The 187,782-nt window shown below is 70.6% G+C and carries 148 protein-coding genes, 2 tRNA genes and 1 pseudogene (1 of these 151 cut by a window edge); 78 read left to right on the top strand and 73 right to left on the bottom strand.

Translation table 11 applies throughout. The features are described from left to right. Window positions 1–95 (bottom strand): MscL family protein (locus N4G63_RS12210; RefSeq protein WP_314599737.1); only part of this gene is annotated, 95 nt, incomplete at its 3' end. 181 nt (window positions 96–276) lie between these two features. Here N4G63_RS12210 and petA point away from each other — a divergent pair. The 6 genes from petA (at window position 277) to N4G63_RS12180 (ending at window position 4,559) form a co-directional block, all read left to right on the top strand. Next, window positions 277–876, top strand: a complete 600-nt coding sequence (gene petA / locus N4G63_RS12205; RefSeq protein ID WP_260790569.1) for a ubiquinol-cytochrome c reductase iron-sulfur subunit — start codon at window positions 277–279, stop codon at window positions 874–876. A 22-nt stretch (window positions 877–898) separates the two neighbouring features. After that, window positions 899–2,305 (top strand): cytochrome b, encoded by a 1,407-nt coding sequence (locus tag N4G63_RS12200; protein ID WP_260790571.1) that lies wholly within the window; start codon window positions 899–901, stop codon window positions 2,303–2,305. Window positions 2,306–2,323: 18 nt separating this feature from the next. After that, window positions 2,324–3,094, top strand: a complete 771-nt coding sequence (locus N4G63_RS12195) for a cytochrome c1 (protein WP_260790573.1) — start codon at window positions 2,324–2,326, stop codon at window positions 3,092–3,094. A 111-nt stretch (window positions 3,095–3,205) separates the two neighbouring features. After that, window positions 3,206–3,823, top strand: a complete 618-nt coding sequence (locus N4G63_RS12190; RefSeq protein ID WP_260790575.1) for a glutathione S-transferase N-terminal domain-containing protein — start codon at window positions 3,206–3,208, stop codon at window positions 3,821–3,823. Window positions 3,824–3,838: 15 nt separating this feature from the next. Next, window positions 3,839–4,378: a ClpXP protease specificity-enhancing factor gene (locus N4G63_RS12185; protein WP_260790577.1), complete on the top strand. Its 540-nt coding sequence runs from the start codon at window positions 3,839–3,841 to the stop codon at window positions 4,376–4,378. Between the two features lie 105 nt (window positions 4,379–4,483). Further along, a tRNA-Thr gene (locus tag N4G63_RS12180) sits at window positions 4,484–4,559 on the top strand. A gap of 115 nt (window positions 4,560–4,674) precedes the next feature. On the opposite strand, the gene N4G63_RS12175 is transcribed toward N4G63_RS12180, so the two are convergent. Continuing rightward, on the bottom strand, window positions 4,675–5,016 hold the full coding sequence (locus N4G63_RS12175; protein ID WP_314599721.1) for a hypothetical protein: 342 nt from the start codon (window positions 5,014–5,016) through the stop codon (window positions 4,675–4,677). A 334-nt stretch (window positions 5,017–5,350) separates the two neighbouring features. Here N4G63_RS12175 and secA point away from each other — a divergent pair, with 334 nt between their 5' ends. The 4 genes from secA (at window position 5,351) to N4G63_RS12155 (ending at window position 11,483) form a co-directional block, all read left to right on the top strand. Beyond that, complete coding sequence (secA, locus tag N4G63_RS12170; protein ID WP_260790594.1) at window positions 5,351–8,095, top strand: preprotein translocase subunit SecA; 2,745 nt, start codon at window positions 5,351–5,353, stop codon at window positions 8,093–8,095. A 171-nt stretch (window positions 8,096–8,266) separates the two neighbouring features. After that, window positions 8,267–8,716: an FxDxF family PEP-CTERM protein gene (locus N4G63_RS12165; RefSeq protein WP_260790596.1), complete on the top strand. Its 450-nt coding sequence runs from the start codon at window positions 8,267–8,269 to the stop codon at window positions 8,714–8,716. Between the two features lie 115 nt (window positions 8,717–8,831). Continuing rightward, on the top strand, window positions 8,832–10,061 hold the full coding sequence (argJ, locus tag N4G63_RS12160; protein ID WP_314599720.1) for a bifunctional glutamate N-acetyltransferase/amino-acid acetyltransferase ArgJ: 1,230 nt from the start codon (window positions 8,832–8,834) through the stop codon (window positions 10,059–10,061). Between the two features lie 189 nt (window positions 10,062–10,250). Beyond that, window positions 10,251–11,483: an MFS transporter gene (locus N4G63_RS12155; RefSeq protein ID WP_260790598.1), complete on the top strand. Its 1,233-nt coding sequence runs from the start codon at window positions 10,251–10,253 to the stop codon at window positions 11,481–11,483. A gap of 28 nt (window positions 11,484–11,511) precedes the next feature. Here N4G63_RS12155 and ugpQ read toward each other — a convergent pair whose 3' ends face one another. The 5 genes from ugpQ to ugpB form a co-directional block, all read right to left on the bottom strand. After that, on the bottom strand, window positions 11,512–12,255 hold the full coding sequence (gene ugpQ, locus N4G63_RS12150; RefSeq protein ID WP_260790600.1) for a glycerophosphodiester phosphodiesterase: 744 nt from the start codon (window positions 12,253–12,255) through the stop codon (window positions 11,512–11,514). 19 nt (window positions 12,256–12,274) lie between these two features. Continuing rightward, entirely contained in the window at window positions 12,275–13,339 is a 1,065-nt protein-coding gene (locus N4G63_RS12145) for a sn-glycerol-3-phosphate import ATP-binding protein UgpC (protein ID WP_260790602.1), read from the bottom strand. Between the two features lie 8 nt (window positions 13,340–13,347). Then, entirely contained in the window at window positions 13,348–14,205 is an 858-nt protein-coding gene (gene ugpE / locus N4G63_RS12140; RefSeq protein WP_260790604.1) for a sn-glycerol-3-phosphate ABC transporter permease UgpE, read from the bottom strand. Between the two features lie 73 nt (window positions 14,206–14,278). Continuing rightward, window positions 14,279–15,166 (bottom strand): sn-glycerol-3-phosphate ABC transporter permease UgpA, encoded by an 888-nt coding sequence (gene ugpA / locus N4G63_RS12135; RefSeq protein ID WP_260790613.1) that lies wholly within the window; start codon window positions 15,164–15,166, stop codon window positions 14,279–14,281. Window positions 15,167–15,305: 139 nt separating this feature from the next. Then, a complete protein-coding gene (gene ugpB / locus N4G63_RS12130) occupies window positions 15,306–16,625 on the bottom strand; it encodes a sn-glycerol-3-phosphate ABC transporter substrate-binding protein UgpB (RefSeq protein WP_260790615.1) in 1,320 nt (439 codons plus the stop codon). Between the two features lie 342 nt (window positions 16,626–16,967). On the opposite strand from ugpB, the gene N4G63_RS12125 reads away from it, so the two are divergent. The 16 genes from N4G63_RS12125 to N4G63_RS12050 all read left to right on the top strand — a co-directional run bounded on the left by N4G63_RS12125 (window position 16,968) and on the right by N4G63_RS12050 (window position 44,386). After that, the gene (locus N4G63_RS12125; protein WP_260790617.1) at window positions 16,968–20,948 is read left to right on the top strand and encodes a DUF3683 domain-containing protein; all 3,981 of its coding nucleotides are present in this window, start codon (window positions 16,968–16,970) and stop codon (window positions 20,946–20,948) included. A gap of 339 nt (window positions 20,949–21,287) precedes the next feature. Then, on the top strand, window positions 21,288–23,078 hold the full coding sequence (locus tag N4G63_RS12120) for a peptide ABC transporter substrate-binding protein (protein WP_314599719.1): 1,791 nt from the start codon (window positions 21,288–21,290) through the stop codon (window positions 23,076–23,078). Window positions 23,079–23,173: 95 nt separating this feature from the next. Further along, on the top strand, window positions 23,174–24,133 hold the full coding sequence (locus N4G63_RS12115) for an ABC transporter permease (RefSeq protein WP_260790621.1): 960 nt from the start codon (window positions 23,174–23,176) through the stop codon (window positions 24,131–24,133). A 25-nt stretch (window positions 24,134–24,158) separates the two neighbouring features. After that, a complete protein-coding gene (locus N4G63_RS12110; protein WP_314599718.1) occupies window positions 24,159–25,040 on the top strand; it encodes an ABC transporter permease in 882 nt (293 codons plus the stop codon). An 11-nt stretch (window positions 25,041–25,051) separates the two neighbouring features. Further along, window positions 25,052–26,029, top strand: coding sequence for an ABC transporter ATP-binding protein (locus N4G63_RS12105; protein ID WP_314599717.1), 978 nt, complete (start codon window positions 25,052–25,054; stop codon window positions 26,027–26,029). Next, window positions 26,026–27,024, top strand: coding sequence for an ABC transporter ATP-binding protein (locus N4G63_RS12100; RefSeq protein WP_260790623.1), 999 nt, complete (start codon window positions 26,026–26,028; stop codon window positions 27,022–27,024). Before N4G63_RS12105 ends, N4G63_RS12100 begins: the two co-directional genes overlap by 4 nt. A gap of 247 nt (window positions 27,025–27,271) precedes the next feature. Next, the gene (locus tag N4G63_RS12095) at window positions 27,272–28,471 is read left to right on the top strand and encodes a LacI family DNA-binding transcriptional regulator (protein ID WP_260788658.1); all 1,200 of its coding nucleotides are present in this window, start codon (window positions 27,272–27,274) and stop codon (window positions 28,469–28,471) included. Window positions 28,472–28,494: 23 nt separating this feature from the next. Beyond that, the gene (locus tag N4G63_RS12090) at window positions 28,495–31,413 is read left to right on the top strand and encodes a TonB-dependent receptor (protein ID WP_314599716.1); all 2,919 of its coding nucleotides are present in this window, start codon (window positions 28,495–28,497) and stop codon (window positions 31,411–31,413) included. Next, window positions 31,413–32,903 (top strand): glucoamylase family protein, encoded by a 1,491-nt coding sequence (locus tag N4G63_RS12085; RefSeq protein WP_260788656.1) that lies wholly within the window; start codon window positions 31,413–31,415, stop codon window positions 32,901–32,903. The genes N4G63_RS12090 and N4G63_RS12085 overlap by 1 nt, the downstream gene beginning before the upstream one ends. Then, entirely contained in the window at window positions 32,896–34,188 is a 1,293-nt protein-coding gene (locus N4G63_RS12080) for a sugar ABC transporter substrate-binding protein (RefSeq protein ID WP_260788655.1), read from the top strand. Before N4G63_RS12085 ends, N4G63_RS12080 begins: the two co-directional genes overlap by 8 nt. 55 nt (window positions 34,189–34,243) lie before the next feature. Then, window positions 34,244–35,125, top strand: a complete 882-nt coding sequence (locus N4G63_RS12075; RefSeq protein WP_260788654.1) for a carbohydrate ABC transporter permease — start codon at window positions 34,244–34,246, stop codon at window positions 35,123–35,125. Continuing rightward, a complete protein-coding gene (locus N4G63_RS12070) occupies window positions 35,122–35,943 on the top strand; it encodes a carbohydrate ABC transporter permease (protein ID WP_260788653.1) in 822 nt (273 codons plus the stop codon). The genes N4G63_RS12075 and N4G63_RS12070 overlap by 4 nt, the downstream gene beginning before the upstream one ends. Further along, entirely contained in the window at window positions 35,940–39,158 is a 3,219-nt protein-coding gene (locus tag N4G63_RS12065; RefSeq protein WP_314599715.1) for a discoidin domain-containing protein, read from the top strand. The genes N4G63_RS12070 and N4G63_RS12065 overlap by 4 nt, the downstream gene beginning before the upstream one ends. A 12-nt stretch (window positions 39,159–39,170) precedes the next feature. Beyond that, window positions 39,171–39,905, top strand: coding sequence for a carboxylesterase family protein (locus N4G63_RS12060; protein ID WP_260788651.1), 735 nt, complete (start codon window positions 39,171–39,173; stop codon window positions 39,903–39,905). Between the two features lie 51 nt (window positions 39,906–39,956). Further along, window positions 39,957–43,394 (top strand): GH36-type glycosyl hydrolase domain-containing protein, encoded by a 3,438-nt coding sequence (locus N4G63_RS12055; protein ID WP_314599714.1) that lies wholly within the window; start codon window positions 39,957–39,959, stop codon window positions 43,392–43,394. 188 nt (window positions 43,395–43,582) lie between these two features. After that, window positions 43,583–44,386 carry an ABC transporter substrate-binding protein gene (locus N4G63_RS12050; protein ID WP_260788648.1) on the top strand — a complete coding sequence of 268 codons (804 nt, stop codon included), beginning with the start codon at window positions 43,583–43,585 and terminating at the stop codon, window positions 44,384–44,386. Between the two features lie 70 nt (window positions 44,387–44,456). On the opposite strand, the gene N4G63_RS12045 is transcribed toward N4G63_RS12050, so the two are convergent. From N4G63_RS12045 to N4G63_RS12035, 3 genes and pseudogenes are all read right to left on the bottom strand, one after another. Continuing rightward, window positions 44,457–44,921, bottom strand: coding sequence for a DUF3293 domain-containing protein (locus N4G63_RS12045; RefSeq protein WP_338001643.1), 465 nt, complete (start codon window positions 44,919–44,921; stop codon window positions 44,457–44,459). After that, window positions 44,910–45,407, bottom strand: a pseudogene (locus N4G63_RS12040) (YgjP-like metallopeptidase domain-containing protein); the annotation flags it as partial. The pseudogene N4G63_RS12040 and the gene N4G63_RS12045, both read right to left, overlap by 12 nt. Before the next feature lie 11 nt (window positions 45,408–45,418). Then, window positions 45,419–46,258 carry a PA4780 family RIO1-like protein kinase gene (locus N4G63_RS12035; protein WP_314599713.1) on the bottom strand — a complete coding sequence of 280 codons (840 nt, stop codon included), beginning with the start codon at window positions 46,256–46,258 and terminating at the stop codon, window positions 45,419–45,421. A 220-nt stretch (window positions 46,259–46,478) separates the two neighbouring features. Here N4G63_RS12035 and N4G63_RS12030 point away from each other — a divergent pair, with 220 nt between their 5' ends. From N4G63_RS12030 to acmB, 3 genes are all read left to right on the top strand, one after another. After that, window positions 46,479–47,408 carry a helix-turn-helix domain-containing protein gene (locus N4G63_RS12030; protein ID WP_260788647.1) on the top strand — a complete coding sequence of 310 codons (930 nt, stop codon included), beginning with the start codon at window positions 46,479–46,481 and terminating at the stop codon, window positions 47,406–47,408. A gap of 169 nt (window positions 47,409–47,577) precedes the next feature. Continuing rightward, window positions 47,578–49,206, top strand: coding sequence for a flavin-containing monooxygenase (locus N4G63_RS12025; RefSeq protein WP_260788646.1), 1,629 nt, complete (start codon window positions 47,578–47,580; stop codon window positions 49,204–49,206). Window positions 49,207–49,244: 38 nt separating this feature from the next. Further along, complete coding sequence (gene acmB / locus N4G63_RS12020) at window positions 49,245–50,450, top strand: methyl acetate hydrolase AcmB (RefSeq protein ID WP_260788645.1); 1,206 nt, start codon at window positions 49,245–49,247, stop codon at window positions 50,448–50,450. Between the two features lie 12 nt (window positions 50,451–50,462). Here acmB and N4G63_RS12015 read toward each other — a convergent pair whose 3' ends face one another. Both N4G63_RS12015 and N4G63_RS12010 read right to left on the bottom strand, forming a co-directional pair. Further along, window positions 50,463–53,177, bottom strand: coding sequence for a PAS domain-containing hybrid sensor histidine kinase/response regulator (locus tag N4G63_RS12015; protein WP_260788644.1), 2,715 nt, complete (start codon window positions 53,175–53,177; stop codon window positions 50,463–50,465). A 60-nt stretch (window positions 53,178–53,237) separates the two neighbouring features. Further along, window positions 53,238–54,356, bottom strand: a complete 1,119-nt coding sequence (locus tag N4G63_RS12010) for an ABC transporter ATP-binding protein (protein ID WP_260788643.1) — start codon at window positions 54,354–54,356, stop codon at window positions 53,238–53,240. 68 nt (window positions 54,357–54,424) lie between these two features. Here N4G63_RS12010 and N4G63_RS12005 point away from each other — a divergent pair, with 68 nt between their 5' ends. Further along, window positions 54,425–56,107, top strand: a complete 1,683-nt coding sequence (locus N4G63_RS12005) for an ABC transporter permease (RefSeq protein ID WP_260788642.1) — start codon at window positions 54,425–54,427, stop codon at window positions 56,105–56,107. On the opposite strand, the gene N4G63_RS12000 is transcribed toward N4G63_RS12005, so the two are convergent. Together N4G63_RS12000 and N4G63_RS11995 are read right to left on the bottom strand one after the other, a co-directional pair. Then, on the bottom strand, window positions 56,098–57,144 hold the full coding sequence (locus N4G63_RS12000) for an extracellular solute-binding protein (protein WP_260788641.1): 1,047 nt from the start codon (window positions 57,142–57,144) through the stop codon (window positions 56,098–56,100). The two genes, N4G63_RS12005 and N4G63_RS12000, sit on opposite strands and share 10 nt — an antisense overlap. A 138-nt stretch (window positions 57,145–57,282) precedes the next feature. Beyond that, window positions 57,283–58,698, bottom strand: a complete 1,416-nt coding sequence (locus tag N4G63_RS11995; RefSeq protein ID WP_260788640.1) for a vanadium-dependent haloperoxidase — start codon at window positions 58,696–58,698, stop codon at window positions 57,283–57,285. Between the two features lie 204 nt (window positions 58,699–58,902). Between N4G63_RS11995 and N4G63_RS11990 the strand changes: the two genes are divergently transcribed. The 4 genes from N4G63_RS11990 (at window position 58,903) to nirD (ending at window position 63,807) form a co-directional block, all read left to right on the top strand. After that, window positions 58,903–59,433 (top strand): GNAT family N-acetyltransferase, encoded by a 531-nt coding sequence (locus tag N4G63_RS11990; RefSeq protein ID WP_314599712.1) that lies wholly within the window; start codon window positions 58,903–58,905, stop codon window positions 59,431–59,433. Between the two features lie 13 nt (window positions 59,434–59,446). Then, a complete protein-coding gene (locus N4G63_RS11985) occupies window positions 59,447–60,439 on the top strand; it encodes a hotdog domain-containing protein (RefSeq protein WP_260788639.1) in 993 nt (330 codons plus the stop codon). 394 nt (window positions 60,440–60,833) lie between these two features. Beyond that, the gene (nirB, locus tag N4G63_RS11980) at window positions 60,834–63,374 is read left to right on the top strand and encodes a nitrite reductase large subunit NirB (protein ID WP_260788638.1); all 2,541 of its coding nucleotides are present in this window, start codon (window positions 60,834–60,836) and stop codon (window positions 63,372–63,374) included. A gap of 73 nt (window positions 63,375–63,447) precedes the next feature. After that, complete coding sequence (gene nirD, locus N4G63_RS11975; protein WP_260788637.1) at window positions 63,448–63,807, top strand: nitrite reductase small subunit NirD; 360 nt, start codon at window positions 63,448–63,450, stop codon at window positions 63,805–63,807. Between the two features lie 57 nt (window positions 63,808–63,864). On the opposite strand, the gene N4G63_RS11970 is transcribed toward nirD, so the two are convergent. Together N4G63_RS11970 and N4G63_RS11965 are read right to left on the bottom strand one after the other, a co-directional pair. Next, entirely contained in the window at window positions 63,865–64,782 is a 918-nt protein-coding gene (locus tag N4G63_RS11970) for a hypothetical protein (RefSeq protein ID WP_314599711.1), read from the bottom strand. Between the two features lie 18 nt (window positions 64,783–64,800). After that, complete coding sequence (locus N4G63_RS11965; protein WP_260788635.1) at window positions 64,801–65,187, bottom strand: VOC family protein; 387 nt, start codon at window positions 65,185–65,187, stop codon at window positions 64,801–64,803. A 91-nt stretch (window positions 65,188–65,278) separates the two neighbouring features. Here N4G63_RS11965 and dbpA point away from each other — a divergent pair, with 91 nt between their 5' ends. The 3 genes from dbpA to N4G63_RS11950 all read left to right on the top strand — a co-directional run bounded on the left by dbpA (window position 65,279) and on the right by N4G63_RS11950 (window position 68,219). After that, complete coding sequence (gene dbpA, locus N4G63_RS11960) at window positions 65,279–66,697, top strand: ATP-dependent RNA helicase DbpA (RefSeq protein ID WP_260788634.1); 1,419 nt, start codon at window positions 65,279–65,281, stop codon at window positions 66,695–66,697. Between the two features lie 69 nt (window positions 66,698–66,766). After that, window positions 66,767–67,642 (top strand): DUF4394 domain-containing protein, encoded by an 876-nt coding sequence (locus N4G63_RS11955; RefSeq protein WP_260788633.1) that lies wholly within the window; start codon window positions 66,767–66,769, stop codon window positions 67,640–67,642. Between the two features lie 157 nt (window positions 67,643–67,799). Further along, on the top strand, window positions 67,800–68,219 hold the full coding sequence (locus N4G63_RS11950) for a VOC family protein (protein ID WP_314599710.1): 420 nt from the start codon (window positions 67,800–67,802) through the stop codon (window positions 68,217–68,219). Between the two features lie 35 nt (window positions 68,220–68,254). Here N4G63_RS11950 and N4G63_RS11945 read toward each other — a convergent pair whose 3' ends face one another. From N4G63_RS11945 to cyoA, 7 genes are all read right to left on the bottom strand, one after another. Beyond that, window positions 68,255–68,800, bottom strand: a complete 546-nt coding sequence (locus tag N4G63_RS11945) for a response regulator transcription factor (protein ID WP_260788631.1) — start codon at window positions 68,798–68,800, stop codon at window positions 68,255–68,257. A 79-nt stretch (window positions 68,801–68,879) separates the two neighbouring features. Further along, window positions 68,880–70,301, bottom strand: coding sequence for an ATP-binding protein (locus tag N4G63_RS11940; protein ID WP_260788630.1), 1,422 nt, complete (start codon window positions 70,299–70,301; stop codon window positions 68,880–68,882). A gap of 116 nt (window positions 70,302–70,417) precedes the next feature. Next, on the bottom strand, window positions 70,418–71,248 hold the full coding sequence (locus N4G63_RS11935; protein ID WP_260788629.1) for an SURF1 family protein: 831 nt from the start codon (window positions 71,246–71,248) through the stop codon (window positions 70,418–70,420). Between the two features lie 122 nt (window positions 71,249–71,370). After that, entirely contained in the window at window positions 71,371–71,760 is a 390-nt protein-coding gene (gene cyoD, locus N4G63_RS11930; protein WP_260788628.1) for a cytochrome o ubiquinol oxidase subunit IV, read from the bottom strand. 11 nt (window positions 71,761–71,771) lie between these two features. Beyond that, window positions 71,772–72,413, bottom strand: a complete 642-nt coding sequence (cyoC, locus tag N4G63_RS11925) for a cytochrome o ubiquinol oxidase subunit III (RefSeq protein WP_443112048.1) — start codon at window positions 72,411–72,413, stop codon at window positions 71,772–71,774. Window positions 72,414–72,450: 37 nt separating this feature from the next. Beyond that, window positions 72,451–74,484 carry a cytochrome o ubiquinol oxidase subunit I gene (gene cyoB / locus N4G63_RS11920; protein WP_314599709.1) on the bottom strand — a complete coding sequence of 678 codons (2,034 nt, stop codon included), beginning with the start codon at window positions 74,482–74,484 and terminating at the stop codon, window positions 72,451–72,453. Further along, on the bottom strand, window positions 74,484–75,569 hold the full coding sequence (cyoA, locus tag N4G63_RS11915) for a ubiquinol oxidase subunit II (RefSeq protein ID WP_314599736.1): 1,086 nt from the start codon (window positions 75,567–75,569) through the stop codon (window positions 74,484–74,486). The genes cyoB and cyoA overlap by 1 nt, the downstream gene beginning before the upstream one ends. Before the next feature lie 220 nt (window positions 75,570–75,789). Here cyoA and N4G63_RS11910 point away from each other — a divergent pair, with 220 nt between their 5' ends. Further along, entirely contained in the window at window positions 75,790–77,124 is a 1,335-nt protein-coding gene (locus N4G63_RS11910; protein WP_260788625.1) for an MFS transporter, read from the top strand. Window positions 77,125–77,168: 44 nt separating this feature from the next. On the opposite strand, the gene N4G63_RS11905 is transcribed toward N4G63_RS11910, so the two are convergent. After that, on the bottom strand, window positions 77,169–78,533 hold the full coding sequence (locus N4G63_RS11905; protein WP_260788624.1) for a type III PLP-dependent enzyme domain-containing protein: 1,365 nt from the start codon (window positions 78,531–78,533) through the stop codon (window positions 77,169–77,171). Window positions 78,534–78,635: 102 nt separating this feature from the next. Between N4G63_RS11905 and N4G63_RS11900 the strand changes: the two genes are divergently transcribed. Beyond that, on the top strand, window positions 78,636–78,776 hold the full coding sequence (locus N4G63_RS11900) for a hypothetical protein (protein ID WP_260788623.1): 141 nt from the start codon (window positions 78,636–78,638) through the stop codon (window positions 78,774–78,776). A 28-nt stretch (window positions 78,777–78,804) separates the two neighbouring features. Here the strand turns inward: N4G63_RS11900 and katG are convergent, their stop codons facing one another. Continuing rightward, window positions 78,805–81,006, bottom strand: coding sequence for a catalase/peroxidase HPI (gene katG / locus N4G63_RS11895; RefSeq protein WP_260788622.1), 2,202 nt, complete (start codon window positions 81,004–81,006; stop codon window positions 78,805–78,807). 274 nt (window positions 81,007–81,280) lie between these two features. Here katG and N4G63_RS11890 point away from each other — a divergent pair, with 274 nt between their 5' ends. Further along, entirely contained in the window at window positions 81,281–81,577 is a 297-nt protein-coding gene (locus tag N4G63_RS11890) for a hypothetical protein (RefSeq protein WP_260788621.1), read from the top strand. Window positions 81,578–81,653: 76 nt separating this feature from the next. Here N4G63_RS11890 and soxA read toward each other — a convergent pair whose 3' ends face one another. From soxA to N4G63_RS11860, 6 genes are read right to left on the bottom strand one after another with little or no spacing between them, the layout of a single operon-like run. After that, window positions 81,654–82,538 carry a sulfur oxidation c-type cytochrome SoxA gene (gene soxA / locus N4G63_RS11885; protein WP_260788620.1) on the bottom strand — a complete coding sequence of 295 codons (885 nt, stop codon included), beginning with the start codon at window positions 82,536–82,538 and terminating at the stop codon, window positions 81,654–81,656. Beyond that, window positions 82,535–82,858: a thiosulfate oxidation carrier complex protein SoxZ gene (locus tag N4G63_RS11880; RefSeq protein ID WP_260788619.1), complete on the bottom strand. Its 324-nt coding sequence runs from the start codon at window positions 82,856–82,858 to the stop codon at window positions 82,535–82,537. The genes soxA and N4G63_RS11880 overlap by 4 nt, the downstream gene beginning before the upstream one ends. Next, on the bottom strand, window positions 82,855–83,358 hold the full coding sequence (locus tag N4G63_RS11875; protein ID WP_260788618.1) for a SoxY-related AACIE arm protein: 504 nt from the start codon (window positions 83,356–83,358) through the stop codon (window positions 82,855–82,857). Before N4G63_RS11875 ends, N4G63_RS11880 begins: the two co-directional genes overlap by 4 nt. After that, on the bottom strand, window positions 83,355–83,774 hold the full coding sequence (gene soxX / locus N4G63_RS11870) for a sulfur oxidation c-type cytochrome SoxX (RefSeq protein ID WP_260788617.1): 420 nt from the start codon (window positions 83,772–83,774) through the stop codon (window positions 83,355–83,357). Before soxX ends, N4G63_RS11875 begins: the two co-directional genes overlap by 4 nt. A 3-nt stretch (window positions 83,775–83,777) precedes the next feature. Then, the gene (locus tag N4G63_RS11865; protein WP_260788616.1) at window positions 83,778–86,000 is read right to left on the bottom strand and encodes a xanthine dehydrogenase family protein molybdopterin-binding subunit; all 2,223 of its coding nucleotides are present in this window, start codon (window positions 85,998–86,000) and stop codon (window positions 83,778–83,780) included. Next, window positions 85,997–86,509 (bottom strand): (2Fe-2S)-binding protein, encoded by a 513-nt coding sequence (locus tag N4G63_RS11860; RefSeq protein ID WP_260788615.1) that lies wholly within the window; start codon window positions 86,507–86,509, stop codon window positions 85,997–85,999. The genes N4G63_RS11865 and N4G63_RS11860 overlap by 4 nt, the downstream gene beginning before the upstream one ends. A gap of 226 nt (window positions 86,510–86,735) precedes the next feature. On the opposite strand from N4G63_RS11860, the gene N4G63_RS11855 reads away from it, so the two are divergent. From N4G63_RS11855 to N4G63_RS11790, 14 genes are all read left to right on the top strand, one after another. After that, window positions 86,736–87,146: a gamma-butyrobetaine hydroxylase family protein gene (locus tag N4G63_RS11855; RefSeq protein ID WP_260788614.1), complete on the top strand. Its 411-nt coding sequence runs from the start codon at window positions 86,736–86,738 to the stop codon at window positions 87,144–87,146. A 53-nt stretch (window positions 87,147–87,199) separates the two neighbouring features. After that, window positions 87,200–87,931, top strand: a complete 732-nt coding sequence (gene ubiE, locus N4G63_RS11850; protein ID WP_260788613.1) for a bifunctional demethylmenaquinone methyltransferase/2-methoxy-6-polyprenyl-1,4-benzoquinol methylase UbiE — start codon at window positions 87,200–87,202, stop codon at window positions 87,929–87,931. 306 nt (window positions 87,932–88,237) lie between these two features. Beyond that, window positions 88,238–89,281, top strand: a complete 1,044-nt coding sequence (locus tag N4G63_RS11845) for an EpsD family peptidyl-prolyl cis-trans isomerase (protein ID WP_260788612.1) — start codon at window positions 88,238–88,240, stop codon at window positions 89,279–89,281. Window positions 89,282–89,289: 8 nt separating this feature from the next. Next, a complete protein-coding gene (gene epsE / locus N4G63_RS11840; protein ID WP_260788611.1) occupies window positions 89,290–90,141 on the top strand; it encodes a polysaccharide export protein EpsE in 852 nt (283 codons plus the stop codon). Window positions 90,142–90,158: 17 nt separating this feature from the next. Then, window positions 90,159–91,589 carry a chain length determinant protein EpsF gene (gene epsF / locus N4G63_RS11835; RefSeq protein ID WP_260788610.1) on the top strand — a complete coding sequence of 477 codons (1,431 nt, stop codon included), beginning with the start codon at window positions 90,159–90,161 and terminating at the stop codon, window positions 91,587–91,589. A 1-nt stretch (window position 91,590) separates the two neighbouring features. Further along, window positions 91,591–92,454 carry a polysaccharide biosynthesis tyrosine autokinase gene (locus tag N4G63_RS11830; protein WP_314599708.1) on the top strand — a complete coding sequence of 288 codons (864 nt, stop codon included), beginning with the start codon at window positions 91,591–91,593 and terminating at the stop codon, window positions 92,452–92,454. Between the two features lie 158 nt (window positions 92,455–92,612). Then, a complete protein-coding gene (gene xrtB, locus N4G63_RS11825; RefSeq protein WP_260788608.1) occupies window positions 92,613–93,524 on the top strand; it encodes an exosortase B in 912 nt (303 codons plus the stop codon). Next, window positions 93,521–94,207, top strand: coding sequence for an exosortase-associated protein EpsI, B-type (epsI, locus tag N4G63_RS11820; protein WP_260788607.1), 687 nt, complete (start codon window positions 93,521–93,523; stop codon window positions 94,205–94,207). The genes xrtB and epsI overlap by 4 nt, the downstream gene beginning before the upstream one ends. 63 nt (window positions 94,208–94,270) lie before the next feature. Then, complete coding sequence (locus N4G63_RS11815) at window positions 94,271–95,755, top strand: flippase (protein ID WP_314599707.1); 1,485 nt, start codon at window positions 94,271–94,273, stop codon at window positions 95,753–95,755. A gap of 40 nt (window positions 95,756–95,795) precedes the next feature. After that, entirely contained in the window at window positions 95,796–97,394 is a 1,599-nt protein-coding gene (locus N4G63_RS11810; protein WP_260788605.1) for a hypothetical protein, read from the top strand. Further along, complete coding sequence (locus N4G63_RS11805; RefSeq protein ID WP_260788604.1) at window positions 97,391–98,851, top strand: UbiA family prenyltransferase; 1,461 nt, start codon at window positions 97,391–97,393, stop codon at window positions 98,849–98,851. Before N4G63_RS11810 ends, N4G63_RS11805 begins: the two co-directional genes overlap by 4 nt. Beyond that, window positions 98,848–99,228 carry an EamA family transporter gene (locus N4G63_RS11800; protein ID WP_260788603.1) on the top strand — a complete coding sequence of 127 codons (381 nt, stop codon included), beginning with the start codon at window positions 98,848–98,850 and terminating at the stop codon, window positions 99,226–99,228. Before N4G63_RS11805 ends, N4G63_RS11800 begins: the two co-directional genes overlap by 4 nt. Window positions 99,229–99,309: 81 nt before the next feature. Next, a complete protein-coding gene (locus N4G63_RS11795; protein WP_314599706.1) occupies window positions 99,310–100,554 on the top strand; it encodes an acyltransferase family protein in 1,245 nt (414 codons plus the stop codon). Continuing rightward, window positions 100,439–101,320: an SGNH hydrolase domain-containing protein gene (locus tag N4G63_RS11790; protein ID WP_260788721.1), complete on the top strand. Its 882-nt coding sequence runs from the start codon at window positions 100,439–100,441 to the stop codon at window positions 101,318–101,320. The genes N4G63_RS11795 and N4G63_RS11790 overlap by 116 nt, the downstream gene beginning before the upstream one ends. A 25-nt stretch (window positions 101,321–101,345) precedes the next feature. Here N4G63_RS11790 and N4G63_RS11785 read toward each other — a convergent pair whose 3' ends face one another. From N4G63_RS11785 to N4G63_RS11745, 9 genes are all read right to left on the bottom strand, one after another. After that, window positions 101,346–101,762, bottom strand: coding sequence for a type II toxin-antitoxin system VapC family toxin (locus tag N4G63_RS11785; protein WP_260788601.1), 417 nt, complete (start codon window positions 101,760–101,762; stop codon window positions 101,346–101,348). After that, entirely contained in the window at window positions 101,759–102,004 is a 246-nt protein-coding gene (locus N4G63_RS11780) for an AbrB/MazE/SpoVT family DNA-binding domain-containing protein (protein WP_260788600.1), read from the bottom strand. Before N4G63_RS11780 ends, N4G63_RS11785 begins: the two co-directional genes overlap by 4 nt. A 121-nt stretch (window positions 102,005–102,125) precedes the next feature. Continuing rightward, on the bottom strand, window positions 102,126–104,246 hold the full coding sequence (locus N4G63_RS11775) for a polysaccharide lyase family 8 super-sandwich domain-containing protein (RefSeq protein ID WP_314599705.1): 2,121 nt from the start codon (window positions 104,244–104,246) through the stop codon (window positions 102,126–102,128). Window positions 104,247–104,260: 14 nt separating this feature from the next. After that, on the bottom strand, window positions 104,261–105,532 hold the full coding sequence (locus N4G63_RS11770; protein ID WP_260788598.1) for a glycosyltransferase: 1,272 nt from the start codon (window positions 105,530–105,532) through the stop codon (window positions 104,261–104,263). Next, window positions 105,529–106,239, bottom strand: a complete 711-nt coding sequence (locus tag N4G63_RS11765) for an acyltransferase (protein ID WP_314599704.1) — start codon at window positions 106,237–106,239, stop codon at window positions 105,529–105,531. The genes N4G63_RS11770 and N4G63_RS11765 overlap by 4 nt, the downstream gene beginning before the upstream one ends. A 36-nt stretch (window positions 106,240–106,275) precedes the next feature. After that, window positions 106,276–107,250 (bottom strand): glycosyltransferase family 2 protein, encoded by a 975-nt coding sequence (locus N4G63_RS11760; protein WP_260788596.1) that lies wholly within the window; start codon window positions 107,248–107,250, stop codon window positions 106,276–106,278. A 17-nt stretch (window positions 107,251–107,267) separates the two neighbouring features. Next, entirely contained in the window at window positions 107,268–108,824 is a 1,557-nt protein-coding gene (locus tag N4G63_RS11755; RefSeq protein WP_260788595.1) for an O-antigen ligase family protein, read from the bottom strand. Window positions 108,825–108,848: 24 nt separating this feature from the next. Further along, window positions 108,849–109,949, bottom strand: a complete 1,101-nt coding sequence (locus N4G63_RS11750) for a DUF1972 domain-containing protein (RefSeq protein ID WP_260788594.1) — start codon at window positions 109,947–109,949, stop codon at window positions 108,849–108,851. Continuing rightward, the gene (locus tag N4G63_RS11745; RefSeq protein WP_260788593.1) at window positions 109,946–111,148 is read right to left on the bottom strand and encodes a glycosyltransferase family 4 protein; all 1,203 of its coding nucleotides are present in this window, start codon (window positions 111,146–111,148) and stop codon (window positions 109,946–109,948) included. Before N4G63_RS11745 ends, N4G63_RS11750 begins: the two co-directional genes overlap by 4 nt. Window positions 111,149–111,364: 216 nt before the next feature. On the opposite strand from N4G63_RS11745, the gene N4G63_RS11740 reads away from it, so the two are divergent. Then, complete coding sequence (locus N4G63_RS11740; RefSeq protein ID WP_260788592.1) at window positions 111,365–112,696, top strand: UDP-glucose dehydrogenase family protein; 1,332 nt, start codon at window positions 111,365–111,367, stop codon at window positions 112,694–112,696. A gap of 6 nt (window positions 112,697–112,702) precedes the next feature. On the opposite strand, the gene N4G63_RS11735 is transcribed toward N4G63_RS11740, so the two are convergent. From N4G63_RS11735 to N4G63_RS11695, 9 genes are all read right to left on the bottom strand, one after another. Then, on the bottom strand, window positions 112,703–114,127 hold the full coding sequence (locus N4G63_RS11735) for a DUF1501 domain-containing protein (protein WP_260788591.1): 1,425 nt from the start codon (window positions 114,125–114,127) through the stop codon (window positions 112,703–112,705). Between the two features lies 1 nt (window position 114,128). Then, window positions 114,129–121,769, bottom strand: a complete 7,641-nt coding sequence (locus tag N4G63_RS11730; protein ID WP_314599703.1) for a DUF1800 family protein — start codon at window positions 121,767–121,769, stop codon at window positions 114,129–114,131. A 546-nt stretch (window positions 121,770–122,315) separates the two neighbouring features. Continuing rightward, window positions 122,316–122,780, bottom strand: a complete 465-nt coding sequence (locus N4G63_RS11725; RefSeq protein ID WP_260788587.1) for a hypothetical protein — start codon at window positions 122,778–122,780, stop codon at window positions 122,316–122,318. After that, window positions 122,777–123,067 (bottom strand): nucleotidyltransferase domain-containing protein, encoded by a 291-nt coding sequence (locus N4G63_RS11720; protein WP_260788586.1) that lies wholly within the window; start codon window positions 123,065–123,067, stop codon window positions 122,777–122,779. Before N4G63_RS11720 ends, N4G63_RS11725 begins: the two co-directional genes overlap by 4 nt. 49 nt (window positions 123,068–123,116) lie before the next feature. Then, window positions 123,117–124,550 (bottom strand): DUF1501 domain-containing protein, encoded by a 1,434-nt coding sequence (locus N4G63_RS11715; protein WP_260788585.1) that lies wholly within the window; start codon window positions 124,548–124,550, stop codon window positions 123,117–123,119. Window positions 124,551–124,571: 21 nt separating this feature from the next. Further along, window positions 124,572–127,016: a DUF1800 family protein gene (locus N4G63_RS11710; RefSeq protein ID WP_260788584.1), complete on the bottom strand. Its 2,445-nt coding sequence runs from the start codon at window positions 127,014–127,016 to the stop codon at window positions 124,572–124,574. A gap of 387 nt (window positions 127,017–127,403) precedes the next feature. After that, window positions 127,404–128,846 (bottom strand): cytochrome c oxidase accessory protein CcoG, encoded by a 1,443-nt coding sequence (gene ccoG / locus N4G63_RS11705; RefSeq protein ID WP_260788583.1) that lies wholly within the window; start codon window positions 128,844–128,846, stop codon window positions 127,404–127,406. Between the two features lie 40 nt (window positions 128,847–128,886). Continuing rightward, a complete protein-coding gene (locus N4G63_RS11700) occupies window positions 128,887–130,170 on the bottom strand; it encodes an NnrS family protein (RefSeq protein ID WP_314599702.1) in 1,284 nt (427 codons plus the stop codon). Window positions 130,171–130,210: 40 nt separating this feature from the next. Next, window positions 130,211–130,657 carry an Rrf2 family transcriptional regulator gene (locus N4G63_RS11695; protein ID WP_260788582.1) on the bottom strand — a complete coding sequence of 149 codons (447 nt, stop codon included), beginning with the start codon at window positions 130,655–130,657 and terminating at the stop codon, window positions 130,211–130,213. A 158-nt stretch (window positions 130,658–130,815) separates the two neighbouring features. On the opposite strand from N4G63_RS11695, the gene cysQ reads away from it, so the two are divergent. Further along, entirely contained in the window at window positions 130,816–131,583 is a 768-nt protein-coding gene (cysQ, locus tag N4G63_RS11690) for a 3'(2'),5'-bisphosphate nucleotidase CysQ (RefSeq protein WP_260788581.1), read from the top strand. Between the two features lie 19 nt (window positions 131,584–131,602). On the opposite strand, the gene wecB is transcribed toward cysQ, so the two are convergent. The 7 genes from wecB to N4G63_RS11655 form a co-directional block, all read right to left on the bottom strand. Then, window positions 131,603–132,724, bottom strand: a complete 1,122-nt coding sequence (wecB, locus tag N4G63_RS11685) for a non-hydrolyzing UDP-N-acetylglucosamine 2-epimerase (protein ID WP_260788580.1) — start codon at window positions 132,722–132,724, stop codon at window positions 131,603–131,605. A 28-nt stretch (window positions 132,725–132,752) separates the two neighbouring features. Continuing rightward, a complete protein-coding gene (gene rfbA / locus N4G63_RS11680; RefSeq protein ID WP_260788579.1) occupies window positions 132,753–133,634 on the bottom strand; it encodes a glucose-1-phosphate thymidylyltransferase RfbA in 882 nt (293 codons plus the stop codon). Between the two features lie 31 nt (window positions 133,635–133,665). Next, complete coding sequence (gene rfbB / locus N4G63_RS11675) at window positions 133,666–134,733, bottom strand: dTDP-glucose 4,6-dehydratase (RefSeq protein ID WP_260788578.1); 1,068 nt, start codon at window positions 134,731–134,733, stop codon at window positions 133,666–133,668. A 135-nt stretch (window positions 134,734–134,868) separates the two neighbouring features. Continuing rightward, window positions 134,869–136,320, bottom strand: a complete 1,452-nt coding sequence (locus tag N4G63_RS11670; RefSeq protein WP_314599701.1) for a mannose-1-phosphate guanylyltransferase/mannose-6-phosphate isomerase — start codon at window positions 136,318–136,320, stop codon at window positions 134,869–134,871. Then, window positions 136,317–137,336 (bottom strand): UDP-glucose 4-epimerase GalE, encoded by a 1,020-nt coding sequence (gene galE / locus N4G63_RS11665; RefSeq protein WP_260788577.1) that lies wholly within the window; start codon window positions 137,334–137,336, stop codon window positions 136,317–136,319. Before galE ends, N4G63_RS11670 begins: the two co-directional genes overlap by 4 nt. A gap of 20 nt (window positions 137,337–137,356) precedes the next feature. After that, window positions 137,357–138,616 (bottom strand): porin family protein, encoded by a 1,260-nt coding sequence (locus N4G63_RS11660; RefSeq protein ID WP_260788576.1) that lies wholly within the window; start codon window positions 138,614–138,616, stop codon window positions 137,357–137,359. A gap of 119 nt (window positions 138,617–138,735) precedes the next feature. Next, window positions 138,736–140,127: an undecaprenyl-phosphate glucose phosphotransferase gene (locus N4G63_RS11655; protein ID WP_260788575.1), complete on the bottom strand. Its 1,392-nt coding sequence runs from the start codon at window positions 140,125–140,127 to the stop codon at window positions 138,736–138,738. A 172-nt stretch (window positions 140,128–140,299) separates the two neighbouring features. On the opposite strand from N4G63_RS11655, the gene N4G63_RS11650 reads away from it, so the two are divergent. The 15 genes from N4G63_RS11650 to N4G63_RS11580 all read left to right on the top strand — a co-directional run bounded on the left by N4G63_RS11650 (window position 140,300) and on the right by N4G63_RS11580 (window position 155,929). After that, window positions 140,300–140,818, top strand: a complete 519-nt coding sequence (locus N4G63_RS11650) for an SCP2 sterol-binding domain-containing protein (RefSeq protein ID WP_260788574.1) — start codon at window positions 140,300–140,302, stop codon at window positions 140,816–140,818. A gap of 62 nt (window positions 140,819–140,880) precedes the next feature. Beyond that, on the top strand, window positions 140,881–142,446 hold the full coding sequence (gene ubiB, locus N4G63_RS11645) for a ubiquinone biosynthesis regulatory protein kinase UbiB (protein ID WP_314599700.1): 1,566 nt from the start codon (window positions 140,881–140,883) through the stop codon (window positions 142,444–142,446). Between the two features lie 100 nt (window positions 142,447–142,546). Next, complete coding sequence (locus N4G63_RS11640; protein ID WP_260788573.1) at window positions 142,547–144,007, top strand: high affinity choline transporter 1; 1,461 nt, start codon at window positions 142,547–142,549, stop codon at window positions 144,005–144,007. A gap of 142 nt (window positions 144,008–144,149) precedes the next feature. Next, window positions 144,150–144,482 (top strand): FmdB family zinc ribbon protein, encoded by a 333-nt coding sequence (locus N4G63_RS11635; protein WP_260788572.1) that lies wholly within the window; start codon window positions 144,150–144,152, stop codon window positions 144,480–144,482. Window positions 144,483–144,510: 28 nt separating this feature from the next. Beyond that, complete coding sequence (locus tag N4G63_RS11630) at window positions 144,511–145,161, top strand: DUF502 domain-containing protein (protein WP_260788571.1); 651 nt, start codon at window positions 144,511–144,513, stop codon at window positions 145,159–145,161. A gap of 158 nt (window positions 145,162–145,319) precedes the next feature. After that, a complete protein-coding gene (aspS, locus tag N4G63_RS11625) occupies window positions 145,320–147,110 on the top strand; it encodes an aspartate--tRNA ligase (RefSeq protein ID WP_260788570.1) in 1,791 nt (596 codons plus the stop codon). Between the two features lie 60 nt (window positions 147,111–147,170). Next, window positions 147,171–147,395 (top strand): AbrB/MazE/SpoVT family DNA-binding domain-containing protein, encoded by a 225-nt coding sequence (locus N4G63_RS11620; RefSeq protein ID WP_260788569.1) that lies wholly within the window; start codon window positions 147,171–147,173, stop codon window positions 147,393–147,395. A gap of 7 nt (window positions 147,396–147,402) precedes the next feature. Continuing rightward, complete coding sequence (locus tag N4G63_RS11615; protein WP_260788568.1) at window positions 147,403–147,801, top strand: type II toxin-antitoxin system death-on-curing family toxin; 399 nt, start codon at window positions 147,403–147,405, stop codon at window positions 147,799–147,801. 28 nt (window positions 147,802–147,829) lie between these two features. Next, the gene (locus tag N4G63_RS11610) at window positions 147,830–148,960 is read left to right on the top strand and encodes a 3-deoxy-7-phosphoheptulonate synthase (protein WP_314599699.1); all 1,131 of its coding nucleotides are present in this window, start codon (window positions 147,830–147,832) and stop codon (window positions 148,958–148,960) included. 9 nt (window positions 148,961–148,969) lie between these two features. Beyond that, window positions 148,970–149,446, top strand: a complete 477-nt coding sequence (nudB, locus tag N4G63_RS11605) for a dihydroneopterin triphosphate diphosphatase (RefSeq protein ID WP_260788566.1) — start codon at window positions 148,970–148,972, stop codon at window positions 149,444–149,446. 6 nt (window positions 149,447–149,452) lie between these two features. Next, a complete protein-coding gene (locus N4G63_RS11600) occupies window positions 149,453–150,262 on the top strand; it encodes an endonuclease/exonuclease/phosphatase family protein (protein WP_260788565.1) in 810 nt (269 codons plus the stop codon). A gap of 21 nt (window positions 150,263–150,283) precedes the next feature. Further along, the gene (gene clsB, locus N4G63_RS11595; protein ID WP_443112047.1) at window positions 150,284–151,588 is read left to right on the top strand and encodes a cardiolipin synthase ClsB; all 1,305 of its coding nucleotides are present in this window, start codon (window positions 150,284–150,286) and stop codon (window positions 151,586–151,588) included. A gap of 354 nt (window positions 151,589–151,942) precedes the next feature. Beyond that, complete coding sequence (locus N4G63_RS11590; RefSeq protein ID WP_443112030.1) at window positions 151,943–153,118, top strand: ligase-associated DNA damage response exonuclease; 1,176 nt, start codon at window positions 151,943–151,945, stop codon at window positions 153,116–153,118. Then, window positions 153,118–154,953, top strand: coding sequence for an ATP-dependent DNA ligase (locus N4G63_RS11585; RefSeq protein ID WP_314599698.1), 1,836 nt, complete (start codon window positions 153,118–153,120; stop codon window positions 154,951–154,953). The genes N4G63_RS11590 and N4G63_RS11585 overlap by 1 nt, the downstream gene beginning before the upstream one ends. 193 nt (window positions 154,954–155,146) lie before the next feature. Beyond that, entirely contained in the window at window positions 155,147–155,929 is a 783-nt protein-coding gene (locus N4G63_RS11580; protein WP_260788562.1) for an N-acyl amino acid synthase FeeM domain-containing protein, read from the top strand. Window positions 155,930–156,036: 107 nt separating this feature from the next. On the opposite strand, the gene N4G63_RS11575 is transcribed toward N4G63_RS11580, so the two are convergent. The 11 genes from N4G63_RS11575 to N4G63_RS11525 form a co-directional block, all read right to left on the bottom strand. Beyond that, window positions 156,037–156,714 (bottom strand): hypothetical protein, encoded by a 678-nt coding sequence (locus N4G63_RS11575; protein ID WP_260788561.1) that lies wholly within the window; start codon window positions 156,712–156,714, stop codon window positions 156,037–156,039. Between the two features lie 83 nt (window positions 156,715–156,797). Continuing rightward, complete coding sequence (locus tag N4G63_RS11570) at window positions 156,798–157,397, bottom strand: HupE/UreJ family protein (RefSeq protein ID WP_260788560.1); 600 nt, start codon at window positions 157,395–157,397, stop codon at window positions 156,798–156,800. Continuing rightward, window positions 157,398–159,452 (bottom strand): TonB-dependent receptor, encoded by a 2,055-nt coding sequence (locus N4G63_RS11565; RefSeq protein ID WP_260788559.1) that lies wholly within the window; start codon window positions 159,450–159,452, stop codon window positions 157,398–157,400. 486 nt (window positions 159,453–159,938) lie between these two features. After that, complete coding sequence (locus N4G63_RS11560) at window positions 159,939–160,601, bottom strand: hypothetical protein (protein ID WP_314599697.1); 663 nt, start codon at window positions 160,599–160,601, stop codon at window positions 159,939–159,941. A gap of 283 nt (window positions 160,602–160,884) precedes the next feature. After that, a complete protein-coding gene (gene rsgA, locus N4G63_RS11555) occupies window positions 160,885–162,087 on the bottom strand; it encodes a ribosome small subunit-dependent GTPase A (RefSeq protein WP_260788557.1) in 1,203 nt (400 codons plus the stop codon). 335 nt (window positions 162,088–162,422) lie between these two features. After that, a tRNA-Arg gene (locus tag N4G63_RS11550) sits at window positions 162,423–162,497 on the bottom strand. A gap of 58 nt (window positions 162,498–162,555) precedes the next feature. Then, window positions 162,556–167,025, bottom strand: coding sequence for a translocation/assembly module TamB domain-containing protein (locus tag N4G63_RS11545; RefSeq protein ID WP_314599696.1), 4,470 nt, complete (start codon window positions 167,023–167,025; stop codon window positions 162,556–162,558). Window positions 167,026–167,040: 15 nt separating this feature from the next. After that, window positions 167,041–168,936, bottom strand: coding sequence for an autotransporter assembly complex protein TamA (locus tag N4G63_RS11540; RefSeq protein ID WP_260788555.1), 1,896 nt, complete (start codon window positions 168,934–168,936; stop codon window positions 167,041–167,043). Then, window positions 168,933–170,105 (bottom strand): vWA domain-containing protein, encoded by a 1,173-nt coding sequence (locus N4G63_RS11535; RefSeq protein ID WP_260788554.1) that lies wholly within the window; start codon window positions 170,103–170,105, stop codon window positions 168,933–168,935. Before N4G63_RS11535 ends, N4G63_RS11540 begins: the two co-directional genes overlap by 4 nt. Window positions 170,106–170,204: 99 nt before the next feature. Further along, window positions 170,205–171,026, bottom strand: a complete 822-nt coding sequence (locus N4G63_RS11530) for a thioesterase family protein (protein WP_260788553.1) — start codon at window positions 171,024–171,026, stop codon at window positions 170,205–170,207. 52 nt (window positions 171,027–171,078) lie between these two features. Beyond that, complete coding sequence (locus tag N4G63_RS11525) at window positions 171,079–173,262, bottom strand: S9 family peptidase (protein ID WP_260788552.1); 2,184 nt, start codon at window positions 173,260–173,262, stop codon at window positions 171,079–171,081. Between the two features lie 107 nt (window positions 173,263–173,369). Here N4G63_RS11525 and N4G63_RS11520 point away from each other — a divergent pair, with 107 nt between their 5' ends. Beyond that, complete coding sequence (locus N4G63_RS11520; RefSeq protein WP_260788551.1) at window positions 173,370–174,704, top strand: GGDEF domain-containing protein; 1,335 nt, start codon at window positions 173,370–173,372, stop codon at window positions 174,702–174,704. 37 nt (window positions 174,705–174,741) lie between these two features. On the opposite strand, the gene N4G63_RS11515 is transcribed toward N4G63_RS11520, so the two are convergent. Together N4G63_RS11515 and N4G63_RS11510 are read right to left on the bottom strand one after the other, a co-directional pair. Beyond that, the gene (locus tag N4G63_RS11515; RefSeq protein ID WP_260788550.1) at window positions 174,742–175,338 is read right to left on the bottom strand and encodes a GNAT family N-acetyltransferase; all 597 of its coding nucleotides are present in this window, start codon (window positions 175,336–175,338) and stop codon (window positions 174,742–174,744) included. 50 nt (window positions 175,339–175,388) lie between these two features. Next, window positions 175,389–176,231 carry an AAA family ATPase gene (locus N4G63_RS11510; RefSeq protein ID WP_260788549.1) on the bottom strand — a complete coding sequence of 281 codons (843 nt, stop codon included), beginning with the start codon at window positions 176,229–176,231 and terminating at the stop codon, window positions 175,389–175,391. A gap of 213 nt (window positions 176,232–176,444) precedes the next feature. Between N4G63_RS11510 and N4G63_RS11505 the strand changes: the two genes are divergently transcribed. Beyond that, the gene (locus tag N4G63_RS11505; RefSeq protein WP_260788719.1) at window positions 176,445–177,128 is read left to right on the top strand and encodes a c-type cytochrome; all 684 of its coding nucleotides are present in this window, start codon (window positions 176,445–176,447) and stop codon (window positions 177,126–177,128) included. Window positions 177,129–177,266: 138 nt separating this feature from the next. Continuing rightward, window positions 177,267–178,604 (top strand): HD-GYP domain-containing protein, encoded by a 1,338-nt coding sequence (locus tag N4G63_RS11500; protein ID WP_260788548.1) that lies wholly within the window; start codon window positions 177,267–177,269, stop codon window positions 178,602–178,604. Window positions 178,605–178,824: 220 nt separating this feature from the next. Here N4G63_RS11500 and N4G63_RS11495 read toward each other — a convergent pair whose 3' ends face one another. Further along, window positions 178,825–181,320, bottom strand: a complete 2,496-nt coding sequence (locus N4G63_RS11495) for a heavy metal translocating P-type ATPase (protein ID WP_314599694.1) — start codon at window positions 181,318–181,320, stop codon at window positions 178,825–178,827. Window positions 181,321–181,395: 75 nt separating this feature from the next. Here N4G63_RS11495 and N4G63_RS11490 point away from each other — a divergent pair, with 75 nt between their 5' ends. Beyond that, a complete protein-coding gene (locus tag N4G63_RS11490; protein WP_260788546.1) occupies window positions 181,396–181,587 on the top strand; it encodes a heavy-metal-associated domain-containing protein in 192 nt (63 codons plus the stop codon). A gap of 73 nt (window positions 181,588–181,660) precedes the next feature. Then, window positions 181,661–183,265: an ABC transporter substrate-binding protein gene (locus tag N4G63_RS11485; protein ID WP_314599693.1), complete on the top strand. Its 1,605-nt coding sequence runs from the start codon at window positions 181,661–181,663 to the stop codon at window positions 183,263–183,265. Window positions 183,266–183,324: 59 nt separating this feature from the next. Here the strand turns inward: N4G63_RS11485 and N4G63_RS11480 are convergent, their stop codons facing one another. Then, window positions 183,325–183,756, bottom strand: a complete 432-nt coding sequence (locus tag N4G63_RS11480; RefSeq protein ID WP_260788544.1) for a DUF1841 family protein — start codon at window positions 183,754–183,756, stop codon at window positions 183,325–183,327. Between the two features lie 99 nt (window positions 183,757–183,855). Between N4G63_RS11480 and N4G63_RS11475 the strand changes: the two genes are divergently transcribed. After that, window positions 183,856–184,608, top strand: coding sequence for a sulfite exporter TauE/SafE family protein (locus N4G63_RS11475; RefSeq protein WP_260788543.1), 753 nt, complete (start codon window positions 183,856–183,858; stop codon window positions 184,606–184,608). A 48-nt stretch (window positions 184,609–184,656) separates the two neighbouring features. Here N4G63_RS11475 and kefC read toward each other — a convergent pair whose 3' ends face one another. Continuing rightward, window positions 184,657–186,501: a glutathione-regulated potassium-efflux system protein KefC gene (kefC, locus tag N4G63_RS11470; protein WP_260788542.1), complete on the bottom strand. Its 1,845-nt coding sequence runs from the start codon at window positions 186,499–186,501 to the stop codon at window positions 184,657–184,659. Between the two features lie 2 nt (window positions 186,502–186,503). Next, a complete protein-coding gene (gene kefF / locus N4G63_RS11465; RefSeq protein ID WP_260788541.1) occupies window positions 186,504–187,172 on the bottom strand; it encodes a glutathione-regulated potassium-efflux system oxidoreductase KefF in 669 nt (222 codons plus the stop codon). Window positions 187,173–187,248: 76 nt separating this feature from the next. Here kefF and N4G63_RS11460 point away from each other — a divergent pair, with 76 nt between their 5' ends. Next, window positions 187,249–187,782 carry the 5' portion of a ParA family protein gene (locus N4G63_RS11460; protein ID WP_260788540.1) on the top strand. 87 nt of this gene lie beyond the right edge of the window, so 534 of the gene's 621 nt are visible here — the first part of the coding sequence; the start codon lies at window positions 187,249–187,251; its stop codon lies beyond the right edge, outside the window.

Below are 187,782 nucleotides of genomic sequence, written 5' to 3'. Positions count from 1 at the left end.
ATCTTGCCGAAGGCGCCGCCGATGATCACGCCGACGGCGAGATCCATCACGTTGCCCTTCAGCGCAAACTCTTTGAACTCACTTGAAAAACCCATCGGTGTACTCCTGTTTCCTGTGGTTGTGCGGCCACGCGCGATGGCCGCAAAGCAGTATCGGCGACCGGGCTGAACCGTCAATCGGTGCCCAGCGAGGGCCGCAGCAGGCGGGGCTCCGCTAGAATCGCGGGTTGCCCTAAAGACCATTCGCAGCCCTTCGGCTCTCTTCCAGAGGATTCCCATGAGTGACAGCACCGTCGACCAAGGCCGACGCACCTGGGTGGCGATCACGGCTGGTGCCGGCGCCCTCGGCGGCGTCGCGGCTGCCGTGCCCTTCGTCAGCACCTTTGCCCCGTCCGAGCGCGCCAAGGCCGCCGGCGCCGCCGTCGAGGCCGACATCAGCGGCCTGAAGCCGGGTGAGAAGCTCACCGTCGAATGGCGCGGCAAGCCGGTGTGGATCGTGCGCCGCACCAAGGAGCAGCTCGACGCGCTGGCCAAGCTCGACCCGCTGCTGGCCGACCCCAAGTCCGAGCGCAAGCCCAGCGAGCTGACCCCCGATTACGCGCGCAACCCGCACCGCTCGATCAAGCCCGAGTTCCTGGTGGCCGTGGGCATCTGCTCGCACCTGGGCTGCTCGCCGTCCGACAAGTTCCAGACCGGCGCGCAACCCTCGCTGCCCAACGACTGGGCGGGTGGCTTCCTGTGCCCCTGCCATGGTTCCACCTTCGACATGGCCGGCCGCGTGTTCAAGAACGTGCCCGCGCCCGACAACCTCGAAGTGCCCCCGCACATGTACCTCAGCGACGCCAAGTTGCTGATCGGCGAAGACAAGAAGGGCTGACGCACGTCAGGACGAGGCAACCATGGCAACTTTCAAGGAACTCCCCGCCGACGCGCCCGTGGGCGCCAAGGTGACGAACTGGTTCGAGAACCGGTTTCCCACCGCGTTCGACGCGTACAAGGTTCACATGTCGGAGTACTACGCTCCGAAGAACTTCAACGCCTGGTACTTCTTCGGCTCGCTGGCGCTGCTGGTGCTGGTGATCCAGATCGTCACCGGCATCTTCCTGGTGATGCACTACAAGCCCGATGCGAGCCTGGCCTTCGCCTCGGTCGAGTACATCATGCGCGACGTGCCCTGGGGCTGGCTGATCCGCTACATGCACTCCACCGGCGCCTCGGCGTTCTTCGTGGTGGTGTACCTGCACATGTGGCGCGGCCTGATGTACGGCAGCTACCGCAAGCCGCGCGAGCTGGTGTGGGTGTTCGGCTGCGCGATCTTCCTGGCGCTGATGGCCGAGGCCTTCATGGGCTATCTGCTGCCCTGGGGCCAGATGTCGTACTGGGGCGCCCAGGTGATCGTCAACCTGTTCGCGGCCGTGCCCTTCGTCGGCAACGACCTGGCGCTGCTGATCCGCGGCGACTACGTGGTGGGTGATGCCACGCTGAACCGCTTCTTCAGCTTCCACGTCATCGCCGTGCCGCTGGTGCTGCTGGGCCTGGTGGTGGCCCACCTGCTGGCGCTGCACGACGTGGGCTCGAACAACCCCGACGGCGTCGAGATCAAGGGCCCCAAGGCGCCCAAGGACGCCAAGGGCAAGCCGCTGGATGGCATTCCGTTCCACCCCTACTACACCGTGCACGATCTGTTCGGCGTGGGTGTGTTCCTGATGCTGTTCACCGCGGTGGTGTTCTTCGCCCCCGAGCTCGGTGGCTACTTCCTCGAGTACAACAACTTCATCCCGGCCGATCCGCTGAAGACGCCGCCGCACATTGCGCCGGTGTGGTACTTCACGCCGTTCTATTCGATGCTGCGGGCCACCACCGACGTGATGGTCAACGTGCTGTGCGTCATCCTGGCGCTGGGCGGTGTGGGGGCACTGGCGGTGCTGCGCGGCAAGGTGCGCATTGCCGCGGTGGCGGCGATGTTCATCGCGGCCGTGCTGCTGAAGACCTTCGACGCCAAGTTCTGGGGCGTGGTGGTGATGGGTGGCGCCGTGGTGATCCTGTTCTTCCTGCCCTGGCTGGACTTCAGCCCGGTCAAGTCGATCCGCTACCGCCCGACCTGGCACAAGGTGATGTACGCCATCTTCCTGGTGTTCTTCGTCGTGCTCGGCTACCTGGGCATCCAGCCGCCGTCGGAAGTCGGCACCCTGGTCTCGCAGGTCGGCACGCTGTTCTACTTCGGCTTCTTCCTGCTGATGCCGTGGTGGAGCACGATCGGTACCTTCAAGCCGGTACCCGATCGCGTCACCTTCCACCCCCATTGACGCAGGAGCACGCTGATCATGAAAAGAATCATTGCAGGGCTGCTGGCGGCGCTGTCGCTGTGCACCACGGCCCTGGCCAGCGGTGACGCGGGCCCGGCCTGGGACAAGTTTCCGAAGGAGCGCGTGACCGACGTGGCGTCGCTGCAGAACGGTGCCAAGCTGTTCGTCAACTACTGCCTGAACTGCCACGCCGCGGCCTTCATGCGCTTCAACCGGCTGCGCGACATCGGCCTGACCGAAGACCAGATCAAGAAGAACATGCTCTTCCCCACCGAGAAGGTGGGCGATCTGATGACGGTGGCCCTGAACGCCAAGGACGCGAAGGACTGGTTCGGCGCCACGCCGCCCGACCTGACCGTCATCGCGCGTTCGCGTGCCGGTGCCAATGGCTCGGGTGCCGACTACCTGTACACCTACATGCGCACGTTCTACCGTGACGAGACCAAGGCCACCGGCTGGAACAACCTGGTGTTCCCGTCGGTGGGCATGCCGCATGTGCTGTGGCAGCTGCAAGGTGAGCAGCGCGCGGTGTTCGCCGACGAGAAGGATCCGCACGACGCCACCCGGACGGTGCATGTGTTCAAGGGCTTCGAGCAGACCAAGCCGGGCCAGCTGAACAAGGCCGACTACGATGCGGCCATGGCCGACCTGGTGGGCTATCTGCAATGGATGGGTGAGCCGGCGCAGAACCAGCGCGCGCGTCTGGGCGTCTGGGTGCTGCTGTTCCTGGCCGTCTTCACCACGATCGCCTGGCGCCTGAACGCCGCCTACTGGAAAGACGTCAAGTGACGTCCCGCGGACCTGACGGTGCCCGTCAGGTCCGTCGCGCGCAGCGGATGCTTTCTCGCGCCGCTGCGCGTTTTGTCTTTTCTGAGAACTACTGACTGGGAGTCCGCCGTCATGATGGTGCTTTACTCCGGAACCACCTGCCCCTACTCGCACCGTTGCCGCTTCGTGCTGTTCGAGAAGGGCATGGATTTCGAGATCCGCGATGTCGACCTGTTCGCCAAGCCCGAAGACATCGCGCTGATGAACCCGTACAACGAGGTGCCCATCCTCGTCGAGCGTGACCTCATCCTGTACGAGTCGCACATCATCAACGAGTACATCGACGAGCGCTTCCCGCATCCGCAGCTGATGCCCGGCGATCCGGTGGCCCGTGCGCGCGTGCGCCTGTTCCTGTTCAACTTCGAGAAGGAACTGTTCGCCCACGTCAACACGCTCGAAGGGCGTGGCGCCACGGTGAAGGCCAACGACAAGCAGCTCGAGAAGGCGCGTTCGCAGATCCGCGAACGCCTGACCCAGCTGGCGCCGATCTTCATGAAGAACAAGTACATGCTGGGCGACGACTTCAGCATGCTCGATGTGGCCATCGCCCCGCTGCTGTGGCGCCTGGACTACTACGGCATCGACCTCAGCAAGAACGCTGCGCCGCTGCTGAAGTACGCCGAGCGCATCTTCTCGCGCCCGGCCTACATCGAGGCGCTGACGCCGTCCGAAAAGGTGATGCGCAAGTAAGGCGGCAGCAACACGATGTCCAAGCCGGCGAGCCCCGAAGAGCAGGGCAGTTCAACGCGTCCGTACCTGATCCGCGCTTTGCACGAGTGGTGCGTGGACAATGGCTTCACGCCCTACATCGCGGTGCACGTGGCCGCGGGCGTGCAGGTGCCGATGGAGTACGTCAAGAACAACGAGATCGTGCTCAACGTCGGCATCGACGCCACCTCGGGGCTGGAGCTGGGCAACGAGTACATCTCGTTCAAGGCCCGCTTCGGCGGCATGGCGCGCGACATCCTGGTGCCCGTGGACCATGTGGTGGCCATCTATGCCCGCGAAAACGGGCAAGGCATGGCCTTCCCGGTGCCCGTGCCGGGCGAGCCCGGCGCCGCGCCGCCGGCCACGGCGGCCCCCGCGGCCGAGGCCGCCCGCAGCGGCCTGCGCCTGGCCACGACGGCGGACGACACCGAGCCCAGCGTCAGCGGCTCGACCAGCGCGCCCGAGCCGGCCGACGAGCCGCCCACCGACACGCCGCCGCCCGGCGGCCCGCGCCCGGCCTTGAAGCGGGTGAAGTGATCGCCTGTGCGCTGGCGGCCATGTGGCTGCCGGCGCCGGGTGGCATGGGGTGGCCACCGCCGCCATGGGCCGCCACCCTGGCCGCCTAGAATCCGGTTTCAGCGTGCCGGCTTAGCTCAGTTGGTAGAGCACCCGCCTTGTAAGCGGAAGGTCTTCGGTTCGATTCCGAAAGCCGGCACCACGCGCCACGCGCCACGCACCCCCAGCCCGGGCGTCCGACTGCCATCGGTCGCGCTGGCCCGAGGCTGTTGGCAAAGCAGCGGGCCGGTGGTGTCAAGGGCGCCGCAGCGCGCATCTCAACCCGGCGACAGCAGCTTCACGCGCACGGCGCGGCCATCGAAGCCACTGTGCTGCAGCCGGTTCTGCAGCGTGGGCAGCATTTGCCGCAGCTTGGCCGATACCGCGGGGTTGGTGGCCAGCAAGGTCCAGCCCTCGTCGTCCAGCGGACCGGCCTTGACATGGGCGCGCATGGGTGGCGGCAGCAGCGGCCGCACGCAGGCCAGCCGACCCTCTGACTCGCGCATGCGCTGCACCAGCGAGGCCAGCGCCTGGCTGCCGGCCAGGGCCTGCTCGATGCCGCGCGTGCCCGGGGGCAGCGGGGCCGAGCCGGCAGGCGGGCGACGGGGAGGAAGGCTCATGGGGCGGCGAAGGCGGTGAGGTGGCAGCCCGGTCTGCGCGCCCGGGCAGGAGCGCCTGGCGCCAGGTGGGGCTGCAGCACCCGAATGATAGACTCGTGCGCTTTGCGAGCTGCCGCTGATGAATGGCAAATGCCGGCCTTGTGGCCCGGTCTGCCGGCCCCATCTGCCCGGCAGCACGCGTTGACGTCGACCACCGTGCCGTGGCCAGCCGCGCCGGCAGGCCCCAAGCCCCGATACCCGCGTGACGGGTTCTTGCCGCAGCCCGATCGCGCCGGACCGATCCGACGCCCGAAGGCTGTGCGAGCCCATCCGCACCGCCAAGCCCCCTCGCCGCATGTTGCCCAAGCTTCTCACCTCGATTTTCGGCAGCCGCAACGACCGCCTGTTGAAGCAGTACCGCAAGGTTGTCGACCGCATCAATGCGATGGAGCCGCAGTTCGAGAAGCTCGACGACGCGGCACTGCGGGCCAAGACCGACGAGTTCCGCCAGCGCCTGGCCAAGGGCGAGTCGCTCGACGACCTGCTGCCCGAAGCCTTTGCCACCGTGCGCGAGGCCGGCAAGCGCACGATGAAGATGCGCCACTTCGATGTGCAGATGCTCGGCGGCATGGCGCTGCACCACGGCAAGATCGCCGAGATGGGCACCGGCGAAGGCAAGACGCTCACCGCCACGTTGCCGGTGTACCTGAATGCGCTGTCGGGCAAGGGCGTGCATGTCATCACCGTCAACGACTACCTGGCGCGCCGCGACGCTGAGTGGATGAGCCGGCTCTACGGCTTTCTGGGCCTCTCGGTCGGCATCAATGTGCCGGGGCTTGACCGTCAGCAAAAGCAGACCGCCTACGGCGCCGACATCACCCACGGCACGAACAACGAGTTCGGCTTCGACTACCTGCGCGACAACATGGTCTACGAGGTGGCCGACCGCGTGCAGCGGGGCCTGAACTTCGCCATCGTCGACGAGGTCGACTCGATCCTGATCGACGAGGCGCGCACGCCGCTGATCATCAGTGGCCAGGCCGAGGACCACACCGATCTGTACGTCAAGATCAACGCTGTGGTGCCGGGCCTCAAGAAGCAGATCGGCGAGGCCGACCCGCGCACCGGCGAGGGCGTGGTCGAGGCTGGTGACTTCACGGTCGACGAAAAGACCCACCAGGTCTATCTGACCGAAGACGGCCACGAAAACGCCGAAACCCTGCTGCGCAATGCCGGCCTGCTGGTGGAAGGCGCCAGCCTGTACGACGCCGCCAACATCACGCTGATGCACCATGTGTACGCGGCGCTGCGGGCCCACCACCTGTACCACCGCGACCAGCACTACGTGAACCAGGGCGGCGAGATCGTCATCGTTGACGAGTTCACCGGCCGCCTGATGACCGGCCGCCGCTGGAGCGATGGCCTGCACCAGGCGGTGGAGGCCAAGGAAGGCGTCGAGATCCAGAGCGAGAACCAGACCCTGGCCTCGATCACCTTCCAGAACTACTTCCGCATGTACGGCAAGCTGGGCGGCATGACCGGCACGGCCGACACCGAGGCCTACGAGTTCCAGGAGATCTACGGTCTCGAGACCGTGGTGGTTCCGTCGAACCGCCAGCGCGTGCGCAAGGACGAGCTCGACCTGGTCTACAAGACCGCCAAGGAGAAGTTCGACGCCGTCACGGCCGACATCCGCGCCAGCCACGAGCGTGGCCAGCCGGTGCTGGTGGGCACCACGTCGATCGAGAACTCCGAGCTGATCAGCGGCCTGCTCAACAAGGCCAAGCTGCCGCACCAGGTGCTCAACGCCAAGCAGCATGCCAAGGAGGCCGAGATCGTGGCCCAGGCCGGACGGCCGGGCATGATCACCATTGCCACCAACATGGCCGGCCGCGGCACCGACATCGTGCTGGGCGGCAATGTCGAGAAGCAGGTGCAGATGGTGGAGGCCGACGAGGCCGTCCCGGCCGACGAGAAGGCCCGCCGCATCGCCCAGCTGCATGGTGAGTGGGAGGGCCTGAACGCCCAGGTCAAGGCTGCCGGCGGCCTGCGCATCATCGCCACCGAGCGCCACGAGAGCCGTCGCATCGACAACCAGCTGCGTGGCCGTGCCGGCCGCCAGGGCGACCCCGGCCAGAGCCGCTTCTACCTGTCGCTGGACGATTCGCTGATGCGCATCTTCGCCGGCGACCGCGTGCGCGCCATCATGGACCGCCTGAAGATGCCCGAGGGCGAGGCCATCGAGGCCGGCATCGTCACCCGCAGCATCGAAAGCGCCCAGCGCAAGGTGGAGGCGCGCAACTTCGACGTGCGCAAGCAGCTGCTCGAGTACGACGATGTCTCGAACGACCAGCGCAAGGTGATCTACCAGCAGCGCAACGAGATCCTCGAGTCCGAATCAGTGCAGGCGCAGATCGTCAACCTGCGCAAGAGCGCCATGACCGAGGTGGTGCGCACGCATGTGCCGGCCGAATCGGTGGAGGAGCAGTGGGATCTGGCGGCCCTCGAGAAGGTGCTGGCCGACGAGTGGCAGCTGGCGGTGAACCTGCGCGCCGAGGTCGAGAAGAGCGACGCCATCACCGACGAAGACATCGTCGAGCGCGTGGTGGCCGCGGCCGACGCCGCCTTCCAGGCAAAGCTAGACATCGTGGGTTCGGAGCAGTTCAGCCCGTTCATGCGCATGGTGCTGCTGCAGTCCATCGACAGCCACTGGCGCGAGCACCTGGCCGCGCTCGACTACCTGCGCCAGGGCATCCATCTGCGCGGCTATGCGCAAAAAAATCCCAAGCAGGAATACAAGCGCGAAGCCTTCGAACTGTTCAGCCAGTTGCTGGACGTGGTGAAGATGGAGGTCACGCGCATCCTGATGACCGTGCGCATCCAGTCGCAGGAGCAGGCCGCCCAGGCCGCCGAAGCCATCGAAAGCTCGGCCAGCCAGCTCGGCAACGTGACCTACACGCATCCCAACGAAGACGGCAGCGTCAGCCAGGAAGCCGATCCGACGGGCGCCGCCGCGCAGGCGCCGCGCGTCGGGCGCAATGACCCCTGCCCGTGTGGAAGTGGTCAAAAGTATAAAAACTGCCACGGAAAACTGGCGTAATCGGTCAAATACCCTCTTGCGTTGCACTCTGATACTCGGGTGATCCCTTGTGTAAGGGGTGCTCCAGACAAGGCGACTGGTTAAGCTTCAACCGAGTTGGCAAGCTGCTGTACGGATGAGCTCGGCACGCAACTTGCTCTGGTTCATCCACTGATTCAAGGAGAGGTTTATATGAAACTGAAGTCGATCGTTGCCGCGGCAACCCTGGTTCTGGCCGGTACGTCCAGCTTTGCTGCCACCATGCCCCTGGGCACGCTCACCGAAGATGCGTCGCTGATTGGTGGTTCGGGCACGGGCCTGTTCACCCTGAACTATTCGTTCTCGCTGGCAAGCCTGAGCGACGTGCTCGGTGGCATCTCGTCGTTCACCCCGAATGTCTCCACCGCCGCCACCATCAGCGATGGCAGCGTCACCTGGACCGACGGCAACGCCGCTGATGGTTTCAGCTTCGCCGGTCTGGCTGCTGGCAGCTACACCCTGACGATCTCGGCTTTCTCGGCCGTCAAGGCCCCGATCGGTGGCTACATCTCGGCGTCGCCGGTGCCGGAACCCGAGACCTACGCCATGATGCTGGCCGGCCTGGGCGCCGTCGGCTTCCTGGCCAGCCGCCGTCGCGGCTGATTCAGCGGCACCGCAGGCGGCAACGCCTGCATGCTCAACAAGGCGGCTTCGGCCGCCTTGTTCGTTTCTACAATCCGCTTTTCTTTCACCGCAGCCAACGCGAAGGTTTCAGCGCATGCCCGTCAATCTGCAGCCGCCCGTGGCGGCCGATCTGTTTCCGGTGGCCGGTGTGCGCATCGGCGTGGCCGAGGCCGGCGTGCGCAAGGCCCATCGCAAGGATTTGGTGGTGTTTGCGCTGGACGACGGCGCATCGGTGGCCGGCGTGTTCACGCGCAACCGTTTTTGCGCCGCGCCGGTGCAGGTGTGCCGCGAGCATCTGGGCACGGGTTCGGCCATCCGGGCGATGGTGATCAACACCGGCAATGCCAATGCCGGCACCGGAGTCGACGGCCTGGCTCGGGCCCGTCGCACCTGTGCGGCGCTGGCCGGATTGATGGGTGTGGCGCCGCAGCAGGTGCTGCCGTTTTCCACCGGCGTGATCATGGAAAGCCTGCCGGTCGAGCGCATCGAGGCGGGCTTGCCCATGGCCTTGTCCGCCCTGCAGGCCGACGCCTGGGCGCTGGCAGCGCAGGGCATCATGACCACCGACACGCTGCCCAAGGCGGCTTCGCGTCAGGTGCAGATTGGCGGCCGCACGGTCACGGTCACCGGCATCAGCAAGGGCGCCGGCATGATCCGGCCGAACATGGCCACCATGTTGGGCTTCATGGCCACCGATGCCGTGATTTCGCCCGAGTTGCTGCAAGGGCTGGTGCGCGAGGCGGCCGATCTGAGCTTCAACCGCATCACGATCGACGGCGACACGTCGACCAATGACTCGCTGGTGCTGGTGGCCACGCACCAAGCCGGCCATGCGCCGATCAGCAGCCTGGCGTCCGAGGCCGGTCAGGCGCTGCGCGAGGCGGTGATTGCCGTGGCGCAGCAGCTGGCGCAGGCCATCGTGCGCGATGGTGAAGGCGCCACCAAGTTCATCACCGTGCAGGTGGATGGCGGTGCCGACGACGACGAATGCCGCCGTGTGGCCTATGCGATTGCGCACTCGCCGCTGGTGAAGACGGCGTTTTTTGCCAGCGATCCGAACCTGGGCCGCATCCTGGCGGCGGTGGGCTATGCCGGCATCGACGACCTCGACCAGACGCTGATCGACCTGTACCTCGACGATGTGCATGTGGCCCGCCAGGGCGGCCGCCACCCTGACTACCGTGAGGCCGATGGTCAGCGCGTGATGAAGCAGAGCGAGATCACGGTGCGGGTGGTGCTGCACCGTGGTGCGGCCTGCACCACGGTGTGGACCTGTGACCTCTCGCACGATTACGTCAGCATCAACGCCGACTACCGCAGCTGAGCGGTTTCCCCCGCCGACGGGGGGATGCGGCGGGGCGCTGCCCCCGGCACAGCCCGCACAATCGCCCGATGGCCTGGCCGCCTCACAAGGGCCGGCGGGCACTTGAGGGGGGCGAGTTTGACCATACGAACACCAAGCGGGCCGCGGCACACGGTCTGGCGCGAGCGCCTGCGTCTGGCGCCGGATGATGTGCTGCGCGATCCGGTCTACCGCCGCCTGTTCGGCTCGGTGCTGATCGCGTCGCTGGGGCAGCAGGTCACGCTGCTGGCGCTGCCCTTGACGGCAGCGCTGCTGCTGCAGGCCAGCCCCACCCAGATGGGCTGGCTGATCGCGATGGAGACGCTGCCGTTCGCGCTGCTGTCGCTGCCGGCCGGCGTGTGGCTGGACCGCGTGCGCAAGCTGCCCGTGGTGGTGGCCGGTGAGCTGCTGGTGGCGCTGTCGGTGGCCAGCGTGGCGGCCAGCTGGTGGCTGGGCTGGCTGGGCATGCCGTGGATGTATGCGGTGGCGTTCTTGATCGGGGCGGTCAATGCCAGCGCCGGCAGCGCGTCGCAGATCGTGCTGATGCAGGTGGTGCCACGCGACAAGCTGGTGCAGGCCCATGCCCGCAATGCGCTGGCCAGCTCGGGCGCCGAGGTGATGGGCCCGGGCCTGGCGGGTCTGCTGATCAAGCTGGTGGGGGCACCGCTGGCTCTGCTGCTGGATGCGCTGGCCCTGCTGAGCTCGGCCGCCATCCTGCGCGGCCTGCCGGTGCACGAAACCGTGGCGCCGCGCCGCGATGTGAGCTTCGGGCGCGATCTGCGCGAGGGCCTGCGCTTCGTGTCGGGCCAGCGCCTGCTGGTGGCGCTGGCGGCGGCGGTGGGCGTGTGGCAGCTGTGCCACCATGCCGCGCAGGCGGTGCAGATCCTCTACGCCTCGCGCACGCTGGGCCTCAGCGAGCAGGCCGTGGGCCTGTGCTACGTGGGCCTGGGCGTGGGCACGGTGGCCGCCAGCACCTTGGGCGACCGGCTGAGCCAGCGCCACGGCCCGGGGCCGACGCTGGTGCTGGGCTTTGCGATGTGCTCGGCGGGTTGGCTTCTGCCGGCGCTCACGCCACCCGGCAGCGCGGCGCTGGGGGTGGCCGGCTTTGCCGGGATGATGGTGCTCACCGGTGCCGGCGCGGTGCTGGTGTTCATCAACTTCCTGGCGCTGCGCCAGGCGGTGACGCCCGAGCCACTGCTGGGCCGCATGACGACGACCATGCGCTGGTTGATCCTGCTGCCGGGCGTGCCCGGGGCGCTGCTGGGCGGCTGGATCGGCGAGCATGTGTCGCTGCGCGCCACGCTGGCCTGCGTGGGCCTGACCGCGGCCCTGCTGGCGCTGCTGGCCTGGCGCACGGGCGTGATCCGCAATGTGCGCGAGCTGCCGTCGACGGCCGAGGCCTGAGAGGCTGTCCCCGCAATGAGCGGCTGGCTCAGCCGGCCGCCGGCGCGAAGCGGTCGACCGCGTCGGTGATGATGCCGTCAACGCCCAGCGCCAGCAGGCGTTCGGCGTCGGTGGCTTCGTTCACCGTGTAGCACAGCGTGCGCCAGCCGGCGTCGCGCGCGCGCTGGTGCAGTGCGGCGTCCATCAGGCGGTGGTGGGTGACGATGGCCACGCAGCCCAGCTGCCGGGCGATGTCGAACCAGCCGTCCCACAGCGAGTCGAGCAGCAGGGCGCGCGGCAGCTGCGGCGCCGTCTCGCAGGCGCCCTGCAGCGACTCGGGCCGAAACGAGCTGAGCAGCGGCGGCACCGCGGCATCGGCCCACAGCAGTGCGGCATGTTCGGCCACCACCCGGCCGGTGGCGTGTTCGGCGCCGGGCGTCGGCTTGATCTCGATGTTCAGCAGCAGGCCGTTGGCGCGCTGGTAGGCGGCCAGCGCGGCCAGCGTGGGCAGACTTTCGCCGGCAAAGGCGCGGCCGTGCCAGGCGCCGGCGTCCAGGCGCGACAGCGCCGACCAGGGCAGCGCGCCGGCGGTGGCCGTGCCGCCGTTGGTGGTGCGCTCCAGGGTTGCGTCGTGCAGCAGGAAGGGCACGCCATCGGCCGAGAGCTTGACGTCGCATTCGGCCATGCGCCAGCCGTGCGAGGCGCCAAGCCGAAACGCCGCCAGCGTGTTCTCGGGGGCCAGCTTGCCGGCGCCGCGGTGCGCAATCCAGCGCGGGTAGGGCCAGGGGGTCATGGGGTGCCTCCGTCAGCGGTCAGGCGGCCAGGCGCCGGCCGCTGGTGGCTTCAAACCAGTGCAGATGCCCGGCCATCGGGCTCATGTGCACCGTGTCGCCGCGGCGCGGCGCGGGCAGGGTGGCATCCAGGCGCAGCGTGATCAGCTGGCTGCCGATCAGGCCATGCACCAGGCGCTCGGCACCCAGCATCTCCACCGTCTGCACGGCCATGGCCCAGGCGCCCTGGGCATCGAGCGTCAGGTGTTCGGGGCGCACGCCCAGCAGCAGCGGGCCGTCTTGCGGCGCGGTCTGCGGCAGGCCCTGGCCATGGGCCAGCGTGAAGCGCCCGGCCTCGCCGCGGCCCTCGAGCAGGTTCATCGGTGGCGAGCCGATGAACGAGGCCACGAAGCGCGAGGCCGGCCGGCCGTAAACCTCTTCGGGCGTGCCGATCTGCTCGACGCGGCCGCCGTTCATCACGATCATGCGCTGGGCCAGGGTCATGGCCTCGACCTGGTCGTGCGTGACGAACAGCGAGGTCACGCCCAGGTCGGCGTGCAGCTTCTGGATCTCGAGCCGGGTCTGGGCGCGCAGCTTGGCATCGAGGTTGGACAGCGGCTCGTCGAACAAGAACGCCGCCGGCTGGCGCACGATGGCGCGGCCCATGGCCACCCGCTGGCGCTGGCCGCCCGACAGCTGGCGCGGCGTGCGGTCGAGCAGGGCCTCCAGCTCGAGGATGCGGGCGGCCTTGCGCACCCGCTGCTCGATCTCGGCCTTGCTGCACTTGGCGATCTTCAGGCCGTAGGCCATGTTGTCGTACACGCTCATGTGCGGATACAGCGCGTAGTTCTGGAAGACCATCGCGATGTCGCGCTCCGACGGCTCGAGCCGGTTGACCACGCGCCCGCCGATGGCGATCTCGCCGCCGGTGATCTCCTCCAGGCCGGCCACCATGCGCAGCAGCGTGCTCTTGCCGCAGCCCGAGGGCCCGACGATGACGATGAACTCGCCATCGGCGATCTCGACATCGACGCCGTGGATCACCTTGTTGGCCTTCGGGCCCTGGCCGTAGGTCTTCTCGACCTGTCTCAGTGCAATGGCACCCATGTCACACCTTATTTTTCCGTGTCCACCAGGCCCTTGACGAACCAGCGCTGCATCAGGATCACCACCAAGGCCGGTGGCAGCATGGCCAGCATGGCGGTGGCCATCACGGCATTCCATTCGGTGGCGGCATCACCGCCGGAGATCATGCGCTTGATGCCGGTGACCACCGGGTACATGTCCTCGCTGGTGGTGACCAGCAGCGGCCAGAGGTACTGGTTCCAGCCGTAGATGAACTGGATCACGAAGATCGCCGCGATCGAGGTGCGGCTCAGCGGCAGCAGCACGTCCTTGAAGAAGCGCAGCGGCCCGGCACCGTCGATGCGGGCGGCCTCCACCAGCTCGTCGGGCACGGTCAGGAAGAACTGCCGGAACAAGAAGGTGGCGGTGGCGCTGGCGATCAGCGGCACGGTGAGCCCGGCATAGCTGTTGAGCATGCCCAGGTCGGAGATCACCTGGTAGGTGGGCAGGATGCGCACCTCCACCGGCAGCATCAGGGTGATGAAGATCATCCAGAACACCAGGTTGCGGCCGGGAAAGCGGAAGTACACCACCGCAAAGGCCGACAGCAGCGAGATGGCGATCTTGCCCAACGCGATGACCAGCGCCGTGATCAGGCTGACCAGCATCATCGGCGCCACCGGCGCGATGGTGCTGCCATAGGCCGTCTGGCCGCCAAACAGCGCCAGCTTGTAGCTCTGCAGCATGTTGCTGCCCGGCAGCAGCGACATCGGCACCTGCTGCACGATCTGCTCGGCGGTCTGCGTGCTGGCGACGAAGGTGACGTAGACCGGAAAGGCCACGATCAGCACGCCCAGCACCAGCACCAGGTGCGACAGCGTGTTGGCGATGGGGCGGTTCTCGATCATCGCGGCAGCTCCCGGGCCACCGGCGTGGGCGCTGGCCGCGCGGCCGGCGCAGGCCGCTTGAGGGTGGGGCTCATCAGTAGTTCACCTTGCGTTCGACATAGCGGAACTGCAGCACCGTCAGCGCCACCACGATGACCATCAGCACCACCGACTGCGCGGCCGAGCCGCCCAGATCCATGGCCTTGAAGCCATCGAAGTACACCTTGTAGACCAGGATCGCCGTGTCTTTGCCCGGCCCGCCCGAGGTGGCGGCGTCGACGATGGCAAAGGTGTCGAAGAAGGCGTAGACGATGTTGATCACCAGCAGGAAGAAGCTGGTAGGCGTGAGCAGCGGCAGCTGCACCGTCCAGAAGCGCCGCCAGGGGCCGGCGCCGTCGATGGCCGCGGCCTCGATCAGGCTCTTGGGAATGCTTTGCAGGCCGGCCAGGAAGAACAGGAAGTTGTAGGAGATCTGCTTCCACACCGCGGCCATGACGATCAGCGTCATGGCATGCGTGCCGTTGAGCAGGTGGTTCCAGTCGATGCCGGCGGCGCGCAGCGCATGGCTCACCACGCCGATCGACGGCGCGAACATGAACAGCCACAGCACCCCGGCCACCACCGGCGCCACCGCATAGGGCCAGATCAGCAGCGTGCGGTAGACCATGGCGCCGCGGGTCACGCGGTCGGCCATCACCGCCAGCAGCAGCGAGCAGGCCAGGCCCAGCACCGCCACCAGCAGCGAAAACACCGTCGTGGTCTGGAACGAGGCCAGGTAGGTGCTGTCGGCCCACAGCGCGCGAAAGTTCTCCAGCCCCACGAACTGCGAGCTGGTGCCGAAGGCGTCCTCGCGCAGCACGCTCTGGAACAGGGCCTGTCCGGCCGGCCAGAAGAAGAACACCAGCACGATGACCATCTGCGGCGCCACCAGCACCCAGGGCAGCCACCAGCTCTTGAAGCGGACGCGTTTCTCGACGGCCATCGTTGCGGTCGGTCTCCGAGGTCAAAGCGCAACGGCAAGGCGCGTGGCCTTGCCGCTGCCGTTGTCGGCGCGGCGGGGTGGCCGCCGTGCCGTCAAAGGGCCTGGCTGGCGGCAGCCTGGGGCCGCCGCAAGCGCGGCATCAGTTCTTGTTGTCCTTCTCGAACTTCTCGAGCAAGGTGTCGCCACGGTTCTTGATGGCGATCAGGCCTTCCTTGGCGCTCTTCTTGCCGCCCCACACCTGCTCCAGTTCTTCGTCGATCACGGTGCGGATCTGCACGAAGTTGCCCAGGCGGATGCCGCGCGACTTGTCGGTGGTCTTGCGGATCATCTGCGTGACGCTGACATCGGTGCCCGGGTTGGCCTTGTAGAAGCCGGCCTCCTCGGTCATCTTGAAGGCCGCGCTGGTGATCGGCAGGTAGCCGGTCTCCTGGTGGCTCTTGGCCTGCACGCCGGCGTCCGACAGGTACTTGAAGAACTCGGCCACGCCCTTGTACTCGTCGGGCTTCTTGCCGGCCATGGCCCACAGGCTGGCGCCGCCGATCACGGTGTTCTGCGGTGCGCCGGCCACGTCGGGATAGAAGGGCAGGGTGCTGATGCCGCCCTGGAACTTGGCGTTGCGCTTGACCGCGCCATACACCGCCGACGAGCCGGTCAGCATGGCGCACTCGCCCGACACGAAGGTGGCATCGGCCGTGTTGTTGCGGCCCTTGTAGACGAACAGGCCCTGCTGCGACATGTTGGCCAGGTTCTCGATGTGGCGCTGGTGCAGCGGCGTGTTGACCGCCAGGCGCGTGTTCAGGCCGTTGAAGCCGTTGCGCTGGCTGGCGAACTCGACGTTGTGCCAGGCCGAGAAGCTCTCGAGCTGGGTCCAGCTCTGCCAGCTGGTGGTGAACGGGCACTTGTGGCCGCTGGCCTTGAGCTTGGCCGCGGCCAGCGCCACCTCGGGCCAGGTCTTGGGCGGGCTGTTGGCGTCCAGGCCGGCGGCCTTGAAGGCGTCCTTGTTGTAGTGCAGCACGGTGGTCGAGCTGTTGAACGGCAGGCTCAGCATCTGGCCGTTGGGCGCCGTGTAGTAGCCCGACACCGCCGGCACGTACACCGCCGGGTCGAAGGCCACGCCGGCGCGCTTCATCACCTCGCTGACCGGCACGATGGCGCCCTTGCTGGCCATCATGCTGGCGGTGCCCACCTCGAACACCTGCAGCACGTGCGGCGCATTGCCGGCGCGGAAGGCGGCAATGGCGGCGGCAAAGCTTTCGGGGTAGGTGCCCTTGAACACCGGCGTCACCTTGTAGGTGGTCTGCCTGGCGTTGAAGTCCTTGGCCAGGCCGTTGACCCACTCACCGAGCTGGCCGCTCATCGAGTGCCACCAGATCACTTCGGTCTGGGCCTGGGCCGGCAGCGTAAGGGCCGACAGCACGGCCAGGGTGAGGCCAGCGGTGCTGGCTTGGCGGAAATTCATGTCTTCTCCGTGAAACTCGAATGACAAAGGCGTGCAGTGTCGGCAGATCTGATGACAGGCGCGTTTCTGTCACAGGCTGGCGTGCGCGGGCATGGGGACTAACCCCTTCGTGTCGGGCGTCCGGCACAGGCGGGGCAGGGCGTGCGCAGGCTTTGCGCAAGCCCCGCACGCCGCGCCGCGCCGGTGGCCCGGGCCGGCAGCGCGGCCATCCAGTGGCCCGCCGGCGACCCTGGCCCGGCCCCGCGAAGGGGCATTGTTGCACTGCGATACCATACGGCTTCAGGTGCCTGCCCCCGGCGACGCTGCGCTTTTCTCCAAGAATCCGGCGCCTGTCAGCCCCACATGAATGCACCGCTCGTGATCCCCAGCCTGGCTGGCGGCGACCTCGCCGTCGAAGGCGCGCAGGCACCCCGCCTGCGCGAGATTCCGTACAACTACACCTCGTTCTCCGACCGCGAGATCGTGCTGCGCCTGTTGGGCGCCGGCGCCTGGGATCTGCTCGACCGTCTGCGCGGCGAGCGCCGCACCGGCCGCTCGGCGCGCATGCTCTACGAGGTGCTGGGCGACATCTGGGTGGTGCAGCGCAACCCCTACCTGGTTGACGACCTGCTCGACAACCCGCGCCGCCGCCAGCTGCTGATCGATGCGCTGAACCACCGGCTGCACGAGGTCGAGCGCCGCCGCACGCCCGCGACCGACCCGGTGCGCGACGGCCACGTGGGCAGCCTGCTCGAGATGGCGCGTGGCGCGGTGCAGCGCTTCGGTGCGCAGTTTGCGCAGGTGGCCGATCTGCGCCAGCGCGCGCGCCGCGTGCTGGGCGCCCACACCGCCAAGGACAACATCAAGTTCGACGGCCTGTCGCGGGTGAGCCATGTCACTGACGCCACCGACTGGCGCGTCGAGTACCCGTTCGTGGTGCTCACGCCCGACACCGAGGCCGAAATGGCCGCGCTGGTGGCCGGCTGCATCACGCTGGGCCTGACCATCGTGCCGCGCGGTGGCGGCACCGGCTACACCGGCGGCGCCGTGCCGCTGACCTGGAAGAGCGCGGTGATCAACACCGAGAAGCTCGAACAGATGACCGAGGTCGAGTTCATCGGCCTGCCCGGCGTGGGCCACAAGGTGCCCACCATCTGGACCGGTGCTGGCGTGGTCACGCAGCGCGTGGCCGATGCCGCCGAGCGCGCCGGCCATGTGTTTGCGGTCGATCCCACCTCGGCCGAGGCCAGCTGCGTGGGCGGCAACATCGCCATGAACGCCGGCGGCAAGAAGGCCGTGCTGTGGGGCACCGCGCTCGACAACCTGGCCAGCTGGCGCATGGTGACGCCCGAGGCCAAGTGGCTCGAGGTGATCCGCCTGGACCACAACCTCGGCAAGATCCACGACATCGCCGAGGCCCGCTTCGAGCTGCGCTGGTTTGATGCCACGGGCAAGGTGCTCGAGAAGACCGAGACGCTGGCCATCCCCGGCCGGGTGTTCCGCAAGGAAGGCCTGGGCAAGGACGTGACCGACAAGTTCCTGGCCGGCCTGCCGGGCATCCAGAAAGAGGGCTGCGACGGCCTGATCACCAGCGCACGCTGGGTGGTGCACCGCATGCCCGAGCATGTGCGCACGGTGTGCCTCGAGTTCTTCGGCAACCCGAAGGACTGCGTGCCCAGCATCGTCGACATCAAGGACTTCATGTTCGCCGAGATGAAGCAGCCGGGCGGCGCCATCCTGGCCGGCCTGGAGCACCTCGACGACCGCTACCTCAAGGCCGTGGGCTACGCCACCAAGAGCAAGCGCGGCGGCCTGCCCAAGATGGTGCTGATCGGCGACATCGTGGGCGACGATGCCGACCGCGTGGCGCGGGCCACCAGCGAGGTCATCCGCCTGGCCAATGCCCGCTCGGGCGAGGGCTTCGTGGCCGTCAGCGCCGAGGCCCGCAAGAAGTTCTGGCTCGACCGCAAGCGCACCGCGGCCATCAGCAAGCACACCAACGCGTTCAAGGTGAACGAGGACGTGGTGATCCCGCTCGAGCGCATGGGCGAGTACACGCTGGGCATCGAGCGCATCAACATCGAGCTGAGCCTGCGCAACAAGATCGCGCTGGCCGACCGGCTGGAGCGCCTGTTCACCGGCGGCCAGCTGCCGAGCCTTTTGACCGGCAAGACCGACGACGCCAGCGCCGTGCCCAGCCCCGAGTGGCTGGACGACCGCGTGCAGCAGGCCCTGGTGCTGATCGGCGACGTGCGCGCCCAGTGGCAGCAGTGGATGCAGCACCTCGACGCGGTGCTGCCCAACGAGAGCCGCAGCTACTTCGACCAGCTGCAGGATCACAGCCTGCGTGCCAGCTGGAAGGTGCAGATCCTGCGGCCGCTGCAGATGCTGTTTGCCGGCGCCGCGTTCGCGCCGCTGATCGACGCCTGCAAGCAGGCCCACCAGGAGGTGCTGCGCGGCCGCGTGTGGGTGGCGCTGCACATGCATGCCGGCGACGGCAATGTGCACACCAACATCCCCGTCAACTCCGACAACTACGAGATGCTGCAGACGGCCCACGAGGCCGTGGCGCGCATCATGGTGCTGGCGCGCAGCCTCAACGGCGTGATCTCGGGCGAGCACGGCATCGGCATCACCAAGCTCGAGTTCCTCACCGACGAGGAGCTGGCCAACTTCACGGCCTACAAGCAGCGCATCGACCCCGAGGGCCGGTTCAACAAGGGCAAGCTGCTGCGCGGCCAGGCCCTGAGCCGCCTGGGCGACGACGTGCATGCTGCCGACCTGAGCCATGCCTACACGCCCAGCTTCGGGCTGATGGGGCACGAGTCGCTGATCATGCAGCAGAGCGACATCGGCGCCATCTCCGACAGCATCAAGGACTGCCTGCGCTGCGGCAAGTGCAAGCCGGTGTGCGCCACCCATGTGCCGCGCGCCAACCTGCTGTACAGCCCGCGCAACAAGATCCTGGCCACCAGCCTGCTGATCGAGGCCTTCCTGTACGAGGAGCAGACGCGCCGCGGCATCAGCCTGCAGCACTGGGAGGAGTTCGAGGATGTGGCCGACCACTGCACGGTGTGCCACAAGTGCCTGAGCCCCTGCCCGGTGAAGATCGACTTCGGCGATGTCACGATGGCCATGCGCAACCTGCTGCGCAAGATGGGCCAGAAGAGCTGGCGCCCGGCCACCGCCGCGGCCATGGCCATGCTCGACACGCGCAACCCGCATGTGATTGGCGCGCTGCGCACCGCGGTGCTCGATTGGGGCGGCAAGGCCGTGAACGTGGGCAACACCCTGCTGTCGGGCCTGGTGAAGGCGCAGACCGCACGGCCGCCGGCCAGCGTGGGCAGCGCGCCGATCAAGGAGCAGGTGATCCACTTCGTCAACAAGAAGATGCCTGGCGGCCTGCCCAACAAGACCGCCCGCAAGCTGCTGGACATCGAAGACGCCGATTACGTGCCGATCATCCGCAACCCGCTGGCCACCACGGCCGACAGCGAGGCGGTGTTCTACTTTCCGGGCTGCGGCTCCGAGCGCATGTTCAGCCAGGTGGGCCTGGCCACGCAGGCCATGCTGTGGCACGCCGGCGTGCAGACGGTGCTGCCGCCCGGCTACCTGTGCTGCGGCTACCCGCAGCGCGGCAACGGCCAGTTCGACAAGGCCGAGAAGATGATCACCGACAACCGGGTGCTCTTCCACCGCGTGGCCAACACGCTGAACTACCTCGACATCAAGACCGTGGTGGTCAGCTGCGGCACCTGCTACGACCAGTTGCAGGGCTACCAGTTCGACAAGATCTTCCCCGGCTGCCGCATCGTCGACATCCACGAGTACCTGCTCGAGAAGGGCATCACCCTCACGCCCGAGCAGGCCGGCGCCTACCTGTACCACGACCCCTGCCACAGCCCGATGAAGCTGCAGGAGCCGATGAAGACCGTGAAGGCCCTGGTCGGCCCCGCCGTGGTGCAGAGTGACCGCTGCTGCGGCACGGCCGGCACGCTGGCCACGTCGCGCCCCGACATCTCCACGCAGATCCGCTTCCGCAAGGAAGAAGAGCTGCGCAAGAACGAGGCGCAGCTGCGCGCGCTGCCGGCGGCCGCCGGCAAGACGGGCCAGCCGGCCCCTGCCGGGGCGGTGGCCACCAAGGGCCAGGCACCGGTGAAGATCCTCACCAGCTGCCCGGCCTGCCTGACCGGCCTGACCCGCTACGGCAACGACCTGGAAGGCGGCCTGCTCGAGGCCGACTACATCGTCATCGAGATGGCGCGCCACATCCTGGGCGACACCTGGCTGCAGGACTACGTGGCCCGCGCCAACCAGGGCGGCATCGAGCGCGTCCTGGTCTGACCGCCCGCGCGCCGTGCGGCGCGCCACCGCCGGCCCCGGGCTCGACCTCAGCGCCGGCCTGGGCCACCCACCCACCCACCCGTGCCATGCGGCACCGGCCTGACTCACGCCGCTGCGCGCCGCAGGCGGCGTGGGTGGCGGGGCCCTGGGTGCGCGCAGCGCGGGGCGCTGGGCCAAGGGCGCGCGCAGCAGGCCTGCAGCGGGTTCACCAGAATGGGGCGATTCCGCATGGTGGCTGGCCCGGATATCGCTAGTATCCCGCCACCCTCCTTGGGAGGCCGGCTGTCCCACCGGGCAGCGGCCGGTTGCGATCGAACCCGAACACGATACGGAGTTGTCATGCAAGAAGAACGTGCCCTGCGGGCCCTGATCGACGAAGCCAAGTCCGGCCGCAGCAGCCGCCGCGACGTGATCCGCCAGATGGTGGGCCTGGGCCTGAGCGCGCCGATGGCGTCGATGCTGCTGCTGCACGAGGGTGTGGCCCAGACCACCTCGACGCTGCCGTACAAGCCCACCAAGCGCGGTGGCGGCGGCACGCTGAAGATCATCTACTGGCAGGGCCCGGTGCACCTGAACCCGCACTTCGCGGGCGGCACCAAGGACCAGGACGCCAGCATGATCTTCTACGAGCCGCTGGCCGGCTGGGACACCGATGGCAACCTGGTGCCGCGCCTGGCCGCCGAGATCCCGACGCGCCAGAACGGTGGCCTGGCCGCCGACGGCAAGAGCGTGATCTGGAAGCTCAAGAAGGGCGTCACCTGGCACGACGGCAAGCCCTTCACCGCCGACGACGTGCTGTTCACCGCGCAGTACGCGGGCGACCCCGCCACCTCGGCGGTGTCGGTGGCCACCTACCGCGACATCAAGGTCGAGAAGATCGACTCGCACACGGTCAAGATCAGCTTCCCCAAGTCCACGCCGTTCTGGGCCGAGCCCTTCACCAGTGCCTACGGCGCGGTGCTGCCCAAGCATGTGTTCGAGGCCTTCATCGGCGCCAAGTCGCGCGAGAACCCGGCCAACACCAAGCCGGTGGGCACCGGCCCGTACAAGATCGTCGACTTCAAGCCGGGCGACATGCTGCGTGGCGAGGCCTATGCCGGCTACCACATCGCCAACCAGCCGCACTTCGACGCGGTGGAGGTCAAGGGCGGTGGCGATGCACTGAGCGCCGCGCGCGCCGTGCTGCAGACCAACGAGTTCGACTTCGCCTGGAACCTGGCGGTCGAAGATGAGCTGCTCAAGCGCCTGGAAGCCGCGGGCAAGGGCCGCATGATGTTCTACCCGGGCAGCGACATCGAGTTCGTGTCGCTGAACGTGTCCGACCCCTGGAACGAGGTCGAGGGCGAACGCGCCAGCGTCAAGAGCAAGCACCCGATCTTTGGCGACAAGGCGGTGCGCACGGCGATGTCGCTGCTGGTCGACCGCAAGGGCATCCAGGACGTGATCTACGGCCGCGGTGCCGTGGCCACCGCCAACTTCCTGAACAACCCGCCGCGCTTTCGCAGCCCGAACCTGAAGTACGAGTTCAGCATCGAGAAGGCCAACCAGGTGCTCGAGGCCGCGGGCTGGAAGAAGGGGGCCGACGGCATCCGCGCCAAGGACGGCAAGAAGCTGAAGTTCGTGTTCCAGACCTCGGTGAGCCAGCCGCGCCAGAAGTGCCAGGCGATCATCAAGGACGCCTGCACCAAGGCCGGCATCGAGCTCGAGCTCAAGAGCATCGTGGCCGCGGTGTACTTCGGCAGCGACGCGGCCAACCCCGATACCTATCAGAAGTTCTGGTCGGACATCCAGATGTACACGACCACCATGACCCAGCCCGACCCGCAGTTCTTCATGGAGCAGTTCACCACCGCCCAGATCTCGCAGAAGGCCAACAAGTGGGCCAGCCGCAACCTGGTGCGCTGGAGCAATGCCGAGTACGACGCGGCGCACACCGCCGCCACCGCCGAGATGGACCCGGTCAAGCGGGCCGCGCTGTTCGTCAAGATGAACGACCTGGTGGTCAACGACGGCCACGTGATCCCGCTGTTCATGCGGCCGCGGCCCTATGGCGTGGTGAACAAGCTGCAGCCGGCGCTGTCGGCCTGGGACAACGCGACCTGGGCCATCGGCTACTGGTACCGCGACTGAGATCGGGCGGCAGCGTCCTGCCTGCCCGATCACCGCTGTGGCAACCCGGCCTCGGTCGGGTGGCTGCGCCCTGCTTTGCTCGCGGATGAGGTCCCGTGCTGAACTACATCCTCCGGCGATTGCTGATCGCCATTCCCAGCCTGCTGGGCATCAGCGTCGTGCTGTTCACGGTGCTGGCGCTGGCGCCGGGTGATCCGTTTGAAGACCTGGCCAACAACCCGAACGTGCCGCCCGAGGTGCGCATGGCGCTGCGCGCGCAGTTCGGGCTCGACGACCCGATCTGGCAGCGCTACCTGGCCTGGCTGGGCAGCATGCTGCGGGGCGACTGGGGCTTTTCCTTCGTCAGCCGCCTGGATGTCGATGCGCTGATCGCCCAGCGCATCCCGGTCACCATCGCGGTGATCGGCCTGTCGCAGCTGCTGGCGCTGCTGGTGGCGCTGCCGGTGGGGGTGCTGGCGGCGGCCCGGCCCTACAGCTGGTTCGACCGCATTGCCAGCACGGTGGCCTTCGTCGGCTTCTCGCTGCCGACCTTCTTCACCGGGGTGCTGTTCATCCTGCTGTTCTCGGTGCACCTGGGCTGGCTGCCCTTCGTCTACCGCTCCGATCTCGGCTCGACCGGCTGGCAGTGGTGGGTTGACCAGTTCAAGCAGTCGATCATGCCGATCACCGTGCTGGGCCTGTTCCAGGCGGCCAGCTGGATGCGCTATGTGCGCTCGGCCGTGCTCGACGTGATCCGGCTCGACTACGTGACCACCGCGCGCAGCAAGGGCCTGGCCGAGCGGGTGGTGATCAACAAGCATGTGGTGCGCAACGCGCTGATCCCGGTGGTCACGCTGGTGGCGCTGCAGATGCCCGCGGTGTTTGGCGGGGCCATCGTCACCGAGCAGATCTTCCGCATTCCCGGCATCGGCAGCCTGCTGATCGACGCCATTCTTCGCAACGACACGCCGGTCATCATGGCCGTGACTTTCGTCTTCAGCTGTCTCGTGATCCTCTTCAACCTGATTGCCGACGTGCTTTATGGCTGGCTCGACCCCCGCATCAGCTACCGCTGAGCCTGGCGCCGGCCTGGGCAAGGCCGTGGCCAGCATCTCCCCCTGGACCGAGGCCTGGCGGCGCTTTCGCCGCCACCGGCTGGCGTACTGGAGCCTGTGGCTGCTGCTGGCCCTGGTGGCGGCGGTGCTGCTCGGGCCGCTGTTCTACAAGGTGGGCATCAACGATGTCGACTTCAACGCGCGCCTGGCTTCGCCCACGGCGGCCCACCCGATGGGCACCGACGACCTGGGCCGCGACATCCTGGCGCGCATGCTCTACGGCGGTCGCATCTCGCTGGCCGTGGGCCTGGCGGCGATGCTGATGGCCATCACCGTGGGGGTGTTCATCGGCGCGGTGGCCGGCATGGCGCGCGGCTGGCTCGACGCGGTGCTGATGTGGGTGACCGACCTGTTCCTGAGCCTGCCGCAGCTGCCCTTGCTGCTGCTGCTGATCTTTCTGTTCCGCGATCCGCTGAAGGCGGCCTTCGGGCTCGAGGTGGGCATCTTCATCCTCATCGTGCTGGTCATCGGCGGCTTTCGCTGGATGCCGGTGGCGCGCCTGGTGCGGGCGCAGTTCTTCTCGCTGCGCGAGAAGGAGTTTGTCGAGGCCGCGCGGGCGCTGGGCGCCAGCCCCACGCGCCAGGTGCTGCGCCACATCCTGCCCAACAGCCTGGGCCCGGTGATCGTGGCCGGCACCATCGACATTGCCGCGGCCATCCTGGCCGAGAGCACGCTGAGCTTTCTGGGCCTGGGCTTTCCGCCCGATGTGCCCACCTGGGGCCGCATCCTCTACGACGGCCGCGACTACATGGACCTGGCCATGCACTGGGCGCTGTTTCCGGGGCTGGCGATCTTCATCACCGTGCTGACCATCAACTTCATCGGCGACGGCCTGCGCGATGCGCTCGACCCCCGCCGTGTGCTGTGAGCCCGCCACCGATGGCACTTCTCGAGATCCAGGGCCTCAAGACCCACTTCAAGACCGACGACGGCTGGCTGCATGCGGTGGACGGCGTCGACATCGCCATCGAGGCCGGCCAGACCGTGTGCGTGGTGGGTGAATCGGGCTGCGGCAAGAGCGTCACCGCCAAGACGGTGATGAAGCTGATCGACATGCCGCCCGGCAAGATCGTGGCCGGCCGCGTGCTGTGGCAGGGCCGCGACCTGGTGCCGCTGGGCGCGGCCGAGATGCAGAAGATCCGCGCCAAGGAGATCGCGATGATCTTCCAGGAGCCGATGACCAGCCTGAACCCGGTGTTCACGGTGGGCGAGCAGATCGCCGAGAGCGTGCGCCTGCACGAGGGCCTGTCGCGCGCCGAGGCGCTGAACCGCGCGGTGGAGATGCTGCGCCTGGTGGGCATCCCCACGCCCGAGCGCCGCGTCAAGGACTACCCGCACCAGTTCTCGGGCGGCATGCGCCAGCGCGTGATGATCGCCATCGCGCTGGCCTGCTCGCCCAAGCTGCTGATCGCCGACGAGCCCACCACCGCGCTCGACGTCACCATCCAGGCGCAGATCCTCGACCTGATGCAGGACCTGAAGGAGCGCACCGGCACCGCGGTAATGCTGATCACCCACGCCATGGGCGTGGTGGCCGAGGTGGCGCAGAAGGTGGTGGTGATGTATGCCGGCCAGGTGGTGGAGGAGGCGAACGTGCACGACCTGTTCGCGCGGCCGCTGCACCCCTACACGCAGGGCCTGATCCGCTCGATTCCGCGCATCGACACCGCGGCCACGCACAAGCAGCGGCTGGAGGCCATTCCGGGCAGCGTGCCCAAGCTGATCGAGCCCGCCGCCGGCTGCCGCTTTGCCCAGCGCTGCGCGCGCGCCGAACCGGCCTGCCGCGGCGCCACGCCGCCGCTGCGCACGCTGGATGGTGGCCACAAGGTGGCGTGTTTTCTGGCGGAGGCCGCATGAGCCACACCATGGCAGCGGCGGCACCGGGCGCGCCGCTTCTTCAGGTCAAGAACCTGGTCAAGCGCTTTCCGATCCGTGGCGGCCTGCTGCAGCGGGTGGTCGACCAGGTGCACGCCGTCGATGGCGTGAGCTTCGAGCTGCAGCGTGGCGAAACGCTGGGCCTGGTGGGCGAGTCGGGCTGCGGCAAGAGCACCACCGGGCGCTGCATCCTGCGCCTGATCGAGCCCACCGAGGGTGAGGTGATCTTCGATGGCCGCAGCGTCACGCAGGCCAGCAAGTCCGAGCTGCGGGCGCTGGCGCGCGACATGCAGATCATCTTCCAGGACCCGTATGCCAGCCTGAACCCGCGCATGACGGTGGCCTCGATCATTGGCGAGGCGCTCACCATCCACAAGCTGGCGCCCACGCGCGAGGCCTGGCGCGCGCGCATCGTCGAGCTGCTCGAGCTGGTGGGCCTGTCGGCCGACCACCTGCGGCGTTATCCGCACGAGTTCTCGGGCGGCCAGCGCCAGCGCATCGGCATTGCCCGCGCGCTGGCGGTGAACCCCAAGCTGATCGTCTGCGACGAGGCGGTGAGCGCGCTCGACGTGTCGATCCAGGCCCAGGTGATCAACCTGCTGGAAGACCTGCAGCACAAGCTGGGCCTGACCTATGTGTTCATCGCGCACGACCTCAGCGTGGTGGAGCACACCAGCGACCGCGTGGCGGTGATGTACCTGGGCCGCATCGTCGAGCTGGCCACCGCGCAGGCGCTGTACACGCGGCCGCAGCATCCCTACACCGAGGCCTTGCTGTCGGCGGTGCCGATCCCCGACCCCACGGTCAGGCGCCAGCGCATCCGGCTGCAGGGCGACGTGCCCAGCCCGATCAACCCGCCCCCGGGTTGCCACTTCCACACCCGCTGCCCGCATGCCGAGGCACGCTGCCGCAGCGAGTCGCCGACGCTGCGCGATGTGGGCGAGGGCCACTGGGTGGCTTGCCACCTGCGCCGTTGAATGTGGCTTGCCACCTGCGCCGCTGAGGGTGGCTTGCCACCTGCGCCGCTGAACGTGGCTTGCCGCCCGCGCCACTGAGCGCGGCCCGCCGCCCGCGCCGCTGAACGCCGTGCCCGACGGCCGCCCCGCCCACGCGGCGGTGGCGCCGTTGCGCGGGCCTGACATTCAGTGAAAACGATTACATGAACGCCGGGCTGCTGCCGTTTTAATCATGTAATCGTATACATGGCTCCCTGCCAGCGTCACCATGCCCGCCACGATCAAGGACGTTGCCCGCGCCGCCGGTGTCTCGGTGGCCACGGTGTCGCGGGCCATGAACGGCCACAGCAACGTGCTGCCCGACACCCGCGAGCGCATCCTGTCGGTGGCCAAGAGCCTGCGCTTCACGCCCTCGGGTGCGGCGCGCAGCCTGATCATGCGGCGCACCGAGACCATCGGCGCGCTGCTGCCCGACCTGCACGGCGAGTTCTTCTCCGAGCTGATCCGCGGCATCGACCAGGCCGCCCGGGCGCGCGGCCTGCACCTGCTGGTGAGCAGCTCGCACGGCGATGCCGACGAGGCCGTGGCCGCGCTGCGGGCCATGGCCGGGCGGGTGGACGGCGTGCTGATCATGGCGCCGCAGGCCGATGCGCCGGCGCTGCTGGAGCATCTGGCGCCGCGGCTGCCGACGGTGCTGCTGAACTCGCCCGAACCCGCCGCCGACGAGCGCGGCACGGCCGCGCGCCGCCTGCCCAGCTTCACCATCGACAACGTCGACGGCGGCCGCGCAATGACCGCCCACCTGGCAGCCCAGGGCCGTTGTCGCATCGCCTTCATCGGTGGCCCGGCCGCCAACCACGAGGCCCAGGCGCGGCGCCAGGGTTACCGCGAGGCGCTGGCCGCACTGGCCCGGCCGCAGGTGCCGATCGAGTTCGACGGCGACTTCACTGAGGCGGCCGGCCAGGCGGTGGGCCGCCGCATCGCCGCGCTGCCGGTGGCGCAGCGGCCCGATGCGGTGTTTGCCGCCAACGACATGATGGCCATCGGCTGCCTGGTGGCGCTGGCCGAGGCCGGTATCGCCGTGCCGGGCGAGGTGGCGCTGGGCGGCTTTGACGACATCCCGATCGCGCGTTATGTAACGCCGCCGCTGTCCACCGTGCACGTGCCCATCGCCGAGCTGGGCGCGGCCGCGCTGGCGGCGCTGGCCGATGGCATCGAGGCCGCCCAGGCCTCCAACGACGAGCTTGCCGAGACCGGCCCCGCAGCCGACCCCGACACCGATACCGGCACCGCCGCCAACGCCAACGCCAACGCCGCCCGCGCGCCCGCACCGGCGCTGCGCCAGGTGCTGCCGGTCAGGCTGGTGGTGCGGCGCTCCTCGGGCGCGGCGGCCGTGCCCGGCGCCGGCCTGCCGGCCCCTGTTTCCGAGACCAGACGCGCCCCGAGGCGCGCAGTGCCCAAACCCTGACGCCCCCACCGAAGGAGACAAACATGAAGACCCGACAACACCTTGCGCTGAGCCTGCTGGCGGCTGCGGCGCTCAGCCTGCTGGGCCTGCCCGCGCAGGCCCAGCTCAGCAGCGCCACCCTGAAGGGCCAGGTGCACACCGCCAGCGGCGCGCCGGCCAAGGGCGGCCTGCTGGTGCTGGCCATCAACCGCGACACCGGCAGCACCTACCGCAGCAGCACCCGCAACGATGGCGGCTACACCCTGGTGGGCCTGGCCCCCGGGGCCTACTCGATCCGCATCAGTGCCGACGGGGCCAGCGTGGCCTCCGAGGTCATCTTGCTGCAGGTGGGCGAGACCGCGTCGCTCGACCTGGCGCTGGGTGCCAACCAGCAGGTCATCATCAGCGGCACGGTGCAGCGCAAGGATGTGCGCACCTCCGAGGTGGGCACCAACGTGTCGCGCAAGATCATCGAGGCCCTGCCGCAGGTCACGCGCAACTTCCTCAGCGCGGCCGATCTGGCGCCGGGCGTGCGCTTCGAGACCGATGCCGGCGGCAACACCCGGCTGCGCGGCGGCGCGCAGAACCAGGATGCGGTCAACGTCTACATCGACGGCATGGGCCAGAAGAACAACATCCTGCGCGGCGGCCTGGCGGGCCAGGACACCAGCGAGGGCAATCCGTTTCCGCAGAGCGCCATCGCCGAGTACAAGGTGCTGACCCAGAACTACAAGGCCGAGCTCGAGCAGGTCAGCTCGGCGGCCATCACCGCCATCACCAAGAGCGGCACCAACACGCTGCAGGGCGAGGCCTACGTCAACCGCCTGGGCAGCAGCTCGCGCGCCTACAGCCCTGTGGAACGCGAGGCCGAGGCCAACGGCACGCCGCGGCCGTCGTTCACGCAGATGGAGTACGGCTTCAACCTGGGCGGTGCGCTGCAGCCCAACACCCTGCACTACCTGCTGGCCTACGACGGCAAGACCATCGACCGGCCCAAGCAGATCGTCGGCCGCAACTTCGACAAGTTCGCCGGCAACCCCGGCCTGGTGGCGGCGCTGGCCGCCCAGCGTGGCGGCTTCGTGCAGAAGTTCGACGAGCATCTGCTGTTCGGCAAGCTCAACGCCAACCTGTCCGACGAGCAGCGCCTGGAGTTCAGCTTCAAGTTCCGCCAGGAAGACAGCTACAAGCTCGAGAGCGACATCGCCACCGCGCGCTCGGCGCTGAACAACAACAACGACGAGACGCGGCTCGACCTGAAGCACGAATGGGCCCGCGGCGACTGGCTCAACGAGGCCCGCGTGGCCTGGGAAAGCGCGCGCTGGAACCCGCAGTCCGACGCCGCCGACCCGCTGGTGCGCTACAAGTACTCGCCCACCACCGAGATCCGCAACATCCAGGATCTGATGACCGACGGCGGCTCGCCCAATGCGCAAGACCGCAAGCAGAGCGGCCTGACCCTCAAGAACGACCTCACCTACACCGGCCTGCGCGGCCATGTGCTCAAGGGTGGGGCGCAGTGGAAGGCGATGGACTATGCGCTGGGCGGCACGGCCTTTCGCGTGGATGCGGTGGATGTGGTGGTCGACAACACCACCGGTCTGCCCTACTACAACGGCAACACCTGCACCGGCAGCAACATCGCCAGCAACGGCCTGAGCAGCGACCAGTGCCGCATCACCCGCGCCATCCCGCCGGTGGCGGCCGACTTCCGCAACAACCAGTTCGGCCTGTACCTGCAGGACGACTGGACCGTGTCGCGCCAGCTCGAGCTCAACCTGGGCCTGCGCTGGGACTACGAAGACAACATGCTCAACAACGACTACGTCACGCCGGCTGATCGCGTGGCGGCCCTGCGCGGCCTGGACGGCCGCACCGTGGCCGGCATCACCGCACCGGCGGGCCAGACCTACGCGCAGTCGCTGGCCAAGGGCGGCGTCAACATCGACGACTACATCGCCACCGGCAGCAGCCGCAAGTCGTTCAAGGGCGCGCTGGCGCCGCGCCTGGGTGCCAGCTTCGACCTCAGCGGCAACAAGGCCACGGTGCTGTTCGGCGGCTGGGGCCGCAGCTACGACCGCACCATGGCCAACCATGCGCTCGACGAGCTGCAGAAGAACAAGCAGACCGGCGGCGAGATCTGGCTGGTGCGCAACGAGCTGAAGATGCCCTATGCCGACCAGATGAGCATCGGCCTGCGGCAGGCCGTGATGGCCTGGAACCTGGAGTTCACGCTGAGCGACATCCACGCCAAGAACCAGTTCGTCTGGTCCGGCGGCAACCGCGACCCCAACGGCGGCTACGGCACGCAAAGCCCGATCGATCCGCTGTGGGGCGGGCCCAATGGCTTCGGCACGCTGATCCTGGGTGACACGGTGGGCGAGAACCGCGCCAAGTCGCTGTTCGTGAAGGCCGACAAGCCCTACACGCTCGACAGCGGCTGGTCGGCCAGCGTGGCCTACACCTACACCGACGCGCGCACCACGCACAAGGAGTGGGACGACAACATCTTCGACTGGACCCACGGCCGTTCCACCCACGGCTGGAATCCGTCCAAGCTGACCGAGCGCCACCGCGTGGTGGCCGCCGGCGTGGCCGACGGCCTGCTGCCCTGGGGCGTGCAGGTCTCGGGCAAGCTCACCTACGGCAGCGGCCTGCCGCGCCGGGTCACCAGCTGCGCGGCGGGCTGGAACCAGTGCGTCTACGTCAAGGCCGATGGCGACCGCTTCAGCCAGGTGGATCTGGGCCTGTCCAAGGACCTGGTGCTGGGCCCCGGCCGGCTGCGCCTGCGCGTCGATGTGCTGAACCTGTTCAACACCGACAACTGGGGCTACTACGACGACTGGGGCGGTGGCCCCGGCAACCCGCAGAACGCCTATGGCGGCGACAACGCCAACGTGGGCAAGCGCACCGGCCTGCGCGGCGACATGCGCACCGTCAAGCTGACCCTGGGCTACGCCTTCTGATGCCCGCCAGCACCCGGCGCCGGCTGCTGGCCGCGGCGGCAGCCACCGGGGCCCTGGGCTGGCTGCCGGGCTGCCGCACCGAGCCGCCGGCGCCTGCGCGCAGCCAGGGCTTGGCCCCGGCCAGCGTGCCGCCGCGCACGCTGGCGGCGGCCGAGGCGGCGGCGCTGCTCGACGACCTCGAGCGCCGCACCTTCGACTACTTCTGGCAGACCACCGATGCCGCCACCGGCCTGGCGCCCGACCGCTGGCCCACGCCCTCGTTTGCCAGCATCGCGGCCACCGGCTTTGCGCTCACCGCCTGGCCGCTGGGCGTGCAGCGCGGCTGGGTCAGCCGCGAGGCGGCGCGCGAGCGCGTGCTCAACACCTTGCGCAGCTTTCTCGATGCGCCGATGGGCCCGCAGGCCAGCGGCACGGCCGGGCACCACGGCTTCTACTATCACTTTCTCGACATGCGCAGCGGCACGCGCTTTGCGCGCTGCGAGCTGTCCACCATCGACACCGCACTGCTGCTGGCCGGCCTGCTGTGCTGCCAGAGCTTCTTCGATGGCGCGCAGGCCGACGAGACGCGGCTGCGCGACGGCGTCGACGAGTTCTACCGTCGCATCGACTGGGCCTGGGCCATGCCGCGTGCGCCGCGCATCGGCCATGGCTGGCACCCCGAGAGCGGCTTCATCAGCTCGGACTGGCGCGCCTATGACGAATCGATGCTGCTGTACCTGCTGGCGCTGGGTGCGCCCAGTCGGCCGGTGGGCCGCGAGGCCTGGGATTTCTGGGCCAGCGGTCTGGCCGAGGCCTGGGGCAGCCAGTACGGCCAGGCCCACCTGCGCTTTGCGCCGCTGTTCGGCCACCAGTTCACCCAGTGCTGGGTGGATCTGCGCGGCCTGCACGACGGGTTCATGCGCGGCATGCAGGCGCGCGAGCCGGGCCTCGACTACTTCGAGAACTCGCGCCGCGCCACCCATGCGCAGCGCGCCTATGCCATGGTCAACCCCGAGGGCTGGGCGGCCTACGGGCCCGAGGTGTGGGGCGTGAGTGCCTGCGACGGCCCGGCCGATGTGCAGCGTGCCTACGGCGGGCGCATGCGCCGCTTCATCAGCTACGCCGGCCGCGGCATGGGCGGCGCGCACACGCACGACGACGGCACCCTCGCGCCCTATGCCGCCGGCAGCTCGATCGCCTTTGCGCCCGAGATCGTGCTGCCGGCGCTGGCCACCATGCGGGCGCGCTGGGGCGAGCACCTGTACGGCCGCTACGGCTTTTTCGATGCCTTCAACCCCAGCTTCGACTTTGCCGATGTGCGCCTCACCCACGGCCGCGTGGTGCCGGGCCAGGGCTGGTTCGACACCGACTACCTCGGCATCGACCAGGGCCCGATGCTGGCGATGCTGGGCAACCACCGCGGCGAAGTGGTGTGGCAGACCATGCGGCGCAATGCGCACCTGCGGCGCGGGCTGCAGCGCGCCGGTTTCCAGGGCGGCTGGCTTGGCTGACTCCGCTGTGATGCAGCGCCGCGCCTGGCTCGGTGCCGCCGCCGCCACGCTGGGCGCGGCCGGCAGCGGCTGCGCGCGCAGGGGCGATGCCAACACCGTGCGCTTCTGGGCCATGGGCCGCGAGGGCGAGGTTGCGGCCGAGCTGCTGGCGGGCTTTCGGGCGCAGCATCCGCAGATCCAGGTGCGCATCGAGCAGCTGCCCTGGAGCGCCGCGCACGAGAAGCTGCTCACCGCCTTTGCCGGCGATGCCACGCCCGATGTGGCGCAGCTGGGCAACAGCTGGTTGCCCGAGTTCGTGGCGCTCGGCGCGCTGGCGCCGCTGGACGAGTGGGTGGCCTCCTCGCCCGACGTGCCGCAGGCCGACCACTTTGCCGGCATCTGGGCCACCAACCAGGTGCAGGGCGCGCTGTACGGCCTGCCCTGGTACGTGGACACGCGGCTGCTGTTCTACCGCCGCGACCTGCTGGCCCAGGCCGGCTTCCAGGCGCCGCCGGTCAGCTGGGCCGAGTGGCTGCGCATGATGCAGGCCATCCGCCAGCAGCAGGGGCCGCAGCGCTATGCCACGCTGATGCCGCTCAACGAGTACGACCCGCTGGTGGCCCTGGCGCTGCAGGGCGAGGCGCCGCTGCTGCGCGAGGGCGGGCGCTACGGCAACTTTCGCGGCGAGTCGTTCCGCCGCGCCTGGCGCTTCGTGCTGCAGCTGTATGCGCAGCAGCTGGCGCCGCCGGCCAGCAGCAACCAGATCGCCAATGTCTGGAACGAGTTCGCGCGCGGCTACTTCAGCTTCTACATCAGCGGGCCCTGGCAGATCGGCGAGTTCCGTCGCCGGCTGCCGGCCGCGCTGCAGGGCGCCTGGGCCACCGCGCCGCTGCCCGGGCCCGAGGGTGCCGGCGCCTCGATTGCCGGCGGCTCCAGCCTGGCGCTGTTTGCACGCTCGCGGGCCAAGCCCGCGGCCTGGGCGCTGGTGCGCTACCTGGCGCAGCCGGCGGTGCAGCAGCGCTTTCATGCGCTCACCGGCAACCTGCCGCCGCGGCGCTCGGCCTGGCAGGCCCCGGCGCTGGCCGGCGACGAGCCCACGCAGGCCTTTCGCACCCAGCTCGAGCGCGTGAAGCCGCTGCCGCAGGTGCCGGAATGGGAGCGCATCGCCACCGAGCTGCGCCTGATGCTCGAGCGCGTGGTGCACGGCGATGTCGACGCCGAGGCCGCGCCGGCCCTGCTGGACGAGCGCGCCGACCTGCTGCTGGCCAAGCGCCGCTGGATGCTGGCGCGGGGTGCGGCGGCATGAGGCCAGGCGGCATGCGGGTGGGCACGATGCAGGCCGGCACCTGGGAGGCCGCGCCATGAAGGCCGCCCAGGCCGGCTGGCTGTTCGTGACGCCCGCCTTGCTGGCGATTGCGGTGTTCTTCGTGCTGCCAGTGGCCGCGGCGCTGGCCATGAGCCTGACCGATTTCGACATCTACGCGCTGGCTGACCTGCGCAACCTGCGCTTCGTGGGCCTGGACAACTACCGCCGCCTGCTGAGCACGCCGCTGTTCTGGCAGGCCCTGGGCAACACGATGTTCTTCGTGCTGGTGGGCGTGCCGCTGTCGATCGGCGTCTCGCTGGCCGCGGCGCTGCTGCTGCACTCGCCGCTGGCGCGCTTCAAGGGCTTCTACCGCACGGCGCTGTTTGCGCCGGTGGTCACCACGCTGGTGGCGGTGGCGGTGGTGTGGCGCTACCTGCTGCACACGCGCTACGGCCTGCTCAACCATGCGCTGGGCAGCCTGGGCATCGCGCCGGTGGACTGGCTGGGCGACCCGCTGTGGGCCATGCCGGCCATCGTGCTGCTGAGCGTGTGGAAGAACTTCGGCTACAACATGATCATCCTGCTTGCCGGCCTGCAGGCCGTGCCCAAAGACCTGTACGAGGCCGCCGCGCTCGAGGGCGCCGGCGCCTGGCAGCAGCTGCGCCACATCACGCTGCCGGCGCTGGCGCCGCTGCTGCTGATGGTCAGCATCCTCACCATGGCCGGCCACTTCCAGCTGTTTGCCGAGCCCTATGTGATGACCCAGGGCGGGCCGGCGCAGCGCACGGTCACGGTGCTGTACTTCATGTACGACGAGGGCTTCAAGTGGTGGAGCCTGGGCTCGGCCTCGGCGGTGGCCTTCGTGCTGTTCGTGTTCATGTTCGGCTTCACGCTGCTGCAGCTGCAGGTGGCGCGGCGCCAGGCGGGCCCGGCATGAGGCAGCCGCTGCGCACGCTGGCCGTCAACCTGGCCCTGGCCGCGCTGGCCACGCTGAGCCTGCTGCCGCTGGCCTGGATGGTCTCGGCCTCGCTGATGGCGCCGGGCGAGGCCAGCAGTTTTCCGCCACCGCTGCTGCCGCGCGAGGCCTCGCTGGCCAACTACCGCGCGCTGTTCGAGCAGGCCGGCATCGGCCGCCAGCTGCTCAACAGCCTGTGGGTGTCGCTGGGCGCCACCGCACTGTCGCTCGGCTTCAACCTCACGGCCGGTTATGCCTTTGCCAAGCTGCGCTTCCAGGGGCGCGACGCGGTGTTCCGCGGCCTGCTGGGCGCGCTGGTGATCCCGGCCCAGGTGACGATGATGCCGCTGTTCCTGATGCTCAAGCAGATGGGCCTGGTCAACACCGTGGCCGGCGCCCTGGTGCCCTGGCTGGCCAGCGTGTTCGGCATCTTCCTGGTGCGGCAGTACGCGCTCGGCCTGCCCGACGAGATCCTCGAGGCCGCGCGCATCGATGGCGCGGGCGAGGGCACGATCTTCGTGCGCGTGGTGTTGCCGCTGCTCAGGCCGGTGATCGTGACGCTGGCGGTCTTGACCTTCCTGGGCGCCTGGAACGACTTCATGTGGCCGCTGATCGTGCTCACCGACCGCGAGCTGCAGACCCTGCCGGTGGCCCTGGCCGGCCTGTCGCGCGAGCATGTGCAGGACACCGAGCTGATGATGGCCGGCGCCGTGGTCACGGTGCTGCCGGTGCTGCTGCTGTTCGTGCTGCTGCAGCGCCAGTACCTGCAAGGCCTGCTGATGGGCAGCGTGAAGGGATGAGACCCCTGGCCCTGACACGTGCAAGCGCCGCGCTGCTGCTGGCCGGGGCGGCCGGCATGGCACTGGCCGCGGCGGACGGGCGCAGCGTCAGCCCGGCCCGTACCGGCGGCGCCACGCCCGCCACCGGCGTGCTCGACACGCTGCGCGATGCCACGCCCTGGCAGGCCACCGCCTCCGACCAGGTGCAGGCCCGCCTGGCGCGTGACCCGGCCGACGGCAGCCTGTGCCTGCACTACCACTTTCGCGGCGTGTCGGGCTATGCGGTGATGCGCCGCACGCTGCCGCTCGACTGGCCGGCCGAGTTCAGCTTCAGCGCCCGCCTGAAGGGCCAAGGCGCGACCAACGATGTGCAGATCAAGTGGGTGGACGCCAGCGGCGACAACGTGTGGTGGGTCAACCGGCCGGCGCAGCGGCTGCCGGCGCGCCTGAGTGACTGGCACTTCCGGCGCCGCCATGTCGAATTTGCCTGGGGCCCGCTGGCCGACCGCAGCCTGCGCCGCACCCAGGCCATCGAGCTGGTGGTGGCCGCCGGCCGTGCCGGTGCCGGTGGCCAGGGGCGCCTGTGCCTGGCGCAGCTGGCACTCACGCCGCGCGAGAGCGACCCGGCGGTCTGGCCCGAGGCGCAGCAACAGGCCACGCCGCAGCACCTGACGCTGGACTTCGGCCGGCTGCGCGAGTTCAACGGCCTGGCCCTGGCCTGGCCCGAGGGCGCCGCGCGGGTGCCGCTGCGGCTGCTGGCGTCCGACGACGGCCGGCGCTGGCGCACGCTGCACCGCCTGCAGGCCGGGCAGGGCCGCGGCGGGCTCAGCACGCTGTTCCTGCCCGAGCAGCAGGCGCGCTGGCTGCGCCTGCAGCGCCGCACGGCCGGCCCGGCGCAGCAGGCCTGGCCGCAGCCGGCGCTGCGCAGCGCCAGGCAGTGGCCCACGCTGGACGCCATGCTGGCCGAGCAGGCCGCGGCCCTGCCGGCCGGCGACCTGCCGCGCGCCTACCGCGGCCAGCAGAACCACTGGACGCTGGTGGGCGTGGACGGCGGCGGCGCGCGTTCGGCCCTGCTCAGCGAAGACGGCGCGCTCGAGCTGGGCCGCGCCGGCCCCAGCCTCGAGCCCGCGCTGCTGGGCGCCGACGGGCAGCGCATCAGCTGGGCCCAGGCGCAGCTGCAGCACACGCTGCGCGAGCAGCACCTGCCGATGCCGCGCGTGCACTGGCAGGCGCCCGGGCTGGCGCTCGACATCGAGGCTGCGGCCGACGGCCCGGCCACCGCGCCCACGCTGCTGGCGCGCTACACGGTGCGCAACACCGGCCACCAGCCGCAGCGCGTCACGCTGCTGCTGGCGGCACGGCCCTGGCAGGTGAATCCGCCGCAGCAGTTCCTGTCCACCCCGGGCGGCGCGGTGCCGGTGCAGCGCCTGCAGTGGCGCGCGGGCGCGCTGGCCATCGACCAGCGCCCGCCGCTGCGCCTGCTGCCGGCGCCACAGCGCGTGTCGGCCCTGCCGGCCGATGGCGGCCTGGGCCTCGATGCGCTGCTGGCCGCGCCCGCGCTGGGCACGCTGCACGACCCCGCGCGCAGCGCCTCGGCGCTGATGCAGTGGCCGCTGCAGCTGGCCCCGGGCGAGTCGCGCAGCATCAGCCTGCTGGCGCCGCTGGCCGCGGGCCCGGCGCCGGGGCGGGCGGGCGCCGCGCCGCCCACGCCCGCTGCGATCGACGCGCGCTTCGAGGCCGTTGCGGCGCACTGGCGCGCGCGCCTGAACCGCGTGCACTTCAGCGTGCCGGCCGAGGCGCAGCCCCTGGTCGACACGCTGCGCAGCGCGCTGGCCCACATGCTGATCTCGCGCGACGGCCCGGCGCTGCAGCCCGGCACGCGCAGCTATGCCCGCAGCTGGGTGCGCGACGGCGCGATGATGGTCGCCGGCCTGGTGCGCCTGGGTGAACTGGCCCCGGCGCGCGAGTTCGTCGACTGGTACGCCGGCCACATCTTCGAATCGGGCAAGGTGCCCTGCTGCGTGGACGCGCGCGGCGCCGACCCGGTGGTCGAGAACGACAGCCATGGCCAGTACCTGTTCATGCTGGCCGAGCTGTGGCGCCATGGCGGTGGCGCGGCCGACGCCAGCCTGCTGCAGCGCCACTGGCCGCAGGTGCAGCGCGTGGTGGCCCACCTCGAAGCGCTGCGCCAGCAGAGCCGCGGGCCCGGGTTCCAGACGCCGGCGCGCGCCCACCTGTTCGGGCTGCTGCCGCCATCGATCAGCCACGAGGGCTACGCCGACAAGCCGGCCTATGCCTACTGGGACAACTTCTGGGCGCTGCGCGGCTACCACGACGCGGTGGCCATTGCCCAGGCGCTGGGCCAGGCCGGGCCGGCCGCGCGCTGGGCCGCGGCACGCGACGAGTTCGAGCGCGAGCTGATGCAGTCGGTGAGCGCCAGTGCGCGCTGGCACGGCATCGGCTGGGTGGCCGGCGCGGCCGACCGCGGCGACTTCGACCCCAGCGCCACCACCGTGGCGCTGAGCCCGGCGCAGGCAGCGCTGCCGCCCGAGCTGCTGGCCGGCACCTTTGAGCGTTACTGGCAGGAGGCCCAGGCCCGCGCCGACGGCCAGCGGCCCTGGAAGGACTACACCCCCTACGAGCTGCGCAACGTGGGCGCCATGCTGCGCCTGGGCCAGCCCGGGCGCGCGCATGCGCTGCTGCGCTTTTTCTTCGGTCACCAGCGGCCGGCCGGCTGGAACCAGTGGGCCGAGGTGGTGCTGCCCGATGCGCGCGAGCCGCGCTTCCTGGGCGACATGCCGCATGCCTGGGTGTCGTCCGACTACGTGCGCGCCGCGCTCGACCTGCTGGCCTTCGAGCGCGGGCCCGGGCCGCAGATCCTCATCGGCGCCGGGGTGCAGCCGGCCTGGCGCGCCGCGGCCCCGGTGGGCGTGCAGGGCCTGCGCACCGCCCATGGCCTGCTGGACTGGCAGCTGCAGCCGCGCGCCGGTGGCTGGCTGCTGCAGCTGCCGCGCGCGCTGCCGGGCAGCCAGCTGGTGCTGGCCTGGCCGGGCGAGGGCGCCTTGCCGCAGGCCCGCCACCAGGGCCGCCTGCTCGACTGGCACCCGGCCCGGCGCGAGCTGCCGCTGCCGCCGCCGCCGGCGGAGATCGAGCTGATCGGGCTGAACGGGCCGGTCGAGCCAATCGAGCCGATCCAGCCGGCCGACCCCAAGGCGGCCAGCCCGCCCCAACGCTGAAAGCCCCCCACGATGCAACGCCGCCATCTGCTGCTGTCAGCCCCCGCCCTGGCGGGCGGCTGCGCCCTGCTCGAGCCGCCGGCCCCACCCAGCGCCCATGCCGGCAGCCAGCGCGCGCTGGCGCTGGCCGTGCCCGGCCTGGCCGAGCCGGTGCGCTGCTGGCTCTACGAGCCCGCGGGCTACGCGACGCAGGGCCGGCCCTGGCCGCTGCTGGTGTTTCTGCATGGCTCGGGCGAGCGCGGGAGCGAACTCGAGCGCGTGGCCGCGCACGGCCCGCCGCGGCATGCCCGGGCCGGCCGCAGCTACCCGTGGCTGATGTGCTCGCCACAGCTCGACGCCGGCCGCCGCTGGCAGCCCGACGCGCTGCATGCCCTGCTCGGCGCCTTGCGCCAGGGCTGGCACATCGATGCCACGCGGGTGCTGGCCAGCGGCCTGAGCCTGGGCGGCGCCGGCGTGTGGGACTGGGCCGCCGCCCATCCGCAGGATCTGGCGGCCATTGCGCCGGTGTGCGGCTACGCCGACGCGCGCACGGTGTGCGCCGCCCGCGCGGTGCCGGTGCGCGCCTACCATGGCGACGCCGACAGCGTGGTGCCGCTGGCCGCCCAGCAGGCGCCGGTGGCGGCGCTGCAGGCCTGCGGCGGGCAGGCCGAGCTGATCGTCTACCCCGGCGTCGGCCACGACAGCTGGACCCCCGCCTACAACGACCCCGCGCTGCAGCCCTGGCTGCTGGCCCAGGTGCGGCGCTGAGCCACCGGCTGCGTCCGGCCCGATCTCCGTTTCCACCGATCCGCACCGCCCATGGCCTCGATCCCTTCCGTCACCTCGCCACCGCCCCTGCGCCACCTGCACGGCGGCGGCGGCCTGGACATCACGCTGGCCGGCCATGGCGCGCTGCAGCGCATCGACGCGCTGGGCGTCACGGTCAACCTGTTCATGGCCCAGGCGCTGGAAGCCGGCCCGGCCAACCTGTGGCTGCGCCACACCCATGGCGGCGCGGCGGCGCGGGCCGCCACGGCCCTGCTGGGGCCGGGCGGCGTGCTGCGGCTGCAGCCGGGCGACGACGCGCACCGGGCCGACTGGTGCGGCCACTGGCTGGGCCTGGCCCTGCACCTGCGCCTGCAGTGCGTGGCCGGTGCTAGCAGCGACACCGCCACCTGGTTCTGGCACCTGGCGCTGCACAACAGCGGCCCGGCGCCGATCACGGTCGATCTGCTGCAGGTGCAGGATCTGGGGCTGAGCGCCTACGCCGGCATCCGGCTCAACGAGCACTACGTCAGCCATTACCTCGATCTGGCGCCGCTGCAGCACCTGCGCTGCGGCACCGTGCTGGCGGCGCGGCAGAACCTGGCGGTGGCCGGCCGCCACCCCTGGGCGCTGATGGGTGCGCTGGGGGCGCCGTGGTCGTCGGTGGACGGTGCGCTGTCGTATGCCACCGATCTGCGCCAGGTGGCGGGCGCCGCCCAGCGTGCCGGCCAGCTGCCGCAGGGCGTGGCCCAAGGCCTGCCCGGCCAGCGCCTGCAGCACGAGCATGCACTGGCCGCACTGCAGCTGGCGCCACTGACCCTGGCGCCGGGCCAGGCGGGCCGGCTGGGCCTGTTCATGCGGGTCAGGGCCGATCACCCGGCGGCCAGCGGCGCGGCCGACCTGGCCGAGGTGGACGCCGTATTGGCCCTGCCCGAGGCGCAGGCGCCGGTGTGGGCCGCTGCCGCCGACCCGCGGCCACCGGCCCAGGCCTCGCTGTTTGGCACCGCAGCGCTGCTGGCCACCCAGGCGCTGGCCGGGGCCGAGCTCGACGGCCTGTTCGGCCCGGCGCGGCGCCATGCCGAGCACGACGCCGGTGGCGCCTTGCTGAGCTTTTTTTGCGGCCCGGCCGACGACCCCTGCCATGTGGTGCTGCAGGCCAAGGAGGCGCAGGTGCTGCGCCCGCACGGCCATCTGCTGCGCAGCGGCCGCCACGGCGTGCCCGACGAGGCGGCGCTCACCAGCACGGTGTGGATGAGCGGCGTGTTCCATTCGATGCTCACCCAGGGCCATGTCAGCATCAACCGCTTCCTGTCCACCCAGCGTGGCAGCTGGGGGCAGTTTCGCGCCGGTGGCCAGCGCGTGTTCGTGCGCGAGTCGGCGGCGGCGCCCTGGCAGCTGCTGGGCACGCCCTCGGCCTTTGCCATCGAGGCCGGGCGCTGCCGCTGGCTGTACCGCCACGCCGGCGGCCTGATCGAGGTTGGCGCGGGCGTGCAGCATCGCCCGCATGCGCTGAGCCTGCAGCTGCAGGTGCTGCAGGGCCCGCCGCTGCAGTGGCTGGTGTCGCACCAGGTGGCGCTGGCCGGTGACGATGGCGCGGTGCCCCTGCCCATCGGCTGGCAGTGGCAGCCCGGCGCGGCCGGCGTGGTGGTGCCGGTGCCGGCCGGCAGCGAGCTGCACGCGCGTTTTGCGCAGGGCCGCTTCGTCATCGAGCCGATGCCGGGCACGCTGCTGGCCGAGGTGGGTGGCGATGGCCTGCTGCATGCCGATGGCGCCCCGCGTGGAGCGCCCTTCGTGTGCCTGCGGCTCGAGGCCAGCCGGCAGGCCGGGCTGCTGCTGCGCGGCGAGCTGCTGGCCGAGACCGGCGTGCCGGCGCTCGATCTGCCGCTGCCGCAGCTGCAGCCGCCGGGCCAGGGCGCGGCGGCGCAGGCGCTGGCGCAGCTGGCCGAGATCCTGCCCTGGTACCGCCACAACGCGCTGGTGCACTACCTGTCGCCGCGCGGGCTCGAGCAGTTCTCGGGCGGCGGCTGGGGCACGCGCGATGTGTGCCAGGGCCCGCTGGAGATGCTGCTGGCGCTGGGCCAGACCGCGCCGGTGCGCGATCTGCTGCTGCGCGTGTTTGCCGCCCAGGCGGTGGACGGCGACTGGCCGCAGTGGTTCATGTTCTTCGAGCGCGAGCGCCACATCCGCGCCGGCGACGCGCATGGCGACATCGTGTTCTGGCCGCTGCTGGGCCTGGCGCGCTACCTGCTGGCCAGTGGCGACGCCGGCCTGCTCGACACGCCGGTGGCCTATCACGCCAGCGACGCGTCCACCGCCGAGACCGGCACCGTCTGGCAGCATGTGCAGCGCGCGCTGGCGGTGATTGCCGGCCGGCGCATCCAGGGCACGGCGCTGGCCGCCTACGGCCATGGCGACTGGAACGACTCGCTGCAGCCCGCCGATCCGGCGCTGCGCGAGCACCTGTGCAGCGCCTGGACCGTGACCCTGCACCACCAGACCCTCGGCACCCTGGCCCGCGCCCTGCAGGCGTTGGGCCGCGCCGACGAGGCGCGCGCCTTTGCCACCGAGGCCGCCGCGGTGCGCGCCGATTTCCAGCGCCTGCTGCTGATCGACGGCGTGGTGGCCGGCTATGTGCTGTTCACGCCCGGGCAGGCGCCGCAGCCGCTGCTGCATCCGGCCGATGCGCTGACCGGCGTGCAGGCCAGCCTGCTGCCGATGATGCACGCGATGCTGGAGGACATGCTCAGCGCCGACCAGGCCCGCGCCCACCTGGCCCGGGTGGAGGCCCAGCTCAGCGGGCCCGACGGCGCACGCCTGTTCGACCGGCCCATGCCCTACCGCGGCGGCCCCGAGCAGCTGTTCCAGCGCGCCGAGAGCAGCGCCTTCTTCGGCCGCGAGATCGGCGTGATGTACACCCATGCCCATCTGCGCTGGGCCGAGGCCCTGGCCCACCTGGGCGAGGCCCGGCGCTTCTGGGCGGCCCTGGCGCTGATCCACCCGATCGATCTGCCGGCACGGCTGCCGCAGGCCACGCGCCGCCAGGCCAACTGCTACTACTCGAGCTCGGACGCGGCTTTTGCCGACCGCTACGAGGCCCAGCGCGACTACCCGCGCATTGCCCGCGGCGAGGTGGCGCTGGACGGCGGCTGGCGCGTCTACTCCAGCGGCCCGGGCATCGCCATCGGCCTGGTCATCGGCCACCTGCTGGGCGTGCGCCGCGAGGCCGCCACCCTGGTCTTCGACCCGGTGCTGCCGCCCGAGCTCGACGGCCTGCGCGCGCGCCTGCCCTTGCTGGACGGCATCGAGGTCGAGATCGTCTACCGCGTCGGCCCGCTGGGCCATGGCCCGCTGGCCATCACGCTGGATGGCCAGCCGCTGGCCTTTGTGCGCGGGGCCAATCCCTACCGTACCGGCGCGGCCGAGGTGGCGGTGCACACGCTGCGCGGCGCCCTGGCCGGTGGTGCGCGGCAGCTCGGCATCACCCTGGGTTGATGGCCGCGGCGGGCGCGCCGGCCAGACGGCCTGCGCCCGACTATGCAGCGCCGAACATATCGCCGCCAGGCCGCGAACTCGCAAGAATCCGCGCCGACCGGCGGTGGCGCCGGATGCTTGGGGAGTACGCGATGGTGTCGAGGCGACAGCCGGGGCGAAAACTGGGGCGATGGGCGGCCGGGTGGGCCATGGCCGGTGTGCTGGCCGCTGCAGGCCTGGGCATGGCGCCGGCGGCCCGGGCCCAGGCGCCGCACATCGTGATGGCCTCCACCACCTCCACCGAGCAGAGCGGCCTGTTCACCCACCTGCTGCCGGCCTTCAAGGCGGCCAGCGGCATCGAGGTGCGGGTGGTGGCGCTGGGCACCGGCCAGGCGCTCGACATGGCGCGCCGCGGCGATGCCGATGTGGTGTTCGTGCACGACCAGGCGGCCGAGGAGAAGTTCGTGGCCGACGGCTTCGGCCTCAGGCGCCTGCCGGTGATGTACAACGACTTCGTCGTGGTCGGCCCCCGCAGCGATCCGCTGGGCCTGGGCGGCGGCGACGTGCTGGGCGCGCTGAAGAAGCTGGCGGCCAGCCCGGCGGCCTTTGTCTCGCGTGGCGACAAGAGCGGCACCCACGCCGCCGAGCTGCGCTACTGGAAGGCGGCCGGCATCGATCTGGCCGCCACACGCCCGGCCGGCTACAAGGAATGCGGCTGCGGCATGGGCCCGGCGCTGAACATGGCCGCCTCGCTGAACGGCCATGTGCTGACCGACCGCGGCACCTGGCTCAGCTTCAAGAACCGTGGCGAGCTGGCGGTGCTGGTGCAGGGCGATGCGCGCCTGTTCAACCAGTACGGCGTGATGGGGGTCAACCCGGCCCGCCATGCCCATGTGAAGCGGGCACTGGCCCAGCAGTTTGCCGACTGGGTGGTCTCGCCGGCCGGCCAGGCCCAGATCGCGGGCTACAAGATCGGCGGCGAGCAGCTGTTTTTTCCGAACGCGGGCAAGTAGGCGCGCCGCCGCCGGATGGCGAGCCGGCGGGCGCAGCCGCCGCCGGGTGGCGCGCTGGCGGGCGCAGCCGCTACCTGAGCAGTTCGAGCCGCGGCACGGCGTCGGCGCCGCACCAGACGATGGCGTTTTGCGCCAGACGCTGGCCGAGCCGGCGTGCCGCCTCGCAGTCGAGCCCGAACACCAGGTGGCTGGGCTCGCCCGGCCAGTCGCCGGTGGGGTGCTGGCCAATGCCGGGCAGGCTGGCCAGGCCGCGGTCGGCCAGCTCGCGGCCCAGCGCGGCATGGCGCTCGGCGTTGTCGCGCTCGCCCAGCGGCCGGCCCAGCGGGTTGCAGGCGCTGACATAGGCGCTGCAATCAACGCCGTGGCGGGCGTGGGCCGCGGCCAGCGCCGCGCTGGGCTCGCCGATGCGCAGCGTGAACGGCACCGGGCCCTGCACCCGGTAGTCGGTTTCGCGGTAGGCCTGCAAGGTGCCGGGCTGGATGCCGCTGGCGTGGCCTGCCGCCGCGGCGGCCTGCGCCGGGCCGGCGCCCGGCAGCTCCTGCGCGGTGAGCCACAGCCGCAGGTCGAACTCGAGCTGGTGGTAGTCGGCCGCCATGTGCCGGCACAGCGCGTAAAAGGCCTTGTCGTGCTCGCGCTCCTTCAGGTGCGCCAGCTCGTGCACCACGATCATGCGCATGAAGCTGGCCGGCGCGTCCTTGAACAGCGTGGCGATGCGGATCTCGCGCCGCGCCTCGAGCCGGCGGCCCTGCACGCGCGACACCGCGGTGTGCGTGCCCAGCGCGTTCTTCAGGATGTGCAGCTGCGGGTCGAACACCACCTTGGCCAGCGGTGGCGCGCTGCGCATGTGGCGCGCCTTCATCTCGCTGACATGCTCGTACAGCGCGCGCTCGCTGCGGATCAGGTTGGGCTCGGGGTGGCGCTCGGCCACCACCTGGGCCAGGCGGCCGGCGTCGATCAGCGCGCGCACCTGGGCCAGCAAGGCCGGCGGGTAGCCCTGCAGGTACTTCAGCGCCGGGGCCATGGCCGGTGGGGTCACATCAGGCGCTGCAGGCGCTCGGTCTCCTCGCGCCGGGCGTCCTCGATCTCGCGCAGCACGGCGCCCAGGTCGACCGCGCCGGCCTGGGGCTGGTAGCGGCCGGTCAGCGGCGTGTCGGGCTGCAGCAGGCCGCCGGCATACAGCGACCAGATCTCGGGCCCGTAGCGCGTGGCCAGCAGCGCGGGCGCAAACTGGCCGAAGAAGCGGCGCAGGTTGTCCACGTCGCGCATCAGCATGCGCGGCGCATGGTTGTTGCCGGCGGCGTCCACCGCCTGCGGCAGGTCGATGATCACCGGGCCGTCGGCGGCCAGCAGGATGTTGAACTCGGACAGGTCGCCGTGCACCACGCCGGCGGCCAGCATGCGCACCACCTCGCGCACCAGCGCATCGTGGTGGCGCTGTGCATCGGCGGGGCTGAACTGCAGGTCATTCAGGCGCGGCGCGGCGTCGCCCGCGGCATTGACCACCAGCTCCATCAGCAGCACGCCCTCGTGGAAGTTGATCGGCCGCGGCACGCGCACACCGGCCGCGGCCAGGCGGTACAGCGCATCGACCTCGGCGCTCTGCCAGGCGGCTTCCTGCTGCTCGCGGCCGTAGCGCGTGCCCTTGGCCATGGCGCGCGCCTGGCGGCTGTTGCGCACCTTGCGGTTCTCGGTGTAATCCACCGCCTGGCGAAAGCCGCGCTTTTGCGCCTCTTTGTAGACCTTGGCGGCCAGCGTGTCGTCGCCCACGCGCACCACGTAGACATCGGCTTCCTTGCCGCTTTTCAGCTGGCGCGTCACGCCGTCGATCAGGCCCTCGTCGATCAGCACCTGCAGGCGGGGGGGAGATTTCATGGCCCGATTCTCGGTCACGGCCGCGCGCTGCGGCGTTGGCGCCGGCCACTGCGCCAACACGCCACAGCGCCGCGCTGCGCCCCCCACGACGCGCAGCGGGCGCACCGGGTGAATGCCGATGGCGGCGCGCTGCGGAAACCCATGCAATTCGATCCCCGGCGCACCGGGGCCTCAGCCGGCAGCCGCCACGCCACGCCACGCCTTTGCCGCAGGAGGGCGCATGAAACCCGCAGCGATCTCCCACACCGCGCCCGAGCCGCACCGCTTCGAGCGTGGCCTGATCACCGTGGCCGAGCTGCCGCTGTGGGTGCCCGGCGACATCCTGAGCGCCAGCGACACGCTGGGCTGGAAGGGCGTGGCCCAGCGCAGCTACCACTACCACGGCCAGGACGTGGAGATTCCGCCACTGGAGTGCTTTCTGATCGTGCACTACCGCCAGGGCCTGACGCCGATGGACCGCCAGATCGACGGCCGCTGGACCCGCACCACCTGCGCGCCGGGGCATTTTTCGCTGCTGTCGCGCTCGGCCGATTCGCACTGGCACTGGACCGAGGATCTGGAGGTCTCGCATGTCTACCTCACCGAGGCGCTGATGTGCCGCGTGGCCGGCGACATGCAGGGCAAGGAGGTGTCGGAGGTGCAGCTGCACGACGTGCTGCGCGGCCATGATCCGGTGCTGGGCCACATTGCCGCCGAGGTCACGCGCGAGGCCATGCACCAGGGCATGGGCGGGCCGCTGTATGCCGAGGCGCTGGCGGTGCAGATGGCCGTGCACCTGCTGCGCGGCTATGCCAGCTGCCAGTTCAAGGCGGCGGCCGCGCCGGGCCGGCTGAGCGAGCGCGAGCTGGCGCGGCTGGAGGCCTATGTCGACGGCCACCTGCACGGCGCGATCACGCTCGACGACCTGGCCCAGGCCCTGGGCATGGGCGTGTGGACACTCAACCGCCACCTGCGCCGCACGCTGAACTGCTCGGCCTATGCCTACGTGGTGGAGCGGCGCGTGCAGCGCGCCCAGGCCCTGCTGCGCGCGGGCGACCTGTCGCTCAAGGAGGTGGCGGCCGCGGCCGGCTTTGCCGACCAGGCGCACATGACGCGCATGTTCCGCGCGCGGCTGGGCTGCACGCCCGGGCAGTACCGCCAGCAGCATTGAGCCGGCGCCGCGCCGCGCGTGCCGGGTAAGCCCCAGGCCGCGCGCGCCGGATCGTTCAACGAACTGTTCCCTTTCTTCAAGACCGCACCGGGGGGCGCCGCCTACCGTGCGAACCGAGCGCCGCAACCGGCATTGCGGTGCCGCTGTCCTGAAGCCTAGGAGACTGTCGATGAACACCCCGAACCCATCCCCCGCCCCGGCCAGCCGGCGGCTCGACGCGCTGATCATCGGTGCCGGCGTGGCCGGCCTGTACCAGCTGCACCAGCTGCGCGCCCAGGGCCTGAACGTGCGCGCCTACGACAACGCCGCCGACGTGGGCGGCACCTGGCACTGGAACCGCTACCCCGGCGCCAAGTTCGACAGCGAGAGCTACATCTACCAGTACCTGTTCTCCGAAGACCTGTACAAGGGCTGGAGCTGGAGCGCGCGCTTTCCCGAGCAGCCCGAGATCGAGCGCTGGATGCACTACGTGGCCGACACGCTCGACCTGCGCCGCGACATCCAGTTCAACACCACCATCACCGCCGCGCACTTCAACGAGCACAGCGGCCGCTGGACGGTGCACACCGATGGCGGCGAGGTCATCGACACGCAGTTCCTGGTCACCTGCGGCGGCATGCTGTCGGCACCGATGGAGCGGGTGTTTGAAGGGCAGGAGAGCTTCCAGGGCCCGATCTTCCACACCTCGCGCTGGCCGAAGCAGAAGGTCGATCTGGCCGGCAAGCGGGTGGGCGTGGTGGGCATCGGGGCCACCGGCATCCAGGTCATCCAGACCATCGCCAGCCAGGTGGGGCAGCTCAAGGTCTTCATCCGCACGCCGCAGTACGTGCTGCCGATGAAGAACCCGCAGTACAGCGCCGACGACGTGGCCGCGTACAAGGCGCGTTTCGAGGAACTGAAGGCCACGCTGCCCAACACCTTCACCGGCTTCGAGTACGACTTCAGCGTGGCCTGGGCCGACTGCACGCCGGCGCAGCGCCGGGCACGGCTGGAGGAGATCCACGCCAACGGCTCGCTCAAGCTGTGGCTGGCCTCGTTTGGCGAGATGTTCTTCGACGAGGCGGTCAATGCCGAGGTGTCGGAGTTCGTGCGCGGCAAGATGCGCGCGCGGCTCGAAGACCCGCGCCTGTGCGAGCTGCTGATCCCCGGCGACTACGGCTTCGGCACCCACCGCGTGCCGCTGGAAAGCCGCTACCTCGAGGTGTACCACCGCGCCAATGTCGAGGCGGTGAGCGTCAAGCACAACGCCATCGCGCGCGTCGTGCCGCAAGGCATCGAGCTGGCCGACGGCACGGTGCACGAACTCGACGTGATCATCCTGGCCACCGGTTTTGACGCCGGCACCGGCGCGCTCACGCGCATCGACATCCGCGGCCGTGGCGGGCGCTCGCTGAAGGCCGACTGGGGCCGCGACATCCGCACCACCATGGGCCTGCAGGTGCACGGCTACCCCAACCTGTTCACCACCGCCGTGCCGCTGGCGCCCTCGGCCGCGCTGTGCAACATGACCACCTGCCTGCAGCAGCAGACCGAGTGGATCAGCGCCTGCATCGCCCACATGCGCGCCCATGGCAAGCGCCTGATCGAGCCCACCCGCGCCGCCGAAGACGCCTGGGTGGCGCACCACGACGAGACGGCCAATGCCACGCTGATCTCCAAGACCAACTCCTGGTACCTGGGTTCCAACGTGCCGGGCAAGCCGCGGCGCGTGCTGTCGTACACCGGCGGCGTGGGCACCTACCGCCAGAAGTGCGCCGAGGTGGCCGCCGCGGGCTACCCCGGCTTCGAGATGCAGTGAGCACCACCCGCATGGACACCCACCCAGGAGTTGCCGACATGAACACCCGTTTCCAGCAAGCCGCCGACCAGATCCTGCAGGGCGTGGTCAGCGCCAGTCCGGGCGTGCCCGGCGTCGTGGCCATGGTCACCGACCGCGAGCGCAACCTCTACGAAGGCGTGGCCGGCGTGCGCCGCAGCGACGGCCGCACGCCGATGGCGCTGGACGACGCCTTTGCGCTGTTTTCCACCACCAAGGCCATCACCGCCACCGCGGCGCTGCAGCTGATGGAGGAGGACCGGCTCGACCTCGATGCGCCGGCCAGCCGCTACGCGCCCGACATCGCCCGGCTGCAGGTCATCGAGGGCTTCGACGAGCGCGGCGAGCCCGTGCTGCGCGCGCCGCGCAGCGTGCCCACCACGCGCCAGCTGCTCACCCACACCGGTGGTTTCGGCTACGACTTCTTCAATGCCACCTACCTGCGCCTGGCCGAACAAAAGGGCCAGCCCAGCGTCATCACCTGCAGCAAGGCGGCGCTGATGACCCCGCTGCTGTTCGACCCCGGCACGCAGTGGACCTACGGCACCAACATCGACTGGGTGGGCCAGGTGGTGGAGGGCATCACCGGCCGGCGGCTGGGCGAGGTGCTGCAAAGCCGCATCTTTGATCCGCTCGGCATGCGCGACATGAGCTTCGCGCTGAACGACAGGCTGCGCGCGCGCCTGGCCGGCATGCATGCGCGCCATGCCGACGGCTCGCTCACGGCCATGGACTTCGAGCTGCCCTCGCCACCCGAGGTCGACATGGGCGGCCACGGCCTGTACGGCACGGTGGGCGACTACATGCGCTTCATCCGCATGTGGCTCAACGACGGCCGCGGCGAGCTGGGCCAGGTGCTCAAGGCCGACACCGTGCGCCTGGCCGAGCAGAACCACCTGGCCAAGGTGAACGCGGCGCTGAAGGTCACGCTGCTGCCGGGCGTGATCCCGTCGCTGTCCAACGATGCCGAGTTCTTTCCGGGCCAGCGCAAGTCGTGGTCGCTGCCGTTCATGATCAACGACGAGACGGCGCCCACCGGCCGGCCCGCCGGTGCGCTGGGCTGGGCCGGCCTGGCCAACCTGTTTTACTGGATCGACCGGCGCAACGGCGTGGGCGGCTTCTGGGCCACGCAGATCCTGCCCTTTGCCGATGCGGCCTCGTTCACCGGCTACATGGCGCTGGAGACGGCGGTCTACGAGCACCGGGTGTACGCCCGGCGCAGCTGAGCCCGCCTCGGCTCAGCCGCCTGCGGCCGCCGCCGGCGCCACGGCGCGGGTCAGGGCCTCGACCAGGCGCGCCGGCTCCAGCGGCTTGTGCAGCACCGCGTCGAAGCCGGCGCGCAGGCAGTCGTCGCGCGGCTGCTCGCCGGCATCGGCGGTCACCGCCAGCAGCGGCGTGGCGCGGTGGCCGGGCAGGGCGCGGATGTGGCGTGCCGCCTCGGCACCGCCCAGCGTGGGCATGTGCAGGTCCATCAGGATCGCGGCATAGGCGCGCTGGGCGCACAGCGCCACGGCCTGGGCGCCGTCCTCGGCAATGTCGAAGGCCAGGCCCATGTCGGCCAGCAGGTCGGCCATGAAGCGGCGGCTGAGCGGGTCGTCCTCCACCACCAGCAGCGGGCGGCCGGCCAGCAGCCGGCGCAGCTGCGCCTCGGCGCCGCGCGCCTGCTGCAGGTCGGGCTGGGCCACGGCCGGCTGGCCGCTGCCCAGCGGCGGCAGGCCCAGGCGCACGCTCAGCCTGAAGCGGCTGCCGACGCCGGGCCGGCTGCTCACGGTCAGGCTGCCGCCCATCATCTCGGCCAGGTGGCGGGTGATCACCAGGCCCAGGCCGGTGCCGCCGTAGCGCCGGGTCACCGAGCTGTCGGCCTGGCCAAAGGGCTTGAAGATGCGCGCCAGCTGCGTCTCGTCCATGCCGATGCCGCTGTCGCTGACCTCGAACACCAGCTCGCAGCCCTGGGCATCCATCTCGCGCAGCAGGCCCAGCAGGCTCACGCGGCCCTGCTCGGTGAACTTGATGGCGTTGGACAGCAGGTTGATCAGCGCCTGCGCCAGGCGGCCGCTGTCGCCCACCAGCGTGGGCGGGATCGCGCCCAGGTCGATGCCCAGGCGCAGGCCCTTGGCGGCGGCCAGCGGCATGGCCACCGCGCTGACCAGGGCCTCCAGCTCGTCGGCCAGAAACGGCCGCTGCTCGAGCTGCATGCCGCCGGCCTCGATCTTGGACAGGTCGAGCACGTCGTTGATCACCTGCAGCAGGTGGCGCCCGGCACCTTCCAGCTGCGCCAGGCGCTGCTGCTGGGCCGGCGCAATGCCCGAGTGGCGCACCAGGTAGGCCATGCCCAGGATGCCGTTGAGCGGGGTGCGGATCTCGTGGCTCATGTTGGCCAGGAAGGCGCTCTTGGCGCGGTTGGCCGATTCGGCCGCGTCGCGGGCCAGCGCCAGGTCGCGGGTGCGCTCGGCCACGGTGTGCTCCAGGTCGTCCTTCTGGGCCTGCAGCGAGCGCTGGGCGTCCTTCAGTGCCGACACGTCGGCCAGCATGCTGACGAAGATCTGGCGCTCGTCGGTCTGCACCAGGTTGGCCGAGAACAGCGCATCGAGCGCATGGCCGTCGGCGTGGCGCAGCCGCGCCTGCACGGCGCTCACGCGGCCTTCGCGCATCAGCGTGTCCAGGGCCTGGCTGCGCTGGCGCGGGTCGAGCCACAGCTGCAGCTCGCCGCCGCTGCGGCCCACGATCTGGTCGCGGCGGTAGCCCAGCAGGCTCAGCCAGGCGTCGTTGATGTCGAGAAAGCGGCCATCGGGCAGGGCGTTGATGGCCATGCCCACCAGGCCGGTCTCGAACACCGAGGTGAACTTGGAGTTCGACTCGCGCAGCGCGGTGATCGCCTGCTCTCGCGCGGTGACCTCCTCCACGCACAGGATCAGGCCGCCCACCGTGCCGTCGGGCCCGCGCCAGGGCGAGGCGCTCCAGTCGAACAGGCGCGGCGCCTCGTCGTCGAACTGCAGCGGTTCGGATTCGCCCGACACCGTCTCGCCGGCCATCACCCGCTGGTGCGCGCCCAGGCACTGGCGCGGCAGCTGCACCCGCCGGTGGCTGCCGATGCGGTGGCCGGCCAGCGGCTGCTCGGCGCCCAGCATGCGGCGCTGCCAGGCGCTGCTGGCGACGATGTAGCGCAGCTCGTGGTCGAGCATGGCGATCGCCATCGGCGCCTGCGCCACCAGGGTCTCGAGCTGTTGCTCGCTGGCGCGCAGGCGCTGCACCAGCGCGCGCTGCAGGGCCTCGCTGGCGCTCAGCGAGCCGATCACCCGGCTGGCCATCACGAACACCAGCGTGAAGATCAGCGTGACATGGCTCACCGCCAGCGTGGCCAGCAGCAGCGCCTCGTGGCCGCTGCGCTGGCGCAGCAGCGCGGCGCCGCTGGCCGCCGGGGCGTCCGCGCCCAGCAGGCGCAGGCCATGGCCGATGCCGGCGGCCGCCACCACCAGGCCGATGACGCGCCAGCACCAGGGGTTGGCATCGGCGCTGGCGACGCGGCCGAACAGCAGGCCCAGCGCATGCAGCGCCAGCAGGATGTAGACCGCCGACACGCCGCGCACGCGCGCATTGAAGTCGGGCTCGACCAGCGTGAAGTACAGGCACAGCGCCAGCGTGGCCGCGGTGGCCAGCTGCTCGACCCGGCGCTGCGGCGCCTGGCCCAGCGCCTCGCGCAGCCCGCGCAGCAGGCGCGCCGTGCCCAGCACGCCCAGGCCATTGGCCAGCACGATGGTCAGCGCATCGGGCATCAGGCCGCGCAGCGCCACCAGCGCAAAGCCCAACGCGCCGATGGCCGAGCCCAGCTGCCACGAGCGCACGCCCGGTGCGCCGGGCTTGAGCCGGTGCACCAGGTGCATGGCCAGCGCCAGCAGCAGCGCGGTGAGCATGGCGATCAGGTACAGCAGGCGGATGTCCAGCGCTTGGGGCATGGCTCATTCTGGCCTGGGTGCCTGGCCGGGGCCGGGTGGCGGCGCCGCGGCCTCAGCCGCTCAGCCCGGCTTGGCGCCGGGGCCGCCGGGGCCGCAGCCGCGGCTGGGCTTGTCGAAGGTGACCACATGGTCGACCTGCGGGCGCACGCCGATCCACTCGCCCACCGGGTGGTCGTGGTGCGAGGGCACCAGGGCCAGCAGCGGCTCGCCATTGGCCAGGCGCAACGTGTACAGGTACTCGGCACCGCGAAAGGCCTTGCGCTCGATGCGCGCCATCATCGGGCTGTCGTCGTCGTGCACCACGTCGTCGGCGCGCAGCAGCACCTCGCACTCGTGGTCGGCGACACCCTGCGCTGGCGGCTGGTCGGCGATGTCCTTGAGCACGCCCAGCGCGGTCTCCACCCGGTAGCCGCCGCCATGCGCCACGATGCGTGCCGGCGCGAACACGCCATGGCCGATGAACTGCGCCACGAAGCGGCTGGTCGGCCGGTGATACAGCGCATAGGCGCTGTCCCACTGCTCGAGGCGGCCGTGGTTCATCACGCCGATCAGGTCGCCCAGCGCAAAGGCCTCGAGCTGGTCGTGGGTGACCACCAGCGCGGTGGTGCCGTGCTGCTTGAGGATGGCACGCACCTCGTGCGCCAGGCGCTCGCGCAGGTCGACATCCAGGCTGGAGAAGGGCTCGTCCAGCAGCAGCAGCCGTGGTGCCGGTGCCAGCGCCCGGGCCAGGGCGATGCGCTGCTGCTGGCCGCCCGACAGCTGGTGCGGCATGCGCGCGCCGGCCTGCGCCAGATCCACCAGCGCCAGCATCTGCTGCACCCGCTCGCGGCGCTGCGCGCGCGGCAGCGCATGCAGGCCATAGGCGATGTTGTCGGCCACGCTGAGGTGCGGAAACAGCGCGTAGTCCTGGAACACCAGGCCCACCTGGCGCTGCTCGGGCGGCACATGCAGGCCGCTGTCGGCATCGGCCAGCACCTGGCCACCAAGGCGCACCTGGCCCTGCGTGGCCTGTTCCAGCCCGCACACGGCGCGCAGCAGCGAGGTCTTGCCGCAGCCCGAGGGGCCCAGCAGCACGCCGATCTGGCCGGCCGCGAGGTTCAGCGATACCGACGACACGGCCTCGTGGCGGCCCGGGCCGCTGCCGTAGTGCACGCTCACGCCGTCGAGGTGAAGGGACATGCTCCTATGATATCGACGCCCTCTTGACCCAGAATGCTTCGCGTTCGTTCTCACACTCTCGATCCCGCATGCGCAGGCTGCTGACCTTGTTGTGCCTGCTGCTGGCCCTGCCGGTGCTGACCGTGCTGGCCGCCTGGCTGAGCTTTGACGCCGCGGCGCTGGCCGTGCTGCGCCACCAGGCCGAAACGGTGCTGCCGGGCTATGTGGCGCAGTCGCTGGGCCTGGCGGCCGGCGTGGCGCTGGGGGTGGTGCTGCTGGGCGTGGCCAGTGCCGTGGCGGTGGCGATGTTTGCCTTTCCGGGGCGGGCGCTGTTCGAGTGGGCCCTGCTGCTGCCGCTGGCCATGCCGGGCTATGTGCTGGCCTATGCCTACACCGATGCGCTGCAGTTCAGCGGCCCGCTGCAGGTGGCGCTGCGCGCGGCCTTCGGCTGGCAGGGCGCGCTGTGGCCCGATGTGCGCAGCCTGTGGGGCGCGGTGCTGCTGTTCGTGCTGTGCCTGTACCCCTACGTGTACCTGCTCACCCGCGCCGCGCTGGCCGAGGCCGCCGCCCAGCCGCTGGAGGCCGCGCGCCTGCTCGGTGCCGGCCTGGTGCGGCGCATCCGCGATGTGGCGCTGCCGCTGGTGCGCCCGGCCATCGTGGCCGGCACCGCCCTGGCGCTGATGGAGACCCTGGCCGACTACGGCGTGGGCTCGTACTTCGGCCTGTCCACCTTCACCACCGGCATCTACCGCGCCTGGCTGTCGATGAACGACGCCACCGCGGCCGCCCAGCTGGCCTCGATGCTGCTGGTGGCGGTGGCCCTGCTGCTGGCGGCCGAGCGCCAGGCGCAGTCGCGCATGCGCTTTGCGGGCAGCCGGCACGGCCAGTCGGCCGCGGGCGAGCTGCGTGCCATCACGCTGCCCGGCGCGGCGCGCTGGGCGCTCACGTTCGGCTGCGCGCTGCCGGTGCTGCTGGGCTTCGTGCTGCCCACCGCCTGGCTGTGCGTGATGCTGTGGCGCGAAGCCATGGGCAACCTGGCCGGTCTGCCGCTGGCGCGTTTTGCGCAGTGGGCCTGGTCGAGCTTCCAGCTGGCGGCCATGGCGGCGGCCATGGCCACGCTGCTGGCGCTGGCGGTGGGCTTTGCGCTGCGCCTGCCGCGGCGCGGCCCGGCCGAGGGTGGCGGCCGCCTGTTCAGGCTGGGCGTGCGGGTGCTGCAGCTGGGCTATGCGGTGCCGGGCGCGGTGGTGGCGCTGGGCATCCTGCTGCCGGTGGCCTGGCTGCAGGCGCACTGGCCGGCGTCGGGCATTGCGGCGCTGTTCACCGGCACGCTGGCCGGCCTGCTGTTTGCCTACCTGGTGCGCTTTTCGGCGGTGGCGCTGCAGAGCGTGGAGTCGGGCTACACCCGGCTGCCGCGTTCGATGGACGAGACCTCGCGCGTCTTGGGGGCCGGGCGCCTGCGGCTGTTCTTCGGCGTGCACCTGCCGCTGCTGTCGCGCTCGGCCTGGACGGCGGCGCTGCTGGTGTTCGTCGACACCATGAAGGAGCTGCCCGCCACGCTGCTGCTGCGGCCCTTCGGCAGCGACACGCTGGCCGTGGTGGGCTACAACCTGGCGCGCGACGAGCGTCTGGCCGAGGCTGCGCTGCCATCGCTGGCCATCGTGGCAGTGGGCCTGCTGCCGGTGGTGCTGCTGTCGCGCACCATCGGCCGGCGCCGGGCCGAGGCCCGGGCGCCGGCGGTGCCGGCCACGCGGCCGGCGGCGGCTTACTTGTAGCCCACGCGGTCCAGCATCTGCTGCACGCGGGCCTGGTTGGCGCCCACCGCGGCCACCGGCACGGCTTCCTGCTTGAAGCTGCCCAGCGCCTCGAGCGCCGGGTTGGCCGGCTTGACGCTGCGCACCACCGGCCACTCGTTGTTGCCGTTGGCGAAGTAGCCCTGCGCCTCGTCGCTGGCCAGGTACTCGAGGAACTGCGCCGCGGCCACGCGGTTCTTGGCATGGGCGGCCACCGCGCCACCGGCCACGTTGACATGCGTGCCGGCGCCCTGCTGGTCGGGGAACACCACGCCGATCTTCTGCACCACCTCGCGGTCTTCGGGCTTGTCCGAGCGCATCAGGCGGGCCAGGTAGTAGCTGTTGGTCAGCGCCACCTGGCATTCGCCGGTAGCCACGGCCTTGATCTGGTCGGTGTCGCCGCCCTTGGGCGCGCGCGCCATGTTGGCCACCAGGCCGCGCAGCCAGGCCTCGGTCTTCTCGGGGCCGACATGCTCGAGCACCGAGCCGAACAGCGACAGGTTGTACGGGTGCGAGCCCGAGCGGGTGCACACCCGGCCCTTGTTCTTGGGCTCGCCCAGCTCGGCGTAGGTGTCGACCTCGTCGGCCTTGACCGTGGCCTTGTTGTAGACCACCACGCGGGCGCGGGTCGAGAAGCCGAACCACGACGGGCCCTGGCCGTTGTCCTTGCCGCGCAGCGTGGCCGGGATGCGGGCCTCGAGCACGGCCGACTTCACCGGCGCGAACAGGCCTTCGGACTCGGCCTTCCACAGCCGCGCCGCGTCGACCAGCAGCACCGCGTCGGCCGGACTCGAGGCGCCCTCGTTCTTCAGCCGCGTGAGGATGCCGGCATCGTCACCGTCGATGCGGTTGATGCGGATGCCGGTGGCCTTGGTGAAGTTGGCGTACAGCGCCTCGTCGGTCTGGTAGTGGCGCGCGCTGTAGAGGTTGAGCACCTTGTCCTGGGCCTGGGCACCCAGGCTGGCAAGGGCCAGCACCACGGCGGCCAGGGTGGAGGGCTTGAACGGGGGGCAGGGCATGTGCAGGGCTCCGGGATGAAACAACCGACCGGGTCGGCGGGCAGCCCGCATCATAATAAGAATCATTCTTGACGCGTTACGGCTGCCCCAAAGCCCGCCTTCAAGTCGCCCGGCGCGCGCGACCTGGCGGCCGCGGCCTCAGTAGCTGCCGCGAAACAGCGCCGCGGCCTTGGCCGCCACCGTCTGGCCCACGCGCTTGCCCAGGCTGCGGCCGCCCAGGTCGGAGCGCGACCAGTGGATGCCGCACATGCGCCGCGATTGGCCGGCCGCATCGGCGGCCTCGCTGAGGCTGTTCCACTGGAAGCTGATGTCGGCCAGCGGCAGGCCCGGATCGGTGCGGAACGAGCCGGCCTTGACCGTAACCGCCAGCCGCGCCAGATCGCTGCCGCGCACCGCCGCCATGGCCGTGGCACAGGCGGCGCTGAAGCAGCTGTGGCCCGAGACGAAGTCGGGGAAGGGCGGCGTGCGGTTGACCGGCCGCTGCCAGGGCACCCAGTGCTCGCCCAGGATCTGGCGCACGCCCTGGCCCGGCCCGGCCCAGGCGCGGATGGCCTGGCCGCGGAAGAAGTATGGAATCGCCGTGGCCGGGCGCACCTGGTCGAAGGTGCGCTTGGCATCCCAGGCGGCGATGCTGGCATCCAGCCCGGCCTGGGCGGTGGTGAACAGCAGCTTCACGTCGTCGGCCAGCGAATTGCCGTCGAGCGCCGACACCGTCTCGGCCATCTGCAGCCACATGCCCGGCGGCGTCACGCTGCCCGGGTTGGCGGCCCAGAAGTCGCACAGCGCCTTGGCGCGGTCGTCGAGGCTGGCGCTGAACTCGATCACCTCCAGCATCTCGGCCTGGGTGGGCGCGGCGGGCGACAGCGCGGGCCGGTAGACCGAGCCCGAGGCCAGCGCGAACGGCCGCACCCGGCCCCAGTGCGGCGTGAGGAAGCGCTGCACCACCAGCTGGCCGGCGGCATTGGGCAGGCGCAGCGGCTGCCAGCGGCTGATGTCGGTGATCAGGTCGGGCGTGTTCACCGGCGCATAGCCGGTCCAGTCGCTGTAGGCGCCGGGCGCCAGGTCGCCGCGCTGGTTGGCGCCGTCGTTGTTGCGCGACTCGATCACGCGGTAGGCCGACTGGCGGCCCACGTTGCCGGCGTTCCAGCCGCCCACCGACAGCCAGGCATCGGCGATCTGCGTCTGCAGCAGCACCTCGAACAGCGGCGTCTGGGTGGGAAACAGCTCCACCAGCACGCCATGCGCCGCATGGCCGATGGCCACCCGGCGGTTGATGTCGTTCCACTCGAGGATCAGGCGCTTGGACAGGTTCTTCTGCGTGAAGGCCGCGCGCAGGTCGTAGTGCGCCCAGGCGTTGTAGATGGCCTCGTGCACCATGGCCAGCGCGCGTGCGGCGTGGGTGACGGGCATCACCGTGTTCATCACCGCCTGCAGCATCACGCGGTTCCACAGGATCGCGGCCGATGGCTGGCGCAGCGTGGCATGGGCCTGACCGGTGCCGATCAGGCTGGCCCCGGCCAGGGCCGAGCGGGATAGGAATTGACGACGTTGCATGGCGATGGCTTTGCAGGCGGAGGGATGGGGATGCGACGGGAAACGTTTGTCACCGATTGACGCAGTTTCATGCCCGAGCGGGAACCCCGCGATCCAAGGCACGGGCCTGCTTCAGGGCCCACCTGTGGCCCGGGGCCAACGCCTGGGCGCGGCCCGGCGCGCGCCTTGCCGTGCCGGCAGCGCTCGGCCATCATCGGCCGCAGCATGCAGATCCAACACCGCCTCGCTCGGGCCGGCGACTTTGCCGCCGTGGCGCAGATGCTCGAGCTGTACCAGCATGAGCTGTCCGACATCTGGGACCAGGACCTCGATGCCGAGGGCCGCTACGGTTATGCGCTCGACCGCCACCGCCGTGCCGAGCACTGGTTTGCCCATGTCGGCCTGGCCGACGGGCGCTACGCGGCCTGCGCCCTGGTGTCGCCGGCCGCGGTCACGCGGCGCAGCGGCTGCTGGATGGAGCAGTTCTTCGTGCTCAAGAAATACCGCCGCCTGGGCCTCGGCGCGGCACTGGCCGGCCAGGTGATCGCCAGCCACCCGGGGCCGTGGGAGATCGGCCAGATGCCGCGCAACCTGCCGGCCCAGGCCTTCTGGCGCCGCACGCTCGGCCGGCTGTGCGGTGCCGGCGGCTTTGCCGAGACCCAGGTCACGCAGGGCGCCTGGAAGGGCGTGGTGCAGGCCTTCGACTGGCCACCGGCCGGCCCGCCCGACAATGCGGCGATGCCGACACGCGCCTGACGCAACCCACCCCGTGAGCAGCACCCTCGACGAGATCAACCGCCGCTACGTCGGCCAGGCGCCGCACATGCGCAAGATCGGCCTGCAGGCCACCGAGGTGGGCCCGGCCCGCGGCTGCATGCAGCTGCCCGACCGGCCGGCCTGGCTGGGCGACCCCGCGCGCCAGGTGCTGCACTCGGGGCCGCTCACGGTGCTGGCCGATTCGACCTGCGGCCTGGCCGTGGGCGCGGCGATGCGCGAGCGCGCGCCCTATGCCACGCTGGACCTGCGCATGGACTACCTGCGCCCGGCCACGCCCGGCCATGCCCTGCTGTGCGAGGCGCACTGCTTCCGGCTCACGCGACATGTGGCCTTTGTGCGCGGCGAGGTCTGGCAGGCCGATCGTGCGCAGCCGCTGGCCGCCGTGCAGGCCTCGTTCATGCTGTCCACGCCGGCCGGCACCCGGCGCGCCCACGAGCCCATGGTGCGTGCCGACGCCGCGGGCGCCGGCCTGCCGCCCGATCTGGCGCCCTGGCTGCCACCGGCCCACAGCCAGCCGGTGCTGCCGGGCGTGGTGATTGCGTATGCCGAGTTTCTGGGCCTGCGCGAATCGCCTGCCCCGCAGGCGACCGGCGGCACCGCCGAGCCCCAGCTCTACCGCCTGCCGTTCCAGGACATGCTGATCGGCAACCCGCGCCTGCCCGCCCTGCACGGCGGCGTGGTGGCGGCCTTTGCCGAGAGCGCGGCCACGCTGCAGCTGATCCACACGATGGGCGGTGCCCGGCTGCCGAAGTCGATCGATTTTTCGATCGACTACCTGCGCGCCGGCCGGCCCGAGGAAACCTTTGCCAGCTGCGAGATCGTGCGCCTGGGCGCGCGCGTGGCCCTGGTGCAGGTGCGCTGCTGGCAAAAGAACCCCGCGCTGCCGATCGCCGTGGCGCGGGTGCACTTTCTGCTGTCCGAGCCGGTTGGGGCCAATGAGGCCGCTGAGCCCGCCGATCCGGCCGGGCCCGACACACCGGCCTGAGCCCGCGGCCTGAGCCCGCCGCCGGGCCGGCCGAGGCACACCGACAGTGCATGGCCGCGGCGCCGGGCCACCCGTCTGGTGCATGGCCGCCATGTTCAGGGGCGCCGGCCGGGCCAATCGGCCGCCTGCGGGTGGCACGACGCTTGCTGTTCTGACGCATCGACCCAGCCGGCAACTCCCGCCCCGCCGCCGGCCGGCCGCTCGTAGACCAGCCTCCACTGCCGATGGTGGAGACAGGCCGGTGCCCTCAGGCGCTGCCGTTGCGCAGCCCTCGCCGACCGCTGCCCCCACCCCCCGTCCGCTTGCTGGCGCATGCCCAAGGCCTGCGCCGCCTTGCCCTCAAGGCAGGGCGGTGGCCCGGCATGGCGCGGCAGTCCTTCCGGAGAGATCCATCATGAAGATCGTCGTTGTTGGCCATGGCATGGTTGGCCACAAGTTCCTCGAAGCCCTGGCCGAGAGCGGGCTGCAGGGCGCCGAGGTCACGGTGCTGTGCGAGGAGCCGCGCGCGGCCTACGACCGGGTGCACCTGTCGGAGTTTTTTGCCGGCAAGAGCGCGGCCGACCTGTCGCTGGTGGAACCCGGCTTCTTCGAGCGCACCGGCTTCAGCCTGCGCCTGAAGGCGCGGGCGGTGGCCGTCGAGCGCCGCGACAAGACCATTACCACCGCCGACGGCGAGGTGCTGGCCTACGACAAGCTGGTGCTGGCCACCGGCAGCTACCCCTTCGTGCCCCCGGTGCCGGGGCGCGAGCGCGAGCATGTCTTCGTCTACCGCAGCATCGAAGACCTCGAGGCCATGCAGGCCCGCGGCGCCAACAGCCGCAGCGGCGTGGTGGTGGGCGGCGGCCTGCTGGGCCTGGAATGCGCCAAGGCGCTGCGCGACATGGGCCTGCAGGCGCATGTGGTGGAGTTTGCGCCGCGCCTGATGGCGGTGCAGATCGACGACGCCGGCGGCAAGGTGCTGCGCAGCAAGATCGAGGCGCTGGGCGTGCAGGCCCATCTCAACCGCAACACCACCGAGATCACCGACGGCGCCACCGCCCACCACCGCATGGTGTTTGCCGACGGCACCTGGCTCGAGACCGACATGATCGTGTTCTCGGCCGGCATCCGCCCGCGCGACGAACTGGCGCGCCAGTGCGCGCTGGCCGTGGGCCCGCGCGGCGGCGTGGTCATCGACAACCACTGCCTCACCGCCGACCGCGACGTCTACGCCATCGGCGAGTGCGCGGCCTGGAACGACCAGACCTTCGGCCTGGTGGCGCCCGGCTACGACATGGCCCGCGTGGCCGCACGCCACATCGCGGGCGAGGCGGCGGCCAGCTTCACCGGCGCCGACATGAGCACCAAGCTCAAGCTGATGGGCGTGGACGTGGCCTCGATCGGCGACGCCCATGGCAAGACCGCCGGCGCGCGCAGCTTCAGCTACACCGACGAGCTGCGCCTGATCTACAAGAAGATCGTCACCAGCGCCGACGGCAAGCTGCTGCTGGGCGCGGTGCTGGTGGGCGATGCGGCCGAGTACGGCACGCTGCTGCAGATGGCGCTCAACGGCATTGCGCTGCCGGCCGACCCGGAGTTTCTGATCCTGCCCAGCAGCGAGGGCCAGGCCAAGCCCGGCCTGGGCGTGGACGCGCTGCCCGACTCGGCGCAAATTTGCTCGTGCAACAGCGTCAGCAAGGCGCAGATCTGCGCCGCGGTGGGCGAGGGCGCCACCACCATCGGCGCCATCAAGGCCTGCACCAAGGCCGGCGCCACCTGCGGCGGCTGCGTGCCCCTGGTCACCCAGGTGATGAAGGCCGAGATGGCCAAGCGCGGCCTGGCGGTGAACAACCATGTCTGCGAGCACTTTCCGCATTCGCGCCAGGAGCTGTACCACCTGGTGCGCGTGGGCCAGATCAAGAGCTGGGACGCGCTGCTGCACAAGCACGGCCGCGGCCTGGGCTGCGATGTGTGCAAGCCCGCGGCGGCCAGCATCCTGGCCAGCTGCTGGAACGACTTCGTGCTGCAGCCCGAGCTGGCCCGACTGCAGGACAGCAACGACTACTTCCTGGGCAACATCCAGAAGGACGGCAGCTACTCGGTGGTGCCGCGCATGCCGGGCGGCGAGGTCACGCCCGACGGCCTGATCGCGGTGGGCACCATCGCCAAGAAGTACGGCCTGTACACCAAGGTCACCGGTGGCGCGCGGGTCGACATGTTCGGCGCCCGCGTCGAGCAGCTGCCGCTGATCTGGGAAGAACTGATCGCCGCCGGCTTCGAGAGCGGCCACGCGTATGGCAAGAGCCTGCGCACCGTCAAGAGCTGCGTCGGCAGCACCTGGTGCCGCTATGGCGTGGACGACTCGGTGGGCCTGGCCGTGACGCTGGAGAACCGCTACAAGGGCCTGCGCGCGCCGCACAAGATCAAGTTCGGTGTCTCGGGCTGCACACGCGAATGCGCCGAGGCCCAGGGCAAGGACGTGGGCGTGATCGCCACCGAGAAGGGCTGGAATCTCTACGTCTGCGGCAACGGCGGCATGAAGCCGCGCCATGCCGAGCTGATCGCCAGCGACCTGAGCCGCGAGCGCCTGATCCAGCTGATCGACCGCTTCCTGATGTTCTACGTGCGCACCGCCGACCGGCTGCAGCGCACCAGCACCTGGCGCGACAACCTCGAAGGCGGGCTCGACTACCTGCGCGACGTGGTGGTCAACGACAGCCTGGGCCTGGGCGCCGAGCTCGAGGCGCAGATGGCCCATGTGGTGGCCACCTACCAGTGCGAGTGGAAGACCGCCGTCACCACGCCCGCGGTGCGCCAGCGCTTCCGCAGCTTCGTCAACAGCGAGGCGGCCGACGAGCACATCGTGTTCGTCAAGGAGCGCGGCCAGATCCGCCCGGCGCGCGAGACCGAGCGCGAGGCCGCGGCGCTGAGCCCGGCCGATGCGCCGGCCATCTGAGCGCCCGCCCACCCCCGCCCGCGCCCACGCCCAAGCCCAAGCCCACGCCGCCCCCCGCCACAGGACCCCCGCCATGAGCACCGACACCCTGACCGCCCCCGACACCCAGACGGCCTGGACCGAGGTCTGCGGCCTCGACGACATCCTGCCCGACACCGGCGTGGCCGCGCGCGTGGCCGGCCGCCATGTGGCGGTGTTCCGCGTCGGGGCCGACCGCTTCCACGCCATCGACAACGTCGATCCCAAGTCGGGTGCCAGCGTGCTGGCGCGCGGCCTGGTGGGCAACCTGGGCGAGCGGGTGGTGGTGGCCTCGCCGCTGTACAAGAACCACTTCGACCTGGCCACCGGCGAGTGCCTGGAAAGCCCCGAGATGTCGGTGCGCGCGCACGCGGTGCGCGTGCACAGCGGCCGGGTGCAGGTGGCGCTGCGCTGACGCGCTCGGCGGCCCGGGCCGTGGTGCCGGCCGCCGCGCCGGGCCTCAACCGGGGCCTCAGCCCGGGCCGTCGTGCTGGCCGCCGCCCGTTGCCGCGGCCAGCAGCGCCTTGGCGGCCTCGATGCGCAGCGCCAGCGTGGCCTGGGCATCGTTCATCACCACCAGCAGGAACTGCCGTGCGGCATCGGCCGCGGCGGCGGCTGGCGTGGCCGGCAGGCCGGCCAGCGCGGTGGCGGTCGCTGCGACCGCAGTGGAGGCCGATGCCGCGGCGGCCGAACCCGCCACCGGCACCGCGGCAGCGCTGACCACCGCCGCTGCCGCCCGCGGCTGCAGCAGCGCGCAGGCGCGCTCGAAGGCCTCGGCCGAGGCCGGCTGCAGGCGCGCCAGCAGCTCGGCCTGGCCGTCCAGCGGCGGCGGCAGGTCAAGCCAGGGCGTCTGCGCAAACATCGGCGCCAGATCGGGCGCGACAAAGGCCGACCACTGCTCGGGCAGCACCTCGGCACCGGGCAGCACCTCGGTACCGGGCAGCAGGCCGGGCGCGGCGGCGCCACCCGGCACGGCCAGGATGCGCGCCGCCGGCAGATCGGCCAGATGGCGCTGGCACAGCGCCGCCACAAAGGCCGCCGCCCGCGCCACCGGCACCGGCTGGGCCAGCGCAAACCACAGCAGGAAGCCGTCGCGCCCGTCCACCGCGATGGCTGGCGCCGGCAGGCCCAGCTCGGCCTGCACCGCCTGCCACACCGCCTCGAGCCGCGGCCAGTCGGCCGGCCGGCCCAGGCCCAGCACGATGTGGCGGGTGGCGGCCGTGGCGGGCGAGGGGCCCGCATCGGCACCGGCACCTGCATCGGCACCGGCACCGGCACCGGCACCGGCACCGGCGTGCTCAGCGGCGGCAGGGGCATCGCCGGCCGCCGGCCCGGTGGCGGGCGCCTGCAGCGCAAACAGGCGTTGCAGCTCGGTGTGCAGCCGGGTCATCGGGTGGCCCACAGGGGCTCAGGCGCCACGCGGCATGCGGTACAGCGCGCAGATCTTGTGGCCGTCCAGGTCGCGCAGGTAGGCCAGGTACAGGTTGCCGAAAGCGCCTTCGCGCACGCCGGGCGGGTCTTCGCACGGGCTGCCGCCCTGGGCCAGGCCGGCGGCATGCCAGGCATCCACCTGCTCGGCCGACTGGCAGGCAAAGCCGATGGTGCCGCCATTGCCCACGCCGGCCGGCTCGCCATTGATCGGCTCGGTCACCGCAAACACGCCGGTGGGCGTGCGCCAGAACACGCGGTGGCGGTCGCGGCCGCCGGGCGGCACACCCAGCGTGCCCAGCACCGCGTCGTAGAAGGCCTGGGCCTGTTCAAGCTGGTTGGTGCCGATCATCAGGTGCGAGAACATCTGCAAGTCTCCGGGTGTGGGGGAATCGTGGCGCGCATTGTGCGGGTGCCGCCGCTGCCGCCGGCGCGGCCCGGGCACCGACAATCGGGGCATGACCGCATCTTCTGCTGGCGCGCCGTCCACCGGCCCCGCCTTCGACTCCCTGCCCCTGCCCGGCCATGTGCTGGACAACCTGCGCAGCCTCGGCTTCGCCCACATGACGCCGATCCAGGCCGCCAGCCTGCCGCTGGCGCTGGCCGGCCAGGACCTGATCGCCCAGGCCAAGACCGGCAGCGGCAAGACGGTGGCCTTTGCGCTGCCGCTGCTGGCGCGGCTGGAGGCGCGGCAGTTCGCGGTGCAGGCCCTGGTGCTGTGCCCCACGCGCGAGCTGGCCGAGCAGGTGAGCCAGGAGATCCGCCGCCTGGCGCGGGCCGACGACAACGTCAAGGTACTCACGCTGTGCGGCGGCTCGCCGATCGGCCCGCAGGTGGCCAGCCTGGCGCATGGCGCGCATGTGGTGGTGGGCACGCCGGGCCGGGTGCTCGACCACCTGGGCCGCGAGACCCTGCTGCTGGGCGGCCTGGCCACGCTGGTGCTCGACGAGGCCGACCGCATGCTCGAGATGGGCTTTGCCGAGGACATCGCGGCCATCGCCAAGGCCTGCCCGCCGGCCGGCAAGCGCCAGACCCTGCTGTTCTCGGCCACCTACCCCGACGACGTGGCGCAGCTGGCCGCGCGCTACCTGCGCGAGCCCACCCAGGTCAAGCTGGCCGAGCAGCACGACACGCGCCACATCGACGAGCGCTTCTACGAGGTGCCCGACAGCGAGCGCCTGCACGCCGTGGGCCGGCTGCTGGAGCACTTCCGCCCCGAGAGCACGCTGGCCTTTTGCAACACCAAGCAGCAGTGCCGCGACCTGGTGGCCGTGCTGCAGGCCCAGGGCCTGGTGGCGCTGGAGCTGCATGGCGATCTCGAACAGCGCGACCGCGACCAGGTGCTGGTGCAGTTTGCCAACCGCAGCGCCAGCGTGCTGGTGGCCACCGACGTGGCCGCGCGCGGCCTCGACATCGCCAAGCTCGAGGCGGTGATCAATGTCGACATCTCGCCCGATCCGCAGGTGCATGTGCACCGCGTGGGCCGCACCGGCCGCGCCGGTGAATCGGGCCGCGCCTTCAGCCTGGCCAGCATGGACGAGATGGGCCGCGTCGGCCGCATCGAGCAGGTGCAGGGCCGCGAATGCCGCTGGCAGCCACTGGCCGAGCTGACGCCGGCGCCGGCCGGCCAGGGCCCGCTGCGCCCGCCGATGGTGACGCTGCAGATCCTGGGCGGGCGCAAGGAGAAGATCCGCCGCGGCGACGTGCTGGGCGCGCTGACCAAGGACATCGGCCTGCCCGGCGACGCCATCGGCCGCATCGACCTCAACGACTTCGCCACCTACGTGGCGGTGGCCCGCGCCCAGGCCGACGCGGCACTGCGCGGCCTCAACGCCGGCAAGGTGAAGGGCCGCTCGGTGAAGGCGCGGCGGCTGTAGCCAGGCCCTCAAGTTGGCCGGCGGCCGGCCGATAAGCGGGAGTTGCCCCACTGCGCCCCCGCTGCCGCCATGCCCTCTGCCCTTGCCGCCCGCCGTCTGCTGTGCACCCTGGCCGTTCCGGCCGCCATCTCGCTGCTGGGGGCCTGCGCCGGGCTGCCGGCCGAGGCGCCCGAGCCGCCGGCCGCGCCGCGCCAGCAAAGCGTGCTGGCGGTCACCGATGCGGGCGAGCTGATCCGCTTCAACGCCGGCACGCCGCGCCAGATCAGCCACCGTGTGGCGCTGCGCGGCCTGCCGCCGGGACAAACCCTGGTGGGCCTGGACTTCCGCGTCTCGCGCGGCGTGCTGTACGCCGTCACCAGCGGCGGCCTGCTGGTCACCATCGACACCCGCAGCGGCCAGCTCAAGCCGGTGGGCAGCGCCGCCGTGGCGCTGCAGGGCCAGCGCTTCGGCGTCGATTTCAACCCGGTGGCCGACCGCGTGCGCGTGATCAGCGACAGCGGCCAGAACCTGCGCCTGCACCCCGACACCGGCGCCCTGGCGGCCACCGATCCGCCGCTGGCCTGGGTTGCCGGCGATGCCGCTGCCGCGCAGCCGCCGCGCGTGGCCGCCGCCGGCTACACCTACAACCAGCGCGACGCCAAGCTGACCACCAACTACGCGCTCGACCTGGCCCGCGGCACGCTGCTGACCCAGGGCTCGGTGGAAGGCGTGCAGCCCGCCGTCTCGCCCAACACCGGCCTGCTGCGCAGCGTGGGCGCGCTGGGCACCGGGGCGCTGGACGACGCCTCGATGGACATCAGCGACACCAACAACACCGCGCTGGCCGCGCTGCGCCAGCACGGCCGCACCCGCCTGCACCTGCTCGACCTGGCGACCGGCCGCGCCACGCTGCTGGGCACGGTGGGCGATGGCCGCGCGCTGTGGGGCATGGCCATCGAGCCCTGAGCTGGCGCCCCCACGTCGCTGCGCTCCTGCCCCCCGAGGGGGTGTTCAGCCCCTTGGGGCGGCCCGGCGGGGCTGAGCCCTGAGCCGCAGGCCGGCAGGGCCATCGGGTGCGGGCTACAGTGCAGGCCCCCGCATCAGCCAGGCACCCAGCCGACCCATGAAATACCTGCACACCATGGTCCGCGTGACCGATCTCGACGCCTCGCTGCGCTTTTATCGCGATGCCCTGGGCCTGCAGCTGATCCGGCAGACCGAGCATGCGCAGGGCCGCTTCACGCTGGTGTACCTGGCCGCGCCCGGCGATGACGACGCGCAGATCGAGCTGACCTACAACTGGGACCCCGAGGTCTACACCGGCGGCCGCAACTTCGGCCATGTGGCCTATGCGGTGGACGACATCTACGCCACCTGCGCGCGCCTGCAGCAGCATGGCGTGCAGATCCTGCGCCCGCCGCGCGACGGCCGCATGGCCTTCGTGCGCTCGCCCGACCAGATCTCGGTGGAGCTGCTGCAGCGCGGTGCGGCGCTGCCGCCGGCCGCGCCCTGGAGCGAAATGCCCAACGTGGGCAGCTGGTAAGCGCCGGCGCCCGGGCGTACGCGCTACTTCACGCGCTACTTCACGCGCTGCTTCTCGAGCTTGCGCGCCAGCGTGCGGCGGTGCATGCCCAGGCGGCGCGCGGTCTCGCTGATGTTGAAGCCGGTGTCGGCCAGCGTCTCGTGGATGCGCTCCCACTCCAGCGTCTTGATCGAGGTGGCGCGGTTGGTCAGATCAACATCGGGCTCGCCCTCGGTGCGCGCGAACGCGGCCTCGATGTCGTCGGTATTGGCCGGCTTGGCCAGGTAGTGGCGGGCGCCGAGCTTGATCGCCTCCACGGCGGTGGCAATGCTGGCGTAGCCGGTGAGCACCACGATGGCCATGGCCGGGTGCTGCGCATGCAGCGCCTGCACGCACGACAGGCCCGAGCAGCCGTTGGCCAGCTTCAGGTCGACCACCGCATGGCTGGGCGTGTACGTGGCCAGCAGGGCCAGCACGCTGGCCAGGTCCTGCGCGCGCTGCACCTGCCAGCCGCGGCGCTCGAAGCTGCGGCGCAGCGTGGCGGCCAGCGCGTCGTCGTCCTCGACGATCAGCAGGGCGTGGGCGGGGTCGGGCAGCGTCATGTTGGCGCCCTCCGGTCGCTGCGTGACCACCTCCCCGCGGGAGGAACGCGCTGCCTTCGCAGCGGCCGTGCGGCAGCGCTCATGTCAGCGCCTCCAGCGTCAGCGCGGCCAGCGGCAGCGCGATGCTGACCTCGGCCCCGCCGGTCTCGCGGTTGCGCGCGCTGACATTGCCGCCCAGCTTGCGCGCCACGTTGACCGACAGAAACAAGCCCAGCCCGCCCCCCGGCCGGCCCTTGCTGGAGTGGTAGGGCCGGCCAAAGCTGGCCAGCATCTCGGGGCTGAAGCCGGCGCCGCGGTCGAGCACGCGCAGGCACAGCCGGTCGTCGTGGCAATCGACCAGCAGGCGCGGCGTGGCCGGCGGCGCGCTGCCGGCGGCCTGCATGGCCTCGAGCGCGTTGTCGAGCACATTGGTCACCATCTGGCGCAGGCCGGTGTCGGCAATGATCGGCGTGGCCGGCAGCGGGCCCAGCTCGGGCGCGAAGTCGGGCTGCTGGCGGCGCTCGCGCCAGTCGGCCGACAGCTCGCCCAGAAAGGCCTGCAGCGTGGTGGCCATCGGCACGTCGCCACGGCTGTCGCCGGCCGACAGCAGGATGCCGCTGATGATGGCCTTGCAGCGCCGCACCTGGGCCTGCATCTGCTCGATGTCGTCGCGCAGTTCGGGCTCGGCGGCAAAGGGCGCCATGTGTGACCAGTCGCCCAGGATGATGCTCAGCGTGGCCAGCGGCGTGCCCAGCTCGTGCGCGGCGCCGCTGGCCAGCAGGCCCATGCGCACGATGTGATCTTCTTCAGCCGCACGCTGGCGCAGCGCGGCCAGGCGCGCGTCGCGCACACGCAGGTTGCGCGCAAAGCGGCCGATGGCCAGCACCAGCAGCGAGGCGCACAGCGCAAAACACAGCAGCAGCCCGCCCAGGTAGTGCAGCGACAGGCGCTGCGGCTGCGGCGCGTCGGGCCAGGCCAGCGGCAGGTGCCATTGCGCCAGCAGCATGATGGCCACACAGGCCAGCAGCACCAGCGCCCAGGCATAACCACCGCGCAGCAGCAGCGCGCCCACCGCCAGCTGCGGCAGGAACACGAACACGAAGGGGTTGTTGACGCCGCCGCTCAGCGCCAGCAGCCCGCTCAGCACCACCAGGTCCATCAGCAGGCCGAGAAACAGCTCGGCCGGGCCGACATGGCGCGCGGTGCCGGCACGCAGCCAGCTGGCCAGGTTGAACAGCGACAGCGACACCAGCAGCGAGAGCATGGCCAGGATCGGCAGCCGGATGCCCAGCCCGTAGTGCACCACCAGCACGGTGAGCAACTGGCCGCCCACCGCCAGCCAGCGCAGCTGCACCAGCTGCATCAGGTTGCTGCGGTCGGCGCGGGCTTCGGGCGAGAGGGCAGGGTCGTCGGCCAGCGGCGCGTGGCGCTGCGGCGCGGGCGGGGCGGCCGCCTCGTCGTCGGCCGCGGCACCGCGCCAGGGCCACCAGGGCGGCAACGGGGCAAGGCGGAACGGCAGCATGGCGGGCAGGGGCGGCGGCAGTCGGCTTGCCGCGGCGGCGGCAAGGGTGGTGAAGGCGCTGGAAGCGCTGGCGGCGGCGTGGATCAAGGCTGGGCCGGCGTGCGCAGCCCGGGGGCTCAGGCCGCGCTGCCGGCGGGCGCCTGGCGCCACAACAGCACCGCGGCGGCCACGCTGCCGGCGGCCAGCGCCAGCCAGGTGAGCGCGTAGACGCGGTGATTGTTGCTGAAGCGCAGCACCGTGAGGCCGCCCTGCGGAATGTCCATGGCCGGCGCGCTGGCGGCTGCTGCGGCGGCCGTGGGTGCGGGTGCGGCCGTGGGTGCGGGCGTGGCGTCGGGGCCAGGGCCGGCGTCGGCCGCGGCGGTGTCGTCTGCCGCCGCGGGGGCTGCGATCACACGCTCGCCGTCGCGGGCCACGTCGATGAAGAAGGGCGCGGCCGAGATGCCCGCGGCCTGCGACAGGGCCGCCAGCTCGCGCCCCACCCAGCGGCCGGCCGCGGCGTCGTTGCGCTGCCACAGCCAGTGGCCGGGCTCGCTGAAGCGCAGCAGGCCGGTGACCTGCAGCCCGGCTTGCGCCGCGCCGGCGGGCCAGGCGCTGCGCCGGCCCGCCGGCCCTTCGCCGACAAAGCCGCGGTTGAGCCACACGCGCAGGCCGCTGGTCAGGCGCAGCGGCACCATCACCCAGTGGCCGCGGCCCAGCTCGGTGCTGGCCAGCACGCGGATCTCGTGCTGTGGCTCGAGCCGGCCCTGCAGCGTGACCGGGCGGTACTCGTCGTTCTCGCGGCGGATGCCGGCCCAGGCGGTGGCCGGCGGCAGCGGCATCGGCGTGGCCAGCTGCTGGCGCGCAATGCGCTCGAGCAGCGCCTCCTTCCACGCCAGGCGCTGCCACTGCCAGGCCGACAGCGCGGCAAAGCCGGCGGCGGCGCTCAGCAGCAGCGCCGCAAGCAGCACCCTGAGGAGGCCACGGCCCCCACCCGGCGGCCGCCGCGGATCGGGCAGTGCCGGTCCGCTGGCGTCGCCCCCAGCGCCCCATGTCGTGGCAGGCGGCGCAGGCGCTTCGGGGGCGGCCATGTTCAAGGCCTGATGCGCATGTCGTGGGTGGGCATCATGTTGGTGTTCAGGTGGTACATCACCCAGATCGAACCGGCCAGCATGATGACCACCAGCACGCCGGTGAACAGCAGCGCCAGCAGCGACCAGCCCTGCTCGACCTTGGCGTTCATGTGCAGGAAGTACACCATGTGCACCACCACCTGCACGGCGGCAAAGGCCAGGATCACCGCGGCGGTGAGGCCCGGCGTGGGCAGCACCTTGCCCATCACCAGCCAGAAGGGCACGGCGGTGAGCAGCACCGACAGCACAAAGCCGACGGCGTAGCCCTTGAAGGTGGCGTGGTACTCGGCCTCGTGGCCATGGTCGCCATGGTCGTCGTGGTGAGCGTGGGCGTCGTGGGCGGCAGCCATGGTGGTGCTCCTCAAGCCGTGGCGGGCATGCTGCCCATCAGGTAGACAAAGGTGAACACGCCGATCCACACCACGTCCAGAAAGTGCCAGAACATCGACAGGCACATCAGGCGGCGGCGGTTGGCGGTGGTCAGGCCCAGCTTGCCCACCTGCAGCATCAGCGTGCCCAGCCACAGGATGCCGAAGCTCACATGCAGGCCGTGGGTGCCCACCAGCGCGAAAAACGCCGACAGGAACGCGCTGCGCTGCGGCCCGGCGCCCTGGTGGATGAGGTGGCTGAACTCATACAGCTCCAGGCCCACGAAGGCCAGGCCGAACAGGCCGGTCACCGCCAGCCAGCCCAGCACCTTGGCCTTGCTGCGCTGGTTCATGCCGATCATCGCGAAGCCGTAGGTGATCGACGACAGCAGCAGCATGGCCGTGTTGACGGCCACCAGCGGCAGATCGAACAGGTCGGCGCCCGAGGGGCCGGCGGCATAGCTCTGGCCGTACACCGCGTACACCGCGAACAGGATCGCGAAGATGAGGCAGTCGCTCATCAGGTACAGCCAGAAGCCCAGCAGCGTGCCCTGCTGCGGGTGGTGGCTGCCGTCGTCGTAGAACTGCGGCGGCGTGGCGCGCGAGGCGTCCAGCGCAGCGGAGGAACTGGCCATCAGCATGGTGTTGTCCTTCTTGTGGCGGGTGTCTTGATCAGGCGGAGGCAGGCTTCTGGCCCAGGCCCAGCGAGGCCAGCAACTGCGTGCGCAGCGCCTCGCTGCGCGTCACCACATCGGCGGGGATGTGGAAGTCGCGGTGGTAGTTGAAGGTGTGCACCAGGGCCGCCAGCACGGTGGCCGCGAAGGCCGCGCCGGCCAGCCACCAGATGTGCCACACCAGGGCAAAGCCCATCAGCGTGGACAGACCGGCGATGACCACGCCCGCGGCGGTGTTGCTGGGCATGTGGATCGGCTGGAAGCCGCTGGTCGGGCGCTGGGCGCCGGCCTGCTTCATGTGGTGCCAGGCATCGCGCTCGTGCACGACGGGCGTGAACGCGAAGTTGTAGTCGGGCGGCGGCGAGGCGGTGCTCCACTCGAGCGTGCGGCCGCTGCCCCAGGCGTCGCCGGTGACATCGCGGTTGTGTTCACGGCGCAGGAAGCTGACCACCAGCTGCACGATGAAGCTGCCGATGCCCAGCGCGATCAGCACGCCACCGAGCGCCGCCACCTGGAACCAGATCTGCAGGCTCATGTCCTGGAAGTGGCTCATGCGGCGGGTGACGCCCATCAGGCCCAGCACATACAGCGGCATGAAGGCCAGGTAGAAGCCGATGAACCAGAACCAGAACGAACACTTGCCCCAGAACGGATCGAGCTTGTAGCCGAAGGCCTTCGGGAACCAGTAGGTGATGCCGGCGAACACGCCGAAGACCACGCCGCCGATGATCACGTTGTGGAAGTGCGCAATCAGGAACAGGCTGTTGTGCAGCACGAAGTCGGCCGGGGGCACGGCCAGCAGCACGCCGGTCATGCCGCCGATCACGAAGGTGATCATGAAGCCGATGGTCCACAGCATCGGCACCTCGAAGCGGATGCGGCCGCGGTACATGGTGAACAGCCAGTTGAAGATCTTGGCCCCTGTCGGGATCGAGATGATCATCGTGGTGATGCCGAAGAACGAGTTGACGCTGGCCCCCGAACCCATCGTGAAGAAGTGGTGCAGCCACACCAGGTACGACAGGATGGTGATCACCACCGTGGCATACACCATCGAGGCGTAGCCGAACAGGCGCTTGCTGCAGAAGGTGGCCACCACCTCGCTGAAGATGCCGAACACCGGCAGCACCAGGATGTAGACCTCGGGGTGGCCCCAGATCCAGATCAGGTTGACGTAGACCATGGCGTTGCCGCCCAGCTCTGTCGTGAAGAAGTTGGTGCCGACATAGCGGTCCAGGCTCAGCAGCACCAGCACCGCGGTGAGCACCGGAAAGCTCACCACGATCAGCACGTTGGTGCACAGGCTGGTCCAGGTGAAGACGGGCATCTTCATCAGGCTCATGCCCGGCGCGCGCATCTTCACGATGGTGACGATCAGGTTGATGCCCGACAGCGTGGTGCCCACGCCCGCCACCTGCAGGCTCCAGAGGTAGTAATCGACCCCCACGCCCGGATCGGCCAGGATGCCCGAGAGCGGCGGATAGGCCAGCCAGCCGGTGCGCGCAAACTCGCCGACAAACAGCGACAGCATCATCAGCACCGCGCCGCCCACCGTCATCCAGAAGCTGAAGTTGTTCAGGAACGGGAAGGCCACGTCGCGCGCGCCGATCTGCAGCGGCACCACGTAGTTCATGAAGCCGGTGACGAAGGGCATGGCCACGAAGAAGATCATGATCACGCCGTGGGCGGTGAAGATCTGGTCGTAGTGGTGGGCGTTGAGAAAGCCCGTCGCCTCGCCAAAGGCCATGGCCTGCTGCGCGCGCATCAGCAGCGCGTCGGCAAAGCCGCGCAGCAGCATCACGATGCCCAGCACCATGTACATGATGCCGATCTTCTTGTGGTCGATGCTGGTCACCCAGTTGCGCCAGAACGGGCCCCACAGGCGGTAGCGGGTCATCATCACCAGCATCAGCAGGCCGCCCAGGGCCACGCCGGCAAAGGTGGCCAGGATGATGGGCTCGTGCAGCGGCAGGGCGCTCAGGCTCAGGCGCCCCAGCAGCGGATGGTTCTCGGTGGGATAGGAGGCGGACATCAGAGCTTGCCTGCGGCTGTCGTGGGGTCGATCGGGGTGGCGCTGTTGCGCGCGCTCAGGGCGGTGCCGCGGCCTTCGGGGTCGGCCGGGGTGCACAGGCCGGCCACCACGGTTTGCTGGCCGTTGCGCCAGGCGGCGCGGGTCACGCCGGCCAGGCCGCCCTTGCCGGCACCGCCGCGGGCGTCGATGGCCATCATGTCGGCCATGCACATGCGGCCGGCCTCGACGCAGCGGTTGACCACCGCGTCAAACAGGTAGGGCGCCACCTGGGCGTAGCGGCGCACCGCGTCACGCTGGCTGGGCTTCTCGAGCGCCAGGTAGGCGGCGCGGTCGAGCTTGCCGCCGGCGCCGCGGGCGTTCTCGACCCATTGCGCGAAGTCGGCTTGCGCCATGCCGTGGAAGGCGAAGCGCATGCCCGAGAAGCCGTCACCGCTGTAGTTGGCCGAGAAGCCTTCCCAGGTGCCGGGCTTGTTGATCACCGCATTGAGCTGCGAGGCCATGCCGGGCATGGCGTAGATCTGGCCGGCCAGCGCGGGCACGTAGAACGAGTTCATCACCGTCGACGCGGTGAGCGTGAAGTGCACCGGCCGGTCCACCGGCAGCACCAGCTCGTTGACCGTGGCGATGCCCTGCTCGGGGTAGACGAACAGCCACTTCCAGTCGAGTGCCACCACCTGCACCTGCAGCGGCTTCACATTGGCCGGCAGCGCGCGCTGCTCGTCCAGGCGCGACAGCGGGCGGTAGGGGTCGAGCTGGTGGGTGCTGATCCAGGTGATGGTGCCCAGCGCGATGATGATGGCCAGCGGCGCGCCCCAGATCAGCAGCTCCAGGCGGGTGGAGTGGTCCCAGTCGGGTTCGTAGCGGGCGCCGGCGGCTTCGGCGGCGCCGGCCGTGGCCTGGCGCACGCGGTAGCGCCAGGCAAACAGCAGGGTCAGCACGATCACCGGCACGATGATCAGCAGCATCAGCACCGTGGAGGTGATGATCAGGTCGGCCTGCTGGCGCGCGATGTCGCCGGCGGGGTTCATCACGATGGTGTTGCAGCCGGCCAGCGGCAGGGCCAGGGCGGCAGCGCAGCGGCGCAGGGGGTCGGGTGGGATGAGGCTGACATGTCTAGGGGGCTGCCTGGAGACGGCAGGGTGCGGGGAATCTACCTAGATTGATCGCCGTCAACGATTGGACACTTTGTCCCACCCCCGGCGGCGGGCGCGCAGCGGCCTTGATCTGCAGCGCTTGCCAAACGGGGGCGCTTGCACCGCAATCCGCCCGAAGCCCGGCCCCCACCCCAGCCCGAACCGCCGCCCGATGTACGACCGCTTTCCGCTCTACCGACTGTTCGTCGGCGGCCAGCCGCGCCGCAGCCCCTCCTCGCCACCGCACCGCGACGGTGCGGTCACCGCCGACGACATCGCCGTGGGCGTGGTGGTGGGCCGGGCGTCCGAATACTTCGACTTCTTCGTCTACGGCCTGGCCTCGGTGCTGGTGTTTCCGGCGCTGTTTTTTCCGCAGCTGGCGCGGCTGGATGCGCTGCTGGCCTCGTTCACGGTGTTTGCGCTGGCCTTCGTGGCGCGGCCGCTGGGCACGCTGGGCGGCATGGCGGTGCAGCGGCGCTTCGGGCGTGGCGCCAAGCTCACGCTGGCCATGCTGGGCCTGGGCACCGCCACCTGCACCATGGCGCTGCTGCCGAGCAGCGCCAGCTGGGGCGGCGCGGTGGCGGCGCTGGCCGCCTGCCGGCTGCTGCAGGGCCTGTCGCTGGGCGCCGCCTGGGACGGCCTGCCCTCGCTGCTGGCCATGAACGCACCCGCCCACCGCCGCGGCTGGTACGCCATGCTGGGCCAGATCGGCGCGCCGGTGGGCTTTGGCCTGGCGGCCACGCTGTATGCCTATCTGTGGGGCCATGTCAGCGCCGAAGACTTTCTGGCCTGGGGCTGGCGGTTTCCGTTCTTCGTGGCCTTTGCGCTCAACGTGGTGGCGCTGTTTGCGCGCCTGCAGCTGGTGCTGGACGACGACTACGCCGACGCGCTGCGCCGCAACGAGCTCGAACCCTGCGATCTGCGCGAGCTGCTGCAGGGCGACGGCGGCGGCCGCACGCTGGCGGTGGGCGCCTTTGCCGCACTGGCCAGCTTTGCGCTGGTGCACCTGGTGACGGTGTTTCCGCTGTCCTGGCTGAGCCTGAGCTCACCGCGCGAGCTGGGCGAGCTGCTGTGGCTGCAGGCCGGCTGCGCGCTGCTGGCGGTGGCGGCCATGCCGGTGTCGGGCTGGCTGGCCGACCGCATCGGCCGCCGCACCACGCTGGGCACGCTGGCGGTGGCCATCGGCGGCTTCGGCCTGGTCACGCCCTGGCTGCTGGACGGCGGTGCCTCGGGCCAGAACCTGTTCTTCCTGCTGGGCTTCGTGCTGTTCGGCCTGAGCTACGGTCAGGCCGCGGGCGCGGTGGCCTCGGCCTTTCCGGCGCGGCTGCGCTACCTGGGCGCGGCGCTGTCGGCCGACCTGGCCTGGCTGTTCGGCGCCGCCTGCGCACCGCTGCTGGCGCTGTACCTGTCGGCCCACCATGGCCTGGGTGCGGTGAGCCTGTACCTGCTGTCGGGCATGGCCGGCACGCTGCTGGCGCTGGGTGTGCACAAGACGCTGGGGCGCTGACCGTTGCCGCGGCCGCGGCCTCGCCCCCGTCGTGTGAACAGGCCCTAGAAGAAGGTGCGGATGCCGCCCAGCACGCGGTAGTGGTCGTCCACCCGGTGCAGCAGCGGCCACTTGTCGAGCGTGGTGCAGGGGTGACCCACGCCAAAGCCGATCAGGTCGCCCACGGCCAGCGGCGCCGGGCCGGTACCCGCATCGGCCGCGGCATCCAGAAAGGCATGCTGGTCGTTCAGCGCGCTCAGGCGCCAGCCGTGCGGTGCCGGCTGTGCCTGGCTGTGCACACCGGGGCGATACCAGGCCAGCGGCTGCGGCAGCGCCGCATCGGTGCCCAGATCACGCCGGCCGGCGGTGCAGATGGCGCGGCCCGGCTCGGGCACCGACTGCACATGCGCCCACACCTCCAGCGCATGGCGCAGGCCCGGGCCGCTGCCCCACAGCGCGCCGGCGCGCTGGCGCATGCGGGCCTGCATGCGCTCGTAGTGCAGGCTGTCGTGCACCAGGCTGCAGCCGCTGCGCAGCACCACCCGCAGCGCGCGGCCGGCGGCGCTGGCGTCAACCGCGGCCAGGGTCTGCGCGGCCAGGTCGAAAAACGCCGAGCCGCCGGCGCTGAGCAGCACCTCGCCGGGTGCAAACCAGCCCTCGGCGCAGCCGGCACGCGCCAGCGCGGCCACGGTCTCGACCATGCCCAGCACCGCCAGCTCGATGCGGGCGTGGTCGTCGCCCGCAAACACGCCCTCGAAGGCCTCGACGCCGCGCAGCGCGATGGCCGGCCCGGCCCGGTGCAGCAGGCGGCCCAGCGCCAGGCCTTCCTCGAGGCTGCGCACGCCGGTGCGCCCGCCGGGCACGCCCACCTCCAGCAGCAGCTGCAGCGGCCGGGCCAGCGGGCGCTGCGCCAGCGCCTGCTGCAGCAGCGCCAGGCCGGCGGCTGAATCGACCAGGGCGTAGAAATCGAAGCCGGGGTCGGCCTCGAGTTCGCGCCACACCAGATCGAGGTCGGCGCGGCCCACCAGCTGGTTGGCCAGCAGGATGCGCGGCACGCCAAAGCGCCGGTAGCTGCGCACATGCGCCGCGGTGGCCGCGGTGAGGCCCCAGGCGCCGGCGTCGAGCTGGCGCTGGAACAGCTGCGGCGCCATCGTCGTCTTGCCATGCGGGCACAGGCTGACGCCGGCGCGCTGCGTGAAGTCGCGCATCCAGGCGGCGTTGTGGGCCAGCGCCGACTCCTTCAACACCGCGGCCGGCAGCGGCAGCTCGTCGGCCAGCAGCGACAGGCCCAGCGTGCCCAGCGCGGCCAGCGGCCGGTCTTCGGCGCAGGCCGGCAGGCCCTTGAGCGTGCCGGGCAGCGGTGCGGCCAGCAGGGCGGCGAGATCGAGCTGCGCCGGGGCATCGGTGGCAGCGGGTGGCGGGATGGGCATGGCTGCACTGTAGCCACCGGGCGGGTTGCTCAGCCAGCGCCGGCTCGACGGTCAGCGCCGAGGCCAGCGCCGAGGCCAGCGCCAAGGCCGGTGCAGGCGGCGGTGCCGCATGCACCGCCGCTCAATGCGCTGTGGCACACCGTGCCGCTGGCGCCGGCCGCGCTGCGGCCGCTGCTGCTGCTGGCCAGCCTGGTGCTGCTGGCCAGCCTGGTGCCGTGGGCCGAAGAGGCGCGCAAGCTGTAGGCCCGCGCGCAAGCCTGATCCCGGCAGGTCAACGGCCCAGGTTCATCACCTTGGTCCAGGCCGCGCCGAAGTCGCGCACGAACTTGGCGGCGTTGTCGCGCTGGGCATAGGCCTCCGAGATGGCCCGCAGCTGCGAGTTGGCGCCAAAGGCCAGGTCCACGCGCGAGGCCGTCCACTTCAGCGCGCCGCTGGCGCGGTCACGGCCTTCGTAGGCGTTGTCGCCCACCGGCTGCCAGGCGGTGGCCATGTCGACCAGGTGCACGAAGAAGTCGTTGCTCAGCTGGCCGGGGCGCTGGGTCAGCACGCCCTGGGTCGAGCCGCCGGCATTGGCGCCCAGCACACGCAGGCCGGCCACCAGCACCGCCATCTCGGGGGCGCTGAGGGTCAGCAGCTGGGCGCGGTCGATCAGCATGGCCTCGGGCGAGGTGCTGAACGCGGCCGCACGCCAGTTGCGAAATCCATCGGCCTGCGGCTCGAGCGCGTTGAACGAGTCGGCGTCGGTCATCTCGGCGCTGGCGTCCACGCGGCCGGCGCTGAAGGGCAGCTGCAGCGCCTGGCCACCGGCCTGCGCCGCCAGCTCGACCGCGGCATTGCCGGCCAGCACGATCAGGTCGGCCAGCGAGACCTTCTTGCCGCCGCCCTGCGCGGCGTTGAAGCCGCGCTGGATGCCTTCCAGCACCGCCAGCACGCGGGCCAGCTGCTCGGGCTGGTTGACGGCCCAGTCCTTCTGCGGGGCCAGGCGGATGCGGGCGCCGTTGGCGCCGCCGCGCCTGTCGCTGCCGCGGTAGGTGGAGGCCGAGGCCCAGGCGGTGGCCACCAGCTCGGCCACCGTCAGGCCTGCGGCCAGCACCTGGGCCTTCAGCGCGGCCACGTCGGCGGCGTCGATCAGCGGGTGATCCACGGCCGGCAGCGGGTCTTGCCAGATCAGGTCTTCGGCCGGCACCTCGGGGCCCAGGTACAGGCGCTTGGGGCCCATGTCGCGGTGGGTGAGCTTGAACCAGGCGCGGGCATAGGCGTCGGCAAACTCGTCGGGGTGGGCGTGGAAGTGGCGCGAGACCTTCTCGTAGGCCGGGTCGAAGCGCAGTGAGAGGTCGGCCGTGGTCATCATCGGCGCGTGCTTCCTGGCGGGGTCGTGCGCGTCGGGGATCATGTCTTCGGGCGCGCAGTCCTTGGCCCGCCACTGGTGGGCGCCCGAGGGGCTCTTGACCAGCTCCCACTCGTACTTGAACAAGGTGTTGAAGTAGCCCATGTCCCAGGTGGTGGGCTTGGGCTTCCAGGCGCCTTCGATGCCGCTGGTGGTGGTGTGCGCGCCATGCCCGGTGCCGAGCTGGTTGATCCAGCCAAAGCCCATGGCCTCCATCGGCGCGGCCTCGGGCTCGGGGCCCACCAGCTTGGGGTCGCCGGCGCCATGCGCCTTGCCGAAGGTGTGGCCGCCGGCCACCAGGGCCACGGTCTCGTAGTCGTTCATGGCCATGCGGGCGAAGGTTTCGCGCACATCGCGGCCGCTGGCCACCGGGTCGGGATTGCCATCGGGGCCTTCGGGGTTGACGTAGATCAGGCCCATCTGCACGGCGGCCAGCGGGTTCTCGAGCTCGCGCTGGCCCGTGGGATCGCGGTAGCGGCTGTGGGCCTTGTCGCTGGTGGCCAGCCACTCGGTCTCGGCGCCCCAGTAGATGTCTTCCTCGGGGGCCCAGAGGTCGGCCCGGCCACCGCCGAAGCCGAAGGTCTTGAAGCCCATGGTTTCCATGGCCACGTTGCCGGCCAGCACAAACAGGTCGGCCCACGAGATGGCGTTGCCGTGCTTCTGCTTGACGGGCCACAGCAGGCGCCGCGCCTTGTCGAGGTTGCCGTTGTCGGGCCAGCTGTTGAGCGGCGCGAAGCGCTGGTTGCCGGTGCTGGCGCCACCGCGGCCATCGGCCGTGCGGTAGGTGCCGGCGGCATGCCAGGCCATGCGGATGAACAGGCCGCCGTAGTGGCCCCAGTCGGCCGGCCACCAGGGCTGGCTGTCGGTCATCAGCGCGGCCAGGTCGGCTTTCAGCGCGGGGTAGTCGAGCTGCTGGAAGGCCTGCGCATAGCTGAAGCCGGCGTCCATCGGGCTGGACACCGGCTGGTGCTGGTGCAGGATGGCCAGGTTGAGCTGGTTGGGCCACCAGTCGGCGTTGGATCGGGTGCCGTGCGTGCTGCGCGCACCGGCGGTGTGGAAGGGGCACTTGGCTTCGCTGCTGCTCATGGCTATCTCCTCGTGGGGTCAGGAGTCGATAGCTTCGTGCAAGCCCTGCGGCTTATCCAGTTGAGATTGGCAATGGCAGGCATTGCCCGCGTGCATGGCGGCCGCTCCGGCCGCGCGCCAGCGTGGTCTGAAACCTGCATCTGACACACGCCGTGCCTAGACTGGCCCGGCCTGTCTGCCTGTCTGCCTGTCTGCCTGTCTGCCTGTCTGCCCGACCGCAGGCCCGCCACCGCGCGTGGTCACGGCCCGGGCCGTTTTTCAACCGGTGCTGGTCATGTCCCGTCTGCTGATCTTCAACCTGCCGCGAGGCGCCAGCACCGACGAGGTGCGGCAGCTGCTCGACCACGTCAGCGGCCCGGTGCACGCCGCTGCGGCCCGCGAGCGGACGCTGGCGGTGCGGCTGCACCCCGTTCCAGGGGCCGACAACGAGAGCTTCGCGGTCGTGCAGCTGGCGCCGGACTCGGCGCTGGCCCGCACGCTGGCGCGGCACCTGAACGGCCGGCGCCTGGTGGGCTGGCGCGCGGCACCGCGGCCGCTGTGGGTGTGGCTGCCGGTGATGGCCTGGGCGTGAGCGGCATGGGCCCGCCAGGCCCGGCCCGGCCGGGCGGGGCGGATGCCCGCCGCGCCGCAGCCTGCCGGGCGCCATCTCAGGGGCGCAGCCCCACGCCTTCGTGCAGCAGGCCGGCCGCGCGCCTGGCGAGGTAGGTTTCCAGCGCCAGCCATTCGTCGGCGCTGGGCGGCCAGGGCTCGGCGCGCACGCCCACCAGGCAGCCACGCAGGCGGCGCTGCAGGCTGCCCAGTGCCTGCCACTCAAGCCGGTAGATCGGGTAGCCGGTGGGGTGGGCCTGCGGAATCGGCGCGCCGCCCAGGCGCTGGCCGGCGCGCTGGTCATGGCAGTGCATGCAGGCCAGGTTGAGCTGGCCCAGGCGGCTGCGCCACAGCGCCTCGCCCTGCGCCACCCAGGCGGCCATGCCGGGCGCGGTGCCGGGCGCATCGGCCATGCGCAGCACCTGGCCGCGTGACTGCTGGGCCAGCAGCGCGCCCAGCGCCAGCACCTCGCCGCCCTCGGGGCCCTGGGCCGGCAACTGCAGGTGCTGCACGCGGCACTGGTTGATGCGCCCGGGCAGGTTGATCGGCCGGCCGCGGGCGGCATCCCACACCGGGTGGCGTGCGGCGGCGCTGGCCAGGTGGCGCGGCGCCGGGCCGTCGCTGAGGGCATGGCAGTCGGCGCAGCGCCGGCCGTTGGCGGCCGCGCGCTGCCACAGCGCCTGGCCCTCGGCCACCCACAGTTGCGCCGGGTTCTGCGTGTCGTCGCGCTGCAGGGCCTGCAGCGCCGGGCTCATGTAGGCGCTGCCGGGCAGGCGCGCAGCGCTTGCGGGCCGGCCCGCGAATGGGGCCGCGGGTGGGGCCGCGGGTGGGGCCGCTGGTGGGGCCGAAGCCGGCAGCGGCTGCGCGCTGGCGGCCGCCAGCAGCAGCCACGGGGCCAGCAGCAGCCACGGCGCCAGCAGCGGCAAGCCGGCGGCGATGTTCACAGCACCTCGAAGGGCCGGTGTTCCTGGTGGCGAAAGCCGTAGTCGCCGCTCCAGGTGAACTCGAGCAGGCCGCTGCGCTCGGCGCGCAGCCAGAACGCGATGTAGGGGTTGGCGGCCACGGCCTGGTACAGATCGGCCGTGAACACCGGCGTGCCGTCGAGCCGGCATTCAAAGCGGGTGAGGATGTTGCGCGGCGTCATGTTGCCGTCGCCCTGCCAGCGCAGGCCCACCTCCATCGGGTGGCCGATGGTCAGCCGCAGCTGCACCAATTCGCCGCGCGGCACCGGGCTGGGCAGGTGGATCAGCGTGCGGGCCGTCATGACTCGCCCTCGATGCAGGCGGCCAGGGTGACCACCACCTGCACGGTGTGCTGCCACACGCTGCCGTCGTTCAGGCGGGCCATCGCCACCAGGCGCTGGCTGGTGGCCAGGCGGATGCGCGTGGCCATGGCGGCGCGGCCGCAGGCGGGGCCGAGGCGGCAGCGCATCACGTCGCGCTGCGGGTTCTTCTCGTTGAACAGCACCAGCTCGGTGGCGTGGGCGGCGGCGGTTTGCGGCACGTCCACGGTCACGCTCACCGGCACGGCATTGCCGTTGTCCACCAGCGGCGCCACGTCGAGCAGCACGCGGCCCTCGCGCACCGCTGCGCCGGCGGCAAACTCGGCCATCGCGCGCTGCAGCGTCTCGGCCAGCGGCTGCGCGCCGGCCGGGCGCAGCGTCAGTGCCAGCAGCGCGCCGCCGGCCAGCAACCGGCGGCGCGGCAGACCTTGGCCCGGCAGATGTTGGCCCGGCAGATATCGGCGCGGCAGGGCGCGGCTCATTGCAGGCGCACCAGGTAGGCCAGCACATCGGCCAGCTGCTGGGCACTGAACAGCGGCTGGCCGTCACGCGCGGCGGCCACCTGGCGCAGGCCCTGGCTGCGGCTGTACGACGGCATCACCGTGTCGGGGTTGAAGCGCTCGGGCTGCTCCAGGCGCAGGCGCAGCTGGTCGGCCGTGAGCCGCGCGCCCACGCCGTGCAGCGGCGGGCCCAGGTTGCCCTGCGCCGCCTCGGGCTGGCCCGGCACGGCATGGCACAGCACGCACAGGCCCTGGCTGCGGCTGGCCACGATGGCCGCGCCGCGCACCGGGTCACCCACCAGGTCGCCGCCGGCCGCCTGGGCCGCGCCGGGCAGGGCCGCCAGCGCGCTGCCCAGCGCGGTGGCCAGCGCGCCGGGCAGCCATGGCCGCAGCGCCATCGCTCAGGCCCGCTTCAGGCTGTGCTGGTTGAGCGGCAGGTCGCGCACGCGGATGCCGGTGGCCGCGAAGATGGCGTTCAGCACCGCCGGCGCGGCCACCGCGATGGTCGGCTCGCCCACGCCGCCCCAGAAGCCGCCCGAGGGCATCACGATGGTCTCGACCCGCGGCATCTTGGCCAGGCCCAGCAGCGGATAGGTGTCGAAGTTGGTCTGCGCGATGCGGCCGTCCTTGACCGTGCAGGCGCCATACAGCGCGGCGCTCAGGCCGTAGGCAAACGAGCCCTCGACCTGGGCCTCGATCTGCTGCGGGTTGACGGCATGGCCGCAATCAGTGGCGGCCACGATGCGGTGCACCGTGAGCTCGCCCGCCGCGCTGACCGAGACCTCGGCGCAGGCCGCCACATAGCTGCCGAAGCCGTGGCACTGCGCCAGGCCGCGAAACACCTTCTGCCCGCCCACATCGGGGGCCGGCCGGCCCCAGCCGCTGCGGCTGGCCACCGCCTCGAGCACCGCCAGGTGCTTGGGGTGGTTCTTCATCAGGCTGCGGCGCAGCGCCAGCGGGTCTTGCCCGGTGGCATGGGCGATCTCGTCGAGAAAGCACTCGACATAGATGGTGTTCTGGTTCAGGTTGACGCCGCGCCAGAAGCCCGGCGGCACATGCGGGTTGCGCATGGCGTGGTCGATCAGCAGATGGGGCACGGTGTAGCCGAACATGGCCTCGCCGCCACCGTCGTTGAGGCCCTGGAACATCACCGGGTCGCGGCCGTCCTTGACCATCTGCGGAAACACCCCGCTCAGGATGCTCTGGCCCGAGATGCGCATGTGCAGCGCCTGCAGCTGGCCCTGCGCGTCCAGCCCGGCCTGCAGCCGGCACTGGGTGACCGGGTGGTAGCGGCCGTGGGTCATGTCCTCCTCGCGGCTCCACAGCAGCTTGACCGGCGTGCCGGGCAGGGCCTTGGCGATCAGCACCGCCTGGCGCACCCAGTCGTGCACCGCGCCGCGGCGGCCGAAACCGCCGCCCAGGTGGATCTTGTAGACCTCGCACTGCGCCGGTGGCAGGCCGCTGGCCTCGGAGGCCGCGGCCAGCGCGGCCTCGCCGTTCTGCGTGGGTGTCCAGACCTCGCAGCGCTCGGCCGTGACCCGCGCGGTGGCGTTCATGGGCTCCATCGTGGCGTGGTTCTGGAACGGGTAGCCGTACACCGCCTCCAGCCGCCGCGCGGCGCCGCCGAGCGCGGCGCGCACATCGCCCTTGTTCTGCACCGACACCGCCTGCTCGGGCGGCACCGTCAGGCCGGCCTTGAGCAGGGCGTCGATGTCGGCCTGCTGCACCTTGGCGTGCGGGCCGAGATCCCACTCGATGGGCAGCGCGTCCAGCGCGCTCTTGGCGCGCCACCAGGTATCGGCCACCACCGCCACCGCGCTGTCGCCCACCTTCAGCACCTGGTGGATGCCGCGCCGGCCGCTGATGGCCTTGGCATCGAAGGACTTCACCGTGCCGCCAAACACCGGGCAGTCGCGGATGGCGGCGTTCAGCAGGCCGGGCAGCTTCAGGTCGATGCCATACACCTGGCGGCCGGTGGTCTTGTCCACCGTGTCCAGCCGGGCCAGCGGCTGGCCGGCCAGGGCCCAGGTCTTGGGGTCCTTCAGCGGCACCTCGGCGGGCGGGGTCAAGGTGGCGGCGGTGGCGGCCATGGCGCCATAGGTGGTGCGCCGGCCGCTGCCGGGGTGGGTGATCACGCCCAGGCTGGCCTGGCACTCGGCCACCGGCACGCCCCAGCCCTGGGCGGCCGCCTGCACCAGCATCATGCGGGCGGCGGCGCCGCCCTTGCGCACGTAATCGTGGCTTTCGCGGATGCCGCGGCTGCCGCCGGTGGAGAAGTTGCCCCACACCCGCTTGCGCGCCAGGTTCTGGCCCGGCGTGGGGTATTCGGTGCTCACGCGGGCCCAGTCGCAGCCCAGCTCCTCGGCCACCAGCTGCGCCAGGCCGGTCAGCGTGCCCTGGCCCATCTCGCTGCGGGCAATGCGGATGATCACCCGCTCGTCGGGCTGCACCACCACCCAGGCATTGATCTCGGGCGCCGCGGCGCCCTGGGCCTGCGCGTCGGTGGTGGCAAAGCCCAGCGTGAAGCTGCCGGCCATGGCGCCGGCCGCGGCCGCCAGGCTGCCGATGAAGCCGCGGCGGCTGAGCTCGCCGGCCGCGGGTGGCTGGATGGCTTGCGGGTTCATGCCGTGGCTCCCTTCTGGCTGCCCAGGTGCAGGTGGATCACCTGCGGCGCGCTGGCCACCGTCATGCCGGCGGCCTGGCGGATGGCGCTGCGCACCCGGTTGTAGGTGCCGCAGCGGCACAGGTTGCCGATGGCGCCCTCGATGTCGGCGTCGCTCGGCTTGGGCGTGCTCTTGAGCAGCGCGGCGGCGGCCATCAGCATGCCGCTCTGGCAGTAGCCGCACTGCGGCACGTCGAGCGCCACCCAGGCCTTCTGCAGCGGGTGGCTGCCATCGGGCGACAGGTGCTCGATGGTGGTGATCTTCTGCGTGGCGGCCACCGCCGAGACCGGCATCACGCAGCTGCGCGTGGGCACGCCGTCGATGTGCACGGTGCAGGCGCCGCACTGCGCCACGCCGCAGCCGTATTTGGTGCCGGTGAGGCCCAGCTGCTCGCGCAACACCCACAGCAGCGGCGTGTCGGGCTCGGCATCGTGCTGGCGGGGCTGACCATTGACATGGAGTTCGGGCATGGAGGGGGCTCCGGGTTGGGCTGGACGGCTGCGACAAAAACCGCCGGATGATCCGTCGACCACGCACGCCGCTTCAATGCCTGTTTCTCCGACCCTCTTGCCTGCAAGCGTATCGGGCACTGGCCAGCGCCGGGGGTCAGCGGCGCCCACGGCATGGCAGGCCGCCCCGGCCCGCAGGCACCCGCTTACACTGCCGCGGCCTCCTCAACGCCTCTTGAAACCCACCATGGCCCGCACTGCAACACCACAGCCCACCGCACTCACCGTGCACCAGGCCACCCGGGTGCTGGAAATCGGCTTCGACGACGGCGCCCGCTTCCGCATCCCGTTCGAGCTGCTGCGCGTGTACTCGCCCTCGGCCGAGGTGCAGGGTCACGGCCCTGGGCAAGAAGTGCTGCAGACCGGCAAGCGCGAGGTCGGCATCACCGCCATCGAGCAGGTGGGCCACTACGCCGTGCAGCCCAGCTTCAGCGACGGCCACGACACCGGCATCTTCACCTGGGACTACCTCTACAAGCTGGGCGCCGAGCAGGCCGCGCTGTGGCAGCAGTACCTCGACCGCCTGAGCGAAGCCGGCCTCGAACGCGATGCGCCGATGCAGGGCCAGGCCGGCGGCGCCTGCGGGCACCACCACTGAGCGCGTTGGCAACGCACACAAAGAGCACAAGCAGAGAGTAATCAGCAGGCGCCATGGCCCAGACCCACTTTGGCTACGAGACCGTCGACGAGGCCGACAAGGCCCAGCGTGTGCGCGGGGTGTTCGATTCGGTCGCGAAGAACTACGACCTGATGAACGACCTGATGTCGATGGGCATGCACCGCGCCTGGAAGGCCTACACCGTGGCGGTGGCCAACCTGAAGGCCGGCGACCGCGTGCTCGACATCGCCGCCGGCACCGGCGACCTGACCCGCGCCTTTGCGCGCCAGGTGGGCGACAGCGGCCTGGTGCTGCACACCGACATCAACGAGGCCATGCTGCGCACCGGCCGCGACCGCCTCACCGACGAAGGCCTGGTGCTGCCCACCCTGGTGTGCGACGCCGAGAAGCTGCCACTGCCGGCCAACCAGTTCGATCTGGTCAGCGTGGCCTTCGGCCTGCGCAACATGACGCACAAGGACGGTGCGCTGGCCGAGATGTGCCGCGTGCTCAAGCCGGGCGGGCGCCTGCTGGTGCTCGAGTTCAGCAAGGTGGCCGCGCCGCTGCGCAAGCCCTACGACTGGTACTCGTTCACCCTGCTGCCGATGCTGGGCAAGCTGGTGGCCGGCGATGCCGACAGCTACAAGTACCTGGCCGAATCCATCCGCATGCACCCCGACCAGGCCGAGCTGAAGGCGCTGATGAAGGGCGCCGGCTTCGGCCATGTGGACGTGCACAACCTCACCGGCGGTGTCGTGGCGCTGCATGTCGGCATCAAGTGCTGAAACTTTGACCCCCCGAAGCGGCCCCAGGCCGCCTCTCCCCAGGGGGCGCGGCCCTTGGCCCGGCGGAGCCGGATCCTCGGCCGCCGCTGGCTCGGGCTGCGACCTGCGCAGTCTGCACACCCCCCGCCGTCACTACCTCACGCGCACTGGCCGCGTCGCCCCCTTGCTTGAAGGTCGGCTGTCCCGGAGCCGTCATGGTTCACCATTACACTTTGCCGGCGATCTTGTGACAGGCATTACAGCCGCCATTGGGACGGCTTTTGCATGCAGTAGGGCCCCGCACCGGGCCGAGGAGTTGCGTAAAACATGACGACGAACACCCACCCGGCCAGCCAACGCGGCCTGATGCGCCTGAGCGCGCTGGCCCTGGCCACCACGGTGGCCCTGCTGGCCGCCGGTTGCGGCGACAAGAAGGACAAGGCCGCGAGCCAGACCGCCGCCAAGGTCAACGGCGACGAGATCACTGTCCACCAGATCAACTTCGTGCTGCAGCAGCAGCGCGGCCTCAAGCCCGAGCAGGCCGATGCGGCCAGCAAGCAGATCCTGCAGCGCCTGGTCGACCAGCAGCTGGCCCTGCAAAAGGCCGACGAGCTCAAGCTCGACCGTGAACCCCGCGTGGTGCAGCAGCTCGAAGCCGCCAAGCGCGAAATCCTGGCCCGTGCCTACCTCGAGAAGGTGGGCGAGGGCGCGGCCAAGCCCGGCGCCGACGAGATCGAGAAGTACTACAACGACAAGCCCGCGCTGTTCAAGGAACGCCGCATCTACAGCCTGCAAGAAATTGCCGTCGAGGCCAAGCCCGAGCAGGTGCAGGGCCTGCGCGACAAGCTCACCGCGGCCAAGAACATCAACGAGTTCGTCGAGTACCTGAAGGCCAACGAGTTCAAGTTCTCCGGCAACCAGGCCGTGCGCGCCGCCGAGCAGCTGCCGCTGCAAAGCCTGGATACGCTGGCCAAGCTGCAGGACGGCCAGGCGCTGCTGAATCAGGGCCCCAACGGCGTGCAGGTGGTGGTGCTGGCCGGCTCGCGCAGCCAGCCGGTGGCGCTGGAGCAGGCCAAGCCGGCGATCGAGCAGTTTCTGCTCAACGAGCGCAAGCGCAAGCTGCTCGAGAGCGACATGAAGGGCCTGCGCGAGAAGGCCAAGATCGAATACGTGGGCAAGTTCGGCGAAGGCATGCCGCCGGCCGGCGCACCGGCCCTGCCGGGCTCGGCGCCTGGTGCCGATGCCGCTCCGGCCGTCGCGCCGGCAGCCCCCGTGGCGCCTGCTGCCACGCCGGCACCGGCACCGGCCGCGCCGGCCGCCAGCGCTGGCCTCAGCGCCACCGACATCAGCAAGGGCATGGGCCTGAAGTGAGCCGCACCATGACGCGCCACCTCTCCCGCACGCCGCTGGCCGCGGCCCTGCTTGCCCTGGCCAGCCTGGCCGGCCCGGGCATCGGCCTGTCCGCCGCACAGGCCCAGACCGCCGTGCCCGCGGCCAACGCCGCAGCCGAATACCGCCTTGGCTCGGGCGATGTGGTGCGCATCAGCGTCTACCAAAATCCCGACCTCACGCTGGAAACCCGGGTCACCGAAACCGGCCTGGTCAGCTACCCGCTGCTGGGCAGCGTGCGCCTGGGCGGTCTGAGCGTCACCGCCGCCGAAAAGCTCATTGCCGACGGCCTGCGCAACGGCAACTTCGTCAAGAGCCCGCAGGTCACGCTGGTGTTGATGCAGGTGCGCGGCAACCAGGCCAGCGTGCTGGGCCAGGTCAACCGCCCCGGCCGCTACCCGATCGAGGTGGCCGACATGCGCCTGACCGATCTGCTGGCCATGGCCGGCGGCACGGCGGCGGGCGGCAGCGATGTGCTGGTGGTCACCGGCACGCGCAACAACCAGCCCTACCGGCTGGAAGTCGATCTGCCCACCGTGTTCGCCCAGGGCGGCAAGGGCCAGGATCTGCTGATCCAGAACGGCGACACCGTGTGGGTCGACCGCCAGCCCATCGTCTACATCTACGGCGAAGTGCAGCGCCCCGGCCCGATGCGGCTCGAGCGCGGCTTCACGCTGATGCAGGCCCTGGCCACCGGCGGCGGCCTCACCCAGCGCGGCACCGAAAAGGGCATCCGCGTGCACCGCAAGGCCGCTGACGGCAAGGTGCAGGTGATCACCCCGGGCATGGACGACAAGATGCAGGACGGCGACGTGGTGTACGTGCGCGAGAGCCTTTTCTGAGCTGAAGGATCTTCGCGATGACGTTTGCCCAATTCCTGTCGATCCTGCGCGCCCGCAAATGGGCGGCGCTGCTGGTGTTTGCGCTGGTGGTGGCCACCACGGTGGTGATCAGCCTGGCGCTGCCCAAGCAGTACCAGGCGGCCAGCAGCGTGGTCATCGACGTCAAGCCCGACCCGATCACCGCGATGATGAACCCCACCGCGGCCATGCCCAGCTTCATGGCCACGCAGGTCGACATCATGGCCAGTGACCGCGTGGCACTGCGCGTGATCAAGGACTTGAAGCTCACTGAAAACGCCGCCATCCGCGAGCAGTGGCAGACCGAGGCCGACGGCAAGGGCACCTTCGAGCAGTACCTGATCGAGCTGCTGCAAAAGGGCCTCGATGTAAAGCCCAGCCGCGAGAGCAACGTCATCGTCATCTCGTACAAGAGCCCCGATCCGCGCTTTGCCGCCGGCCTGGCCAATGCCTTTGCACAGGCCTACATCGCCACCACGCTCGAGCTGCGCGCCGACCCGGCGCAGAACTTCCGCAAGTTCTTTGATACCCAAACCAAGGACGCGCGCGACATGCTCGAGAAGGCGCAGTCCAGGCTGTCGGCCTATCAGCAGCAAAAGGGCATCATCGCCACCGACGAGCGGCTCGATGTGGAAAGCTCGCGCCTCAACGAACTGAGCAGCCAGCTCACCCAACTGCAGGCCGTGTCGGCCGAAAGCAGCAGCCGCCAGTCGCAGGCCCAGGGGGCCCAGGCCGACCGCCTGCAAGAGGTGCTGAACAACCCGGTGATCGGCGGCCTCAAGGTGGATCTCTCGCGCAACGAGGCCAAGCTGCAAGAGCTCACCCAGCGCCTGGGCGACGCCAACCCGCAGGTGCTGGAGGCCAAGGCCAACATCGCCGAGCTGCGCGCCCGGCTCGATGCCGAAACCCGCAAGGTGACCGGTGGCGTGGGCGTCAGCAACACCATCAACAAGGCCCGCGAAGGCCAGGTGCGTGCCTCGCTCGAAGCCCAGCGCAGCAAGGTGCTGCAGATGAAGGCCGTGCGCGACGAAGGCATGGTGCTGCAACGCGAGCTTGAATCGGCCCAGCGCATGTACGACAACCTGGCCGTGCGCCTGAACCAGAGCGGCCTGGAGGCGCAAAACACCCAGAGCTTTGCCAACCTGCTCACCGTGGCCCAGCCGCCGGCCGAGCATTCCAGCCCCAAGCTGCTGCTGAACACCGCGCTGGCCATCTTTCTGGGCCTGCTGCTGGCCATTGGCGTGGCCCTGCTGCTCGAGCTCACTGATCGCCGCGTGCGCGCCCCCGAAGACGCCGTGGCCGCACTGGGCCTGCCCGTGCTGGGCAGTCTGCCCAGGCCCGGTGCCAAACGCTACAACCCCGCGCGCCCGGCGCTGAGCGCGCCGCAGGCTTTTGCCCTGCCGGCACCCGATACCGGCCGGAGCCTGTGACATGAACAGCATCAGCCAAGACACCACCGTGGCCGATCGCTCGATCGGCGCCATCCTGGCCGACCTGCGCCACCTGTCTGCCGATCAGGTGGAAAAGATCGTGCACCACCAGCGCGACAAGGGCGTGCGCTTTGGTGAGGCCGCCGTGGCCCTGGGCTTTGCCAGCAACGACGACGTGATGTTCGCGCTGGCCCAGCAGTTTCACTACCCGTATGCGGCCGAAGACAAGCGCAAGGCCAACCCCGAGCTGGTGGCGCTCAACCAGCCCTTCGGCGTGCAGTCAGAGAGCTTTCGCGCCATCCGCAGCCAGATCATGATGCGGCTGTTCAACGAGGGGCAAGAGCGCCGCGCCATCGCCGTGGTCAGCCCCGACAGCGGCGACGGCAAGACCTTCTTTGCCGCCAACCTGGCCGTCACCCTGGCCCAGCTGGGCGGCCGCACGCTGCTGGTGGATGCCGACCTGCGCCACCCGCGCCAGCACCTGGTGTTTGGCGTCAGCAACAAGGCCGGCCTGTCAGGCATCCTGAGCGGCCGCGCCGAGAACAAGGTGATCCAGCAGGCCGAGGGCGTGCCCAGCCTGTTCATCCTGCCGGTGGGCACCACCCCCCCGAACCCGCTGGAACTTGTCGAGCGCCCGGCGTTCGGACTGCTCATGCGTGAACTGCTCGCCAAGTTCGACCACGTGGTGGTCGACACACCCGCCGCCTGCTACGGCAGCGACAGCGCCGTGATCGCCGCGCGCTGCGGCGCGGCGCTGGTGGTGGCCCGCAAGGACCAGGCGCGTGTGAACGCCCTGCAAGACCTGGTCGCCAATCTGTCAGAGACACCTGCCAGGATGGCGGGCGTGGTGTTCAACGAGTTCTGACCCCCGTTTCTGCCACGTGTCCGCATGCGCCTGACTGCCCAGCAAACTGACCAGATCGTGAGCGCGGTGCGCTGTCACTTCAGCACAGGTGCGCGTGTTGCCGGCAGCGCCTTCGTTCAGGCCGTGCGGCCGCACGCGGCGCCGCTGGAAGCCCTGGCATGACAAAAGCCGTGAACAGCGTCAGCGCAGCTCCGGCTGCCACGCCCGGCAAGCTGCCCCTGCTGCCCGTCAACTTCGACTGGCTCGTGTTCGCGTTCCTGGCGGGCGGCTTTGCGCTGCTGTACCTGCCGGCCTACTACGAGCTTGCCAACTCGGTGTGGGCCACTGATGAGCAGGGCCATGGCCCGATCATCCTGGTGGTGAGCTTCTGGCTGCTGTATCAGCAACGCCATGCCTTGGCCGAGGCACAAGCTGCGCCGATGGCCTGGCTGGGCTGGCCCATGCTGCTGGGCTCGCTGCTGGTCTACACCTTCGGCCGTTCGCAAGACATCACGCTGTTGTCGGTGGCCTCGCAGATCGGCGTGCTGATGGCGTTGGCGCTCATCTTCAAGGGTGCGCGGGCCCTGCGGCTGATCTGGTTTCCGCTGTTCTTCATGATCTTCATGGTGCCGCTGCCCGAGGCCCTGGTGTCTGCCGTCACCGGGCCTTTGAAATCTGCCGTGTCGGCGGTGGCCAGTACGCTGCTGTACCAGATCGGCTACCCGGTGGGGCGCAGCGGCGTGGTGATGACGGTGGGCCCCTACCAGTTGCTGGTGGCCGATGCCTGCGCGGGCCTGAACAGCATGTTCACGCTCGAAGCCCTGGGCATGCTCTACATGAACCTGATGCGCTACACCAATCCCACGCGCAACGTGGCCCTGGCGCTGCTGCTGGTGCCCACCGCATTTGTTGCCAACATCGTGCGCGTGATGATCCTGGTGCTGGTGACCTATCACTTCGGTGACGAGGCCGGTCAAGGCTTCGTCCACAGTTTTGCCGGCATGGTGCTGTTCATGGTGGCGCTGGTGCTGATGCTGGGGCTCGACAAGGCGCTGGGCATGTTCCTGCCCGCCCACCGGGGTGCCCGATGAACGCCTTGCGCATCAAGGCCCTGATCGTCGCGGCGCTGATGGTGGCCAGCGTGGCCGGTGCCACGGCCTGGCGGCCCACCGCCCGGCTGGCCGACCAGCGGCCCAAGGTGGCGCTGGAAACGCTGTTTCCCAAGCAATTCGGTGATTGGCGCACCGACGAGAACCTGCCCGTGCAACTGGTGTCGCCCGACACCCAGGCACTGCTCAGCAAGATCTACAACCAGACCCTCAGCCGCACCTATGTCGATGGCAAGGGCCGTCGCATCATGTTGTCGGTGGCCTACGGCGGCGACCAGTCCGACGCCACGCGCGCCCATCGGCCCGAGGTCTGCTACCCGGCACAGGGCTTCCAGGTGCTGTCGTCGGCCCTCGGCACGCTCGACCTCGGCGGCCAGGCGGTCAAGGTGCGGCGCCTGCATGCGCAGCAGGGCGCACGCAGCGAGCCCATCACCTACTGGATCGTCGTCGGCGACCGCATCACCGTCACCGGCTTCGAGCAGAAGCTGGCCCAGCTGTCGTACAGCACCCGCGGCGTGGTGCCCGACGGCATGCTGGTGCGGGTGTCGAGCATCGACCGCGACGTGCCCCAGGCCTACGCGCTGCAGCAAGAGTTCGTGCAGCAGCTGGCATTGCGCCTGCCGGGGGCGCAGCGGGCCCAGGTGGTCGGCGCAGCTGTTCAATGAACGGTTAGCGCCCAGGGGCGGTGGCCGGTTGGCCGCCAACCCGCCCGGGTGCGCTTGGCAGTCATGCTGGTTCGCAACGTCGTCTTCAACCTGATCGGCCTGGCTGCGCCGGTGCTGCTGGCGGTTTTCTGCATCCCGCCGCTGATCGCGCAACTGGGCGCGTCCACCTTCGGCCTGCTCACGCTGGTGTGGGTGGTGCTGGGCTACTTCAGCATCTTCGATCTGGGCATCGGGCGCGCGCTCACGCTGGCCGTGGCCGAACGCCGTGCGCGCCACGACGTGGCAGGCCTCAACGGCTGGGTGGGCACCGGCCTGGCCCTCACCGCGGCGCTGGGCCTGCTGGGCGCCGTGGTGCTGGTGTGCGTGGCCGGGCCGCTGTCGGGCGTGATCGCCCAGGGCGAACCGGCGCTGCGCAGCGATGCCCGGCAGGCCTTGCTGGCCATCGCCGTGGCCTTGCCCTTTGTCACCACCACCGCGGCCATGCGCGGCGTGCTCGAGTCGTTCGACCGCTTCGACATCACCAGCATCATCCGCGTGGGCATGGGCTTCGTCACCTACCTCGGTCCGCTGGTGGTGCTGCACTTCACCTCGGGGCTGGTGGCCGTGGTGTGGTTTCTGGTGGGCGCGCGCATGCTGGCCTGGGCCGTGCATCTGGTGGGCATGCTGCAGGTGGTGCCCAGTCGATCCGAAAGCCCGCTCAGGCTGGCGGCGCACACCTTGCGGCCGCTGCTGATCTCGGGCGGCTGGATGAGCGTGTCGAACCTGGTGTCGCCGCTGCTCAGCTACCTCGACCGCTTTGTCGTGGCCTACGTGGTGGGCGCCGCCATGGTGGCCTACTACACCACGCCCTACGAGGCCATCAGCCGCCTCACCATGATCCCCGAGGCCTTGCTGGGCGTGCTGTTTCCGGCACTCGGTGCGGCCATGGCCACCGACCGCTCACGCGTCGAGGCGCTCTACGGCCAGAGCGTGCGCGTGCTGCTGGCCGTGATGCTGCCCATTGCCACCGTGTTCATCGGCCTGGCCGAGCCGCTGCTCACGCTGTGGATCGATGCAGCCTTTGCCGCCAAGAGCTTTGGCGTGTGGCAGTGGCTCACCTTGGGTGTGGTGGTGAACTGCATTGCGCGCGTCACCTTCACGCTGATCCAGAGCCAGGGCCGGGCCGACGTCACCGCCAAGCTGCACCTGATCGAGTTGCCCTGCTTCCTGGTGCTGCTGTTCTGGTTGACGCAGCGCTACGGCGTCAACGGCGCCGCCGCCGCCTGGTGCATCCGTGCCTCGGTCGATTTCGGCCTGCTGCTGTGGGTGCAGAACCGGCTGGTGCCGGCCTCGCTGCACCTGGGGGCGCCCACCTTGCTGGCCATGCTGGCCGTGCTGGTTGGCGCCTGGGGGGCAGGGCACTGGGCCCCGGCGTCATCGAAAGTGCCGATGGCGCTTGGCATCATCCTGGGTTCGGCGGTGGTGGCCTGCGGCCTGGTGCTGCGCACCGCCGACCGGCAACTGCTGCTGAGCCTGGCCTCACGCGTGACGGGGCGGCTCAGGCGCTGACCCCTCCATCGGCCATCCATTCATCCAACCCGAACACGGCGTGAGCACACAGCCCCTCCACCCACCCACAGCGGCCGCCGCGCGGGCGCCTGCCACCCTGCTGTGGCTGCAGGCCCTGGGCCTGGCCGCGCTGGTGGGCCTGCTGGCCATCGACAACCGGTCGCTCTGGACCGACGAGATCGGCACCTGGGAGCTCACGCTGCCTGGCAGCTTCACGGCCTGGTTGACGGGGTTCTTGCGCCACTACAACAGCGACGGCCAGATCCCGCTGTACCACGCCTGGATGTGGGCCTGGGTGCACCTGTTCGGTGAGGCTGAATGGGTTCTTCGCGCAGCCAACCTGCCGTGGCTGGCCCTGGCCGCGGCCGGCCTGCTGCGCGCTTGTGCCGAGCCCCGCCTGCGCGGGTGCCTGTGGCCTGCGCTGGGCGCCAATGCCTTCATCTGGTACTACCTGAACGACGCGCGCCCCTACATCCTGTACCTGGCCGGCGCCAGCTGGTTCACGGCCGGCATGCTGAACCTCGGCCGCCTGCCCCACGGCCCGGCGCTGGCGGCCGATGGCAGCGTGCGCCAGGCGGCCGACCGCGCACTGCGCGAGGCCCTGCTGGGCGCGGTGGTGCTGGTGGGCGGCAGCGTGCTCGGCAGCTTCTGGATCGCCAGCGCGGCGCTGGCGCTGGTGCTGTTCAGGCGCCAGGCCGCCTGGCTGATGTGGCAATCGGCCCTGCGCCAGTGGCACTGGGTGCTGCTGGCGGTGCTGGCCGCTGCGCTGCTGCTGGGCCTGGCCATCCACAGCCACCTGTCGGGTGCGCGCGCCAGCCAATGGGCCAGCTTCTCCCTGGCGGGCATGGGCTACGGCTTCATCGAACTGCTGGGCGCGGCCGGCCTGGGGCCTTCGCGCAACGACCTGCGCCAGCACCTCGCCCGGGCCGATGCCGTGCAGATGGTGTTGATGCTGGCCGCCGCCTGCGCCACCGCCGCCGGCGTGGTGCTGGGCCTGCTGCAGGTGCGCGGCGCCCGCGCCCGCTGGGCCCTGCTGCTGGGCGCCGGCCTGCCGCTGCTGGTGATGGTGCTGCTGGGCCTGCTGCTGCACTGGCGCGTGGTGGGCCGCCACCTGTCGGCCGTGCTGCCGCTGATCGTGCTGGGCCACGCGCTGTTTCTGCGCCGCGCGCTGGATGCCGCCGCCGCCTGGCCGCTGCGCCTGCTGGCCCTGCTGATGCTGGCCGGCATGCTGGCGTCGGCGCTGGGTGTGCGCTGGCTGCCCCGGCATGACAAGGACGACTACCGCCAGGCCGCCCAATGGGCCGCCCAAGAGACGGCCGCCGGGCGCAGCGTGGTGTGGCTGGCCGACGAGCGGGCGCTGGCCTACTACGGCCTGGCCGTGCCGGGCATCGGCTACCGCGACAGCACCGCGCGCACGCTGATCCCGTTCTCGCGCTATCCCGCCCGCGCGGCCGACACACCCTGGCCCGAGGTGGTGATCTTCTCGCCCCGCGAAGGGGTCGATCCCTACCGCAAGGCCCGCGGCCTGCTCGACAGCGGCCGCTACCAAATCACCGCCCGCGCCACCACCTTTGAACTGCACCGCCTGGTGCCCGCAAGCCCAGCGCGCGTGCCGGCACCGCCAGGAAGCCCCCCATGACTTCAAACACCACCCGCCAGCCCCTGGTGCTCTGCGTGGATTGCGACGGCACGCTGATCCACACCGATCTGCTGTTCGAATCGTTCCTGCTGCTGCTCAAGCAAAACTTCTGGGCGGCGCTGGCCGTGCCGTTCTGGCTGCTGATGCACGGCAAGGCCGCCACCAAGCTGCGCATTGCCGAGCGGGTGGAGATCGACGCCAGCATCCTGCCCTACAGCGAGCCGGTACTCGACTACGTGCGCGCCGAGCGCGCCAAGGGCCGCCGCACCGTGCTGGCCACTGCCAGCGCGCAACGCTACGCCCAGGCCATCGCCGAGCACCTGCAAGTGTTTGACGACGTGCTGGCCACTGAAAACGCCGCCACCAACCTCTCGGGCCAGCGCAAGGCTGCCGCGCTTGAGCAGGCTTATGGCGCCCGCGGCTTCGAGTACATCGGCAACAGCCGCGACGACCTGCCCGTGTGGCAAGCCGCCGGCAGCGTGGCGGTGGCCAATGCCTCGGCCGGCACGCTGGCTGCGGCACGCGCCATTGCCAAGCCGGTGTTCGAGGCTGCCACGCCCTACAGCGGCCTGCGCCCGGCCTTCAAGTCGCTGCGGCTGCACCAGTGGTTGAAGAACCTGCTGGTCTTCGTGCCGCTGCTGGCCGCGCACCGTGTGGCCGAAGGCAGCCTGCTGATGCAGGCCGTGATGGCCTTTGTGGCCTATGGCCTGTGCGCATCCAGCGTCTACATCCTGAACGACCTGCTCGACATCGAGGCCGACCGCCGCCACGCCACCAAGCGCCTGCGGCCCTTTGCGGTGGGCTCGTTGTCCATCCCCACCGGCGTGGCGCTCAAGCTGGTGCTGCTGAGCGCGGCCTTTGCCATCGCCACGCAGCTGCCACCCATGTTCATGGCGGCGCTTGGCCTGTACTACGCCGTCACGCTCAGCTACTCGATCCGCCTGAAGGCGCAGGTGATGGTGGACGTGATGCTGCTGTCGGGCCTGTACACCATGCGCATCCTGGCGGGCGCGGCGGCCACCGGCATCGTGCCCTCGTTCTGGCTGCTGGCGTTCTCGATGTTCATCTTTCTCAGCCTGGCCCTGGTGAAGCGCTACGCCGAGATGCTCAAGACCGCCAAGCGCAACGCCCGCACCGCCGCCGGCCGCGGCTACAGCACCGACGACCTGGTGGTGCTGCTGGCCCTGGGTGCCGCCAGCGGCTACACCGCCGTGCTGGTGCTGGCCCTGTATGTGAACAGCGCCGACGTGGCCCGCATGTACGCCCGGCCCTACATGCTGTGGCTGGTGGTGCCCGCCATGGCCTACTGGATCAGCCGCGTGTGGCTCAAGACCCACCGCGGCGAGATGCACGACGACCCCGTGGTGTTTGCCGCCAAGGACTGGCAGAGCCTGGTGATCGTGGTGCTGCTGGCGCTGGCGGCCGTGCTGGCCGCCGGCCGCGGGGTGGTGGCATGAGCCCCACCGCCATGGTGACCGTGGCCCTGGTGCTGGGCGCGGTGGTGCTCAATACCGCCGCCCAGTTTCTGCTGAAGGCCGGCGCCGGCCACCTCTCGGCGCTGGCCGCGCAAGGGCACGGGCCTGTCCAGATCTTGCTGGCCGGCGTGTTGAACCTGCACATCCTGGCCGGCCTGAGCTTTTATGTGCTCAGCTTCGGCATCTGGATCGGCGTGCTGGCACGACTGCAGGTGAGCGTGGCCTATCCGCTGCTGTCACTGGGCTATGTGTTTGGCGCCATTGCCGCGTACTACCTGCTGGGTGAACCGCTGGGTGCAGCCAAGATGTTCGGCATCGGGCTGATCCTGGTGGGCGTGGTGGTGGTGGCGCGGTCATGACGGTCGGCAGTGCCGCGGGCCGGCCACCGTGCAGACTCCAGACCATGTTTGTACGTCCTATGCACCCTTGACCGGCCTGCCATGCATCCAGTGAAAAAGACCGAGTTCTTCGACGGCGTCGATGGCCTTCGCGCCATCGCCGTTCTGTCGGTCGTTGCCTTCCACCTGAATGCATGGCTGCCCGCCGGCTTTGTCGGCGTCGACGTGTTCTTCGTCATTTCGGGTTTCGTCGTGTTCGGCGCCTGCAGCACGCTGGATCCCACACGGCTGCGCGACTTTCTGCTCGGCTTCTACGCACGCCGCGTGATTCGCATCGTCCCAGCGCTGCTGGTCTGTGTGCTGGTGTCGTTCGGTTTGATGGTGTTGTTCGTTCCCTTGGGTACGGACGGCCGCTTCTCTGAACGCAACACGCTGACGGCATTGGCCGCCTTGGTGGGTGGCGCCAATATTGCGCTGAGCGCTGGGGCTGCCGACTACTGGTCGCCACGCAGTGAGTTCAACCCATTCACGCATACCTGGTCGCTGGGTGTGGAAGAGCAGTTCTATCTGCTTGCGCCGTTTGTCTTTCTGGCCTGGTATCGCGGGCGCAAGGCATCGGCGGCACTGGTCCTGGCGGCCATGGCAATGGCCTCGGTGTTCGTCGCGGCGGCGTGGGGCACCTCGGTCAAATCGTTCTACCTGCTGCCTGCGCGCTTCTGGGAGCTTGCGGCGGGCGTGGCGCTGTACATGTGCATGCCGTGGTGGCGCGGGCGGCTGCTGTCCTACCGCGGCGATGTGCTGGCCGCGTGCGGCGTTGTGCTGCTCGGAACCTCGTTTCTGGTCACCGGTACGGGCACGTTCCCGTGGCCCGGCGCAGCGCTGCCCGTGGCCGCCGCCCTGATGCTTATCATGGCCGTGGTGGCCAGGCCCGATGGCTGGCTCAATCGCGTGCTGACGCTGCGTGCCGTGCAATGGGTTGGCAAGCGCTCCTACGCCATCTACCTCTGGCACTGGCCAGTGTTCGTGTTCTTGCGCTGGACCGTGGGTCTGGAGTCCGTACCGGTGCAGTTTGGTGCCCTTGCTGCAACCTTGCTGCTCGGGGCGGCTTCGATGGTGTGGGTCGAGCAGCCCGCCAAAGGCCTTTTGGCGGGCCGTTCTGCGAGCAGGGGGGGGGGGGGGGGCCGTGCTTCCCCTGGTTTCGGGCGGCCTGGCCGTCTTTTGCATGGTGCTTGTGATCGGCCTCGCAACCTGGTTCCGACCACAACTCACGCTCAGCAAGACCGGTCAGCAATCTGTCTGGAACTACACCTTCGACATTCCCGACACGCACCCTCACTGCTCGCTTGACCGGCAGGTTGCTTCGGTTGCCGGAGGCTTTCGCTACAGCTTGTCCCCGGTCGGCTGCGCCGCGCTTGGCAAGACGGTTTTTGTGGCTGGCGATTCGCACGCTGGCGCCTACATGGCCGCGCTGCGGAGTCTTGTTCGCCAGGAGGCCGTGAAGGTGGTTCTGTACACCCGGCCGGGTTGCCCGGTGTTCGGCATGCGCCGCCCGATTGCCGATGAAGAAGCGGGCTGTGCCGCATTCGTCAGCCATGTACTGGCCGAGATCCAGGCCAATGCCAGAGCCGGCGACCGCTTCTTTCTGCCCGGGCTTCGCCTCACGCGGTATCGCGACAGTTGGGATGACGGCAATCCCGCACAGGCCGAGACCAGCGTTGACCGTTCAGCGGCTATTGCCGATGCGCAACAGCGGCTCGGCTCATTGGCGGATGTCGGTGTGCATGTGATTCTGGAGGCGCCGAAACCACTGTTCAAGGCGCCACCCTTCAGGTGCGCCGACTGGTTCAATGCGTCGAACCCGATCTGCGCTGATGGCTTCTCGGTGCCGCGTAACGAGATTGCTCAACGACGCGCCGAGGCCATGGCGGCGCTGGGAAGTGTGGCCGCCACAGGTCCCGCCATCACCATCTACGACCCATTGCCGCATTTGTGCGATGAGCAGATCTGCCGCGCCTTTGTGGCCGGCCAGCCGCTGTTCTTCGATGGCGATCACCTGAGCGCCCGCGGCAATGCCGTGCTCTATGACTCTCTGAGTGCGGCGCTGCGCAATTGAGGCGCTGCGCGCTGGCCTTCACTCACTACTTCAGCACCGTTACCGGCGGCGCCAGACCGAGCTTTTTGGCGCGTCGCGCAAACTTTCGATCATCGAAGCTCGCAACGCTGTTGCAGTGCCTGTAGCTGGCATGGTGCAGCGCATCGGCAAAATCGATGCCGGCCAGGCTGTTGGCAAGCGCCTGCTCCACGGCAGGCCGGTTTTCAATGGTGATGTGGGCCTGTGCCAGAAGATGCCCAATGACCGAGGCAACCTCGGCGTGCTCGAAGCCGTAGTAGCCGCGCATGACCCACTCGAGCTCAAGCACCACTGACGTGCTCACCATCAGCGCCTGCCCCGATTCAATGAGCCGGCGGGCCGCGGTGCGCTGGTGCTGGGCCTCGAGATCTGCCGTGTCCTCGATGTAGTAGCGCGCGAGGATGTTGGTGTCCAGCCCGATCATCGCCGGGGCACAGGCTTGACCAGCGTGGCGACGTCGAGATCAACAGGCACCGCCTTGCGCCGGCTCTTGAGCATGCCAAACCCTGTGCCGCGCTCGTCCGCAGGCGAGCTTTGAACGCGCATTTCCACATGGTTGCCGACCAGCGCGAACTCGATGCGGCTGCCCTGGCGAATGCCGAGCTGCTGTCGCAACTGCTTCGGAATGGTGACCTGACCCTTGCTGGTGACCGATGTCGTGTCCATGGCTGCCCCAAGTAATACACAGTAATACTAGCAAGCGTTGAGCGGCCCGACAAGCCGACGGATGTGCGGCTCCACACAGGGCCGACTAAGCGAAGCCACCGGTGCCGTCACGACCGGGCCATCAGGCCATCAGCGTGAGCGTGGCGCTGTAGGGTTTGGCCGGATCCCTGGCGATATTGGCGCTGGCGCTGCTGGTCTTGCCGTTTGCGCGTCGCAGTGTCAGCGCCAACGGTGCCGATGACCGAGTCGGATCGGCCACCGTGACGGCCAGACTTCGGCCTTCTGCACGGCAGTGCAACAGGCATGCGCCGCTCACATCCAGCCAGTCACCACGCCCCAGGTCCAACCGGCCAGCGCCACGCAGCACGGCCATGTGGCGGTTGCCGCCGGGATCGCGGATCGCCTGCAGGCCCAAGTCATCGCTGATCTGCTCGACTCTGGGTGCTCGGGCGGCCTGTGCCGGGTTGTCGGCACCTGCCCACACGCCGTACCTGTAGGCGCTGCCCTGTGGCCGCGAGCCATGTGCCAACCGCAGCAGCATCACCTCGGCGCTCGACACCCCGGCTACCGCCATGGTGTTGATCGCACTGCGTTCGCCCGTGCGCTGCGTTCTGGCCAGTTGCGGCGCGGCGCCCTCGTCGAACAGATAGGTCAGCCCGGCATGCCACAGCCATCGCGTGCGCTCGGGCAGCGGCACTGCCGGGCTGGCCAGGGCGCCCTGATCGGTGTGCACCGGGCCGCGCAGCCGGCACTGGTTCAAGGTGGTCCACACCGGCTGCGGCAGGTTGCAGCGGATGTTGGTGCCCATGGCCACCATCAGGTCACCCATGAAGAACCAGGCCAGTTGGGCGCGCAGCCCGGCCTTGTCAACATCCATCACCGCCACGGCCGCATCGCCCACGGCCAGCACGCCCACAAAGCGCGCGTCGTGGCGCTGATAACCCTTGAACTGGGGCACCACGTCGGGCGCCGTCAGGCCGGGCAGGGCCGACCAGTCCCAGACCGGTGGCATGCCGTCGTACTCGTCACCGCGCTTGAGCAGATAGGTCACGCCAAAAGGCAGCCAGAAGCCTTGCAGGTTCTCGCCATTGCCCGATTCGGTGCCCACGGTGCGCGCGCTGCTGAGCTTCAGCGAGAAATAGGCCTGTGGTGTGTGGTGCACCAGAAAGTCGGATCGCCAGAAGGCTCGGGTGCCCGTGGCGGCAGGCGCGCCACGCTGCAGCGCCTGCGCGGTGCGGTCAACGGCCGCTCGGTGCTGCGGCACCAGCGGTGCCAGCCGGGTGAGGGCTGCCGCCAGCTGTGCCGGCAGCGGCCGGTGCTCCACCCGCGTGAATTCGCGCCCGCGCGCGCTCCAGTCAAACCAGTTGCCGCGCGCCAGCGGGGCCATGCCCTGCAGTGCGTAGTCGCTCAGCACGTTCAGCGCGTCAGTCGGCAGTGCCCAGGGCAACTCATGCAGCCAGGCGGCCACCTGCACCACATCCACCAGCAGGGCCAGGCCGTAGCCGCCGCTGTAGAGCTGCGGCCCATGCTGATGAAAGCTGTGGTCGGGCTGGATGCCCTCGTCCAGCGTGATGCGCAGTGTGGAGGCCACGCCGCGGCTGCCGGCCGCCACATCGTCTGCCTGCTGCGCCACCGCGCCGCGCACGATCTGCTGGCTGGCGTACCACACGCGGTTCTGTCCCGTGGCCTGCTCGGCCGGCACCATGCTTGGATCTACCAGTTCAGCCAGCAGCCGCTTCATCAGGGCGGGCGGCAGCGCATCAGGGCTCAGCAGCAGGATGCGCACCAGCTCGCGCTGTTGCCCGATGGTGTTGTGCCACCAGTTCTCTGAACGCGGCTTGCGGCCCAGCCAGAAGTCGAGCCCGCGTTCCAGCGCGGTGGCCATCTCGCCCTGTGGCGGCACCGGCTCGGCCAGCGCGCGCGCCATGCGCCGCAGCCGCTCGAGGTGGGCCATGGGCCGCCAGTTACCCACGGCCTGGTCGGCGTAGTCCACGTCCTTCCAGCTGCCGTCAGCGGCCTGGCGCGCCAGCATCTCGGCGGCGGCACCCGGGCCGCTTTCAGCCAGCGCATCGGCGCGCATGCGCTCGCGCAACTGCCTGAACTGCGCGGCCGTGGCGCCAGCGGGCGCTGCGGCCAACGCGCCTTTGCCTGCTGCCCGGGCCCACACGGCCAGGCCGGCCGCCAGCGCCGGCGCAGCCAGCAGGTGGCGGCGCGGCGTGCTCGGGCGAGGGGGCTGCGCCACGCTGCGGCCCAGGCTCAGTGGCTGGCGGTGACTGGCTGAGGCACCGTGTTGCCCACCACCGCTGCCGGCATCGGCATGCGGGCCAGCGCCTGGCGCAGGCCGTCTACGCCAAAAAGCTGCCGGGCCTGCGCACGCTCGGCCCAGCAGTCTTGCGGCTGGGCCAGGGCCTGCAGCACATGCGCTGCAAAGGCCTCGGCCGTCTCGCCCACGCGGAACAGCTGCTTCACCTCGGCCGGCAGGCCGCAGGTGCCCTGCAGCGAGGTGACGATGGGGGCCCGCATCATCAGCATCTCGATGGCCTTGACATGGGTGCCACTGCCGGTGCGCACCGGGTTCACCAGCACGCGGGCCTGCCGGTACAGCTGCACCGCATCGGGCACATTGGCCTGCAGCGTGACATTCGGTGCGGCGCACAGTGCGCGCACATGCTCGCCGGGGTTGGAGCCGGCCACCACAAAGCGCGTGTCGGGCCGCTGGGCCAGCACCAGGGGCCGGATCTGCTGCACCAGCCATTCCACGCCCCGCACATTGTTGGGCGTGCCCAGGTTGCCCAAGAACACCACGTCGTGCACCGGTGGTGGTGCCGCCTCGGTGGCTGCCAGCAAGGCGGGCGCGAGCGCCGATTCGGCCATCGGCGGCAGCCAGCTGGAATGGCGCACGCCCTGCGATTGCCAGTGGGCCAGATCGTCGGCCGAGATGTCGAACACCCAGGCGGCGCGGTCGATCATCAGGCGTTCGAAGCGTTGCAGGCCGAGACACGCAATCTGCCAGGCTAGGCGATCACGGGGCCGTCGTGCCGCCGCCGATTGCCGCGCCATGTACACGTGCTCGATGTTGTGAGAGCGGTAGATGATCGGCAAGCCCAGCCGGGAGGCCGCGGACAGCACGAGATCACCGCACCACGGGCCTTCGGCCCACAGGCATTCGGGGCCGAAGGCGGCTATGGCTTGCTGAAGGCGACCCTGCTCGGCCGCGGCCAGCGTGCGCCGCGCCACATGCCAAGGCAGTTGCAGCAGCCGCGAGAACGAGCGCAGCTTCGTGCCCAGGCTGCTGCCGATCGGAAACAGGTGCAGTTCCTTGACAACCTGTTGCACCGCGCGGCGATCGTGCTCGCTGGGCCGCTTGCCATCCACGTCGTCGAAAAAGCCAATGAGCTGGATCTCGACGCCCAGGCTGGCCAAGGCCTGAACCCGGCGCCAGATGTCTGCACGCCCGCCCCGATTGGGCGGAAACGGGATGTCGGTCGAGAACACCGTGATGCGCCCCGGGTAGAAGCCCGGTTTCACGGCTGCTGCCCCTGTGGCAAGCGAGAGCGGATGACCTTGGCCGGAACGCCAGCGGCAATCGAATACGCTGGGATGTCACCCCTCACCACTGAGCCCGCGGCAATGACGCAGCCGCGGCCGATGTGCGAGCCGTCAAGAAAGGTGGTCTTGGCACCAACCCAGCAGTCGTCCTCGACGACGATGCCTTTTCGCGTGACGCCTTGAACCCGAATGGGAACGTCGGTGCGGTCGATGACATGGTTCTCGGAGTGAAAGCTCACGTACTGACCCATGATCACATTGCTGCCAATGGTCACACCACCGCCGCAGCCCACGAACGAGAAGCCGCCAATGCCGGAGTTATCGCCAATGCTGCAACCCGTGCCGAGGTTAGACAACACACCGCTGGCCTGGATGATCGTGTTGGGCCCGACGTTGACATTGCGCCCCAGTTTTACGCCGTTCTTCGACAAGCCGTCGATCAGGCAGCCATGGGCCAGGGTGGTGCCGTTGCCGAATGCGAAATGCCCCCGGTTGCGCAGGATCACGTTGGGGCCTAGAAACAACTTTTTGCCTCGAAGCGGAAAAGCAAGAGTGCCACGGGCAAGCCATGCGGCACGACGCATGGCCAAACCGAACATTGCCGACAAGGGCAAAGCTGGGTCGAGGCTGTAGCTGCTGCCCTTCAGACGGCTGGCAGCACGATTGAGCAAGAGCTTCAACGGCATGAGCAGAGAGGAAGTGGCGTCAATCCCGGGCTGGGCTCAGTAGCGGGCGCCGGTCGGAAACGCCAGCAGCCCGCGCAAGGCTGCCAGGGCTCGTGCTGGACTGCCCTTGACGAGAAACTTCAACGCGTCCAGCGCCAAGCTGCACAGCACCACGGGCGTTCTCAAGGGGTAGTGCCGGCCTGAGAACATCGCCTTTGCGCGGAACAGGTAAAACAGTGAGAGCGGTGACCCGCCCTGAGACGATGACCCGATGGTGGCCCCATGCTTGTGAAACACCAGCGAGTCGGGCGCCCAGCCCAGCGCAAAGCCCTGCTGCTGCCCGCGGTGCGCCCAGTCGTGTTCTTCAGAGTAGAGAAAGTAGCGATCGTCCATCACGCCGACGGTGTCAAGGAAGCGGCGGCTCACCAGCATGGATGCGCCCACCACGTAATCCATGCGCGCCTCGATCTCGGCCGGGTTGGCGGGCGCTGCCTCGGGCGCCGAGAACGCCCCCAGGGCTCGCGAGCGGCCACGCCAGGGTTCGTAGCTGGCGCCACCGAGCGCCTGCACCATGTTGCGCCGGCCGTGATAAACGAGGGTGGAGCCGCACAGGCCGATGCGCAGGTCTTGCACGGCACGGCGCAGCAGGGCGCTGAGTGCGCCTGGGTGCACCTCGCTGTCGTTGTTGAGCACCCAGGCGAAGTCTGCGTCGCCCTGCAGCAGGGCAAAGCGCAGGCCCACGTTCACGCCGCCGGCAAAGCCCAGGTTGGCGCCGGTGTGCAGCAGCATCACCTGGCGGTGGGCCAGGTCTGGCAGCTTGTGCCACTGGCCCGGCCCGGCCTCGGGCAGGCCCTGGGGCAGGCCTGCACCCCAGGTGCGCAGCGCAGCCAGATCGTCGGGGCGCGAGTCGTTGTCGCACACCAGCACCACGTAGTTGGGATGGTCGAGTTGCAGGGCCGACTGCACGCAGGCGGCGGTGTCGCTTGAACCGTTCCAGTTCAGCACGACGATGTAGACGCGGGGCTCGGACATACGGATCTGCAAGGGCTTCAGCTGCGGGCGCCGGGCAGGCGAGACTGGGTAGCCCAGGCCACATTTGCCTGGCCAAAGGTCTGGTTTGTGGCAGCCTTGTTGGCATGCTGCTGGCGAGGTGACAGCGCCACGAGCACCCCGAGCGCCAGATAGAGCAAGGCCATGTTGTGCGGGGTGGACAGTACCAGCGCGCTGAACCCGAAAGCCAGAACAAGCAGGCACCACGTTAGGCGTAGCGAGATGCCGCTTCGCGTGGCTTGACCGGCTTCGCGCAGATAGCCGGCAGTGGCGAAGCAGAAGAAACTGCAAAACAATACAAAGCCAAACAGACCGGACTCAACCAACTGGGTGAGAAAGTAGCTGTCAATCGAGATGGTGCCGTCGCTGCTCTTCAGGCCTGCCTTGAATGCGCCCGATCCAGGCCCGTGCCCCAGAATCGGCGATTCGGCAAACGCGTCAAACGACAGCTCCAGCATGTGCAGCCGGGCCAGCGAACTGCCCGCCTCCTGAGCGGTACGGCCTACTGTCCAGTAGTAGGCCACTGCGGCAGCCATCAGCAGCAGTGCCGCAGCTGCGATCAAACCAAAGTAGCCGATAACGTGGTGCTGAAAGCTGCCGTCGTGGCGGCGCGCCTGCCGCCAGGCCAGCACCAGCGCCATCAGCCCCAACACCAGGGAAGCCGCCACCACCGCAGTACGGGTGTGGGTGGCCCACATGGCCACCGGCAGCAGCAGGGCGCCACCCAGCGCACTCAGGCGGATCAACGGCGGTGCGGCGCGTGCCAGGCTGGCCATGGCCAGCGGCAGCATGCAGGCCAGAAACTGCGCCAGCAGCAGCGCGTGGTTGAACGTGGCCTGTGCACGGTAGGCGCCAGCGCGAAACTTGGCCACACCCACGGCGTTGAGAAACTCACTGTTGGTCGGGTCGTAGGGCAGCAGCGCCATGAAGGGGTTCGACTGCATGCGCGCTTCCACCAGCGTGGCGCACACCACCAGCAGCAGCACCACGGCCATGGCATTGGTGAGGGTGCGTGCATCCCGCTCGTCGCGAATCCAGGTGATGGCCATCAGGTAGGCCGGCAGGTAGTCAAAGATCTCCAGCGCGGTGGTGAACAGCGAGGCAATGGGCGCCTCGCTGCCGGCACACGACACCAGGCGCCAGCCAAAGAACATCAGCACCAGTGCCGACACCGGATGGCCGCGCAGGCGCTGGGCGGCGCGCTGGCGCAGCGTGGCGTTGGTCATCAGTGACCAGGCCAGGTAGCCCATGCAGAACAGCCACACCCAGCGCTGCGGGTTCTTGAACGGCAGGCCAGGAACCGGGATGTACGAGAAGCTGGGCCACAAGAACTTGGTGGCCACGGCCAGCACCAGCAGGGTGACGGCGATGCGGCCACCGTCGCTGCGGCTGTCGGGCAGCAGCAGCGCGATCACGATGCCGATCACGCCCAGCACGGCAATGGAGAAGGTGCCCGTGAACTTGAGCGGAAACACCACGATCATCAGGCCCAGCAGCAGCGCGACGAACACGAACGCCGCCACGATGGACAGGCTGGTTCCGAGGTTGCGGCGCATGGTCAGGGGTCTCCGGTGGGCTTCTTATTGGGCCGTGAGCAGCAACTGTTCGTACTGCTGCAGCACGATGGGCCAGGTGAGCCCGTCGCGAAAGCGCTGCAGGCTGGCCTGGCGCATCTGCTGCAGGGCCTGCTGGTCTGGCAGCCGCTGTGTGAGCAGGTGGTCAATGCCCGGGCCGTCCTTGAAGTAGGCCTGGCCCTCACCCGCCACCCAGCGGTTGAACGCATTGTCGTGTGCAATCACGGCATTGCCTGCGCCCATGGCCTCCACCAGCGACGGGTTGGTGCCGCCCACCTGGTGCCCGTGCACATAGGCCAGGCTGTGAAAGCGGATGGCCTGCACCACGCGCTTGTCGTAGATGGCCCCCAGAAACTTCACCTCGGGGCTGGCGGCGGCCTTCACGGCGCGGTGAAAGGGGTTGGCATCGTCGTAGCGGCCCAGCACGGCCAGTTGCACGCCGCGCGGGCGTGCCGAAAAGCCCTGCACGATCTCCAGCAGCGAGTTCTCGGGCTCGGGCCGGGCAATCACCGAGAGGTACTGCCCCGGCACCAGGCCCAGCGCGGCCAAGGGTGCGGGATCAATGTCTTGCAGTTCGTCGGCGCCGTAGGCAATGGTGGTGATCTTGCTGGCCGGCACGCGGGTGGCCAGGTGGCGCTTGATCTCGGGGTGGTCGGCAATGAGGTGGTTGCCCAGCCAGCAGCCGGCGCGCTCATTCAGCCAGAACCAGGTTTTGGCCACCGGGCCCCATTTGGCGCGCGACCACTCGATGCCGTCCATGTTGATCATGTTGGGCACACCGGCCAGGCGCAGCAGCACGCAGAACACGGCGGTGTTGTAGCCCAGGGTGAGGCAGGGGTCGCGGTGCCGCGCGGCATGGCGGGTGGCCAGCCAGTCGAACACGATAGTGCCGGCCGCGCCTGCGGTGTGCACCGGGATGCGCACGCGCTGCACGCCGCGCCAGCTGTCCTCGATCACGGCGCTGCCTTCGTCTTCCTGGCAGTACACCACCACCTTCCAGCCCTTGGCCACCAGGTACAGCGCCAGATACTCGGCAAAGGTCTCAAAGCCGCCGTGGGCCGCCGGCACGCCGCGGGTGCCCAAGATTCTCAGGGTCTTCTGGCTCATGCAGATGTCAGCAACGGGGTGGTGGCGGGTTGGCGGCCGGCGGCCAGGTCGTCCAGCAGGCTCATCAGCCGCCGGTCGTGTTCGTCTTGCGAGAAGAATTCGATCTGGCGCTGCTGGCCGGCCGCGCCGTACTGCTTGCGCAGCTCGCGCGACGCGGCCAGGCGGCCGATGGCCTGGGCCAGCTCGGTGGCATCGCCCGGCTTCACCAGCAGGCCCGTCTGCTGGTGGGCCACGATCTCGGCCAGGCCGCCATGCCCGGCGGCCACCACCGGCAGGCCATGGGCCATGGCCTCGATGGCCACGCGGCCAAAGGGCTCGGGGTCGGTGGACGGCGCGGCCGCAATGTCGGAAGCGGCCCACACGGTGTCAACCTCGGGCGTGAAGGGGTGCCACAGCACGGTATCGGCCAGGCCCAGCGCCTGGATGCGGGCCAGCATGTCCTCGCGAAAGTGGTGCTGGCCGTCGGCCACGTCGCCCACGATCAGAAAGCGCAGCTGCGGGTGCTGACCGGCCTGGGCCAGCTGGGCGGCGGCCTCGATGAACACGCCCTGGCCCTTCCAGCGGTTGATGCGGCCCACCAGCGTGACCACGGTGTGCTCGCGGGTCAGGCCCAGCCTGGCGCGCAAGGCGGCCACGGCATCGCGCGTGGGCTGCGGCACGCGCTCGATGCCGTTCCAGAGCACCGAGCTGCGTTGTGCCAGCACGGGCTGCACGTCGGCAATCCACTGGCGGGTGGCGCCCGAGTTGCAGATGCACCAGCCGCCCAGCCAGCGCAGCAGCCGCGGAAAGCCGGCGGCGGCAATGCGTGGCGAGACGACGATCTCACGCACATGCCACAGGCGCTTGACGCCGCGGCGCCAGGCCCACAGCGCACCACCCAGTGCGCCCACCGAGTTGGAATACACCAGCTCGATGGGCCGGCCGGCCACCACGCGGTCGATGAAGCTCACCGAGCGCACCAGGCTGGCCAGCAGCTTTGGCAGGGCCGCCGGGCGCGTGAGCTGGCGCGAGATCTTACCCACCGGGCCGATGTGCACCTCGATGCCCATCTCCACGATGTGCTGGATCAGCGGCCCCTGGTGCGGCAGCACCACCACCGGGTGCAGGTTGTGGCGCCGCATGGCGCGCAGTGATCGCAGCAGCGATTGGTCGGCACCGTAAAGGTCGGCGTCGTGGTGAACAACCAGGATGTGGCGCATCGTCATCAGGCAGCGGCAGGGCCGGGGCGCCCGTCCGCAGGGGCAAGGCTGTGCATGCTAGCGCAGCACGGTGTCAGCACCTGGACGCGCTTGAACCTTCAAACGGGTGGCCTGCAATACGGAGTCACCCGCGTATGACACACTCGTCCGCGATCCGTGTTGCAACCGCCATTGCCGGGCTGGTGAGGTTGGTTTTTTCATTTTCAGGAATTCGCCATGAAGATCACCGTGATCGGTGCAGGTTATGTGGGTTTGGTGACGGGCGCCTGCCTGTCGGAGATGGGCAACCACGTGGTGTGCGTGGACGTCGATCCGCGCAAGATCGAGATGCTCAATCGGGGCGAGGTGCCGATCCACGAGCCGGGGCTCGATGCGCTGATCCAGCGCAATGCCGCCGCCGGCCGCCTGCAGTTCACCACCGACGTGGCTGCCGCCGTGGCCCACGGCACCATCCAGTTCATCGGTGTGGGCACGCCGCCCGACGAAGACGGCTCGGCCGACCTGCAGTACGTGCTGGCGGCGGCCCGCAACATCGGCCGCCACATGACCGACTACAAGGTGATCGTAGACAAGAGCACGGTGCCGGTGGGCACGGCCGACAAGGTGCGCGCGGCCATTGCCGAGGTGCTGGCCGAACGCGGTGTCGAGCTCGAGTATGCGGTGGTCAGCAACCCCGAGTTTCTGAAGGAAGGCGCGGCCATCGACGACTTCATGAAGCCCGACCGCATCGTGATCGGCAGCGACAACGAGCGCGCCACGCTGCTGATGCGCGCGGTGTACTCGCCCTTCATGCGCAACCACGACCGCCTGGTGGTGATGGACGTGCGCAGCGCCGAGTTCACCAAGTACGCCGCCAACGCGATGCTGGCCACGCGCATCAGCTTCATGAACGAGCTGGCGCTGCTGGCCGACCGCGTGGGCGCCGACATCGAGTGGGTGCGCCGCGGCATCGGCAGCGATCCGCGCATCGGCACGCACTTTCTGTACGCCGGCACGGGCTACGGCGGCAGCTGCTTTCCCAAGGACGTGAAGGCGCTGATCCGCACCGGTGCGCAAAACGGCATGACGCTGGGTGTGCTCACCGCGGTGGAAGAGGCCAACGAGCGCCAGAAGCTGGTGCTGGTGAACCGCGTGGTCGAGCGCTTCGGCGAAGACCTGACGGGCCGCACCTTCGCCGTCTGGGGCCTGGCCTTCAAGCCCAACACCGACGACATGCGCGAGGCGCCCAGCCGGGTGATCGTGGCCGAGCTGGCACGGCGCGGCGCGCGCATCCAGGCCTATGACCCGGTGGCCATGCCCGAGGCGCAGCGCGTGCTGGGCGAGGTGGCCGGCCTGAGCCTGGTGGCCAGCCAGCAGGCAGCGCTGGAAGGCGCCGACGCGCTGCTGCTGGTGACCGAGTGGAAGGAGTTCCGCAACCCCGACTTCGACCACCTCAAGGCCACGCTGAAGCAGCCGCTGGTGTTTGACGGGCGCAACCTGTACGAGCCGGCGCTGATGAAGTCGTTCGGGATCGAGTACCGGGGCATTGGCCGCGGCAGCGAGGGCTGAGCCAGATCAGAACAGCGCCGGCCCGGCGCCAAAGTTCTCCAGGCCGGGCAGCACCAGGCGCTGCTCGGCGCTGCTCAGGCCCATCCAGCCGCCCAGCGAGGCCGCCAGTTGCGACACGCTGGTGCTGGGCAGCAGGCGGCCCGAGCCGACGTCGTCGCTGGTGCCCATCGATGTGATCGGGAAGCGGCCGTAGATGTTGCGGCCCTTGACCGCGCCACCGGCCACGAAGTGGTGGCTGCCCCAGCCGTGGTCGCTGCCGTCGCCGTTGCTGAGCAGGGTGCGGCCGAAGTCGGAGGCGGTGAACAGCGTGACGTTGTTCTGCAGGCCCAGGCTGTTGAGGGTGCCGAGAAAGTAGTCGATCGACGAGGCCACCTGGGCCATGTGCGCCGGCTGGTCGCGCATCTGGTTGGTGTGGGTGTCGAAGCCGCCCATCGACACCATGAACACCTGGCGGCGCATGCCCAGGGCCTGGTTGGCGGCCACCATCTGCAGAACCACGCGCAGCTGGCGGGCGATGCCCACCTTGTCGAGCGTGGTGAAGCCGGTGGTGGCGCGCACGGTGGTGGACGGCACGGCCGGCACGGCGCCACTGCCCAGCGCGGCCTGCAGCACCGTGTTGGCGCTCAACCCACGCTGCATGACGCGTTTGTACTCGTTGGCCAGCGCATCGTTGCCGTTGCTGGCGTAGGCGCGCTGCAGCGCGGCGCCTGCGGTGTTGGAACCGAACACCGCACCGCCATTCATGGCCGCCACGGTGACCGGGCCTTCGACGCCCACCTGGTACTGGTTGACGCTGCTGCCCGACAGGAACACCGCGTTGCCGGTGGCCGACACCGCGGTGAACACCGGGTAGGCATTGGCGGCCATCAGGATGTCGCCCATGCGGCCACCCCAGCCTGAACGCGCACCTTCGGGCGACAGGCTTTGCCAGGTGCTGGCCTGGTCGTTGTGCGAGTACAGCTTGGACGGCAGCGCCGTGCCGGCGATGTATTCGGCCTTGCTGATGGGCCTGACCAGCGGGCCCACATTGGCCACCACGGCCGCCTGGCCTGCCTCGTACCACTTGCGCAAGGGGGCCAGGTCGGCGGGCATGCCGAAGCTGCGGCCGTTGGCCTGCCCGCTGGTGGTGATGGGCTGGATCTGGCCGGCGGCCCAGGCCAGCTCGGCGCGCGCGGCAGCGTATTCGGCGTAGCCGCTGGCATCGACCGGGATCACCCAGTTGTGGGTGTCGCTGCCGCCATTGAGAAACAGGCACACCAGGGCCTTGTAGCTGCCGCCGGTGTCGGCGGCCTGGCTGCTCTGGCTGGCCAGCGCGGCCAGGCCGGCCAGTTGCATGGCCATCGGGGCACCCAGGCGTGGAATGCTGGCGCCGGCGCTGGCCAGCCCGGCGGCGGCCCGCAGAAAGGCGCGGCGTGAAGTGTCTCGGGTCATGTCAGCGTTGCACCAGGTATTCGGGGGATGCCAGCGCCAGGAACAGGGCGACACGCGCGCGGTTGACCTGGCTGGCCGAGTCGTTGCCAGCCACGCTGGCCATGGCATCCAGGATGTCCTGCTTGAGGCTGCTGCTCATGGCGCCGCCGTACAGCAGCAGGTTCAGGCGTTCAACCATGGAATCCACCTGACCTGTCGTGGCCAGCTCGATCAGCGGCAACAGATCGACGGCCACGTCGGTGGTGCTGCCAGTCCAGCCCAGGCCGTTGCCGGCCATGCTCTGGGCCAGGTTGACCCATTGCGCGGTGGTGCTCTCGGTCACGATCTGCAGGCCGGGCACGGTGATGTTGCTGGCCGAGAAACCGGTGTTGGGCGGCACGTAGCCTGGGCGGAAGTAGCCGAAGACCGATGGTGCGTGCAGTTGGCGCTGGGCCATCGGTTCGAGGTCGTAGACCACGGCAAACTGCCCGGTGGCCGAGCGTGCATCCATGCTGCGCATCCAGTGCGACACACGCAGCACGGGCTCACGCAGCTTGCCCACGCTGCCAGCGGGGGGGGTCTGCGCCTCGGTATCCAGCAGGATGGCGCGCACCACGGCGGCCAGGTCACCACGCACGCCGCTGCCGTTGTTGTTGAACACCGTGGCCACGCGCGCCACATAGGCCGGGCTGGGATGGCTGGTCACCAGGTGCTGGATCAGCTGGCGGCCCACGAAAGGCCCGACGTTGGGATGATTGAACAGCGCGTCGAGCGCCAGGCGCAGGCTGGTGGGGCCTGAGGTGCCCGCGCCGATGGTGAGCGCAGCGGACTTGCCTGCGAACAGGCGCTTCTCGGCGGGCGAGTGCTGGCCGGGGTAGAACTTCATCGGCTGCAGGTCAATGCGCTGGTCGCCGGCCACCGACAGGTCAGGGCTGCTCCAGCGGAACACCGACTCGGTGAGCTGGTTGTCTGCGAAGCCCCAGCTGAGCCCGGTGAACACCTTGGCCAGCGCCATCACATCGTCGTTGGTGTAGGTCTCGATTGCCTGGGCATTGCCGTCCAGGCGCAGCGAGCCGTCGAGGTTGAGCTCGTGCAGGCCGATGGTGAACAGTTGCATCAGCTCGCGCGCAAAGTTTTCGTCGGGCATGCGGCCGCTGGCCAAGCTCTCGGGGCGGTTGCGCATGTGCGAGAGGTAGATGCCCATGGCCGGGCTGAGGGCGATCTCTTCGAGCAGGTTGCGGTAGTTGCCCAGGGCGTGCCGGTTCAGCGTGTCGAGATAGCTGGCATAGGCGCGCGCCTGGTAATAGAGATTCGAGTCGGTCAGCGACACCATCAGGATCTGGTGCAGCGCAAAGGCCGTGCGCCGGCGCAACTGGTCGGCACTGCCGGCCGAGGCCTGCCAGAAACGCTGGCTCACCCAGTTGGGCGTGTACGAGGCGCCGCCTGGCCGGTAGGCATCGCCCAGGTCGTAGCGGGCCTGGATCGCGCTCACCATGTCGGGCGTGAACGGCAGCGCGATCTGCTCATTGATCCAGCGCGCTGAACCGATCTCGGCCACGCGCTGGATGTCGGCCAGGGTGGGCCCGAACGTTGCCTGCTGCAGAAAGCGCGACGCCGCGTGCTGGGCGCTGCTGTAGCCCGCCACCGGAGTGGTGGTGGTGAAGCGCAGCGCGCCGTTGCTGAACATGGCGCCACTGCCCGCACTGGTGGCCAGGCCGTCGACGGCGGCCTCTCCGCTGCCGGCATCGAACTGCACGTTGCTGGCGAACGGCACCAGGGTGTAGCCCTGGCCCCTGACGTACTGCACGTACAGGTTGCGATCCACGCCGCCGGTCTGGCCATCGTTGAGGTAGACCACGTCGATACGGCTGCCGGTGCCGAGCCTGGGCGCCGCAAACACATAGTCGGTGGGCGTGGTGGCCGATACCACGACGCTGCCGACCACCACACCGTTGATGCGCAGCTGCATGACCGCGCCCACGCCGCCCGCCAGATCGGCATAGGCGCGGATGGTGAGCGTGTCGGTGAGGTTGGGCGAGGGCCAGGCGGCCGAGAGATCGCCACTGGCGTAGGTGGCGCCGCTGGAGGTTGGGGTGAGGAAGGTGGAGCCGGCGATGGCGTAGTGGACGTTGAGCGCGCGCTCGACGCCATCGACTGTGCCGCGGTTGGCAAAGGTGATGGCCACCTGGGTGCCGGGCTGGATGGCGGTGGTGGGCATGAGGTAGTCGGTGGCGGTGGCCGACTTGACCTCGACGCTGGAGACGGCGACGCCGTTGACCCACAGGATCATCAGCGCGCCGGTGCCACCGGCCTGGGTGGCGCTGGCGCGCACGGTGAGCGTGCTGGTGATGTTGGCGGCGGGCCAGGTGCTGCGCAGCGCGCCGCCCCAGGCGAGGGTGCCGGTGCCGGCGATGACGTCGACGCCGTCGAAGCTGGCGGCCCAGGTGTTGCCGCGGTCGAGCGTGTTGCCGGCGGCGGCGGGCAGCAGCACGGTGTTGCCGGTGGTGAGGTAGGCGATGTGCAGGTTGCGGTCGACGCCCGCCACCTGGCCATCGTTGGTGTAGACGATGTCGAGCTTGCGGCCGGCGCTCATGGTGGGCACGGCGAAGCGGTAGTCGGCGAAGACGGTGGACTTGACCTCGGTGCTGCCGACGATCACGCCATCGACCACCACCTGCATGATGGCGCCCACGCCGCCTGCCAGGTCGGCACGGGCGCGGATGTTGAGCGTGTCGGTGAGGTTGGGCGCCGGCCAGGGGCCACGCAGTGCGCCGTTGATGCCGAAGGCGCTGCGGCCGGGGCTGAGGCCGGCGCCGTCAAAGGCCGCGGCGCCGGAGCCGGCATCGAAGCTCACGCTGGCGTCGGTGGCGCGCAGCACGGTGGTGCCGGCGATGGCGTAGGCGATGTTGAGGTCGCGGTCTTCGCTGCCGATGGTGGCGTCGTTGAGGTAGGCGATGTCGACCTGCGCACCGGGGGTGAGCGGCAGCGTGGGCATGCTCACGTCGACCGGGGTGGTGGAGCGGATCTCGTAGGTGCCCAGCACCACGCCGTCCACCAGCACGCGCATGTGCGGGCCCACGCCGCCGGCCAGCTTGCCGCTGGCGCGCACGGTGAGGGTGTCGGTCATGTTGGGCGCGGGCCAGGTGCCGCGCAGCGCGCCGTTGGCCACCAGGGCCACCTGGCCGGTGGACTGGTTCAGGCCGTCGTAGGCGGCCAGGCCGGTGCCGGCATCGAGCTTGACGCCCGAGGTGGTGGGCAGCAGCACGGTGGTGCCAGCCATCAGGTAGTGCACACGCAGGCTGCGCGCCACGCCGGCCACGGTCTCGGCATTGGCAAAGGCCACATCCACCTTGCTGCCGGCCTGCAACGCCGGGGTGGTGTAGACGAAGTCGGTGGGATCGGTGGCTGTGACGGCACTGGTGCCCACCACCACGCCATCGACCCGCACCACCATGGTGGGGCTCACGCCACCGGCGGGCGTGCCGCTGGCGCGCACGGTGACCGTGCCGGTGAGGTTGGGGGCGGGCCAGGTGGTGCGCAGGGCGGCGGCCCAGACCAGGTTGCCGTGGCCGGCGATGACATCGGCACCGTCGAGCGCGGCCTCGCCGGCGCCGCGGTCGATGGTGGTGTTGGTGGCGTTGGGCAGCAGGTAGGTGCTGCCCTTGGTGAGCTGCACGACGTAGAGGTTGCGGTCGATGCCACCCACCTGGCCGTCGTTGGTGTAGACGATGTCGATCTTGCTGCCCGGCTTGAGCGCGGGCACGGCGTAGCTGTAGTCGGCAGGGACGGTGCTGCGCACTTCCTGCATGCCGACGATCACGCCATCGATGCGCAGCTGCATCTGGGCGCCCACGTCGCCCGCCAGGTCGGCATGGGCGCGGATGGTGAGCGTGTCGGTGAGGTTGGGCGAGGGCCAGGCGGCCGAGAGGTCGCCACTGGCGTAGGTGGCGCCGCTGCTGGTGGGGGTGAGGAAGGTGGCGCCGGCGATGGCGTAGTGCACGTTGAGCGCGCGCTCGACGCCATCGACCGTGCCGCGGTTGGCAAAGGTGATGGCCACCTGGGTGCCGGGCTGGATGGCGGTGGTGGGCATGAGGTAGTCGGTGGCGGTGGCCGACTTGACCTCGACGCTGGAGACGGCGACGCCGTTGACCCACAGGATCATCAGCGCGCCGGTGCCGCCGGCCTGGGTGGCGCTGGCGCGCACGGTGAGGGTGCTGGTGATGTTGGCGGCGGGCCAGGTGCTGCGCAGCGCGCCGCCCCAGGCGAGGGTGCCGGTGCCGGCGATGACATCGACGCCGTCGAAGCTGGCGGCCCAGCCGTTGCCGCGGTCGAGCGTGTTGCCGGCGGCGGTGGGCAGCAGCACGGTGTTGCCGGTGGTGAGGTAGGCGATGTGCAGGTTGCGGTCGACGCCCGCCACCTGGCCATCGTTGGTGTAGACGATGTCGAGCTTGCGGCCGGCGCTCATGGTGGGCACGGCGAAGCGGTAGTCGGCGAAGACGGTGGACTTGACCTCGGTGGTGCCGACGATCACGCCATCGACCACCACCTGCATGATGGCGCCCACGCCGCCTGCCAGGTCGGCACGGGCGCGGATGTTGAGCGTGTCGGTGAGGTTGGGCGCCGGCCAGGGGCCACGCAGTGCGCCGTTGATGCCGAAGGCGCTGCGGCCGGGGCTGAGGCCGGCGCCGTCAAAGGCCGCGGCGCCGGAGCCGGCATCGAAGCTCACGCTGGCGTCGGTGGCGCGCAGCACGGTGGTGCCGGCGATGGCGTAGGCGATGTTGAGGTCGCGGTCTTCGCTGCCGATGGTGGCGTCGTTGAGGTAGGCGATGTCGACCTGCGCACCGGGGGTGAGCGGCAGCGTGGGCATGCTCACGTCGACCGGGGTGGTGGAGCGGATCTCGTAGGTGCCCAGCACCACGCCGTCCACCAGCACGCGCATGTGCGGGCCCACGCCACCGGCCAGCTTGCCGCTGGCGCGCACGGTGAGGGTGTCGGTCATGTTGGGCGCGGGCCAGATGCCGCGCAGCGCGCCGTTGGCCACCAGGGCCACCTGGCCGGTGGACTGGTTCAGGCCGTCGTAGGCGGCCAGGCCGGTGCCGGCATCGAACTTGACGCCGGTGACGGTGGGCAGCAGCACGGTGGTGCCCGCCATCAGGTAGTGCACGCGCAGGCTGCGCGCCACGCTGTCGACGGTGCCGGCGTTGGCGAAGGCCACATCCACCTTGCTGCCGGCCTGCAGCGCCGGCGTGGTGTAGACGAAGTCGGTGGGATCGAGTGCAGTGACCGAGGTGGTGCCCACGACCACACCATCGACCCGCACCACCATGGTGGGGCTCACGCCACCGGCGGGCGTGCCGCTGGCGCGCACGGTGACCGTGCCGGTGAGGTTGGGTGCGGGCCAGGTGGTGCGCATGGCGGCAGCCCAGACCAGGTTGCCGTGGCCGGCGATGACATCGGCACCGTCGAGCGCGGCCTCGCCGGCGCCGCGGTCGATGGTGGTGTTGGTGGCGTTGGGCAGCAGGTAGGTGCTGCCCTTGGTGAGCTGCACGACGTAGAGGTTGCGGTCGATGCCACCCACCTGGCCGTCGTTGGTGTAGACGATGTCGATCTTGCTGCCCGGCTTGAGCGCGGGCACGGCGTAGCTGTAGTCGGCAGGGACGGTGCTGCGCACCTCTTGCGTGCCGACGATCACGCCGTCGATGCGCAGCTGCATCTGGGCGCCCACGTCGCCCGCCAGATCGGCATAGGCGCGGATGGTGAGCGTGTCGGTGAGGTTGGGCGAGGGCCAGGCGGCCGAGAGGTCGCCACTGGCGTAGGTGGCGCCGCTGCTGGTGGGGGTGAGGAAGGTGGCGCCGGCGATGGCGTAGTGCACGTTGAGGGCACGCTCGACGCCATCGACCGTGCCGCGGTTGGCAAAGGTGATGGCCACCTGGGTGCCGGGCTGGATGGCGGTGGTGGGCATGAGGTAGTCGGTGGCGGTGGCCGACTTGACCTCGACGCTGGAGACGGCGACGCCGTTGACCCACAGGATCATGAGCGCGCCCACGCCACCGGCCTGGGTGGCGCTGGCGCGCACGGTGAGGGTGCTGGTGATGTTGGCGGCGGGCCAGGTGCTGCGCAGCGCGCCGCCCCAGGCGAGGGTGCCGGTGCCGGCGATGACGTCGACGCCGTCGAAGCTGGCGGCCCAGGTGTTGCCACGGTCGAGCGTGTTGCCGGCGGCGGTGGGCAGCAGCACGGTGTTGCCGGTGGTGAGGTAGGCGATGTGCAGGTTGCGGTTCTCAGAGCCGACCTGGGCATCGTTGGTGTAGACCACATCGAGCTTGCGGCCAGCGCTCATGGCCGGCACAGCGAAGCGGTAGTCGGCAAAGACGGTGGACTTGACCTCGGTGGTGCCGACGATCACGCCATCGACCACCACCTGCATGATGGCGCCGATGCCGCCGGCCAGATCGGCGCGGGCACGGATGTTCAGTGTGTCGGTGAGGTTGGGGGCGGGCCAGGGGGCATCCAGGCTGCTGGCATTGGCCTGCAGCACGGTGGTTCCGGAGATTGCGTAGGCCAGGTTCAGGCTGCGCGTGGCGCCGCTGAAGGTGCCCAGGTTGGTGGGGCGCACCTCGATGCGCTGGCCGGGTTTGAGGGGCAGGGCTGGCAGGGTGATGTCCACCGGGGTGCCGGACCGCACTTCCACGGTGCCCAGCAGCACGCCGTCGGCCAGCACCTCCATGATCGGGCCGACGCTGGCTGCCAGCGTGCCGCTGGCGCGCAGGGTGAGGGCATCGGTCATGTTGGGCGCGGGCCAGATGCCACGCAGCGCGCCGTGGGTGGTCAAGGCCACCTGGCCGGCCGACTGGCTGGCGTTGTCGTAGGCGGCCAGGCCGGCCCCGGCGTCGAACCGGACGCCCGAGGCCGTGGGCAGCAGCACGGTGGTGCCGGCCATCAGGTAGTGCACGTTGAGTGCACGCACCACGCCGGCGGCCGTGCCGGCATTGCTGAATGCCACGTCGACCTTGCTGCCGGCGGTGAATGCGGGGGCGGCAAAGCTGTAGTCGGCGGGGCTGGCGCGGTTGACCTCGGCCGTGCCGATCACCAGGCCATCCACGCGCACCACCATCTGCGGATGCACACCATCGGCAGGCACGCCGCTGGCGCGCACCGTGATGCGGCTGCCGAGGTTGGGTTCAGGCCAGGTGATGCGCAGCGCCGCATCCCAGAAGATGCCGGTCTGGCCGGGAACCACATCGATTCCGTCGAAGGCGGCGGCGCCGGTGCCCTTGTCGATGCTGCTGTTGGTGCTGGTGGGCACGATGACCGCACCGCCGCTGCTGAGCTGCACCAGGTAGAGGTTGCGATCACCACCGGCGGTCGCGATCAGGTTGTTGGTGTAGACCACCTCCACCTTGCTGCCCGCCCTGAGATCGGCCACCTCGAAGCTGTAGTCGGTGGGCACCGTGGCCCTGACCTCGGCGCTGCCGACGGCCACACCGTCCACCCGCACTGTCATCATGGCGCCCACATCACCCGCCAGATTGGCATAGGCGCGCACCGTCAAGGTGGCGGCCTGTGCACTGCCCGCCAGACCCGTGGCGGTGGCCAGTGTGCAGAGCACCAGTGCGATGAGAGCCGAGCCGATGGAGCGAACCGCGCGCTGAAACAGGGAATTCATGGCCTGAGGGTCGGGTACGGCTTGGGACGTGGGATTTCGGTCAACAGACCGACATGGCGGCGGCTGCGCGAGTCTGTGTGCGAGGCGATGGCAGCTTGCTGTCAGTGAGCCCCCCCAAGCCGGGGGGGCGCTGGGCCGTGCCTGCTGGTTTCGGCAATCGGCCACAGCCACTGGAGCAGGTGTGTGTAACCGATGGAAAGCGTGTGTCGGTCAGACGGGCCGCTGCCGCGGATTGTCTGGCATGCCCACGCCCGAGCGAGCGCGCGTGAAGTCTGCCTTCACCTTGTAATTCGACAGATGGGCGGCTTTTTGCACACTGGCGCGGCATACCTCAGCACGACCATGGCCGCAGATGCCCGGGTCGGTATGACCTGACGGCATGCGCGTCAGTGATGGGCAGCGTTGCGATCGCGGTCGCGGGGCATCCAGGGCGCTTCTTCTTGCAACGTTGTGCGGCCGTTCTTTACCTTCTCGGCGCACGGGGCCGATGACGCGGTGATGCGCAGCTGTCCGCCAGCACCCGACATCGGCCGCTCCCCATGCCCATCAACCTGCGTGACCGTAGGCTTGCCGGCAAAAGGCGGCCAGGCGCTGGTGGTAGCTGAACAGAACAGCGGCTTCGCTCAGCATCTGCTGGAAAAAGCCATTGAGGCGCTCGGTGTTCTCTTCGTAATCATGGTTGACAGCGTTGCGCAGCTCGCGGATGAGCTTCCAATGCTCGGGCTGGTCAATGACCTGAAGGCGCTCCATGAAGGCCAGAACCGACCCGAAGCGGTCGACATCGATCTCTTCCTCGATGGCCACTGCGCGCATGGCCTTGCCAAGATGCTCCTGGTACTCGCTGAACCGGATCCGGAAGGCGGCCAATGATTCATGCTGTTCTGGCTTCAGCGCGTGCCAGTGTGCAACCGGGAACAACGCTCGAATCTGGGTGATCGAGTAGTCCAGATACCCGCGCATGCGTTCCAGTTGAGCCAGCTTGCCGGCAATCAGTTGCAGGTGCTCCGTCACAGCGCCACCCCGGTGCTGCGCGCAATGCGGTGAATCGGCTGCTCGGGTTCGTGCGGCTGGCGCAGCAGCAGATCCACCTTCAGATCCAGTGCATCGGCCAGGGCACTGCGGCAGGCCAGCCACTGGGCCAGTTCAACGGGACGGGCTGGTTCAGCCAGCAGATCCACGTCGCCGCCGCGGCGCGCATCGTCCAGGCGCGATCCAAACAGCCACAACCGGGCGTCGTGGCCCATGCGGCTGCGCACCAGGTGTCGGATGGTGTTGATCTGCGGCGTGGTGAGGCGCATGGGCGCTCCATGTGGCGGGTGCGCCGTGATGCTACCGCCGCCAGGCCGTTCAAAAGATCGCCGGCCGCCCCGAAAAATTGCCCAGGTTGGGCAGCGCCAGCGCCAGCTCGCTGTGGCTCAGGCCCATCCAGCCGCCCAGGCTGGCGGCCAGCTGGGTGACGCTGGTGCCGGGCAGCAGGCGGCCCGAGCCCAGATCGTCGGCGGTGCCCAGCGCGGTGACCGGAAAGCGGCCGTAGATCTCGCGGCCCTTCACGGCGCCGCCGGCCACAAAGTGGTGGCTGCCCCAGCCGTGGTCGCAGCCGTCGCCGTTGTTCACCAGGGTGCGGCCGAAGTCGCTGGCGGTGAACAGGGCCACGTTGTTCAGCATGCCGGCGCCCTGCATGGCGCCGAGGAACCAGTTCACCGATTGCGCCACGCGGGCCATCACCAGCGGCTGGTCGCGCAGCTGGTTCGAGTGGCAGTCAAAGCCGCCCAGGCTCACCATGAACACCTGCCGGCGCATGCCCAGGCCCGGGCCGGCGGCGATCATCTGCGCCACCACGCGCAGCTGCTTGGCCAGGCCCTCGTTGGCCAGGGTCAGCGTGCCGCCGCTGGGCAGGGTGATGGCCGCGGTGGGCAGGGCCGCGATGCTGGTGCCGGCAATGGCCGATTGCAGCGTGCTGGTGGAGGCCAGCGAGCGCTGCACCACCTTCAGGTACTCGGCCTGAAAGGCGTTGGGGCTGCTGCTGCTGGCCAGCAGGCTGCGCAGCGCGCCGGGCACGGCGTTCGAGCCCGCATGCCAGCCGGCCTGGGCGGCATTGATCTGCACCGGGCCGCTGGTGCTCACCTGGTATTGCGTGACGCCGCTGCCGCTCAGGAACACCGCGTTGCCGCTGGCCGAGACGGCGGTGAACACCGGGTGCTGGTTGGCCGACATCAGCAGATCGCCCATGCGCCCGCCCCAGCCGGTGACGGCGCCTTCGGGCTGCAGGCTTTGCCAGGTGGCCTGCTGGTCGTTGTGCGAGAACAGCTTGGCCGGCAGGCCCACGCCGGCCTGAAAGTCGGCCTTGCTGACCGGGCGCACCAGCGTGCCCACATTGGCCACGATGGCGCACTGGCCGGCTTCGTACCAGCTGCGCAGCGGCGCCAGGTCGAGCGGCATGCCGAAGCTGCGGCCGCTGCCCTGGCTGCTGCTGGTGATGGCCTGCAGCCGGGCCTGGGCCACGGCCAGATCGCCGCGCGCGGTGGCGTAGGTGGCGTGGTTGCTGGTGTCGGTGGGCACCACCCAGTTGTGGCTGTCGTTGCCGCCCTGCATGAACAGGCACACCAGGGCCTTGTAGCCGTCGTTGGTGGTGGCGGCCCGGGCCTGGCTGCTGGCCAGGTTGGCCAGCGCGCCCAGGCCGGCCAGGTTCATGGCCAGTGGCGCGGCATGGCGGCCCATGCCCTGGGTGGCGGCGGCCAGACTGGCACTGGCACGCAGAAAGGCGCGGCGGGAGGCGTTCATCGCGTGGGTCTCGTCAGGAGGTCAGGGCTGAAACACGTAGTCGGGCGAGGCCAGCGTCAAAAACACCGCGGCGCGGGCGCGGTTGAGTGCGGCGCTGCTGCCGTTGGCGTTGATGCTGGCCACCGTGTCGACGATCTGCTGGCGCAGCGTGGCCGGCATGCGCCCGCCCAGCAGCAGCAGGTTCAGCTGGTCGGTCAAGGCGGCCAGGTTGTTGCTGGTGCCCAGCGCGGCCTGCGTGGCGTAGCTGCACGAGACATCGTTGGCGCTGCCGGTCCAGCCCAGGCCGCCGCCGGCCATGGCCTCGGCGGTGTTGATCCAGGCGGCCACGGTGGACTCATTGACCAGCTGGAACTCGGGCGCCGTGGTGCCCGCCGCGGCAAAGCTGGTGTTGGCCGGCACATAGCCGGGGCGGAAGTAGCTGAACACCGAGGGCGCGGCCAGGGCGCGCTGGCTCTGGTTGTCGAGCTCCCACTGCAGCAGGTAGTCGCCGGTGCTCGATTGGGCGCCGCAAAAGCGCATCCACTGCGCCACGCGCAATACCGGCTCGCGCAGCTTGCCAAAGCCGGCGGCGGGCGTGCCGCGGGCCTCGGCATCCAGCAGCACGGCGCGCACCACGGCCGCCATGTCGCCGCGCACGCCCTTGCCGTTGTTGTTGAAGGCCGCCGCCACCCGGCCCACATAGGCGGCGCTGGGGTGGCTGGTGGTGAGCTTCTGGATCAGCTGGCGGCCGATGAACGGGCCCACGTTGGGGTGGTTGAACAGCACATCCAGCGCGGCCTTCAGGTCGGCCTGGGCGCTGCTGCCGGCGGGCAGCGTGACGGCCCAGCTCTTGCCGGCAAACAGCCTTTTCTCGGCGCTGGAGTGGAAGGCGGCATAGGCCTTCATCGGCAGCAGGTCGTACTGGGTGTCGTTGGCGGCGGTGACGCTGGGTGTGTTCCAGCGGAAGTTGGCCTCGGTGAGCTGGTTGTCGGGGTAGGCCCAGCCCCAGCCGGTGAACACCTTGGCCATGGCCACCACGTCGGCATTGCCATAGGTTTCGATCGGGTTGCCGCTGGCGTCGCGCTTCAGGCTGCCGTCGCTGTTGAGCTCGTGCAGGCCGATGGTGAACAGCTGCATCAGCTCGCGCGCAAAGTTCTCGTCGGGCATGCGGCCGGTGGCCACGTCTTCCTTGCGGTTGCGCATGTGCGACAGGTAGATGCCCATGGCCGGGCTGAGGGCCATGTCTTCGAGCAGGGTGCGAAAGTTGCCGAAGGCGTTCTTGTTCAGCAGGTCCACATAACCGGCATAGGCGCGGGCCTGGTAGTACAGGTTGCTGTCCACCTGCGACACCATGAAGATCTGGTGCAGCGCAAAGCCCACCCGCTTGCGCAATTGGTCGGGCGCATTGGCGGCGCGCTCCCAGAACTTCTGCGCCACCCAGGTGGGTGTGTAGCTGGCGCCCTGCGGCCGGTAGGCGCTGCCCAGCGCGTACCTGGCCTGCACGTGGTTGACGAAATCGGGCGTGTGGGCCAGCGCCATCTGCGCGTCGATCCAGGCGGCGTAGCTTTGCGACACCAGCTTGTCGACCTCGGCCGCCGTGGGCCCGAAGCTGGCCTGCTGCAAGAAGCGCACGGCGTCGAGCTTGCGGGCGCGCTGGCTGTCGGCGGCAGGGGCGGCCGGCCAGCTCAGGCGCAGCGCGGCGCTCCACCACAGCTCGCCCTGGCCGTTGACCAGATCGGCGCCGTCAAAGGCCTTGGCGCCGGTGCCGCGGTCGATGGTGGCCGTGCTGGCGCTGGGCGCCACCACCTGCGTGCCGTCGCTGAGGTAGCCCACGTAGAGGTTGCGGTCGACGCCGCTGACCTGGCCGTCGTTGGTGTAGACCACATCCACCTTGGCGCCGGCCTTCAGCGTGGGCGTGCTGAAGCGGTAGTCGGCATAGGCGGTCGACTTGACCTCGACACTGCCGACGACCACGCCGTCGATGCGCAGCGTCATCATGGCGCCGATGCCGCCGGCCAGATCGGCGCGGGCGCGCACGGTGAGGCTGGGCGGGGTGTCGGCCACGGTGGCGCCGCCCTGGGTGGCCGAGACGGTGGCCGAGACGGTGGCCGCCGCGGGCTCGGCGTCGATCACCACGCTGCTGCCGGCGGCGGCAGCGGCGGCTGCGGTGTCGGTGCTGCCCTGGGCCGCGGCTTCGGCCACCACGGCCGAGGCCGCCGCCGCCGCAGCCTGGGCCGCCGTGACCTCGGCCGCACTGGCGGCCACGGCCTCGTTCACCTCGGTGGTGCTGGTGCTGGTGTTGCTGTCGGCCGCGGGCGGCGTGGTGGTGGTGGTGGTGGTGGTGGCCGCGCTGGCCGGTGCGGCGGCCACCGGCGCGCTGGTGCTGCCGGCATCGCCACCCCCGCCGCCGCCGCCGCAACCGGCGAGCGCCAGCGTCAGTGCCGTCATGGCGGCCAGGGGCCGCTGCTCGATGAGGGGTGAAAACATGGCGGTGGCGCGTAGGGCGGGTGGCGGCTCGGTGAGCGGCCGCGCACCCAGGCGGGCCGGCGCAGGCCGAACCAGGCCCGGCGCAGGCGCACGCGGCGCCCGGCAGCCGGGGACTGCCCGGGTTTTCGGCAGCGCGGGCGCGGGCCTGAGGGCGGGGCCTGTGTCGGTGCGTTACCACGCCAGCCGTGCGGCCAGGCGGGCCGCCGCCGGCGTCAAGCACCATGCCAGTGGCGGGGCCCGGCGCGTGACTTCTGCACGCCGCGGCGCGCGCAAGTGTTGCTGGGCCGGCGTGCACCGCAGCGCCAGGCCGCGGCGCGGGCGGCCGGCGGTGTCGCGCGCTTCACACGCCCGCATCGCCAGGGCGGGCGAGCGGCGCGGCGCGCGGGGTCAGCGCGGCACGAAGAACACCGAGCGCTCGTGCACCTGCGCGCCGCCGGCATCCTGGATGTCGAAGCGGATCGGGTGGCTCTGGCCGCGCAGCCCGGTGGTGGCCGCCTGCGGCAGCGTGAGGTGCACGGTGAGGGCCTGGGTCTGCCCGGCCGGCACCTCCAGCGTGCCGGCCGGGCTCAGCACCAGGCCGGTCAGGCCGCTGGCCGCCAGCCGGTAGCGCTGCGGCTGGTGGCTGCCGTTGCTGATGCTCAGGCGGTAGGTGTTCTCCACTGCGCCTTCGTCCACCAGGCGGGCCAGGGTGCTGCGGTCTTTCAGCACCTCCACCCGGAACGGGCTGCGCAGCGCCAGACTGGCCACAAAGGCGCCGGCCACCACCAGCAGGATGGCGCCGTACACCAGCACGCGCGGGCGCAGCGTGCGGCGCAGCATCTGGCCGCGGCTGAGCTGTTGCGCCACGCCGTTCTCGGTGGCGTAGCGGATCAGGCCATGCGGGCTGCCCATCTTGTCCATCACCTGGTTGCACACGTCGATGCAGGCGGCGCAGCCGATGCATTCGTTCTGCAGGCCGTGGCGGATGTCGATGCCGGTGGGGCACACCTGCACGCACAGGGTGCAGTCCACGCAGTCGCCCAGGCCCTGCGCGCGGGCATTGGTGTGGCGCTTGCGCGAGCCGCGTGGATCGCCGCGGGCGCTGTCGTAGGTGATGATCATCGAGTCGGCGTCGATCATCGCGCTCTGAAACCGCGCATAGGGGCACATGTACTTGCAGATCTGCTCGCGCATGAAGCCGGCGTTGCCATAGGTGGCCGCACCGTAGAACAGCACCCAGAACAGCGACCACGGCGAGATGCTGAACGTGGCCAGCTCGAGCGCCAGCGTGCGGATCGGCACGAAGTAGCCCACGAAGCTGAAGCCGGTGTACAGACCGATGGCCGCCCACACTGCGTGTTTGGCGCCCTTGCGGCCGATCTTGTGCAGGTTCCAGGGCTGCTTGTCCAGCCGCATGCGGGCCAGGCGGTCGCCCTCGATGCGATGCTCCACCCACATGAAGATCTCGGTGTACACCGTCTGCGGGCAGGCGTAGCCGCACCACAGCCGCCCGGCCACCGCGGTGAAGAAGAACAGCGCCAGTGCGCTGATCACCAGCAGGGCGGTGAGGTAGATGAAATCCTGCGGGTGCAGCACCAGGCCCAGCACATCGAAGCGCCGCGCTTCCAGATCGAACAGCATCAGCGGCCGGCCGTTCCAGCGCGCCCAGGGCAGGCCGTAGAAGACGATCTGCGTCAGCCACACCAGCGCCCAGCGCCAGCGGTTGAACCAGCCGGTGACGGCGCGCGGGTAGATCCTGGCCTGGGCCTCGTACATCGACACCAGCGCAGGCTCGGCTGCCGCCGGGGCGGGCACGGGCAGCGGATGGATCGGGATCGGCTTGGGCGTCATGCGAGCCTGCGTGGCGGATGAGGCGTGGCGCGGGCGGCCATCAGCCCGGGCGCCCGTCGGCGCGGCTGCGGCACAGCCAGGGGCCGTAGTGCAGGGCATACAGGCCGAACGCCGCGCTCCACAGCAGGGCCGAGGCCAGCATGGCCGCGCCGTAGGCGGCGGGCCAGGCCAGCGGCAGCAGCACGCGCAGCAGTGCCGCGCCGATGACCAGCGCGTAGCAGGCCAGGTCGGCGCGGTCGGCGCGCAGCGGGCGGCCGGTGTGGCCGCGGGCGGTGCGGGTCATCATGCCCAGGCACAGCGTGCCGATGGCGCCCACCGTCAGCGCATGCGTGGCCGCGCCCGGCGCCAGCCAGCCGGCCGCCGCCAGCGCGCGCAGCAGCAGGTGCAGCGGGATGAAGGCATAGGCCGCGTGCAGCACCCACACCAGCGGGTTGGCCCGCGCGGCCCAGGGCTGCCACAGCCACAGGCGCTGCGCATGCACCAGGGCAGCGGCCAGTGCCGCCATGCCCAGCAGCGCACGCAGGGCCGGCGCGCCGGCCGGCAGCAGGGCCAGGCCCAGTTCCAGCGCCAGCAGCAGCAGCGGCGTGGCGATGGCCGCCTGCTCGACCCAGGGCACGCGCCGCGCATGGGCACCGGGCACGCCGTTGTTGGTGAACATCGGCACCACGCGGCCGGCCATCACGGCCATGATCAGCAGCATCACATCCAGCCCGGCCTGCAGGCCGGTGTGCTGCCAGGCCGCGCCCGGTGCCGCCAGCCAGCCCAGCTGCACCGCATGCACCAGGCCGGCCGCCACGCTGAACAGCGCCAGCAGCGCCACGAAGAAGTAGTTGCGCCGGTTGCCGCCGGCCCACAGCGCGCGGCCCAGGCCCCAGGCCGCCGCCAGCGGAAAGGCCACGTTGGCCAGCGCCGCGGCCAGTGCCCAGGGCGTCAGCACCAGCACGCGGGCGGCCAGCCACAGCGCGGCCAGGGCCATCAGCTGGCGCCCCCTGGGTGTGGGCTGGCCGCTCCAGTTCTGGCCGGCCGTGAACAGAAAACCGGTGACCACCGCCAGCGCAAAGCCGAACAGCATCTCGTGCGCATGCCACACCGGCCCGCGCAGGTAGGCGCCGCCCAGCCAGCCGGTCACCTGCAGGGCCCACAGCGGCACGCTGATGGCGGCCAGCAGCGCCGCGGCCAGGTAGAACGGGCGAAAGCCCAGCGCCCACAGGGCAAAGCCGGCCGGGGCCCCGGGGGCACTGCCGGATGGGCTGCCGGGCAGGTCGCCGGGTGGGCGGCGGGGGGCGTGCAGCACGGGCTCGGCAAGGGGGATCAGCGTGGCCATGGGGATGGGGCCTCCAGGGGCAAGGGGGAGTGGGCGCGCGTCAGCGGTACAGCAGGGCGGTCAGGGCCTTGGGCTGGGCCACCAGATCGGCCAGCGTGAAGCCATCGAGCACGCGGTGAAAGGCCTGCGTGGCGTCGCGCAGCACACGCTGCAGGCGGCACACGCGCACGATGGTGCAGGTGTTGTTTTCGCGGTCGAAGCACTCGGCCGGCAGGTCGTCGCCCTCGGCCGCACGCACCACCGCGCCCACGCCAATCTGCGCGGCCGGCACGGCCAGGCCCATGCCGCCACCCTTGCCGCGCACCGTGGCCACCCAGCCCTGCCGGCCCAGGAAGTGCACCACCTTGGTCAGGTGGTTCTCGCTGATGGCGTAGGCCGCGGCAATCTCGGCAATGGTGGCGCGCCGTTCGGGCTGCGCAGCCAGGTAGATCAGCACGCGCAGGCTGTAGTCGGTGAAGCTGGTCAGGCGCATGTCGATAAGGTGCATCGTGAATGCACCTATGTTAGGTGCACAACGCATCTAAAGCAATATTTCAAATGAACCTTCTGGCGGCGCTGACCGCGGTGCGCGAGGCCGGCCTGACGGGGCCGGTGCCAACGAACGGCCAGTCCCGATACCATGGGCCGATGATGGAACCGCACACGATGCTCGCCCCGCTGGAAGCCCTGGCCCGGGAGGCTGGCCGGGTGGTGATGGCCATCTACGCCACACCGTTTGCGGTGCACGGCAAGGCCGACGATTCACCGGTGACGCTGGCCGATCAGCAGGCCGAGGCGGTGATCGTGCAGGGCCTGCGTGCCTTGGCGCCAGCGATCCCCATCGTGGCCGAGGAGGCCGTGGCCGCCGGCGATGTGCCCGATCTGGCGGCCGGCGGCGGGCGCTTCTGGCTGGTGGATCCGCTCGACGGCACGCGCGAGTTCGTGGCACGCAATGGCGAGTTCACGGTGAACATCGCGCTGATCGAGCAGGGCCGGCCTGTGCTGGGCGTGGTGCTGGCACCGGCGCTCGATGCGGGGCGCGGCCGGCTGTGGAGCGGCGTGCAGGGGCAGGGCGCCTGGGTGGACGACGCGCAGGGCCGCCGCGCCATCGGCTGCCGCGGCGTGCCGGGCGCAGGCCTCAGCGTGCTGGGCAGCCGCTCGCACGGCGACGCTGCGGCGCTGCAGGCCTTCCTGGCCGGCCGGCCGGTGGCCGAGGTGGTCGAGGCCGGCTCGTCGCTCAAGCTGTGCCTGATCGCCGAAGGCCGGGCCGATCTCTACCCGCGCTTTGGCCGCACGATGGAATGGGACATCGCCGCCGGCCATGCGGTGCTGGCTGCTGCCGGCGGACGCGTGTGCACGCTCGACGGCCCCGCGCTGGCCTACGGCAAGCCGGGCTTCGAGAACCCGCACTTCGTGGCGCAGGGGCTGGGCTGAGCGCCCGCCCTGGGGGCGCTCAGGCCCCCAGCAGCCGCGCCAGATCACTGGCGATGCGCACGGCGGCGTCGCCGTCCCACAGGTGCGGTCGCCGACCCTGCTTGCCGCGGCCCTGGATGACCTCGGTGGCAGCGGCCACGATCTTCTCGGGCGAGATGCCCACCAGCACATTGGTGCCTTCGTCCACCGTCACCGGGCGCTCGGTGTTCTCGCGCAGGGTGATGCAGGGCACGCCCAGCGCGGTGGTTTCTTCCTGCAGGCCGCCGGAATCGGTGAGCACCACCGTGGCGTCCTTCCACAGGTTCAGAAAGCTCATGTAGGGCTGCGGCGCCATCAGGTGGATGTGGGGCCCCAGGTCGAAGCCCAGCTTCTCGAGGTTGCCGCGGGTGCGCGGGTGCACCGGAAACACCAGCGGCAGCTGCTGCGACACGGCCTTGAGCGCGCCGGCAATCGGGCCCAGCACGGCCAGGTCGTCCACATTCGACGGCCGGTGCAGGGTGACCACGCCGTAGCGCCCGCCCAGCTGCTGCTTGATGGCCTGGGTTTCGTAGCCGCTGCGGTCCAGGCCCTCGATCTGGCGCGCCTGGTACATCACGTTGTCGACCATCACATGGCCGACGTGGAAGATGCGCGCGTCGGGCTGGCCTTCACGCTGCAGGTGGGCCACGCCACTGGGCTCGGTGACGAAGAACCAGTCGCTGATCGAATCGGTGACCAGGCGGTTGATCTCTTCGGGCATGGCCATGTCGCCGCTGCGCAGGCCGGCTTCCACATGGGCCACCGGGATGCCGGCCTTCTTGGCCACGATGGCGCAGGCCAGCGTCGAATTGACGTCGCCCACCACCACCACGGCATCGGGGCGGTCTTCCGCGCAGTGCTTCTCGAAGGCTTCCATGATGCGCGCTGTTTGCGAGGCATGCGTGCCGCCGCCGCAGTTGAAGTGCACATCGGGCACCGGAATGCCCAGCTCCTCGAAGAACACGTCGCTCATGTTGCGGTCGAAGTGCTGGCCGGTGTGCACGATCTTCCAGGCCAGCCGGCCATCGGCCTGCAGCGCGCGCACCATCGGCGCGATCTTCATGAAATTGGGGCGCGCGCCCGCAACGAGGTGGACGCAGGGGCGGCGGGTGGCGGCGGTCATGGTCTGCTTATCGGCGGCGGCGGGCGATTCAGAAGGCCTTGTCGCGCAGCAGGCCCTGCAGGTACTGGCCGTAGCCGTTCTTGGCCAGCGGCGCGGCCAGCTTCTCGAGCTGCTCGGCGGTGATCCAGCCCGAGCGGTAGGCGATCTCCTCGGGGCAGGCCACCTTCAGGCCCTGGCGCTTCTCGAGCGTGGCGATGAACTGGCCGGCCTCCAGCAGGCTGTCGTGCGTGCCGGTATCGAGCCAGGCATAGCCGCGGCCCATGATCTCGACCTCGAGCTGGCTTTGCTGCAGGTAGGTGGCGTTGACCGTGGTGATCTCGAGCTCGCCACGCGCGCTGGGCTGGATCGACGCGGCGATGTCGCACACCTGGGCGTCGTAGAAGTACAGGCCGGTGACGGCGTAGTTGCTCTTGGGTGCCTTGGGCTTTTCTTCGATGCTCAGCGCATGCTTGTCGGCATCGAACTCGACCACGCCATAACGCTCAGGGTCGGTGACATGGTAGGCAAACACGCTGGCACCGGTGCTGCGCTGGTTGGCGCGCTGCAGCAGGCTCTGGAAATCGTGGCCGTAGAAGATGTTGTCGCCCAGCACCAGCGCGCTGGGCTGGCCGTTGACGAACTGCTTGCCCAGGATGAAGGCCTGTGCCAGGCCATCGGGGCTGGGCTGCACGCAGTAGCTGAGGTTCAGGCCCCAGCGGCTGCCGTCGCCCAGCAGGGCCTCGAAGCGCGGCGTGTCCTGCGGCGTGCTGATGATCAGGATGTCGCGGATGCCCGCCAGCATCAGCGTGCTCAGCGGGTAGTAGACCATCGGCTTGTCGTACACCGGCAGCAGCTGCTTGCTGATGGCCAGCGTGGCCGGATGCAGCCGGGTGCCGGAGCCTCCGGCCAGGATGATGCCCTTGCGTTGCATGGTCGGTACTCCCTGTGCGTTGTGTCGAATCTCAGCGTGTCGCGCCGTACTGCTGCGACACCCAGTCGCGGTAGCTGCCGCTCTGCACGCCGTGCACCCAGTCGGCGTTGTCGAGGTACCACTGCACCGTCTTGCGGATGCCGGTGGCAAAGGTCTCGGCCGGGCGCCAGCCCAGTTCGCGCTCGATCTTGCGGGCGTCGATGGCGTAGCGGCGGTCGTGGCCGGGGCGGTCGGTCACGTAGGTGATCAGGCGCTCGTACTGGCCGGCGGGGTCGGGCTTCATTTCGTCGAGCAGGGCGCACACCGTCTTCACGATGTCGATGTTGGCCATCTCGTTCCAGCCGCCGATGTTGTAGGTCTCGCCCAGGCGGCCGCCGGCCAGCACGGCGCGAATGCCCGAGCAGTGGTCCTTGACGTACAGCCAGTCGCGGATCTGCTGGCCGTCGCCATACACCGGCAGCGGCTTGCCCGCCAGCGCGTTGACGATCATCAGCGGGATCAGCTTCTCGGGAAAATGCAGCGGCCCGTAGTTGTTGCTGCAGTTGGTGGTGAGCACCGGCAGGCCGTAGGTGTGGTGCCAGGCACGCACCAGGTGGTCGCTGGCGGCCTTGCTGGCGCTGTAGGGGCTGTTGGGCTCGTAGGGGTTGGTTTCGGTGAACGGCGGGTCGGTGGGCTTCAGGCTGCCGTAGACCTCGTCGGTCGACACATGGTGGAAGCGGAACGCGGCCTTGGCCTCGGCCGGCAGTGCGCCCCAGTGGGCGCGTGCGGCTTCCAGCAGCGTGAAGGTGCCATCCACATTGGTCTTCATGAACGCGCCGGGGCCGTGGATGCTGCGGTCGACATGGCTCTCGGCCGCGAAGTGCAGAACAGCGCGCGGCTGGTGCGTGGCCAGCAGCTGGTCGATCAGTGCGCGGTCGCCGATGTCGCCATGCACGAAGACATGGCGCGCATCGCCGGCCAGCGGGGCCAGGTTGGCGCGGTTGCCGGCGTAGGTGAGGGCGTCGAGGTTGACGACCGGCTCGGCGCTGGCATCGGCCAGCCAGTCGAGCACGAAGTTGCTGCCGATGAAGCCGGCGCCGCCGGTGACGAGGATGGTCATGCTGAACTCCGCAAAACGAAATCTGTGAGCAGTGGGTGAGCCGCTGCCAACCCGGCAGCCGCCGCGGAGCGGGCTTGGCCCGGCCACTGGCGGCGCCCCTTGCGGGGCAAGCGCCGCAGGCGCTTCGGGGGTGGGTCAGCTTCGGCCGTAGGTGTCTTCGAAACGCACGATGTCGTCCTCGCCCAGGTAGCTGCCCGACTGCACCTCGATGATCTCGAGCGGCACCTTGCCGGGGTTGGCCAGGCGGTGGGTCTGGCCGAGCGGGATGTAGGTGCTCTGGTTCTCGGTCAGCAGCAGCACCTTGTCGCCATTGGTGATCTCGGCCGTGCCGTTGACCACGATCCAGTGCTCGGCGCGGTGGTGGTGCATCTGCAGGCTCAAGCTCGCGCCTGGCTTGACCATGATGCGCTTGACCTGGTGGCGCGGGCCGTTGTCGATGCTGTCGTACCAGCCCCAGGGGCGGTGCACCTTGCGGTGCAGCACCTGCTCGCCGCGCTGCTCGGCGCCCAGCTGGTTGACGATCTGCTTGACCTCCTGGCTGCGCGAGCGGTCGGCCACCAGGACGGCGTCGGGCGTCTCGACCACGATCACGTCCTGCAGGCCCACGGCGCTGACCAGGCGGCTGGTGGCATGCACCAGCGTGTTCTTCGAATCCTTGACGATCGCGTCACCCACGCTGGCATTGCCATGGGCGTCCTTGGGGGCCACCTGCCACACGGCCTCCCAGGCGCCGAGGTCGTTCCAGCCGGCGTCGAGCGCCACCATGCGGATGTCGTAGGCACTGCCGGGGCACTGCTCCATCACCGCGTAGTCGACCGATTCGCTGGGCACGGCGGCGAACTCGCTCTTGCCGGGGCGCACGAACCTGGCATCGGTGCTGCGCGCGTCCCAGGCGGCCTGCGTGGCGCTGGCGATGTCGGGGCGGAACTGGGTCAGCGCCTTCAGCCACACCGAGGCCTTCAGCACGAACATGCCGGCGTTCCAGTAGTAGCCGCCCTCGGCCAGGTAGCGCTCGGCCGTGGCCAGATCGGGCTTCTCGACGAAGCGCTGCACCACCGCCACGGCGCTGGTGCCGGCCTCGGCCTGGATGTAGCCGTAGCCGGTCTCGGGCTTGTCGGGCGTGATGCCCAGGATGACGATGGCGCCCTGGTCGGCGGCCGTCACCGCCTTGCGCACGGCCGCGGTGAAGGCGGCGGTGTCGGCAATGGTCTGGTCGGCCGAGGTGATCACCAGCACCGGGTCGGCACCGCCCTGGGCCGCCTGCAGCGCGGCCAGCGTGACGGCCGGCGCGGTGTTGCGGCCCACCGGCTCGAGCAGCACGGCGCTGGGCTCGGCCTTGAGCTCGCGCAGCTGGTCCAGCACCAGGAAGCGGTGCTCGTCATTGCCCACCACCAGCGTGGGCGCCACGGCCATGCCCTCGGTGGCCAGGCCCTGCAGCCGCTGCGCGGCGTGCTGGAACAGGCTCATGCGGTCCTCGGGATCGCCCGAGAGCACCAGAAACTGCTTGGGAAAGCCGGCGCGCGACAGCGGCCACAGCCGGGTGCCGGAGCCGCCGGCCATGATCACGGGTTGAACTTGAATGCTCATGCTTTTGCGTAGCCTTGGGGGTTCATCGTCTGCCAGCGCCAGCTGTCGGCGCACATGCGGTCCAGGTCGTGGCGGGCCTGCCAGCCCAGCAGCTGCCGTGCCAGCGACGGGTCGGCGTAGCAGGCGGCCACATCGCCCGGGCGGCGCGCCACGATGTCGTAGCCGATCTCGCGGCCGCTGGCCTTGGCATAGGCCGCCACCAGCTCCAGCACGCTGTAGCCGCGGCCGGTGCCCAGGTTCACGGTGATCGAGCCGGGCTGGGCCAACAGGCGCTGCAGCGCCGCCACATGGCCTTCGGCCAGATCGACCACATGGATGTAGTCGCGCACGCCGGTGCCGTCGGGCGTGGCGTAGTCGTTGCCGAACACGCTGAGCCGGGCGCGGCGGCCCACGGCCACCTGGGCCACATAGGGCATCAGGTTGTTGGGCGTGCCGCGCGGGTCTTCGCCGATCTGGCCCGACTCATGCGCGCCCACCGGGTTGAAGTAGCGCAGGCAGGCGGTCTGCCAATCGGCTTGCGCTGCGCCCAGGTCGCGCAGGATGGTCTCGCCGATCAGCTTGGTCTGACCGTAGGGGCTGGTGGCCGACAGCGGAAAGTCTTCGCGGATCGGCAGGCTGGCCGGATCGCCATACACCGTGGCGCTGCTCGAGAACACCAGGCGCCGGCAGCCATGGGCGCGCATGGCCTGACAGGTGGTGACCAGGCCGCCGAGGTTGTTGTCGTAGTACTCGAGCGGCTTGGCGGTGGATTCGCCCACCGCCTTGTAGGCCGCGAAGTGCACCACCGCATCGGGCCGGTGGCGGTCAAAGATCGCCGCCATCGCCGCGGCGTCGCAGACGCTGGCGCGCTCGAACTGCGGTGCCTGGCCCGACAGGGCCTGCAGCCGGGGCAGCACCTCGGGCGAGCTGTTGGAGAAATCGTCGACGCCAATGACCTCGAAGCCGGCGGCTTGCAGCGCCAGCCAGGTGTGGCTGGCGATGTAGCCGGTGGCGCCGGTGAGCAGGATGCGGGGCATGCGGTGGGCCTGGGCGTTTGTTACTGGAGGGTGAACTGGCCGTAGCAGCTGACCGTGTTGGCGCTGTAGGGCCGGGTGAGGCCGGTGTTGGCCGGCCCCGAGCGCTGCTCGCGGCCCAGATCGCAGCCCAGCATCATGGCGCGCAGGGGTGACCAGCGTGCACCGAGGGCGAGGCTGGTCGTGCGATCGTCAACGCTGAGGCCGCCGTCGTTGATGCCGAGCGCCGGGATCGAGCGGGTGCGGGTCAGCTCGCGCCGGGTGTGCTCGATCGACGCGTTGAAGCCCAGCTTGGCGCTGAAGGCGTAGTCGGCGCCCATCGACAGGCTGTTGGAGGTGCGGCCGCTGTCGATCAGCGTGAGGCCCGAGACGTCGGCGCTCTGGCCGTTGTCGCGCCACAGGCGGCTGTTGACCCGCAGCTTGCCGGTGGCCGCCCAGTCCCAGCGCATCTGGCCGGTCAGGCTGCTGAAGTCGCGCGAGGTCTCGCGGTCATAGCGGGTGCGGGTGGGGCTGATGCGCGCCGACAGCGAGCTGGCGCCGCTGGGCTTCCACAGCGCGGTGAAGTCGATGTCCTGGCGGCGGAAGGCGTCGGGGTCGTAGGCGCCGCTGACCGTGGCCGACGGAAAGTGCGGGTAGCGGCCCTGCGTCAGGCGCAGCGCGGCACCGAGCTGCAGCAGATCGCTCGAGCGCCACTTGACGCCCAGGCTGCCGTAGGTCTGGCGCAGCTCGTACACGTCGTAGGCCGCGGCGCTGTAGTCGCGGCTCTTCCAGCCCAAGCCGGCCTCCAGCGTGGCGCGGGTGCTGCTGCCCAGGCGCGCCAGCGCATCGATCTGGTTGGCGCGCTCGACATTGCGCACCGCCTGCGCATTGCTGTCGGCAAAGCTGGCCAGGTTCTGGCTGGAGGCCAGTTTCAGCGTGCCCGACAGCCGGTTCACCGTCTCCCAGGCCAGCGTGCCGTTGAGGCTGTAGCTGGTGTTGTTGTAGACGCTGTTGTTCTGGAAGCGGTTGGCGCGCACCGTGGCGCTGGCATTGAGCTGCTGGCGGCCCCAGCGCTGGTCGAGCCCGCCCAGCAGCGCGCTGCTGGCAATGGTGTCGGCCATCGAGTAGCCGGCCGGCACGTCGGCCGCGCCATTGCGGCGCAGCAGGTTGGAGTCGTGCGTGAAGGACTGCGAGGCGCCCAGGTACCAGGGGCTGGTCTCGGCCCCGGCGCTGCCGGCAAAGGCGGCCAGCAGCAGGGCCGCCAGCGTGGTCAGGGCACGCGGGCCCGCTTTGGCTTGGTTCATGTGGGGTATTCCGGTGGGTTGGCGCGTGCGTGGCGGGCGCTCAAGAAAACGCCGGGCAGCCCCAAGTTTTCTTGACCCCCTCGGGGGGCGGGCTGGGCCTGGTCCAGCCCTGGCGGTGCTCAGTAGGCATTGCTCTCGCCGCGGATGGTCTTGATGGTTCGCAGGATGATCACCAGGTCGAGGCCCAGCGACCAGTTGCGCAGGTACTCGAGGTCGTATTCGACCCGCGCCTGCATCTTCTCGATCGTGTCGGTCTCGCCGCGGTGGCCGTTGATCTGTGCCCAGCCGGTGATGCCCGGCTTGACCTTGTGGCGCACCATGTAGGCCTTGATCAGCTGGCGGTACATCTCGTTGTGGGCCACCGCATGCGGGCGCGGGCCGACGATGCTCATGCGCCCCTGCAGCACGTTGATGAACTGCGGCAGTTCGTCCAGCGAGGTGCGGCGGATGAAGGCGCCGAAGGGCGTGATGCGCGGGTCGCCCTTGGTGGCCTGCTTGACCACGGTGCCGTTGTCCATGGCCCGCATCGAGCGGAACTTGTAGACGATGATCTCCTCGCCATCGAGGCCGTTGCGGCGCTGCTTGAACACGGCCGGCCCGGGCGAGCTGAGCTTCACGCCGATGGCCACCGCGGCCATCAGCGGCGAGATCAGCACCAGGATGAGCAAGGCCAGCACGATGTCGCTGATGCGCTTGATCAGCCGGTTGGTGCCGGTGAACGGGGTCTCGGTGAGGCCCACCATCGGCACGCCGCCGATGTCCTGCAGCCGGCCCTGGATGATGCTGATGCCAAACACGTCGGGCACGAAATAGATCGAGGCCGTGGTGCCCTGCAGCTCCTGCAGCAGCTCGATGATGCGCGGCTGCGAGCCCAGCGGCAGCGTGATGTAGACGTCCTTCACGCCGTTGGCGCGGATGAAGGGGGCGGCGTCCTTCAGGCAGCCGACGCGGCGCTCGCCCACCTCGGCATGCACCCGCTCATGGGTGCGGTCATCGAAGAAGCCGACCACGTCGATGCCCTGCACCGCGGCCGATTGCACCGAGCGCGCGACCTTCACGCCCAGTGCGCCGGCGCCGATCACCACCGCCTGGCGCCGGTTGTGCGGCAGGGCCGACTGCTGGCGCAGCAGCAGGTAGCCGCTGCGCACGGCCAGCAGTTGCAGCACCGGCGTCACCACGGCCCAGAACATCAGCACGTTCTGATCGAAGAAGTCGAGGCTGCGCGTGCCGTAGCCAAAGGCCGCCAGGATGGCCAGCAGCGTGATCCACGAACTGAGCACGCCCACCGCGGCATTCGACAGCCGGTCGCCGAAGCGGTTGATGCCCGGCCAGGTGAGGGCGATCACCAGGAAGCACAGCGTCAGGTCGGCGCGGCCAACTTCCTCGCCCTCCCAGGCCATGGCCGCCAGGTAGACCAGCACCGTGATCGCCGGCTCGAGCAAGGTGGCGATCAGGCTGGTGACCGACGGCGGGGCGGTACTGAAACTGCGATTGCTTCTTGAGTCGAACATCCGAGGAGTTTTCGGGCGACGGTCTGCCAATGAGCGTCGGTCGCCTGCTTTTATTGTGTGGGTGACCGCCACAGCATTGTGCAGCGACCTAAACCGATCATTTTGGTCGATATTCGTGACTGTTCCGGTGCCAGTCCCTGAGGTGGGCGGTGCTTTGCCTACAATCTCCCTAATGCTGCACAACCTCAACGCCCTGTTGGCACCGGCCTTGATGGAGCGCCTGGTCCTGGTGGTCAACCATGTCCTGTCGCGCGAACCCCAGGCCCTGGCGCGCCTGCTGGCCCACCAGGGACGGGTGCTGCGGCTGGAGCTCGAGAACCTGCCGCGCCTGCTGCAGCCGGCGCCCACGCTGGCCTTTTGCATCACGCCCGCCGGCCTGGTGGAGTGGTGTCGCGAGCCGGTCGACGCCGATCTGCGCGTGCGCCTGGATGCCGCCAACCCGGCCGCCCTGGCGCTGCAGGTGGTGGGCGGCAACATGCCGGCGCTGGACATCGACGGCGATGCGCAGCTGGCCACCGATGTCGACTGGCTGCTGAAGAACCTGCGCTGGGATGTCGCCGACGATCTGCAGCGCCTGTTCGGCCCGGTGGCGGCGCAGGAGATTCACCGCCTGGGCTCGCTGCTGGCGCGTGGCCTGCAGGCCGCGCTGCAGGGCGCGGCCGTGGTGGCTGGCCGCATGCGGTCGCGTTGACGGCCGCGCTTGGCCGTCGCCCGGATGCCGGCCTGACGGCGGGTCGCTGAAAGCGCAGTTTCATGGGGCATTTTTTTCGCCTGGCGTACATCGGCCTGACCGTGCTGCGCTTCGGTCTGGACCAGGTGGCGCTGTCGGGCTTTCGCCAGGGCTGGGTGCGCGCGCTGGTGCGGGTGGCCACCATCGGCCGCCGCCGCCGGCTCGATGCACCGCGTGGCGCGCGCCTGCGCATGGCGCTCGAGCGGCTGGGGCCGATCTTCGTGAAGTTCGGCCAGGTGCTCAGCACCCGGCGCGACCTGATGCCGCCCGACATCGCCGACGAGCTGGCGCTGCTGCAGGACAGGGTGCCGCCGTTTCCCGGCACGCAGGCTGTGGCGCTGATCGAGAAGGCCTTCGGTCGCCGGCTCGACGAGGTGTTTGCGCAGTTCGACACCACGCCGGTGGCCAGTGCCTCGATCGCCCAGGTGCATTTCGCCACGCTGCGCAATGCCGACGGCTCGCCCGGCCGCGAGGTGGCGGTGAAGGTGCTGCGCCCGGGCATGCTTGATGTCATCGAGCACGATCTCGGCCTGCTGTACTCGCTGGCCCGCGTGGTCGAGCGGGTCTGGGCCGATGGCAAGCGGCTCAAGCCCAAGGAGGTGGTGGCCGAGTTCGACACCTACCTGCACGACGAGCTCGACCTGGTGCGCGAGGCCGCCAATGCCGCGCAGCTGCGCCGCAACATGCAGGGCCTGGACCTGGTGCTGGTGCCCGAGATGGTGTGGGACTTCTGCACCCCCACCGTGATGGTGATGCAGCGCATGGACGGCGTGCAGATCAGCCAGATCGCCCGCCTGCGCGAGGCCGGTGTCGACATCCGCAAGCTGGCGCGCGATGGCGTCACGATCTTCTTCACCCAGGTCTTCCGCGACGGCTTCTTCCATGCCGACATGCACCCGGGCAACATCCAGGTCAGCATCGATCCGAAGAGCTTCGGGCGCTACATCGCGCTCGACTTCGGCATCGTCGGCACGCTGACTGACTGGGACAAGGAATACCTGGCGCAGAACTTCCTGGCCTTCTTCCGCCGCGACTACAAGCGCGTGGCCGAACTGCATGTGGAAAGCGGCTGGGTGCCGCCCAACACCCGGGTGGATGCGCTGGAAAGCGCCATCCGTGCGGTGTGCGAGCCGCATTTCGACCGGCCGCTGAAGGACATCTCGCTGGGCCAGGTGCTGATGCGCCTGTTCCAGACCTCGCGCCGCTTCAACGTCGAGATCCAGCCGCAGCTGGTGCTGCTGCAGAAGACCCTGCTCAACATCGAGGGCCTGGGCCGCCAGCTCGACCCCGAACTCGACCTGTGGAACACCGCCAAGCCCTTCCTGGAAACCTGGATGCAGCGCCAGGTGGGCTGGCCGGCCCTGGTGGAGCGGGTCAAGAACGAGGCGCCGCGCTACGCCCAGCTGCTGCCCGAGCTGCCGCGCCTGATGCACCAGGCGCTGCAGCGTGGCCGCGAGCCCGATCCCGCGCTGCTGGCCCTGGTGGCCGAGCAGCGGCGCACCAACCGGCTGCTGCAGGCGCTGCTGTACGGGGCCATCGGCTTCGTGGCGGGTGCGCTGGCGGCCCAGGTGCTGCTGCGCTGGCACTGATTCTGCTGAGGTGGCCGGCCACCCGGCGGCCAGCAACGGGCGGCCGCATCGATAATCCGGCGCGTTTCACTGGCCTGTCACCGTTGTTCGCCCGATCCGCATGAACACCACCCTGATCGTCTTCGTCGTGCTCTACCTGCTGGGCACCCTGGCACTCGGCATGTGGGCCGGCACGCGCATCAAGAACACCACCGATTTCGCCATCGCCGGGCGCAGCCTGCCGCTGATCATGGTGATCACCACCACCTTCGCCACCTGGTTCGGGGCCGAGACGGTGATGGGCATCCCGGCCAAGTTCGTGCAGGGCGGGCTCAATGCCATCGTCGAAGACCCCTTCGGCGCCGGCACCTGCCTGATCCTGGTGGGCCTGTTCTTCGCGGCCCGGCTCTACCGCATGAACCTGCTGACCATTGGCGACTTCTACCGCCAGCGCTACGGCAAGGGCATCGAGGTGTTCTGCTCAGGCGCCATCATCCTCAGCTACCTGGGCTGGGTGGCGGCGCAGATCACCGCGCTGGGCCTGGTGTTCAGCGTGCTGACCAACGGCGCCATGAGCGAGACCGCCGGCATGGTGGTGGGCACGCTGGCGGTGCTGATCTACGTGGTGGTGGGCGGCTTCCTGGCCGTGGCCTGGACCGACTTCATCCAGATGATCGTGCTGGTGGTGGGCATGAGCATCATCGCGGTGTTCTCGGCCGATCTGGCCGGCGGCGCCGGCGTGGTGTTCGACAAGATCGGCTCGCAGGACCTGTGGCGCTTTCTGCCCGAGCCGAGCTTCAACGACGTGGCGTTTTTCATCGCCGCGGCGGTGACCATGATGCTGGGCAGCATTCCGCAGCAGGACGTGTACCAGCGCGTGATGTCGGCCAAGGACGCCACCACGGCCCGCAACGGCGCGGTGATCGGCGGCGTCAGCTACATCCTGTTCGCCTTTGTGCCGATGTTCGTGGTGGCCAGCGCGGTGGTGGTGATGGGCGACGAGGCCATGACCATCGCCAAGGAGGACTACCAGCGCCTGCTGCCCACCTTCGTGATGAGCAAGATGCCGCTGGTGATGCAGATCCTGTTCTTCGGCGCGCTGCTGTCGGCGATCAAGAGCACCTCGTCGGCCACGCTGCTGGCGCCCAGCACCAGCTTCGTCGAGAACATTCTGAAGAACCTGCGCCCGCACATGGGCGACCGCCAGCAGCTGCGTGCGATGCGCGTGTCGATCGTGGCCTTTGCGGCCATCGTGCTGGCCTATGCCATCGCGATGAAGGGCACGCCGATCTACGACCTGGTGTCCTCGGCCTACCAGGTCACGCTGGTCGGCGCCTTCGTGCCGCTGGTCTTCGGCCTGTACTGGCAGCGCGCCACCACGCAGGGCGCCATCGTCTCGGTGGTGGCCGGCATTGCGGTGTGGGTGCTGTTCTTTCCGCAGATCAGCGGCCTGGGTGAGCAGTTTCCGGGCCAGCTGGCCGGCCTGCTGGCGGCGGCCGCCGGCATGGTGCTGGGCTCGCTGGCGCCGCAGTGGCTGCGCAACCGCCACGACGCCGATCACCACGTCAAGGGCTTGAATTAGGTCCATCCCCTGCGCGCTTCGCGCGGGCCTGATGGGGGCGCCGCCAGCGAACCGGCAGAGCCGGCTCGCGGCGGTTGCTGGGCCTGACCCAGGCATCTTGCTCGGCCCCTATAATTTAACGTTTTGCGTCAAGGGTTTAGCCATGCCGATCTACGCCTATCGCTGCACCGCCTGCGGCCATGCGAAGGACGTGCTGCAGAAGATGTCGGACCCGGTGCTGAGCACCTGTCCCGCCTGTGGTGCCGAAGCCTTCAGCAAGCAGCTGACGGCCGCCGGTTTCCAGCTCAAGGGTTCGGGCTGGTACGCCACCGATTTCAAGAGCAGCGGCAGCGCGCCGGCTGCCGCCGCAACCGGCACCGCGGCAGCGGCCGCACCGGGCAGCAGCGAGACCAAGGCTGCCGAGCCCAAGGCCGAGGCGGCCAGCAGCTCGGCACCGGCCGCCGGCGGCTGTGCCGGCTCTTGCGCCTGCCACTGAACCGACCGCTGCACCTGCCAGGATCAACGTGAAAAAGTACCTCGTCGCCGGCCTGCTCGTCTGGCTGCCGCTGGCCATCACCGTGTGGGTGATGCTGTGGCTGCTGGGCCTGATGGACGGCGTGTTCTCGTCGCTGCTGTCGGTGGGCAAGGCCGTGCTGCCGGTGAGCGCCGATGCCACCATCGAGCGCCTGCGCGACACGCGCTTCCTGGGCGCCGTGGTGATGCTGGCGCTGCTGCTGGTCACCGGTGTCTTCGCCACCAACATCTTCGGCCAGTGGTGGGTGCGGCAGTGGGATCGCGTGATGAACCGCATCCCGCTGGTCAAGTCGATCTACAGCTCGGTCAAGCAGGTTTCCGACACGCTGTTTTCCAGCAGCGGCAACGCTTTTCGCGAGGCCGTGCTGGTGCAGTACCCGCACCAGGGCTCGTGGACCATCGCCTTCGTCACCGGCCGGCCGGCCAGCGAGGTGGCGGCCCATCTCGATGGCGAGCACATCGGCCTGTACGTGCCGACCACGCCCAACCCGACCTCGGGCTTCTTCCTGATCATGCCGCGCAGTGCCATCCGGCCGCTGCACATGAGCGTGGACGAGGCGCTCAAGTACATCATCTCGATGGGTGTGGTGGCACCGCCGCCGCCCGCACCGCCGGCCCTGCCGGTGGCCGCTCGAAATTGACGGGGCCGGGCGCGGAAGGCTCTGCCCCCGGTCCTGACGGCCCACTGCCGGCCGCGCACTGACGCCTCGGTTCCACCCCGACACGAATCCTGCCTCTGCACCGGGGCCGCGCGCCAAGCGCCGCCCCGCCATCCGAATCTGCCTGGAGCAACAACCTCATGAGAACCACCTACTGCGGCCTGGTCAGCGAAGCCCTGATGGGCCAGACCGTCACCCTGATGGGTTGGGCCCACCGCCGCCGCGACCATGGCGGCGTGATCTTCATCGACCTGCGCGACCGCGAAGGCCTGGTGCAGATCGTCTGCGACCCCGACCGCGCCGAGATGTTCAAGACCTCCGAAGGCGTGCGCAACGAGTTCTGCCTGAAGGTGGTGGGCGTGGTGCGCGCGCGGCCCGAGGGCACGCACAACACCAACCTGGTGAGCGGCAAGATCGAGGTGCTGTGCCATGAGCTGGAGGTGCTCAACGCCAGCGTCACGCCGCCGTTCCCGCTGGACGACGAGAACCTCAGCGAAACCACGCGCCTGACCCACCGCGTGCTCGACCTGCGCCGCCCGGCGATGCAGAAGAACCTGATGCTGCGCTACCGCGTGGCCATCGAGGTGCGCAAGTTCCTCGACGAGCAGGGCTTCATCGACATCGAGACGCCGATGCTCACCAAGAGCACGCCCGAGGGCGCGCGCGACTACCTGGTGCCCAGCCGCGTGCACGACGGCGCGTTCTTCGCGCTGCCGCAATCGCCCCAGCTGTTCAAGCAGCTGCTGATGGTGGCCGGCTTCGACCGCTACTACCAGATCACCAAGTGCTTCCGCGACGAGGACCTGCGCGCCGACCGCCAGCCCGAGTTCACGCAGATCGACCTGGAAACCTCGTTCCTGGGCGAGGAGGAGATCCGCGCGATCACCGAGGCCATGATCCGCACCGTGTTCCGCAAGACCATGGGCCTGGAGCTGCCGGTGTACGTCGAAATGACCTATGCCGAGGCGATGTTCAAGTACGGCTCCGACAAGCCCGACCTGCGCGTCAAGCTCGAGTTCACCGAGCTGACCGACGTGATGAAGGACGTGGAGTTCAAGGTCTTCAGCACCCCGGCCAACAGCGGCACCGGCCGCGTGGTGGCGCTGCGCGTGCCGGGCGGCAGCGAGATGAGCCGCGGCGAGATCGACGCCTACACCGAGTTCGTCAAGATCTACGGCGCCAAGGGCCTGGCCTGGGTCAAGGTCAACGACATGGCCAAGGGCCGCGACGGCCTGCAGAGCCCGATCGTCAAGAACCTGTCCGACGGCGCGCTCGAGCAGACGCTGGCACGCACCGGTGCCCGCAATGGCGACCTGATCTTCTTTGGCGCCGACAAGGCCAAGGTGGTGAATGACGCCATCGGCGCGCTGCGCATCAAGATCGGCCACAGCGAGTTCGGCCGCAACCATGGCCTGTTCGAGGACAAGTGGGCGCCGCTGTGGGTGGTGGACTTCCCGATGTTCGAGCACGACGAGGAAAACGACCGCTGGGTGGCCGTGCACCATCCGTTCACCGCGCCCAAGGACGGCCATGAGGACTTCATGACCACCGACCCGGGCAAGTGCGTGGCCAAGGCCTACGACATGGTGCTCAACGGCTGGGAGATCGGCGGCGGCTCGGTGCGTATCCACCGTGCCGATGTGCAGGCCAAGGTCTTCGATGCCCTGAAGATCTCGCCGGAAGAGCAGCGCGTCAAGTTCGGCTTCCTGCTGGATGCCCTGCAGTACGGTGCCCCGCCGCACGGCGGCCTGGCCTTCGGCCTGGACCGCATTGCCACGCTGATGACCGGCGCCGAAAGCATCCGCGATGTGATCGCGTTCCCGAAGACCCAGCGCGCCCAGTGCCTGCTGACCGGCGCGCCGAGCATGGTCGACGAGAAGCAGCTGCGCGAGCTGCACATCCGGCTCAGGAACTCGCAAGCGGCGGCCTGACGGCTTGCCGCAGCTCCGGGGTTGCGTATAACATCCGTTATAACAATCCCGGAGCCCGCCATGCACGCCCTCAAGCTCACCCAGATCGGCAACTCGGTCGGCGTCATCCTGCCCAAGGAGGTGCTGGCGCGATTGAAGCTGGAGAAGGGGGACACGGTGTATGTCACCGAGACGCCCGATGGCTTTGCGCTGACGCCGCTGGACCCCAGCTTCGAGCAGCAGCTGGAGCTTGGCCGAGAGTTCATGCGCGAGTACCGCGACACCTTCCGCGCCCTGGCCAAGTGAGGCGGGCGTGACGACCACGTCCCGGCGCTGGATTGACCGCCGCCTGCTGGCGCTGCTGCACGACGAGAGTCTGGCCATGCACGGCGGCGCCTCGGGCCTGCGCGATGAGGGCTTGCTCGACTCGGCCCTGGCCCGGCCCGCCAATCTGGCCACCTATGGCGATCCGCCACCGGATCTGGCCGCGCTGACCGCCTGTTATGCGTATGGTCTGGCCAAGAACCATCCCTTCGTCGATGGCAACAAGCGCGCGGCCTTCCTGTCGGTTGGTTTGTTCCTCGGCCTGAACGGCCACCGATTGACTGCGTCCCAGGCCGAGGCCACCGTTGCCATGTTCGGCCTGGCCGGCGGTGAGTGGGACGAACCCACCTTCGCCGCCTGGCTGCGTGAGCACATTGCGCCGCGCTGATCCACTGACTTTGCTTATCGGAACCGCCATGACCACGCCCCAGCGCCCCGACGTCGACGTCCCGGCCATCGCGCCCGCGACACCCGTCGCCACCCACGACACCACGCGCATCGACGACACCCGCATCGCCGCGGTGCGCGCGTTGGTCTCGCCGGCCGTGCTGCTGGAGGAGCTGCCGGTCACGCCGGGCATCGAGGCCCTGGTCGAGCGCACCCGCCAGGCCATTGGCGCCGTGCTGCACGGGCGCGACGACCGCCTGGTGGCCGTGGTGGGCCCGTGCTCCATCCATGACCGCGCCGAGGCCTTGCACTACGCCCGCCTGCTCGAGCGCCTGGCGGCCGAACTGGCCGACGATCTGCTGATCGTGATGCGCGTGTATTTCGAGAAGCCGCGCACCACGGTGGGCTGGAAGGGCCTGATCAACGACCCGCGGCTCGACGGCAGCTTCCGCATCAACGAGGGCCTGCGCCTGGCGCGCGAGATCCTGCTCGAGATCAGTGCGTTGGGCCTGCCGGCCGGCACCGAGTTCCTGGATCTGCTGACGCCGCAGTACATGAGCGACCTGATCGCCTGGGGCGCCATCGGCGCGCGCACCACCGAGAGCCAGAGCCACCGCCAGCTGGCCTCGGGCCTGAGCTGCCCGGTGGGCTTCAAGAACGGCACCGACGGCGGCGTGCAGGTGGCCGCCGACGCGGTGGTGTCGGCAGGCGCGCCGCACAGCTTCATGGGCATGACCAAGATGGGCGTGGCGGCCATCTTCGAGACGCGCGGCAATGCCGATGGCCACATCATCCTGCGCGGCGGCAGCAAGGCGCCCAACTACGACGCCGCGGCCATCGAGGCGGCCTGCGCCGTGCTGCGCAAGGCCGGCCTGGCCGAGCGCGTGATGGTCGACTGCTCGCATGCCAACTCGGCCAAGCAGCACCGCCGCCAGATCGACGTGGCCGCCGACATCGGCACGCAGATCGCCGGCGGCGAGCGCCGCATCATGGGCGTGATGGTCGAAAGCCATCTGCACGAGGGCCGGCAGGATCTGAAGGCCGGCAGCGCGCCGACGCCCGGCGTGTCGATCACCGATGCCTGCATCGGCTGGGACGACACCGTGCCGCTGCTGCGCGGCCTGGCCGAGGCCGTGCGCGCGCGGCGCGCCAAGGGCTGAGTCGCCGGCATGAGCCGCCCGCCGAAGATTCCCGAGAGCGTGCTGGTGGTCATCCACACCCCGGCGCTGGAGGTGCTGCTGATCGAGCGCGCCGACCGCCCCGGCTACTGGCAAAGCGTGACCGGCAGCAAGGACGCCACCGACGAGCCGCTGCTCACTACCTGCATGCGCGAGGTGGCCGAGGAGACCGGCATCACCGTCGGCAGCGCCACCGTGCCACTGGCTGCCCTGCGCGACTGGCAACTGGCCAACGTCTACGAGATCTACCCGGTGTGGCGCCACCGCTATGCGCCGGGCGTCACGCACAACACCGAACATGTCTTCGGCCTCACGGTGCCAAGCGGCACGCCGGTGGTGCTGAGCCCGCGCGAGCACCTGCAGCACCAGTGGCTGCCCTGGCGCGAGGCGGCCGACCGCTGCTTCTCGCCCAGCAATGCCGAGGCCATCCTGCACCTGCCGCGCTGGCTGGGCGAGCGCGGCGGCTGACCCGGCATGTTGCCTGCCAGCTTTGCCTCGTCGCGCCACCACAGCCGCCTCAGCGGCCACAGCAGCCAGTTGCTGCGCGTGGCCACCTACAACATCCACAAGGGAGTGCGCGGCCTGGGCCTGCGCAAGCGGCTCGAGATCCACAACCTGGGCCTGGGCATCGAGGCGCTGGACGCCGACCTGGTGTGCCTGCAGGAGGTGCGGCTGTTTCACCACGCCGAGGCGCGGCGTTTTGCCCGCACCCACCTGGGCTGGCCCGAGCAGGGGCAGGCCGAGTTTCTGGCGCCCGAGGGCTACGAGGTGGCCTACCGCACCAATGCCACCACGCGCCACGGCGAGCACGGCAATGCGCTGCTCTCGCGCTGGCCGATCGGCGATGTGGGCCACCACGATGTCAGCGATCACCGCTTCGAGCAGCGCGGCCTGCTGCATGTGCCGGTGGTCTGGCAGGGCGTGGAGGTGCACGCCGTGGTGGTGCATTTCGGGCTGATCCATTCAAGCCGCGTGCGCCAGGTCGAGCGCCTGGCCGAGTTCATCGCCGCCGCGGTGCCGCCCGGTGCCCCGCTGCTGGTGGCGGGCGATTTCAACGACTGGGGCGAGAAGCTCGATGCGCCGTTCGCCCAGGCCGGTCTGACCCGCGCGCGCGCCGGCCACGAGCGCGCGCAGCGCACCTTCCCGAGCCGTGTGCCGGTGTTTGCGCTCGACCGCGTCTACACCCGCGGCCTGCACTGCGAATCGGCCACCGTGCCGCGCGGCGCCGGCTGGGCGCGCATGTCCGACCACCTGCCGCTGCTGGTGGAACTGCGGCTCGACTGAGCAGGGGAAGCCGGTTTGTCGCTGGTGCTCGTGCCGCCCCCCAACCCGACCTCCGATGGCGCCGGCGCCGCGCTGCACGCGCGCCTGACCGGCGGCAACCAGGTGGCGCTGCAGGCCGGCGGCGACGAGCTGTTTCCGGCCATGCTGCAGGCCATTGCCGGCGCGCGGCGCCAAGTCTGGCTGGCCACCTACATCTTCCACGACGACCCGGCCGCACAGGCCGTGGCCCAGGCCCTGGCCGACGCCGCGCGGCGCGGCGTGTGGGTGGGCGTGGTGGTCGACGGCTTCGGCAGCAAGGCCAGCCTGCCCACGCTGCGGCGCTGGCTGCACGACGACGGCGTGAACCTGGCCGTGTTCCGCCCGGTCGACCGCTGGTGGCGGCTGCTGCAGCCGGGCCAGTTGCGCCGCCTGCACCACAAGCTGTGCGTGGTGGACGGCGAGGTCGGCTTCGTTGGCGGCATCAATGTCATCGACGACCGCCACGACCTCAACCACGGCTGGTCCGACCGCCCGCGGCTCGACTTTGCCGTGATGCTGCACGGCCCGGTGGTGGCCCAGGTCGAGCAGACCGCGCGCGCGCTGTGGACCCGCGCCGCGCTCGGCGCCGACTGGCGCGACGAGGTGCAGCAGCTGCTGCGCAGCGCCGAGCCGCTGGCCCGGGCGCGCCGCATTGCCGGCCGGCTGCGCCTGCCGCGGGCCGAACGCCATGCCGCCGATCAGGCCCAGGCCCGCACCCAGGCCGCGCTGCCACCGATGCGCGCGCTGCTGCTGGTGCGCGACAACCTGCGCCAGCGCCGCGCCATCGAGCTGGCCTACATCGACGCCATCCGCGGCGCGGCCAGCCGTGTCGACATCGTCTGCCCCTACTTCTATCCCGGCCAGCGCTTTCGCCGCGTGCTGCGCCAGGCCGCGCAGCGCGGTGTGCGCGTGCGCCTGCTGCTGCAGGGCAAGGCCGATTACCGCTTTGCCGCGCTGGCCGCCCAGGTGCTCTACGACGAGCTGCTGGCCGTGGGCGTGCAGGTCTACGAGTACACCCCGGCCTTCCTGCATGCCAAGGTGGCGGTGATCGACGACGACTGGGCCACGGTGGGCAGCTCCAACATCGATCCGCTGAGCCTGCTGCTCAACCTCGAGGCCAATGTGGTGGTGCACGACGCCGGCTTTGCCGGCGAGCTGGCGCTGCGTTTCGAGGCCGCGGTGCAGGTCTCGCGCGAGGTGCTGCGGCCGCCGGCCGGCACCGGCGGCTGGGCCATGCTGCGCCGCAGCTTCGTGGCCTGGACGGCGCACTGGTTCCTGCGCCTGGCCGGCATGAGCGGGCGCTACTAGTCCAGTGAAACGGAGAAATCGGATGTGCGTGGGTACCTGTCAGGGGCGCCATCTAGGCGCCGGGCGCAGCCGGGTTGGACACCCGGCGAGCACCGGCAACGACGAGGGCTCCCCTGACAGGTGCCCACCCTGCGGGCAGGGGTCTGGCAGGGCATGCGCCGGTGTTGCAACCCTTGCCCAGGCGTTCAGCCTGGGCTGCGGGCCGCGCCTTGTCGCCTGCCCTGCCAAACCCCTGCGCACATCCGATTTCTCCGTTTCACTGGACTAGATGGCCAGGCGGCGAGGCAGCGGCTGCGTCGGGTGCCGGGCGGGCGCGGTGTGCCGCCATCCGTTGCCTGAGCGGGGTCGCCAGCGATGAGCCCGATGGCCGGTGACCTGGTGGTCGAGCGTCCACAGGGCCTGTACTGCCCGCCCGGCGACTTCTACATCGACCCCTGGCGGCCGGTGGCGCGCGCCGTGATCACCCATGCCCATGCCGACCATGCCCGCGCCGGCCATGGCCAGGTGCTGGCCAGCGCCATCAGCGAAGGCCTGCTGCGCAGCCGCCTGGGCGCCGGGCTCAACTTCCAGGGCCTGGCCTATGGCGAGACCGTCACCCACAAGGGCGTGGCCATCAGCCTGCACCCGGCCGGCCATGTGCTGGGCTCGGCCCAGGTGCGGCTGGCCCATGGGGGCCGGGTGTGGGTGGCCTCGGGCGACTACTTCCTCAGCGCGCACGACGAGCACAACCCCACCTGCGCGCCCTTCGAGCCGGTGCGCTGCCACTGCTTCATCACCGAAAGCACCTTCGGCCTGCCGGTCTACCGCTGGGCGCCGCAGGCCAGCGTGTTGGCCGAGATCAACGCCTGGTGGCGCAGCAATGCCGCCGCCGGCCGGCCCAGCCTGTTGATGGCCTACAGCCTGGGCAAGGCCCAGCGCCTGCTGGCCGGGGTGGACGCCAGCATCGGCCCGATCGTCGTCCATGGCGCCATGGCCCCGCTCAACCAGGCCTACCGCGACGCCGGCGTGCCGCTGCCGCCCACCCACACCCTCGACGCCCTGGCCGGCACCACCGCCGCACGGCGGGCCGCGGCCCATGCCGCACCGGCCTTGCCGGCGCTGGCCGGTGCGCTGGTGCTGGCCCCACCGGCCGTGCAGGGCAGTGCCTGGGCGCGCCGGCTGGGCGAGTTCAGCGACGCCTTTGCCAGCGGCTGGATGCAGCTGCGCGGCGCCCGCCGGCGCCAGGGCGTCGACCGCGGCTTCGTGCTGAGCGACCATGCCGACTGGCCCGGCCTGCAGCGCGCCATCCGCGCCACCGGCGCCGAGCGCGTGATCGTCACCCACGGCGAAGAAGCGGTGATGGTGCGCTGGCTGCGCGAGCAGGGGCTGGACGCCGGCTCGTTTCGCACCGAGTTCGGCCACGAAGACGGCCCGCCGGCCGCCACGGCGCCGTCAGCGCCACCAGAGCCACCGGCGCCACCAGCGCCTGCCGCGGATCTGCCGGATCACCCCGCGCGCGCCAACCCCAACCCCGACCCCGGCCGCCGCTGATGCGCCGCTTCGCCGCCCTGTACGCCGCGCTCGATGCCAGCACCAGCACCGAGGCCAAGGTGGCCGCGATGGTGGCCTACCTGGCCGAGGCACCGGCGGCCGATGCGGCCTGGGCGGTGTTTTTCCTGGCCGGCGGCCGGCCGCGGCAGACCGTGCCCACCGCGCTGCTGCGCAGCGAAGCCCGGGCCGCCGCCGGCATCCCCGAGTGGTTGTTCGAGGCCAGCTACCAGGCCGTCGGCGATCTGGCCGAAACCATCGCCCATCTGCTGCCACCGCCCGGGCACGCCAGCGCGCTGGGCCTGGCCGACTGGTTGACGCAGCGCCTGCTGCCGCTGCGCGGCGCGGCGCCCGAGGCGCAGGCCGCCCAGTTGCGCGCCTGGTGGCACGAGCTGACGCCGGCCGAGCGCTTCGTGCTGATCAAGCTGATTGGCGGGGGCTTTCGCGTGGGCGTCAGCAAGCTATTGGTGCAGCGTGCACTGGCGCGCCACGCCGGCCTGCCCGCCGCCCTGGTGGCGCAACGCATGATGGGCTATGCCGACGCCCGCGCCCAGCCCGACGCCGACGCGCTGCTGGCCCTGCTGGCCGCCGCCGATGCCCCGGGGCAGCGCGATCTGGGCCAGCCCTATCCGTTCTACCTGGCCCATGCGCTGGAGCCGGCCGCCGACACGCCCGAGGCCCTGACCACGCGCCTGGGCGCCGCCGCGCAATGGCTGGCCGAGTGGAAGTACGACGGCATCCGCGCGCAGCTGGTGCGCCGCGGCAGCGGCCCCGCGGCCGGCGTGTGGCTGTGGTCGCGCGGCGAAGAGCTGATGGCCGGCCGCTTCCCCGAGGTGGAACAGGCCGCCGCCACACTGCCGGCCGGCACCGTGCTCGACGGCGAGTTGCTGGTCTGGCCGGCCGGCGACGCGCGACCGGCGCCGTTCCAGCGTCTGCAAACCCGCATCCAGCGCAAGACCCTCACCCGCCGGCTGCTGGCCGATACGCCGGTGGTCTTCGTGGCCTACGACCAACTCGAGGCCGATGGCACCGACCTGCGCGGCTGGCCCCAGCACCAGCGCCGTGCCCGGCTCGAAGCCGAGCTGGCGGCCTGGCACGCCCGTGCGGCCGATGGCGCTTCCGCCGCCGCCGTGCATACCGCCGTGCTGCGCCTGTCGCCGCTGCTGCCGGTGGCGCCTGCCGGTGGCGATGGTCATCCGCTGCCGGACACCTGGGCCACCTGGGCCGCCCAGCGCGCCGGCAGCCGCGAGCGCGGCGTCGAAGGCCTGATGCTCAAGCACCGCGACGCGCCCTATGGCAGCGGCCGCACCAAGGCCGCCGGTCTGGTGGCTGGCGGCTGGTGGAAGTGGAAGGTGGCGCCGTTCACGGTGGACGGCGTGCTGATCTACGCCCAGGCCGGTCATGGCCGCCGCGCCGGGCTCTACACCGACTACACCTTCGCCGTGTGGAACCGCCCGCCGCGTGATGCCGCCGAGGCCGCAGCGGTGGTCGAGGCCATCGCCCGGCGCGAGCCCGCCGAGCCCGGCGCGCTGCAGCTGGTGCCCTTCACCAAGGCCTATTCGGGGCTCAGCGACGCCGAGTTCGCGGCCGTCGACCGCGTGATCCGCGCCCACACACTCGAAAAGTTTGGCCCGGTGCGCAGCGTGCGCCCCAGCCTGGTGCTGGAACTGGGCTTCGAGGGCCTGCAGCGCAGCCCGCGGCACAAGAGCGGCATCGCGCTGCGCTTTCCGCGCATGCTGCGCCTGCGGCCCGACAAGCCCCTGCACGAGGCCGACGCCCTGCCGGCCCTGCTGGCACTGCTTGAACCGGGTGGTACCCCATCCCCGGGATGCGGGTGACAATCGTGACAAGCGCGTGGCATTTCACGCGGCGCTGGCCACGCTAGGGGTAGGCGGGTTGAGTGCAGCATGTCAAGGCGGCTATCATCGACCTCAATCGTTTGATCGTGACGGATTCCTGCACAGGCCTCACTTCGTGAAATCCAGCACGCTATTTGCCGCGTCCATGCGCTGGCGGCCCCAGTCCGGCAGCATGCTGGTCCAGAGCCCCCGCATCGACCTGTTGCCGGATGGTTCGGCTGGGCCGAGGCATTTCAAGATCAAGGCGGCCGACACCCAGGGCCGTCGCGGCCTGGTCGACAGCCTGCTGAAAAACCGCTACGGCTGGCGCGGCTACAAGGAAGTGCGCCTGCCCACCGACCAGTCGGTGCACCGCTTCACGCTGGTGGCGGTGGAAGACGACAACACCATCGGCACCATCACCGTGGTCATGGACGGCGGCGACAACCGCCTGAGCGTCGACGACGCCTTCGTGCCCGAGGTGAACGCACTGCGCGCCCAGGGCCGCCGCATCTGCGAGTTCACCAAGCTGGCCGTCGATCCCACGGTGGGCACCAAGCGCGTTCTGGCCACGCTGTTCCATGTGGCCCACATCGTGGCGCACCGCATCCGCGGCTTCGACATGCTGCTGATCGAGGTCAACCCGCGGCATGTGCGCTACTACGAGCGCATGCTCGGTTTCCGCGTGCTGGCCAGCGAGCGCATGAACCGCTCGGTGAACGCACCGGCGGTTCTGCTGGGCGTCGAGTTTTCGTACGTGATGGAGCAGATCGGCGCACTCTCGGGCCAGCCCGAGCGTCTGGCCACCGAGCGGTCGCTGTACCCGGGTTTCATGTCGCTGACCGAAGAAGCCGGTGTGCTCAGCCGCATGCTGGCCAAGCAGGCGCAGGTGCAGCGCACGCTGGACGATCAGGCCGACAGCGCCCAGCGCGTGCCGCCGGCGTCTGATTTCCAGGCCTCGGACCTGCTCACCTGAGCCTTCTGGCGTCTGCGTTCAGGCGCCTCAAGCGACACCTTCAAGACCGTCACGCGTCACGCGCTGAGCGCTGCGCGGGGCACGCAGCCCGCAGCGACTGGACAAGCTCAGCGCTGCGGCGCGCTGGCCGGCACCGGCTTCGCGATTGCAGCGCCAGGCCGCGGTGCCGAGACCCACGGCAGCACCATCACCAGCAGCAGGCTGGCCGCCAGCCACGAGGCCAGCACCCGCGGCACCACCGGGCCGATGCGCAGCCGTTGGCGGACCCAGCGTGCGCCAATGGCGGTGTAGGTGATGGTCAGCGACACGCCCAGGGCCACGCCGGCCGTCCAGCCCAGCGCGTCCAGGCCGCGCAGCGTGCCCGCCGGGCTGGCCAGGGCGGCGCCCAGCAGGGTCAGGCCGCAGGCCAGCGGCGCCAGCCGGGCCGTGGCGGGCCGCGGCGTGGCCAGGTCGGTCACGGTGGCCAGGGCCATCAGCAGGCCCAGGCCCTGCAACAGGCGCTCGGGCAGGCCGCTGTCGGCAATGGGCAGGCCCTGGCCCGACAGCAGCGCTGCCAGCATCGCCAAGCCGAAGCAGCCGGCACCGGCCAGCAGGCTGCGCAGTTCGTCGGTGCGCTGCAGGCTCAGTGTGGCCAGCCACAGGCCCAGGGCCAGCAGGGCCAGCAGTTGCGAGGGCTCGGTCCAGGCATGGATGACGCCGTTCCAGAACGCGCCCAGGCCTTGGGTCGAGCCATGCGCCAGTGCGGTGTCGGGCACCAGCCAGGCCAGCCAGGCCAGGCCGGTCAAGCGTGTCAGACCGGCCAGGCGCGATGGTGCCCAGGCGTCCGGGCCGGCCGGCCGCCCTGACCGCTTCACGCAGGCCTGAGCGCTCATCGTCCCACCAGGAAGGCCAGGCCCACCAGGGCGATCAGCAGGCCGGTGCCGCGCACCGCCCAGCGGCCGGCCGGCCAGCGCACCAGCAGGCCCAGGCCGATGCCGGCCACATGCAGCAGGCCGGTGCTGACCACGAAGCCGATGCTGTAGGCCAGTGCGTTGGCGGCCGCCGGCAGCTCGGCGCCATGGGCGTGGCCGTGGAAGATGGCAAAGGCCCCCACGATCAGCGCGGCCACCGGCAGCGGCGGGCGCGCCGCCAGCGCCACCATCAGGCCCAGCACGATGCCCGAGACGGCGATGCCCACCTCCACCGAAGGCAGCGGCACCTGCGCCATGCCGAGCACGCCGCCCACCGCCATCACCAGCGGAAACACCACCGGCAGCAGCCACACGGCGCGCGGGCCCAGGAAGGCGCCCCACAGGCCCACGGCCACCATGGCCACCAGGTGATCGAGGCCCAGCAGCGGATGCAGCATGCCGGCCAGCAGGCCACCGCCGATGCCGGCGGCGTCTTCGCTGTGCGCCTGGGCCAGCAAGGGCAAGGTGCCCAGGCCGAGCGCCAGCCAGGTGGGCATGCCCACGCGATGGCGCTGCATTCAGAACCCCAGCTTCATGGTCAGGCGCAGCGTGCGCGGTTCGGCCGGATGCACGTGGCGGCCGGTCCAGGCGTCCTGGCCCGGCAGCTGGGATTCGTAGTGGTACTGGATGTCATAGACCTTGCGGTTGAACAGGTTGAACACGTCCAGCGTCAGCTCGCTGCTGCGCCCCAGCCCCCAATGGGCCGGCAGACTGTAGTTGAAGCGCAGGTTGGTGGTGATGGCCGAGTCGCTGCGTACGCTGTTGTCCTCGACCAGCGCACCCGAGCCCAGGTAGCGCCAGTTCAGGCTGGCGTTCCACGGGCCCAGCTTGCGCAGCGTGGCGGCCAGCGAGGCCACGCGGTCCACCGCATTGGGAATGCGGTCGCCATTGGCAAAGCGGGCGTGGGTCCAGGCCAGGTCGGCGTCGAGCAGCAGCCAGGGCAGCGGCTGCCAGCGATTGTTGAATTCGACGCCGTGGCGCCGGCTGGCGCCGGCGGCCTCGGTGGCACCGGCATCGCCAACGTAGACCAGCTCGGAGTCGGCGTTCAGCCGCCACAGCGCCAGCGAGCTCTGCAGCCCCGGCAAGGCCTCGGTGCGCAGGCCCAGCTCCCAGCCGCGGCTGGCGGCCAGCGGCGGCACCGGGTCGGTGGCGTCACCGGTTCTGGGATCGGTGCGGATGGTGGTGCCACGCGCGTCGTTGCTGTGCATGCCGCGGCCGGCGTTGACGAAGAACTCGGTCTTGCCCAGCGGTGCAAACGGCCCCAGCACCAGCGAGCCGCGGGGTGACCATTGCGTGGCGGCGGCGCTGCCCGAGTTGTCGGCCAGGCTCAGGCTGTGCACGCGGGCCTCGACGCGGTCGGCACGCAGGCCGAACACGCCGCGCAGCCAGGGCGCGAACTCCAGCGACGTCTGGCCGTACAGCCCGGCCAGGCTTTCGCGGATGCGGTCGTCGCGCGTGGTGCCAAGCACCTGGCGGGCCTGGGTGTCGTACAGGCCCACGCGGATGCGGTCATGGCGCAGCTGGGCGCCGAACTCGCTGCGTGCGTTCAGGCCGCCCAGCGCATGGCCGAAGGCATGGCTGGCGCCCAGGCCGTAGACGCTGCGCCGGTCGCGCTGCTCGAACTGGTCGCCGGTGTCGGGCCGCTCCAGTGCAAAGCTGAAGTTCGACCACAGCTGCAGCGCATAGCGCATGGCGTAGGCCGACACGCGGGTGGTGCCGGCGGCGCTTTGCCGGTGCCACTCACCCGACAGGCTGTAACGCGAGGTGTCGCCGCCATCGCTGGCATCAACCGCGTCAAAGCGCCCGAACGGCCGGCCATCCAGGCTGCCGCCGATCAGGTTCTCGGGCACCTGGTCAGTGGCCGTCCAGCGCGCCGAATAGGCCATGGCGCTGGCCTGCCAGCCCTGCGCGGGCGTGCCGCCACTGAGCGTGAACACGCCGTTGCGGCGCTTCAGGCCCTCGGGCACTGTCCAGGGGCCGTCATTGCCCATCCACTCGAGGGCGGCCAACGCGGTGATGCCGGGCTGCAGCTCGGTGGAGCCGGCGGCCACGGCGCGCTGGTAGCCGCGCTGGCCGAGCGAAAGCTGTACCCACGGTGCATCCAGCCGGGTGCGGTAGGCGATGTCGGCCGCGCCGGCGGCCGAGAAGTCGCCGCCCTTGGCGAAGTAAGGGCCCTTGCGGTAGGCAATGCGATCCACCAGCTCGGGCAGCAGGAAGTTCAGGTCGGTGTAGCCCTGGCCATGGCCGTGGCTGGGCATGTTGACCGGCATGCCGTTGACGCTGGTGGCGAAATCGGTGCCGTGGTCGAGGTTGAAGCCGCGCAGGAAGTACTGGTTGGCCTTGCCGTCGCCCGAGTGCTGGGTGACGATGACGCCCGGCACGAACTCGAGCACCTCGCCCGGCCGCAGGGCCGGCCGGCTTTTCAGCAGCTCGGCGCGGATGGTGCCTTGCGAGGCCGCGTCGCTGCTGCCCACCGCGTTGTCGTAGTGCTGGCCAACGATCTGCACCTGCTGGGGCTTGGCGCTGGCGGCCGTGGTGATGACGTCGGTGGCCGTGGCGCCCGTGGCGCTCATGGTGCCCGTGGTGCCTGTGGTTCCCGTGGCGGTTTGCGCGGTCGCCCAGGCCGGCAGCAGGCCCAGCGCGATGCAGCAGGCCAAGTGGCGGGCATGGCGGGCGTGGCGGGTGTGCCGGGGGCCGGGTTGGGCGCGGGTTGCGGTCAATGCCCGGCTGGGCCGGGGGTGGCGCCGCAGCGCGCGGTGCAAGGTCTGGCAAGTCATGGTCGGTTTCGTGTGGTTCGACGGTGCCTGCAGCGGCGGCGGCCCGCACCGCTGCCGGTGGCAGGTGGCGCGGCCGCGCGCAGGCAGGCCGTGGCCGAGGCGTTGTGCGGCCTCGGCCCGCTCGATGCGAGCGTCGTGTTGTGTGGAGCCCCAGGCCAAGCCGCCGCCACGCGGGGCGGGCGGTGGGCAAGCCGGGTTGTGGGCCGCCACGCGGTGCGCGCAGCGGCCGGCATGCGCCGGCGCCGGGGTCAGGGCCCTGGCCGCCAGGCGCACAGCACCCAATCAGGCGATTGGCGGGTCGATGGGCGGCAAGGGCAGGGCGCTGCGCCAGGGCGCGGCCTGGCTTGCGGGCCAGCGGCCGTTGGCCAGCGACCCGGGCGGCCACAGGCAGCAGGGGCCGAGCGCCGGCAACAGCGTGGCGGCACCGATGGCGGCGGCGGCCTCCAGATCGGCCAGCGTTGTCGCCGCGGCCGGGCTGGGCGAGGGGCCGACGGCGCGCACGCTGCGGTCGTCGGCCTCGTGCCAGTGGCGCAGCACGCCGGCATGTGCGTGCGTTGGCGCGCTGGCGCTGGCGCTGGCGTTGGTGCTGGTGGCCTGGGCAGGCGTTTTGCCGTGCGCATGGCCATGGCCCTGCACCGCCAGGCCCAGCGCATGCGCGCTGTCGTGGGCGCGGTCACTCAGCGCGCGGATCTGGCCCAGCCAGCCCTGCAATGAGCTGAACGCCGGTGCCAGCGCCTGGGCACCCGACTGCCACACGCCGGCGCCTTGCGCGGCCGGTGCATGCCAGTGCGCCGGGCCCACGACGCGCAGCGTGGCCGCCGAGCAGGCGTACACCCACAGTGCGGCGACCAGCAGGCACAGCAGCGCGGGATGGCTGGCCCGTGCGCGATGCCCGGCCAGGGCGGGGCGCGGCGGCATGGGCTGCTGGCGGGCAGGGCGGCGCATGGCGTGCCGAGGCTCAGGCCACAAGCGGCCGGTGGGCCACGCGGTGCATGGCGCAGGGGATGACGGGGTGCTGGAACACGGTGCGGCCGATTGTGCCCGCGGCCCCGTGGCCAGGCGATGACATCCTGCCGCCTGGGGCCGTGGCGCGGCAGGCTGACGGTGGGGCGGGCGATCGCTTGGACATGCCGGCGGATACGCGCGACGGCGCGCACCGGATGCAGCGGCCCCGCGTTGCCGTCGCGGGTGCCCAGGCCGCTGCGGCAGGCCGGGGGGCACGGGCGACTCATGCGCGCTTTTCTTTGGCGCGGGCCTGACCGGCGCGGCCACGCGCCTTCCACTCCGACAGCTGGCGCTTGCGCTCCAGCGCGCTGAGGGTGTCGCGCTGGGCCTCGCGGCGCAGTTTGTGGAAGCTGCGCAGGCGCTCGGCCGGCAGGCCGGCACGCACCGCGCAGCCCGGCTCGTTCTCGTGCTGGCAGTCGCGGAACCGGCACTGTGTGGCCAGCGCCGCCACATCGCCGAACACCTCGCCCAGCGCCGCCTCGTCGGTGTCCAGGCGCAGCGTGCGCAGCCCCGGTGTGTCGATGATGCAGGCGCCACAGCCGGTGAGGTGCAGGCTGCGCGCCGTGGTGGTGTGGCGCCCGCGGCCGTCGCCCTGGCGTGTGGCGCCGGTGTCCTGCAGCGCGGCGCCGCACAGCGTGTTGGTGAGCGTGCTCTTGCCCGCGCCGCTGGAGCCCAGCAGCACCAGCGTGCGGCCGGCCCCCAGCCAGGGCGCCAGCGCCTGCGCCGCGGCGGCCTGCTGGCCGTCCACCGCCAGGGCCTCGGTGTCGCGCGGCAGCATGGCGCGCACGGCGGCCAGCCGGCTGTCGACGTCGGGGCACAGGTCGGCCTTGGTCAGCACCACCACCGCGTCCACGCCGGCCAGGCGCACCAGGGTCACATAGCGCTCCAGCCGGCGCAGGCTGAAGTCGTGGTCGAGGCCCATGGTCAGCAGCGCGGTGTCGACGTTGCTGACGATGACCAGGCGCGCCAGCTTGTCGCGCCCGTCGTGCAGGCGGCGGGTGATCTGGTTGCTGGGCGGCACGCGGGCATGCACCCACCAGTGCTGCCAGGCGTCGGGCTGGGCCAGCACCCAGTCGCCCACGGCCAATGCGTCGGCCTGCTGCTGCAGCGCGACGATCAGCCGCGGCAGCGGCCGTGCGGTGGTGGTGGCTTCGCCGTCGTGCAGCAGCACGTGCTCGCGCTGCACCTCGACCACGCGGCGCAGATGCAGTGCGGGGCACGGTGAGGCGTCGGGCGATGGGCCGGCGGCCGGCGGTGGTGCGGCGGCGCCGGGGTCGGCGGCGGGGCCGGGGCCTGGGCCGGCCGTTGCCGGTGTGGTCAGCGCGTCGGCGGGCGCGCCGTCGGCTTGCCAGGCGGCCAGCTGTTGCAGCAACACCTGGGTGAGCCCGATGCGGCGCAGTCGGGCCAGGGAGTCTGAATCGATCATGTCGTGCTCGTGATGGGGCGGCGCGCAGGCGCACGCCACCCGCGTGCCCGAGGGGCACGGAACAAGGGGTGGAGAGCGGGCGTGGGGCTCGCGCAGCAGGCCGTCGTGGCGACGGCCAATACCCATCACGGGACGGGGTGGCGGGTCAGTCGACCCGCCGCTGGGTCAGGCGCGGCGGCGCGGCAGGGCCGGCAGGCAAGCCCACGCGAAGGCAAGGTCAGGGGTCGTTTCCATGGCAGTCTCCTTCGGTGGGTGGATCGAGGGCGCCACTGTGGCGCAGCGGGGTGGCCCGGTCAAGCCGTGCGCGCCCGGTGGCGGCGGGCTGGGGCGGGCCATGGTGCCTCCGGCGGGAATCGAACCCACATCTAGCGCTTAGGAGGCGCTCGTTCTATCCATTGAACTACGGCGGCACACGCGGCGCGGATTCTCGCATGGGCGCTGCCTGTGCCAGGCCGCCGCGGCCGGCGCTCACCAGCGCCAGGACCAGATCAGGTCGACCGCGTTCTCGCTGCCCGATTGCGCGCGCAGCGTGAAGCGCTGGGCGATGCGGTAGATCAGCTGCCAGGTGCCGGCCGTGCTGTTGACGCTGCGCTCGTAGCCCAGGTACCAGCGCCGCGACAGCTGCTTGCCCAGGCTGATGACGGTGTCGCGCACGTCGCCCTCGGTCTGGCGCACCGAGAAGTCGGTCAGGCCCAGCGTGTCGAGCAGGGTGTCGGTGGGCGCCTGGCCGTCGCCCGACAGCAGCGCCAGCGCAGCGCGCTGCAGCAGCGCGGTGTCGGTGCGGCCCAGGCCGTCGGAGCTGCGGCCCAGCACCAGCCAGGAGAGTTTTTCGTAGTCGCTCAGGTCGGGCTCGCTGAACAGGCGGATGCGGGGCGCCTGCGCGGTGCCGGTCAGCGAGACGCCCACCAGCACATCCAGGTTGGGGCGGATGGCCTGCACATCGATCGCCGGGTTGTCGAGCGCGCCCGAGAAGCGCACCTCGCCGCGGCGGATGTCGAGCTTCTGGCCATAGGCCGCGTACTGGCCGCCCTCGGCGCGCACGGTGCCGTTGAGCGCCAGCCGGCCGCCCGGGCTGGAGATCTGCAGCTTGCCGCGCAGGCCGGTGTCGATGCCGCGCCCGCGCAGGCGCAGGCGCTCGCCCAGATCCACGCGCAGCGCCAGGCGGGTCTGGCGCAACGATGCCGGCACGGCGGCGGCCCTGCTGCCAGCCGTGGCGGCCTCAGGGGCGGTGGCGGTGGTGGGGGCGCTGGTGGGGGCGCCGGTGGATGCGCTGGTGGATGCGCTGGTCGGGGCCGCCACCGTGTCGCCGCCGCGGTGCACGCGCACGTCGTCGTCGAGCGCGGGCGCTTCGCCGCGGCTGATGTCGAACAGGCCCTCGTCGATGCGGAAGTCGCCCTCCACCGCCAGTTGCTCGGCGTCGAGCCGGGCCTGGGCGCGGCCGCTGGTGAGCAGGCGGCGATCCACCCGGCCGATCAGGCGAAAGCGCTCGGCCACCAGGTCCAGCGTGGCCGCCGGCGTGGCACCCAGCGTGGCCTGGCCGCTGAGCGCCAGCGTGCCGCCTTCGCCGCCCTTGAACTGCAGGCGTTCGATGCGCGCCTTGTCGCCATCCAGCGTGATGGCCAGCTCGCCGTCCTGCAGCTGGATGCCCTGCAGCAGGTGGCGCACCGCGATGCCGCTGCCGCTCATGCGGCCATTGACCTGTGGCGCGCCCAGCGTGCCGCCAAAGCTGGCGCTGGTGTGCAGCTGCCCGGCCAGGCGCCAGCCCGGTGGCACCCAGGTGCCCCAGGCGCCCAGGTTGGCCACCTGCGCCTCGAGCACGCCCTGCAGCGTGGCGTCGCGGCCGGGCCAGCGCAGGCGCGGGTCGGTGCGCAGCACCTGGGCACCGGCCATGGCGCCGATGCTGCGGCCGGCCAGGCCCTGGGCAAACTGCCACAGGCCGTCGTGGGCGCTGAGCGCCAGGCGCAGCTCGCTGAGGCCCAGGCTCTGGCTCTGGCCCAGCTCGTCGGTGATGGTCAGATCGCCGCCGCCGCGCTCGAGCACGATGTCGGCATCCAGCTGCTCGGCCAGGCGGATCTCCACCCGGCCGCCCAGCGTGAGCTGGCCGCTCCAGCCGATCTCGGGCTGCAGCTTCTGCAGCAGGCTGGCCACGTCGATGGTGTCGAGCGTGCCGCGCAGCTCCCACAGCCCCTCGGGATGGCGTGTGCCGGCACCCGCGGCCTGCCAGCGCAGCTGCTGCCACTGCAGGCCGGTGCTGGCCAGCTGCACCCGGCCGGGCCCGGCATCGAAGGCCAGCGGCCGCAGCCCGCGGTCGAGCCGCAGCTCGGCCAGCGGCCATTGGGCGTCGAGCCAGGTGCGGGCGCCGGCCGCGCTGTTGGCGGTGGCGGTGGCCGCGCTGGCGCTGCCAGGGGCGGCATGGGCCGGGCGTGCGGCGCCGCGCAGGCGCACCGCCTGGGCCTGCCAGCGGACGCCGCCATCGGCCTCGGGCAGCCAGCGGCCGCGCGATTCGAGCTCGATGCGGGTGCCGGTGCCGGGGCTGCCGATCAGCGGCTCGGTCCAGGCCGGAGGCCGCACCGGGCTGTCGGCCTGCAGCCTGAGCGTGTGCTCGCGCAGGCTGCCGTCGGCGCGCGCCTCCAGGCGCTCCAGGCGTTGCGCACCCGCGGCCAGCTGGCGCAGTTGCAGCTGCAGCTGCAAGGGGGCGTCGATATCGGCGCCGCTGCGCCAGCTCAGCTGGCCCGACTGCAAGGTGGCCGCGCGCGTGGCCAGGGCGTCGGCCTGCCACTGGCCCTCGGTGGCCTGCAGCGCCGGCCAGCGGCCGCGCAGCTGCAGGCTGCCGTGCAGGCTGCCGGCGCGTGGCCACAGGCCGGCGCTGGCCGGCCAGGCCTCGGCCAGCCAGGCGCCCCAGGGCGCCAGTGCGGCCAGCTGCGGGCCTTGCCAATCGAGCCGGGCCTGATCGTCGGTGGGCGTGGCGCCGCTTTGCCAGCGCAGCGCCAGCCGGTTGCCGGCGGCGGTGAGGCTGGCGTCGAGCTGCGGCCGGGCGGTGTTGCCATCGAGCGTGAGCTGCCCGGCCAGCGGCACGCCGGCCAGCAGGCTGTCGGCCAGGGTCAGCGCGGCACGGCCCTGCAGCGCCGGCAGGCGGGCCAGCAACTCGGCCGGGGGCGTGCCCGAGGCGGCCGAGGGCGCGGCGCCGCTGCGTGCGGCCTGGGGGGTGGCGCGGGTGGTGGTGCCGGTGGCGGCGGCAGTGCTGGTCGGCCACAGCAGGTCGGCCTCGAGCCGGCCGGCCAGGCGGTGCGGGCCGCGCTGCCACACCGAGCCGGGTGTGCCCGGCCACCAGGGCAGCGGGTCAAAGCCATCTAAGCGGCCGCTGCCCTGCACGCGCCAGCCGCGCGGCTCGCTGCGCAGGTTCAGCGTGGCCTGGGCGCTGGTCGGGCCCGAGCGCAGGGCGGCCTCGCGCAGCAGCAGGTGGCTGGCGCTGGCTTCGCCCACCGCACGCAGCTGCACCTCGGCCGTCGCTGTGCCGGCGGGCAGGCGGCCTGCCTGCAGCCGGCCGGTGAGGCGGGTGTCGAAGCTGACGCTGGGCGTGGCACCAGCCTGGCCCAGGCCGCTGAGCGTGAGCGACAGCGGGCCGCTCAGGCGCATCGGTGCGGCGCGCTGGTCCAGGCGCGCGGGCGCCACGTCGTCGAGCTGCAGGTCAAGGTGTGCCTGTGCGCCTTGCCAGTGGCCCTGGCCGCTGAGCTGCCCGGCCGCGCCCTGGGCGTCGGCCAGCTGCAGCGTGAACCGGCTGAGCGCCAGACGGTCGGGCTGGCGCGGCGTGGCGCTGGCCTCGGCCTGCAGGCTGCGCAGCGGCAAGCCGCCCAGGTGCCAGGCGGCGGGGCGCTGGTTGTCCAGCCGCAGCTGCAGCCGCGCCGGGCGGTCGAGGCCGTCGCTGGCCACCGTGGCCTGGCCGTTCAGGTGGGTGCCGGGCAGGCGCGGCGACAGCGCGGCCAGATCGAGCGCCTGGGTCTCGAACTGCAGCGCTGCCAAGGGCCAGGCCGCAAAGGGCGTGACGGTGGCGCGGGCCTGCAGCCGCGGCGGCGGGTGCGCCGCCTGGGCCGCCGCGGTGGCGGGTTCGGTGGCCGCACCCTGCAGCTGCAGCGTGAGGGCCAGCCGGGCCAGCGGGCCGGTGGCCTCGGCACGCGCCTGCCAGGGCAGGTTGTGGCCACCTGGGCCGCGTGTGGCGCCCTGTGCGGCGAGCTGCAGCCGGGTGTTGAGCGGCGCGGCGCTGTCGATCTGCGCCTGGCCGCTCAGGTGCAGCTGCTCCAGCGTGGCGGACTGCAGCTCGAGGCGGTGCCGCGCCCCGGCGCCGGCGCCCAGGTGCAGCCGGGCCTGCACCTGCTGCAGTGGCGGCTGGGCATCGATCTGCAGGCTGCCGATCTGCAGCCGGTCGATCTGCAGCACCAGCGGCAGTGCCAGCTGGGTGGGCGCGGTGATGGGCGTGGTGGACGGCGGGCCGCTGCGGTAGTGCAGTTGCGCGGCCGACACCTCGCCCAGGCGCAGGCCCACCCAGGCGCCGGCGTGCGGCTGCCAGGTGAGGGTGTCGCGCCGCAGCACCAGCTGCTGGATGTGCAGCGTGCCGGCCTGGCCGGGCAGGGTCCAGTCGAGCCGGTCGATGCGCCAGGTGGCGGTGCCCGGTGTGCCATGCACACCCTGCACCTGCAGGCCCGGCACCTGGGCCAGCAGCCAGGGCAGGCTGGCCGGGCGCTGCCACCACCAGGCACCGCTGCCCACCAGGCCGGCCAGCAGCACGGCCAGGCTGGCCAGCGTGATGGCCAGCCAGCGCCGGCGTGGTGCCGGGGCCTGGGCCGTGGCCGCTTCAGGTGCAGGTGCAGGTGCAGGTGCAGGCACCGTGGGCGGCAGCACCGGCGCGGCCGCGCTGGCGGCGGGATCGGGGGGCGTGTTCATGGCCTGCGGGCGCGCTCAGAAGGCGATGCCGACCGACATGTGCAGGCGCAGGCGGCGCAGCTCCTGGCCATAGGCCAGGTCGGCGCGCAGCGGGCCGATCGGGCTGCGCCAGCGCACGCCCACGCCGTAGCCCCAGGCGGCGCTGTAGTCGGTCCAGCGGTCGACCGCGCGCCCGGCATCGACAAACACCGCGCCCCACACCGCCGGCAGCGCGGGCGACACCGGACGCGCCAGCTCCAGGCTGCTGGTCAGCAGCAGCGAGCCGCTGATGGTGTTGCCGCTGGCGTCCACCGGCGCCAGTTCGCGGTAGCCGTAGCCGCGCACCGAGTCGTCGCCACCGGCGCGAAAGCCCAGTGCGTCGGGCACCACCTGCTGCTCGCGCTTGATCACCTGGCCGGCTTCCAGGCGCGCCTGGCCGTACCACTGCGCACCCAGCGGCAGGTAGCCGGTGAAGCGGCCGTAGAGCCGGCCGAACGGGCCGTGGCCGCTGCCCGCCCGGGCCTGGCCGGCGCCGCTTTGCACCGACAGGCTGTAGCCGCGCGTGGGCAGGGTCTGGCTGTCGAGCTGGCGCCACACCAGGTGCAGGTTGGCCGACAGCGCCTCGGCGGTGGACACGCCGGCGGCGTCGCTCTGGCGCGAGCGCAGCAGCTCGGCGAACAGCAGGCGCTCGAACTGCGGCGTGTCCTGCGTCCGGCCCAGGCGCAGGCGCTGCGAGAGCACGATGTCGGTGTCGCTCTTCACGCGCTCGATCTGCACGCCCAGCAGGTTTCGGTAGAAGCCTTGCGCCGGATGGGTCAGCAGATCGCCGCTCCAGGTCTGGCTGTCGCGGCCCCATTCGAGCTTGTTGTAGGCCGTGAGCGGGCGGCCCAGCAGGCGGCGGTGGTGGTGCTCGAGCGTGGCGCGCGGCCCGGTGTTGGCGCTGTAGCCCAGGCCCACGGTGGCCTGCCGCAGCGGCTTCTCGGTCACGCGCACCAGCACCGGGGCTGCCGCGGCACCGCTGGCCGCGGGGTCGAAGCCCACGCTCACCGCATCGAACAGGCCGGTCTGCAGCAGGCGCTCCTGGTACTCGAGCAGACGCACCTCGGTGAGCGGCGCGCCGGCGCTGAAACCGGCCAGGTGGCGCACCGTCTGCGCATCGTGCGCCGCCAGGCCGCGCACCTGCACCTCGCCGGCGCGAAACAGCGGGCCGCTGTCGAGCACCACGAACAGCGCCGCACGCTGCGTGGCCAGATCGATGTCGGCATTGCTGCCATTGAGCAGGGCACCGGCATAACCGGCCGCGCGCAAGCGGCCCACCAGGGCCTGCTTGGTGTCGGCCCAGGCCGGGTTGCGAAAGGGCGCATCGGCCACCGGCCGGCCCAGGGCCTCGAGCGCGGCGCGCAGCGCCAGCGCATCGGCATCGCCGGCGTCCAGGCGCTGGCTCAGCTCGCCCTCGAAATCCAGGCGCAGGCTGCCGATGCGCACCCGCGTGCCCGGCTGCACCGACACCTGCACATGGGCCGGCGTGCCATCGAGGCGCTGCACCGTGACCCGCGGGTCGAAGTAGCCCTCGGTCTGCAGCAGCTCGCGCACCTGGGCCGGGGTGGCGGCGATCAGCCGCGCCCACTCGGTGGCGCCCAGGGTCTCGTCATCGGGCAGCTCTTGCAGGCGCACGATGTCGAGGTGGCGCTCGAGCAGCGGCCGCAAGGCCGACGGCGCGTCGATCAGCACCCGCGCGCTGGCCGCCGGCGCCGCCGCCGCGCGCGCGGCGGCGGTGTCAGGCGCGGGGGCAAGCGCCGCTGCGGGCGCGGGCGTCACTGCGGGCGCCGGTGCGGTGGCCGGCGCCAGCAGGGCGCAGCCGCCCAGCGCTGACAGGGCCGACAGCACCGCCAAGGCCGGCAGCGCCGAGGCGGCGCGGCGCAGCAGGCTCACTTGCTGAGCAAGCGCATGGCCCCTTCCAGGCCCGCCAGGCTGAGCGGAAACATGCGCTGCTGGGTCAGCTGCTGCATGATGGCAATGCTCTGGCGGTACTGCCAGACGCCCTGGGGCTCGGGGTTGATCCACGCGTACTTGGGAAAGGCCTGCGTGAGGCGCTGGATCCATTCGGCACCCGGCTCCTCGTTGTTGTATTCGACGCTGCCGCCGGGCTGCAGGATCTCGTAGGGGCTCATCGTCGCGTCGCCCACGAAGATCAGCTTGTAGTCCTTGTTGTACTTGCGGATGATGTCCCAGGTGGGGGTCTTCTCGCTGAAGCGCCGGCGGTTGTTCTTCCACATGAAGTCATAGACGCAGTTGTGGAAGTAGTAGAACTCCAGGTGCTTGAACTCGCTCTTGGTGGCCGAGAAAAGCTCTTCGACGCGGTGGATGTGCTCGTCCATCGTGCCGCCCACGTCCATCAGCAGCAGCACCTTCACCTTGTTGTGCCGCTCGGGAATCATCTTGATGTCGAGCATGCCGGCGTTGGCTGCGGTGGCCTGGATGGTGTCGTCGAGCGCCAGCTCGAGTTCGTTGCCTTCGCGCGCAAAGCGGCGCAGCCGGCGCAGGGCCACCTTGATGTTGCGCGTGCCGAGCTCGAGCGAGTCGTCGTAGTCCTTGTAGGCGCGCTGATCCCACACCTTCACGGCACTCTTGTTGCGGCCCTTGTCCTGGCCGATGCGGATGCCCTGCGGGTTGACACCGTAGGCCCCGAACGGGCTGGTGCCACCGGTGCCGATCCACTTGCTGCCGCCCTCGTGGCGCTCTTTCTGCTCTTCGAAGCGCTTCTTCAGCGTCTCCATCAGCTCGTCCCAGCCCATCTTCTCGATCTTGGCCTTGTCCTCGGGGCTGAGCTCGAGTTCGAGGTTCTTGCGCAGCCATTCGAGCGGCACTTCCTGGGTGAAGTCGGCCACCATCTCCACGCCCTTGAAGTAGGCACCGAAGGCGCGGTCGAACTTGTCGAAGTGCACCTCGTCCTTCACCAGCGCGGTGCGCGCCAGGTAGTAGAACTGGTCGACCGAGGGGTCGATGACGCCGGCCTTCACCGCCTCGAGCAGCGTCAGGAACTCCTTGACCGAGACCGGCAGCTTGGCCGCGCGCAGGGTGTAGAAGAAGCTGATCAGCACGGTGTGTCCTTCAGGCCGGGGTGGGGTGGCCGATGCCAGCGGCCAGTATCCAACAATCGCCCCTGGCAGCGCGTCCGCTGCGCTACACCGGCGCGGCGCTCAGCCGCGCGCGCGCACCGCCAGGCTTTGCGCGGCACGGCCGATCAGGCCGAGCTCGTCGAACAGCTGTGATTCGGCCAGGCCGCAGCCGTTGGGCGCCAGCAGGGTGCGCGCATCCACGCAGACCCACTCGCCCACCGGTCGGCGCAGCAGGTGGATGCTGAGGTCTGAGTTGACGAAGCTGTACTGCGCAAAATCCAGCACCGCCGAGATGCCGTTGCCCGAATCGGCGGCCACCGCCACGCGCTGGTAGCCGCTGGCCGCTTCACCGGCCACCAGCGGGTGGCGCAGCCTGAACCAGGCGGCACAGCGGCCGCCAAAGAAGTGGCCGCTGGCCACGCGGTTCTCCACCAGATCGGCATAGCCGATGCGCTGGTTGAAGGGCATGCGGATGGGCGCGCTGTCGGCCGGCGGCAGCGGCGCCTGCGGCAGCGGGTGGCCGTCCAGCGCGGCCGGCAGCGGGGTCTCGCTCTCGCGCTGGGCCAGCGCGGTAAAGCGCGCCAGCTCCTTGCCGGCGCCCCACAGCCGGGCCGAGTAGTGCGCGGCGTTGCGCCCGGCGTAGTCGGTGCTGACCTCGATCTCCAGCTCGGTGATGGGCACCGGCCGCAGCAGGTTGGCGGTGAGCCGCGCGATGTGGCCCAGCCCATGCTCTTGCGCCACCGCCTCGATGGCGCGGCAGACCATGGCGATCGGCGGGCCGGCATGCTGGTGCTGCGGGTCCCAGGGGCCGCGGGTCAGGGCGCTGGCGCGCACCAGGCGCGGCGACAGCACGGTGTAGGCCGCGGGCGGCAGCGCGTCGGTGGGCTCGGTGGGTGGGGTCATGGCAGCGGATGCAGGGCGCTTGGCGCAGGGCCGGCCGGGGCGGGGTGGCCGCTCAGGCGCGCGCCTTGCGCGTGGCCCGGAGCGCCGGCTTGGTTTCGGGCTTAATCTCGGGCCTGGATGCGGCTTTGGATGCGGCTTTGGATGCGGTCTTGGATGCAGGCCTGCCGGCGAGCTTCGGGGCCGGCCTGGCAGCCGCCCCGGCGGCCTTGGCCGGTGCATCGGCGGCGCGGCGGGTGCGGCCGTTGCCATCGGGCAGGCGGTGCACGCCCAGCCAGGCAAAAAATTCGCGGTACCACTGGCGGCTGTTGTGCGGCTTGAGGATCCAGTGGTTTTCGTCGGGGTACCACAGCAGCCGGGCCGGCACGCCCAGGGCCTTGAGCGTGTTGTAGTAGGCCAGGCCCTGGGCATCGGGCACGCGGTAGTCGAGCGCGCCATGGATCACCAGCGTGGGTGTGGCCATGCTGCCGGCATGGGCGTGCGGGCTCTGGGCGTGCACGCGGGCCATGTCGTCCCAGTACCAGCCGCCCAGCTCCTTGGCATGCCAGGCCCAGGCATCGTCGGCAAACATGCCCACCCAGTCAAAGCAGCCGGCATGGCACACGTAGGCGGCATAACGTCCGGCCGGCACGTGCGCGTTCATCCAGGCCACCATGAAGCCGCCATAGCTGCCGCCGGTGGCGTACACGCGCCGCGGGTCGATGTAGGGGCGCTTGAGCAGCTCGGTGGTGGCGGCCTCGATGTCCTGCAGCTCGAGCTCGCCCCAGCGGTGGGTGATGCTGTCGAGGAAGGCATGGCCGAAGCTGCTGGAGCCGTGGTAGTTGACCACCGCCACCACATGGCCGGCAGCGGCGAACACCGGGTTGTTCCAGCGGTAGTGAAAGCCGTCGCCCACCGCCGTGTGCGGGCCGCCGTGGATGACCTGCAGCAGCGGGTACTGCTTGCTGGCATCGAAGTCGGGCGGGTAGAACAGCCACACCTGCACCGCATCGCCCTGCGCGCCGGTGACGCTGATCTCCTCGTGCCGGCCAAGCGCCAGCTGGGCCATCAGTGCGTCGTTGAAGTGCTCGATGCGGCGCGGCGGCTGGCCGGGCAGATGCGCCGTGGCCCGGGCCGGGTGGTCGGCCGCATCGGCCACGGTCACCAGGGTGCCGGCGGTCTTGTCGAAGGCCTGCACCCAGCCGCCCGACACCACGCGCTCGGCGCGCCGGTCGGCCAGGCTGAAGCGCCACAGGTGGCGGCGGCCACGCTCCTCGGCGCCCAGCAGCAGCGCGCCGGCATCGTCTTCCCACAGCAGCGGGGCCTGCACGGCGTGATCCCAGGCGCCGCTCACCACCTCGAAGGCCTCACCGCGCCGGCAGATCGCCAGCTGGCCCGGCGCGGTGTGGGTCAGGGCCTGGTGGCTGGCGATGAAGGCCAGCTGCTCGCCATCGGGCGCATAACGCGGCGAGCTCAGGTCCCAGGCCAGGTCTTGCGCCACGGTGGCCACGCGGCCGCTGGCGATCTCGAGCTCGGCCAGCGCAAAGCGGCCGTCCTGGCGCTTGTCGGGCGCCGGGTCGTAGGCGAACACCACGCGCTTGCCGTCGGGTGAGATGTCGAAGCAGTCACTGCCGGGCTCGGCGCGGCCCAGCTCGAGATCGGTGCCCTCGAACAGGTCGCGCACGCGGCCGCTGGCCACATCCATCACATGCAGGTGCGGCACGCGGCCCTGAGGCACGAAATGATCCCAGTGCCGGTACAGCGCATCGGCGGTGGCGTAGCCGGTTTCCTTGCGCTCGCGCTGGGCCTTCATGGCCTGGGCCTGGGCCTTGTTGCCCTTGAGGTCGGGCCACACCCACGACACGAACACGATGCGCTTGCCGTCGGGGCACCAGCGAAAGGCCTCCACGCCGGTGGCCACCTCGCCCACGCGCCGGGCCTCGCCGCCGTCCACCGGGATCAGGTAGAACTGCGGCGACTCGTCCTTCTTGCCCTGCTGCTCGCGCCGCGCCACGAAGCCCACCTGGTGGCCGTCGGGCGAGAAGCGCGGCTGGCCGTCCTTCTCGCCGCACTGGGTCAGCCGGCGCGGCGCACCGCCCAGCGTGGACAGCAGCCACAGCGCGCTTTCGGCACGGTTGTCGTCCATCGCGTACGAGGCCAGCGCCACCACCGCCTGGGCACCGTCGGGCGACAGGCTCGGTGCGCCCAGGCGCTGCATCTGCCAGAGGTGTTCAACCGTGATCGGTGTGCGACGCGCCATGGACTCTCCAGGTGGATGCGATGGATTGTGACCCACAGCCGGGGCCCGGCCCGGGGGCCTGGGCTGTGCTCAAGTTGGCAGCCGGCGCGCCGATATCGCGGGCGATGATGGGAAACGTCGCCCTGCTCCTGCTGACCGTGCTGTTGCTGCAGCTGGGCGTGGCCTGCGCCTGGGGCATGGGCATCTGGGCCATGCAGCTGCCGCGCCGGCCGGCCTGGCACTGGCTGGTCTCGGGCCTGCTGTGCGCGGCCACCATGGCCCTGGTGCTGCTGCGCGATGCCATGCCCGGGCCCTGGGGCATCCCGATCAGCAACCTGGCGATGCTGGGCACCGCGCTGGCGCTGGCGCGCGGCATGCGGCTGTTTCTCGGTCTGCCGCTGGCCGACCGCGAGGCCCTGGTGGTGGTGGCCCTGCTGTGCCTGTGTGCGCTGCTGGCCATGCCGCATCAGCAGCAGCCGGCCGGCGTTCGCCTGCAGGCCGGTGGCACCACGCTGGCGCTGCTGTGGGTGCTGGCGCGCGCCACGGTGGCGGGCTACCAGGCGCTTTGCGCCGAGTTCGACCGCCGCCGCGCCCTGGCCCTGGTGGCGCCGATGGGTCTCACGCTGCTGATGGCGGCGCTGCGCCTGGTGTCGATGGTGGTGGCACCGGCGCGGCCGATCCATGTGGACGCCCCGCTGCATGTGGCCGTGGCCCTGCTGCTGCTGGTGGCCATGCTGATGCTGCACGGCTCGATGGCCGCGATGGTGGTGATGCGCCTGGTGGGCCAGCTGCGCGAGCTGTCGCAGCGCGACGCGCTGACCGGCCTGCTCAACCGCGTGGAGTGGCTGCGCCAGCTGCGCGCCCAGCACCGCTGGCTCAGCCGCCACGGCGAGGGCTATGCGGTGCTGATGATCGACATCGACCATTTCAAGCAGGTCAACGACCGCTGGGGCCACCCGGCCGGTGATGCGGTGCTGGTCAATGTGGCGCAGGTGCTCACCGGCTCGTCACGGGCGCTGGATGTGCTGAGCCGCCTGGGTGGCGAAGAGTTTGCCGTGCTGCTGCCGCGCACCGACGCCGCGGCCGCCGAGCGCCTGGCCGAACGCCTGCGCGCCGAGCTGGCCGCGTCGTCCACCCGCTGGCGCGAGCAGGCACTGCAGATCACGGTGTCGATCGGCGTGGCCCTGGCGCAGGATGCCGACGAGGCGCCGGCGCAGCTGATCGAGCGTGCCGACGCCGCGCTGTACCGGGCCAAGCACGGCGGCCGCAACCGCGTGGTGGTGGATGGCCTGGCGACCCTGGCTGCGCAGCCGGCGGAGGCGGCACCGTCATCGCCGGCACCGGTTCGGCCGCCAGCGGTGCCGTTGCCTGTGAAGATGCCAGTGGCGAAGCCGGCCGATCCCCCACCCGGCACCTTGCCCGGCCCGCGCGCGCGCCGGCCCGACTTTGCCGACACCGTCTAGCCAGACGCCCTGGGCTCAGGCCGCGTCGGCATGCGCCTCAGCGCGGCCGCTGCAGCTGGAAGTCGAGGTGCGCGCGCACCGTCGGCCACTCATCGGCGGTGATGCTGTACACCACCGTGTCGCGCAGCGTGCCGTTGGCAGCGCGCTGGTGGTTGCGCAAGATGCCGTCCAGCTGCGCGCCCAGGCGCTCGATGGCGCGGCGGCTTTGCTGGTTGAAGCGATGGGTGCGGAACTCCACCGCAATGCAGTCCAGCGTCTCGAAGGCATGCGCCAGCAGCAGGCGCTTGGCATTGGTGTTGAGCAAGGTGCGCTGCACCGAATGGGCGTACCAGGTCGAGCCGATCTCCACGCGCTGGTGCGTGTTGTCCACGTTCATGAAGGTGCTCATGCCCACGGCCTGGCCGCCGGCGTCGAACACCGTGAACGGCAGCATGCTGCCGGCGGCCTGCAGTGCCAGCCGGCGGGCGATCTCGGCGGCCATGCCCTCGGGCGAGGGGATGGCGGTGTACCAGAGCTTCCACAGCTCGCCGTCGCGCGTGGCTTCGCACAGCGCCGGGGCATGCTCGGTTGCCAGCGGCACCAGGCGCACATGCGGGCCGTGCAGCGTGACGGGGGTGCAGATCACAGGTTTCATCACGGCGGGCCCATCCGGTGGTGCTGCCAGGCGCTGCGGCGACAGGCGGCTCAGCGGTTGTGCTTTTGCATGAAGACCAGCTTCTCGAACAGGCTCACGTCCTGCTCGTTCTTCAGCAGCGCGCCCACCAGCGGCGGCACGCTGACCTTCTCGTCCTTGCTTTGCAGCACCTCGAGCGGAATGTCCTCGGCCACCAGCAGCTTGAGCCAGTCGATCAGCTCGCTGGTGCTGGGCTTCTTCTTCAGGCCGGGCAGGTTGCGCACGTCGTAGAAGGTTTTCATCGCCGCGCCCAGCAGCTCTTTCTTGAGCCCCGGGAAGTGCACGTCGACGATCTTCTGCATCGTGTCGGCGTCGGGAAACTTGATGTAGTGGAAGAAGCAGCGGCGCAAGAACGCGTCGGGCAGCTCCTTCTCGTTGTTGGAGGTGATGAACACCACCGGCCGGTGCTTGGCGCGGATCAGCTCGCGCGTCTCGTACACATAGAACTCCATGCGGTCGAGTTCACGCAGCAGGTCGTTCGGAAACTCGATGTCGGCCTTGTCGATCTCGTCGATCAGCAGCGCCACCGGCTGCTCGGCCGTGAAGGCCTGCCACAGCGTGCCCTTGACGATGTAGTTGTGGATGTCGCGCACCTTCTCGTCACCCAGCTGGCTGTCGCGCAGGCGGCTCACTGCGTCATATTCGTACAGGCCCTGCTGCGCCTTGGTGGTGCTCTTGATGTGCCACTGCAGCAGCGGCATGCCGAGCGCCGCCGAGACCTCCTCGGCCAGCATGGTCTTGCCGGTGCCGGGCTCGCCCTTGACCAGCAGCGGGCGCTTGAGCGTGATGGCGGCATTGACCGCCAGCATCAGGTCTTGCGTGGCGACGTAGTTGTCGGAGCCTTGGAACTTCATGGGTGGTGGGCGGGCTGTGTGGGGAGGAAACCGAAGCTTGCCAACCTGGGGGAATCATGCAGCTACCAGGGCGACAGCCCAGTATATGTGGCCCCATATAATGCGCCGCAGAGCCGTTGACGGCCATCAAATGCCGGCCAGCCGCACTGGTGTAGCCCGCCCCCTCCCCGACGAGACAGCCCGCCCACGACGATGAAAACAGCGCTCCATTCGATGATCCGCCTGCTCACCACGGGCATCGCTCTGGCCGCCATGGGCGTTGCCGCACAGGCGCAGGGCACCCAGGGCGGCGATGCCGCCAAGGGTGTCGGCAAGGCCGCCATGTGCATCGGCTGCCACGGCATCATCGGCTACCAGGCCACCTTCCCCGAGGTCTACAAGGTGCCGATGATCTCGGGCCAGGGTGCCAAGTACATCGTGGCCTCGCTGCAGGCCTACCAGAAGGGCGACCGCAAGCACCCCACGATGCGCGCCATCGCGGCGTCGCTCACCGAGCAGGACATGGCCGACCTCGGCGCCTACTACGAGCAGCAGGCCAAGGGCGTGGGCGCGCCGGCACCCGAGGCGCTGGCCCGGCCCGTGCCCGATGCCCTGAAAGACCGCATGGCCGCCTGCGTGGCCTGCCATGGCGCCAACTTCAGCAAGCCGATCGACCCGTCGTATCCCAAGCTGGCCGGCCAGCATGCCGACTACCTGGCCGCCACGCTGCGCGCCTACCAGACCGACGGCAATGCCAACGTGGGCCGTGGCAACGCCACCATGCGTGGCCAGGTGGTGCAAGAGGCCAATGGCCAGAAGAAGCACACCTTCACCAGCGCCGAGCTCAAGGCCATCGGCAGCTACCTGGCCTCGCTGCCTGGCGACCTGCACGTGGTGCCGCAGCCGCGCCTGCGCTGACCCGCCCGATCCACGCCGCGGCCTCTGCGCCGCCAGCACCCCGAAAAACCGCAGCCCGCAGGGCCTGCGGTTTTTTTTCGTCGCGTCGCACAGGCCGGCTCAAGCAGGGGGGCCTCGGGCCGATAAATGTCGGTAGCGATGACAACGGCCAACAAGTCCCTGAAGCGTATTCCGGTCAGTCAGGTGCGGCTGGGCATGCACCTGCACGCGCTGGAGGGCAACTGGATCGATCATCCGTTCTGGAAGGTGCGCTTCGTGCTGCGCGACCAGGAGGATCTGAAGAAGCTGCGCGCCAGCGCCGTGCGCGAGGTCTGGATCGACGCCGCGCTGGGCCTGGACGTGGCCGAACCCGGCGGCCTTGACGGCGTGCGCCTGGCCACCGCGCCATCGGCGGCCGCCAACGCGCGCACACCGCGCGCGGCCTTTGCCGCGGCCGACCACATCCGCCTGCCGATGCCGCCGCAGCCGCTGGCCCGCGGCGCCGAGCCGCCACCGCTGCCCGCGCCGCCGCCGGCGCGCCAGGAGCTGGCCGCCGAGCTGGCCCAGGCGGCCAAGACCTACCAGCGCTCGCGCGAGGTGATGAGCGGCCTGTTCAGCGAGGCGCGCATGGGCCGCGCGCTCGACGCCGAGGGCTGCGGCCCGCTGGTTGACGAAATCACCGACTCGGTGGCGCGCAACCCCGGCGCGCTGGTCAGCCTGATGCGGCTGAAGACCGCCGACGACTACACCTACATGCACTCGGTGGCGGTGTGCGCGCTGATGGTGGCGCTGGGCCGCCAGCTGGGCCAGGACGACGCCACCTGCCGCGCCGCCGGCCTGGCCGGCCTGCTGCACGACCTGGGCAAGGCGGCCATGCCGCTGGAGGTGCTGAACAAGCCGGCCCGCTTGACGGACGCGGAGTTCGCCGTCATCCGCACCCATCCCGAGCGCGGCTACGAGATGCTGCAGGAGGCGCGCGGCGCCAGCGAGCAGGCCATGGACGTGTGCCTGCACCACCATGAGCGCATGGACGGTGCCGGCTACCCGCACCAGCTGCCGCCCGAGCAGCTGTCGCTGCTGGCGCGCATGGGCGCGGTGTGCGACGTGTACGACGCGATCACCTCCAACCGGCCCTACAAGGCGGGTTGGGACCCGGCCGAGTCGGTGGCGCGCATGGCCTCGTGGAAGGGCCATTTCGACCCGGCCGTGTTCCGCGCCTTCGTGCGCAGCCTGGGCATCTACCCCAACGGCGCGCTGGTGCGGCTGGAGTCGGGCCGGCTGGCGGTGGTGATGGAGCAGAACCCCGACTCGCTGACCGCGCCCCTCGTCAAGGTCTTCTTCGACACCCGGCGCGAGATGCCGATCACGCCAACGCTGCTCGACCTGTCGCGCCCGGGCACCGACCGCATCATCGACCGCGAGCCGACCGGACGCTGGAACTTCCCGCACCTGGATGCGATGTGGGCCGGGGCCGATGTGCTGAACAAGACCAAGTAGTGGGGGCACCCGGCCTCACGGGTACGTGAGGCCACCCGCCGGGCGGGTTGCGGGCCGGCTTGGGGCGGCCCGGCGCTCGGCCCGCTGCGGGGGCACCCGGCCTCACGGGTACGTGAGACCACCCGCCGGGCGGGTTGCGGGCCGGCTTGGGGCGGCCCGGCGCTCGGCCCGCTGTGGGGGCACCCGGCCTCACGGGTACGTGAGGCCGCCCGCCGGGCGGCTACGGCATCGAGCGCGGCTTGTGCCGGGACAGCAGCAGTGCATTGGCCACCACGCTGACCGATGACAGGGCCATCGCGGCGCCGGCCACCATCGGGCTCAGCAGGCCCAGTGCGGCCAGCGGAATGCCCACCACGTTGTAGCCGAAGGCCCAGAACAGGTTCTGGCGGATGCGCCGGCTGATCGCGCGCGACAGGTCCAGCGCCTCGAGCACCAGGGCCGGATCGCCGCGCAGCAGGGTCAGGCCGGCGGTCTGCATGGCCACGTCGGTGCCGCCGCCATCGGCATGGGTCATGGCCAGGCCCACATCGGCGGCGGCCAGGGCCGGGGCGTCGTTCACGCCATCGCCCACCATGGCCACGCGCTGCTGCGGCGCAAGGCCGCTGCGCAGGCCGGCCACCAGGCGCGCCTTGTCGGCCGGCAGCACCTCGGCATGCAGCTCGGTGATGCCGAGCTGGCGGGCCAGCGCCTCGGCGGCGCCGCGGTTGTCGCCGCTGAGCAGCACCACGCGCAGGCCGGCGGCGTGCAAGGCCGCCACGGTGGCCGCGGCGCCGGGCTTGGGTGCGTCGCCAAAGGCCAGCAGGCCCAGCGCCCGCGGTGCCGGGCCGCGCTCGGCCAGCCACGAGACGCTGCGGCCCTCGGCGGCCCAACGCGCCGCCTGCGCGGCCAGCGCGGCATCGGCCACGCCCAGCTCGTGCATCCAGGCGCTGCTGCCCAGGGCCAGCGGCCGGCCATGCAGCTGGCCCTCGATGCCGCGGCCGGGCACCGCGCGCAGCTCGCAGGCGATGGCGGTGGCGGTGGCGGTGGCCGTAGTGGCCGTAGTGGCAGTGCCCTTGTCGATGGCCGCCACCGGCGGCGGTGCTGCGGCCGCGGCCGCGGCCTGCAGCACGGCGCGCGCCAGGGGGTGCTCGCTGCCGGCCTGCAGCGCCGCGGCCTGGGTCAGCACGGCCGCCTCGCCGCCCGCCAGGCCAGCGGCGGCCTGCAGGCCGGCCAGCACCGGTTTGCCTTCGGTGAGCGTGCCGGTCTTGTCGAAGGCCACCACCGCCACCTGGCGCATCAGCTCCAGCGCCTGCGCGTCGCGCACAAGAATGCCGCGCCGCGCGGCCAGGCCGGTGCCCACCATCAGCGTGGCCGGCGTGGCCAGGCCCAGCGCGCAGGGGCAGGCGATGACCAGCACCGACACCGCGTGGATCAGTGCCTGCGCCCAGTCGCCGCGCAGCAGGCCCCAGCCCAGCAGCGTGAGCAGGGCCAGCGCGCCCACCGCGGGCACGAAGACCGCGGCCACGCGGTCCACCGTCTGCTGGATCGGCGGCTTTCTGGCCTGGGCTGATTCAACCAGCGCGACGATGCGCGACAGCATGCTGGCGCCGCCCACCGCGGTGGTGCGCACCGCCAGCAGGCCCTCGCCGTTGATGGCGCCGCCGGTCACGCGGTCGCCCGGCGCCTTGGCCACCGGCAGGCTTTCGCCGGTGAGCAGCGACTCGTCCACATGGCTGCGGCCCTCGAGCACCAGGCCGTCGGTGGGCAGGCGTTCGCCGGGGCGCACCAGCACCGTGTCGCCCGGCTGCACCTCGGCCAGCGGCACGCTGCGCGACTGGCCGTCGGCGCCGCGCAGCAGGGCGGTGTCGGGCCGCAGTGCGCGCAGGGCCTGCAGCGCGCCCAGGGTGCGCTGCTTGGCCCGTGCCTCCAGCCACTTGCCAAACAGCACCAGCGTGATGACCACCGCCGCGCTCTCGAAATACAGGTGCGGCATGCCCTCGGGCTCACGCCACCACAGCGCCAGGCTCAGGCCGTAGGCCGCCGCGGTGCCGGTGGCCACCAGCAGGTCCATGTTGCCGGCGCCGTTGCGCAGCGCCTTCCAGCCAGCCACGAAAAAGCGCCCGCCGAAGCCGAACACCACCGGCGTGGCCAGCAGCCATTGCCACAGCGCGGGCAGCATCCAGTGGGCGCCGATCAGGTCGCCCAGCATCGGCCATACCAGCGGGGCGCTGAGCAGTGCCGCGGCGGCCACCTGCCAGCCGCGCAGCTCGCCACGCCGCGCAGGGCCGGCGGCGGCCGTGCCGTCGTCGAGCGGCACGGCCTCGTAGCCGGCGCGCTGCAAGGCCTGGCGCAGCGCCGCATCGCCGGCGGCGCCGGCCAGCCGCTGAACCTGGGCGCTGCCGGTGGCCAGGTTGACGCTGGCCGCCAGCACGCCGGGCACGCGCAGCAGCGCCTTCTCGACCCGGCCGACGCAGCTGGCGCAGCTCATGCCGTCCACGCGCAGCACACGCTGTTCGTCGGGAAGGCTGTAGCCAGCCTGGGCCACTGCGGCCCGCGCGGCCAGCACCGTGCCGGCGGCGCTGGCGGTGTCGAGCGTCAGGCTGACCTGCTCGGTGGCCAGATTGACCTCGGCGGCCTGCACACCGGGCACGCGGCGCAGCGCCTTTTCGACACGCGCCACGCAGCTGGCACAGCTCATGCCGTCGACCGGCAGGGTGAGGGTACAACTCGGTTCCATGAGCGCCATGCTAGACCCTGCGTTGGTGGCACAGTCTGATCGTCGTCGTCATCCACCACACATCGGGAGCCCACTTTGATCGACCTCACCCTGCCCACCATGACCTGCGGCCACTGCGTGCGCACCGTCACCGAGACCGTGCAGCGCATCGATGCCGACGCGCGCCTGCAGATCGACCTGCCGGCGCACCGGGTGCAGATCGAGTCGGCCAAGGCGGCGGCCGAGTTCGTGGCCGCGCTCACCGAAGAGGGTTACGCGCCGGCCTGAGCCCCCCCCTGGCCGGGCCGCCGCCTTGCCTACACTGCCGACCGTCCGACCGGGATGTTGACGGAGAAGGTGCATGAAGTTTCGCGTGATCGCCAGGCGGCTGCTGCTGCCGCTGGCCCTGCTGGCTGCCGTGGCGGCGGCCCCGGCCCAGACGCTGCGCTGGGCCAACCAGGGCGACTCGCTGACCATGGACCCGCACGCCCAGAACGAGGCGCTGACCAACAGCATCAACCAGCAGACCTACGAGCGCCTGGTGGGCCGCGACCGCCATCTGGCCATCGTGCCGGCGCTGGCGCTGTCCTGGAGCCAGCCGCAGCCGCTGGTGTGGCGCTTCAAGCTGCGGCCCCACGTGAAGTTTCACGACGGCACGCCGTTCACCGCCGACGACGTGCTGTTCTCGGTGCAGCGCGCCCGGGAGCCCACCTCGCTGATCAGCACCTACGTGGCCGCGCTGGGCGAGCCGGTGAAGCTGGATGCGCTGACGGTGGAGTTCCGCCTCAAGACGGTGAACCCGGTGTTCCTGGAGCACCTGGACACCTTGTTCATCATGAGCCGCGCCTGGTGCGAACAGCATCGCACCCTGAAACCGCTCGACTTCAAGAACCGCGAGGAGACGCATGCCTCCACGCACGCCAATGGCACCGGCCCGTTCATGCTGGTGAGCCGCGCGCCCGGCATCAAGACCGTGCACCGCCGCAACCCGGCCTGGTGGGGCTGGGGCACGGTGGCCGAGGGCAATGTGCAGGAGGTGGTGTTCACGCCGGTGGCCAACGACGCCACGCGCCTGGCCGCGCTGGTGTCGGGCGAGCTCGACTTGGTGCACGACCCCGCGCCGCGCGACGTTGCCCGCCTGCGCGGCGTGTCCGGCATCAAGGTGGTGGAGGGGCCCGAGAACCGCATCGTCTTCCTGGCCATGGACCAGGGCCGCGACAAGCTGCTGCACGCCCGCGTGCCGGGCGAGCGCAACCCGTTCAAGGACCTGCGCGTGCGCCGTGCGCTGTACCAGGCCATCGACACCGAGGCCCTGCGCAGCAAGCTGATGAACGGCCTGTCGGCGCCCACCGGCAGCATGACGCCCTCGGCCATCGCCAGCTTCCACGACCCGGTGCTGGAGGCGCGCACGCCTTTTGACCTGGCCGCCGCGCGGCGCCTGATGGCCGAGGCGGGCTATGGCGAGGGCTTCGAGGTCACGCTCGACTGCCCCAACAACCGCTATATCAACGACGAGGAGATCTGCCTGGCCGTGGCGGCGATGTGGGCGCAGCTGAAGGTCAGGGTGAAGGTCAACGCCATGCCGCGCGCGCTGTACTTTCCCAAGGTCGAGAAGATGGACGTGAGCCTGTTCATGTATGGCTGGGGTGGTGCGATCACCGATGCCGAGACCACGCTCACGCCGCTGATGCGCAACCGCGGCGACAAGGGTGTGGGCCTGTACAACTTCAGCAACGTGCGCAACGAGCGCTTCGACGCACTGGCCGCGCAAAGCAGCGTGGAGGCCGAGCCGAAGAAGCGCGAGCAGCTGATCAAGGCCGCGCTGCTGGAATGGAAGGAGCAGTTCCACACCCTGCCGCTGCACCGCCAGGTGATTCCGTGGGCCATGCGCAGCCCGGTGGACGCGGTGCACCGCGCCGACAACTACCTGGCGGTGGAATGGGTGACGCTGCGCGCCAGACCCTGAGCGACAGGCCCTGAGTACCTGGCCCTGAGTACCTGGCCCTGAGTACCTGGCCCGCCGGCCTAGCGTGTGGCGCGGCGCCGCACGGCGTCGAGGTAGGCGTGGCCGTCGGGCGGCAGGCCGCTGCGCTGGCTGGTCCAGATCATCTCGCCCAGGCACTCCATCACCTCGTGGTGGGCCTCGTGCAGCGCATTGCGCCGCGCGGCCAGCAGCTCGACCGCCTGGCGGATGCCGCTGGGCTGGTCGATGCTGCACTGCTCGCTGATGCTCAGGTGCATGGCCAGGTGCAAGAAGGGGTTGGTGCGGCCGTCGTCCACGCTGTACACCGCGGCCAGCGCGGCCTCCAGATCGGCCAGGTCGGCGTGGTACTCGGGGTGCTCGGCCATCCAGCCGGCGGCCAGGGTTTCCATCGGCGTCAGCGGGGCGCCCTCGCGCTGCTTGCGGAAGGTCTCGCAGAAGAATCGGCGGACGTCGTGCTGGGAGGGCTGGAACATCCCACAATTGTCGCGTTGTTCGCCACCGGCGCCTGGCGCCCCTGCACGATGCCCCTGCGCCCGCCGTCCGCCCTGCCTCAGCGCAGGCACTGAGCCGCCGTGTTGCCGGTCATCACCGACCCCGCGTTCTATGCGGTGGCCGTGCCCGCGGTGCTGCTGGTGGGCATCAGCAAGAGCGGCTTCGGCGCCGGCTTCGGCGCCCTGGGCGTGCCGCTGATGGCGCTGGCCGTGCCGGTGCCGCAGGCCGCGGCCATCATGCTGCCGCTGCTGGCCATCATGGATGGTCTGGGCCTCAAGGCGCTGGCGCGCCAGGCCGATGCCGCGCTGCTCAGGCTGCTGCTGCCGGCCGGGCTGGCCGGCATCGTGCTGGGCTGGCTGCTGTTTGGCGTGCTGCCGGCCCGGGCGGTGGCGGGCCTGGTGGGCGCGATCACGCTGGTGTTCCTGGCCATTCGCACGGTGTTTCCGCCGCGTGCCGATGCGCCGGCACCGGGGGCCGGCAGTGGTTTCTTCTTTGCGGCGGTGTCGGGCTTCACCAGCTTTGTGGCGCATGCCGGCGGGCCGCCGATCGGCTTTTACATGCTGCCGCTGAAGCTGCCGCCGATCCGCTTCACGGCCACGCTGGCGGTGTTCTTCGCGGCCGTCAATGCCGCCAAGTGGCTGCCCTACGGCCTGCTGGGCCTGATCGACCTCACCAACATGGGCACGGCCCTGGTGCTGGCGCCGGCCGCGCCGCTGGGCGTGTGGCTGGGCCTGCGCATCGTGCGCGTGATTCCGCAGGCGCTGTTCTACCGGCTGTTCTCGCTGGGCATGCTGCTCACCGGCATCAAGCTGGTGTGGGACGCGCTGCGCTGACGCGCTGTGGCCGCGGCCGCGCGGCGGCTGGCGGCGGGCCGAGGTTGCTCAGTGCGTGCTGTCGTCGTGCCAGCCGCGGCGGTGGCGCGCGGCGGCCTGCTCGGCGCGCTCTTGCGCCCACATGGCCTCGAGCTGTTGGCGGCCCTGCTTGGCCAGGGCGATCAGCTCCTGCTCGTCGCCCACATGGGCGCGCATCTGCTCGATCAGCGCAACCGTGTGCTGCCGAAAGCGCAGGGCCTGGTTGCGCGCGGCATGCGGCTGCCAGCCCAGCTGCTCGAGCACATGGCGGCCGCTCATCAGCGATGCATCGAGCGTCTCGCGCTCGATCAGCGTGATGCCCAGCGCGCGCAGCTTCAGGTAGTGCGTGACGTTGCGTGCCCGTGCCACCACGGTGAGCTGCGGAAAATGCTCGCGCACCAGCGCGGCCACGGCCACGCTCTGCTCGACATCGTCGATGGCCAGCACGAACACCCGCGCCTCGGCGGCGCCGGCCATGCGCAGCAGGTCGAGCCGGCTGGCGTCGCCATAGAACACCGGCCAGCCGAAGCGGCGCACCGCCTCCACCTGCTCGGCGTCGTGCTCCAGCACGGTGGCCTGCAGGCCGCTGGCGTTGAGCAGGCGGCCCACCACCTGGCCGAAGCGGCCGAAGCCGGCAATGATCACCGGCGCGGCCTGCGGCTCGCTCAGGCGGGTTTCGGCCGGCGGCTCGGTGCGCGGCGCGCGGGCGGCCAGGCGCGGCAGCCACCAGCGGTCGGCCAGCGGCAGCAGCAGCGGTGTGGCCAGCATCGAGATGGCCACCGCGGCCACCAGGAAGGAGCTGGTGGCGCCATCGATCACGCCGGCCTGCTGCGCGGCCTGGAAGACCACGAAGCCGAACTCGCCGCCCTGGGCCAGCAGGATCACGAACACCGGCCGTTCGGCCAGCGGCAGCCGGGCCAGATGGGCCAGCAGCCACAGCACCGCGGCCTTGAGCAGCAGGAAGCCGGCCACCACCGCGGCCATCCACCCCGGGTGCGCGGCGATCACCGCGAAGTCGATGCCCATGCCCACGGCGATGAAGAACAGGCCCAGCAGCAGGCCCTTGAAGGGCTCGAGGTCGGTCTCGAGCGCGCGGCGGTATTCGCTTTCGGCCAGCAGCACGCCGGCCAGAAAGGCGCCAAGCGCCATCGACAGGCCCACCGCCTGCATCAGCGTGGCCGTGGCCACCACCAGCAGCAGCGCCGCGGCGGTGAAGATCTCGGGCGTGTCGCTGCGGGCGATCCAGCGCAGCGCCGGGCGCAGCAGCAGCCGGCCGCCAAACACGATGCCGGCCACCACGCCCAGGGCCTTGGCCGCGCCCCACCAGCCGCCGCCCTCGTGGGCCGCGCCCAGCGGTGCCGCGGCCAGCAGCGGCACCAGGGCCAGCACCGGGATCGCGGCAATGTCCTGCAGCAGCGCCACGCTCAGCACATGCTGGCCCGAGGTGGTGGCGCCCAGGTTGCGCTCGGCCAGCACGCCCAGGCCGATGGCGGTGGACGACATCGCCAGCCCCAGCCCGGCCACCAGCGCCACCGGCCAGGGCAGCCCGGCGGCCACGCCCACGCCCAGCATCAGCGCCGCCGAGCCCAGCAGCTGCAGGCTGCCGCCGCCAAAGATCGGCCGGCGCAGCGCCCACAGCCGGCGCGGCTCGAGCTCCAGGCCCACCAGAAACAGCATCAGCACCACGCCGAACTCGGCCACATGCAGGATGGTGGTGGTTTCGGTCACCAGGCGCAGGCCCCAGGGCCCGATGGCGATGCCCGCGGCCAGGTAGCCGACGATGGCGCCCAGGCCCAGCAGCCGGGCAATGGGCACGGCCAGCACCGCCGCGCCCAGGTACACCGCGCTGGTGCTCAGCCAGTTGGCGTGCTCCATGCTCAGGCCTCGACGCGGCGCGTGGTGGCGGCCAGCGTCACGCTGCCCGGGGCCTCGGCCGGCCGCTCGCCGCCCGGCACGGTGCAGCCGGGGCAGGGCGGCAGGCCGGCCAGCTCGGGCCAGGCGCTGGCTTCGGGCCAGCTGCGCAGGCGTGCGACAAAGCCCTGCGCAAAGGCCGTGACGGCCGCGCCATCGGCCTGATGGGCGCCATGCAGCACCTGCGGCGGCAGAAAGCGCAGGCCGACCAGCGCGGCGGCCTGCGCATAGGGCGGCAGGAAGGCCTCGAACGCGTGGCGGTTGTGGCCCGCTGGCTGGTACGACTCGGCACTGCCGCCGGTGGAGCACACCAGCCACAGGTCGCGCCCGGCCAGCGCCGTGCCGCCCGGGCCATAGGCCCAGCCGAAGGCGAACACCTCGTCGAGCCACAGCTTCATCAGCGGCGGCATGCCGTACCAGTGGATCGGGTGCAGCCACACCAGCAGCGCCGCCTCGCGCAGCGCGGCCTGCTCGGCGGCGGTGTCGATCAGGTAGTCGGGATACAGCGCGTACAGCTCGCGCACGGCGATGTCGGCACCCTCGGCGGCGGCCGCGCGGGCCGCGTCGATCAGCGCGCGCGTGACGCGGGAATCCCCCAGGTGCGGGTGGGCGGCGATCACCAGAATTCGTGGCATCGTGGGGCGGCGGCGGGCCGGTCAATGAGGACGCTCTCGTAACATACCAGCCAATGTTGGAAGTCTTGGAGCTTGTATGCCGGTGATCGCGGTGGCCAACCCGAAAGGTGGCGTCGGCAAGAGCACGCTGGCCACCAATGTGGCCGGCTGGCTGGCGCGCCAGGGCCATGCGGTGATGCTGGGCGACCTGGATCGCCAGCACAGCGCGCGCGGCTGGCTGAGCCTGCGCCCCGCGGCGCTGCCGCCCATCCGCGGCTGGGAGGTGATCGACGGCGGCGACACCGTGCGCCTGCCCAAGGGCACCACGCACGCGGTGATCGACACGCCCGCCGGCCTGCACGGCAAGCGGCTCGACGCGGTGATGAAGCTGGCCGACAAGCTGCTGATCCCGCTGCAGCCCAGCCCCTTCGACATGGCGGCCACGCAGGCCTTCCTGCACACGCTGGGCGAGCACAAGCGCAGCGCCCGCCTGGCCATCGGCCTGGTGGCGATGCGCGCCAAGGATCACACCCACGCCACCGAGCACCTGCACGAGTGGCTGGACGCGCTGGGCCGGCCGCCGCTGGCCCAGCTGCGTGACACGCAGAACTATGTGCACCTGGCTGCGCGC

The sequence above is a fragment of the Aquabacterium sp. OR-4 genome, assembly GCF_025290835.2.
In the GTDB taxonomy this organism is placed as follows: Bacteria; Pseudomonadota; Gammaproteobacteria; order Burkholderiales; family Burkholderiaceae_C; genus Pseudaquabacterium.
The sequence above is the reverse complement of the archived record's forward strand: the minus strand, read 5'-3'. Positions and strand labels throughout refer to the sequence as shown.

What these genes read in the sequence shown, in the direction of transcription:
- petA (WP_260790569.1), top strand. Translation starts at nt 277, where the DNA reads ATGAGTGACAGCACCGTCGACCAAGGCCGACGCACCTGGGTGGCGATC.
- N4G63_RS12200 (WP_260790571.1), top strand. Translation starts at nt 899, where the DNA reads ATGGCAACTTTCAAGGAACTCCCCGCCGACGCGCCCGTGGGCGCCAAG.
- N4G63_RS12195 (WP_260790573.1), top strand. Translation starts at nt 2,324, where the DNA reads ATGAAAAGAATCATTGCAGGGCTGCTGGCGGCGCTGTCGCTGTGCACC.
- N4G63_RS12190 (WP_260790575.1), top strand. Translation starts at nt 3,206, where the DNA reads ATGATGGTGCTTTACTCCGGAACCACCTGCCCCTACTCGCACCGTTGC.
- N4G63_RS12185 (WP_260790577.1), top strand. Translation starts at nt 3,839, where the DNA reads ATGTCCAAGCCGGCGAGCCCCGAAGAGCAGGGCAGTTCAACGCGTCCG.
- N4G63_RS12175 (WP_314599721.1), bottom strand. Translation starts at nt 5,016, where the DNA reads ATGAGCCTTCCTCCCCGTCGCCCGCCTGCCGGCTCGGCCCCGCTGCCC.
- secA (WP_260790594.1), top strand. Translation starts at nt 5,351, where the DNA reads ATGTTGCCCAAGCTTCTCACCTCGATTTTCGGCAGCCGCAACGACCGC.
- N4G63_RS12165 (WP_260790596.1), top strand. Translation starts at nt 8,267, where the DNA reads ATGAAACTGAAGTCGATCGTTGCCGCGGCAACCCTGGTTCTGGCCGGT.
- argJ (WP_314599720.1), top strand. Translation starts at nt 8,832, where the DNA reads ATGCCCGTCAATCTGCAGCCGCCCGTGGCGGCCGATCTGTTTCCGGTG.
- ugpQ (WP_260790600.1), bottom strand. Translation starts at nt 12,255, where the DNA reads ATGACCCCCTGGCCCTACCCGCGCTGGATTGCGCACCGCGGCGCCGGC.
- N4G63_RS12145 (WP_260790602.1), bottom strand. Translation starts at nt 13,339, where the DNA reads ATGGGTGCCATTGCACTGAGACAGGTCGAGAAGACCTACGGCCAGGGC.
- ugpE (WP_260790604.1), bottom strand. Translation starts at nt 14,205, where the DNA reads ATGATCGAGAACCGCCCCATCGCCAACACGCTGTCGCACCTGGTGCTG.
- ugpA (WP_260790613.1), bottom strand. Translation starts at nt 15,166, where the DNA reads ATGGCCGTCGAGAAACGCGTCCGCTTCAAGAGCTGGTGGCTGCCCTGG.
- ugpB (WP_260790615.1), bottom strand. Translation starts at nt 16,625, where the DNA reads ATGAATTTCCGCCAAGCCAGCACCGCTGGCCTCACCCTGGCCGTGCTG.
- N4G63_RS12125 (WP_260790617.1), top strand. Translation starts at nt 16,968, where the DNA reads ATGAATGCACCGCTCGTGATCCCCAGCCTGGCTGGCGGCGACCTCGCC.
- N4G63_RS12120 (WP_314599719.1), top strand. Translation starts at nt 21,288, where the DNA reads ATGCAAGAAGAACGTGCCCTGCGGGCCCTGATCGACGAAGCCAAGTCC.
- N4G63_RS12105 (WP_314599717.1), top strand. Translation starts at nt 25,052, where the DNA reads ATGGCACTTCTCGAGATCCAGGGCCTCAAGACCCACTTCAAGACCGAC.
- N4G63_RS12100 (WP_260790623.1), top strand. Translation starts at nt 26,026, where the DNA reads ATGAGCCACACCATGGCAGCGGCGGCACCGGGCGCGCCGCTTCTTCAG.
- N4G63_RS12095 (WP_260788658.1), top strand. Translation starts at nt 27,272, where the DNA reads ATGCCCGCCACGATCAAGGACGTTGCCCGCGCCGCCGGTGTCTCGGTG.
- N4G63_RS12090 (WP_314599716.1), top strand. Translation starts at nt 28,495, where the DNA reads ATGAAGACCCGACAACACCTTGCGCTGAGCCTGCTGGCGGCTGCGGCG.
- N4G63_RS12085 (WP_260788656.1), top strand. Translation starts at nt 31,413, where the DNA reads ATGCCCGCCAGCACCCGGCGCCGGCTGCTGGCCGCGGCGGCAGCCACC.
- N4G63_RS12075 (WP_260788654.1), top strand. Translation starts at nt 34,244, where the DNA reads ATGAAGGCCGCCCAGGCCGGCTGGCTGTTCGTGACGCCCGCCTTGCTG.
- N4G63_RS12070 (WP_260788653.1), top strand. Translation starts at nt 35,122, where the DNA reads ATGAGGCAGCCGCTGCGCACGCTGGCCGTCAACCTGGCCCTGGCCGCG.
- N4G63_RS12065 (WP_314599715.1), top strand. Translation starts at nt 35,940, where the DNA reads ATGAGACCCCTGGCCCTGACACGTGCAAGCGCCGCGCTGCTGCTGGCC.
- N4G63_RS12060 (WP_260788651.1), top strand. Translation starts at nt 39,171, where the DNA reads ATGCAACGCCGCCATCTGCTGCTGTCAGCCCCCGCCCTGGCGGGCGGC.
- N4G63_RS12055 (WP_314599714.1), top strand. Translation starts at nt 39,957, where the DNA reads ATGGCCTCGATCCCTTCCGTCACCTCGCCACCGCCCCTGCGCCACCTG.
- N4G63_RS12050 (WP_260788648.1), top strand. Translation starts at nt 43,583, where the DNA reads ATGGCCGGTGTGCTGGCCGCTGCAGGCCTGGGCATGGCGCCGGCGGCC.
- N4G63_RS12035 (WP_314599713.1), bottom strand. Translation starts at nt 46,258, where the DNA reads ATGAAATCTCCCCCCCGCCTGCAGGTGCTGATCGACGAGGGCCTGATC.
- N4G63_RS12030 (WP_260788647.1), top strand. Translation starts at nt 46,479, where the DNA reads ATGAAACCCGCAGCGATCTCCCACACCGCGCCCGAGCCGCACCGCTTC.
- N4G63_RS12025 (WP_260788646.1), top strand. Translation starts at nt 47,578, where the DNA reads ATGAACACCCCGAACCCATCCCCCGCCCCGGCCAGCCGGCGGCTCGAC.
- acmB (WP_260788645.1), top strand. Translation starts at nt 49,245, where the DNA reads ATGAACACCCGTTTCCAGCAAGCCGCCGACCAGATCCTGCAGGGCGTG.
- N4G63_RS12015 (WP_260788644.1), bottom strand. Translation starts at nt 53,177, where the DNA reads ATGCCCCAAGCGCTGGACATCCGCCTGCTGTACCTGATCGCCATGCTC.
- N4G63_RS12010 (WP_260788643.1), bottom strand. Translation starts at nt 54,356, where the DNA reads ATGTCCCTTCACCTCGACGGCGTGAGCGTGCACTACGGCAGCGGCCCG.
- N4G63_RS12005 (WP_260788642.1), top strand. Translation starts at nt 54,425, where the DNA reads ATGCGCAGGCTGCTGACCTTGTTGTGCCTGCTGCTGGCCCTGCCGGTG.
- N4G63_RS12000 (WP_260788641.1), bottom strand. Translation starts at nt 57,144, where the DNA reads ATGCCCTGCCCCCCGTTCAAGCCCTCCACCCTGGCCGCCGTGGTGCTG.
- N4G63_RS11995 (WP_260788640.1), bottom strand. Translation starts at nt 58,698, where the DNA reads ATGCAACGTCGTCAATTCCTATCCCGCTCGGCCCTGGCCGGGGCCAGC.
- N4G63_RS11990 (WP_314599712.1), top strand. Translation starts at nt 58,903, where the DNA reads ATGCAGATCCAACACCGCCTCGCTCGGGCCGGCGACTTTGCCGCCGTG.
- nirB (WP_260788638.1), top strand. Translation starts at nt 60,834, where the DNA reads ATGAAGATCGTCGTTGTTGGCCATGGCATGGTTGGCCACAAGTTCCTC.
- nirD (WP_260788637.1), top strand. Translation starts at nt 63,448, where the DNA reads ATGAGCACCGACACCCTGACCGCCCCCGACACCCAGACGGCCTGGACC.
- N4G63_RS11970 (WP_314599711.1), bottom strand. Translation starts at nt 64,782, where the DNA reads ATGACCCGGCTGCACACCGAGCTGCAACGCCTGTTTGCGCTGCAGGCG.
- N4G63_RS11965 (WP_260788635.1), bottom strand. Translation starts at nt 65,187, where the DNA reads ATGTTCTCGCACCTGATGATCGGCACCAACCAGCTTGAACAGGCCCAG.
- dbpA (WP_260788634.1), top strand. Translation starts at nt 65,279, where the DNA reads ATGACCGCATCTTCTGCTGGCGCGCCGTCCACCGGCCCCGCCTTCGAC.
- N4G63_RS11955 (WP_260788633.1), top strand. Translation starts at nt 66,767, where the DNA reads ATGCCCTCTGCCCTTGCCGCCCGCCGTCTGCTGTGCACCCTGGCCGTT.
- N4G63_RS11950 (WP_314599710.1), top strand. Translation starts at nt 67,800, where the DNA reads ATGAAATACCTGCACACCATGGTCCGCGTGACCGATCTCGACGCCTCG.
- N4G63_RS11945 (WP_260788631.1), bottom strand. Translation starts at nt 68,800, where the DNA reads ATGACGCTGCCCGACCCCGCCCACGCCCTGCTGATCGTCGAGGACGAC.
- N4G63_RS11940 (WP_260788630.1), bottom strand. Translation starts at nt 70,301, where the DNA reads ATGCTGCCGTTCCGCCTTGCCCCGTTGCCGCCCTGGTGGCCCTGGCGC.
- cyoD (WP_260788628.1), bottom strand. Translation starts at nt 71,760, where the DNA reads ATGGCTGCCGCCCACGACGCCCACGCTCACCACGACGACCATGGCGAC.
- cyoC (WP_443112048.1), bottom strand. Translation starts at nt 72,413, where the DNA reads ATGGCCAGTTCCTCCGCTGCGCTGGACGCCTCGCGCGCCACGCCGCCG.
- cyoB (WP_314599709.1), bottom strand. Translation starts at nt 74,484, where the DNA reads ATGTCCGCCTCCTATCCCACCGAGAACCATCCGCTGCTGGGGCGCCTG.
- N4G63_RS11910 (WP_260788625.1), top strand. Translation starts at nt 75,790, where the DNA reads ATGTACGACCGCTTTCCGCTCTACCGACTGTTCGTCGGCGGCCAGCCG.
- N4G63_RS11905 (WP_260788624.1), bottom strand. Translation starts at nt 78,533, where the DNA reads ATGCCCATCCCGCCACCCGCTGCCACCGATGCCCCGGCGCAGCTCGAT.
- katG (WP_260788622.1), bottom strand. Translation starts at nt 81,006, where the DNA reads ATGAGCAGCAGCGAAGCCAAGTGCCCCTTCCACACCGCCGGTGCGCGC.
- N4G63_RS11890 (WP_260788621.1), top strand. Translation starts at nt 81,281, where the DNA reads ATGTCCCGTCTGCTGATCTTCAACCTGCCGCGAGGCGCCAGCACCGAC.
- N4G63_RS11880 (WP_260788619.1), bottom strand. Translation starts at nt 82,858, where the DNA reads ATGACGGCCCGCACGCTGATCCACCTGCCCAGCCCGGTGCCGCGCGGC.
- N4G63_RS11875 (WP_260788618.1), bottom strand. Translation starts at nt 83,358, where the DNA reads ATGAGCCGCGCCCTGCCGCGCCGATATCTGCCGGGCCAACATCTGCCG.
- soxX (WP_260788617.1), bottom strand. Translation starts at nt 83,774, where the DNA reads ATGGCGCTGCGGCCATGGCTGCCCGGCGCGCTGGCCACCGCGCTGGGC.
- N4G63_RS11865 (WP_260788616.1), bottom strand. Translation starts at nt 86,000, where the DNA reads ATGAACCCGCAAGCCATCCAGCCACCCGCGGCCGGCGAGCTCAGCCGC.
- N4G63_RS11860 (WP_260788615.1), bottom strand. Translation starts at nt 86,509, where the DNA reads ATGCCCGAACTCCATGTCAATGGTCAGCCCCGCCAGCACGATGCCGAG.
- N4G63_RS11855 (WP_260788614.1), top strand. Translation starts at nt 86,736, where the DNA reads ATGGCCCGCACTGCAACACCACAGCCCACCGCACTCACCGTGCACCAG.
- ubiE (WP_260788613.1), top strand. Translation starts at nt 87,200, where the DNA reads ATGGCCCAGACCCACTTTGGCTACGAGACCGTCGACGAGGCCGACAAG.
- N4G63_RS11845 (WP_260788612.1), top strand. Translation starts at nt 88,238, where the DNA reads ATGACGACGAACACCCACCCGGCCAGCCAACGCGGCCTGATGCGCCTG.
- epsE (WP_260788611.1), top strand. Translation starts at nt 89,290, where the DNA reads ATGACGCGCCACCTCTCCCGCACGCCGCTGGCCGCGGCCCTGCTTGCC.
- epsF (WP_260788610.1), top strand. Translation starts at nt 90,159, where the DNA reads ATGACGTTTGCCCAATTCCTGTCGATCCTGCGCGCCCGCAAATGGGCG.
- N4G63_RS11830 (WP_314599708.1), top strand. Translation starts at nt 91,591, where the DNA reads ATGAACAGCATCAGCCAAGACACCACCGTGGCCGATCGCTCGATCGGC.
- xrtB (WP_260788608.1), top strand. Translation starts at nt 92,613, where the DNA reads ATGACAAAAGCCGTGAACAGCGTCAGCGCAGCTCCGGCTGCCACGCCC.
- epsI (WP_260788607.1), top strand. Translation starts at nt 93,521, where the DNA reads ATGAACGCCTTGCGCATCAAGGCCCTGATCGTCGCGGCGCTGATGGTG.
- N4G63_RS11815 (WP_314599707.1), top strand. Translation starts at nt 94,271, where the DNA reads ATGCTGGTTCGCAACGTCGTCTTCAACCTGATCGGCCTGGCTGCGCCG.
- N4G63_RS11805 (WP_260788604.1), top strand. Translation starts at nt 97,391, where the DNA reads ATGACTTCAAACACCACCCGCCAGCCCCTGGTGCTCTGCGTGGATTGC.
- N4G63_RS11800 (WP_260788603.1), top strand. Translation starts at nt 98,848, where the DNA reads ATGAGCCCCACCGCCATGGTGACCGTGGCCCTGGTGCTGGGCGCGGTG.
- N4G63_RS11795 (WP_314599706.1), top strand. Translation starts at nt 99,310, where the DNA reads ATGCATCCAGTGAAAAAGACCGAGTTCTTCGACGGCGTCGATGGCCTT.
- N4G63_RS11785 (WP_260788601.1), bottom strand. Translation starts at nt 101,762, where the DNA reads ATGATCGGGCTGGACACCAACATCCTCGCGCGCTACTACATCGAGGAC.
- N4G63_RS11780 (WP_260788600.1), bottom strand. Translation starts at nt 102,004, where the DNA reads ATGGACACGACATCGGTCACCAGCAAGGGTCAGGTCACCATTCCGAAG.
- N4G63_RS11765 (WP_314599704.1), bottom strand. Translation starts at nt 106,239, where the DNA reads ATGCCGTTGAAGCTCTTGCTCAATCGTGCTGCCAGCCGTCTGAAGGGC.
- N4G63_RS11760 (WP_260788596.1), bottom strand. Translation starts at nt 107,250, where the DNA reads ATGTCCGAGCCCCGCGTCTACATCGTCGTGCTGAACTGGAACGGTTCA.
- N4G63_RS11755 (WP_260788595.1), bottom strand. Translation starts at nt 108,824, where the DNA reads ATGCGCCGCAACCTCGGAACCAGCCTGTCCATCGTGGCGGCGTTCGTG.
- N4G63_RS11750 (WP_260788594.1), bottom strand. Translation starts at nt 109,949, where the DNA reads ATGAGCCAGAAGACCCTGAGAATCTTGGGCACCCGCGGCGTGCCGGCG.
- N4G63_RS11745 (WP_260788593.1), bottom strand. Translation starts at nt 111,148, where the DNA reads ATGCGCCACATCCTGGTTGTTCACCACGACGCCGACCTTTACGGTGCC.
- N4G63_RS11740 (WP_260788592.1), top strand. Translation starts at nt 111,365, where the DNA reads ATGAAGATCACCGTGATCGGTGCAGGTTATGTGGGTTTGGTGACGGGC.
- N4G63_RS11735 (WP_260788591.1), bottom strand. Translation starts at nt 114,127, where the DNA reads ATGACCCGAGACACTTCACGCCGCGCCTTTCTGCGGGCCGCCGCCGGG.
- N4G63_RS11730 (WP_314599703.1), bottom strand. Translation starts at nt 121,769, where the DNA reads ATGAATTCCCTGTTTCAGCGCGCGGTTCGCTCCATCGGCTCGGCTCTC.
- N4G63_RS11720 (WP_260788586.1), bottom strand. Translation starts at nt 123,067, where the DNA reads ATGCGCCTCACCACGCCGCAGATCAACACCATCCGACACCTGGTGCGC.
- N4G63_RS11715 (WP_260788585.1), bottom strand. Translation starts at nt 124,550, where the DNA reads ATGAACGCCTCCCGCCGCGCCTTTCTGCGTGCCAGTGCCAGTCTGGCC.
- N4G63_RS11710 (WP_260788584.1), bottom strand. Translation starts at nt 127,016, where the DNA reads ATGTTTTCACCCCTCATCGAGCAGCGGCCCCTGGCCGCCATGACGGCA.
- ccoG (WP_260788583.1), bottom strand. Translation starts at nt 128,846, where the DNA reads ATGACGCCCAAGCCGATCCCGATCCATCCGCTGCCCGTGCCCGCCCCG.
- N4G63_RS11700 (WP_314599702.1), bottom strand. Translation starts at nt 130,170, where the DNA reads ATGGCCACGCTGATCCCCCTTGCCGAGCCCGTGCTGCACGCCCCCCGC.
- N4G63_RS11695 (WP_260788582.1), bottom strand. Translation starts at nt 130,657, where the DNA reads ATGCACCTTATCGACATGCGCCTGACCAGCTTCACCGACTACAGCCTG.
- cysQ (WP_260788581.1), top strand. Translation starts at nt 130,816, where the DNA reads ATGCTCGCCCCGCTGGAAGCCCTGGCCCGGGAGGCTGGCCGGGTGGTG.
- wecB (WP_260788580.1), bottom strand. Translation starts at nt 132,724, where the DNA reads ATGACCGCCGCCACCCGCCGCCCCTGCGTCCACCTCGTTGCGGGCGCG.
- rfbA (WP_260788579.1), bottom strand. Translation starts at nt 133,634, where the DNA reads ATGCAACGCAAGGGCATCATCCTGGCCGGAGGCTCCGGCACCCGGCTG.
- rfbB (WP_260788578.1), bottom strand. Translation starts at nt 134,733, where the DNA reads ATGACCATCCTCGTCACCGGCGGCGCCGGCTTCATCGGCAGCAACTTC.
- N4G63_RS11670 (WP_314599701.1), bottom strand. Translation starts at nt 136,320, where the DNA reads ATGAGCATTCAAGTTCAACCCGTGATCATGGCCGGCGGCTCCGGCACC.
- galE (WP_260788577.1), bottom strand. Translation starts at nt 137,336, where the DNA reads ATGCCCCGCATCCTGCTCACCGGCGCCACCGGCTACATCGCCAGCCAC.
- N4G63_RS11660 (WP_260788576.1), bottom strand. Translation starts at nt 138,616, where the DNA reads ATGAACCAAGCCAAAGCGGGCCCGCGTGCCCTGACCACGCTGGCGGCC.
- N4G63_RS11655 (WP_260788575.1), bottom strand. Translation starts at nt 140,127, where the DNA reads ATGTTCGACTCAAGAAGCAATCGCAGTTTCAGTACCGCCCCGCCGTCG.
- N4G63_RS11650 (WP_260788574.1), top strand. Translation starts at nt 140,300, where the DNA reads ATGCTGCACAACCTCAACGCCCTGTTGGCACCGGCCTTGATGGAGCGC.
- ubiB (WP_314599700.1), top strand. Translation starts at nt 140,881, where the DNA reads ATGGGGCATTTTTTTCGCCTGGCGTACATCGGCCTGACCGTGCTGCGC.
- N4G63_RS11640 (WP_260788573.1), top strand. Translation starts at nt 142,547, where the DNA reads ATGAACACCACCCTGATCGTCTTCGTCGTGCTCTACCTGCTGGGCACC.
- N4G63_RS11635 (WP_260788572.1), top strand. Translation starts at nt 144,150, where the DNA reads ATGCCGATCTACGCCTATCGCTGCACCGCCTGCGGCCATGCGAAGGAC.
- aspS (WP_260788570.1), top strand. Translation starts at nt 145,320, where the DNA reads ATGAGAACCACCTACTGCGGCCTGGTCAGCGAAGCCCTGATGGGCCAG.
- N4G63_RS11620 (WP_260788569.1), top strand. Translation starts at nt 147,171, where the DNA reads ATGCACGCCCTCAAGCTCACCCAGATCGGCAACTCGGTCGGCGTCATC.
- N4G63_RS11610 (WP_314599699.1), top strand. Translation starts at nt 147,830, where the DNA reads ATGACCACGCCCCAGCGCCCCGACGTCGACGTCCCGGCCATCGCGCCC.
- nudB (WP_260788566.1), top strand. Translation starts at nt 148,970, where the DNA reads ATGAGCCGCCCGCCGAAGATTCCCGAGAGCGTGCTGGTGGTCATCCAC.
- N4G63_RS11600 (WP_260788565.1), top strand. Translation starts at nt 149,453, where the DNA reads ATGTTGCCTGCCAGCTTTGCCTCGTCGCGCCACCACAGCCGCCTCAGC.
- N4G63_RS11590 (WP_443112030.1), top strand. Translation starts at nt 151,943, where the DNA reads ATGAGCCCGATGGCCGGTGACCTGGTGGTCGAGCGTCCACAGGGCCTG.
- N4G63_RS11585 (WP_314599698.1), top strand. Translation starts at nt 153,118, where the DNA reads ATGCGCCGCTTCGCCGCCCTGTACGCCGCGCTCGATGCCAGCACCAGC.
- N4G63_RS11580 (WP_260788562.1), top strand. Translation starts at nt 155,147, where the DNA reads ATGCTGGTCCAGAGCCCCCGCATCGACCTGTTGCCGGATGGTTCGGCT.
- N4G63_RS11570 (WP_260788560.1), bottom strand. Translation starts at nt 157,397, where the DNA reads ATGCAGCGCCATCGCGTGGGCATGCCCACCTGGCTGGCGCTCGGCCTG.
- N4G63_RS11565 (WP_260788559.1), bottom strand. Translation starts at nt 159,452, where the DNA reads ATGAGCGCCACGGGCGCCACGGCCACCGACGTCATCACCACGGCCGCC.
- N4G63_RS11560 (WP_314599697.1), bottom strand. Translation starts at nt 160,601, where the DNA reads ATGCGCCGCCCTGCCCGCCAGCAGCCCATGCCGCCGCGCCCCGCCCTG.
- rsgA (WP_260788557.1), bottom strand. Translation starts at nt 162,087, where the DNA reads ATGATCGATTCAGACTCCCTGGCCCGACTGCGCCGCATCGGGCTCACC.
- N4G63_RS11545 (WP_314599696.1), bottom strand. Translation starts at nt 167,025, where the DNA reads ATGAACACGCCCCCCGATCCCGCCGCCAGCGCGGCCGCGCCGGTGCTG.
- N4G63_RS11530 (WP_260788553.1), bottom strand. Translation starts at nt 171,026, where the DNA reads ATGACCCCACCCACCGAGCCCACCGACGCGCTGCCGCCCGCGGCCTAC.
- N4G63_RS11525 (WP_260788552.1), bottom strand. Translation starts at nt 173,262, where the DNA reads ATGGCGCGTCGCACACCGATCACGGTTGAACACCTCTGGCAGATGCAG.
- N4G63_RS11520 (WP_260788551.1), top strand. Translation starts at nt 173,370, where the DNA reads ATGGGAAACGTCGCCCTGCTCCTGCTGACCGTGCTGTTGCTGCAGCTG.
- N4G63_RS11515 (WP_260788550.1), bottom strand. Translation starts at nt 175,338, where the DNA reads ATGAAACCTGTGATCTGCACCCCCGTCACGCTGCACGGCCCGCATGTG.
- N4G63_RS11510 (WP_260788549.1), bottom strand. Translation starts at nt 176,231, where the DNA reads ATGAAGTTCCAAGGCTCCGACAACTACGTCGCCACGCAAGACCTGATG.
- N4G63_RS11505 (WP_260788719.1), top strand. Translation starts at nt 176,445, where the DNA reads ATGATCCGCCTGCTCACCACGGGCATCGCTCTGGCCGCCATGGGCGTT.
- N4G63_RS11500 (WP_260788548.1), top strand. Translation starts at nt 177,267, where the DNA reads ATGACAACGGCCAACAAGTCCCTGAAGCGTATTCCGGTCAGTCAGGTG.
- N4G63_RS11495 (WP_314599694.1), bottom strand. Translation starts at nt 181,320, where the DNA reads ATGGAACCGAGTTGTACCCTCACCCTGCCGGTCGACGGCATGAGCTGT.
- N4G63_RS11485 (WP_314599693.1), top strand. Translation starts at nt 181,661, where the DNA reads ATGAAGTTTCGCGTGATCGCCAGGCGGCTGCTGCTGCCGCTGGCCCTG.
- N4G63_RS11480 (WP_260788544.1), bottom strand. Translation starts at nt 183,756, where the DNA reads ATGTTCCAGCCCTCCCAGCACGACGTCCGCCGATTCTTCTGCGAGACC.
- kefC (WP_260788542.1), bottom strand. Translation starts at nt 186,501, where the DNA reads ATGGAGCACGCCAACTGGCTGAGCACCAGCGCGGTGTACCTGGGCGCG.
- kefF (WP_260788541.1), bottom strand. Translation starts at nt 187,172, where the DNA reads ATGCCACGAATTCTGGTGATCGCCGCCCACCCGCACCTGGGGGATTCC.